Origin of the sequence: Bradyrhizobium sp. BLXBL-01 (genome assembly GCF_051853025.1) — a bacterium.
Lineage (GTDB): Bacteria > Pseudomonadota > Alphaproteobacteria > Rhizobiales > Xanthobacteraceae > Bradyrhizobium.
The window spans coordinates 8,008,885-8,239,570 of record NZ_CP182471.1 but is presented as its reverse complement, the minus strand read 5'-3'; the positions used below and the strand labels follow the sequence as shown (position 1 = coordinate 8,239,570).

At 64.9% G+C, this 230,686-nt stretch carries 189 protein-coding genes, 1 tRNA gene and 3 pseudogenes (2 of these 193 running past the window's edge); 95 read left to right on the top strand and 98 right to left on the bottom strand.

Annotation, left to right across the window (positions count from 1 at the left end; all coding sequences use genetic code 11):
• Both ACNJYA_RS38075 and ACNJYA_RS38070 read left to right on the top strand, forming a co-directional pair.
• A protein-coding gene (locus tag ACNJYA_RS38075; protein ID WP_439364984.1) for a molybdopterin cofactor-binding domain-containing protein crosses the window boundary here: on the top strand, positions 1–747 show its final stretch. It extends 1,536 nt beyond the left edge of the window; the window shows 747 of its 2,283 coding nt (coding positions 1,537–2,283); its start codon lies beyond the left edge, outside the window; its stop codon occupies positions 745–747.
• A gap of 486 nt (positions 748–1,233) precedes the next feature.
• The gene (locus ACNJYA_RS38070) at positions 1,234–2,328 is read left to right on the top strand and encodes an HD-GYP domain-containing protein (protein WP_439364982.1); all 1,095 of its coding nucleotides are present in this window, start codon (positions 1,234–1,236) and stop codon (positions 2,326–2,328) included.
• 127 nt (positions 2,329–2,455) lie between these two features.
• Here the strand turns inward: ACNJYA_RS38070 and ACNJYA_RS38065 are convergent, their stop codons facing one another.
• On the bottom strand, positions 2,456–4,036 hold the full coding sequence (locus tag ACNJYA_RS38065) for an AMP-binding protein (RefSeq protein WP_439401789.1): 1,581 nt from the start codon (positions 4,034–4,036) through the stop codon (positions 2,456–2,458).
• A 226-nt stretch (positions 4,037–4,262) separates the two neighbouring features.
• Complete coding sequence (locus tag ACNJYA_RS38060; RefSeq protein ID WP_172787954.1) at positions 4,263–4,682, bottom strand: VOC family protein; 420 nt, start codon at positions 4,680–4,682, stop codon at positions 4,263–4,265.
• Positions 4,683–4,805: 123 nt separating this feature from the next.
• Between ACNJYA_RS38060 and ACNJYA_RS38055 the strand changes: the two genes are divergently transcribed.
• From ACNJYA_RS38055 to ACNJYA_RS38040, 4 genes and pseudogenes are all read left to right on the top strand, one after another.
• On the top strand, positions 4,806–5,780 hold the full coding sequence (locus ACNJYA_RS38055) for a Bug family tripartite tricarboxylate transporter substrate binding protein (RefSeq protein ID WP_172787953.1): 975 nt from the start codon (positions 4,806–4,808) through the stop codon (positions 5,778–5,780).
• A 166-nt stretch (positions 5,781–5,946) separates the two neighbouring features.
• Positions 5,947–6,399 (top strand): ArsR/SmtB family transcription factor, encoded by a 453-nt coding sequence (locus ACNJYA_RS38050; RefSeq protein ID WP_439401788.1) that lies wholly within the window; start codon positions 5,947–5,949, stop codon positions 6,397–6,399.
• 11 nt (positions 6,400–6,410) lie between these two features.
• Positions 6,411–6,743: pseudogene (locus ACNJYA_RS38045) on the top strand (SRPBCC family protein); the annotation flags it as partial.
• Between the two features lie 14 nt (positions 6,744–6,757).
• The gene (locus ACNJYA_RS38040) at positions 6,758–7,495 is read left to right on the top strand and encodes a DUF899 domain-containing protein (RefSeq protein ID WP_172787951.1); all 738 of its coding nucleotides are present in this window, start codon (positions 6,758–6,760) and stop codon (positions 7,493–7,495) included.
• A 167-nt stretch (positions 7,496–7,662) separates the two neighbouring features.
• Here the strand turns inward: ACNJYA_RS38040 and ACNJYA_RS38035 are convergent, their stop codons facing one another.
• Entirely contained in the window at positions 7,663–8,907 is a 1,245-nt protein-coding gene (locus ACNJYA_RS38035; protein WP_439403519.1) for a S1C family serine protease, read from the bottom strand.
• Between the two features lie 204 nt (positions 8,908–9,111).
• Between ACNJYA_RS38035 and ACNJYA_RS38030 the strand changes: the two genes are divergently transcribed.
• The 4 genes from ACNJYA_RS38030 (at position 9,112) to ACNJYA_RS38015 (ending at position 11,447) form a co-directional block, all read left to right on the top strand.
• Positions 9,112–9,729: a hypothetical protein gene (locus ACNJYA_RS38030; protein WP_260381356.1), complete on the top strand. Its 618-nt coding sequence runs from the start codon at positions 9,112–9,114 to the stop codon at positions 9,727–9,729.
• Positions 9,716–10,090, top strand: coding sequence for a transcriptional regulator (locus ACNJYA_RS38025; protein ID WP_025033235.1), 375 nt, complete (start codon positions 9,716–9,718; stop codon positions 10,088–10,090). Before ACNJYA_RS38030 ends, ACNJYA_RS38025 begins: the two co-directional genes overlap by 14 nt.
• Positions 10,091–10,120: 30 nt before the next feature.
• A complete protein-coding gene (locus ACNJYA_RS38020) occupies positions 10,121–10,861 on the top strand; it encodes a di-trans,poly-cis-decaprenylcistransferase (RefSeq protein ID WP_439401787.1) in 741 nt (246 codons plus the stop codon).
• 100 nt (positions 10,862–10,961) lie between these two features.
• Complete coding sequence (locus ACNJYA_RS38015; protein WP_172787947.1) at positions 10,962–11,447, top strand: Crp/Fnr family transcriptional regulator; 486 nt, start codon at positions 10,962–10,964, stop codon at positions 11,445–11,447.
• Here ACNJYA_RS38015 and ACNJYA_RS38010 read toward each other — a convergent pair.
• The 3 genes from ACNJYA_RS38010 to ACNJYA_RS38000 all read right to left on the bottom strand — a co-directional run bounded on the left by ACNJYA_RS38010 (position 11,386) and on the right by ACNJYA_RS38000 (position 14,833).
• Positions 11,386–12,213, bottom strand: coding sequence for a metallophosphoesterase family protein (locus ACNJYA_RS38010; protein ID WP_172787946.1), 828 nt, complete (start codon positions 12,211–12,213; stop codon positions 11,386–11,388). The two genes, ACNJYA_RS38015 and ACNJYA_RS38010, sit on opposite strands and share 62 nt — an antisense overlap.
• 151 nt (positions 12,214–12,364) lie before the next feature.
• A complete protein-coding gene (locus tag ACNJYA_RS38005) occupies positions 12,365–13,435 on the bottom strand; it encodes a hypothetical protein (RefSeq protein ID WP_439401786.1) in 1,071 nt (356 codons plus the stop codon).
• 3 nt (positions 13,436–13,438) lie between these two features.
• A complete protein-coding gene (locus ACNJYA_RS38000) occupies positions 13,439–14,833 on the bottom strand; it encodes an MBOAT family O-acyltransferase (RefSeq protein WP_439401785.1) in 1,395 nt (464 codons plus the stop codon).
• Positions 14,834–15,089: 256 nt separating this feature from the next.
• Here ACNJYA_RS38000 and ACNJYA_RS37995 point away from each other — a divergent pair, with 256 nt between their 5' ends.
• Together ACNJYA_RS37995 and ACNJYA_RS37990 are read left to right on the top strand one after the other, a co-directional pair.
• Positions 15,090–15,776, top strand: a complete 687-nt coding sequence (locus ACNJYA_RS37995; RefSeq protein WP_439401784.1) for a DNA-3-methyladenine glycosylase I — start codon at positions 15,090–15,092, stop codon at positions 15,774–15,776.
• 203 nt (positions 15,777–15,979) lie between these two features.
• Entirely contained in the window at positions 15,980–16,273 is a 294-nt protein-coding gene (locus tag ACNJYA_RS37990; RefSeq protein ID WP_172787942.1) for a hypothetical protein, read from the top strand.
• 99 nt (positions 16,274–16,372) lie between these two features.
• Here the strand turns inward: ACNJYA_RS37990 and dinB are convergent, their stop codons facing one another.
• Positions 16,373–17,473: a DNA polymerase IV gene (gene dinB, locus ACNJYA_RS37985; protein WP_439401783.1), complete on the bottom strand. Its 1,101-nt coding sequence runs from the start codon at positions 17,471–17,473 to the stop codon at positions 16,373–16,375.
• Positions 17,474–17,601: 128 nt separating this feature from the next.
• On the opposite strand from dinB, the gene ACNJYA_RS37980 reads away from it, so the two are divergent.
• On the top strand, positions 17,602–17,811 hold the full coding sequence (locus ACNJYA_RS37980; RefSeq protein ID WP_439364966.1) for a hypothetical protein: 210 nt from the start codon (positions 17,602–17,604) through the stop codon (positions 17,809–17,811).
• An 87-nt stretch (positions 17,812–17,898) separates the two neighbouring features.
• Here the strand turns inward: ACNJYA_RS37980 and ACNJYA_RS37975 are convergent, their stop codons facing one another.
• The 13 genes from ACNJYA_RS37975 to ACNJYA_RS37915 form a co-directional block, all read right to left on the bottom strand.
• The gene (locus tag ACNJYA_RS37975) at positions 17,899–18,687 is read right to left on the bottom strand and encodes an alpha/beta fold hydrolase (RefSeq protein WP_439401782.1); all 789 of its coding nucleotides are present in this window, start codon (positions 18,685–18,687) and stop codon (positions 17,899–17,901) included.
• A 270-nt stretch (positions 18,688–18,957) separates the two neighbouring features.
• Positions 18,958–19,034: transfer RNA gene (locus ACNJYA_RS37970), tRNA-Arg, on the bottom strand.
• A 62-nt stretch (positions 19,035–19,096) separates the two neighbouring features.
• Positions 19,097–20,134, bottom strand: coding sequence for a sensor domain-containing diguanylate cyclase (locus ACNJYA_RS37965; protein WP_439401781.1), 1,038 nt, complete (start codon positions 20,132–20,134; stop codon positions 19,097–19,099).
• Complete coding sequence (locus tag ACNJYA_RS37960) at positions 20,134–23,256, bottom strand: bifunctional diguanylate cyclase/phosphodiesterase (RefSeq protein WP_439401780.1); 3,123 nt, start codon at positions 23,254–23,256, stop codon at positions 20,134–20,136. The genes ACNJYA_RS37965 and ACNJYA_RS37960 overlap by 1 nt, the downstream gene beginning before the upstream one ends.
• Positions 23,257–23,435: 179 nt before the next feature.
• A complete protein-coding gene (locus ACNJYA_RS37955) occupies positions 23,436–24,521 on the bottom strand; it encodes a branched-chain amino acid ABC transporter permease (protein WP_439364961.1) in 1,086 nt (361 codons plus the stop codon).
• Complete coding sequence (locus tag ACNJYA_RS37950; RefSeq protein ID WP_439364960.1) at positions 24,518–25,528, bottom strand: branched-chain amino acid ABC transporter permease; 1,011 nt, start codon at positions 25,526–25,528, stop codon at positions 24,518–24,520. Before ACNJYA_RS37950 ends, ACNJYA_RS37955 begins: the two co-directional genes overlap by 4 nt.
• Positions 25,525–26,247, bottom strand: a complete 723-nt coding sequence (locus ACNJYA_RS37945) for an ABC transporter ATP-binding protein (RefSeq protein ID WP_439364959.1) — start codon at positions 26,245–26,247, stop codon at positions 25,525–25,527. The genes ACNJYA_RS37950 and ACNJYA_RS37945 overlap by 4 nt, the downstream gene beginning before the upstream one ends.
• On the bottom strand, positions 26,244–27,032 hold the full coding sequence (locus ACNJYA_RS37940; protein ID WP_439364958.1) for an ABC transporter ATP-binding protein: 789 nt from the start codon (positions 27,030–27,032) through the stop codon (positions 26,244–26,246). Before ACNJYA_RS37940 ends, ACNJYA_RS37945 begins: the two co-directional genes overlap by 4 nt.
• 155 nt (positions 27,033–27,187) lie before the next feature.
• Complete coding sequence (locus ACNJYA_RS37935; RefSeq protein WP_439364957.1) at positions 27,188–28,372, bottom strand: substrate-binding domain-containing protein; 1,185 nt, start codon at positions 28,370–28,372, stop codon at positions 27,188–27,190.
• Between the two features lie 106 nt (positions 28,373–28,478).
• On the bottom strand, positions 28,479–30,506 hold the full coding sequence (locus ACNJYA_RS37930) for an acyl CoA:acetate/3-ketoacid CoA transferase (RefSeq protein ID WP_439401779.1): 2,028 nt from the start codon (positions 30,504–30,506) through the stop codon (positions 28,479–28,481).
• 245 nt (positions 30,507–30,751) lie between these two features.
• On the bottom strand, positions 30,752–32,194 hold the full coding sequence (locus tag ACNJYA_RS37925; protein WP_212255767.1) for a sigma-54 interaction domain-containing protein: 1,443 nt from the start codon (positions 32,192–32,194) through the stop codon (positions 30,752–30,754).
• A 255-nt stretch (positions 32,195–32,449) separates the two neighbouring features.
• Positions 32,450–34,186: a putative bifunctional diguanylate cyclase/phosphodiesterase gene (locus ACNJYA_RS37920; protein WP_212255769.1), complete on the bottom strand. Its 1,737-nt coding sequence runs from the start codon at positions 34,184–34,186 to the stop codon at positions 32,450–32,452.
• A gap of 439 nt (positions 34,187–34,625) precedes the next feature.
• Positions 34,626–35,591 (bottom strand): sensor histidine kinase, encoded by a 966-nt coding sequence (locus ACNJYA_RS37915; protein WP_172787928.1) that lies wholly within the window; start codon positions 35,589–35,591, stop codon positions 34,626–34,628.
• Positions 35,592–35,767: 176 nt separating this feature from the next.
• On the opposite strand from ACNJYA_RS37915, the gene ACNJYA_RS37910 reads away from it, so the two are divergent.
• Complete coding sequence (locus ACNJYA_RS37910; RefSeq protein ID WP_212255770.1) at positions 35,768–36,607, top strand: SDR family NAD(P)-dependent oxidoreductase; 840 nt, start codon at positions 35,768–35,770, stop codon at positions 36,605–36,607.
• Positions 36,608–36,834: 227 nt separating this feature from the next.
• Here the strand turns inward: ACNJYA_RS37910 and ACNJYA_RS37905 are convergent, their stop codons facing one another.
• Both ACNJYA_RS37905 and ACNJYA_RS37900 read right to left on the bottom strand, forming a co-directional pair.
• Positions 36,835–38,211: a cytochrome P450 gene (locus ACNJYA_RS37905; RefSeq protein WP_439364955.1), complete on the bottom strand. Its 1,377-nt coding sequence runs from the start codon at positions 38,209–38,211 to the stop codon at positions 36,835–36,837.
• Between the two features lie 321 nt (positions 38,212–38,532).
• A complete protein-coding gene (locus tag ACNJYA_RS37900; protein WP_439401778.1) occupies positions 38,533–39,768 on the bottom strand; it encodes an LLM class flavin-dependent oxidoreductase in 1,236 nt (411 codons plus the stop codon).
• Positions 39,769–40,416: 648 nt separating this feature from the next.
• Here ACNJYA_RS37900 and ACNJYA_RS37895 point away from each other — a divergent pair.
• Positions 40,417–41,616, top strand: a complete 1,200-nt coding sequence (locus ACNJYA_RS37895) for an extracellular catalytic domain type 1 short-chain-length polyhydroxyalkanoate depolymerase (RefSeq protein WP_439364953.1) — start codon at positions 40,417–40,419, stop codon at positions 41,614–41,616.
• 192 nt (positions 41,617–41,808) lie between these two features.
• On the opposite strand, the gene ACNJYA_RS37890 is transcribed toward ACNJYA_RS37895, so the two are convergent.
• Positions 41,809–42,489, bottom strand: coding sequence for an MBL fold metallo-hydrolase (locus ACNJYA_RS37890; protein WP_172787922.1), 681 nt, complete (start codon positions 42,487–42,489; stop codon positions 41,809–41,811).
• Between the two features lie 161 nt (positions 42,490–42,650).
• Here ACNJYA_RS37890 and ACNJYA_RS37885 point away from each other — a divergent pair, with 161 nt between their 5' ends.
• Positions 42,651–44,249: an alpha-amylase family glycosyl hydrolase gene (locus ACNJYA_RS37885; protein ID WP_439364952.1), complete on the top strand. Its 1,599-nt coding sequence runs from the start codon at positions 42,651–42,653 to the stop codon at positions 44,247–44,249.
• 176 nt (positions 44,250–44,425) lie between these two features.
• Here ACNJYA_RS37885 and ACNJYA_RS37880 read toward each other — a convergent pair whose 3' ends face one another.
• Positions 44,426–46,126 carry an alpha-amylase family protein gene (locus tag ACNJYA_RS37880; protein WP_439364951.1) on the bottom strand — a complete coding sequence of 567 codons (1,701 nt, stop codon included), beginning with the start codon at positions 46,124–46,126 and terminating at the stop codon, positions 44,426–44,428.
• Positions 46,127–46,414: 288 nt separating this feature from the next.
• Here ACNJYA_RS37880 and ACNJYA_RS37875 point away from each other — a divergent pair, with 288 nt between their 5' ends.
• Positions 46,415–46,903 carry an MmcB family DNA repair protein gene (locus ACNJYA_RS37875; RefSeq protein ID WP_172788010.1) on the top strand — a complete coding sequence of 163 codons (489 nt, stop codon included), beginning with the start codon at positions 46,415–46,417 and terminating at the stop codon, positions 46,901–46,903.
• Between the two features lie 125 nt (positions 46,904–47,028).
• On the opposite strand, the gene ACNJYA_RS37870 is transcribed toward ACNJYA_RS37875, so the two are convergent.
• Positions 47,029–47,583 carry an ActR/PrrA/RegA family redox response regulator transcription factor gene (locus tag ACNJYA_RS37870; protein WP_271505019.1) on the bottom strand — a complete coding sequence of 185 codons (555 nt, stop codon included), beginning with the start codon at positions 47,581–47,583 and terminating at the stop codon, positions 47,029–47,031.
• A 102-nt stretch (positions 47,584–47,685) separates the two neighbouring features.
• Positions 47,686–49,008 carry an ActS/PrrB/RegB family redox-sensitive histidine kinase gene (locus ACNJYA_RS37865; protein ID WP_271505199.1) on the bottom strand — a complete coding sequence of 441 codons (1,323 nt, stop codon included), beginning with the start codon at positions 49,006–49,008 and terminating at the stop codon, positions 47,686–47,688.
• A 118-nt stretch (positions 49,009–49,126) separates the two neighbouring features.
• On the opposite strand from ACNJYA_RS37865, the gene ACNJYA_RS37860 reads away from it, so the two are divergent.
• From ACNJYA_RS37860 to ACNJYA_RS37845, 4 genes are all read left to right on the top strand, one after another.
• A complete protein-coding gene (locus tag ACNJYA_RS37860) occupies positions 49,127–49,930 on the top strand; it encodes an ABC transporter ATP-binding protein (RefSeq protein WP_172787918.1) in 804 nt (267 codons plus the stop codon).
• A 109-nt stretch (positions 49,931–50,039) separates the two neighbouring features.
• Positions 50,040–50,855 carry an ABC transporter permease gene (locus ACNJYA_RS37855; RefSeq protein ID WP_439364950.1) on the top strand — a complete coding sequence of 272 codons (816 nt, stop codon included), beginning with the start codon at positions 50,040–50,042 and terminating at the stop codon, positions 50,853–50,855.
• A gap of 121 nt (positions 50,856–50,976) precedes the next feature.
• A complete protein-coding gene (locus tag ACNJYA_RS37850; protein WP_172787916.1) occupies positions 50,977–52,305 on the top strand; it encodes a polyhydroxyalkanoate depolymerase in 1,329 nt (442 codons plus the stop codon).
• A 216-nt stretch (positions 52,306–52,521) separates the two neighbouring features.
• Positions 52,522–53,361, top strand: coding sequence for a M48 family metallopeptidase (locus ACNJYA_RS37845; RefSeq protein ID WP_439401777.1), 840 nt, complete (start codon positions 52,522–52,524; stop codon positions 53,359–53,361).
• A 328-nt stretch (positions 53,362–53,689) separates the two neighbouring features.
• Here the strand turns inward: ACNJYA_RS37845 and ACNJYA_RS37840 are convergent, their stop codons facing one another.
• A complete protein-coding gene (locus ACNJYA_RS37840; RefSeq protein ID WP_212255789.1) occupies positions 53,690–55,900 on the bottom strand; it encodes a transglycosylase domain-containing protein in 2,211 nt (736 codons plus the stop codon).
• Between the two features lie 169 nt (positions 55,901–56,069).
• Here ACNJYA_RS37840 and ACNJYA_RS37835 point away from each other — a divergent pair, with 169 nt between their 5' ends.
• Positions 56,070–56,495, top strand: a complete 426-nt coding sequence (locus ACNJYA_RS37835) for a DUF1330 domain-containing protein (protein WP_025033272.1) — start codon at positions 56,070–56,072, stop codon at positions 56,493–56,495.
• Between the two features lie 139 nt (positions 56,496–56,634).
• Here ACNJYA_RS37835 and ACNJYA_RS37830 read toward each other — a convergent pair whose 3' ends face one another.
• Positions 56,635–57,861, bottom strand: a complete 1,227-nt coding sequence (locus ACNJYA_RS37830; RefSeq protein WP_172787912.1) for an ABC transporter substrate-binding protein — start codon at positions 57,859–57,861, stop codon at positions 56,635–56,637.
• A 134-nt stretch (positions 57,862–57,995) separates the two neighbouring features.
• Entirely contained in the window at positions 57,996–58,379 is a 384-nt protein-coding gene (locus tag ACNJYA_RS37825) for a DUF1304 domain-containing protein (RefSeq protein WP_246570886.1), read from the bottom strand.
• 72 nt (positions 58,380–58,451) lie between these two features.
• Between ACNJYA_RS37825 and ACNJYA_RS37820 the strand changes: the two genes are divergently transcribed.
• Positions 58,452–58,982: a methylated-DNA--[protein]-cysteine S-methyltransferase gene (locus ACNJYA_RS37820; RefSeq protein WP_212255793.1), complete on the top strand. Its 531-nt coding sequence runs from the start codon at positions 58,452–58,454 to the stop codon at positions 58,980–58,982.
• A 159-nt stretch (positions 58,983–59,141) separates the two neighbouring features.
• On the opposite strand, the gene ACNJYA_RS37815 is transcribed toward ACNJYA_RS37820, so the two are convergent.
• Entirely contained in the window at positions 59,142–61,931 is a 2,790-nt protein-coding gene (locus tag ACNJYA_RS37815; RefSeq protein WP_172787909.1) for a [protein-PII] uridylyltransferase, read from the bottom strand.
• 187 nt (positions 61,932–62,118) lie between these two features.
• On the opposite strand from ACNJYA_RS37815, the gene ACNJYA_RS37810 reads away from it, so the two are divergent.
• The 6 genes and pseudogenes from ACNJYA_RS37810 to ACNJYA_RS37785 all read left to right on the top strand — a co-directional run bounded on the left by ACNJYA_RS37810 (position 62,119) and on the right by ACNJYA_RS37785 (position 68,280).
• Positions 62,119–63,090: an aliphatic sulfonate ABC transporter substrate-binding protein gene (locus tag ACNJYA_RS37810; RefSeq protein ID WP_212255800.1), complete on the top strand. Its 972-nt coding sequence runs from the start codon at positions 62,119–62,121 to the stop codon at positions 63,088–63,090.
• 133 nt (positions 63,091–63,223) lie between these two features.
• Entirely contained in the window at positions 63,224–64,069 is an 846-nt protein-coding gene (locus ACNJYA_RS37805; RefSeq protein WP_212255801.1) for an ABC transporter permease, read from the top strand.
• Positions 64,070–64,073: 4 nt separating this feature from the next.
• The gene (locus ACNJYA_RS37800) at positions 64,074–64,859 is read left to right on the top strand and encodes an ABC transporter ATP-binding protein (RefSeq protein ID WP_439364949.1); all 786 of its coding nucleotides are present in this window, start codon (positions 64,074–64,076) and stop codon (positions 64,857–64,859) included.
• Positions 64,860–64,914: 55 nt separating this feature from the next.
• On the top strand, positions 64,915–65,424 hold the full coding sequence (locus ACNJYA_RS37795; protein ID WP_212255803.1) for an OsmC family protein: 510 nt from the start codon (positions 64,915–64,917) through the stop codon (positions 65,422–65,424).
• Positions 65,425–65,551: 127 nt separating this feature from the next.
• A complete protein-coding gene (locus ACNJYA_RS37790; protein WP_212255804.1) occupies positions 65,552–66,352 on the top strand; it encodes a hypothetical protein in 801 nt (266 codons plus the stop codon).
• A 252-nt stretch (positions 66,353–66,604) separates the two neighbouring features.
• Positions 66,605–68,280 (top strand): annotated as a pseudogene (locus ACNJYA_RS37785) (methyl-accepting chemotaxis protein).
• A gap of 103 nt (positions 68,281–68,383) precedes the next feature.
• Here the strand turns inward: ACNJYA_RS37785 and mutS are convergent.
• The gene (mutS, locus tag ACNJYA_RS37780; protein WP_212255814.1) at positions 68,384–71,155 is read right to left on the bottom strand and encodes a DNA mismatch repair protein MutS; all 2,772 of its coding nucleotides are present in this window, start codon (positions 71,153–71,155) and stop codon (positions 68,384–68,386) included.
• 339 nt (positions 71,156–71,494) lie between these two features.
• Here mutS and pcaF point away from each other — a divergent pair, with 339 nt between their 5' ends.
• The 6 genes from pcaF (at position 71,495) to ACNJYA_RS37750 (ending at position 78,295) form a co-directional block, all read left to right on the top strand.
• Entirely contained in the window at positions 71,495–72,703 is a 1,209-nt protein-coding gene (pcaF, locus tag ACNJYA_RS37775; RefSeq protein WP_212255815.1) for a 3-oxoadipyl-CoA thiolase, read from the top strand.
• A gap of 206 nt (positions 72,704–72,909) precedes the next feature.
• Positions 72,910–73,803 carry a dioxygenase family protein gene (locus ACNJYA_RS37770; protein ID WP_212255817.1) on the top strand — a complete coding sequence of 298 codons (894 nt, stop codon included), beginning with the start codon at positions 72,910–72,912 and terminating at the stop codon, positions 73,801–73,803.
• Between the two features lie 124 nt (positions 73,804–73,927).
• On the top strand, positions 73,928–74,629 hold the full coding sequence (gene pcaH / locus ACNJYA_RS37765) for a protocatechuate 3,4-dioxygenase subunit beta (protein ID WP_172788909.1): 702 nt from the start codon (positions 73,928–73,930) through the stop codon (positions 74,627–74,629).
• Position 74,630: 1 nt separating this feature from the next.
• The gene (gene pcaG, locus ACNJYA_RS37760; protein WP_260381325.1) at positions 74,631–75,233 is read left to right on the top strand and encodes a protocatechuate 3,4-dioxygenase subunit alpha; all 603 of its coding nucleotides are present in this window, start codon (positions 74,631–74,633) and stop codon (positions 75,231–75,233) included.
• A 241-nt stretch (positions 75,234–75,474) separates the two neighbouring features.
• Positions 75,475–77,163, top strand: a complete 1,689-nt coding sequence (locus ACNJYA_RS37755; protein ID WP_212255822.1) for a methyl-accepting chemotaxis protein — start codon at positions 75,475–75,477, stop codon at positions 77,161–77,163.
• 70 nt (positions 77,164–77,233) lie between these two features.
• Positions 77,234–78,295, top strand: a complete 1,062-nt coding sequence (locus ACNJYA_RS37750) for a phosphotransferase (protein ID WP_212255824.1) — start codon at positions 77,234–77,236, stop codon at positions 78,293–78,295.
• 135 nt (positions 78,296–78,430) lie between these two features.
• Here the strand turns inward: ACNJYA_RS37750 and ACNJYA_RS37745 are convergent, their stop codons facing one another.
• Genes ACNJYA_RS37745 through ACNJYA_RS37735 form a run of 3 tightly spaced genes read right to left on the bottom strand, consistent with a single transcriptional unit; the run spans position 78,431 to position 81,653 of the window.
• Positions 78,431–79,987 (bottom strand): MDR family MFS transporter, encoded by a 1,557-nt coding sequence (locus ACNJYA_RS37745; RefSeq protein WP_439364948.1) that lies wholly within the window; start codon positions 79,985–79,987, stop codon positions 78,431–78,433.
• 15 nt (positions 79,988–80,002) lie between these two features.
• A complete protein-coding gene (locus ACNJYA_RS37740; RefSeq protein ID WP_439401776.1) occupies positions 80,003–81,178 on the bottom strand; it encodes an HlyD family secretion protein in 1,176 nt (391 codons plus the stop codon).
• Positions 81,171–81,653, bottom strand: coding sequence for a MarR family winged helix-turn-helix transcriptional regulator (locus tag ACNJYA_RS37735; RefSeq protein ID WP_439401775.1), 483 nt, complete (start codon positions 81,651–81,653; stop codon positions 81,171–81,173). The genes ACNJYA_RS37740 and ACNJYA_RS37735 overlap by 8 nt, the downstream gene beginning before the upstream one ends.
• A gap of 155 nt (positions 81,654–81,808) precedes the next feature.
• Here ACNJYA_RS37735 and ACNJYA_RS37730 point away from each other — a divergent pair, with 155 nt between their 5' ends.
• The 5 genes from ACNJYA_RS37730 (at position 81,809) to ACNJYA_RS37710 (ending at position 86,839) form a co-directional block, all read left to right on the top strand.
• On the top strand, positions 81,809–82,303 hold the full coding sequence (locus ACNJYA_RS37730; RefSeq protein WP_172788902.1) for a Fur family transcriptional regulator: 495 nt from the start codon (positions 81,809–81,811) through the stop codon (positions 82,301–82,303).
• 219 nt (positions 82,304–82,522) lie between these two features.
• Positions 82,523–83,476 (top strand): DMT family transporter, encoded by a 954-nt coding sequence (locus tag ACNJYA_RS37725; protein ID WP_439401774.1) that lies wholly within the window; start codon positions 82,523–82,525, stop codon positions 83,474–83,476.
• A 13-nt stretch (positions 83,477–83,489) separates the two neighbouring features.
• Complete coding sequence (ispG, locus tag ACNJYA_RS37720; RefSeq protein ID WP_172788900.1) at positions 83,490–84,773, top strand: flavodoxin-dependent (E)-4-hydroxy-3-methylbut-2-enyl-diphosphate synthase; 1,284 nt, start codon at positions 83,490–83,492, stop codon at positions 84,771–84,773.
• A gap of 148 nt (positions 84,774–84,921) precedes the next feature.
• Entirely contained in the window at positions 84,922–85,818 is an 897-nt protein-coding gene (locus ACNJYA_RS37715; protein ID WP_439401773.1) for a TauD/TfdA dioxygenase family protein, read from the top strand.
• A gap of 208 nt (positions 85,819–86,026) precedes the next feature.
• Positions 86,027–86,839 carry an N-acetylmuramoyl-L-alanine amidase gene (locus tag ACNJYA_RS37710; RefSeq protein ID WP_439401772.1) on the top strand — a complete coding sequence of 271 codons (813 nt, stop codon included), beginning with the start codon at positions 86,027–86,029 and terminating at the stop codon, positions 86,837–86,839.
• Positions 86,840–86,982: 143 nt separating this feature from the next.
• On the opposite strand, the gene ACNJYA_RS37705 is transcribed toward ACNJYA_RS37710, so the two are convergent.
• The 3 genes from ACNJYA_RS37705 to ACNJYA_RS37695 form a co-directional block, all read right to left on the bottom strand.
• Positions 86,983–88,590 (bottom strand): Na+/H+ antiporter, encoded by a 1,608-nt coding sequence (locus tag ACNJYA_RS37705; protein WP_439401771.1) that lies wholly within the window; start codon positions 88,588–88,590, stop codon positions 86,983–86,985.
• 47 nt (positions 88,591–88,637) lie between these two features.
• Complete coding sequence (bla, locus tag ACNJYA_RS37700; protein WP_172788896.1) at positions 88,638–89,495, bottom strand: class A beta-lactamase; 858 nt, start codon at positions 89,493–89,495, stop codon at positions 88,638–88,640.
• A gap of 185 nt (positions 89,496–89,680) precedes the next feature.
• Complete coding sequence (locus ACNJYA_RS37695) at positions 89,681–90,055, bottom strand: nuclear transport factor 2 family protein (RefSeq protein ID WP_036038516.1); 375 nt, start codon at positions 90,053–90,055, stop codon at positions 89,681–89,683.
• A 94-nt stretch (positions 90,056–90,149) separates the two neighbouring features.
• On the opposite strand from ACNJYA_RS37695, the gene ACNJYA_RS37690 reads away from it, so the two are divergent.
• Entirely contained in the window at positions 90,150–90,578 is a 429-nt protein-coding gene (locus ACNJYA_RS37690) for a GFA family protein (protein WP_439403518.1), read from the top strand.
• A 182-nt stretch (positions 90,579–90,760) separates the two neighbouring features.
• Positions 90,761–92,554, top strand: coding sequence for a caspase family protein (locus ACNJYA_RS37685; protein WP_439401770.1), 1,794 nt, complete (start codon positions 90,761–90,763; stop codon positions 92,552–92,554).
• A 39-nt stretch (positions 92,555–92,593) separates the two neighbouring features.
• Here the strand turns inward: ACNJYA_RS37685 and ACNJYA_RS37680 are convergent, their stop codons facing one another.
• Both ACNJYA_RS37680 and ACNJYA_RS37675 read right to left on the bottom strand, forming a co-directional pair.
• The gene (locus ACNJYA_RS37680) at positions 92,594–93,286 is read right to left on the bottom strand and encodes a DUF1345 domain-containing protein (protein WP_172788894.1); all 693 of its coding nucleotides are present in this window, start codon (positions 93,284–93,286) and stop codon (positions 92,594–92,596) included.
• A 9-nt stretch (positions 93,287–93,295) separates the two neighbouring features.
• Positions 93,296–94,219, bottom strand: a complete 924-nt coding sequence (locus ACNJYA_RS37675) for a polyprenyl synthetase family protein (protein WP_036038510.1) — start codon at positions 94,217–94,219, stop codon at positions 93,296–93,298.
• Between the two features lie 161 nt (positions 94,220–94,380).
• On the opposite strand from ACNJYA_RS37675, the gene mtgA reads away from it, so the two are divergent.
• The 3 genes from mtgA to ACNJYA_RS37660 all read left to right on the top strand — a co-directional run bounded on the left by mtgA (position 94,381) and on the right by ACNJYA_RS37660 (position 96,198).
• Positions 94,381–95,055 carry a monofunctional biosynthetic peptidoglycan transglycosylase gene (gene mtgA / locus ACNJYA_RS37670; protein ID WP_439401769.1) on the top strand — a complete coding sequence of 225 codons (675 nt, stop codon included), beginning with the start codon at positions 94,381–94,383 and terminating at the stop codon, positions 95,053–95,055.
• Between the two features lie 169 nt (positions 95,056–95,224).
• Entirely contained in the window at positions 95,225–95,407 is a 183-nt protein-coding gene (gene rpmF, locus ACNJYA_RS37665) for a 50S ribosomal protein L32 (protein ID WP_007598106.1), read from the top strand.
• Positions 95,408–95,547: 140 nt separating this feature from the next.
• On the top strand, positions 95,548–96,198 hold the full coding sequence (locus ACNJYA_RS37660; RefSeq protein WP_439364939.1) for a hypothetical protein: 651 nt from the start codon (positions 95,548–95,550) through the stop codon (positions 96,196–96,198).
• 6 nt (positions 96,199–96,204) lie between these two features.
• Here ACNJYA_RS37660 and ACNJYA_RS37655 read toward each other — a convergent pair whose 3' ends face one another.
• Complete coding sequence (locus ACNJYA_RS37655; protein ID WP_172788890.1) at positions 96,205–96,465, bottom strand: hypothetical protein; 261 nt, start codon at positions 96,463–96,465, stop codon at positions 96,205–96,207.
• A 221-nt stretch (positions 96,466–96,686) separates the two neighbouring features.
• Here ACNJYA_RS37655 and ACNJYA_RS37650 point away from each other — a divergent pair, with 221 nt between their 5' ends.
• A complete protein-coding gene (locus tag ACNJYA_RS37650; RefSeq protein WP_439401768.1) occupies positions 96,687–98,381 on the top strand; it encodes an EAL domain-containing protein in 1,695 nt (564 codons plus the stop codon).
• Positions 98,382–98,485: 104 nt separating this feature from the next.
• Here the strand turns inward: ACNJYA_RS37650 and ACNJYA_RS37645 are convergent, their stop codons facing one another.
• From ACNJYA_RS37645 to ACNJYA_RS37615, 7 genes are all read right to left on the bottom strand, one after another.
• On the bottom strand, positions 98,486–99,994 hold the full coding sequence (locus ACNJYA_RS37645; RefSeq protein ID WP_439401767.1) for a tripartite tricarboxylate transporter permease: 1,509 nt from the start codon (positions 99,992–99,994) through the stop codon (positions 98,486–98,488).
• Between the two features lie 4 nt (positions 99,995–99,998).
• Positions 99,999–100,484 carry a tripartite tricarboxylate transporter TctB family protein gene (locus ACNJYA_RS37640; RefSeq protein ID WP_439401766.1) on the bottom strand — a complete coding sequence of 162 codons (486 nt, stop codon included), beginning with the start codon at positions 100,482–100,484 and terminating at the stop codon, positions 99,999–100,001.
• Between the two features lie 174 nt (positions 100,485–100,658).
• Entirely contained in the window at positions 100,659–101,636 is a 978-nt protein-coding gene (locus ACNJYA_RS37635; RefSeq protein WP_439401765.1) for a tripartite tricarboxylate transporter substrate binding protein, read from the bottom strand.
• Positions 101,637–101,842: 206 nt separating this feature from the next.
• Complete coding sequence (locus tag ACNJYA_RS37630; protein ID WP_439401764.1) at positions 101,843–104,707, bottom strand: PAS-domain containing protein; 2,865 nt, start codon at positions 104,705–104,707, stop codon at positions 101,843–101,845.
• Positions 104,708–104,938: 231 nt separating this feature from the next.
• Positions 104,939–105,814, bottom strand: coding sequence for an acyl-CoA acyltransferase (locus ACNJYA_RS37625; RefSeq protein ID WP_439401763.1), 876 nt, complete (start codon positions 105,812–105,814; stop codon positions 104,939–104,941).
• A gap of 41 nt (positions 105,815–105,855) precedes the next feature.
• Complete coding sequence (locus ACNJYA_RS37620; protein WP_439401762.1) at positions 105,856–106,836, bottom strand: amino acid--[acyl-carrier-protein] ligase; 981 nt, start codon at positions 106,834–106,836, stop codon at positions 105,856–105,858.
• 57 nt (positions 106,837–106,893) lie between these two features.
• Positions 106,894–108,105 carry an acyl-CoA dehydrogenase family protein gene (locus ACNJYA_RS37615; protein ID WP_172788882.1) on the bottom strand — a complete coding sequence of 404 codons (1,212 nt, stop codon included), beginning with the start codon at positions 108,103–108,105 and terminating at the stop codon, positions 106,894–106,896.
• Between the two features lie 360 nt (positions 108,106–108,465).
• Here ACNJYA_RS37615 and ACNJYA_RS37610 point away from each other — a divergent pair, with 360 nt between their 5' ends.
• The 3 genes from ACNJYA_RS37610 to mtnA all read left to right on the top strand — a co-directional run bounded on the left by ACNJYA_RS37610 (position 108,466) and on the right by mtnA (position 110,943).
• Complete coding sequence (locus ACNJYA_RS37610) at positions 108,466–108,738, top strand: phosphopantetheine-binding protein (protein WP_439401761.1); 273 nt, start codon at positions 108,466–108,468, stop codon at positions 108,736–108,738.
• Positions 108,739–108,930: 192 nt separating this feature from the next.
• A complete protein-coding gene (locus ACNJYA_RS37605) occupies positions 108,931–109,806 on the top strand; it encodes an S-methyl-5'-thioadenosine phosphorylase (protein ID WP_439401760.1) in 876 nt (291 codons plus the stop codon).
• A gap of 30 nt (positions 109,807–109,836) precedes the next feature.
• Positions 109,837–110,943, top strand: a complete 1,107-nt coding sequence (mtnA, locus tag ACNJYA_RS37600; RefSeq protein ID WP_439401759.1) for an S-methyl-5-thioribose-1-phosphate isomerase — start codon at positions 109,837–109,839, stop codon at positions 110,941–110,943.
• A gap of 121 nt (positions 110,944–111,064) precedes the next feature.
• Here the strand turns inward: mtnA and ACNJYA_RS37595 are convergent, their stop codons facing one another.
• Complete coding sequence (locus tag ACNJYA_RS37595; RefSeq protein WP_271505100.1) at positions 111,065–111,700, bottom strand: HAD-IA family hydrolase; 636 nt, start codon at positions 111,698–111,700, stop codon at positions 111,065–111,067.
• Positions 111,701–111,791: 91 nt separating this feature from the next.
• Between ACNJYA_RS37595 and ACNJYA_RS37590 the strand changes: the two genes are divergently transcribed.
• Together ACNJYA_RS37590 and ACNJYA_RS37585 are read left to right on the top strand one after the other, a co-directional pair.
• A complete protein-coding gene (locus ACNJYA_RS37590) occupies positions 111,792–112,562 on the top strand; it encodes a S1 family peptidase (protein WP_439401758.1) in 771 nt (256 codons plus the stop codon).
• Between the two features lie 125 nt (positions 112,563–112,687).
• Positions 112,688–114,190, top strand: a complete 1,503-nt coding sequence (locus tag ACNJYA_RS37585) for a flavin-containing monooxygenase (protein ID WP_439364924.1) — start codon at positions 112,688–112,690, stop codon at positions 114,188–114,190.
• 240 nt (positions 114,191–114,430) lie between these two features.
• On the opposite strand, the gene ACNJYA_RS37580 is transcribed toward ACNJYA_RS37585, so the two are convergent.
• Together ACNJYA_RS37580 and ACNJYA_RS37575 are read right to left on the bottom strand one after the other, a co-directional pair.
• Positions 114,431–115,357 (bottom strand): response regulator, encoded by a 927-nt coding sequence (locus ACNJYA_RS37580; RefSeq protein WP_439364923.1) that lies wholly within the window; start codon positions 115,355–115,357, stop codon positions 114,431–114,433.
• A complete protein-coding gene (locus ACNJYA_RS37575) occupies positions 115,341–118,712 on the bottom strand; it encodes a hybrid sensor histidine kinase/response regulator (protein ID WP_439364922.1) in 3,372 nt (1,123 codons plus the stop codon). Before ACNJYA_RS37575 ends, ACNJYA_RS37580 begins: the two co-directional genes overlap by 17 nt.
• 168 nt (positions 118,713–118,880) lie before the next feature.
• Here ACNJYA_RS37575 and urtA point away from each other — a divergent pair, with 168 nt between their 5' ends.
• From urtA to ACNJYA_RS37530, 9 genes are all read left to right on the top strand, one after another.
• On the top strand, positions 118,881–120,140 hold the full coding sequence (urtA, locus tag ACNJYA_RS37570; RefSeq protein ID WP_172788873.1) for an urea ABC transporter substrate-binding protein: 1,260 nt from the start codon (positions 118,881–118,883) through the stop codon (positions 120,138–120,140).
• Between the two features lie 124 nt (positions 120,141–120,264).
• A complete protein-coding gene (gene urtB / locus ACNJYA_RS37565; protein ID WP_172788872.1) occupies positions 120,265–121,191 on the top strand; it encodes an urea ABC transporter permease subunit UrtB in 927 nt (308 codons plus the stop codon).
• Between the two features lie 17 nt (positions 121,192–121,208).
• Positions 121,209–122,351 (top strand): urea ABC transporter permease subunit UrtC, encoded by a 1,143-nt coding sequence (gene urtC / locus ACNJYA_RS37560; RefSeq protein WP_172788871.1) that lies wholly within the window; start codon positions 121,209–121,211, stop codon positions 122,349–122,351.
• Between the two features lie 11 nt (positions 122,352–122,362).
• Positions 122,363–123,118, top strand: coding sequence for an urea ABC transporter ATP-binding protein UrtD (gene urtD / locus ACNJYA_RS37555; protein ID WP_172788870.1), 756 nt, complete (start codon positions 122,363–122,365; stop codon positions 123,116–123,118).
• A gap of 190 nt (positions 123,119–123,308) precedes the next feature.
• Positions 123,309–123,998: an urea ABC transporter ATP-binding subunit UrtE gene (urtE, locus tag ACNJYA_RS37550; protein WP_212255876.1), complete on the top strand. Its 690-nt coding sequence runs from the start codon at positions 123,309–123,311 to the stop codon at positions 123,996–123,998.
• Positions 123,999–124,026: 28 nt separating this feature from the next.
• Positions 124,027–125,256, top strand: a complete 1,230-nt coding sequence (fmdA, locus tag ACNJYA_RS37545) for a formamidase (RefSeq protein WP_439364921.1) — start codon at positions 124,027–124,029, stop codon at positions 125,254–125,256.
• Between the two features lie 110 nt (positions 125,257–125,366).
• Complete coding sequence (locus tag ACNJYA_RS37540; protein ID WP_439364920.1) at positions 125,367–125,744, top strand: FmdB family zinc ribbon protein; 378 nt, start codon at positions 125,367–125,369, stop codon at positions 125,742–125,744.
• A gap of 38 nt (positions 125,745–125,782) precedes the next feature.
• Complete coding sequence (locus ACNJYA_RS37535) at positions 125,783–126,823, top strand: aliphatic amidase (protein ID WP_172788866.1); 1,041 nt, start codon at positions 125,783–125,785, stop codon at positions 126,821–126,823.
• A 246-nt stretch (positions 126,824–127,069) separates the two neighbouring features.
• Positions 127,070–130,120, top strand: a complete 3,051-nt coding sequence (locus tag ACNJYA_RS37530) for an autotransporter outer membrane beta-barrel domain-containing protein (protein WP_439403517.1) — start codon at positions 127,070–127,072, stop codon at positions 130,118–130,120.
• Between the two features lie 196 nt (positions 130,121–130,316).
• Here the strand turns inward: ACNJYA_RS37530 and ACNJYA_RS37525 are convergent, their stop codons facing one another.
• The 4 genes from ACNJYA_RS37525 to ACNJYA_RS37510 form a co-directional block, all read right to left on the bottom strand.
• Positions 130,317–131,144 carry an MlaD family protein gene (locus ACNJYA_RS37525; RefSeq protein ID WP_439401757.1) on the bottom strand — a complete coding sequence of 276 codons (828 nt, stop codon included), beginning with the start codon at positions 131,142–131,144 and terminating at the stop codon, positions 130,317–130,319.
• A gap of 146 nt (positions 131,145–131,290) precedes the next feature.
• Positions 131,291–133,507, bottom strand: a complete 2,217-nt coding sequence (locus tag ACNJYA_RS37520; protein WP_439401756.1) for an acetate--CoA ligase family protein — start codon at positions 133,505–133,507, stop codon at positions 131,291–131,293.
• 127 nt (positions 133,508–133,634) lie between these two features.
• Entirely contained in the window at positions 133,635–134,204 is a 570-nt protein-coding gene (locus ACNJYA_RS37515; protein WP_439401755.1) for a class GN sortase, read from the bottom strand.
• A gap of 208 nt (positions 134,205–134,412) precedes the next feature.
• Positions 134,413–136,677: a marine proteobacterial sortase target protein gene (locus ACNJYA_RS37510; protein ID WP_439401754.1), complete on the bottom strand. Its 2,265-nt coding sequence runs from the start codon at positions 136,675–136,677 to the stop codon at positions 134,413–134,415.
• Between the two features lie 187 nt (positions 136,678–136,864).
• Between ACNJYA_RS37510 and ACNJYA_RS37505 the strand changes: the two genes are divergently transcribed.
• Positions 136,865–137,635, top strand: a complete 771-nt coding sequence (locus tag ACNJYA_RS37505; protein WP_172788914.1) for a helix-turn-helix transcriptional regulator — start codon at positions 136,865–136,867, stop codon at positions 137,633–137,635.
• A gap of 120 nt (positions 137,636–137,755) precedes the next feature.
• Here the strand turns inward: ACNJYA_RS37505 and ACNJYA_RS37500 are convergent, their stop codons facing one another.
• Positions 137,756–139,306 (bottom strand): acyl-CoA synthetase, encoded by a 1,551-nt coding sequence (locus ACNJYA_RS37500; protein ID WP_439401753.1) that lies wholly within the window; start codon positions 139,304–139,306, stop codon positions 137,756–137,758.
• Between the two features lie 266 nt (positions 139,307–139,572).
• Here ACNJYA_RS37500 and ACNJYA_RS37495 point away from each other — a divergent pair, with 266 nt between their 5' ends.
• The 8 genes from ACNJYA_RS37495 (at position 139,573) to ACNJYA_RS37460 (ending at position 149,471) form a co-directional block, all read left to right on the top strand.
• Complete coding sequence (locus ACNJYA_RS37495) at positions 139,573–140,709, top strand: acyl-CoA dehydrogenase family protein (RefSeq protein ID WP_212256352.1); 1,137 nt, start codon at positions 139,573–139,575, stop codon at positions 140,707–140,709.
• A gap of 121 nt (positions 140,710–140,830) precedes the next feature.
• Positions 140,831–141,994 carry an acyl-CoA dehydrogenase family protein gene (locus ACNJYA_RS37490; protein ID WP_439401752.1) on the top strand — a complete coding sequence of 388 codons (1,164 nt, stop codon included), beginning with the start codon at positions 140,831–140,833 and terminating at the stop codon, positions 141,992–141,994.
• Positions 141,994–142,650, top strand: coding sequence for a glutathione S-transferase family protein (locus ACNJYA_RS37485; RefSeq protein WP_439401751.1), 657 nt, complete (start codon positions 141,994–141,996; stop codon positions 142,648–142,650). Before ACNJYA_RS37490 ends, ACNJYA_RS37485 begins: the two co-directional genes overlap by 1 nt.
• A 193-nt stretch (positions 142,651–142,843) precedes the next feature.
• The gene (locus tag ACNJYA_RS37480) at positions 142,844–143,644 is read left to right on the top strand and encodes a helix-turn-helix domain-containing protein (protein ID WP_212255903.1); all 801 of its coding nucleotides are present in this window, start codon (positions 142,844–142,846) and stop codon (positions 143,642–143,644) included.
• A gap of 189 nt (positions 143,645–143,833) precedes the next feature.
• Complete coding sequence (locus tag ACNJYA_RS37475; protein ID WP_439364911.1) at positions 143,834–144,700, top strand: 3-keto-5-aminohexanoate cleavage protein; 867 nt, start codon at positions 143,834–143,836, stop codon at positions 144,698–144,700.
• A gap of 108 nt (positions 144,701–144,808) precedes the next feature.
• On the top strand, positions 144,809–146,425 hold the full coding sequence (locus ACNJYA_RS37470) for an acyl-CoA carboxylase subunit beta (protein ID WP_439364910.1): 1,617 nt from the start codon (positions 144,809–144,811) through the stop codon (positions 146,423–146,425).
• Positions 146,422–148,398 carry an acetyl-CoA carboxylase biotin carboxylase subunit gene (locus ACNJYA_RS37465; RefSeq protein WP_439364909.1) on the top strand — a complete coding sequence of 659 codons (1,977 nt, stop codon included), beginning with the start codon at positions 146,422–146,424 and terminating at the stop codon, positions 148,396–148,398. Before ACNJYA_RS37470 ends, ACNJYA_RS37465 begins: the two co-directional genes overlap by 4 nt.
• A gap of 320 nt (positions 148,399–148,718) precedes the next feature.
• The gene (locus ACNJYA_RS37460) at positions 148,719–149,471 is read left to right on the top strand and encodes a hypothetical protein (RefSeq protein ID WP_439401750.1); all 753 of its coding nucleotides are present in this window, start codon (positions 148,719–148,721) and stop codon (positions 149,469–149,471) included.
• Positions 149,472–149,560: 89 nt separating this feature from the next.
• On the opposite strand, the gene ACNJYA_RS37455 is transcribed toward ACNJYA_RS37460, so the two are convergent.
• From ACNJYA_RS37455 to ACNJYA_RS37410, 10 genes are all read right to left on the bottom strand, one after another.
• Positions 149,561–150,538 (bottom strand): ABC transporter substrate-binding protein, encoded by a 978-nt coding sequence (locus ACNJYA_RS37455; RefSeq protein WP_439364907.1) that lies wholly within the window; start codon positions 150,536–150,538, stop codon positions 149,561–149,563.
• Between the two features lie 186 nt (positions 150,539–150,724).
• Positions 150,725–151,726: an ABC transporter ATP-binding protein gene (locus ACNJYA_RS37450; RefSeq protein WP_439364906.1), complete on the bottom strand. Its 1,002-nt coding sequence runs from the start codon at positions 151,724–151,726 to the stop codon at positions 150,725–150,727.
• A complete protein-coding gene (locus ACNJYA_RS37445) occupies positions 151,723–152,730 on the bottom strand; it encodes an ABC transporter ATP-binding protein (RefSeq protein ID WP_212255915.1) in 1,008 nt (335 codons plus the stop codon). Before ACNJYA_RS37445 ends, ACNJYA_RS37450 begins: the two co-directional genes overlap by 4 nt.
• Positions 152,730–153,623, bottom strand: a complete 894-nt coding sequence (locus ACNJYA_RS37440) for an ABC transporter permease (RefSeq protein WP_172789680.1) — start codon at positions 153,621–153,623, stop codon at positions 152,730–152,732. Before ACNJYA_RS37440 ends, ACNJYA_RS37445 begins: the two co-directional genes overlap by 1 nt.
• 191 nt (positions 153,624–153,814) lie before the next feature.
• Positions 153,815–154,762 carry an ABC transporter permease gene (locus ACNJYA_RS37435; protein WP_212255917.1) on the bottom strand — a complete coding sequence of 316 codons (948 nt, stop codon included), beginning with the start codon at positions 154,760–154,762 and terminating at the stop codon, positions 153,815–153,817.
• Positions 154,763–154,794: 32 nt separating this feature from the next.
• The gene (locus tag ACNJYA_RS37430) at positions 154,795–156,393 is read right to left on the bottom strand and encodes an ABC transporter substrate-binding protein (protein WP_439401749.1); all 1,599 of its coding nucleotides are present in this window, start codon (positions 156,391–156,393) and stop codon (positions 154,795–154,797) included.
• A 180-nt stretch (positions 156,394–156,573) separates the two neighbouring features.
• On the bottom strand, positions 156,574–158,124 hold the full coding sequence (locus ACNJYA_RS37425) for an AMP-binding protein (RefSeq protein WP_439401748.1): 1,551 nt from the start codon (positions 158,122–158,124) through the stop codon (positions 156,574–156,576).
• 18 nt (positions 158,125–158,142) lie between these two features.
• A complete protein-coding gene (locus tag ACNJYA_RS37420) occupies positions 158,143–159,297 on the bottom strand; it encodes an iron-containing alcohol dehydrogenase (protein ID WP_439401747.1) in 1,155 nt (384 codons plus the stop codon).
• Positions 159,298–159,627: 330 nt separating this feature from the next.
• On the bottom strand, positions 159,628–159,873 hold the full coding sequence (locus ACNJYA_RS37415; protein WP_172789685.1) for a PilZ domain-containing protein: 246 nt from the start codon (positions 159,871–159,873) through the stop codon (positions 159,628–159,630).
• Positions 159,874–160,202: 329 nt separating this feature from the next.
• Positions 160,203–161,543 (bottom strand): DUF2235 domain-containing protein, encoded by a 1,341-nt coding sequence (locus ACNJYA_RS37410; RefSeq protein WP_439401746.1) that lies wholly within the window; start codon positions 161,541–161,543, stop codon positions 160,203–160,205.
• A 227-nt stretch (positions 161,544–161,770) separates the two neighbouring features.
• Between ACNJYA_RS37410 and ACNJYA_RS37405 the strand changes: the two genes are divergently transcribed.
• A complete protein-coding gene (locus ACNJYA_RS37405; RefSeq protein ID WP_439401745.1) occupies positions 161,771–162,451 on the top strand; it encodes a hypothetical protein in 681 nt (226 codons plus the stop codon).
• Between the two features lie 222 nt (positions 162,452–162,673).
• On the opposite strand, the gene ftsZ is transcribed toward ACNJYA_RS37405, so the two are convergent.
• From ftsZ to rpmB, 6 genes are all read right to left on the bottom strand, one after another.
• Positions 162,674–163,930 carry a cell division protein FtsZ gene (gene ftsZ / locus ACNJYA_RS37400; protein ID WP_439401744.1) on the bottom strand — a complete coding sequence of 419 codons (1,257 nt, stop codon included), beginning with the start codon at positions 163,928–163,930 and terminating at the stop codon, positions 162,674–162,676.
• A 52-nt stretch (positions 163,931–163,982) separates the two neighbouring features.
• The gene (locus ACNJYA_RS37395; protein WP_439401743.1) at positions 163,983–164,495 is read right to left on the bottom strand and encodes a hypothetical protein; all 513 of its coding nucleotides are present in this window, start codon (positions 164,493–164,495) and stop codon (positions 163,983–163,985) included.
• 385 nt (positions 164,496–164,880) lie between these two features.
• The gene (locus tag ACNJYA_RS37390) at positions 164,881–165,633 is read right to left on the bottom strand and encodes a hypothetical protein (RefSeq protein WP_439401742.1); all 753 of its coding nucleotides are present in this window, start codon (positions 165,631–165,633) and stop codon (positions 164,881–164,883) included.
• Between the two features lie 16 nt (positions 165,634–165,649).
• On the bottom strand, positions 165,650–167,191 hold the full coding sequence (locus ACNJYA_RS37385) for an argonaute/piwi family protein (protein ID WP_439401741.1): 1,542 nt from the start codon (positions 167,189–167,191) through the stop codon (positions 165,650–165,652).
• Complete coding sequence (locus ACNJYA_RS37380; RefSeq protein ID WP_439401740.1) at positions 167,191–168,567, bottom strand: toll/interleukin-1 receptor domain-containing protein; 1,377 nt, start codon at positions 168,565–168,567, stop codon at positions 167,191–167,193. The genes ACNJYA_RS37385 and ACNJYA_RS37380 overlap by 1 nt, the downstream gene beginning before the upstream one ends.
• 188 nt (positions 168,568–168,755) lie before the next feature.
• Positions 168,756–169,064, bottom strand: a complete 309-nt coding sequence (gene rpmB / locus ACNJYA_RS37375; protein ID WP_260381277.1) for a 50S ribosomal protein L28 — start codon at positions 169,062–169,064, stop codon at positions 168,756–168,758.
• 506 nt (positions 169,065–169,570) lie between these two features.
• Between rpmB and ACNJYA_RS37370 the strand changes: the two genes are divergently transcribed.
• The 5 genes from ACNJYA_RS37370 (at position 169,571) to ACNJYA_RS37350 (ending at position 176,417) form a co-directional block, all read left to right on the top strand.
• Positions 169,571–170,383, top strand: coding sequence for a DUF3108 domain-containing protein (locus ACNJYA_RS37370; protein ID WP_439403516.1), 813 nt, complete (start codon positions 169,571–169,573; stop codon positions 170,381–170,383).
• 712 nt (positions 170,384–171,095) lie between these two features.
• Positions 171,096–174,509 (top strand): helicase-related protein, encoded by a 3,414-nt coding sequence (locus ACNJYA_RS37365; protein ID WP_439401739.1) that lies wholly within the window; start codon positions 171,096–171,098, stop codon positions 174,507–174,509.
• 55 nt (positions 174,510–174,564) lie between these two features.
• The gene (locus tag ACNJYA_RS37360) at positions 174,565–174,789 is read left to right on the top strand and encodes a S4 domain-containing protein (protein WP_439364896.1); all 225 of its coding nucleotides are present in this window, start codon (positions 174,565–174,567) and stop codon (positions 174,787–174,789) included.
• 132 nt (positions 174,790–174,921) lie between these two features.
• On the top strand, positions 174,922–175,260 hold the full coding sequence (gene fdxA, locus ACNJYA_RS37355) for a ferredoxin FdxA (protein WP_018643465.1): 339 nt from the start codon (positions 174,922–174,924) through the stop codon (positions 175,258–175,260).
• Positions 175,261–175,604: 344 nt separating this feature from the next.
• Positions 175,605–176,417, top strand: coding sequence for a CarD family transcriptional regulator (locus ACNJYA_RS37350; protein WP_172786205.1), 813 nt, complete (start codon positions 175,605–175,607; stop codon positions 176,415–176,417).
• A gap of 86 nt (positions 176,418–176,503) precedes the next feature.
• On the opposite strand, the gene ACNJYA_RS37345 is transcribed toward ACNJYA_RS37350, so the two are convergent.
• Both ACNJYA_RS37345 and ACNJYA_RS37340 read right to left on the bottom strand, forming a co-directional pair.
• Positions 176,504–177,892 (bottom strand): adenylate/guanylate cyclase domain-containing protein, encoded by a 1,389-nt coding sequence (locus ACNJYA_RS37345; RefSeq protein WP_439367557.1) that lies wholly within the window; start codon positions 177,890–177,892, stop codon positions 176,504–176,506.
• 33 nt (positions 177,893–177,925) lie between these two features.
• Positions 177,926–178,297: a winged helix-turn-helix transcriptional regulator gene (locus tag ACNJYA_RS37340; protein ID WP_212255946.1), complete on the bottom strand. Its 372-nt coding sequence runs from the start codon at positions 178,295–178,297 to the stop codon at positions 177,926–177,928.
• Between the two features lie 108 nt (positions 178,298–178,405).
• On the opposite strand from ACNJYA_RS37340, the gene ACNJYA_RS37335 reads away from it, so the two are divergent.
• Positions 178,406–179,110 carry a glutathione S-transferase family protein gene (locus ACNJYA_RS37335; RefSeq protein ID WP_439364895.1) on the top strand — a complete coding sequence of 235 codons (705 nt, stop codon included), beginning with the start codon at positions 178,406–178,408 and terminating at the stop codon, positions 179,108–179,110.
• A 182-nt stretch (positions 179,111–179,292) separates the two neighbouring features.
• On the opposite strand, the gene ACNJYA_RS37330 is transcribed toward ACNJYA_RS37335, so the two are convergent.
• From ACNJYA_RS37330 to cyoA, 7 genes are read right to left on the bottom strand one after another with little or no spacing between them, the layout of a single operon-like run.
• Positions 179,293–179,826: a response regulator transcription factor gene (locus tag ACNJYA_RS37330; RefSeq protein ID WP_025033366.1), complete on the bottom strand. Its 534-nt coding sequence runs from the start codon at positions 179,824–179,826 to the stop codon at positions 179,293–179,295.
• The gene (locus ACNJYA_RS37325) at positions 179,816–181,219 is read right to left on the bottom strand and encodes an ATP-binding protein (RefSeq protein ID WP_439364894.1); all 1,404 of its coding nucleotides are present in this window, start codon (positions 181,217–181,219) and stop codon (positions 179,816–179,818) included. Before ACNJYA_RS37325 ends, ACNJYA_RS37330 begins: the two co-directional genes overlap by 11 nt.
• On the bottom strand, positions 181,191–182,042 hold the full coding sequence (locus ACNJYA_RS37320) for an SURF1 family protein (RefSeq protein WP_439364893.1): 852 nt from the start codon (positions 182,040–182,042) through the stop codon (positions 181,191–181,193). The genes ACNJYA_RS37325 and ACNJYA_RS37320 overlap by 29 nt, the downstream gene beginning before the upstream one ends.
• Positions 182,039–182,419, bottom strand: coding sequence for a cytochrome o ubiquinol oxidase subunit IV (cyoD, locus tag ACNJYA_RS37315; RefSeq protein WP_172786199.1), 381 nt, complete (start codon positions 182,417–182,419; stop codon positions 182,039–182,041). The genes ACNJYA_RS37320 and cyoD overlap by 4 nt, the downstream gene beginning before the upstream one ends.
• Positions 182,416–183,045, bottom strand: coding sequence for a cytochrome o ubiquinol oxidase subunit III (gene cyoC / locus ACNJYA_RS37310; protein ID WP_439364892.1), 630 nt, complete (start codon positions 183,043–183,045; stop codon positions 182,416–182,418). The genes cyoD and cyoC overlap by 4 nt, the downstream gene beginning before the upstream one ends.
• Entirely contained in the window at positions 183,046–185,043 is a 1,998-nt protein-coding gene (gene cyoB, locus ACNJYA_RS37305; protein WP_439364891.1) for a cytochrome o ubiquinol oxidase subunit I, read from the bottom strand.
• An 11-nt stretch (positions 185,044–185,054) separates the two neighbouring features.
• Positions 185,055–186,215 (bottom strand): ubiquinol oxidase subunit II, encoded by a 1,161-nt coding sequence (gene cyoA / locus ACNJYA_RS37300; RefSeq protein ID WP_439401738.1) that lies wholly within the window; start codon positions 186,213–186,215, stop codon positions 185,055–185,057.
• Between the two features lie 182 nt (positions 186,216–186,397).
• Here cyoA and ACNJYA_RS37295 point away from each other — a divergent pair, with 182 nt between their 5' ends.
• Complete coding sequence (locus tag ACNJYA_RS37295; RefSeq protein WP_172786195.1) at positions 186,398–187,726, top strand: MFS transporter; 1,329 nt, start codon at positions 186,398–186,400, stop codon at positions 187,724–187,726.
• 294 nt (positions 187,727–188,020) lie between these two features.
• On the opposite strand, the gene ACNJYA_RS37290 is transcribed toward ACNJYA_RS37295, so the two are convergent.
• Together ACNJYA_RS37290 and ACNJYA_RS37285 are read right to left on the bottom strand one after the other, a co-directional pair.
• Positions 188,021–188,515 carry a VOC family protein gene (locus ACNJYA_RS37290; RefSeq protein WP_212255956.1) on the bottom strand — a complete coding sequence of 165 codons (495 nt, stop codon included), beginning with the start codon at positions 188,513–188,515 and terminating at the stop codon, positions 188,021–188,023.
• An 89-nt stretch (positions 188,516–188,604) separates the two neighbouring features.
• On the bottom strand, positions 188,605–189,150 hold the full coding sequence (locus ACNJYA_RS37285) for a carboxymuconolactone decarboxylase family protein (protein WP_439364888.1): 546 nt from the start codon (positions 189,148–189,150) through the stop codon (positions 188,605–188,607).
• 126 nt (positions 189,151–189,276) lie between these two features.
• Here ACNJYA_RS37285 and ACNJYA_RS37280 point away from each other — a divergent pair, with 126 nt between their 5' ends.
• On the top strand, positions 189,277–190,491 hold the full coding sequence (locus ACNJYA_RS37280; RefSeq protein WP_439401737.1) for an acyl-CoA dehydrogenase family protein: 1,215 nt from the start codon (positions 189,277–189,279) through the stop codon (positions 190,489–190,491).
• A 149-nt stretch (positions 190,492–190,640) separates the two neighbouring features.
• Positions 190,641–191,780 (top strand): acyl-CoA dehydrogenase family protein, encoded by a 1,140-nt coding sequence (locus ACNJYA_RS37275; RefSeq protein WP_439401736.1) that lies wholly within the window; start codon positions 190,641–190,643, stop codon positions 191,778–191,780.
• A gap of 272 nt (positions 191,781–192,052) precedes the next feature.
• Here ACNJYA_RS37275 and ACNJYA_RS37270 read toward each other — a convergent pair whose 3' ends face one another.
• The 10 genes and pseudogenes from ACNJYA_RS37270 to ACNJYA_RS37225 all read right to left on the bottom strand — a co-directional run bounded on the left by ACNJYA_RS37270 (position 192,053) and on the right by ACNJYA_RS37225 (position 203,638).
• The gene (locus tag ACNJYA_RS37270) at positions 192,053–193,090 is read right to left on the bottom strand and encodes an amino acid ABC transporter substrate-binding protein (protein ID WP_439401735.1); all 1,038 of its coding nucleotides are present in this window, start codon (positions 193,088–193,090) and stop codon (positions 192,053–192,055) included.
• Positions 193,091–193,178: 88 nt separating this feature from the next.
• Entirely contained in the window at positions 193,179–193,772 is a 594-nt protein-coding gene (locus ACNJYA_RS37265; RefSeq protein WP_439364886.1) for a L,D-transpeptidase, read from the bottom strand.
• Between the two features lie 362 nt (positions 193,773–194,134).
• Positions 194,135–195,105, bottom strand: a pseudogene (locus ACNJYA_RS37260) (hypothetical protein).
• A 103-nt stretch (positions 195,106–195,208) separates the two neighbouring features.
• Positions 195,209–195,772 carry a redoxin domain-containing protein gene (locus ACNJYA_RS37255; RefSeq protein WP_439401734.1) on the bottom strand — a complete coding sequence of 188 codons (564 nt, stop codon included), beginning with the start codon at positions 195,770–195,772 and terminating at the stop codon, positions 195,209–195,211.
• A gap of 30 nt (positions 195,773–195,802) precedes the next feature.
• Complete coding sequence (locus ACNJYA_RS37250; protein WP_439401733.1) at positions 195,803–196,501, bottom strand: cytochrome c biogenesis CcdA family protein; 699 nt, start codon at positions 196,499–196,501, stop codon at positions 195,803–195,805.
• A 502-nt stretch (positions 196,502–197,003) separates the two neighbouring features.
• Positions 197,004–197,615, bottom strand: coding sequence for a sigma-70 family RNA polymerase sigma factor (locus tag ACNJYA_RS37245; RefSeq protein WP_172786185.1), 612 nt, complete (start codon positions 197,613–197,615; stop codon positions 197,004–197,006).
• Positions 197,616–198,085: 470 nt separating this feature from the next.
• Positions 198,086–198,817, bottom strand: a complete 732-nt coding sequence (locus ACNJYA_RS37240; protein WP_439364883.1) for a response regulator — start codon at positions 198,815–198,817, stop codon at positions 198,086–198,088.
• A 10-nt stretch (positions 198,818–198,827) separates the two neighbouring features.
• The gene (locus ACNJYA_RS37235; RefSeq protein WP_439364882.1) at positions 198,828–200,573 is read right to left on the bottom strand and encodes an ATP-binding response regulator; all 1,746 of its coding nucleotides are present in this window, start codon (positions 200,571–200,573) and stop codon (positions 198,828–198,830) included.
• A complete protein-coding gene (locus ACNJYA_RS37230; protein ID WP_210268314.1) occupies positions 200,543–202,621 on the bottom strand; it encodes a sensor histidine kinase in 2,079 nt (692 codons plus the stop codon). The genes ACNJYA_RS37235 and ACNJYA_RS37230 overlap by 31 nt, the downstream gene beginning before the upstream one ends.
• Positions 202,622–202,627: 6 nt before the next feature.
• The gene (locus ACNJYA_RS37225) at positions 202,628–203,638 is read right to left on the bottom strand and encodes a TRAP transporter substrate-binding protein (protein ID WP_212255976.1); all 1,011 of its coding nucleotides are present in this window, start codon (positions 203,636–203,638) and stop codon (positions 202,628–202,630) included.
• Positions 203,639–203,874: 236 nt separating this feature from the next.
• Here ACNJYA_RS37225 and ugpB point away from each other — a divergent pair, with 236 nt between their 5' ends.
• The 10 genes from ugpB to ACNJYA_RS37175 all read left to right on the top strand — a co-directional run bounded on the left by ugpB (position 203,875) and on the right by ACNJYA_RS37175 (position 215,298).
• A complete protein-coding gene (gene ugpB, locus ACNJYA_RS37220; RefSeq protein WP_439364881.1) occupies positions 203,875–205,257 on the top strand; it encodes a sn-glycerol-3-phosphate ABC transporter substrate-binding protein UgpB in 1,383 nt (460 codons plus the stop codon).
• A gap of 225 nt (positions 205,258–205,482) precedes the next feature.
• A complete protein-coding gene (locus tag ACNJYA_RS37215; RefSeq protein WP_439364880.1) occupies positions 205,483–206,442 on the top strand; it encodes an aminoglycoside phosphotransferase family protein in 960 nt (319 codons plus the stop codon).
• A gap of 367 nt (positions 206,443–206,809) precedes the next feature.
• The gene (locus ACNJYA_RS37210) at positions 206,810–208,429 is read left to right on the top strand and encodes an ABC transporter substrate-binding protein (RefSeq protein WP_439364879.1); all 1,620 of its coding nucleotides are present in this window, start codon (positions 206,810–206,812) and stop codon (positions 208,427–208,429) included.
• Positions 208,430–208,665: 236 nt separating this feature from the next.
• Positions 208,666–209,679 (top strand): ABC transporter permease, encoded by a 1,014-nt coding sequence (locus ACNJYA_RS37205; protein WP_197949095.1) that lies wholly within the window; start codon positions 208,666–208,668, stop codon positions 209,677–209,679.
• 167 nt (positions 209,680–209,846) lie between these two features.
• Entirely contained in the window at positions 209,847–210,746 is a 900-nt protein-coding gene (locus ACNJYA_RS37200) for an ABC transporter permease (RefSeq protein WP_172786174.1), read from the top strand.
• Between the two features lie 94 nt (positions 210,747–210,840).
• On the top strand, positions 210,841–212,577 hold the full coding sequence (locus ACNJYA_RS37195; protein WP_439364878.1) for a dipeptide ABC transporter ATP-binding protein: 1,737 nt from the start codon (positions 210,841–210,843) through the stop codon (positions 212,575–212,577).
• 26 nt (positions 212,578–212,603) lie between these two features.
• Positions 212,604–212,783 carry a DUF4089 domain-containing protein gene (locus ACNJYA_RS37190; protein ID WP_172786172.1) on the top strand — a complete coding sequence of 60 codons (180 nt, stop codon included), beginning with the start codon at positions 212,604–212,606 and terminating at the stop codon, positions 212,781–212,783.
• 4 nt (positions 212,784–212,787) lie between these two features.
• Positions 212,788–214,182 carry an AtzE family amidohydrolase gene (locus ACNJYA_RS37185; RefSeq protein WP_439364877.1) on the top strand — a complete coding sequence of 465 codons (1,395 nt, stop codon included), beginning with the start codon at positions 212,788–212,790 and terminating at the stop codon, positions 214,180–214,182.
• 1 nt (position 214,183) lies between these two features.
• Positions 214,184–214,579 carry an oxalurate catabolism protein HpxZ gene (gene hpxZ / locus ACNJYA_RS37180; protein ID WP_212255984.1) on the top strand — a complete coding sequence of 132 codons (396 nt, stop codon included), beginning with the start codon at positions 214,184–214,186 and terminating at the stop codon, positions 214,577–214,579.
• Positions 214,576–215,298, top strand: a complete 723-nt coding sequence (locus tag ACNJYA_RS37175; RefSeq protein ID WP_172786170.1) for a GntR family transcriptional regulator — start codon at positions 214,576–214,578, stop codon at positions 215,296–215,298. Before hpxZ ends, ACNJYA_RS37175 begins: the two co-directional genes overlap by 4 nt.
• Positions 215,299–215,399: 101 nt before the next feature.
• Here ACNJYA_RS37175 and atzF read toward each other — a convergent pair whose 3' ends face one another.
• The gene (gene atzF / locus ACNJYA_RS37170; RefSeq protein WP_439401732.1) at positions 215,400–217,217 is read right to left on the bottom strand and encodes an allophanate hydrolase; all 1,818 of its coding nucleotides are present in this window, start codon (positions 217,215–217,217) and stop codon (positions 215,400–215,402) included.
• Between the two features lie 185 nt (positions 217,218–217,402).
• Positions 217,403–217,909: a MarR family winged helix-turn-helix transcriptional regulator gene (locus tag ACNJYA_RS37165; protein WP_439401731.1), complete on the bottom strand. Its 507-nt coding sequence runs from the start codon at positions 217,907–217,909 to the stop codon at positions 217,403–217,405.
• A gap of 151 nt (positions 217,910–218,060) precedes the next feature.
• Here ACNJYA_RS37165 and ACNJYA_RS37160 point away from each other — a divergent pair, with 151 nt between their 5' ends.
• Complete coding sequence (locus ACNJYA_RS37160) at positions 218,061–219,908, top strand: feruloyl-CoA synthase (RefSeq protein WP_439401730.1); 1,848 nt, start codon at positions 218,061–218,063, stop codon at positions 219,906–219,908.
• A 339-nt stretch (positions 219,909–220,247) separates the two neighbouring features.
• On the opposite strand, the gene ACNJYA_RS37155 is transcribed toward ACNJYA_RS37160, so the two are convergent.
• Entirely contained in the window at positions 220,248–220,754 is a 507-nt protein-coding gene (locus tag ACNJYA_RS37155; protein WP_271502527.1) for a MarR family winged helix-turn-helix transcriptional regulator, read from the bottom strand.
• Between the two features lie 83 nt (positions 220,755–220,837).
• On the opposite strand from ACNJYA_RS37155, the gene ACNJYA_RS37150 reads away from it, so the two are divergent.
• From ACNJYA_RS37150 to ACNJYA_RS37135, 4 genes are all read left to right on the top strand, one after another.
• On the top strand, positions 220,838–222,046 hold the full coding sequence (locus ACNJYA_RS37150; RefSeq protein WP_439401729.1) for a cytochrome P450: 1,209 nt from the start codon (positions 220,838–220,840) through the stop codon (positions 222,044–222,046).
• 12 nt (positions 222,047–222,058) lie between these two features.
• Positions 222,059–222,382, top strand: a complete 324-nt coding sequence (locus tag ACNJYA_RS37145) for a 2Fe-2S iron-sulfur cluster-binding protein (RefSeq protein ID WP_439401728.1) — start codon at positions 222,059–222,061, stop codon at positions 222,380–222,382.
• A gap of 48 nt (positions 222,383–222,430) precedes the next feature.
• Positions 222,431–223,642: an ABC transporter substrate-binding protein gene (locus ACNJYA_RS37140; RefSeq protein ID WP_172786233.1), complete on the top strand. Its 1,212-nt coding sequence runs from the start codon at positions 222,431–222,433 to the stop codon at positions 223,640–223,642.
• 91 nt (positions 223,643–223,733) lie between these two features.
• Positions 223,734–225,416, top strand: coding sequence for a tannase/feruloyl esterase family alpha/beta hydrolase (locus ACNJYA_RS37135; RefSeq protein ID WP_439401727.1), 1,683 nt, complete (start codon positions 223,734–223,736; stop codon positions 225,414–225,416).
• Between the two features lie 139 nt (positions 225,417–225,555).
• On the opposite strand, the gene ACNJYA_RS37130 is transcribed toward ACNJYA_RS37135, so the two are convergent.
• Entirely contained in the window at positions 225,556–226,818 is a 1,263-nt protein-coding gene (locus ACNJYA_RS37130) for an NAD(P)/FAD-dependent oxidoreductase (protein ID WP_439401726.1), read from the bottom strand.
• Between the two features lie 301 nt (positions 226,819–227,119).
• On the opposite strand from ACNJYA_RS37130, the gene ACNJYA_RS37125 reads away from it, so the two are divergent.
• Positions 227,120–228,292 (top strand): ABC transporter substrate-binding protein, encoded by a 1,173-nt coding sequence (locus tag ACNJYA_RS37125; RefSeq protein ID WP_439401725.1) that lies wholly within the window; start codon positions 227,120–227,122, stop codon positions 228,290–228,292.
• Between the two features lie 158 nt (positions 228,293–228,450).
• Here ACNJYA_RS37125 and ACNJYA_RS37120 read toward each other — a convergent pair whose 3' ends face one another.
• Together ACNJYA_RS37120 and ACNJYA_RS37115 are read right to left on the bottom strand one after the other, a co-directional pair.
• Positions 228,451–230,322, bottom strand: coding sequence for a bifunctional sugar phosphate isomerase/epimerase/4-hydroxyphenylpyruvate dioxygenase family protein (locus ACNJYA_RS37120; protein ID WP_439401724.1), 1,872 nt, complete (start codon positions 230,320–230,322; stop codon positions 228,451–228,453).
• Positions 230,319–230,686, bottom strand: partial view of a Gfo/Idh/MocA family protein gene (locus ACNJYA_RS37115; protein WP_439401723.1) — the final stretch only. 691 nt of this gene lie beyond the right edge of the window; only the last 368 of its 1,059 coding nucleotides appear in the window; the start codon falls outside the window, past its right edge — the gene reads right to left on this strand; the stop codon is at positions 230,319–230,321. Before ACNJYA_RS37115 ends, ACNJYA_RS37120 begins: the two co-directional genes overlap by 4 nt.

Below are 230,686 nucleotides of genomic sequence, written 5' to 3'. Positions count from 1 at the left end.
TTCTACACCGTGCCCAACCATTATGTGCGGGCGATCAAGAACGAGCTCGCGCACAACGCCACGCCGTCCGGCCAGCTTCGCTCGGTGGCGCCGGGCTGGACGTTCTGGGCCGTCGAAAGCATGATCGACGAGATCGCGGCAGCGACGGGCAAGGATCCCGCGCAGTTCCGCATCTCCTTGCTCGACGGCGCCGGCAAGAACGACGGCGGCGCGCAGCGCTTGCGCAACACGCTGCTCGCCGCGATGGGACTGTCCGGCTACGGCACCAAGCAATTGCCGAAAGGCGAGGGCATGGGCGTCGCCTGCGTCTCCTCGCAGGAGCGCGCAACCGCGAGCTGGACGGCGTGCGTGGCTCACGTCGCCGTCGCGCCGTCGGGGGAGGTGACCGTGAAGAAGCTCACGGTCGCAACCGACGTCGGCACGCAGGTGCATCCCGACAATATCCGCGCCCAGGTCGAGGGTGCGGCGCTGTGGGGCCTGTCGCTGGCGATGTACGAGAAGGCGACACTCAAGGACGGTGGCATCGAGCAGACCAATTTCGACAGCTACACGCCCTTGCGGATGAGCCAGACGCCCGAGGTCGCGGTTGCCGTGATTGCCAACGGCGAGAAGGCGACCGGCGTCGGCGAGCCCGCGGTGACCGTGGTCGCGCCGGCCATCGGCAACGCCATCTACAATGCCAGCGGCGCCCGCGTCCGGGCGCTACCGATCACGGCGGAGGCCGTGAAGGCGAGCATGAAGGCGTAAGCCGAGCCGCGATTGCAGAATCAAATGGTCCGCCGGAGGGCAACCTCCGGCGGATTTGTTTTTGGAGCCGCCTCCCACCCTCACTGTCATGCCCAGCGAAAGCGGGGCATCCAGTACGCCGCGGCATCTCGGTTCCAGCCTTGCCGTCTCGGCGTACTGGGTCGCCCGGTCCCGGCTCCGCCAAGGCTACGCCGAGGCTCACACGGATGCCCGGCGCGCCGAAGCTTCAGCGAAGGTGGCAAGCCGGGCGACGACAGCGGAGGTAGGTCTTAGGGCCAGTAGAAATTCCCCTGTGTTATCAATGCCCGCTCTACTGTGCATGGGGTTGTTTTCTCACTTTTGAGGTCCCCCCCCGGAACCCAATCCCTAAAATTGCGTGCAATTCCCCAAGCCTCCATTGAGCACGCCTCTTAAGGGCCAGAGAACCTGATCCGGCTTAGGCTCATCGGCCAATACGCCCGAGTTCCCGGTCCTTGTGGGGAAGCCATGAACGCCACAGCCAAATCCGCCGCCAAACGCCGGCTTCTGCTCGCCTCCGATCGCAGCGACGGCAGCAGCGAGCTCGCCAGCATCTTGAAAGCGGTCGGCGACGTCTCGACGGTGAAGACCGAGGAGATCCCCGCCCAGCCGGCGCGCGATCTCTCCGGCCTCGTGGTCGACATCAACCTGCGCTCGCCCGAGAGCGTGCAGCGGGTCCGCAACAAGCTGCGCGGCGATGCCTATCGTTCGATGCCGCGGCTGTTCGTGCTCGCGGACGCCCTGCATCACGGCACCATGCAGGCCTGGGCGCTCGGGGCCACCGACACCATCTCGCGGCCACTTCAGGCCGACGCCATCCTGCAGCGCATCCGCGCCGCCTTCCCGGACACCGCCGCCTATGACGCCACCGATCGCGGCAAGACGCTCAACCGCGGCGTCGAGGCGGCGCATGCGGTGCTGACCAAGATGTTCGAGAAGCTGCCGCTCGGCGTGCCCCTGACCTTCGACGACGTCATCGCCGCCGAGAGCAAGATCCTGAAGGCGATCAAGCATTCCTCGCTGCGTGAATGGCTCACCACGGTGGGCTGTCATCATGTCGGCAGCTATCGCCACTGCCTGTTCGTCACCGGCTTCGCCGTCGCCTTCGCCCAGCATCTCGGCATGCGCGAGGACGACCAGCGCCGCCTGACCCGCGCCGCGCTGCTGCACGACGTCGGCAAGGCCTTCGTTCCGGCCTGGCTGCTCGACAAGCCCGGCAAGCTCACCGACGAGGAGATGGCCGAGGTCCGCCAGCATCCGCGCCGCGGCTATGACGCGCTCGCCGCCCAAGGCAGCTTCCCGCCGGAGATGCTGGACGTGGTGCTGCATCACCACGAATTCCTCGACGGCTCGGGCTATCCGAACGGCCTGTCGTCGAACCAGATCAGCGACATCGTGCGGCTGACGACGATCGTCGACATCTACGCCGCGCTGGTGGAGAAGCGCGCCTACCGCATGCCCTTCACCCATTCCCGCGCCTTCACGATGATGGAAGGCATGGGCGGCAAGCTCGACCAGCAGCTGCTGCAGGCGTTCCGCCCGGTCGCGCTGGGGTCGTTCTAGGATAAGGATCTCTCCAACCTCGTCATTGCGAGGAGCGAAGCGACGAAGCAATCCAGACTGTCTCCGCGGAGGAACGCTGGATTGCTTCGCTTCGCTCGCAATGACGGGTGAACTGTCTTCGCGCGCCTCACCCCACCATCTTCCGCAGCTCCGCCTTCGCCACCTTCTCCAGCGTCGAGCGCGGCATGTCGTCGACGAACCTGATCTCGCGCGGCAGCTTGAAGTCGGCGAGGCCCTTGCGGCAGGCGTCCATCACGCGATCATGCAGATCGGGCGCAGCGCCCGCGACGCCGCCCTGCGGGATGATGAAGACCACAGGCACCTCGTCCAGCATCGGATGCTTCTTCGCCACCACCGCGGCCTCGCCCACGCCCGGCACGACGGCGATCACCTGCTCGATCTCGGAGGCCGCAACGTTCTCGCCGCCGACCTTCAGCATGTCCTTGGCGCGGTCGCCGAACTTGATGAAGCCGTTCTGGAGCCGCTCGACACGGTCGCCGGTGAGAAAGAAGCCGTGCTCGTCAAAGCTCTCGCGCGTGGCCTTCTCGTTGTGCAGGTACTCGGCGAACAGCGACAGGCCCGGGATGCCCTTGATCGCGAGATTGCCGGTGTCGCCGACCTCCGTCGGCCGTCCGTCGTCGTCGGTGATGCGGATCTGATATTCGGGCGCGGCGCGGCCGATCGACATCGGGATGTTGGGCTGGTCGACCTCGCCGACGATGCCGTGGGTGATGGTCTCGGTCATGCCCCACCAGCCGATCATCTTGATGCCGAACGCGGCAAAGGCCGGCGGCTCGTTGATGGCGGTGCCCCACAGGCGGAACTTGTGGTCCTTCGGGATCTCCTGTTCGAGCAGCGCCTTCGTGCAGAACGGGATGGTCGAGGTCCAGGTCGCGCCATGCTCGCGTGCGACGCCCCAGAACCGGCTGGCCGAGAAGCGCGGCTGGATCACGCAAGTCGCTCCGACCCACAGCGTCGCCAGCATGGAATAGGCCAGCGCGTTGGTGTGGAACAGCGGCAAGTAGGCCTGGTGCACGTCGCCGGCGTGCAGGTCCTCATGCGCGGCGTTGATCTTGGCGCCCCACAGCGCGTTGGCATGGGTCCACAGCACCGCCTTGGGCCGCGACGTCGTGCCCGAGGTGTATTGCACGCTGCATGGCGCCAGCGGATCGGTCGCGCGCCGGGGACGATCGGCACTGTCGGCGAACAGCGATTCGAAGCTGTCGCCGCGCGACACCCCTTGCGCGGGCGCCGCGCCCGCATCGTGCGAGGTCACCGCCAGCCAACGGATGTTGCGGCAGTTCTGCGCGACGATGTCCGCATAGGCCGGCTGCGTGATCGCGGCGACCGCGGCGCAATGATCGGCGAAATACGCGATCTCGGCCGGCGCCGAGCGCGTGTTGGTGGTGACCGCGACGGCGCCCAGCTCGACGCAGGCGAACCAGGCCAGCATCGCCTCGATGCAATTGTCGAGATGAATGAGCACATATTCGCCCGGCTTGACGCCGCGCCTGGCGAGCCCGGCCGCGAGCGCGCCGACCCGCTCGTGAAACTCGCCGTAGCTCCAGCGCCGCGCCGGCGCATCGAACGGCGCCCAGATCAGGAACGGATGTGAGCTGCGGATTTCGGCGCGCATCTTCAAGAGCCAGGGCACGTCGAGCCCATCGAACGGGCCCACGATTCCGGCTGTGGTCTGTTGAACTGGCATGGCTCCTCCCGGTGCAGCCTGCATCTTGCTGGCGGCTGTCTTTTGATGATTGCGTCTTCCTGCCATCGGATGAGGCGTGAAGCAAATCGGGGGAGAGGGCCGAGCGCTCTCCACCGTCATTGCGAGGAGCCCTTGCGACGAAGCAATCCAGACTGGTTCCGCGGAGGGATTCTGGATTGGTTCGCTTCGCTCGCAATGACGGTGTTTGGGGCGGGAAGCGGAGGTCCTACCGGCTACCATCCTCGTACGACGAGATCTCGATCAGGCTGCCATCGGGATCCCGGCAATAGACCGAGCGCAGCGTGCCGCGGGCTCCTTGCCTCGGGCCCGGGCCTTCCTCGATCGCGACGCCATGTGCCCGCAAATGCGCCACCACCTCGTCCGGCGTGGCGGAAGTGAGAAAGCACAGGTCCTCGCTGCCCGCCGTCGGGTGGTCCGCGGTGAACCACTCCACCTTGTCGGCGTCGCGTTGCCGGACGTTGATCCTCTGGTTACCGAATTCAAGGAAAGTCCGCGGCGCTTTGCCGCCGCCGGGATCGAACAGCTTGACATCCATGCCGAGAATCTTGCCGTACCACGCAGCACTTGCCGCGACATCGGTGACATTGATCACGAGATGATCCAGGGCATGAACCTTGACCGTCATGTCTCATCCTTTCGTCGTGAAGTGCCCCGCGCACTTTCCGCCCGCGGCCAGCTTTGTTACAACCGCGGCCACGCGGCCTTCAAGCCATCCGACTTCAAGAACAACACTGGGAGAACCCTTGAGATGATCACTCGCCGTACCGCGCTGGGCCTGCTCGCCGCCAGTCCGCTTGCCGCCACCCCGCTGTCGAAGGCGCTTGCCGCCGATTATCCGGCCCGTCCGGTGAAATGGGTGGTGGGCTATCCGCCGGGCGGCGCCACCGACATCCTGGCACGGCTGATCGGCCAGCGGCTGTCGGAAAAGCTCGGCCAGCAATTCGTGATCGAGAACAAGCCGGGCGCCGGAAACAACATCGCGACCGAATCGGTCATCAATGCCGAGCCCGACGGCTACACGCTGCAGCTGGTCAATCCGGCCAACTACATCAACGCCTCGCTCTACGCCAATCTGAAGTTCAACTTCGTGCGCGACATCGCGCCGGTCGCCTCGTTCCAGCGCGTGCCGAACGTGATGACCGTCAACAAGGACGTGCCGGCCAAGAACGTCGCCGAGTTCATCGAGTACGTGAAGGCCAATCCCGGCAAGGTGAACATGGCTTCGTCCGGCAACGGCACCTCGGTGCATCTGTCCGGCGAGATGTTCATGGCCATGACAGGCTGCAAGATGCAGCACGTGCCCTATCGCGGCGCCGCGCCCGCGATCACCGACATGCTCGCCGGCCAGGTGCAGGTGATCTTCGACAACATGCCCTCGATCATCCAGCACATCCGCTCCGGCAGCCTGCGCGCCATCGGCGTCACCACCACGGAACGCTCGCCGCAGCTGCCCGACGTGCAGCCGATCGCCGACACCGTGAAGGGCTATGAGGCGAGCGCGCTGTTCGGCATGGGCGCGCCGAAGAACACGCCGAAGGAGATCATCGCCAAGCTCAACGCCGAGGTCAACGCGGTGATCAAGGAGCCCGACATGGCCAAGCGCCTGGTCGAACTCGGCGGCGAGCCGCGGGTGCAGACGCCCGAGGCGTTCGGCGAGGAGATCAAGGCCGAGACCGAGAAGTGGAAGAAGGTCGTCGAGTTCGCCGGCCTGAAGGTCGAGTAGCGATCTCGTGATGACCGGGAAGAGAGCCCTGCCGTTCGGCAGGGCTTTTTTCTTTGCGTTGCTTGGTTGATGCAGCCTGCGTCCAGCAACAGATCACGCAGTCGTGCGGATCCGCGTCTGCGGGTTCCGGCTTGACGGTGTCGCGCTCGCGTCTATACTAAACCACATGGTTAAGTATAGGGACGAGACGCTGGACCGGACTTTTGCGGCGCTGTCCGACCCGACGCGGCGTGCCTTGCTGGCGCGCCTCGGCGAGCAGGACGGCCTGTCGGTGAGCGAGCTGGCGGCCCCGTTTGCGGTGTCGCTGCCGGCGATCATGAAGCATCTCGACGTGCTCACGGATGCCGGGCTGATCGTGCGCGAGAAGACCGGGCGCACGGTTGCCTGCCGGCTGACCGCGCAACCGATGGAGCAGGCGATGAACTGGCTCAATCGCTATGCGCAGTTCTGGTCCCACAATCTCGATCGCCTCGCCGCCTTCGTGGAGGAAGAGACATGGCCAACGCAGTCGCCAACGCGGCCGAACGCCCGGCAGAACGACCAAGCCTCACGCTCACGCGCCGGCTCCGCGCGCAGCCGCAAAAGGTCTACGCCGCCTGGACGCAAGCCGCGCAGCTAGCGCAATGGTTCGGGCCGCCGAACATGAAGCCGGCGACGCTTAAAGCCGAGCTCGACGTTCGCGTCGGCGGCCGGTTTCGCATCAGCTTCATTGGCGATGACGGCGAATATTTCGAGGCCGGCGGCCGTTATCGCGAGGTGATGCCGAACGAGCTTCTCGTCTTCACCTGGGCCTGGCACTCGACGCCGGAGCGTGAATCGCTGGTGACGATCTCGCTGAAACCTGATGGCGCCGGCACCTTGATGATCTTCCATCACGCCCAGTTCTTCGACGAGACCGCACGCGACAACCACCAGCGCGGCTGGAGCTCGTTGTTCGACAAGCTCGATGCTTTCGTCGCCTGACCAAGGAGAACGCCATGCAGCAACATCAGATCGTCTCGCGCGAGCAATGGATCGCCGCGCGCAAGGCCCTTCTGGACCATGAGAAGGAGTTGACCCAGGCCCGCGAACGGCTTGCCGACGAGCGCCGCCGGCTGCCCTGGGTCAAGGTCGACAAGGCGTACGAATTTGACGGGCCGAACGGCATTCTGTCGCTGGGCGACCTGTTCGAGGGCCGGCCGCAGCTCATCGTGCAGCACGTGATGTTCGCACCCGATTGGGAGGCGGCGTGCAAGAGCTGCTCGTTCTGGGCCGATGGGTTCGAGCGCATGGTGCCGCATTTGGCCGCGCGCGACACCGCGATGGTTGCGGTCTCGCTGGCGCCAAGCGCAAAGCTCGAGGCGTTCAAGAAGCGGATGGGCTGGACCTTCGACTGGGTTTCCTCAGGCCGCAACGACTTCAACCGCGATTACGGCGTGACGTACTCACAGGAAGAGGTCGCGACCGGCAAGCCGATGTATAATTTCGGGACCACGCCGCTGTACGGCCCCGAGCTGCCCGGCATCAGCGTGTTCTACCGCGACGAGGCCGGCGCGATCTTCCATACCTATTCCTGCTTCGCCCGCGGTCTCGACATGATGAACGCCGCTTATCAATATCTCGATCTCACCCCGCTCGGCCGTCACGAGGAAGGCCTGCCCTATCCGATGGACTGGGTGCGTCTGCGCGACCAGTACGAACCGCAGCCGGCGAAGGCAGCGTGCTGTCACGGGTGAGGGCAGCGCTCGACGCACATCAAATGTGTCATCGCCCGGCTTGACCGGGCGATCCAGTACTCCGCGACAGTTGTGGTTGAATCGATGGGCCGCGGCGTACTGGATTCCCCGCTTTCGCGGGGAATGACAGCGGAGGGTGATATGCAGGGTGTGCCTTGCCCCGATAGCTACCGCTTCGCGTCCGCCTGCTCCGTCGCATTGCACGAGATCAGCATCGTGTACGGCCGGGCGTTGGCGGCGATGTCGGTGGTCTTGAGCTCGCTCTTTGGCTCGGCGGTCTGATAGGGCACGATCGAATTGTCGAGGAAGTCGCGCAGCACGCCGGTCTTGATGGCGAAGTTGATGTTTTCAGGGATGTTGCCGGTCGCCACCGCGATGCGCAAGGCCGGGATCTTGCCGGTGACCACGCCCACGACCTGGCCGGTGTTGTCGAACAGCGGCCCGCCGCTGTTACCGGGCTGCACGGGTGCGCTGATCTGCAGGAAGCGCGAGTCGTTGCGCATGCCGCTGAGCGAGCTCACGATGCCGGTGGTCACGCTGAAGTCCGACGTCAGGATGCCGTGATAGGGAAAGCCGATCGCGACGACGGAATCGCCGGAGCGGATCGAGCGGTCGCGGATCCGGGCGAAGTCCTTGAAGGTCGTCGTCGACGGCGCCTGCAACAGGGCGAGATCGTTGTTGGCGTCGCTCGAGACGACCCGCAGCACCATTGCGGCTTCGCCGGTGAGATTGCCCTTGATGTCGCCGACGCAGCCGTCGATCACATGATGGTTGGTGACGATGTGCCCGCCCGTGCTGACGACGAAGCCGGTGCCGCTCCTGGCTCGGGCAGGTTTGCCGCTGGCCGGCGGTGCCGCCTGCTTCTCCGCCGTCGCCGCCGGCTTGGCCGCACCCTTGGTGAAATCGCCCGCCTTGTCGAGCCCGTCGGCTTTCACCTTGCTTACGCAGTTGGTCAGTGCCGCGATCACCGGCCCGGTCGATGTCAGATCGAAATTCAGAACGGCGCGACCGGCTGTCGCCACCATGAGGCTCGCCTTCTGAAAGGTGCGCACGACTTTGAGCGGCATGACGGCGGTGAGCATGTTGGACTGGTACGCCGTAGCGTACAGCCTGGCTTGCTCCTGCCCGTCGAAGGTCACGTCGATCGCGGCGCTCTCGCCCTTGTTGAAGCGGTAGCTCGGACTCGCAAAAGCCAGCGTCCAGGTGCCGGTGGCATTGTAACCCACGACGAGAATGACGCCGTTCGCGTAAGGCGTCGTCGCCGCGCAATGGGAGAACGCGCCCGTCTCGTCGTTGCTGAACGCGCCGCCGATCCAGTTGCCGACATTGACGGTGCCGAACGGCCCCGCCGCGTTCGCCCCGACCACACTCACCTGCAACACCAACGCAAGGACCAACGACCTCAACCACATACCCGCCCCCGGCAAACGCGCTTGCATCCATCTTATCCGCGAGGGCGGGTGAGGCGCAACCGTCAGTTGTCCGCTCTAGTCGTTTCGGCTGCCGCAGCAATTCGGGCTTGCATTTACTTTGCAGTGCCGTATACTTTGCAGTACAAAGTAACAGGACTAGCTGTCCTGCAGATGCCTGGGTGGAACGAGGTTTTGGCGGTGCCGATGCGCGATCTCGACAAGGCGCTGGCCGACATCGTGGCGATCCGCAGCCAGATCGCGGCGGGCACCGCCTTCCGCGGTTACGGCCCGGCCGCGATGGCTGCGACCGGCGCCGTCGCACTCATCACCGCCATTCTGCAATTCTGGTTGCTGGACGACCCCACCGGCGAGCCGCTCGGCTTCTTCATCGGCTGGTTCATCGCCGCCGCGCTCTCGGGGCTGATCATCGGTATCGAGATGCGCGCGCGGTCGCGACGCCATCATTCCGGTCTCGCCGACGCGATGATTCACCAGGCGGTCGAGCAGTTCCTGCCGGCGGGCGTTGCCGGCGTTCTGCTCGCGGTGGTGATGTGGAAGTTCGCGAGCGAGACGCTGTGGCTGCTGCCGGGCCTGTGGCAGATCCTGGTGTCGCTCGGCATCTTCGCCTCGGTCCGCTCGTTGCCGCGCACCGTCGCGCTCGCCGGCGCCTGGTATTTCGTGTCCGGCTTCGCGGTCGTGGTGCTCGCGAGCCGAACCCACGCGCTGTCGCCATGGACCATGGGGCTGCCCTTCGTGATCGGGCAATCGCTCATGGCGGCCATTCTGCATTTCGCCTCCGGAGACAACGATGTCGAAGACTGACAGCGCGCCCTTCTCCTATGAAGGGCTCGACCGCGTGATCCACGAGAAGGCGAGGCTCGGCTTGTTGACGTCGCTGATGGCGCATCCCAAGGGGCTGGCATTCGGCGATCTCAAGCAGCTCTGCGGCCTCACCGACGGCAATCTCAGCCGGCACCTTGCCGTGCTCCAGGAGGCCGGCCTCGTCGAGGTGACCAAGGGCTACGAGGGCAACCGTCCGCACACCACCTGCCGCCTCACCAAGGCCGGCCGCCGCCGCTTCCTCGACTATCTCGCCGTGCTCGAGCGGCTGGTGCGCGACGCGGCGAAGGCCGCCGGCCGCGAGGCGCCGCCGCTCGGCCGCCTCGGTATCGCCTCGACCTGATCCTCCCCCTTTTTGACCGGAGACTTTGCAATGCAAAGTGACATCACGCCCCGCAACGAGAAGCTTCATGTCGGCATCATCATGGACGGCAACGGCCGCTGGGCGACGCGGCGCGGCCTGTCGCGCCTGCGCGGTCACGAGGCCGGCGTCGAGACCATCCGCCGCATCGTCGAGGCCGCCCCCAAGCAGGGCATCGGCACGCTGACGCTCTACGCCTTCTCCACGGACAATTGGCGGCGGCCGAAGGCCGAGGTCGCGGCGCTGATGACCTTGCTGCGCTTCTACCTCGCGAACGAAGTGCAGAGCCTCGTCAAGAACGGCGTGCGCCTCTCCGTCATCGGCCGCCGCGATCGCCTGCCCGACGGCATCGCCGCCGCGATCGCGCGCGCCGAGGCGGCCACCGCCGATGGCCGCACTCTGCATGTGCGCATCGCCGTCGATTATTCCGCGCGCGACGCCATCCTCAATGCCGCGGCGAAGGCGGCCGCGCTGACCAGCCTCACCCGCGAAGCCTTCTCGCAGCTGGTCACCGGCGAGGCTGGCCTTCGCGACGTCGATCTCATCATCCGCACCTCGGGCGAGAAGCGGCTGTCGGACTTCCTGCTTTGGGAAGGCGCCTATGCCGAGCTGCACTTCACCGAGCGGATGTGGCCCGAATTCGACGCCGGCGATCTCGCCGAGGCGCTCGCCGCCTTCCACAACCGCGAGCGCCGCTTTGGCGGTCTGCAGGCGATCCTGCCAGGCGAAGTGCCTTCGCTGTCCCAGGTGTGACGCGCCTCGCGCCCGCCGCTCCCCGCTGATTGCCGCCCGGCATGGATCGTGCTCTAGTATTCCGGCACTGGGTATCGTCCCGCGACGGAGCTTTCGTACGATGCGTGCAGTCCTCGATTATTGCACCGGCGGAACGGAGCGGCAGCTTGCCGCCGGCACGATCATCGTCGCCGAGGGGGGCACCTCCGGCCATCTCTACGTGCTGATGCAAGGCAGGCTCGAGGTGCTCAAGGGCGAGATGGTGGTCGCCACCGTCACCGAGCCCGGCGCCGTGCTGGGTGAGATGTCCGTGCTGCTGGGCCAGCCGCACACCGCAACCGTGCGGGCCTGCTCCGACGCCATCGTCTACGAGTTCGAGGATGCCGCCTCGTTCCTCGAGAAGGAGCCGGGCGTGGCCCTGCTGATCGCAAAAATGCTGGCGCAGCGGCTCAACGTCGCCAACACTTACCTCGCCGATCTGAAGCGGCAATATGCCGGCCACGGTACGCATCTGGCCATGGTCGGCGAGGTGCTCCAGAGCATGATCAACCTGCCGCCGCTTGAGGTTTCGCCAGGCTCGGATCGGCAATCCGATCCAAGAATGTGAGCCAGTCGGGCGGCGCCTCGATGGCGGCGGCGGGCCGCTGCAGCGGCGCATTCAGGTCGATCCACTGCGCCGCGCCGGCCGCCAGCCAGAACGCCTTGTCGGCATCGAGATCGAGCACGATGTAGGTCGGCGGACGGCCGGGTTGCAAGCCCGTGTTGAAGACCCAGGTCTGGCCCAGCCGATCGAACCACGATCCATTGCTGATGAAGGGTGATTGATGCACATGGCCCGAGATCACCATCGACGGCTGGTATTGCATGATCCACTGCACCAGCTCGACGTCGCCGAAGAAGCGCTTGCCGCCCCAGCTCGTCGGTGAATCCGCCGGCGGCGCATGATGCGCCCAGATCCAGCGCTGCGGCCTGACGGCCGCGGCATCGCGCAACTGCGCGACGAGGCGTTGCTTGACCTGAGGTCCGTCCCACCACGGGCACACCGTGAACAGGGTATCGCCGACGTTAAGGCTGTCGCCGTCGCAGGCGATGCCGAGCTCGCGCACCTCCGAGATCCAGCGCGAAATCTTCTCACCTTCGGCGTTGCGCTCGTCGAGGTCGTGATTGCCGGAGCAGAGGATCACGCGGGTCGTCGCGGCCAGCAGCGCGAGGTACTTCTTCACCACCACGATCTGGGCGCGGAAATCCACCATCGAGCCGATGTCGAGCGCGTCGCCGGCGAAGATCACGAGGTCGAATCGCGGCGCCGCGCTGACCAGCCAGTCGAGCTGAGGCAGCGAATAGTGCAAGTCGGCCACGACCAGGCAGCGCATTGAAAATCCGTCAGGTCAAAGCAATCGGAAGGCTTGCGAATTGACGGATATTGCCACGGCCGGCATCCAAGGCAAGAAGCAAACCGGCCCTGTCGGCCCCGCCGACGCGGCAAAAGGGCCGCGCCCGAGCCGATCGGGGGCCGGCCGTCTTTCAGTTGCCCTTCTCCCTTCCCAGGATGCCACGGCCCGCCAGAGCCTTGGCAAGCTGCTCGGTGTAGATGATCCGGCTCCATCGATGCAGATGCGAGGGATAGTGCGCGTACATGATGTCCAGCATCATATCCGGCGTATCGAGGAAGTGCGATCTGTCGATGCCGAGCATGGCGGCGATCCTTTCACCAGCCTCGGCATGAAAGCTCTGTGGACCGCCTTGGGCATAGAGCGAATTGACCGGCGTGATGACGAGGTACACCTTCGACCGGTCGAACTTCGATAGCGTTTCCGACAAGGAGGCGAGCGCCTTCTCGAATTCCGCGTTCATCACGAACGGCTTGATCTTGGGATCGGGTTTGAAGAAGACGTGACCGGCCAGCGTGGCCTTGTAGGCGTCCAGCGAAGGAATATCGAGCATCCGATTGGGATCGATCGCGCTGCCATGCTCGCGCCAAATGGTTGAAATGAACTGGTCCTTGCCGCCGTAATACACCGCGTAACCACCGGGCAGCGGATTGTAGACCGCTCGCTCCATCAGCAGGCGGATGTACTCCGGGCCTCCGGCCGGAAACGTCAGGCCGGACGGAACTTCGAAGCGGTTGGTCCGGATGAAACTCACCCATTCATTCCACCTCGGATCGCGCTCGTACTGAATCGGGTTGAACACCAGAACCAGCTTCCTGGGTTGGCGCCCGCGGGCGATCATCTTTTCAAGCATCGCGCCATAGCCATCCGGACCGACGAATCCGATGGTGCAGAACGACTCGATCCCGGACCCCGGGAATGCCCGCAACAACGTCGGGACGTGAATCCCCATCAGGCAGGAGCTATCGCCGAGAAAGGCAAGGTCGGCCGCAGGCAGCCGCTCCGAGCGCCTGATTTGCTCCAGGACGATGTAGGTCTCGATGCCGCGCGACCATTGATGCAAGCTCTGCTGATGGATGTAATGTGCGACGCCGAGAATGAGGGCGGTGAGCACGCCCAGCGGAATGAGCCGTCGGGCAACGATGCATACCGCACCTGCCAGCGGCCATTGTCCGATCGATTCGATCGTCTGTTTCAGGGGCATGATCTAGAACTGGAAATAGATGAAGGTGGCATTGACGTGTCCGGAGGCGGCGATCGTCATCGCCGCCAGCGTAGCAAACAGCGGATATCTCAGCCATGCAGGCCACTGCAGGATCGAATAGTCGCCACGCGACCGAAGCTGCCACTCCAGCAGCATCAGCGGCACGGACAGCGACAGGATCGCGAGACCGGCGGCGCCATGCACCGGAGCCCACTCCCAGTTGCCGAGGGCGTAGAGCATGCCCACCAGCAAGTTCCAATTGGACGCGCGGAAGAAGAACCAGCCCACGAACACCACCAGCATGGTGAGAGCCCAGCCGAGGCCGCGGGCGACCGTCGAGCCCGGCGCCTCCTTGCCGGAAAACGCGCGCCAGGCCACGAGGGCCAGGCCGTGAACAAGGCCCCAGAGCACGAAGGTCCATGACGCGCCGTGCCAGAGACCTCCCAGCGCCATCGTAAGCAGCAGGTTTCGGTTGGTGATGAGCTCGCCGCGGCGGTTGCCGCCGAGCGGGATGTAGAGATAGTCGCGCAGCCAGGTGCTGAGGCTGATGTGCCAGCGATGCCAGAACTCGCTGATCGAAACCGACCAGTAGGGGTAGCGGAAATTCCAGATCAGCTCGAAGCCGAACAGCAGCGCGACGCCTTTGGCGATCAGGCTGTATCCGTTGAAGTCGGCATAGATCTGGATGCCGAATGCGAGCGTGGCGAGGATGACCGACCAACCGAAGGGCTGCTCCGGAATGAAGAGCGTGTCCACGATCGGCGCGAGGCTGTCTGCCACCACGACCTTCATGGCATAGCCGTAGATCAGGAGCCAGAGCGCGCGCTCGGCGTGATCGGACGTGAAACGTCGCGGCGCCGAAAATTGATCCAGGAGGTTGCTCGCCCGCTCGATCGGGCCGGCCACGAGCTGCGGGAAGAACGCCTTGAAGGCGAGAAACTTGACGACGTCCCTCTCGGCGGCATGCTTGCCGCGATAGACGTCGACCACGTAGGCGATGCCCTGGAAGGTGATGAAGGAGATGCCGAGCGGCAGCACGATGCGCAATGTCGGCAGGTTCGGATGAAGCCCTACGCGCTCGGCGATCATCGAGAACGAATCGATGAAGAAATTGAAGTATTTGAAAATCGCAAGAACGATCATCGCCGCTGCGATGGCGAGAGAGAGCAGGAGCTTTCGGGTTTGTTCGCGCTTGGAGGCGGCGATGACGATCGCCGCGGCATAGTTGACGATGGAAATGCCGGCCAGCAGGGGCAGAAAGCGCCAGTCCCACCAGCCGTAGAATACGTAGCTAGCGACCAGTATGATGACGTTCTGAACCGCAAGCCGCGAGGTGGCGTGATAGAGCAGAAAGGTCGCGGGAACAAAGCAAAGGAACGCCAGGGAAACGAACGACATCGCAGCAGACAGTCACTTGCTGAGCAGCAAGCGCGCCGCTCGCCATATCAATGGGGACGACGACGGGAAGGAAGACAGGGGCGTCGTGGTGACAAGGATCATTTCCATCACTCCGGCATCAGAATAGCAACCCCGAGATGAAATCAACATAAATTCGCCTGATCCGGCGATGCGATCAGGACGCCTGATATTCGCGGGACTGGACCCGCCGCGTGAATTCTGATGTCGTGGCGCATCCTCGAGAGCGCATGTCCACATGACCTCCTTCAAGACCATTCGCGCCCGCGCCGAGAAGCGCAAGGGCGGGCCCAAGGCGCTGGACAAATTGATGCCGGCCAAGCCGGACCTGAAGCGGCTAGCCAAGCTCGGCGACGATCATATCCTCGCCGAGATGACCAGGCGGGTGTTCTGCGCCGGCTTTGCCTGGAGCGTGATCGATTCCAAATGGGACGGCTTTGAAGCGGCCTTCCTGCATTTCCAGCCCGCCAAGCTCAGCTTCCAGCCCGAAGACTATTGGGAGGGCCTGCTGCGCGATGCGCGCATCGTGCGCAACGGCGCCAAGATCATGTCGGTGCGGGACAATGCCGCGTTCGTGCAGGAGATCGCGAAGGAGCACGGCAGCTTCGGCAAGTTTCTGGCGAAATGGCCGTCGTCCGACGAGATCGGCCTGCTCGATCTCCTCACCAAGCGCGGCAGCCGGCTGGGCGGCAACACCGGCCAGATGCTGCTGCGCTTCGTCGGCTGGGACGGCTTCGTGACGTCCAAGGACGTGGTGGCCTGCCTGCGCGATGCCGGTCTCGACATCGCCGAGGAGGTCAAGTCGAAGGGCGATCTCGCCAAGGTGCAGGCGCAGTTCAATGCCTGGGCCGAGGAGAGCGGCCTGCCGTACACATATCTGTCACGCATCTGCGCGCTGTCGGTCGGCGAGAACAGCAGCGAGTAGCGCGTCGATCGGCCGATCGTGTGCATCCTGTGGCGATCTTGTGCTGCGAACGCGGCCGATGAAACTCGCGATCACGAAATACATTTCGCGGGAACATTTGTCCGCAGCGCCTGTTCGGGACTCTGAGCCAGGCGCACAAGGGCGCAGGGAATGCTCGCTCCCGCCCGGCTCGATGACAACCGGATCCAGCAACGGAGCAGCTCATGAAGCTCACATCGGAACAGGTGAAGCAGACCGTCCACCAACTCGGCGCTCAGGTGCTGCCCGACGAACATCCGGCGATGCCGCAGCTCAACAGCATGTTCGGCGAGCACACCTTCTTCGTCGACGAGATGGGGCTCAAGGTCCTCGAGCCGACGGGATCGCTCGGCAGCGACCGCGAGAGCGGCGAGGTCGTCAGCCTCGCCGATTGGGGCGATTCCGACCTGACGCGCCTGATGGCGCATGAGCCCGAACCGACCGGCGTGATCGTGGTGTTCGAGCATATGAAGCATTGAACGGACCCGAGCGCGATTGCCTCCATCGGTGGCGGATCGAAACATCCGCCACCGTTCGTCGTGCCTGGTGCGCTCCGTCGCCGAAAGCTCGCGCCGCGTTCAGATGCCCAGCGTCAGCTGCGGCTCCGATTCGCCGGCGGCGTGGAGCGAGGACAGCGCAACTCCCAGCAGCCTGACGCGCTTGGGCAGCGGCATCTCGACTTCGAGCAGGCCGCAGGCCAACCGCTCCAGATCGTCGCGCCCGGCAACGGCCGCCGCGACCGATCTGCTGCGCGTGATGATCTCGAAGTCGGCGAACTTGATCTTCAGGGTGACGGTGCGGCCGCGATTGCCGGTCGCCTCGCAATACCGCCAGACCTTGTCGACGAGAGGCCTGAGCTCGGCGACGAGCGCGTCGAAGGCGTCGAGGTCGGTCGAGAACGTGTTCTCCGCCCCGACGGATTTGCGGATCCGGTTGGCGCGCACAGGGCGTTCGTCGACGCCGCGTGATATCCAATAATAATACGCGCCCGACTTGCCGAAATTGGCGTTCATGAACTCCAGCGACTGGTTACGGATGTCGCGCCCGGTGAACAGGCCGAGCGCGTTCATCTTCGCGGCCGTCGCCGGACCGATGCCGTGGAACTTGCCGACCGGGAGCGTCTCGACAAAGGCGGGGCCCATCTCCGGCGAGATCACGAACTGGCCGTTGGGCTTGCGATGATCGGACGCGAGCTTGGCCAGGAACTTGTTGTAGGAGATGCCCGCCGACGCGTTGAGGCCGGTCTCGGCCTTGATCTTCGCGCGGATCCTCAGCGCGATGTCCCGCGCCAGCGGGATGCCTTGCAGGTTCTCCGTCACGTCGAGATAGGCTTCGTCCAGCGACAGCGGCTCGATGACGGGCGTGTGCTCGGCGAAGATGTCGCGGATTTGCCTGGAGATCGCCTTGTAGACCTCGAAGCGCGGCCTGACGAAGATCAGATCGGGACATTGCCGCTTCGCCGTCACCGACGGCATGGCCGAGCGGACGCCGAACCTGCGCGCCTCGTAGCTCGCTGCCGCAACGACACCGCGTTCCGCGGAGCCGCCGACCGCGACCGGCTTGCCGCGCAGCTCCGGATTGTCGCGCTGCTCCACCGACGCATAGAACGCATCCATGTCGATATGGATGATCTTGCGCACGGCAGCGGCTGCGCCAGGCATCGTATCGGATTCGCTCATGGCAGGATGATACAATCGTGCGAATAGAAGCGCGAGGTGAAGGATGGGCGGTTGTCAAAGCGCGATCGCAGGCTTGTGAGTGGCAAGCAGGGGCACGCGACCCAATATGAGTCCGCGGAGGACAGCCGATGCAATACAGCTCCGAGCTCATTCACACGATGCGTCAGGCACTGGAGACCGTGATGGCAAGCGTGCCGGCGCATCAGTCAGTGTTCGGCCTGAAAGCGGCCGTGGCCGAATGCATCCTGAAGGCCGCCGCACACGGCCAGACGTCATATGACGGACTGGTGACGACCGCGTCCGACCAGATCCAGGCGATTGTCGCGATGCTGAATTGAGTGCCGGCACGATCTCGTCTGACCTTGATCCGCCCTGCCAATGTAGTGTCCTCGCCGCCGTTGGCACAGGTCACGCACATGCGAAGTTCATTCGCGTCTTCGCACGTAAAGCGAGATGAATCGATCGATCATGGCGTTGATCTGCTCCGGCACCTCGAGCGACAGGAAATGCCCGGAGCCGACAGCCTTGGCCGTAACCAGTTGCGGGCATAGTGCGCCAAGGCGGTCTAGATCCGCGAGCCGGTGAGCGGCTTCGATATACAGCACCGGGACCCGGCACGCTTGGGCGCACTGACCCGCCCGATGCACATCCCAGGGAAACAGACTCTTAAACGTCGACACCAGCACGTGCTGTGGCGTCGCCAGGAAGGTCTGCTCGACATGGGCATGGCATCTGTCGGTCGGCAGACAGGAGTCCGCCACGATTTTTCGTACCTCGTCCGCAAAGTTCGGCCCCTGCAAGCCCTCCAGGTAGCTGGTGAACACCGCTCCCGCCGAGGCAGGGAAGAGCACTCCGGAATCGAGCAGCACCAGCCCCGCAGGAAAATCCGGGTAACGGGCCGCGATTTCGAGTGCCATGTTGCCGCCCATGCTTTGGCCCACGATGACCGGATTCGTTATCTCTTGCCGGACACACAGCCAGACGAGATCCTCGGCGAAGCCTTCGATCGAGTAGTCCTGGTGCGGCTTGTCGCTCTCGCCGTGTCCTCGCAGTTCGGCATTCAATGCGCGACCGTGCCGACCGAAGTACTCCATCTGTGGCGCAAAGTGGGTGCGATCCCCGCCAAGGCCATGGACGAACAGGAACTGAGGCGATCCCTTCCCAGCGATGTCGAACGACAGTTGGATACCTTCACGCGCGAGCTTCATTGTCATCTCCGTATCCACCGGCATTCCAGGCTTCTCGGGCAATGATGCGGGTAAGGGGGCTGGGGCGACCCGTCGATCGCTGACGTCAAGCCTCAAACGGCTCCTTGCAATCGCGTATGGCCAATCTTCGAGCGCGTCCTAGCGCGTGGTCCGGAAAAGTGTGCAGCGGTTTTCCGAAAAGACTATGTCCAAACAACCATCTAAAGCGCGATGAGACCCATCCCAATCGCATCGCGCTGTTAGGAGACTCGCACGGCCTCGCGCAAAATCCTGAGCTGGCGCACCCGACACGATTCGAACGTGTGACCTTTGCCTTCGGAGGGCAACGCTCTATCCAGCTGAGCTACGGGTGCAGTTGCAGGTTCATTTAGCCGATTGGCGCGGGGCGGGCAACCGCTTCTCGCCGGAGCGCGCTTCAGGCCGACTTGCGCCTGACCGGGGCCGGAACCGGCTTTCCGCCGCGGGCGGCGAACTCGGCAAGCGCCCGATCGGCGCAGACGACGCGGTTGCGGCCGAGGCGTTTGGCGACATAGAGCGCCTCGTCGGCGGCGCCGAGCAGCCGGTCCGGGCCGCCGTCGCTCCCATCAGGAACGTGGCTGGCGACGCCGACGCTGAGGGTGACGTGATCGCCGGCACCCATCGCACCATGGGCGATCGCCAAGGCCATGACGGCATAGCGGATCTGCTCGGCCACCATGCAGGCGGTGTCAGAATCCATGTCGGGCAGGATCAGCGCAAACTCCTCGCCTCCATAGCGGCTGGCGAGATCGAGCGGGCGCACCGCGTGCCGGCTGACGACGCCAGCAACCGCGCGCAGGCACTCGTCGCCGCTCTGGTGGCCGTGCTGGTCGTTGAACAGCTTGAAATGGTCGACGTCGACGAACAGCAGCGCCAGCGGCTTCTGCGTGCGCTGGGCGCGGGCCCATTCGCCGAGCAGCATCTGGTCGAAGGCGCGGCGGTTCGCCAAGCCGGTCAGCCCGTCCTTGGTGGCGAGCTCCTTCAGGGCCATCTCGGCGCGCTTCTGGTCGGTGAGGTCGCGCAGCGTCTCCACCACCGCAATCAGGTTGCCAGCCTCGTCGTGGATCGGGCCGGCGTCGATGGCGAGATAGAGCTGGCTGCCGAGCTTGGGCATCACGCACCAGTTCTCCGCGGAGAAGCCGAGCCCGTTGTGGCCGCGCGCGGCATATTCCGGATAGTACTCCGGCAGTTGCTCGGGCCGGTCGAGCGCGACGAGGTCGGCAAGGCAGGGGCGCTTCGTCTCGTAGAACGCCTGCCAGTGCTTGCTGGTGCCGATCACCTCCGAGGCGGCGACGCCGGTCAGCCGCTCGCACGCCCTGTTCCAGATCACGACGCGGCGCTTAGGGTCGATCACGAAGGTCGGCACCACGAGGTGCTGCATCAGCCGCACCGCGTAGGAATCGGCGACATCGACGGTCCTGCGCGACTTCGGCATCAGGCCACCGCAGCCACGGGCACGGTCCCGGGCGAGCCATCGCCGGCACCGAACAGCTTGCGCACCTCGCTGGCCGGCTTCGGCGCGCTGAACAGATAGCCCTGCATCTGCGTGCAGCCGAGCGCGCGCAGCATGTCGCGCTGCGCCTCGGTCTCGACGCCCTCGGCCACCGTGGTCATGCTGCTGGCGGCCGCGATGTTCACCACCGCCTGCACGATGACCGGCGAACCGGTGGTCTCGGCGATGTCGGCGACGAAGCAGCGGTCGATCTTGATCTTGTCGAACGGGAAGCGCTTCAGGTAGCTCAGCGAGGAATACCCGGTGCCGAAATCGTCGAGCGCGATGCGCACGCCGATCGCGCGGAGCTGGTGCAGGATCGAGAGCGCCGCCTCGTCATCGCGGATCAGCACGGCCTCGGTGATCTCGAGCTCGAGCCGGCGCGGGTCGAGGCCAGAGGCGGCGAGCGCGCTCGCAATGCGCAGCGCCAGCGTGTCGCATTTGAGCTGTACGGGCGAGACGTTGACCGCGACGCGCACATGCGCCGGCCAGGTCGCGGCCTCGTTGCAGGCCATGCGCAGCACCCAGTCGCCGAGCTCGGTGATCAGGCCGGTATCCTCGGCGACCGGAATGAACTCGGCCGGCGACACCATGCCGCGCTCGGGATGGCGCCAGCGCAGCAGCGCCTCGCAGCCGGAGACTTCGTTGGTGCGCAGGTCGACCAGCGGCTGATAGTGGATCTCGAAGCCGCCGTTCACCAGGGCCTGGCGCAAATCCTGCTCCATGCTGAGGCGCGCCTTGGCGCTGGCATCCATCTCCGGCTCGAAGAAGCGGTGGGTGCGGCGGCCCTCGGCCTTGGCGCCGTACATCGCGAGGTCGGCGTTCTTGATGAGTTGATCGAGGTCTGAGCCGTCCTGCGGCGCCAGCGCAATGCCGATGCTGGCATCGGTCGAGAGCTGGTGGCCGAGGCAATGATAGGGCTGGCGGATCGCCTGGTAGATCCTCGTCACGAAGGACAGCACGTCCGCGGGGGATTGAATCCCGGTCTGGATCACCGCGAACTCGTCGCCGCCGAGCCGCGCGATCAGGTCGCCCTGCTTGAGGCAGCCGCGGAGGCGGCCTGCGATCGCCTTCAGCAGCTCGTCGCCGACGTGGTGGCCGAGCGAATCGTTGATGCCCTTGAACTCGTCGACGTCGATATAGAGCAGCGCGAACTGGCAGCCATCGGCGACGTTCGCCAGCTCGCGTTCGATCTGCTCGCGGAACAGGGTCCGGTTCGGCAGGTCGGTCAGCGCATCGTAATGCGCCATATGCGCGATCTTCTCGTCGGCGCGCCGACGCTCGGTGACGTCGTCGATGACATGAATGAGATAGCGCGGCTCGCCGGCGCCGTCGTTGATGCCGATGCGGGTCGAGGTGATGTAGCGCAGGCCCATGCCGGGCATTTGCCAGGCGTGCTCGTCCTTGAACAAGCCCTTGGCTGATTTCAGCGCCCTGCTGTCGTCGTCGGTGATGTGGGCGGCGGCCCCCTCGGGGAAGATGTCGAAGGCGGTCTTGCCGACGACGTCCTGGCGGGACTGGCCGAACAGCTGCTCGGCGACAACGTTGAGCAGCAGATATTGCCGCGTCCGGGCATCCTTCACGGTGATCTGCGACGGGATGTGGTCGATGATCTCGCGCAGGAAGGTGTAGTTGCGGTCGCGCTCCTGCTCCAGGTTGCGGCGCTCGGTGATGTCCTCGATCGTGGCGACCCATCCGCCCTGTGCGAGCGGCGTGTTGATGACCTGGAAGGCGCGGCCATTGGCCAGTTGATGGGTCAGCGTCGAGACCGTGCCTTCGGCGACGACCCTCATGACCTCGGCGCAAAACGCCTCGACGTCGCCGTCGAACGCGCCGCGCTCCTTGCGATGATACATCGCCTCACGGATGTGACAGCCGGGCTTGATGACGTCGTGCGACAGGCCGAACATCTCGGCGTAGCGGCGGTTGCAGGTGACGATGGTGCCGCCGGCGTCGTACAGGATCAGCCCTTGCGACATGTTGTTGAGGGCGGTGTCGAGTCGGAGCCGCTCCGCCTCGATCCGTTGCTGGGCCTCGCGGTTCTGCCGGTTGATCTGGCGGATGATCAGATAGAGGATCAGCGCGATCACGCCCGCCGAGAAGCCCGCCGTTGCCACCATGAAGCCGGTCTGCTGCCGCCAGTCCGCGAGCGCCGCTGCCGTGATGTTGGTGGCGATGATGACCAGCGGGAAATGCGTCAGCGACGCGGCCGAGCCGAGCCGCTCCTCGCCGGTGACGGGGCTCCTGCCGCGGAGCGTCTGCTGACCGCCTTCGGCCAGCACTTTCTGCATCAGCGGCGCGTCCTTGAAGTTCCGCCCGATCAGTTCCTCGGCGTGCGGATAGCGCGCCAGCAACTTGCCCTCGCGGTCGAGCAACGAAATGGCCGTGCCGTCGGCGAGCGCGACCGATGCGAAGTATTGCTGATAGCTGTCCGGATCGATCCGCCGCACCATGGCGCCGAGGAAGGTGCCGTCCGCGCCGCGCAGCCGGCGTGCGACGACCGTGGTCCATTTGCCGATCAGGAAGCTGCGGACCGATTCCAGGATCACCGGCTCGGCCGCCGGGTTGAATTTGAACGACTGGAAATAGGCGCGCGAGGAGACGTTGATCTTGGGCAGCGGCTGGGCCCGCGACCAGTTGATCAGCTCGCCCTCGGCATCGTAGATCGCGATGTCGCCGAGATACGACACGGAGCTGATCTTGCTGCGCAGCATCTGGTTGGCCGCTGGCCCCGACATGCGCTCGCGGAACATCGCAGGCGAGGTGATCTCCGGCAGGTTCATCTGCCCGATCAGGTCGGCGGCGACGACGTCGGAATCCTCGAATTGCTGATCGAAATGCCGCGCGATCAGCTTCACCGTGTTTTCAAGCTCGCGTTCGCGGTTGGCGAGGGTCCGCTCGCGAAACTCGCCGACGGCTACCGCCGTGGCGATGAAGATTCCCGCGACCAGAAACACGCCGCACAGGGTCAGCCACAGGACGGGACCACGGCGCGCCAAGGCCTCCCAGCCGTTTCTCGCGGCTTGAGACATTCCGGCTGCTACCCTGGCAAAGACCTGGCGCATTCCCCCTCACTGGAGGACCAGGAATACACCGCACAAATGGCGCAAACCTTAGGAAAGCCAGTTACCTAAGCATTAATGCAGCTGGGCTGATCGCACATCCATATGCAGCACCGCGGGTATCACGCGCGAGGATTGTGTCGTGCGCGCCGCAATCACAGCGCTGCATCATGAATCATCGGTTAATGCGAGGGGCCGGCGGTCTTCTTGCCGCCGCCATGGCGCAGCCGTCCGACCACGCCGGTCGGGAAGAAATAGACGCTGGCTATGAACAGCAGCCCGAGCCAGAGCAGCCAGCGGTCGGGATGCAACAGCCCCGGCAGCAGCGGCAGGCCGGCTTCGTCCGCCGCCTTGGAGGCGACGCCCATCAGCGACTGCAGATAGTTCTGCGCGAGGATGAAGATCGTGGCGCCGATGATCGCGCCGTAGATCGTGCCCATGCCGCCGATCACCACCATCAGCAGGATGTCCAGCATGATGGAGAAGCTGAGCGAGGTGTCGGGACCTGCATAGCGCAGCCACAGCGCGTTCAGGATGCCGGCGCTGGCGGCGACGAGGGCCGCAAGGCAGTTGGCGTAGGTCAGGTGGAACACGGTGCGGAAGCCGAGCGCCTCGGCGCGAAAGCGGTTCTCGCGGATCGCCTGCAGCACGCGCCCGAACGGCGAGTTCACCACGCGGAGCAGAGCGAGGATCATCAGGCCTGAGATCGCGAACACCAGGTAGAAGGTCAGGATGCGGCCGTTGATCTCGAAGCCGAACAGGTTCTTGGGGATCAGCACCGTGCCGGGGCGGAGCAGCTCCGGCAGCTGGAAGCTGCGCCCGTCCTCACCGCCGGTCAGCCAGGACAGCTGCGAGGCCAACACCTGGAAGGCGGAGGCGACCGCGAGCGTGATCATGGCAAAGAAGATCGCGGCGACGCGCAGCGAGAACAGCCCGATCGCGAGCGCCAGCAACGCGGCGAGCGGCAGGCCGGTGACGATGCCGGTGCCGACCGCGGCCCAATTCGGACCCATCCCGTACAGCGCGATCGCGATGGCGTAGCTGCCGATGCCGTAGAACATGGTGTGGGCGAACGACACCGACCCGGTATAGCCGAGCAAGAGATCGTAGGAAGCGACGAGGGCTGCGAAGACGCAGATCTTGGCCGCGACGTTCAGCGCCTTGGCGCCCGGAAACAGGAACGGCGTCGCCGCCAGCGCCAGGATGATGACGACGAGAACGAGGGTCAGGACGCGGCTGCGCGGCGGATCGCCCGAGAGGATCATCATCGGCTGGTCACCGCATAGAGGCCGCGCGGCCGCCACATCAGAATGGCGACCATCAGCAGGATGTTGGAGACGAGGGCGAGCTTCGGCACCAGGAAGCCGCCGTAATTGGCGACCATGGCGACGAGGATGGCGCCGATGAAGCAGCCGCCGATCGATCCCAGCCCGCCGATGATGACGACGATGAAAATGAGCACGGTGAGGTCGTCGCTCATCGAGGCGTGGACCTGCTCGCGATAGAGCGCCCACATCACGCCGCCGAGGCCGGCCAGCGCCGATCCCGTCATGAACACGCCGAGGAACAGGCGGCGGATGCGATAGCCGAGCGCCTCGACCATCTCGCGGTTCTCGACGCCGGCGCGGATCAAGAGGCCGAGCTTGGTGCGGTTGAGCACGAGCTGGATCGCGATGAAGACAGAAAGCCCGATCAGCATCGCCAGCACGCGGTACTTGGCGATCGCGACGTCGCCGAGGATGAAGGAGCCGCGCAGCGAGGCCGGCAGCGGCATCGGGATGATCTGCGGTCCCCACAGCGCATAGAGCGTCTGTTCCGCAACAATGAGGCCGCCGGTCGTCATCAGGATCTGCTTCAGGTGCTGGCCGTAGACGGGCAGGATCAGCACGCGCTCGACGACGAGGCCGAGCGCGCCCGACACCGCCATCGACAGCAGCGCGGCCGGGGCCAGCACCGCGAGGTTCGTCCAGAGCGAGTCGGCCTGGATGGAGGCCGCGAACGGCGCCAGAACGAGCATGGCAACATAGGCGCCGACGGCGATGAAGGCGCCATGGCCGAAATTGAGCACGTCCATCAGGCCGAACACCAGCGTGAGCCCTGAGGCCATGATGAAGATCATCATGCCCATGGCAAGGCTCGCGGCGGTCAGGGTCAGCCAGGACGAGGTCGATCCGATCAGCGGGATCATCAGCAGCGCCAGCGCCACCGGCAGCAGGATCGGCGCGAGGTCGCGCTTCGGCTTCGGCAGCGGATCGGTTGCGGCAAGGTCTGTCACTGATGCGCCTCCAGGCTCAGGCCGAGCAGCCGCTCCTGCAGCGGCACGTCGGCGGCGAGCGCCGCCATCTCGCCGCGATGAACGATGGTGCCGTTGTCCATGACCAGCACGTTGTCGCCGAGCTCGCGGGCGGCAAAGAAATTCTGTTCGACCAGGAGGATCGTCGCGCCCTTGCGCTTGATCTCCTTCAGGCACTCGATCAGCGCCATCACGATGGCGGGCGCGAGGCCCTTGGTCGGCTCGTCGATCAGGAGCAGCTTGCGCGGCTCGATGATGGCGCGGGCGATCGACAGCATCTGCTTCTGCCCGCCCGACAGGCTCCCCGCGCGCGACAGCCAGAAGCGGCGCAGCGCCGGGAAGAAGCCGAAGATCCAATCCAGCTGCGTGTCGTCGATCGGCGCGTCGCGCGCCGCCAGCACCAGGTTCTCCTTCACCGTGAGATCGGAGAACACCGCCATGCTCTCCGGCACGTAGCCGACGCCGAGCCGCGCGATGTCGGGCGTCGCAAGGCTCTCGATGCGCCGGCCGGCGAGGGTGATCTCGCCTTTTGAAGCCTGCCACAGGCCCATGATGGTGCGCAGCGTCGTGGTCTTGCCGGCGCCGTTGCGGCCGAGCAGCATCGTGACCTGTCCTTGCGGCACCGTGAGATCGATGCCCTGGAGGATGTGATAGCGCCCGATATGGGTGTGCACGCCGGACAGCTTGAGGAGATCGCTCATGATGCGCTCCCTGCCGCGCTCTCTATAGCGTTCTTGGGCGCGACGCCGAGATAGGCTTCCTGCACGATCGGCGAGGCGATCACTTCGGCAGGCACGCCGTCGGCCACCAGCTGTCCGTTATGCAGCACGATGATGCGGTCCGCGAGCGAGCGCACCACGTCCATCTTGTGCTCGACCAGCAAAATAATCTTGCTCCTGTCCTGCTTGAGCTGCGCGATCAGGTTGAGGACGACAGGCACCTCGTCGATGCTCATGCCGGCGGTCGGCTCGTCGAACATGAACACCTTTGGCTCCAGCGCGATCATCAGGGCCACTTCCAGCTTGCGCTGGTCGCCATGCGACAGCGCGGTCGCAGTGACGCCGCGGCGATTGCCAAGCGCGACCTGGTCGAGAATGGCGTCGGCGCGCGCGATCAGGTCGCGCCGCACCATCCAGGGCCGCAGCATCTCGTAATGGGTGCCGCTAGCGGCCTGCACCGCGAGGCGAACATTCTCTTCCACCGTCAGGTTGGGAAACAGGTTGGTGAGCTGGAACGCGCGTCCGAGACCCGCACGGGTCCGCATCGGCGCGGAATGCTGGGTGATGTCGGTGCCGTCGAACAGGATGCTGCCGCCAGATGCCCGCAGCTGGCCCGAGATCAGATTGAAATAGGTGGTCTTGCCGGCGCCGTTCGGCCCGACGATGGCGGTAAGCTCGCCCGGGCGAAACGTGCAGGAGACATTGTTGACCGCGACATGGCCGCCGAAGCGGATGGTGAGATCGCGGGTTTCGAGGGTGAGGGGCATGGGTTCAAGCGTGTCGGCTGGTTGTGACACCTCTCCCCGAAGGGGAGAGGTCGATTTGCGCAGCAAATCGGGTGAGGGGCACAGGTCCCACGAGAGGGTGGTACCCCTCACCCGGCGCTTCGCGCCGACCTCTCCCTACGGGAGAGGTGAAGAAATCACCGCTTGTTCTTGATCGGAACGTCCATGTCCTCGATCTTCAGCTCGCGCACCGGCTCGAGCACGGCCCAGGCGACGTTCGGATCGACCTTGACCTTGAAGTGATACATGCTCTGCAGCGCCTGATGGTCCTCTTTCCGGAACACCATCTTCCCCTTGGGCGTATCAAACTCCAGGCCTTCCATCGCGGTGATCAGCTTCTCGGAGTCGGTCGACTTCGCCTTGGTGACGGCGGCGACGACGGACATCGCAGCCGCAAAACCGCCCGCGGTGAAGAAGTCCGGCGGCGCGTTGAAGCGCTTCTGGTGCTCGGCGACCAGCCAGTCGTTCACCGGGTTCTTGGGGATCTCATAGAAGTAATAGGTCGCGCCTTCCATGCCGGGCAGGCCCTTGTAGGCTGCGAGCGCCGGCAGGATGTTGCCGCCGGTGGAGAGCTCGATGCCATAGCGCTTCGGATCCATGTCCTGGAGCTTGGCCAGCGGATTGCCGGCGCCGGCCCAGATCACCCAGATCACCTTGCGACCGGGCTTGTCCTTCAGCGCGTCGAACAGGCGTTGGCCGACCGCGGTGAAGTCGGTGGTCGAGGTCGGGGCATATTCTTCCGCCGCGAGCGTCGCACCGGTCTTGGCGAGCGCCTCCTTGAAGGCGGCGACGCCGTCGCGGCCGAAGGCGTAGTCCTGCGCCAGCGTCGCCACGGTGACGCCCTGCTTGCCGATCGCGACCGCGTTGGAGATCGCGTCCTGCGAGGAGTTGCGCGCGGTGCGGAAGATGTAGCGATTCCACTTCTCGCCGGTAATCTGGTCCGCGACCGCGGGTTCGACGATCAGGATCTTCTTGTTCTCCTCGGCGACGGGAAGAATGGCGAGCGCCGCGGCCGACGACGTCGTGCCGATCGCGATGTCGGCCTTGTCGTCCTGATAGGCTTCCGCGAGAGCGGCCTTGGCGAGGTCCGGCTTGCCCTGGTCGTCCTTGGTGATGATGACGATCTTGCGGCCGTCGAGCGTCATGCTGCCTTTGGTGGCGTATTCGAAGCCCATCTTCAGGCCGGTCTCGGTCTGCTTGGCGTAGGCTTCGAGCGGACCGGTCTTGCCGTAGATCAGCGCGATCTTGAGATCGTCGGCCAGCGCGGAGGTGCCCACGCCGAGCGCGAGAATGGTTGTTGCTATGATGAGTGATCGACGCACGATGGTCCCTCCTGATTCAAAGTTTCTCGGCAACAGCGATTTGCACAACGTTACAGACATTGCAATTGAACCTTCCGCCTGAGCATCTCGGCCTTTCGAACATGCATCATTTTTGAGCTGGCCGCGCATCGCCGGCGCCCTCGGCTTGACGCCGATCAGACTGCGCTTCCTCCGCGCTCTCGAAGATGTGCGGCGCGACGCTGCGCTTCTCCAGGGCTTCGCCGAGCTTGATGCGCAGGAAGCCCGACGTGGTGTAGCGCGACACACCGGAATAGAAGCGGTCGACGAGGCTGCGGACCATGGCCGAATAATCGTCCATCAGCTCCGGCAGGATGGAAAAATTGTCATAATTGACGATGGCGTAGACCCGGCGTCCGAGCGGCGCCAGGCGGGCCTCGACAATGGCAGCGATGGTGTCGATCTCGGTCTTGCTGCGCAGCGGATAGCGTTCCAGGTTGACGAAGAACAGGTTTTGCTGCTCGTCCAGCGTGAAGCGCTGGTCAAGCGGGATCGTGAGCAGGCGCTCGCGCAGCTCCATCAGCCCGTCGCCGAAAATGCGCGAGTCCATCAGCGCCGGATCGCGCGGGATCAGCGGCTTGAAATCCATCAGGCGCAGGATGTCGCGCTCGATGTCGATGCCGGGCGCGATCTCGATGAGCTCGAGCCCGCCCGGCCGGAGCTCGAACACGCAACGCTCGGTGACGTACAGCGTGCGCTGCTTGCGCGCGGCGGCAAACGGGCCGCTGAAGGTGACGTGCTCGACGCTCTCCACGAACTTGCGCGACTTGGCCTCGTCGAGGATGGCGAGCTTGCCGTCCTTCACCGCAATGCGCTGCTTGCCCGCGCCGAAGGTGCCGACGAAGATCACTTCCTTGGCGTTCTGGCTGATGTTGATGAAGCCGCCGGCCCCGGCAAGCTTCGGTCCGAATTTGCTGACATTGAGGTTGCCCACGCGATCGACCTGGGCGAGGCCGAGGAAGGCGGCATCGAGGCCGCCGCCGTCGTAGAAATCGAACTGATAGGGCTGGTCGATCACCGCCTGCGTGTTGATCGCCGCGCCGAAATCGATGCCGCTCGCGGGGATGCCGCCGATCACGCCGGGTTCCGCCGTCAGCGTGATGAGATCGATGATGCGCTCTTCGTTGGCGACCGAGGCGATCCCCTCCGGCATGCCGATGCCGAGATTGACGACGCTGTTGGCCTTCAGCTCCAGCGCGGCGCGCCGGGCGATGATCTTGCGCTCGCTGATCGGCATCACCGGCAGCGAGGCGGCGCGGACGCGGATCTCGCTCGAGAACGCCGGATTGTATTGCGTGCCGAACGTCTGCCAGTGATTCTCCGGCTTCGCTACCACGACGCAGTCGACGAGGATGCCGGGAATCTTGACCTGGCGCGGATTGAGGCTGCCGGCCTCGGCGACGCGCTCGACCTGGGCGATGACGATGCCGCCGGAATTGTGCGCCGCCATGGCGATGGTGAGCGCTTCCAGCGTCAGCGCCTCCTTCTCCATGGTGAGATTGCCGTCGGGATCGCCGGTGGTGGCGCGGATGATCCCGACGTCGATGGGAAAGGTCTTGTAGAGCAGGCACTGCTCGCCGCGCAGCGTGATCAGCTCCACCAGGTCCTCGGTGGTGCGCGCATTCAGCTTGCCGCCGCCGTGCCGGGGATCGACGAAGGTGCCCATGCCGACGCGGGTGATGTGGCCGGGGCGGTGCGCGGCGATGTCGCGGAACAGATGCGTGATGACGCCTTGCGGCAGGTTGTAGGCCTCGATCTGGTTCGCGATCGCGAGCTGCTGCAATTTCGGCGCAAGACCCCAATGCCCGCCGATCACGCGCCGCACCAGGCCTTCATGCGCGAAATGATTGAGGCCGCGCTGCTTGCCGTCGCCCTGCCCGGCGGCATAGACCAGCGTCAGGTTGCGCGGCTTGCCTTGCGTATAGGGCGCATCGCCCTCGTGGGACAGATAGAGCTCCTCCAGCGCGACCGCGATCTCCTCGGCAAAGCCGATGCCGACGAAGCCGCCGGTCGCCACCGTGTCGCCGTCGCGGATCAGCATGACGGCTTCATTCGCCGAGACGACCTTGCCCTTCTCGGAGTTGCGCAGATAAGGCAGAGCTGGATGATGGCTCACGGCGTTCCTCCCGCTCCCTGGACCGTAGGCCTTGTTTTGCTTGATCTTATCGCGAAGAGCTGCCCCGGAACAGGTTGCTCCTCGCGAAGGAAAGACGGCAAAGCGGATAGCAAGGTCCGCGCCAGATCCCGCAGTGCCGCGCAAAACGGCTGAAATCTGCGGCAATTGCCTGCAATTCACCCCCGAAGAGCGGCCGGATGCGGTGTCCGGAATCCGAGACTCCGGACACTCCCATGTCTCGAAACTCAGACGGGCGCCGATCCCGAGGCGAGGCCGAATTTGGCGAGCTTCTTGTAGAAGGTCGCACGCGAGATCCGCAGCATCCTGGCGGCCTCGGTGATCTGGCCGTTGCTGGCGGCGAGCGCTTGTTCGAGTGTCTGCTTCTCGAACTCGGCCTCGGCTTCGGCATAGGGCACCACCGATCCGGCCGGGCGCTCGGGCGGTGCAAGCCTGACCTCGGTCTCGATCGGGAGAATGCGGGCGACATCCTCGCCGGTCAGCCGCCCGGAATCGCTGAGGATCAGTGCGCGCTCGAGGATATTGCGGAGCTCGCGGACATTGCCCGGCCAGTCGTAACGAGCGAGCGCAGCGAGCGCGCTCGGCGTGATCTTCGCCTTGACGTAGTCGCCCGATGCGCTGATGTCGTCGAGCAGCCGGGCGCAGATGTCAGGGAGATCGTCCAGGCAGTGGCGCAGCGGCGGCAGGTCGACCGAAAGCACGTTGAGACGGTAGTAGAGGTCGGCGCGAAATGCGCCGTCGCTGACGCGCTTGCGCAGGTCCACATTGGTCGCGGCGATGACGCGGACGTCGACCCTGGTGATCTTGTCCGAGCCGAGCGGCTCGATCTCGCGCTCCTGGAGCACCCGCAACAGCTTTGCTTGGAGCTGCAGCGGCATCTCGCCGATCTCGTCGAGGAACAGCGTGCCGCCGTCGGCAATGCGGAATTTGCCCTCGCGTCCCCGTCGGTCGGCGCCGGTATAGGCGCCCGGCGCAGTGCCGAAGAACTCCGATTCGATCAGCGTCTCGGGGATGGCGGCGACGTTGACGCTGACGAACGGCTTCTCGGCGCGCGAGGAGGCGTTGTGGATCGCCTGCGCCAGCATCTCCTTTCCCGTCCCGGTCTCGCCGGTGAGCAGCACCGTGACGCTCTGCCGCGCGGCGCGGCTGGCGAGCTCCTTGGCGCGCGCGATGGCCGGCGTCGTGCCGACGAAATCGGCGAAGGTGAAACGCGCCGCGCGGGCGTTGGACAATTGCCGCCGCGCCAGCCGCAGATCGCTCTCGAGCTGGGCGACGCGGGCGAGCAGGGGCTTCAGGCTTTCGAGATGATCGTAGAGCACGAAGCCGATCGCGCCGATCACCGTCCCGTTCTCGTCCTCGATCGGCATGCGGGTGACGACGAGCTGCTCGCCGCCGAGCTCCATGATGTCGAGCAGGATCGGCTCGCCGGTCTCTGCCACCCTCCGCATCAGGCTGTTGGGGATGACCTCCTCGATCGACCGGCCGATCGCCTCGCTGGGATGGTTGAGGCCGAGGGCTGCAAGATATTTCTCGTTGACGTAGACGACGCGCCCGCCGCGATCGATCGCAATCGCGCCCTCGCAGAGCTTCTCCAGCCGCTCGAACAGCGTCTCCATCGCGCGCGCACGGAGATAGGCGGGATCGCTGATCGAGGAGGAAGCGGCAGGCATGAGATACCTCGGGGAGGTCCGCCTGTGTATTACCAAAAGTGTAGCGATTTCAAAGGGGGAATTGGTGGCTGAAGCCAGCTCCAGCAATTGCTGTCGTCCCGGGGCGCGAAGCGAGCCCGGGACCCATACCCCCAGGGAGCAATTTGGCGAAGACTCTGAGTGGGAGCGTCGCGCAGCAACTGCGCTCTGTGGTTATGGGTCCCGGGCTCGCGCTTTGCGCGCCCCGGGACGACAGCGGGATGTGTTGCGCTGCCCCTACCGCCGATACCCGCTCGCCCGTGAATAGCCCTGGCGGTTCTGTTGCGCGGGGCGGCTTGCCACGCTGACCCGCGCCTCGCTCGACGAGGGCGTTGCGAGCTTCAGCTCCTCCAGGAAGATCGGCCGCGAGAAGTAATAGCCCTGCGCGTAGCGGATCTTGGTGGCGGCCTGCAGATAGGCCAGCTCCTCGTAGGATTCGAGGCCTTCGGCGATCACCGTCATGCCGAGCGCCTCGCTCAAGGATTCGATCGCGCGCAGGATGCCCTGGCTGCGCGGACGCTTATGGATGTCGGTGATGAAGGAGCGGTCGATCTTGATCTCGTCGGCGGTGATGTCGGCGAGCGCCGAGAGCGAGGAATAGCCGGTGCCGAAATCGTCGATCGAGATGCCGACGCCGAGCTTGCGGAACATCGGCAGGATCTCAGCCTGGAAGTGATTCTTGGCGACGAAGGCGTCTTCCGTCACCTCGATCATGAACCGCTGCGGAAAGCCGGTGTCGTCCAGCGCCTGCGCAAAGCTGCGCATGAACTCGGGATTGCCGGCCTGCTTGGCGGCGACGTTGATGCTGATGGTCGCTTCCGGGCCGAACGTGTCGTTGATCAGGTCGATCGACTTGACGATCTCGGCGAGCACGAGATGGGTCAGCTCGTCGATCAGGCCGAGTTCGCCGGCAAGATTGATGAACGAGCCGGGTGCCTGGATCACGCCTTCGTCGTCACGTAGGCGCACCAAGGCCTCGATGCCCTTCACCGCCTGCGTGCGGATGTCGACCTTGGACTGGAAGGCGCAGCAGAAGCGCTTTTCCAGGATCGCGAGCCGCAGCGACTGCTCGACCTTCATCCGCGCCTGCGCCTCGCGCTCCATGCTGGCATCGAAGAAAGCGGCCAGTCCCTTGCCGTTGTTCTTGATGCGGTACATCGCGATGTCCGCGTTCTGCCGCAGCGTCTCGAAGCTGCCGCCATGGTCGGGATAGAGGCTGATGCCGACCGAGGTCGAGGCGAACACTTCCGAATGGTCGATGAAGAACGGCGCGGTCAGCCGCTCCAGCGTCGATTGCATGAATTCGGCGACTTCCTCCTGTCCCTGGATCGGTGACAGCAGCAGCAGGAATTCGTCGCCGGAGATGCGCGAGAGCATGTCGGAATCGCGCAAGTCCCGTCCGAGCCGCTTCGACAACTCGACCAGCAGCGCGTCGCCCACGGCGTGGCCGTAATAATCGTTGATGTGCTTGAAATTGTCGACGTCGAGAAAGGCCAGCGCAAAGCGTTCGTCGCCGCGGTCGCGCGCGAGCAGGGCATTGGCGCGGTGCTCGATCACGCGCCGCGAGGGCAGCCCGGTCAGCTCGTCGAAATAGGCCGAGCGGAACAGCTGGTCCTCGAAGTTCTTCTGCTCGGTGATGTCGGAGGATGCCGAGATCAGGAGCTCGCGTCCGTCGAGACGAACCGGACGATGGGTCGTGAGCAGCACCTTTCGCGCGGCGCCGGCGTGAAGCGCTTCCTCGGTCACGACCGGCTGGCCGGCGCTCAGTGCCTGCCGGCAGGCTTCGCGGCGCGGCGTCAGATCGGGTGAAGGACGGCTGCCATCCAGGCCGAGCTGCGCGGCGGCGGCATCGTTGACCAGCAGCAGTTCGCCATTCGCGTCCTGCACGGTGAGGCCGGCCGGCAGCATTCTAACGATTTCCTTGAGAAAACCGAGCTCGGCTTCAGTCGCGCCGGAATATCGATTGTCGTTCATAGAAGTCATGAATCTTGTTGTTTGAGCGCGCCTTTAGCAATGGGCGCGATCTTCCGCGGTTCCCTCTTAAGTTTGGTTAAGGGGTCGGGAGAAATACGGGGGTGTTTTGGAGAAAACTTGCGAGGATCCGACGCGCGCCGACGATCGTCATTAACAGAGCGTCAACGCGCTCAGCAAAACAGCGCGAGGTATGCGCGTGGGAGCGATTTCGCCTGCGGCCATCCTTCGAGACGCCCGCCGTCGGCGGGCCCTCAGGATGAGGAGCGGAGCGCGCTGCGCCAGTTTCAGCGAACACCGAGGCCGCTTAGCCTCATCCTGAGGAGACCGCGAAGCGGTCGTCTCGAAGGACGAGGCGCTTGCTCAGGTCGCGCAAATGCCGCACGCGATTGCGCCACCGCGCAAGCGGGGGGAAGGATTACACCTTTCATGTCGCGATGTTCTATTCGCTTCGTGGAATTCGACACTGCATGATGCAATGCAGACCGGTTTTCAGATACGAGATCTCGGTCCTGCCGTCGAAAGCCGAGAGTGCCGATTTCAAGAGCTTGGTGCCGAAGCCGGGCTCCGACACCTTGTCCACGCTCGGTCCTTCGGTTTCGTCCCAGGTGACGGTCAGGCGGTCGTCGATGATGGTCCATGACACCTGCAACAGACCGCGCGGGGCGGAGAATGCGCCGTACTTGCCCGCATTGGTGGCTAGCTCGTGAAACATCAATGACAGCGTGACGGCGAGCTTCGGCGGCAGGAACAGCCGCTCGCCGTTGAGCGTGAAGCGGACATGGCCGTAAGGCCCGAGCTCGGAGATCAGGAGGTCGCGGATGTCGCAGCCGGCCTTGTCGATCCGCGAGATCAAATCGTCGGTTGCGGCCAGCGAGCGCAGCCGCGGATCGACCCGGGCCCAGACCTGCGGCTGGTCGTGCAGCACCTGGTGCAGCACCGCATGCACCGTGGACAGCTTGTTCTTCAGCCGGTGCTGGAGCTCCTCCACCAGCAGCTTGCGATAATCTTCTTCCTCGATCAGGCGTTTGGAAATTCGGCGCTGCTCGGCCAGCATGGTGCGATAATGCTCGACACCCCAGATGGTCATCGCGCACACGGCCCAGTAAAGTGCCAGCAGGGCAAACCGCGCGCGATCGGCAAAAGCATCGCCGAAATTGAGGACGACGCCGAGCACGCCGCCGACGAGCGCCGTCACGATGCCGATCCGGAAGCCGCCCAGGGCCGCAGCAAAGAACACGGCCGGGAAGTAGGGCGTGAAATAGATGTCGGGACGAACCTGAGCGAGGCCCCAGCGGACCAGGGTTGCACCCAACAGGCAGACCACCGCAAAGCCGATGCTCAGACCGAGCGAAGGCGGCGCCGTACCCTGCCAGCCCTTGCGGAACTCGTCGATCAGCTTCTTCATGCGCTGCCCGGTTGCGATGGGCGTACGACGATCGAGCGGCCCGCGAGGATGTTACGCATGCCGCTCGTCCAAGCATAGCTTGCCTTGTCGGAAGCGGGCAGGGATAGTGACCGCTGCGGCGACGGCGGCCGGCATTCGCCTTTTGGCATCAAATCGCTCGAAAACAGGAACATTCCATGGGCAGGCTGGACGGCAAGGTTGCGGTGATTACGGGAGCGACGAGCGGCATCGGATTGCGCACTGCGGAAGTCTTCGTTGCCGAAGGTGCCAAAATTGTGATCGCGGGTCGGCGCGTGCCGGAAGGCGAGGCGTTGGCGAAGCAACTCGGGGAGAGTTGCATCTTCCGTCAGACCGACGTCACCGTCGAAGCGCAGATGCAGGCGCTGATCGCGCTTGCGGTGGACAAGTTCGGCAGGATCGATTGCCTGTTCAACAATGCCGGCGGGCCGGCACAGACCGGCGGCATCGAGGGCCTCGAGGTCGAGCGGTTCGATGCGGCCATGGCGACGCTGGTGCGCAGCGTCATGCTCGGCATGAAGCACGCCGCGCCCTACATGAAGAAGCAGGGCGCGGGCAGCATCATCAACAATGGCAGCATTGCTGGCCGCCTCGCCGGCTTCTCGTCGTCGATGGTCTATAGTGCGGCCAAGGCGGCGGTGATCCACCTCACCAAATGCGTGGCGATGGAGCTCGGCGAATCCAACGTCCGCGTCAACGCGATCTCGCCCGGTGCGATCGCGACCGGCATCTTCGGCAAGGCGCTGGGGCTCTCGACCGATGCCGCCGAGAAGACGCCGGCAGTGATGCGCGAGGTCTACAAGACCGCGCAGCCGATCCCGCGGGCCGGCCTCCCCGACGACATCGCGCAGGCCGCAGTGTTCCTGGCGAGCGACGAATCCAGCTTCATCAACGGCCACGACCTCGTCGTCGACGGCGCCATGACCGGCGGCCGCAATTGGAGCCTGCAGCAGCAGGGCTATGTGGCCCTGCGCAAGGCGTTCGATCAGGGGGCGTAGAAGCCCCCGCCGACGGTGCCGTAGGGTGGGCAAAGGCGCGCTCTTCGCGCGCCGTGCCCACCATCGATGTTTGAACCCGGCGAGGCATGGTGGGCACGCTTCGCTTTGCCCACCCTACGAGACTAGGCTTCCGTCATTGCGAGGAGCCCTTGCGACGAAGCAATCCAGACTGTTTCCGGGGAGACAGTCTGGATTGCTTCGCTTCGCTCGCAATGACGGTGGTGACGCTAAACCGCCCTCACTCGCACCCGCAGCCCGTCCCGCGGCTTCGGGATCGGCCACATCTGCCAGTCCGGCTTGTAGCCTGGTGCGAGCGACACCTCGATGTTCTCCAGGAAATGCCGCGCGAAACACTTCGCCTGCATGTAGGCGAAGTGCAGGCCTAGGCACATATGCGCGCCGCCGCCGAAGGGCACGAAGGCGAAACGGTGGCGGCCGCGCTGCGCGTCCTCGGTGAAGCGCAGGGGATCGAAACGGTCCGGCTCCGGCCAGATCTCCTTCATGTGGTGCGTATAAAGCGGGTTGATGCCGACCGCTGTGCCGGCGGGGATCGCAAAACCCTTGAAGCTGAAATCGCGCATCGCGCGGCGCGGCATCGACGGCACCGGCGGCTTGATCCGCAGCGCTTCCTTGAACGCCATCTCGGTCAGCGGCATCTTTTCCAGATCGTCGAAGCTGGTCGGCGCGCCGGAGACGAGACCGAGCGCGAGCACCTCCGCGCGCAGCCGGTCCTGCCAGTCCCGATTGGCGGCGAGCTCGCCGATGAAGGAGGTCAGCGACGAGGTCAGCGTGTCGTGCGCGGCCATCATCAGGAAGCTCATATGGTCGATGATGTCCTGGTCCGACAGCAGCGCGCCGTCCTCATGGGTGGCGCGGCAGAGCTGCGAGAACAAATCGTCGCCGCCGTGATTGCCGCGTCGCAGCGGAATCTGCTCGCGGAAATAGGCGATGATGCGCTTGCGTCCCTTCACCCCTCGCGCCATCTGGGTGCCGGGCAGGGGACGGCGGATCGGGGTGACGGCGGCCGCCACCATGTCGATGAAGGCGCGGTTGATCTCGTCGACCTCGGGCCCGATATCGGCGCCGAGGAACGAGGCCGCGGCGAGATCGAGTGTGAGCTGCTTCATCGCCGGATAAAGCTGCATCTCGCCCGGCTTGGCCTTCCATTGCGCGACGCGCGCGGAAATGCCGCGGTCGAGATCTCCGAGATAGGACTTCATCGGCCCGGATTTGAAGGCGACCGAGAGCGCCTTGCGATGCAGGCGATGCTCCTCGAAATCCAGCAGCATCAATCCGCGCGGAAACAACAGCCCCAGCACCTTGTCCCAGCCATGAGTCGAGGAGAACAGCTTCTGCTGGTCGAACAGCACGAGCTCGTTGGCCTCGGGCCCGAGCAGCACGACATTGGTCTCGCCGAAAAAATGCGTGCGGTAGACCAGGCCGTACTTGGCGCCGTTCGCTTCGATGTGGCCCTTGGGATCGGCGAGCACCTGAAAGGTCTTGCCGATGATCGGCCAGCCTTCGTCGCCGGGAATGTGGGTCAGCTCGTTGCGCCGCGGCGGAGTGAACGGAAGCGCAGGGGCGGCCAAATTCTGCATCGACATGACGATCGCTCCGATTGGCTGGCTCGGCGAGCATAGCATATCGAGGTAGGCCAGCGCGCCGATCGTCTCATGCACAATGTCGTCAGCCGCCATCGGCGCCGCAGCGAGGGCAACGGCGCTTGAGAGCCTCCCTGCGGCCATCCTTCGAGATGCCCGCCTTCGGCGGGCCCTCAGGATGAGGACGGAGTGCGCGGCAGCAGTTTCAACGGATTCCGATGCCGCCTAGCCTCATCCTGAGGAGACCGCTGAAAGCGGTCGTCTCGAAGGACGAGGCGCTCGCTCAGGCGCCGCCGAGAAGTTCTGTATGAGCTGAGCCTTGCCCTACCGCTTCGCCGCTTCCTTCTGCAGATCCGGCGCGTTGACGGCGGGAATGGCGACGCGGCCGGGGCCGGTGACCTTCAGCGCCTCGGCGGCCTTCTCGTTCTCCATGATCTTGGCCATCACGGCCTGGCCCGCGCGCTCGAAGATCGCGCGGTTCTCGATCACGAATTTTTGCGACCTGCGCAGCCCGTCGATGTAGCCGTTGATCTCGGGCACGACGTAGCGCGCCACCATGTCCCAGCTCCGGCGTGTGTTTTCCGGATTGGCCCAGTCGTGCACGAAGCCGATGATGGCGCCGACGCCGCCGGAGACCTGCATCACGTTCTTGATGGTTTTGACGAGATCGTCGGGCGTGCCGATGGTGGACGCCGCGCCCTCGACGAAGGCGGTCTTGTCGACGGCCTCGTCGGGCGAGGAGAACGCGGTGAGGCCCGGCCGCTGCAGCGTGCCGACATTATATTCGTTGTGCCAGCGCATCAGGCCCGCGCCGGCCTCGCGTCGGGCTTGTTCACGCGTCTCCGCGATGTGCCAGGTCAAGAGCACGCGCCAGTCGGCGCGATCGACCTTGGTGCCGTGCTTCTTGGCGGCATCCTCGGCGAACTGCCATTGCTGCTGCAGCGACATCAAGCCCTGCGTCGTCATCGAGCCCAGCGAGATGATACCGATGCCGTATTTGCCGGCCAGCGTCATGCCGGAGGGCGAGATCTGCGAGGCCACCACGAACGGCATCTCCTCCTGCAAGGGCAGAATCTGCAGCGCGGCGTCGTTCATGGTGAACCAGTCGCTCTTGGCGGTGACGCGCTCGCCGTTGAAGAGGCGGCGGATCACGCCGATCGCCTCGTCCTGGCGGTCGCGCTGCGTCATCGGATCGATGCCGAGCGTGTGCGCATCGGAGGCGAGCGCGCCCGGTCCGGAGCCGAAAATGGCGCGGCCGCCGGTCATATGATCGAGCTGCACCATGCGCTGGGCGACGTTGAAGGGATGGTGATAGGGCAGCGACACCACGCCGGTGCCGAGCTTGATCCGCTTGGTGCGCTCGCCGGCCGCGGCCAGGAACATCTCGGGCGAGGCGATCATCTCCCAGCCCGAGGAATGATGCTCGCCGCACCAGAACTCGTCATAGCCGAGCGCATCCAGCTGCTCGACGAGGTCGAGATCGCGCCGGAACTGCAGCATCGGATGCTCCCCGATCGGGTGATGCGGGGCAAGAAAGGCTCCGAACTTCAGGCGCGCCATGTGTTCTCTCCGGCTGAATTTTCTGTTTGTTGGTCGTGTCAGGCTACGTGCCTGACGGCACGAACGCAATCACGCGATGTCCCGCGTGGTGGAATGCAGGCATGCGCCGAAGCGAGGAGGGGAGCCTCAGCGGGGGCTGATGTAATTCAGTGTCTCGATGGTGCCACGCCGTCATTGCGAGCGCAGCGAAGCAATCCAGAGTATCTCCGCGGCATGACTCTGGATTGCTTCGCTGCGCTCGCAATGACGTGTCGAGAGGGCGTCGCTCAAGTGATATCGGACTCGCCGAGAGGCGAAGCGATCTGCGATCGAATGAAGAGGCGCACGCGCTGGCGCCCAGGATGATCGTCTTCAGCTATGGCGCGACGATCAGATCGGAAATGCGGCCGGAATGGCCGCAATCAGCACGCGTAGCCTTTCTCGTCTCGATCGCGCTGTTTGTGACATTAACCGTGACCCCGCGCCGCATTTCCGGCGCGGATGCGCCGCGCCTCTGCAGGAAGTCGAGGCATTGCTGTTAATACCTGCGGAATCCTGCGGTCTTCCCGCGAATTTCACCGAGATCGACAGCGCACGGTCTTTTTATTTTGCAACGCAGCAACTATCTGGTTGGGCTGGACGTTGAACGTCGCCCACCAGGACATTGCCGTGTCATTAGCCAGAAATATCGATCTCTTGAGACGTCTGCCCAGGCTGGACGGACTGCGCTTCGCCGAGCCCGGCCGCGGTGCAGGTGGATTCAGCCCGCTGCAGGAGGTCACTGGCTTCGGCGACAATCCCGGCGCCTTGCGCATGTTCGCGTTCGTGCCGGCGCAATTGCAGCGGCCGCGCGCGCTCGTCGTCGTGCTGCATGGCTGCGGGCAGACGGCGGCCGGTTACGATCTCGGCGCGGGCTGGTCGACGCTCGCGCAGCATTACGGCTTTGCGCTGCTGATGCCCGAGCAGCAGCGCATCAACAACGCCAACACCTGCTTCAACTGGTTCAATCCGGAGGACACCGCGCGGGACAGCGGCGAGCCGCGTTCGATCCGCGCGATGATCGCGCACATGGTGAAGGCGCATCGCATCGATCCCAGGCGCGTCTTCATCACCGGCCTGTCGGCCGGCGGCGGCATGACCTCGGTGATGCTCGCGACCTATCCGGAAGTCTTTACCGCCGGCGCGATCATTGCCGGGCTGCCTTACGGCATCGCTTCCAATCTGCGCGAGGCGCTCGACGGCATGTTTCATTCTCCGGCGCGTCCCGCGCGCGAGCTCGGCGATCTCGTGCGCAGCGCCTCCGATCATCGTGGGCCCTGGCCGAGGGTTTCGGTGTGGCACGGCAGCGCCGACCGCACCGTCAATCCCGGCAATGCCAACGAGATCGTCAAGCAGTGGCTCGACCTGCACGGTCTGCCCGAAGTGCCGATGGCGGAGACCAATGTCGACGGCTATCCGCGCCAGGCCTGGTGGGACAAGGACGGCGAGACGCTGGTCGAGTCCTTTGCCATCACCGACATGGCGCACGGCACGCCGCTTGGGCTGGCCGACAACGATCAGCGCTACGGCATCGAAGGCGCCTTCCTGATCGAGGCCGGCATCTCATCGTCCTATCACATCGCTAAGTTCTTCGGCCTCACCGGCTGGATTCCGGACGCCGCCACGAAGAAGGCGGAGGCCAAGCCTGCCATGAAGTCCGCTACGAAGCCTGCCGCGAAACCGGCGCTCTCGCCTGCGCCGCATCTCGCCCGCTCGATCCGCACCGCGGTTGCCGCAGAGCCGGCCGAGCCGCAGCGCGAAATGGCGCGCGGCTTCGACATCGGCCAGATCATCACCCGCGCGCTGACGGCCGCGGGATTGATGAAGTAGTTGGTCGACACACATTCAGCCGTCGTCCCGGACAAGCGCGCCTCAAGCGCGCGCAGATCCGGGGCCCATAGCCACAGGACAAAGTTGGGCACGAAGAGGTAACTCCGAGTCCCGTAACCACATCTCCCTGTGGTTATGGATCCCGGATCTGCGCTTGCGCTTGTCCGGGATGACAGCGGAGTTTGTAGCGCCTCACATCTCGCCGGTGATGAACGGATTGGTCATCCGCTCCTGGCCGATGCTCGAGCCCGCGCCGTGGCCGCAGATGAAGCCGACGTCGTCGCCGAGCGGCAGCAATTTCGTCTTGATCGAGTCGATCAGCGTGGCGTGACTGCCGCCGGGCAGGTCGGTGCGCCCCACCGAGCCGGCGAACAGCACGTCGCCGACATGGGCAAAGCGCAGATCCTTGTTGAAGAACACCACGCTGCCCGGCGAGTGGCCGGGGCAATGCAGGATGTCGAAGTGCAGGTCGCCGATCGACACGCGCTCGCCCTCGTCGAGCCAGCGGTCGGGCGTGAAATCGCGTCCTCCGGTCATGCCGAAGCGCGCGCCGCTCGCCACGACGTTGTCGAGCAGGAACTTGTCCGCGACATGCGGACCCTCGATCGGCACCTTCAGCGCATCGCGCAGCTCGGCCGCGCCGCCGACGTGATCGATATGGCCATGGGTCAGCCAGATCTTCTCCACGGTGACGCCGGTTTGCTTGATCGCATCCAGAATCTTCGGCACGTCGCCGCCGGGATCGATCACCACGGCCTTCTTGGAAGGCTCGTCCCAGATGATGGTGCAGTTCTGCTCGAATAGCGTCACGGGAACGATGATCGCGCCCGCCTTGGCTTGCCGGGATTCTTGGGTGTCGTTTTGCTCGGTCATGGCCTCACAATGCCGATTTTTGCCGGGCCGCCAAGCAAAAGATTCGTGCCCGCGCCGGGGAACAACCGTCACACGGCCGTCCCAATTGGCCTGCCAATTTGAACCGGGGCGTTGCTGTCGCGTTCTCCCGCGCAAGGCGGCGGATTTGGGTGGTCTTCGGCATGGCTCACGACAACGAGAATTGGTGGCGCGACGGCATCTTCTATCAGATCTATCCGCGCTCGTTTCAGGACTCGAACGGCGACGGCGTCGGCGATCTCGCCGGCATCCTGCAGCGGCTGCCTTATGTCAAATCGCTCGGCGTCGACGCGATCTGGCTGTCGCCGATCTTTCCCTCGCCGATGGCGGATTTCGGCTACGACATCTCGGACTATGTCGGCATCGAGCCGCTGTTCGGCACGATGGCGGATTTCGACGCGTTGCTCGCGGCCGCCCATGACAATGGCCTGAAGCTGATCCTCGACCTCGTGCCGAACCACACCTCCGACCAGCACCCCTGGTTCGTCGAGAGCCGGTCCTCGCGCGACAATCCCAAGCGCGATTGGTACATCTGGCGCGATCCGGCAGAAGGCGGCGGCGTGCCGAACAATTGGCTGTCCGAGTTCGGCGGCAGCGCCTGGGCGTTCGACGAGGCCACCGGCCAATATTACTACCACGCCTTCCTCGCCCAGCAGCCGGATCTCAACTGGCGCAATCCGGACGTCCGCGCCGCGATCTACGACGTGATGCGGTTCTGGCTGGACCGGGGTGTCGACGGCTTTCGCGTCGACGTGATCTGGCACCTGATCAAGGACGCCGAATTCCGCGACAACCCGCCCAACCCGCATTATGTCGAGGGCCGCCCGCCGAACGAGAGGATCCTGACGCAATATTCCACCGACCAATCGGAGGTGCACGATGTCATCGCCGAGATGCGGCGTGTCACCGATTCCTATGGCGCGCGCGTCCTGATCGGCGAGATTTATCTGCCGCTGCACCGGCTCATGGCCTATTACGGCAACGACCTCACCGGCGCGCAGATGCCGTTCAATTTCGCGCTGCTCTCGACCTTCTGGAGCGCCCGCTCGATCGAAAAGATCATCGAGGATTACGAGAAGGCGCTGCCGCGCGGTGCCTGGCCGAACTGGGTGCTCGGCAACCACGATCGCCCGCGCGTCGCGAGCCGCGTCGGGCCAGAGCAGGCCCGCGTTGCCGCCATGCTGCTGCTGACGCTGCGCGGCACGCCGACGCTTTACTACGGCGACGAGATCGGCATGCACCAGCTCGCGATCGCGCCGGAGGATGTGCGCGACCCCTTCGAGAAGAACGTGCCCGGCATCGGTGTCGGCCGCGACGGCTGCCGCACGCCGATGCAATGGGATTCCACGAACTTCGCCGGCTTTTCACAAGCAAGGCCGTGGCTGCCGCTGCCGGAGGACCACATCCGCGAGAATGTCGCCAATCTCGAATCCGATGCGCGCTCCATCCTCAGCCTCTACAAGCGCCTGATCGGCTTGCGGAAGAGCTGTCCCCCGCTGGTCGCAGGCGATTATCATCCGATCGCCGCGCAAGGCGATCTCCTGATCTACCGCCGGGAGGCCGCCGGCAAGGCCGTGATCGTGGCGCTCAATCTCGGCCCCGATCCGGTCGCGGTGACCACCAGCGCGATCCGTTTCGGCAGCAGCATCCTGCTGTCGACGTTCCTGGATCGCGAAGGTGAGGAGATCGAAGGCGTGCTGAACCTGCGCGGCAATGAGGGCGTGGTGGTGGCGTCGCCGTAGGCGTCGCTTTCGCTGGGAGAACGGCGGAGAAGGTGGCCACCGCTATCTCCCCGTCATTGCGAGGAGCCCTTGCGACGAAGCAATCCAGAGTCTTTCCGTTGAAAGATTCTGGATTGCTTCGCTGCGCTCGCAATGACGATCGTTGAAACAGCGGAGCTAGCGACGGCGTCTCGACCTCACCCCGGATGCTTCTTCCCGCCCACGGCGTCGTCGTCGATATCGCTCCGCTTCAACAGATAGTCCAGCCCGCCGACGCGATACCAGCGGTAGCCGTATGGCTCCAGCACGATGCGATGCTGGCCGCGCTTGTCGGCGTGGCTGTGGTCCTCCGCGAGCAGATTGATCAGGTGCGCGCCGGTCTCGCCTGACAGCCCTGTCGAGAACGCGACCTCGCGCGGCTTCTCGTCGAGATTGTGCACGAACAGCACCGAATTGTTGCGCCAATCGTAGCGCATGATGAACACCGCGGGATCGCGCACGGGAATGACGGTGAAATCGCCCCAGCCGACCTCAGGCACTTCCTTCCGCATGCGGATGATGCGCTCGGTCCAGTTCAGCATGGAGTTCGGATCGCGCCGCTGCTTGGCGACATTGACGTGCGGAAAGCCGTAAGGGCCCTCGTCGATGACGGGACATGCAGGCTTGTCGCTCTTGGTGAAGCCGCCATGCGGCTCGGTCGACCATTGCATCGGCGTGCGCGCGCAATTGCGCTCGGGCAATGAGAGATCGTCGCCCATCGCGATCTCGTCGCCGTAGCGGATCACGGGCGTCCCCGGCAGCGTGCACATCAGGCTGTAGGCGAGCTCGAGCCGCCTGCGGTCGCCGCCCAGCATCGGCGCGAGCCGCCGGCGGATGCCGCGGTCGTAGAGCTGCATGTCCTTGTCGGGTCCGAAGGATTTGAAAACGGTGTCCCGCTGCACCTTGGTCAGCCGCCCCAGATCGAGCTCGTCGTGATTGCGCAGGAACAGGCCCCATTGCGCCGTCGCCGGCCGCGGTTTTGTTGCTTTCAGCGCCTTCGCCAGGGGGCGCGTATCGGCGGATGCCAGCGCATAGAACAGGTGCTGGTTGACGTGGAAGTTGAACATCATGTGCATGCGATCGCCGTCGCGCCCGAAATACTTCATGTCCGTCTTCGGCAGCACGTTGGCTTCGGCGAGAATGATGGCGTCGCCCTGCCGCCATTGCAGGAATTCGCGGAAGGCGCGCAGCATGTCGTATTGTTCGACCGGCTTTTTCACCTTCGCGCCTTTGGTGGCGATGATGAAGGGCACGGCGTCCATGCGGAAGCCGGAGACGCCGAGCTGGATCCAGAAGCCCATGATCTTCAGGATCTCGGCCTGCACATGCGGGTTCGAGGTGTTGAGATCCGGCTGGAAATCGTAGAAGCGATGGAAGTAATACGCGCCCGATTCCTTGTCGCGCGTCCAGGTCGATTTCTGCACGCCGGGAAACACCATGCCCTTGTTGGCACCGGGAGGCTTCTTGTCCGACCAGACGTACCAGTCGCGATAGGGCGAAGCCTTATCGCGCCGCGCTTCCTTGAACCAGCGGTGCTGGTCCGAGGTGTGGTTGACGACGAGGTCGATGATGACGCGGATGCCGCGCTGCTTGCAGCCATGGGTGAACTCGACGAAATCGCCGAGCGTGCCGTAGCGAGGATCGACGCTGTAATAGTCGGCGACGTCGTAGCCGTCGTCGCGCCCGGGCGAGGTCTGGAACGGCATCAGCCAGATCGTGGTGATGCCGAGCCCGTGCAGATAATCCAGCCGCCGCAACAGCCCCTTGAAATCGCCGACGCCGTCGCCGTTGGCGTCCATATAGGAGCCGACGGACAGGCAATAGATCACGCCGTTCTTGTACCAGAGATCGTCGATCATGCGCGGAGCCTGGGTGGTTCCGCCCGGGTGGGCGGCTGCGTGATAAGTGTTAAGGCCGAGCGCGGTTCCGCGCTCTCACGTCACACTCGCCGTCGTCCCGGGGCGCGCGCAGCGCGAGCCCGGGACCCATAACCACAGGCAGCAATTTTGCGAAGACTCGAAGTTGCCCGCTTTGCCCCACACGTCGCCCCGTGGCTATGGATTCTCAGATGCGCAATTGCGCATCATAGCTCGCGCTGCGCGCGCCCCGGAATGACGGGCGAAATGGAATCGGCTATCCTCCCCGCCATGGACAACACCGCCCGCATCACCCTCGTGCCGCCGCCGGATCGCCGCCAGTCGGAGACGGCGCTGGCCATCGCGCGCGGCACCGCGCGTCTGCTGCGCTCGCTCGGCTTCTCCTGCATCAGCGAATTGCCGCTGCCGTCCGGCCGGCGCGCCGATCTCGTCGCGCTGAACGAGCGCGGTGAGATCTGGATCGTCGAGATCAAGTCGTCGGTCGAGGATTTGCGCGCCGACCAGAAATGGCACGAATACCGCGCTCATTGCGACCGGCTGTTCTTCGCCTTCACGCAGGATCTGCCGTGCGAGATTTTTCCTGAAGACACCGGCCTGATCATCGCCGACGCCTACGGCGCGCACCTGCATTGCGAGGCGCCCGAGCACAAGCTCGCCGCCGCCACGCGCAAGCAGATGACGGTACGGTTCGCAATGGCGGCGGCCCTGCGGATCAACCGCCTGGTCGATCCGCAGGGCCACGCGGATTTTTGGGAATAGCAGGCGCCGCAAAATAAGGTGCCGTAGGGTGGGCAAAGCGTAGCGTGCCCACCAAACTAGTCGATCATGATAGGAGAGACATGGCGGGCACGGCGCTTCGCGCCTTTGCCCACCCTACGACACCTTTACCTTGGCGCGCGCTTGGCCAGGATCCGCTGCAGCGTACGCCGGTGCATGTTGAGCCGGCGCGCCGTTTCCGAGACGTTGCGGTTACACATTTCGTAGATGCGCTGGATGTGCTCCCAGCGGACGCGGTCGGCCGACATCGGGTTGGCCGGCAGCTCGGATTTCTCGGTGTTGGTCGACAGCAGCGCGGCGACGACGTCGTCGGCATCCGCGGGCTTGGAGAGATAATCGATCGCGCCCATCTTCACCGCGGTCACCGCGGTGGCGATGTTGCCGTAGCCGGTCAGCACGATGGCGCGTGCATCCGGGCGCTTCTTCTTCAGCGCCGAGACCACGTCGAGGCCGTTGCCGTCGCCGAGCCGCAGATCCACCACGGCGAAGGCCGGCGCCGATTTGCCGATCTGCGCCAGTCCATCCGATACCGTGTCGCATGACGTGACGGCAAAGCCCCGAGTTTCCATGGCGCGCGACAGTCGCTCCAGAAACGGCTTGTCGTCTTCCACGATGAGAAGCGAGCGGTCGGTCTGTTCGTTCAGTTCGGCAATGGCGTTCAAGGTTGTGTCCTCTCTCCAGCACATTGACATATGGCGTCGCAATCGCGCGGTGCCAAGGCGGCAAATGGTCGACCCGGCCCGTTGTGCGACGCAAGGTCGCGGCTATCCTATTGTTTCTTCGAGCGTCTCGATAGCCTCAAAACGCTGTCTCGGCCATGTGATCTGCACCACCGCACCATGGTCCGGAAAGATCCGGTTGGTAAACGAGACCTTGGCGCCGGTGCGTTCCAGCAAGGTGCGCGCGATGAACACGCCGAGGCCGAGGCCGCGCCGTTCGCCGCCGCCGTCGTCCTGGGGGCGCCGCCGCGACAGATAGGGCTCGCCGATCCGGTTGAGGATATCGGGCGGAATGCCGGGTCCGTCGTCGGAGATCAAGAGCTCGATATGGTCATTGTTCCACCAGGCATTCACCTCGACCGTGGTGCGGGCGAAATCGACCGCGTTCTCGACGATGTTGCCGATGCCGTAGAGGATCGCGGGATTGCGTGAGCCGACCGGCTCGGCCGCCGCGGCCACCGCGATCCGCACCTTGATCTCGACGCCGAAATCGCGGTGCGGCGCCACCACCTCCTCGATCAGCTCCGACAGCTTCATGTGGTCGAACGGCGCGCCGGTGGAGGAGAGCTGGGTGATCTTGCTGAGGATGTCGCGGCAGCGCTGGGTCTGCTCGCGCAAGGTCTTCAGGTCGGCGGCGATGCTTGCGTCCTTCACCGTCTTTTCCAGCTCGCGCGAGATCAGGAAGATCGTCGCGAGCGGCGTGCCGAGCTCGTGCGCGGCCGCGGCAGCAAGGCCGTCGAGCTGGGTCAGGTGCTGCTCGCGCGTCAGCACCAGCTCGGTCGCGGCCAGCGCGTCCGCGAGCTTGCGCGCCTCCTCGGTCACCTGGAACGAGTAGAGGCTGGTGACGCCGATCGCGAGCGCGATCGAGAGCCAGACGCCGACGAGATAGATCGGCGGCAGCACCAGGGGATCGTCGGAATCCCACGGCAGCGGAAAATGATAGAAGAACAGCACCGACGCGCAGGCCACGGCGAGCAGGCCGAGGCCGAAGGTGAAGCGGGCCGGCAGCGCCGTGGCCGAGATCAGCACGGGCGCGAGGAACAGGAACGAGAACGGGTTCTGCAGTCCGCCGGTGAAGAACAACAGGCCCGCCAGCTCGACGATGTTCAGCGCGAGAAGGCCGGCCGCCTGCAGCGGCTCCAGCCGCTGCATCGGATTGGCCGCGGTCTGGAGCGCGAGGTTGAGCGCCGCCGAGAGAGCGATGATGCTGACGCAGGGGATGATCTCGACGTTGAACTCCAGCCCCTGGGCCACGATGAAGATCGCCGCGAGCTGTCCCAGCACCGCGAGCCAGCGCAGCCGCAGGATCGTGTCCAGCCGGATATGCCGCTGCGCGTGGCGGAAGTCGGAATCGGCAATTTCGGTCATATCGGCCAATGGGCGGCGCCTTCCAAGGTCACGAACGCTGGGCTTGCGGAACCGCCCGCTGAGGAGCCCTTACATCAAGCCTTGCGCTCGCCGATGCAATAGCAGAAGAACGGCCAGCATGACCGAGAATGGCAAGGCTTCAAGTCGGCCGACTGTCGCGGATCGAAATTCGTCCGCGGCAATTGCGGTCGAGCACCTCGTCAAGGTCTACAAGCAGACCCGCGCCGTCGACGACATCTCCTTTTCGCTGCCGCGCGGCAGCATCACGGGGCTTCTCGGCGGCAATGGCGCCGGCAAGACCACGACCATCGCGATGATCATGGGCCTGGTGTTGCCGACCTCCGGCCGCGTGCAGGTGCTCGGTCATGAGATGCCCGACGAGAGCGCGTCCGTGCTGGGACGGATGAATTTCGAGAGCCCCTATGTCGACATGCCGATGCGGCTCACGGTGCGGCAGAACCTCACCGTGTTCGGCAAGCTCTATGCCGTGAAGAACCTCACTGAGCGCATTACCAGGCTTGCCGCCGATCTCGACCTCGGCGATTTCATCGACCGCGCCAACGGCAAGCTCTCCGCCGGGCAGAAGACCCGCGTTGCGCTGGCGAAGGCGCTGATCAACCAGCCCGAGCTGCTGCTCCTGGACGAGCCGACCGCCTCGCTCGACCCCGATACCGCCGACTGGGTGCGGGCGCATCTGGAGCAGTACCGCCGGGACAACAACGCCACCATTCTCCTCGCCTCGCACAACATGCTCGAGGTCGAGCGGCTCTGCGACCGCGTCATCATCATGAAGCGCGGCCGCATCGAAGACGACGATACGCCCGAGGCGATCATGGCCCGCTACAACCGCACCACGCTGGAGGAGGTGTTTCTGGACGTCGCCCGCGGCCGGGCAAACGGCGCGAAGGAGGCGGTGCGATGAGGGATAGCACGGGCACGGGCGCTCCTTTCGTCATTGCGAGCGCAGCGAAGCAATCCAGGATCGTTCCGCGTCGGCAGTCTGGATTGCTTCGTCGCAAGGGCTCCTCGCAATGACGGCGTCCCTCGCCCGCGGCATCTCCGTCCATCGCATCGGCGCGATGATCCTGCGCTATTGGTATCTGCTGCTGTCGTCCTGGCCGCGGCTGCTCGAGCTGCTCTATTGGCCGGCGCTGCAGGTCATCACCTGGGGCTTTCTCCAATATTACATCGCCGAGAACGCCAACTTCTTCGCGCGCGCCGGCGGCACGCTGATCGGCGCCGTCATCCTCTGGGACATCCTGTTCCGCGGCCAGCTCGGCTTCTCCATCTCCTTCCTGGAGGAGATGTGGGCGCGCAACATCGGCAATCTCATGATGAGCCCCTTGAGGCCGATCGAGTTTCTGCTGTCGCTGATGGTCATGAGCCTGATCCGGCTTGCGATCGGGATCATTCCGATGACGCTGCTTGCGCTGTTCCTGTTTCACTTCAACGTCTATGCCCTTGGCCTGCCGCTGATCGCGTTCTTCTGCAATCTGATCTTCACGAGCTGGTCGGTCGGCATCTTCGTCTCGGGCCTCGTGCTGCGAAACGGCCTCGGCGCCGAGAGCATCGTCTGGACGTTGATGTTCGCGATCCTGCCGCTCGCCTGCGTCTACTATCCGGTCAGCGTGTTGCCGGTCTGGCTGCAATACGTCGCCTGGGCATTGCCGCCGACCTATGCCTTCGAGGGAATGCGCGCGCTGCTGATCGAGCAGACCTTTAGGACCGATCTGATGCTGGAGGCGTTGGTGATCAACGCCGTCCTTTTGGTTGCATCTTTTGGGGCATTCCTTGCCCTTTTGCGCAGCGCAAAGCGGCACGGCTCGCTGCTGTCCGGCGGTGAATAACGTCACTTTCCCGTGGATTCAGGCTGGTTTGGGCATTTCGGGCACGTAGATGTACGGAACCATGGATTGACGCAATATTACGCATTCGGCAGTATGCTGCGATGCGAAGAGGATATTAACGATGCCCATTGGTGAGTTCGGCGGCGCGCCGCCCCTGGCGGCAGAAGGCAGTCCAGTCCTGACGACGCCGATGTACTGGATGTACGAGATGGCGCACGCCTCTCTCAATCCGGCTCGTGCGGTCACCGACGCGACCAAGCTGCTGTTTCAGAATCCCCTCAATCCCTGGTCGCGTACCGAGGTCGGCAAGTCGGTCGCCGCGGCCTGCGAATTGTTCGAGCGCACCACGCGCCGCTACGGCAAGCCGGAATGGGGCCTCAACGACACCGAGGTCAACGGCATCCGCGTCCCCGTCGAGATCCGCTCGGTCTGGGAAAAGCCGTTCTGCAAGCTGCTCTACTTCGATCGCAAGTTCGCCCGTCCGCTGCGCAGCCCGCAGCCGCGCGTGCTGATCGTGGCCCCGATGTCCGGCCATTATGCGACGCTGCTGCGCGGCACGGTCGAGGCCTTCCTGCCGGCGCATGAGGTCTACATCACCGACTGGGCCGATGCCCGCATGGTGCCCTTGAGCGATGGCCGCTTCGATCTCGACGATTACATCGACTATGTCATCGAGATGCTGCATGTGCTCGGCGGCAACACGCATGTGATGGCAGTGTGCCAGCCCTCCGTGCCCGTCGTCGCGGCGGTCTCGATCATGGAAGCGCGGCGCGATCCGTTCGTGCCGACCTCGATGACGCTGATGGGCGGCCCGATCGACACCCGCCGCAATCCGACCGCGGTGAACAACCTCGCCCAGGAGCGCGGTATCGACTGGTTCCGCAACCACGTCATCACCAAGGTGCCGTTCCCGCATCCGGGCATGATGCGCGACGTCTATCCGGGATTCTTGCAGCTCAACGGCTTCATCAGCATGAATCTCGACCGGCACATGGATGCCCACAAGCAGCTGTTTGCCCATCTGGTGAAGGGCGACGGCGACCTCGTCGACAAGCATCGCGACTTCTACGACGAATATCTCGCGGTGATGGATCTGCCGGCCGAGTATTACCTGCAGACCGTCGACACCGTGTTCGTGAAGCACTCGCTGCCCAAGGGCGAGATGACCCATCGCGGAACCCGCGTCGATCCTTCCAAGGTCAAGCGCGTCGCTCTGATGACGGTCGAAGGCGAGAACGACGACATCTCCGGTCTCGGTCAGACCGAAGCGACGCACACATTGTGCAGCGCGATTCCCGATCATCGCCGCGTTCATTACGTCCAGAAGGGCGTCGGACACTACGGCGTGTTCAACGGATCGCGATTCAAGTCGGAGATCGTGCCGCGGATTCACGACTTCATGGTTTCGGCTGCGAATCCTGCTTCGTTGCAGGCCCTCGCGGCTGAATAACCTGAATTTCGGCTTTCCCGTCGAAATTTCGGCCCCTGCCAAGGCCTTCGGCAGGGGCAAGTTCCCGCCAGATTCGCGGTATTTAGGTAGCTTTATAGGAGTGAGTCTACCCTCACCCCTTGGGGGTGTCGCATGCGTCCAGCGGGGGCGAAAAAAGCCGGTTCCAACCCCAGTCTGTAGGGTCTCCCGGACGCCGGACCGCTGTATATTGGGCAAATGATTTGTTTTTGCGCCGAGCGCTTTCCCTGGCGGCGGTTATGGCAGAATCCGGGCGCTCTCCTGCCCCCCGGACTGACAGACATGGCCACTCGCGCACTCCTCTATCGTCGGCCCCACGAACCAAAGACCCTCGTCATCACCCACGGATCGCAATTTTTTGCGATTCGGCTGCGTCGGCACCGCCGCGCGCGCCGCTACACGCTCAGAATTCATCCGAGCGACCGCGAAGCCATCCTCACCATGCCGCCGCGCGGCACGCTTACCGAAGCAAAAGACTTCGCACAGCGTCACGGTGCGTGGATTGCCGCGCGTCTCGGCCGCTTGCCGAAGGCCGCGCCGTTCCAGCCGGGCACGGTGATACCGCTGCGCGGCACGGCGCATCGCATCGTTCATCGCGCCGGTCAGCGCGGCACGGTGTGGATCGAGATGCGCGACAGCGGTGAGCGCATTCTCTGCGTCGCCGGCGGCCTCGAGCATGTCGATCGCCGCGTCAGCGACTTCCTCAAGCGCGAGGCGCGCCGCGACCTGCAGCGCTCGGCGGAAGCCTACGCTGCCGAGCTCGGCGTCAGGGTCAAGCGCCTCTCGATCCGCGATCAGTCCAGCCGCTGGGGCTCCTGCACCTCGGCGGGCTCGCTGTCGTTCTCCTGGCGCCTGATCCTCGCCCCGCCCTTCGTGCTCGACTACCTCGCCGCGCACGAGGTCGCCCATCTCGTCGAGATGAATCATTCGGCGCGGTTCTGGCGCGTCTGCGGCAAGGTCTGCCCGTCGATGGAGCGCGCCAAGAAGTGGCTCGACACCTACGGCAACGATCTGCACCGGTACGGGGTCGAGGATTAGGGTTCGCTGATGGCACCTTGGGAGGTGTCATCGCCCGCGCAGGCGGGCGATCCAGTATTCCAGAGGCCTTGGTAATTGAATCGATAGGCCGCGGCGTACTGGATTCCCCGCCTTCGCGGGGAATGACAGTGGAGGGTGAAGGGACATCAGCGCGTCTTGCGCGATTCTCGCCACATTTCGCGACGATTGCGCCGTTTGCCTGACTAACCCCGTCGCATCAAATGCTTCGAGTGATCCACCACGCGTCACGCCGGACATCGCGTTCTACTGTGCATGGGGTTGTTTTCGCAGTTTTTGTTGTGAGGCGCCGAAGGGCCTCAGCCTGCGGCTACCGATTCCCGCCAAACAGCCGATCCATCAGCCAGCCGTCGAGCCCGGCCGCTGCCTCGGGCCGCACATTGGCGCGCGTCGGAGGCGGCGGGCGATAGCCGCCGGCGTTCGCTTGCGGCGGAGCCGCCGGGGTCGGCGGCGACACCTGCGAGGCCGCCTGCGCGAGGTTCGACAGGCCCCAGCCGCTAGGCGAGCTCGGCAAGGCTGCCACCGGCACGCCCTCGAGCGCGGTCTTCATGAAGCGCGACCAGACTTCCACCGGCAGGCCGCCGCCGGTCGCCTTCTTGGTCGGCGAGTTGTCGTCGTTGCCGAGCCAGACGCCGGTGACGAGGCTCGCGGTGTAGCCGATGAACCAGGCGTCGCGGTAATCCTGGCTGGTGCCGGTCTTGCCGGCCGCCGGCCAGCCCGGGATCTCCGCCTTCTTGGCTGTGCCCGATATCAGCGTCTCCCGCATCATCGCATTCATCATACCGACATAGCGGGGGTCGATGACCTGGTTACGTTCCTCCGGCTGGCGCATGTAGAGCAGCTTGCCGCTCAGCGTCCTGATCCTTGTGACGACATGCGGCGCCACCGCGAGGCCGCCATTGGCGAACGGCGCATAGGCGCCGACCAGCTCGACGACTGAGACCTCCGACGTGCCGAGCGCGATCGAGGCGTTGGGCTCGAGCTTGGAGGAGATGCCGAGCCGGTGCGCGGTGCGCACCACGTTCTTCGGCCCGACCTCGAGGCCGAGGCGGATGGCGACCGTGTTGAGCGACATCGCCAGCGCCTGCGTCAGCGTCACCGCGCCGAAATATTCATGGGTGTAGTTCTCAGGTCTCCAGCCCTTGACCTCGATCGGCGCATCCTGGCGCATCGTATCGGGCGTCAGCCCCTGCTCGAGCGCGGTGAGGTACACGAACGGCTTGAACGAGGAGCCCGGCTGGCGCCTGGCGGTGACCGCGCGGTTGTACTGGCTGTCGGAATAGTTCCGACCTCCCACCATGGCGCGCACGGCGCCATCGGGCGTCATCGCCACCAGCGCGCCCTGGCTGACGTTGAACTTCACGCTCTTGGCCGCGAGCTCGTCGATGATGGCGGCTTCGGCGACGCTCTGCAGCTTCGGATCGATCGTGGTCTCGACCTTGATGCTCTCGTCGATCTGGCCGACCAAATCGTCCAGCACCTCGCCGATCCAGTCGGCGACGTAGTTCACCGTGCCGGCGCCCGCCGGCTTCACGTTGTAGGAGGGATGGCCGATCGAGGCCTTCGCCTGCGCGTCGGTGATGAATTTCGCATCCGCCATCGCCGCGAGCACGATCTGCGCCCGCGCTTCGGCGCCTTCGGGGTTGCGGTTCGGGGCAAGGCGGGACGGCGATTTGACGAGGCCGGCCAGCATCGCGGCCTCCGCGACCGTCACGTTCTTCGCCGACTTGCCGAAATATTTCTGCGCCGCCGCCTCGACGCCGTAGGCGCCGGAGCCGAAATAGACGCGGTTGAGATAGAGCTCCAGGATCTCGTCCTTGGAGTGCTTGCGCTCCAGCCAGATCGCGAGCTCCACCTCCTGCAGCTTGCGCTGCAGGGTGCGCTCCTGGGTCAGGAACAGGTTTTTCGCGAGCTGCTGTGTCAAGGTCGAGCCGCCCTGTGACACGCCGCGATGGAGGACGTTGGTGACCAGCGCGCGCAGGATGCCGACCGGGTCGATGCCGAAATGCGAATAGAAGCGGCGGTCCTCGATGGCGATGAACGCCTTGGGTAGATACGGCGGCAGATCCTTCAGTGCGACATTGGCGCCGGCCATCTCGCCGCGCTGCGCCAGCATGCTGCCGTCGATGCCGACGATCTGGATCGTCGGTGGGCGCTTGGGGATTTCCAGCGACTGGATCGGCGGCAAATGGGCGCCGACATAGATCACGACGCCGATCACGGCGATGACGCCCCACAGGCTCAGCACCGCGCCCCAATAGACCAGGCGGCCGAGGCCGGCACCGAAGCGCGACTTTGATCGCCGCTTGGCGCCGCCGCGGCTGGCTGGCGCTTTGCGCTCGCGCGGCGGCTCGTCGCCGGCATCCTCGCTCTTGCGCTTGGCGGATGGTTTGGCAGATTTCTTCGGCTTGTCGTCGCCGCCGGGAACGCGGTCCGCGGCGGTCAGGCGCAGATCGGCGAGCGCCGCGGGCAAGCCGAACAGCGGCTCCTTCCGCGCACCCTTTTTCTTTCCCCACGCCATACGCCAAACGCCCGGTCAGCCCGCCCCGCCGAGACGCTAGCGGTCGCTGTTTAAGGCCGGGTTACCCCGGCGTTAACGCGCGATTAGGAGATGCGGCATTCGCCGGCCGCAGTTCCGCTTCCGGGGCGGCAAGGCTAGGATCGCCGGCTCCAATAGAAGAGGGAGCGCCATGGGCCATATTGATCCGACCAAGGAGATCTTCGCGCAATTCCGGGAGAACGATCGCCCGGGCCCGATCCACATGCTGAACCTGGTCCGCCTGCGCAAAGAGGCTGCCTATCCTGACGGACGCAAGGCCAGCGGCGCGGAAGCCTATGCGGCCTACGGCCGCGAAAGCGGCCCGGTGTTCGAACGTCTCGGCGGCCGCATCGTCTGGCAGGGCAAATTCGAGCTGATGCTGATCGGCCCGCAGGAGGAGCGCTGGGACCATTGCTTCATCGCCGAATATCCGAGCGTCGCCGCCTTCGTCGAGATGATCCGCGACCCCGTCTATCGCGAGGCGGTGAAGCACCGCCAGGCCGCGGTCGAGGATTCGCGGCTGATCCGGCACGCCGTGCTGCCGGTCGGGAAGAATTTTGGGGAGATACCGACCTGAACGCCAAGTAGGAAGCTCTCTCGATCGTCATGGCCGGGCTTGACCCGGCCATCCACGGCTTCCTTGACGACCCAAGAACGTGGATGCCCGGGACAAGCCCGGGCATGACGTCGTTGAGGTAGGCGCGTCGTCTCTTCGCCTAGCCGGACGGGCCCGTGTCCTCGATGATCGGTCCGAACAGCTCCCAGCGTTCGCCGTTGAACTTCATCATCTGCATCTGCTTGTTGACGCGATAGTCGTTCGCGCCGGTGTTGATCTTGATGCCGGGCAGCCCCAGGCTCGGTACGAAGCCCTTGATGCTGGCGGCCTGCTTCATGACGTTCTCGCGCGTCAGATCGTCACCGCATTGCTTCAAGACCTGCACCAGCAGCTCGGCGACCGAATAGGCGTAGGTGTTGACGGTGTTGAGCTTGTCGCCTTCCGGGAAATACTTGTCCATGAAGGCGAAGAAGGCCTTCACGCCCGGATCGTCCTTCCACTGGGGATCGCCCGGATCCTTGCCGTAGTTGGTCGAGATGATGCCCTTGGAGATGTCGAGGCCGGCCGGCTTCAGCGTCGCCGACACCGGGCTCGCGTTGATGTCGAGGATGTGCACGGGTGTCCAGCCGAGGTCGGCGAGCTTCTTGATCGCCTGCGCCGCGAATTTCGGCGTCGAGGCGTCATAGAACAGGTCGACGCCCATCGACTTCAGCTTGACCACCTGCGAGTCGACGGTCGGGTCGGTCACCTCATAGGAGACCTCGCCGACGATCATGCTGGCGGCCTTGTCGCCGAGGCCGCTCTTGAGGCCGGCGAGATAGTCGCGGCCCATGTCGTCGTTCTGGTAGAGCACGCCGATCTTGGCGTTGGGATGATTGGCGAGAATGTATTTTGCGTAGATCCGTCCCTCCGACACGTAGTTCGGATTGTAGGCCATGGTCCAGGGATAGTTCTGCGGATCGTTGAAGCGGGCGGCGCCGGTCGAGGCGAGCAGCTGCGGCACCTTCTTGCCGTTGAGGTATTTCTGCACGGCGGCGTTCGCGGCTGTGCCGATCAGCTGGAAGGTGAAGAGCACCTCGTCGCCTTCGACGAGCTTGCGCACCTGCTCCACGGTTTTCGGCGGCGAATAGGCGTCGTCATACTGGATCAGGTTGATCTTGCGGCCGTTGATGCCGCCCTGATCGTTGATCATCTTGAAGTACGCGGCCTGGGTCTTGCCGATATTGGCATAGACGGAATAGGCGCCGGAGAACGGCACGGTCTGGCCGATCTTGATCTCGGTGTCGCTAGCGCCGGTGTCGTATTTCTTCTGGGCGAGCGCCTGGCTGGTCGAGACGGCGACGGCGAACGCCGCCGTGGCCGCTATGAAGGCTCTGCGATTGTTCATGTTGGTTAGTTCCTCCTGACGGAATTTTAGGCCGATGGTCTTTCTCCGTTGATTGCAACGGTCGCCATCGCTGCTGAAGATTGTGGAGGAAGCTTCGCCGCAGTGCAAGGATCGCGGCGCTGCGCCGTAGCGTCTCAGGCGAGAAACAGTGCAATCAGCGCGATTGCCGCCGGCAACGCCTGCACCATCAAGATCCGCGTGCTGACGGTCGCCGCGCCATAGGCGCCGGCCACCATCACGCAGAGCAGGAAGAACGCCTTGATCTGGAACGCGAAGGCCGGGTTGCCGTGGACGAGGCCCCAGATCAGGCCGGCACCGAGAAAGCCGTTATAGAGGCCCTGATTGGCGGCCAGCACCTTGGTGATCTCGGCCTTCTCGGGCGAATTCCGAAACACCTTCAGGCCCAGCGGCTTGTCCCAGAGAAACATCTCTAGCGCCAGGAAGAAGACGTGCAGCGCGGCGACCAGCGCCACCAGGACATTGGCGATCAGGATCAAGGTGAGCTCCCCCAAAAGCATCAGCTTTCGGGTGGACGTTAGCACGGCCACCATGGCAAGTGCGATCGATGTGTTTCGACCGCCTGGTGCTGCATGCCCATCCGATCAACCAAGCTCCCTGAACGCTTCGGCCTCGATCGCCTGGCGACGCCGATCGGGACCGCGCTGCTGGTCACCGATGCCGAGGGCAAGCTGCGGGCGCTCGATTGGCATGATTACGAGCATCGGATGCGCGAGCTGTTGCGTCTGCATTACGGGACGGTCGATCTCAGCGATCGGCCGGCGCCGGCAGAGATGCGCACCGCGCTCTCGCGTTATTTCGAAGGCGAGCTCGGCCAGCTCTCCGGCATCGCCTGGCGCACCGCCGGCACGCCGTTTCAGCAGAAGGTCTGGACCGCGCTGGCGCAAATTCCCGCCGGCACCACGCTGAGCTACGGCGCACTCGCCGCAACCATCGGCATGCCCAACGCGATTCGCGCCGTCGGCCACGCCAACGGCTCCAACCCGATCAGCGTGGTGCTGCCTTGTCACCGCCTGATCGGTGCGGACGGCTCGCTGGTGAAATACGGCGGCGGTCTCGCGCGCAAGCGCTGGCTGCTGCGGCACGAGGGTGTGGAGGTTTGAAGACGCAACGCGCCAACCCCTCCACTCGTCATTCCGGGGCGCGCGAAGCGCGAACCCGGAATCCATTCACCGGCACTGTCGGTGTTGCTTGATGGATTCCGGGTTCGCCGCTGCGCGGCGCCCCGGAATGACGAGTGGAGAGAATCCCCCGATCGCTCGTCACGCCGCGGGCTGCACCGCCTTGTCGCCGGCCATCACATGGGTCAGCGCGCTCTTGATCGCGGCCTGGCGCGTCGGCGCGTTGATCTGTGCACCCAAGAGGTCGGTGACGTAAAACACGTCGCGCGCGCGCTCGCCGAAGGTCGCGACATGAGCTGACGCAATGTTGAGGTTGAGCTTGGAGATGGCCGTGGTCAGCTCGTAGAGCAGGCCGGGCCGGTCGAGGCCGGAGACCTCGATCACGGTGTAGCGGTCGGACCATTGGTTGTTGATGGTCACTTCCGGCTCGATCACGAACGGCTTTGCCTTGCTGCGCACGGTGCGCCGCGCCACCACTTCCGGCAGGCGCAGCTTGCCCTCCAGCACGTCCTCGATCATCTCGCCGATGCGCGTGGCGCGCCGTCCCTCGTCCTCGTCGCGATCGTATTCGCGCGAGATCGAGATGGTGTCGAGCGCACGGCCGTCGGTTGTCGTGTAGATCTGGGCGTCGACGATGTTGGCGCCGGCCGAGGCGCAGGCGCCGGCGATGATCGACAGCAGCCAGGGATGGTCGGCGGCGAAGATCGTCAGCTCGGTGACGCCGCGCACCTCGTCGAAACCGACATTGATCGCGAGCTTGTGGCCGGCCTGCTCGCTGGAACGCACGAAGCGGGCGTGCCGGATCTTGCGCGGCAGCTCGACCTTGAGCCAATAGGCCGGATAGTGCCGGCCGATATAGGCATCGAGCTCGTCCTTCGGCCATTCGGCGAAGGCCATGCGGAACTCGGTGTGCGCAACGGCGAGGCGCTTGCCGCGGTCGACTTCCGAGAAGCCGCCGGTCAGCACCGGCTCGGTCTCGTAGTACAGCGAGCGCAGGAGCTGCGCCTTCCAGCCGTTCCACACGCCCGGGCCAACGCCGCGGATGTCGGCGGTGGTCAGGATGGTCAGGAGCTTCATCTGCTCCACCGACTGCACCACGGCAGCGAAATTCTCGATGGTCTTGCGATCGGAGAGGTCGCGCGACTGCGCGACCGTGGACATCGTCAGGTGCTCCTCGATCAGCCAGGCCACGAGCTCGGTGTCGGCCGGGCTGAAGCCGAGCCGCGGGCAGAGCCGCCGCGCCACCTTGGCGCCGGCGATGGAGTGGTCCTCGGGCCGGCCCTTGGCGACGTCGTGCAGCAGCGTTGCGATGTAGATCACCGCGCGGTGCTCGGGCCGGATCTTGCGGAACAGGTCGCTCGCCAGCGCGAACTCCTCGATGCCGCCGCGCTCGATGTCCTGCAGGAAGCCGATGCAGCGGATCAGGTGCTCGTCGACGGTGTAGTGATGATACATGTTGAACTGCATCATCGAGACGATCTTGCCGAAGGCGCGAATGAAGTGGCCGAGCACGCCGGTCTCGTTCATCCGCCGCAGCACGATCTCGGCATTGTCGGAGGTCAGGATCTCCATGAACAGTCGGTTGGCTTCGGGATTTTCGCGCAAGCCCGCGTTGATCAGGCCGAGCGAGCGCGTCACGTCGCGCATCGCGTCCGGGTGGAAGGCGAGGTTGTTCTTCTGCGCGAGGCGGAAGATGCGGATCAGATTGACCGGGTCGTGCTTGAACACGTCGGGCGCGGCGACGTTGATGCGGTTGTTGTCGACGATGAAGTCGTCGCTGTCGGGGACGCGCCGCTTCACCGCGGTCGGTCGCAGCCGCGCCATCACCCGGCTCAGCACCGGCGCGGGCTTGGCCTGCTGGTCCTCGAGCTTGGCGCAGAGGATGGCGGTGAGGTTGCCGACTTCCTTGGCGACCAGGAAGTAGTGCTTCATGAAGCGCTCGACGTCCTGCATGCCCGGATGCGAGGTGTAGCCGAGACGTATCGCGATCTCGCGCTGGAGATCGAAGGACAGGCGCTCCTCGGCGCGGCCAGAGTAGAAGTGCAGATTGCAGCGCACCGACCAGAGGAAGTCGGCGCAGCGGCGGAAGGTGCGATATTCCTGCGCGTCGAACACGCCGCGCCCGACCAGCTCGTGGGTATCGCGCACGCGGTAGACGTATTTGGCGATCCAGAACAGCGTGTGCAGGTCGCGCAAGGCCCCCTTGCCGTCCTTGACGTTCGGCTCGACCAGATAGCGCGACTGGCCGCCGCGGCGATGGCGCTCCTCGCGCTCGGCGAGCTTTGCGGTGACGAATTCGGACGCGGTGCCCTGCACCACCTCCTTGTCGAAGCGCTCGACCAGCTCGTCGTAGAGCGGCTTGTCGCCGGTGAGGAAGCGCGTCTCCAGGATCGCGGTGCGGATCGTCATGTCGCCGCGCGCCTGCCGAATCGATTCGTCGACCGATCGCGTGGCGTGACCGACCTTCAGTCCCATGTCCCAGAGGCAATAGAGGATGGCTTCGGCGACCTGCTCGCCCCAGGCGGTCTGCTTGTAGGGCAGGATGAAGAGCAGATCGATGTCCGATTCCGGCGCCATCAGGCCGCGGCCGTAGCCTCCGGTCGCCACCACCGCCATGCGCTCGGCACCGCTCGGGATCGGCGAGCGGTAGAGATGGCGCGTCGCGGCCGAATACAGGATGCGGATGATCTCGTCCTGCACGTGGCACAGCCGCTCGGCGCAGCGGCGGCCGTGGCGGTCCTTCAGAAGGATCGCCTGCGCGGCGGCGCGCGCCGCGATCAGCTCGGCCTTGAGCAATTGCGCCATCGCCGTGCGGAACGCGTCCTCGCGCCCCTCGTGCTTCTCGGCGAGCGCATCGACCGCGGCGGTGATCCGCGCGGTATCGAAGCGATCGTCCACCTCGGCCTTGTGCTCAGTCGCGACGCTGTCCATGTCTCACCGGATATAAGAGGTGACAGGCGCTGTCACCCGCCATTCTCTGGCAATAGCCGTTCCATGCTGGAAAGCTGCGGCTTCGGGCAAATCTGTTCTCGGCCGGCGCGCTTTCGGAGGGCGGATTTTCTCGTTGACCTCTAGATATAACTCATTGAAAAACAATGAAGTTTTCAGGAGGCTGAGCATGGCTGGGATTGCACGAATTATTGTTATGGCGGGAGCTTTGGCGCTCGCATTGACCCAAGCGGCGAAGGCGGCGGACCCGCTCAAGGAGATCCGCATCGACTGGGCGACCTACAATCCGGTGTCGCTGGTGCTGAAGCAGAAGGGGCTCCTGGAGAAGGAGTTCGCCAAGGACGGTATCACCGTCACCTGGGTGCAGTCGGCCGGCTCCAACAAGGCGCTCGAATTCCTCAACGCCGGCTCGATCGATTTCGGCTCGACCGCGGGCTCGGCGGCGCTGGTCGCCCGCATCAACGGCAACCCGATCAAGTCGATCTACGTCTATTCGCGCCCGGAATGGACCGCGCTGGTGACCGGCAAGGAGTCCAAGATCGCCGGCGTTGCCGACCTCAAGGGCAAGCGCGTTGCGGTCACGCGCGGCACCGACCCGCACATCTTCCTGGTGCGCGCACTGCTCGGTGCGGGCCTCACCGAGAAGGACATCACGCCGGTGCTGCTCCAGCACGCCGACGGCAAGACCGCGCTGATCCGCGGCGACGTCGATGCCTGGGCCGGCCTCGATCCGATGATGGCGCAGGCCGAGGTCGAGGAGGGCGCCAAGCTGTTCTATCGCAAGGCCGACGCCAACACCTGGGGCATCCTCAATGTGCGCGAGCAGTTCCTGAAGGATCATCCCGACATCGCGCGCCGCGTCCTCGCGGTTTACGAGGAGGCGCGCAAATATTCGCTGGCGAATTACGACGAGCTGAAGAAGACCTTCATCGCGGTGACGAAGCTGCCCGAGGCCGTGGTCGACAAGCAGCTCAAGGAGCGCACCGAGCTCACCCACAGCCGCATCGGCGCGCCGCAGCGCGAGTCGATCCTCGCCGCCGGCCTTGCGCTCCAGCAGGCCGGCGTCGTCGATGCCAAGGTCGACCTCAAGGCGACGCTCGATGCATTGATCGACGACCAGGTTCCGCTACCAACGAATTAGTTCGCAGGGAAGAGGCAAGCGCGCGCAATAGAGACCGCCGCCGTCCCGGGGCGCGAAGCGAGCCCGGGACGACAGGCGAGGGCGCGGCGATAGTCCTGTTGCATTCCACAACCAGACGCGCTTCCTACCGGCCATGATCTCCGACGCGCCAGTCCTGCAGCAAACCCCTGATACAGCCGAGAGCGCGCCTGTGCCCTCACGGCTGTCGCGTTACGCGCGGCCGCTGCTGGGCGTGGTGCTGCCGCTGACGCTCGCGTTGGGCTGGGAGCTCGTGGTGTGGCTCGGCTGGTCCAACGGGCGCCTGGTGCCGCCGCCTTCGCGCGTGTTTGCTACCATTAGCGAGCTCGCCCGTTCCGGCGAGCTGGTCCGCCACATCACGGCGACGCTGTGGCGCGTCTCGCTCGGCTTCGCCTTCGGCGTGGTCGCGGGCACGCTGTTAGGTGCCATCTCCGGTTACTGGTCGCTGGCGCGCCGGCTGCTCGATCCGACGGTGCAGGCGTTGCGCGCGATTCCCTCGCTCGCCTGGGTACCGCTGTTCATCCTTTGGCTCGGCATCTTCGAGACCTCGAAGATCGCGCTGATCGCGGTCGGCGTGTTCTTCCCGGTCTATCTCGGCGTCATGGGCGCCATCCTCTCGGTCGATCGCAAGATCGTCGAGGTCGGCCGCACCTTTCGCCTGTCGGGACCCGCAATGATCCGCCGCATCCTGCTGCCGGCGGTGCTGCCGGCCTATGTCGTGTCCTTGCGCGTCGGTCTTGGCCTCGGCTGGATGTTCGTGGTCGCAGCCGAATTGATCGGCGCCTCCGAAGGCCTCGGCTATCTCCTGCTCGACGGCCAGCAGCTCGGCAAGCCCGCGCAGATCCTGGCCGCTATCGTCATCTTCGCCATCCTCGGCAAGCTCACCGACTGGCTGATCGAGCTGGCCGCCGCACCGTTCCTGCGCTGGCAGGACGCCTTCGGGCGGGCAAAGGGAGCTTGAGGCGATGCTGGCGCTCGACCGGGTCAGCAAGACCTATCCCAACGGCGTCGAGGCGCTGGCGCGCTTCTCGGCCGAGATCAGGCAAGGCGAGATCATCGCCATTATCGGCGGCTCCGGCTGCGGCAAATCAACATTGCTGCGCGCCATCGCCGGCCTCGATCGCGCCAGCTCTGGCACGGTGACGCTCGACGACGAGGCGATCGGCTCGCCGCATGCCAAGATCGGCATCATCTTCCAGGAGCCGCGGCTGCTGCCCTGGCTCAGCGTCGCCGACAATATCGGCTTCGGCCTTGCCGGCCTGCCCGCGGCCGAGCGGCACGAGATGGTCGCGCGTGTGCTCGCCCGCGTCGGCCTCGCTGATAAGGCGCAGGCCTGGCCGCGCGAGCTGTCGGGCGGACAGGCGCAGCGCGTCGCGATCGCCCGCGCGCTGGTGCCGCAGCCGGAGGTGCTGCTGCTCGACGAGCCGTTTTCCGCGCTCGATGCCTTCACCCGCAGGGATTTGCAGGACCATCTGCTCGACCTCTGGGCCGATACGCGGCCGACCTTGATCCTCGTCACGCATGACGTCGACGAGGCCGTGGTGCTGGCCGATCGCGTGCTGGTGATGCGGCCGCGGCCGGGGCGGCTGTTCGATCAGATCGAGATCAATCTCGGTCGGCCGCGCGACCGCAATTCGCCGCTGTTCGAGAATTTCAAGCGCAGTGTGCTGACGTCACTCGACCGGTCGCTCGACCGCAACGTTCCCGACCGCGACGCAACCCAGGGTCCCGGTCAGGCCATGTGGTGGTGACAATCTCGCCGCGAGCCGGTACATCGGCAGGCATCATACCCCGGGAGAGAACAAGATGGACGCCGCAGAGCTGCGCCAGATGCAGGCTCCGATCAAGGAGCGCTACAAGACCGATCCCAAGGCCGCGCTCATCACGCTGACGGCCAAGGGTTCCACCGACAGCGAAGGCATCGCCTGCAAGGTCGAGACCGGCCGCGCCATCGCGATGGCTGGTCTGCATCCCGCCACCGGCGGCTCCGGCCTCGAGCTCTGCTCCGGCGACATGCTGCTCGAAGCCCTGGTCGCCTGTGCCGGCGTCACGCTGAAATCGGTCGCGACCGCAATCGAGGTGCCCTTGAAGACCGGCAACGTCTACGCCGAGGGCGATCTGGACTTCCGCGGCACGCTCGGCGTCGACAAGGAGACGCCGGTCGGCTTCGCCGAGATCCGCCTGCGCTTCGAGGTCGACACGTCAGCGCCGCAGGACAAGCTCGATCTCTTGCTCAAGCTCACCGAGCGCTATTGCGTGGTCTACCAGACCATCAAGAACGGCCCGAAGGTTTCGGTGTCGATGCAGCGGATGTGAGGACGCAGGTCGTCATCCCACCAATTGGCGTCGTCCCGGGGCGCGCCGCTTCGCCCGCCCCGGAATGACGGACTGAATAACTTCGCTTTCTGTCCGGATCAGCGCGCCGCTTGCCCGGCACAAAAAAATGTCCCTCGACCTCCACGTCCTCCTCTTTCTCTTCCTGCGCATGGCGATCGCGGCGGCGTTCGTGGTGACGGCGTCGATCATCACCGAACGCTCGGGGCCGGTGATCGGCGCGCTGATCGCGACCCTGCCGGTGTCGGCGGGGCCGTCCTACGTCTTTCTTGCGATCGACCACGACGCCGCTTTCATCGCGCAGGGCGCGCTGGCGAGCCTGCCGGTCAATGCGGCGACGATCTTCATGTGCCTCACTTACGTTGTGCTGTCGCAGCGGCACACTCTCGTGGTGAGTTGCGGAAGCGCTTTCGCGGTGTGGATCGGGATGGCCTCGATCATCCGCCAGTTCGACTGGACGCTCACGGCCGGGCTTGCCGCCAATCTGATCGCATTCGGCATCTGCATTCCACTGCTCGCACGCTATCGCCATGTGAAGATGCCACTGGTGATGCGCCGCTGGTACGACGTGCCGATGCGTGCTGCGCTGGTTGCGACCCTCGTCGCCATCGTGGTGTCGACATCGAGCTGGGTCGGCCCGCGCATCAGCGGCATCATCGCACTCTTTCCCGTGGTGTTCTCCAGCATGATGGTGATCCTGCATCCGCGCATCGGCGGATCGCCGACCGCCGCCGTGCTCGCCAACTCCGCCTGGGGCCTGCTCGGATTTGGCATGGCCGTCGCCGTCCTGCACGTTGCAGTCGTGTGGTTCGGTTCCGCAGTCGGCTTGTGCGTCGCACTCGGGACCTGCGTGGCCTGGAATCTGACGCTGTGGTGGCGTGGACGCAGAAGGCTGCGCATCGAAACGTAAGTTGGTACGGGACCTTTGCGGTGCTCAGCCGGTAGTTCTGCGGTGTTTGACTGCGCGTTTCCGATAATGTCGTTAATTTAATCTTTGTGTCTTGACCCTACGCTTACTCGTCAGCTGTCGAGGCGGCCCCGTTGGATAACGGGGCAGAAGTTCCATCAGTACCAAAGTCGTAAACGACGAGCCGAAACGTCGAGCGCTAGCGCGACGCTGCGCGCGCCACGCATAATGATTTCTCAACGAGGAGACACCTGAATGTTCGGCCGTAAGTCCCACATTGATGCAAGGCGCGGCTCGATGCCATCGGCCGTTCGCAGGCGATGATCGAATTCAAACTTGATGGGACGATCATCACGGCCAACAAGAATTTTCTCGACGCGCTCGGCTATCGGCTCGAGGAGATCCAGGGCAAGCATCATTCGATGTTCGTGCCGGCCGACCAGCGCGACCGCGCCGAGTACAAGGCGTTCTGGGCCGCATTGAACCGTGGCGAGTATCAAGCGCGCGAGTTCAAGCGAATCGCGAAGGACGGCCACGAGGTCTGGATCGAAGCATCCTACAATCCGGTGCTCGACGGCGACGGCAAGGCGGTGATGGTCGCCAAGATCGCGACCGACATCACCGAGAAGAAGATCCGGAGCATGACGGACGCCTCGAAGATCGCCGCCAGCAGCCGTGCCCAGGCCGTCATCGAGTTCAAGCTCGACGGTACCATCGTCACCGCCAACGAGAATTTCTGCAAGGCACTCGGCTATTCGCTCGCCGAGATTCAGGGCAAGCATCACAGCTTGTTCGTGGCCGAGGCTGACCGCAACGGCGCTGCCTATCGCGAATTCTGGGCCAAGCTCAACCGCGGCGAATACCAGGCCGGCGAGTTCAAGCGTATCGGCAAGGGCGGCCGCGAGGTCTGGATCCTCGCTTCCTACAATCCGCTGCTCGACGAGAGCGGCAAGCCGTATGGAGTCGTCAAGTTCGCAACTGACGTCACTGCCGAGAAGCTGAAGACCGCCGATATCGCAGGTCAGATCGCGGCGATTGACAAGGCGCAGGCCGTGATCGAGTTCAACATGGACGGCACGGTCATCACGGCCAATGCCAACTTCCTGGGCGCACTCGGCTATTCGCTGGCCGAGATCAAGGGCAAGCATCACAGCATGTTCGTCGAGCCCAGTGAGCGCGACGGCGCCGCCTATCGGGAATTCTGGGCTGCGCTTGGTCGCGGTCAATACCAAGCCGGGGAATACAAGCGCATCGGCAAGGGCGGCAAGGAAGTCTACATCCAAGCCTCCTACAACCCGATCTTCGATCTCAACGGCAAGCCGGTCAAGGTCGTGAAATATGCCACCGACACCACCAAGCAGGTGCTGGTCCGCATGGGCAACGAGCGCGTTCGCGGCATGATGGAATCGGTCGCCGCCGGCTCGGAGGAGCTCAACGCTTCGGTGCGGGAGATCTCCGAGGCCATGACCAAGTCGCGCGAGACCGCGATGAGCGCCGTCGACCAGGTCGCCGCGGCCGATGCCCAGGCCCAGCGCCTCACCGAAGCCGCGCAAGCGATGAGCGGGATCGTCGAGATGATCAACAGCATCACCGGCCAGATCAATCTGCTCGCGCTGAATGCCACGATCGAATCCGCCCGCGCCGGTGAAGCCGGCCGCGGCTTTGCCGTGGTGGCGTCCGAAGTGAAGAGCCTTGCCAACCAGGCCAAGCAGGCCACTGACAAGATCGGCCAGGAAATCGGCAGCCTCAACGGCATCTCGGGTGACGTCGTTAGCGCACTCGGCTCGATCAAGCAGGCGATCAACAACGTCAGCGAATACGTCACCTCGACCGCCGCGGCCGTCGAGGAGCAGAGCACGGTGACCAACGAGATGTCGACCAGCATGCAGCGCGCGGCCGCGGAAGCCGCGGCGATCGCGGCGCGGGGGTAGGCGGGCATCGTAGGGTGGGTTAGCCGAAGGCGTAACCCACCTCTTCTATCTCCTCGGAAATGAAGATGGTGGGTTACGCTTCGCTAACCCACCCTACAGGCCATCACGGCTTCGGCAGCTTGGCCTTCAACGCATACAGCGCATCCAGCGCCTCGCGCGGCGACATCTCGTCCGGGTGCAGCGCCTTCACCGCCTCCATCAGCAGCTCCGCGTCGCTCGGCGGCGCGGCTTCAGTGGCGGCGCGTGAGGGCACCGCGAACAGCGGCAGATCGTCCACCAAGGCTCGCGCGGTCTGGCCGCGGTCCTGCGCCTCCAGCTTGGACAGCACCGATTTGGCGCGCGTGATCACCGCCGGCGGCAGGCCGGCGAGCTTCGCCACCTGGATGCCGTAGGAGCGGTCGGCCGAGCCCGGCAGCACCTCGTGCAGGAACACGACGTTGCCCTGCCATTCCTTCACCCGCACCGTGGCGTTGAACATGCGCGGCAGCTTGGCCGCGAGCGCAGTCAGCTCGTGATAGTGCGTCGCGAACAATGTGCGGCAGCGGTTGTTCTCGTGCAGATGCTCGATCGCGGCCCAGGCGATGGAGAGGCCGTCGAAGGTCGCGGTGCCGCGGCCGATCTCGTCGAGGATGACGAGCGAGCGCTCGCCGGCCTGGTTCAGGATCGCCGCGGTCTCGACCATCTCCACCATGAAGGTGGAGCGGCCGCGGGCGAGATCGTCGGCGGCGCCGACGCGCGAGAACAGGCGGTCGACGATGCCGATCCGCGCACGCGTGGCCGGCACGAAGCTGCCGATCTGCGCCATCAAGGCAATCAGCGCGTTCTGGCGCAAGAAGGTCGATTTACCCGCCATGTTGGGACCGGTGAGCAGCCAGAGCTGGCCTGCCCCCACCCTACCCTCCCCCGCTTGCGGGGGAGGGTAGGGTGGGGGTACAGGCGACAGGTCGCAGGCATTGGCGATGAACGGCTCGCCGTTGCGCTTGAGCGCCTGCTCGACCACGGGATGGCGGCCCGCCTCGATCGCAAAGCTGAGCGAGCCGTCGACCTCGGGCCGCACATAGTTCTCGTCGACTGCGAGCTTGGCCAGCGACGTCGCGACGTCGAGCAGCGCGAAGCCTTGCGCCGCGGCGCGCAGATCGTCGCTGATCGCGAGCGCCTTGCCACAGAGCCGCTCGAAGATCTCGAGCTCGAGGCCGAGCGCACGGTCGCCGGCATTGGCGATCTTGGCCTCGATCTCGCCGAGCTCGGCGGTGGTGAAGCGCACCTGTCCCGCCAGCGTCTGGCGATGGATGAAGGTCGCGTTCAGCGGCGGCGACATCAGCTTGTCGCCGTGCTGGGCGGTGACCTCGACGAAATAGCCGAGCACGTTGTTGTGCCGGATCTTGAGGCCCTTCACGGAGGTCGCGTCGGCGTAGCGCGCCTGCATCGAGGCGACCACGAGGCGCGATGCGTCGCGCAGGTTTCGCGCTTCGTCCAGCGCGGGCTCGTAGCCCTGGCGCACGAAGCCGCCGTCGCGCTTGATCAGCGGCAGCTGCTCGTCGAGCGCGCTGGCGAACTCGGCAGCAAGCTCGCGCGACGGCCGCTGCAGCGCCGCCATCACTGCCGCGATTTCCGGCGGCGGTTGATCCACCTCGGAGAGCCGCGTCAACACCTGGTCGGCGGCGATGATGCCGTCGCGGATGCCGGCGAGGTCGCGCGGCCCGCCGCGGCCGACCGAGAGCCGAGCCAGAGCGCGCGACATATCGGGCGCGCCGCGCAAAATGCTGCGGATGTCCTCGCGCGCGGCGGAATCGGCCACGAAGATGCTGACCCCATCTAGCCGCCGCGCGATCGCCGGCGCATCGGTCAGCGGCGCGGCCAGGCGCTGCGCCAGCAGGCGGGAGCCTGCCGAGGTCACGGTGCAGTCGATCGCGTCGAGCAGCGAGCCGCGGCGTTCGCCGGCGAGCGTCCGCGTCAGCTCGAGATTGGCACGCGTGGCCGGGTCGATCGCCATGGTCGCGCCCGAGGCCTCGCGCGCCGGCGGCGACAGCGGCGGATGCTTGCCGACCTGGGTGCGGTCGACATAGGTGACGGCGGCGGCCGCGGCGGTGGCTTCCAGGCGCGTCAGCTGCGCGAGCCCGTCCATGGTCGCGACGGCAAAGTAGTCGCACAGCCGCTTCTCGGCAGTGGCGCCGTCGAAGACGTCGCGGGTCAGCGGCGTCACCGCCGGCAGCTCGCGCAAGGTCTGCCCGAGCTCGTTGTCGCTATAGAGCGCGTCGGTGACGATCGCCTCGTTCGGGTTGATGCGCGCCAGGGTCGCGGCGAGCTCGCCGCCCGAGACCTCGGTGACCGTGAATTCGGCCGTCGAGATGTCGATCCAGGCGAGGCCGAAGCGGTCGCCGCCGGCGGACGAGCGTGCCCGCGCGATCGCCAACAGGTAGTTGTTGGCACGCGCATCGAGCAGCGTGTCCTCGGTCAGCGTGCCCGGCGTCACCAGCCGCACCACGCCGCGGCGCACCACGCTCTTGTTGCCCCGCGCTTTCGCCGCCGCGGGATCCTCGGTCTGCTCGCACACCGCGACGCGGTGCCCGGCGCTGATGAGACGATGCAGGTAATCCTCGGCGCGCTCGACCGGCACGCCGCACATCGGGATATCCGCGCCCTGGTGCTTGCCGCGCTTGGTCAAGACGATGCCGAGCGTCCTTGAAGCGATCTCGGCGTCCTCGAAGAACAATTCGTAGAAGTCGCCCATCCGGTAGAACAGCAGCAAGCCCTGATGCGCTGCTTTGATCTCCAGATACTGCTCCATCATCGGCGTGACGCGCGCGGCAGCCTCGGCCTGCGGCGCGGGCGTGTCGTCGGGCGGCGGAACAGGTATCGGTTGTTGCATGGTCATGGGCGGCGCAACCTACAAAATTTCGCCTGAGCGTCCTATCGGTTTGGCTGGGGAGGGCGGGTTTTCCACGCTGTCCGCATGGCGGGATGTGTGCGCCACACTCTCGGTCGTCATTCCGGGATGCGCCGATAGGCGCAGGCCCGGAATCCATAACCCCGGCTCGTGGTTATGGATTCCGGGCTCGCGACTTCGTCGCGCCCCGGAATGACGGCTGAGTTTCATGACATCGCTCGAATATGCCACCCGCGAAACCGTCAATTGACCTGCCGCAGGCGCGCTCCTAAAACTCCGCCGACATTGAAGAATTTGGCCGGATCGCGGCATTCAGGGAGAACAACGATGCGTGACGTCTTTATCTGTGATGCCGTGCGGACCCCGATCGGCCGTTTCGGCGGCTCGCTCGCCAAGGTGCGCGCCGACGATCTCGCCGCCGCCCCGATCAAGGCGCTGATGGCAAAACACCCCAAGCTCGACTGGGCACAGGTGGACGAGGTCTTCTTCGGTTGCGCCAACCAGGCCGGCGAGGACAATCGCAACGTCGCGCGCATGGCGCTGTTGCTCGCAGGCCTGCCGGATTCGGTTCCCGGCCAGACCTTGAACCGGCTTTGCGCCTCGGGCCTCGATGCGGTCGGTGCCGCGGGCCGCGCCATCCGTTCCGGCGAGATCGAGCTTGCGATTGCCGGCGGCGTCGAGTCGATGACCCGCGCGCCCTTCGTAATGGGCAAGGCGCAGGAGGCCTTCTCGCGCTCGGCCGAGATCTTCGACACCACCATCGGCTGGCGCTTCATCAATCCACTGCTGAAGGCACAGTACGGCGTCGATGCGATGCCCGAGACCGGCGAGAACGTCGCCGAGGAGTTCCAGGTCTCGCGCGCCGACCAGGACGCCTTCGCCATTCGCTCGCAGCAGCGTGCGGGCGCAGCGATCGCGGCGGGTTATTTCGCGGAAGAAATCACGCCCATCACGATTCCTGGCGGCAAGGCCGGTCCTGTTACGGTCGACAAGGACGAGCATCCGCGTCCCGAGACCACGCTGGAAGGTCTGGCCAAGCTGAAGCCGATCGTGCGCAATCCGGGCACCGTCACGGCCGGCAATGCCTCCGGCGTCAATGACGGCGCCGCCGCCATGATCCTGGCCTCGGAAGCCGCGGTGAAGAAGCACGGCCTGACGCCGCGAGCGCGCATCCTCGGGCTCGCCTCGGCCGGCGTGCCGCCGCGGATCATGGGCATCGGCCCGGTGCCGGCGACCCGCAAGCTGATGGAACGCCTCGGCAAGAAGATCAGCGATTTCGACCTGATCGAGCTGAACGAAGCTTTCGCCTCGCAGGGCATCGCCTGCATGCGCCAGCTCGGCGTCGCCGATGACGCCGATTTCGTCAATCCGCATGGCGGCGCCATCGCGCTCGGCCATCCGCTCGGCATGAGCGGTGCCCGTCTCGCGCTCACCGCCGTGCACGGCATGGAGAAGCGCGGCGGCAAGCTGGCGCTCGCCACCATGTGCGTCGGCGTCGGCCAGGGCGTCGCGGTTGCGATCGAAAAGCTGAATTAAGACTCCATCCTCCCCCTCTCCCCGTTCTTAGGGAGAGGGTTGGGGTGAGGGGCCTCTCTCCGCGGATGAGATGACCGTGGGACCTGTACCCCCTCACCCGGATCGCAAGGGCGATCCGACCTCTCCCCGCAGGCGGGGAGAGGTGAAGATTCCGGGGCCGCTCCTTTCACTCGCGCCCGGAACGACCGGATGGTTGGGAGGTGGCCATGATCATCGAGCGCGAGAAGGACGTCACGGCCGCGGCACTGGCGGTGATGGAGCGGACATCCGATCCGCGGCTGCGCGAGATCATGGTCTCCCTGGTCAAGCATTTGCACGCCTTCGTGCGCGACGTTCGCCTGACCGAGAAGGAGTTCCGCGATGCCACGGCGATCGTGGCCGAGCTCGGCAAGCTGACCACCGACACGCATAACGAAGTCGTGCTGATGGCGGGGTCGCTCGGCGTCTCCTCGCTGGTGTGCCTGCTCAACAACGGCGATCAGGGCAATACGGAGACCGATCAATCATTGCTCGGGCCGTTCTGGCGGTTGAATTCGCCCCGGGTCGAGAATGGCGGATCGATCGTGCGCTCGGAAACGCCGGGGGCCACGCTGTTCGTCAGCGGCCGCGTCGTCGACAGGGACGGCCGGCCCGTCGCGGGTGCCGAGATCGATGTCTGGCACGCCTCGCCGGTCGGCCTCTACGAGAACCAGGACCCCGAGCAGGCCGACATGAACCTGCGCGGCAAGTTCATGTCCGATTCCGACGGGCGCTTTTCCTTCCGCTCGGTGATGATGGTCGGCTATCCCATTCCGACCGATGGTGTCGTCGGCCGCCTGCTCGAGGCGCAGGGCCGCCACCCCTATCGTCCCGCGCATCTGCACGCCCTGATCTTCAAGCCAGGATTCAAGGTGCTGATCTCGCAGGTGTATGATCCGAGCGACCCTCATATCGACAGCGACGTGCAGTTCGGTGTGACACAGGCTCTGATCGGCAAATTCGTGCGCCACGATACGCCGCATCCGACCGCGAAGGACGCCTCCGTGCCCTGGTATTCGCTCGACCATACCTACCGGCTCGAGGCCGGACAGGCCGTGCTTCCGCGTGCGCCGATCAGGTAGGGAGCGGCCGGCTGCCATGCGCGGGAACGCCGCTAAACCGGCTTTCCCAAATTAGTTATATCCTATAATGATTGGCAGAAGCGTTGACCGGCCGGACCTAAAATGGCCGGGGAGGAGTTCGCCAATGACATTCATCTATCCCACCGGCAGCAACGCGGCGCATCCGCTGCCGCTGTCGCCCGACTACAAGAGCTCGATCAAGCGCGCGCCGAACAAGCCCTTGATCCCGATGCCCCATACGCTGTCAGAGTTGACCGGACCGGTCTACGGCCACGAGACCGTGCGCGAGGGCGACAACGATCTCACCCGTCAGCACGCGGGCGAGCCGCTCGGCGAGCGCATCATCGTGCATGGCCATGTGCGCGACGAGGACGGCCGCGGCGTGCCGAACTCGCTCGTCGAGATCTGGCAGGCCAATTCCTGCGGCCGCTATGTCCATGTCCGCGATCAGCATCCGGCGCCGCTGGATCCGAATTTCACCGGCGCGGGTCGCACCGTGAGCGATGCGTCCGGCTATTATCGCTTCGTCACCATCAAGCCCGGCGCCTATCCCTGGGGCAATCACCACAATGCCTGGCGTCCCGCGCATATCCATCTCTCGGTGTTCGGCCATTCCTTCGTCACGCGGCTGGTGACGCAGATGTACTTCCCGGCCGATCCGCTGTTTCCGTTCGATCCGATCTTCAACTCGGTGCCGGACGAGAAGGCGCGGGCGCGGATGGTTTCCTCGTTCGACCTCGAGAACACCCAGCCCGAATGGGCGTTGTGCTACCGCTTTGACATCGTGCTGCGCGGCAAGAACGCCACGCCCATGGAGAACCACTAACGTGCAGGATTCTGTGAAGCCCGACGGGATCACCCCATCCCAGACCGTCGGTCCGTTCTTTAAATACGGACTGACGCCGACCGGCGAGTACGCGTGGAACGACGCATTCACCAACTCGACGCTGACACCCGATGTCACCGGCGATCGCGTTCGTATCGAGGGCCGTGTCTTCGATGGTGATGGCGTTGCCGTGCCGGATTGCATGCTGGAGATCTGGCAGGCGGATGCGCAGGGCCGCTTCGCCGATCCCCAGGACAAGCGCGCGCTGCCGAATGCGAGTTTCCGCGGCTTTGCCCGCTGCGGCACCGACAAGGACGGCAACTATTCCTTCGAGACCATCAAGCCGGGTGTCGTGCCCGATCCCGCTGGCAAGCCGCAGGCGCCGCACATCCTGCTTGCGGTGTTTGGCCGCGGCATGCTCAGGCATCTCTACACCCGCATCTATTTCAGCGACGAGGCCGGCAACGCCGCCGATCCCGTGCTGGCGCTGGTACCGGCTGACCGCCGGGCCACGCTCACTGCGGTCCGCGAGGCCGGCAAGCCGGTCTACCGGCTCGACCTGCAGCTGCAGGGCGACAACGAGACGGTGTTCTTCGACGTGTGAAGGCAGGGCGTGCCGGGGAAGATTGCTCTCCCGGCACGCACATCTCATTCAGCGCATCGATCAAACTCAAACGTTGTTCTGCGCGTTTGTGCGTCAGCCTCGCTGACTCAATACCGATGAGTTGACGTCAATTCCCGTATTTATGCGGGGCTCGCGAAATACAATTCCCGCGCGAATCAATCCCGTATTTACCGTAGTCGTCTAGGGTGGCGGAAGTTTCGACGCTGACCTGGATTGTTTCATGAAATTTCGTCTGTCCTTGTCCTCTGCGATCGTCGCGTTCGGCGTCGTTCTCGCCGTTGGTTTTGCCGCCATTGTTTCGACCAGCCTATACGCCCTGAAAGAGCTCAAGGTCGGCGGTCCGCTCTATTCCGACATCAAGCTCGGCAACGACCTCATCGCCGACATCCTGCCGCCGCCCGAATATGTCATCGAAGCCTATCTCGAGGCGACGCTGGCCATGCGCGAGCCGGATCAGCTAGCCGCCCATGGCGAGCGCCTGGTCCAGCTCCGCAAGGAATACGACGAGCGCAAGGCGTTCTGGGTCTCCTCCAGCCTCTCGGCCGACCTCAAGACCGCGCTGGTGTCGAAATCCGATGCGGAGGTGCAGAAATTCTGGAAGGCGTCGGATCAGCTCCTGCCGGCGCTCAAGGCCAAGGACATTGCGGCCTCCGAGCGCGCCTATGGGCAGCTCAAGGACGCCTATACCGCGCACCGCGCGGTCATCGACAGCATTGTCGATAGTGCGAACAAGCAGAATGCAGCCATGGAGAAGCTGGCCGCGGACCGCGACAGCGCGATGCTCTATATCCTACTCGGCGTCTCCGTTGCCGTCCTCGCCTTCGTTACCGCCGGCCTGCTGGGTGTTGCCCTCGGCGTGGTGCGCCCGATCGTGCGCATGACGGACACGATGCAGAAGCTCGCGACCGGCGATCTCGACGCCGACATTCCGTTCGCGCAGCGCCAGGACGAGGTCGGCTCGATGGCGGGCGCGCTTGTGGTGTTCAAGCAGGCGGCGGTCGAGAATTCCCGTCTGCGCGAGGAGCAATTGCGGCAGGAGCAGGCGGCGGCGCTCGCCAAGCGCTCGGCCCTGCACCAGATGGCGGAGACGGTCGAGCGCGAGACCGGACGCTCGGTCGATACCGCGACTGCGGCGACGCAGGGCGTGGAGCAAGCCGCCTCCGGCCTGTCGGAGATCGCAAAGTCGCTGTCGGCGCAGTCGCAGGCGGTTGCGGCGGCCTCGACGCAGGCGCTCGGCAGCTCGCAAGCCGTCTCGGCTGCGGCCGAAGAATTGAGCGCCTCGATCCGCGAGATCGCGGGCCAGGTGGCGCGGACCAGCAGCGTCACCAAATCGGCGGTCGCCGGCCGCGAGCAGGCGCGTTCGACCATTCAGGCGCTGGCCGGATCGGTGAAGAAGATCGCCGAGGTCTCCGATCTCATCGGCGGCATCGCGGGCCAGACCAACCTCCTCGCGCTCAACGCGACGATCGAGGCCGCGCGCGCCGGCGAGGCCGGCCGCGGCTTCGCGGTGGTTGCAGCCGAGGTGAAGTCCCTGTCAGACCAGACCGCCAAGTCGACCGAGGAGATCGGGCGGCTGATTGCCGAGATCCAGGCCTCGACCCAGGCCGCGGTCGACGCCGTCGAGGCCATGGGAGGCCACATCATCGAGATCGACGGCGTGGCGACCTCGGTCGCCGCCGCGATGGAAGAGCAGGATGCCGCGACCCGGGAGATCACGCGGTCGATTTCCGAATCGGCCTCGGCGGCGAAGGAGGTCTCGGCCAAGATCGGCGACGTCAGCCGCGATGCCGCCTCCGTCAACGCGCGCGCCGCGGATGTGAGGCAGGCGATCGCCGGGATGGCGGCCAATCTCGAGCAGCTGCGTTCGGTCGTCGTGCGGACCGTGCGCGACTCGACCGCGGCAGCCTGAGCCGGCGCGAGCCGCTGGTGCCCGGGCGGGTGATCGTGCAGTATGGCGTGGGACAGGGGCATCGTGGTTCATGACATCTCCACAATTGCCGGCGGTCGTTGAGCCCGCCCTACTGACGGCCGCGCTGCGCAGGGGCGGCGTGCTCGACGCCGGCGCTGTGCGCGAAGTGAAGGTGCTGCATCAGCGCGACACCGTGGTGTCACATATCGTCAGGCTCGGCCTGCGCTATGTCGGCGAATCCGCCGGTGCTCCGCAGTCGCTGATCCTCAAGACTCCCAATGCCGCGTTCGCCAAGCGCCTCGCCAATGGCGGCCGGCGCGAGGTGGAGTATTACACGCAGCTGGTCCCGCAGATGCCGGCGGGACTCGTGCCGCGCTGCTTTGACGGGCATTTCGACGAGGACAGCCTCGCCTGGCATTTGCTGCTGGAAGATCTCACCGACAGCCACGAGATCGCGACAACCTGGCCGGTGCCGCCGTCGCGCGAGCAGACGTTCGCCATCGTCACCACGCTGGCCCGCTGGCATGCAGCCTGGTGGGACCATCCGAGCCTCGGCGACACCGTCGGCACCTGGCCGAGTGTGGAGGACAGCGCGCAACGCATGGAGACGTTTGCGGGCCATTATGACCGCTTTGCCGATCTTCTCGGCGATCGCCTCAGCGAGGAGCGGCGGATTATCTACCGTCGGCTCATCGATCAGTCGGAGCGGCTGTCCCAGCGTTACCATTCACGCCGCCACCTCAGCATCACGCATGGCGATGCCCATGTCTGGAATTTCCTGCTGCCGCGCGCGGGCGTTGCTGACACCGTGCGCATCTTCGATTTCGATCTGTGGAGCATCGACGTTCCGGCCGACGACCTCGCCTACATGATGGCGATGCATTGGTATCCGGAACGCCGGCAGGCGCTCGAACGGCTGCTGCTCAACCTCTACCACGACGCGCTGATCGAGAGCGGCATCACCGGCTATACCCGCGGCGCGCTCGATCGCGACTACCGCTGGGCGGTGCTCTGGCAGATCACGCGGCCGGTCTGGCAGTGGAGCATCAACATCCCGCCGCTGATCTGGTGGAACAATCTGGAGCGGGTGTTCGCGGCCGTAGATGATCTGGGCTGCGAGGAGTTGCTGTAGCGCCGCTGTGTCCCGGGCGCGGTGCAGCGTGTAACGCTGCGCCGCAGAACCGGGACCCAGCGTGCCGCAAGCTGGGCCCCGGCTCAGCAGCGCAACACTGCGTGCTGCGCTGCGTCCGGGGCACGAGATCTCCCGCTACTCCATCACCGCATGTTCCGGCCCCGCCGCCTGCTTGCGCAGCGTGGCCTTGGTCGAGCCGATCAGCAGAGCGAGCGGGATGGTGCAGAGGACGAAGAGCATCACCAGCTGGTAGTCGTGTGCGAAGGCGATGATCTGCGCCTGCACGCTGACCATCCGGTCGGCCATGGCGCGGCCGGCGTCGGTGGAGAGATTGATCAGGCCGCTGACGCTGGGCATCTGCAGTGCGTGGTTGAACGGGTTGACGTGCTCGGAGAGGATCGCATAGGTCCGCCGCGTGCCCTGCGTCAGCTCGGCAATGACGACGGAAATGCCGACCGAGCTCGCGACGTTGCGCATCAGGGTCAACATCGCGGTGCCGTCGGTGCGCAGCTCGTTCGACAACGTCAGGAACGCCACGGTCGAGAGCGGCACGAAGACGAGACCGAAGCCAAAACCCTGGATGACGCTGACGGTGACGATCTCCGGCACCTGGGTCAGATCGGTCCAGCCTGTCATCTGGAACAGCGAGCCCGCCGTCAGCGTCAGGCCGGAGATGATCAGCGTGCGCGCCTCGAAGTAGCGCATCATGCGGCCGACCAGCATCATGGCGAAGAACGTGCCGATGCCGCGGCTCGCCAGCAAGAGGCCGGCGGTGATGATGGGATAGCCGATCACGTTCTGCATGTAGGGCGAGGCCAGCGCCATGGTCGAGAACAGCACGAGCCCCATCACGATCATGAACAGGCAGCCGGTGACGAAGTTGCGGTCCCGGAACAGGGCGAAGCGGATGAACGGGGTCGAGGTCGTGAAGGAGTGCGCGAGGAAGAAGTAGAACGCGACGGCCGAGACGATGAACTCCGCGACGATCTCGTTCGATTCCAGCCAGCCCAATTGCTCGCCGCGGTCGAGAGCGAGCTGCAGCGCGCCGATCGCCACCGCAAGCGCGGCGAAACCGAACCAGTCGAATTTGAGGCTGAGATTCTTCTCGGTCTCGTCCATGAAGACGATCAGCCCGAGCACGGTGATGGCGCCGAACGGCAGATTGACGAAGAAGACCCAGTGCCAGGAATAGGTCTCGGTCAGCCAGGCCCCGAGCGAGGGGCCCATGATCGGGCCCATCATCACGCCCATGCCCCAGATCGACATCGCCTTGGCGCGCTCCTGGAGCGTGTAATAGTCGAGCATGACCGATTGCGACAGCGGCACCAGGGCGGCGCCGAACACGCCTTGCAGCAGGCGGAACAGCACCATCTGGTTGATGTCCTGCGCGAGGCCGCACAGCACCGATGCCATCGTGAACCCGGCCGAGCAGATGATGAAGATGCGCTTGCGGCCGAAGCGGTTGGCGATCCACCCCACCGGCGCCGTCATGATCGCGGCGGCGACGATGTAGGAGGTCAGCACCCAGTTGATCTGATCCTGCGAGGCCGACAGCGTGCCCTGCATGTAGGGCAAAGCGACGTTGGCGATGGTGGTGTCCAGCGCCTGCATGATGGTCGCGGTCATGGCGCAGATCGTCACCATGTTCCGGCGCAGGCCGGGGACCATCAGGCTGGCATTGGGGCCGGACATCGCGCCAGTCCTGTCTTATTCTTTGTCTTGTTCTTTGTCTTGGCCCGCTGTCGCCGACAGCCCGAGCAGGCCGGCGAGCGAGCGCTGATGGCCGGTGTCGATGGTGGCGTAGACGCTCATGCCGGCTTTCAGCTTCCGCACATATTTGTCGGTCTCGTCGAAATAGATGCGAATCGGCACGCGCTGCACCACCTTGACGAAATTGCCGGTGGCATTTTGCGGCGGCAGGATTGCGAATTGCGCGCCGGTGCCGGGCGAGAGCGAGCCGATCTTGCCCTTGAAGACATGGTTCGGGAACGCGTCGACCTCGAGCGTGACCGCCTGGCCTTCGGTGACATAGGTGAGGTCGCTCTCCTTCGGATTGGCGTCGACCCAGGGATGGGCGACGTCGATGATGGAGAACACCGGCGTGCCCGCGGCGACGTAACGGCCGAGCTGAATCTGCTCGACCTGCGTCGCCACGCCGCCCATCGGCGCGCGCAGCACGGTATGGTCGAGATTGCGCTGGGCGTCGTCGAGCTTGGCCTTGGCCTGCACATAGGGAGGAAACTGCTCGAGCGGCAGATCGGGGTTGCCGAGCAATTGCGTCTTGGCGTTGGACAGCTGCTGCTTGACGAACTGCGTCTGTGCGCCGGCCGTCACCAGCGCGTTGGCGGCGTTGTCGAGATCGAGCTGCGAGCCGAAATTGTTCTTCACCAGCGCCTGCTTGCGCTCGACGTCGCGCTGCTTCAGCTCGACGCCCTGCTGGGCGAGGCCCAGCATGTCGCCGTAGATCTTGATGTTGGCAACGAGGTTGTCGTAGGTCGTGCGTGCCTGGGCGAGCTGCGCCTTGGCTTCATCCACCGCGAGGCGGAACGGAACCGGGTCGATCTCGAACAGCTCGTCGCCCTGCTTGACGGCCTGACCTTCTCTCACGACGACCTTCAGGATCTTGCCGGAGATGTCGGGCGTCACCAGCACCTTCTGCGCGCCGACATAGGCATCGTCGGTGCCGACATAGCGGCCCCCGTGCAGATAGAAGGTGACGCCGCCGATGGCGACGATGACCGGCAGCACGACCAGGAGCAGGAAACGGCGATGGCGGCGCAGGCCCGCCAGCACGCGGCGGCGCGGATCGGTGCCGGCCTTCTTGGTCGGCTTGCCGCTGTCGCTCTTCTGCTCGGGCTGGAACTTGATGACCTGATCAGCCATAGCGCTGCTCCTTGCGTGCTTGCTCCGCGCCGGATGTCTGGATCGCGGTTCGCACGTTTTCCTTGATGGTTTCGAGCTGGGTGAGGAGGCGGTGCGCATCCGCCGGATTGATGCCGTCGAGCGCGTTCGCCGTCAGCTCCGACTTCAGGCCGCTCATGCGGCCGAGCAATTGCCGCCCGGCCTTCTTGAGGTACAGGCGCTTGACCCGGCGGTCCGACGCGTCGCTGCGGCGCTCGATCCAGTCGTTGTCGCAGAGCTTGTCGATCAGCCGCGTCAGCGTGATCGGCTGCATCTCCAGGAGCTCGGCGAGCTCCGACTGCTTCATGCCCTCGCTGCGCTCCACCTTGGCCAGCACCGCCCATTGCGCCCGGGTGATGCCGAAGCGCGAGGCCTCCTTGTCGGCATAGACGCGCAAGAGGCGGTAGAGCTCACCGAGCGTGAACAGGAAATTCTGGTCGACCGACCCGCGGGACATGAGCTTCGTCTCCAATAAGCTTGGATATAATAAGCAAGCTTATGATTATTTCAGGGCCGGGTGGCGCGATGCTGTCCCGCGGGAGAAGCATGGCTGACAGCCGGGCGGCTCGTCGTGCTTTGGGTTCCCCCGCCAAAATGCTAGAAGACGGGTACATGAGCCTCGCAAAGCCGGCATTCCCCGCGCCCGACCATGATCACGGCCGCTGCACTGCGGACGCGCTCGCGCATGCCGAGGTGGTCTGCGAGCAGCGCGCGCAGAAATTCACGCCGATCCGCCGCCAGGTGTTGGGTGCTTTGCTCGCCAGTCACCGCCCGCTCGGGGCCTACGAGATCATCGACGAGCTCGCCAAGTCCATGGCGCGGCCGGCGCCGATCACGGTCTATCGCGCGCTCGATTTCCTGATGGCCAACGGCCTCGTGCACCGCATCGAGAGCCGCAACGCCTATCTTGCCTGCGCCGCCCACGATCACGATTCGACCTCGGCGGTGGCGTTCCTGATCTGCGAGCGCTGCGGCCTGGTCGGTGAGATCTCCTCGGCGTCCTTCGCCAAGGACCTCAACGCCGCCGCGCGCAGCTCAGGCTTCGCACCAAAGCTGTCTGTGGTGGAGATCACGGGCGTCTGCACGCATTGTCAGAAAATGTCTTAGTACGATGAGATCAGCCCTAGCCACAACGGCGGTGCTCACCTCTCCCAAAGGGAGAGGTCGCGCCGAAGGCGCGGGTGAGGGGCTTCGCTCTCTCGTGGGGCCGGCGCCCCCTCACCCGATTTGCTTCGCAAATCGACCTCTCCCCGCTGGGGAGAGGTGAAGGGTCCGCCCTCTGGTCAGTCAAGCAACAACGGCGCAAAGCCGGATTTTTGGGAAGAAATGTCCGCACCTCAAGCCATACTGTCCGCCGGCCGTCCCCTCAGTGCCGGCGCCATCGCCCTGATGCTCATGCTGTGCCTGACCTGGGGATTCAACCAGATCGCGGTGAAGCTGGTGCTGCCGGACATTCCGCCCATGCTCCAGGCCACCATCCGCTCGATGGGCGCGCTGCCGGTGCTGTTCCTGATCGGCACCCTTCGCGGCGTCAATTTCTTCGAACGTGACGGCACCTGGAAGCCGGGTCTGATCGCCGGGCTGATGTTCGGTATCGAATTCGTGCTGATCTTCCAGGGGCTGCGTCTCACCTACGCCTCGCGCGCGGTGGTGTTCCTCTACACGGCGCCGTTCTTCGTTGCGCTCGGCTCCTACCAGGTGCTCGGCGAGCGTCTCGGCGGCTCGCAATGGCTGGGCCTTGCCATCAGCTTTGCCGGCGTGGCGTTTGCCATCGGCGTGCCCCAGCCCAATGTCGATTCGCATGTTCTGCTCGGCGACCTCATGATCGTCGGGGGCGCCGCGCTGTGGGCCGCGACGACGCTGGTTGCCAAGGGCACGCGGCTGCGCTTCGCCGCGCCCGAGAAGGCGCTGGGCTATCAGGTCGCGACCTCGATCCCGATCCTGGGGCTGGCGGCTTGGCTGTTCGGCGAATCCATCACGCACACTCCGTCGCCGCTCTCGCTCGGCCTGATGGCTTTCCAGGCGATCTGGGTGGTGGGAACCACGTTCACGCTTTGGTTCGCGCTGGTGAAGGCCTATTCGGCCAGCAAATTGTCCGCTTTTACCTTCATCACCCCTTTGTTTGGCGTGGTGGGTAGCTATTTCATCATGCACGACACCCTCAGCCTGACATTCGGGGCCGCAGCGGTCCTTGTAATTGCTGGGCTTTTTCTGGTTAACCGTCCCAGCTCATCAGCTGCGGCGCCGCGCGATGCATTGCTGAACGTCACCAAAACCTGATATTTGGACCGCCATGAACAAGCTCGAAAACCCTCTCGATTCAGACATTGCGGGCCCGGCGCCCCGGCATCGGACCACCCAGGTCAAGGTCGGCAACGTCGCCGTCGGCGGCGGTGCGCCGATCGTCGTGCAGTCGATGACCAACACCGACACCGCCGATATCGACGGCACCATCGCCCAGGTCGCCGCGCTGGCGCGCGCCGGCTCCGAAATGGTCCGCATCACCGTGGACCGCGAGGAGGCCGCGGCCGCCGTTCCGCACATCCGCGACGGCCTCGCCAAGCGCGGCATCACCACGCCCCTGATCGGTGACTTCCATTATATCGGCCACAAGCTGCTCGCGGCCTATCCGGCCTGTGCCGAGGCGCTGGCCAAATACCGCATCAATCCCGGCAATGTCGGCTTCAAGGACAAGCGCGACACCCAGTTCGCCGACATCATCGAGATCGCGAACAAGAACAACAAGCCGGTGCGCATCGGCGCCAATTGGGGCTCGCTCGACCAGGAGCTTTTGACCAAGCTGATGGACGAGAATGCGGCCTCGCCCAACCCGCGCGACGTGCGCGCGGTGACGCGCGAGGCCATGGTGCAGTCGGCGCTGCTCTCGGCCGCGCGCGCCGAAGAGCTCGGCATGCCCAAGGACCGCATCATCCTTTCCGCGAAGGTCTCGGCGGTGCAGGATCTGATCGCGGTCTACCAGGATCTTGCGGCGCGTTCGGACTACGCCATCCATCTCGGTCTCACCGAAGCCGGCATGGGCTCGAAGGGCATCGTCGCCTCCTCGGCCGCGCTCGGCATCCTGTTGCAGCAGGGCATCGGCGACACCATCCGCATCTCGCTGACGCCCGAGCCCGGCGGCGACCGCACCCGCGAGGTGCAGGTTGGCCAGGAGCTCTTGCAGACCATGGGCTTCCGCACCTTCGTGCCGCTGGTTGCAGCCTGCCCCGGCTGCGGCCGCACCACCTCGACTACGTTCCAGGAGCTGGCCCGTTCGATCCAGGATTTCATCCGCGACGAGATGCCGACCTGGAAGACGAAATACCCTGGTGTCGAGGAGCTCAACGTCGCGGTGATGGGCTGCATCGTCAACGGCCCCGGCGAATCCAAGCACGCCAATATCGGCATCTCGCTGCCGGGCACCGGCGAAGCGCCGGCCGCGCCCGTCTTCGTCGACGGCAAGAAGTTCCGCACGCTGCGCGGCCCGACCATCTCCGCCGACTTCAAGGCGCTGGTGATCGACTACATCGACCAGCGCTACGGCCAGGGCGCCAAGGTGCCGGTATCAGCGGCGGAATAGGCGCTCCTCAACATCGGAATCGTAGGGCGGGTTAGCACAGCGTAACCCGCCTTATTTTTTTGCGGACGCGAAGTGGCGGGTTACGCTTCGCTAACCCGCCCTACATTGCTACGATGTCTCCCAATCAAGAACGATCGGGAGACACGCCATGAGCTCACTCGCCGGCAAGCAGGGGCCGCGCTATCGCCACACCGCTGAAGACGGCGCGCCCTACGAGACCATCGCCGTCGAAAAGCTCACACCCATTATCGGCGCGGAAATCTCGGGCGTGGATATCGGCAAGCTCTTCTCGGACGATGCCCGTTCCAATCAACAGATGGACGAGATCCACCGCGCGCTCGCCGAAAACCTCGTCATCTTCTTCCGCGACCAGCACATCACGCCGCAGCAGCATCTTGCCTTCGGTCGCAAGTTTGGCGAGCTGCATTTCCATCCCGCAGCTCCGCACGAGGACGAAGACCCCGCCTTGATGAAGATCTATGCGGACAGGAACTCGCCGCGGGCGAACGGCGAGGGCTGGCACTCCGACGTCTCCTGCGATCTCGAGCCGCCGATGGGCTCGATCCTCTACATCAAGCAACGCCCGCCGCGCGGCGGCGACACGCTGTTCGCCAACATGTACGCGGCCTATGAGGCGCTGTCGGAGCGCATGAAGACCTATCTCGACGGCTTGACGGCGCTGCACGATGGCGAGCCGATCTATCGCGGGCTCTACGCCAATTATGGCGTCGCCGATCGCCCCTCTTATCCCCATGCCGAGCATCCCGTCGTGCGCACCCATCCGGTCACCGGCAGGAAAGCGCTTTACGTCAACCGCGGCTTCACCCGCCACATCAGCGGCATCCCGCGCGACGAGAGCGATGCGATGCTGGCCTATCTCTACCAGCACGCCGAAAACCCGCTGTTCCAGTGCCGCTTCCGCTGGACCGAGAACGCCATCGCCTTCTGGGACAACCGCTGCACCCAGCACCGCGCGATGTGGGACTACTGGCCGCACACACGCTCCGGCACGCGTGTGACGGTGAAGGGGGAGCGGCCGGTGTAGGAACGGTGCCGTAGGGTGGGCAAAGCGAAGCGTGCCCACCATCTCGGCCGCACGCAACACGATGGTGGGCACGGCGCGCGAAGAGCGCTCCTTTGCCCAGCCTACGAAGCCGTTCTTGCGTTGACGTCTTTCCACTCCCGCGCCAATCTTCCTGAAAACAAATCGTGGGCTCGTTGATCGCCCGCGGATCACGGCAGCGGAGCAGCGCTTGGGGCAATTGCGGAGCATCATCGCCGGGCTGGTCGCGTCGATCCTGCTGTCGTCGCTCGCCCTTGTCGATGCCGGCGACGCCGCGGCCGCGCGAAAGATTGCAAGACCCAGGCCGAAGCCGTCGCCACCGGCCAAATGCGAGACGCCCAAACTCCGGATCGTCGTGGACGTCGGCCACACGCCGGACTCCTACGGCGCGTTGAGCGCGCGCAATGATCCGGAGTTCGGCTTCAACTTCCGCCTCGCACGGCTGATCGCGGCAAAGCTCAAATCCGAGGGCTTTGCCGCAACCCGCCTGCTCGTCACGGATGGCAAGGCACGGCCGAGCCTGTTCAAGCGCGTCGGTGCCGCGAACGAAGGCCGCGCCGATCTATTCCTGTCGGTCCATCATGATTCGGTGCCGGACAAGCTGCTCGAGACCTGGGAGTTCGACGGCGCAAGGAGCTATTTCAGCGATCGGTTTTCCGGCCACTCGCTGTTCGTGTCGCAGCAGAATCCGCACTTTGCCACCAGCCTGATACTGGCCCGGATGATCGGCCGGCAATTGAAGGAGCAGGGCCTGCACTATGCCAGCCAGTACACCCTGCCGGTGATGGGCCGGTACCGGCGCCAGCTGCTCGACAAGGATGTCGGCGTCTACCGCTATGACGGGCTCGTCGTGCTGTCGCGCACGCACAGCGCCGCCGTGCTGCTCGAGGCCGGCTCGATCATCAATCGCGACGAGGAAATGGAGATGAATTCGCCGGAGCGGCAGGAGGCCGTCGCGGGCGCCGTTGCGGCTGCGATGAGGGAGTTTTGCGGGAGACGGTAGTCAGCTCAGGTGCTTCAACGCCCCGTCATTGCGAGCCACCGGGTCCGCGCGGAGCGCGGCCCGATGACAGGCTCCGCGAAGCAATCCAGACTCTTTCGGCAGAGGCAGTCTGGATTGCTTCGCTGCGCTCGCAATGACAAAGGCTACAGCGGCCCGCCCCGATATTCCCTGTTCGCTAGGCTCGCCTCCTCCAGGTCCAGATCGCGCTCGATCCGCCGCCGCGTCTCGTCGGTGATCTGGCCGTCGCGCAGCAGGTTATGGATGAATTTGCGCTCGGCGGCGATCAGGTCGCGGGTCAGAGCGGTGCCGGCGGCGGAGATGTCGTGGTGGTTGGGATCGAGCGAATCCGGGAGCTGGTTGATGCGGATGTCGTGACGGGCGCGCAGCAGCCTCATCACCTCGTCGGAAATGTCCTTTTCCGCGGTGAGCGCGTCGAGTGATTTCAGCGCGGACTCCAGCGCCTGACGGCGCGCGGCGATCTCGGCTTCGTGCTCGGCGGCATGCTCGTGACGACCGGCCTCGGCGACGCCGAGCCAACGCACGATCGGCGGCAGCGTCAGGCCGACGCCGATCAGCGTCACGAAGATGACACCGAAGGCGACGAACAGGATGAGGTCGCGATACGGAAACGCCTCGCCATCCGGCAGCGCGAACGGCAGCGCCAGCGCGGCGGCCAGCGACACCGCGCCGCGCACCCCGGTGAATGCGAGCACGAACGGCCATTGCCATGGCGGCGACGGATCGCGCTCGCGAAGCGACCTGGACAGCATCCGCGGCAGATAGGTCGCGGGATAGAGCCAGGCAAAACGCGCGATCACGACGATCACAAGGACCACGGCGGTTGCGATGAGAATGTCGTCGAGCGGAAAAGTCTTCGATTTCTCGTAGAGGGCGCGCATCTGGAAGCCGGTGAGCAGGAACAGCATGCCCTCGATCAGGTAGATCACGAGATCCCAGAAGAAGATGCCTTGCAGGCGCGTCGCCGAGGAGATCAGCAACGGGCCGTTCCAGCTGACATAGAGCCCGCAGGCGACGGTTGCGATCACGCCGGAGCCGCCGACGTGCTCGGGCAGCCAGTACGAGACATAGGGAGTAATCAGCGACAGCGTCAGCTCGACCTGCGGATCCCCGGACCATTTGCGGAAGCGAAGGGACAGCCAGCCGACGCCGATGCCGAAGGCGATCTCGCCGGCGACGATGAGGAGGAACTCGCCGGCCGCGAGCGGTAGCGAGAAATGTCCGACCATGATGGCCGCAAGCGCGAAGCGGTAGAGGATCAGCGCGGTGGCGTCGTTGGCGAGACCTTCGCCTTCGAGCACGACCAGGATACGGCGCGGCATGTTCAGCCGGCGCGCGATCGCGAGCGGCGCCACCACGTCGGGCGGCGCGACGATGGCCCCGAGCAGGAAGCCGACGGTCCAGGGCAGGCCGATCATGTAGTGCGTGGCGGCCGCCACCATCGCCGTGGTGAAGATCACCGCGCCGACCGCGAGCAGCACGATCGGACGCAGGTTCTTCTTGAATTCGCGCCAGCTCATCGCGACGCTGGCCGAGTAGATCAGTGGTGGCAGCACCACCAGCAGCACCAGCTCCGGCGGCAGCTCCACCGACGGCATGCCCGGCACGAAAGCGAGACCCACGCCTGCCAGCATCAGGAGGATGGCAGGGGCGACGTTGAAGCGTCGTGCGGCCAGTGCCACGCCTGCCAGCACGGCCAGCAGGATGAGAAAGATTTGAAACTTCGCTTCCATGATGGGTCTGTCTTGACCCGGAAGCGACGGCTACGTCAATGCGCGGCTCACGCCAGCCGCTCGGCCACCATCCGTCCAATCTGCGCGAACACTGCGGCGATCTGCGCCGCGCTCGGCGCACCGCCCTGAGTATAGGCCGCGATCAGGATCGGCGTGTCCGGCTTCGGCCAGGCGACCGCGATATCGCCCGAGGCGTCCTTGCCGTTGTTGCCGGTCTTGTCGCCGATCTTCCAGGCTGCGGGGAGTCCGCCACGCAGCCGGTTTGCACCGGTCTTGCAGTTCACCATCCATTCGGTGAGCAGGGCACGCGAGGCCGGCGACAGCGCCTCGCCCGTGACCAGCCGCCGCAAATTTCCCGCCATCGCCGCCGGCGTCGTGGTGTCCCGGGGATCGCCGGGCTGCGAGCGGTTGAGCTCGGGCTCGTTGTGGTCGAGCCGCGAGGTGGCATCGCCGAGCGACCGCCAGAATGCGGTCAGCGCGGCGGGGCCGCCGATCCGCGCCAGCAGCAGATTGGCGCAGGTGTTGTCGCTGAGCTCGACGATGGCCTTGCACATCTCACCGACCGACATCTTGCCGGCCGCGAGATTTTCCCGCGCCACCGGTGCGTATTCCAGCAGATCCGCCTGGCCATAAGGGATCATGGCTGCGAGCTGCTCCTCGCCGCGATCGACCCGCGCCAGAACGTTAGCTGCGAGCGACGCCTTGAACGTCGAGCACATTACGAACCGTTCGTCGGCGCGCCAGGCGAGCTTTGCGCCGGTCGCGAGATTTTCGGCATAGACGCCGATCCGCCCGCCGCTCTCGCGTTCATAGGCTTCGAATTCCGGCACTGCCTCCGCGGCCAGCACGGGAGAGGCGGCCATCCAGCAGAGCGAGGCGAGCAGGGAACGGCGATCGAGCAGCATGAGGATATTCCAGGCGAGCGGGGATGGGAGATGCAGCGGGCGCTGCATCCCGTCGTCATTGCGAGCGCAGCGAAGCAATCCAGACTGTCTCCGCGGATGGACTCTGGATTGCTTCGTTGCGCTCGCAATGACGGAGAATTGGATAGCGAGTGCGTCCGATTTCGGGCAGCGGAAGGCTTTGCCCCTCACTCCCGCAGGTCATACCTGTACGACTTCGACACGATCTGCCAGCCGTCGGCGAGCTTCATCGCCACCAGATAATCGGTGAAGTAGCGCGGCGGCAGCTGGCAGCGCACCTTGATGAAGGCGGTCTTGTCGTCCGAACGGTCGATGGTGACGATGAAGTCCTCGCGCGGCTTGCCTTCGGCCTTCGCCGAGGCGCGCTTGCGCACGCGGTCGAGCCAGTCCGGCACGGTCAGAACCTGGAGCTCGCCCTTCTCGACCCAGCGCAGATCGGCGGAGGGATGGAAGATGGCGCCGAGCTTGTCGGCGTTGCCCTCGTAAAGTCCGTCAAAATAGGATTGCACGACGGCTTCGACGCTCGACCGGTCCTGGCTCATGGATCGTTCCTTTGCATGATGGCTTCGGGCCAACTTAGTCATACATGTCAAAATGCGCTATGGGTGTGTCAGCGATTTGCGCGAAGGCGTCACGATGACAGAATCAGAAAATTCGAACGCTCGCATCCTTGTCGGCGAATGCTATTGCCGCGCTGTGCGCTTCGAGGTGGCCGATGCATTTTCCTATGCGATGAACTGCCACTGCTCGAACTGCCGACGCACCACCGGTGCCGCCTTCAAGCCGTTCGCCGGCATCCGGCAGGAGAGGCTTCGCATTGTCAGGGGTGGCGACCTGCGGCTGATTGTCGGCGACGACACCACCCACGACGCGCATTGTGGCCGCTGCGGCTCGCTGCTCTATTCCCGGGTCCGAGAGGGACAGTGGGTCCATGTCGCCATGGGAACCCTGGTCGATGCCCCCTCGATCCGGCCGAGCGCCCATATTTTCGTCGGCTCGAAGGCGCCCTGGCATGAAATTACGGACGATCTGCCGCAATATCGGGAGCACATCGGGGTTGTCTGACGGAACCCGGCCCGCACCGCCGTTCGTCGGCGAACCGCGACAGCGCTGGCGCGACAAACAAAAGAGGGCGTCCGGCCTGTCGTCGGGGTCCCGTTCGTGACCTCCATCACAAGCGCCGGCGGTAGATGTTGCTAAAGCGGTCCCAAAGGGCCTGATGGCCCGGAACTATCGGAAGTCGTGTCATGCGCAGCTTGCTCAGACTTTGTCCGCTTCTCGTCGCCCTCGGCCTGATGTTCGGCGCCGGGCCTGCTTTTGCCGGAAAGCGCGTGGCGCTGGTGCTCGCCAATTCGGCCTATCAACACGCGGCCTCGCTCTCCAATCCCGTCAATGACGGGTCGGTGATGGCCAAGACGCTGAAGGAGGCCGGCTTCGACGTCGTCGACTCCCGGCACGATCTGTCGGCGCTGGACACGCGGCGCGTGCTGCGCGACTTCGCCGACGCGACCCGCGATGCCGATATCGCCGTGGTCTACTACGCCGGCCACGGCATCGAGGTCGACGGCTCGAACTATCTGATTCCGGTGGATGCCAAGCTCGAGCGCGACACCGACGTCTATGACGAGGCGCTCTCGCTCGACCGTGTCCTGGTTGCGGTCGAGCCTGCCAAGCAGTTGCGTCTGGTGATCCTCGATGCCTGCCGCGACAATCCGTTCAGCAAGAGGATGAAGCGCACGGTTGCCTCGCGCGGCATCGGCCGCGGCCTCGCGCAGGTCGAGCCGACCAGCCCCAACACGCTGATCGCCTATTCGGCCAAGGCCGGCTTCACCGCGCAGGACGGCGACGGTGCGAACAGCCCGTTCACCATCGCGCTGTCGAAGCATTTGACGACGCCGGGCCTCGACGTCCGCCGCGCCTTCGGCTTCGTGCGCGACGACGTGCTGAAGTCGACCGGCAACAAGCAGGAGCCGTTCGTCTACGGCTCGCTCGGCGGCGAGGATGTGCCGCTGGTGCCGGTCAAGCTGGCGCCGGCGGCGCCCGTGGTCAATCCCCAGGCCGACATCCGCCGAGACTACGAGCTTGCGCTCCAGGTCGGCAACCGGCCGGCGTGGGAAGCCTTCCTCGCCCAGCATCCCGACGGCTTCTATGCGAGCCTCGCCAAGCTCCAGCTCGAGAAGATCGGCGCGGAGCGGGCGCATGCGGCGGCGATCGAGAAGGCGAAGCAGGCCGAGGCCGAGCGCGACCGGCTTGCTGCGCTCGGCGCGCAGAAGGATGCGCAAGCCAAGGCCGCGGCCGATGCCAAGGCCGCCGAGCAGGCGCAGCTTGCCGCGCAGAAGGCCAAGGAACAGGCGCAGCAGCAGGCGGCCGCCGCCGAGCAGCAGCGCGTCAATCTCGCCGCTACGGCGCCGAGCGCTGCGCCGGCCGCGAGCGCCGCCGGCACCAAGGTTGCCGCGCTGACCCCGGCGACCGCGCCGGCCGACCTCAACCGCTCGGTGCAGACCGAGCTCGGCCGCGTCGGCTGCTTCTCCGGGCAGGCCGACGGCAATTGGAATACGTCCTCGCAGCGCTCGCTGTCGCAGTTCAACCGCTATGCCGGCACCAAGCTCGACGTGAAGGTGGCGAGCACCGACGCGCTCGATGCCGTCAAGGCCAAGCCGTCGCGGGTCTGCCCGCTGGTCTGCGAGCACGGTTTCAAGGCCGAAGGCGACAAGTGCACCAGGATCGTTTGCGGCGACGGCTATGTGCTGAATGACGACAATGAATGCGAGAAGAAGCGCGCCGCCAAGCCGGCGTCAAAGCCCGCGACCTCGCGGCGCGACGAAGGCGAGGACCGTCCTGCACGGCAGCGGCCGCAGGCCGGTGCTGCAGCGGGCGGCTACGGCGCTGCTGCGGCGGCTCGCACGGGTCGTGGCTCGGGCGGCAGCGGTCAGATTTTTTGCAACGATCTGCTCTGCCGGCCGGTCAGGCCCGGCTGCCACCTCGCCTTTCGTGGCGGCGGCGGCCCTCACAATGATGCGAATTACGAGGTCTGCAACTGAAGGCGTTGTTTCCGCGACATCGTCCCGGCGAAGCCGGGATCATGTCGCGATCGCGCTCGCTGCGATGTTGACCGTCAGTGCAAGCAACGCCGTGTTGTAGATGAACGAGACGATGCCGTGTGCGGTGGCCGTGCGGCGGATGGTCTTGTCGGTGATGCCGACGTCGGAGACCTGCGCGGTCATGCCGATCACGAACGAGAAGTAGACGAAATCCCAATAATCGGCGTGGTCTTCCTTCTCGCCGCTCGGGAATTGCAGGCCGCCTGCGGTCCCGTGTCGATAATAGTCATGCGCGTAATGCAGCGCGAAGGTCGTGTGCACGGCAGCCCATGACAGCGTGATCGTGGTGACTGCGATGCTCAGCTCCAGCGCGCCGCGATGCGGCGTGCCGAGTTCGGCTACGATCGCCGCGATGCTGGCGAACGCGCCGGTCGCCGTCACCAGCAGGATCACGAAGCGGCCGTCGTCCTGCATCGCGGCGGCGCGGCGAATGTGCTGATGGTCGTTGCATAGCATCATCGTGTAGACCAGCACGAGATAGACGGCGATCAGCGCGTCCCAGCCGAGCACGAGCCGGGTCACCAGCCGATAAGTCCCCGGCAGCAGCAGGCAGACCAGGATGCCGATCGCGAGCGCAATGAAGGTCCGTGGCCGCGCATAGATCAGCCGCATCGGCCGCGACATCTGGCGGAAGCGGACGAGGACGGGATCTTCTTTGCCCTCGACCGCCATCGGTATGCGTCAGTTCTTCCGCTCGGCCACGAAGCGCGCGGCGGCCTGCAGCACGGCGGCGCGGTCGCCGAAGATCGAGACGGCGCTATCGGCGCGCGCGAGCAGGTCACGCACGCGCTGCTTGGCGCCTTCGATCCCGAGCTGGGTCACGAAGGTGGTCTTGCCGAGCGCGGCATCGGCGCCGGCCGGCTTGCCGAGCGCGGCCGCATCGCCCTCGACGTCGAGCAGATCGTCGGCGATCTGGAAGGCTTCGCCGAGCGCGCGCCCGTAATCGTCGAGCGCCTGATATTCCGCCTTCGAGGCCTGGCCGAGAATTGCGCCGGCGATGCAGCCGTAGCGCAGCAGTGCGCCGGTCTTCATCTGCTGGATACGGGCGACGTCGATCGGCTCGTTGCCGCCAAACCGGCCTTCGCCGGCGAGATCGAGGATCTGGCCGCCGACCATGCCGCCGATGCCGGCGCAGCGCGCCAGCGCACGCGTCAAGAGCAGCCTCACATTGGCGTCGCGATGGACCTCGTCGCGTGTGATGATGTCGAACGCGAGGGTCAGAAGGCCGTCGCCGGCGAGGATCGCAGTAGCGTCGTCGGTCTGCTTGTGCAGGGTGGGGCGGCCGCGGCGCAGGTCCGAATTGTCCATCGCCGGCAGGTCGTCATGGATCAGCGAATAGCAGTGGATGCATTCCAGCGCGGCGCCCACGAGCAGGGCCGCCTCGCGCGGCACGCCGAACACGGCGGCGCTCTCCACCACCAGGAACGGCCGCAGGCGCTTGCCGCCGTTCAGGCTCGAATAGCGCATTGCGTCCATCAGTCGCTTGGGCCGGGCGATTTCGTCGTGCAGGATGTCATCCGACAGCAGGCGCCCGAGCAGGGCTTCGGTGTCATCAGCGGTCTTGTCCAGACGTTTGGCGAAATCGGACGGGGACGTGCCGGTCATCAAGAGGGGCTCCAGAACTAAAATTCGGCGGGACAATCCTTTATGCGCCCGCCCCAGTCAATCGTTTGGAAGGCCTAAAAAGTGCTGGAAAAGGCCCGAATTATCACAGACTTAATGCTCCAGCCCGTGGCCGCTCTTCAGTTTGCACCGGAAAGGTTGATTTGCGCATCGTCAAAATCCTGCTGGTGGTGCTCGCGGTCGTGGTCCTCGCGCCTTATGCGATCGCGCCGTTCTACCGCACCGGCCACCCTGTTTCGACGCTGATGGCCTGGCGCAGCTTGCGGGGCGCGCCGATGCAGCGGGAGTGGATCGATCTCGCCGATATGTCGCCCTCTCTGCCGCGCGCGGTGGTGGCGGCCGAGGATGCCCATTTCTGCAAGCATCACGGCATCGATTGGGGCGCGCTGCGCGAGGCGATCGACGACGCCAGGGAGGACGGCACCGCCTTCCGGGGCGCCTCCACCATTACCCAGCAGGTGGCGAAGAACCTGTTCCTGTGGCAGGGGCGCGATTTCGTCCGCAAGGGGCTCGAATTCCCGCTGGCGCTTTGGATTGACCTCGTCCTGCCCAAGCAGCGGATTCTCGAAATCTACCTCAACATCGCCGAGCTCGGCCCGCAGGGGCAGTTCGGGGTCGAGGCGGCCAGCGCCTATGCCTTCGGCAAGTCGGCCGAAAGCCTCTCGCCCCGCGAGGCGGCACTTCTGGCCTCGATCCTGCCGAATCCGGTCAAACGCAGCGCCCGGACCCCAGGCCCGGGCGTCCGGCGGCTGGCAGCCACCTATATGGCGCGGGGGCAGGCGAGCTCGCTTATGACCTGTTGGCGCGAAAATCGCTGATTTTTGGCCCGTTCCGGGCGCATTTTCCGGCCCAAGAGCCTAGCTTTACGGCCAGCCTTCCTCTATAAGCGCGGCCTTGATCGGCATTCAGCTCGCCTCGTATTGCGGGTGCTGAGCCGTCCCTTCGCGGACGATGCCCTGATGACACCAATCCCTAGAGGATATTGAAATGGCCGTTCCGAGAAGAAAAACCTCGCCGTCGCGCCGTGGCATGCGCCGCTCGGCGGACGCCATCAAGAAGCCGACCTATGTGGAAGACAAGGACTCCGGCGAGCTCCGTCGTCCGCACCATCTCGACCTCAAGACCGGCATGTACAAGGGCCGCCAGGTCCTGAAGAAGAAAGAGTCCTGAAGCCAGGATCTTTCTCGGGCGGGAGTTCGGACCCGCCCGATTTCGGCCAACCCATGAGATAGACGGTGACGGCGGCGGAGCGAATGCTTCGCCGCTGCATTGTTCTGTCCGGATATCTTGATCGAGAAGGCATCTCGCCGATGGTCGGTTTCCCGCTGCTCCTGATTCCGCTCGCGGTCTACAACATCATCGCCTTCCTGATGCCCAGCGTGTCCTTCTCGGACGTGCTGTTCAAGGTGCCGATGATCACGGGCGAGGCCTGGCCGGTCACGCTCGCCGATCTCCTGCTCGCGCTCGGTGTCGTGCTGCTGCTGCTCGAGGTGGTCAAGGGAGCGCGGCCGGGCTCGAAATTCCTGATGGACCATTTGCTGTCGCTGCTCATCTTCGGCGCGGCCGCCGCCGAATTCGTGATGTGGCCCAAATTCGGCAACTCCACCTATTTCCTCCTGGTGCTGCTGGCGATGGCCGATTTCCTCGGCGGCATTGCCCAGCGCACGCGCCGCCGCGTCACCTATGTCGCCGAGACCACGGTGCCGGCGCCGCGCAAGGCCAAGCGCAGGGCCGAAGCGGCGGAAGATGTGGAGTCCGAGCGCACGTTCGAGCCGGTGATCGCGCCGCAGCCGGCACCGGCGGCGCCGCCCGCCCCGTCGGCGCAATCCGTCGCTGAATCCGTGCTGATGGATCACCCGGCGCCAAAGCCGGCGCAGAGCCCGCCTTCGCCGGAGATTCCCTCGCCGCATCTTCAGCCGGGTAACGGCACGCCGACCTCGCCCGACACGCCGCCGCGCTGATCGGTCTCAAGCCACCTGCCGTGTGCGCGCACTGACGCTTTGCAGCGGTTGCTTGCTGCCATAGGCCATCAGCGCATCCTCGGAGGAGGCGCGGCGGAGCCGGCTCGTTTGCGGCAGCTGCTCGGCATTTGCGATCAATTGTGTGATGAAGCTGGGATCGGGGCGCGGCAGCGACGCCTTGCGGACCCACCGCAACGTCGGCATCAGCGGCACCAGGGCCGTGCCTGTGCCGTTGTCCGCCGCGTCCAATCGATCAGTACTCAACATCGCAATCACCGTTGATCCGGCGAAATTGTCGCGTTTCGGGACGCTGGCGCCGGTGCGAGTCATGTACTCGCAAGGCCTATGCCGCCCGCACCGGTTTGGTTCCGACGCCTTCGGAAACGTGGTTTCCAAATTGTTTATCAACTTTGCCTAGGGTCGGGGGCGAATCTGGCTCTATTCTGTGCCGACAGAGGACTTCTCCACTGTCCCGAATCGAGGCGACTTTGACCCCTGCATTGCCGCAAGCCTCCGACATCCTCGCCGCGCTCGGCCAGGCCGTGTTCGCCTGGGACATCGCCAGCGATGCCATCGTCTGGGGTGAGCAGGTCAGCGCCGTCTTCCCCGGCATTCCCGCCGAGCGGCTCGCGACCGGCGCCGAGTTCGCCAAGCTGATCGAGCCCGCGCAAACGCTGCGCACGGCCGCGCTGGCGCTGACGTCCCCGGTGCACGGAGCCGACGGCACGCCCTACCGGGTCGAGTACGGCGTGCGCATGAGCGCCTCCGATCCCGTGATCTGGATCGAGGAGACCGGCCGCTGGTTCGCGGGCCCCGATGGCCGTCCCACCCGTGCGATCGGCTCCGTCCGCATCAACAATGAGCGCCACGCCCGCGACGAGGAATTGAGCAGGCTGGCCCGGCTCGATCCGCTGACGGGCGAGCTCAACCGCTCGCATCTGATCGCGGCGCTGGCCGAGGCGATCGAGGAGACGGCCCGCTTCCGCTCGACCGCCGCCTTCATGCTGGTCGGCATCGATCATCTCGCCCGCGTCAACGATGCCTTCGGCTTCGACGTTGCCGATGCCGTGATCCTCGACATCGCCAAGCGCATTCGCGCGCGCCTGCGCGGCGGCGACGTGCTCGGGCGCTTCTCCGGCAACAAGTTCGGACTGATCCTGAAGAACTGCACCGTCGACGACATGAACGTGGCTGCCGAGCGCTTCCTCGCCGGTATCCGCGACGAGGTGGTGCCGACCAAGTCCGGTCCGGTCTCGGTCACCGCCTCGATCGGCGCCGTCAGCCTGCCGCGCTATGCGCGCAACACCGACGAGGCCGTCAACCGCGCCCATGAGACGCTGGATGCCGCCAAGCGCCGCCGCGTCGGCTCCTTCGCAGCCTGGCGTCCGGATGCCGCGCGCGACGCGCAGCGCCGCGTCAACATTCGCGTCACCGACGAGATCGTCACCGCGCTCAACGAGCGCCGCATCAGGCTCGCCTATGAGCCCGTCGTCTCGGCCGTCTCGCGCGAGCGCGCGTTCCACGAATGCCTGGTGCGGATGGACCAGGGCGACGGCCAGGTGCTGCTCGCGCCCGACATCGTGCCGGTCGCCGAACGGCTCGGCCTGATCCGTCTGGTCGATCACCGCGTGCTCGAGCTCGTCGTCGCCGAGCTCGCGGCGGCGCCCGACATCTGTCTCAGCCTCAACATCTCGCCGGATACGACGATGGATCCGGATTGGTGGGCGGGAATCGAATCGCTGATGCTGGCTCATCCCGGTGTCGCCGAGCGACTGATCATCGAGATCACCGAGACGGTCGCGATCCAGGACATCGACGAGGTTCGCGCCTTCGTCAGCCGCCTGAAGCATTTCGGCAGCCGCATCGCCATCGACGATTTCGGCGCCGGCTACACTTCGTTTCGCAATCTGCGCAAGCTGGGCGTGGATATCGTCAAGATCGACGGCGCCTTCGTGCAGAACATCACCCGTTCCGCCGACGACCGCGCCTTCGTGCAGACCCTGATCGACCTCGCCCGCCGTCTCGACATCAAGACCGTCGCTGAATGGGTGCAGGATGAAGAGGCCGCAAACATGCTGCGCGACTGGGGCTGCGACTACATCCAGGGCCGCCTGATCGGGCTGGCGGCAGTGGAGCGCCCGTGGAGCCTGCCGTCGGACAGCGCGCTGCCTGCGGCGAGCTGAGATGCTGTAGGGTGGGTTAGCCGAAGGCGTAACCCACCACTTTGCTATCCGCATCGAGAGCGAAGCGGTGGATTACGCCTTCGGCTAATCCACCCTACAGATCCTCACGCCCCCTCGTCCAGCGCCACCAGCTCGCGCTTCTTGCGCAGCGACGGCAGCAGCGGCGCGATCAGCAGCACCAGGGCAAGCGCGAGACACGCGCCCGAGATCGGCCGCTGCACGAAGGTCCAGAGATCGCCCTGCGACAGGATCAGCGACTTGCGCAGATTGTTCTCCATCATCGGACCCAGCACGAAGGCCAGAACCAGCGGCGCCGGCTCGTAGCCGAGCTTGCGCATGAAATAGCCGATGATCCCGAACGCGATCATCACATAGACGTCGAACACGTTGTTGCTGGAGCAATAGACGCCGAGGATCGTGAACAGGATGATCAGGGGGAACAGGATGTTGTAGGGCAGCTTGAGCAGCTGCACCCACATGCCGATCATCGGCAGGTTCAGGATCAGCAGCATGACGTTGCCGATATACATGCTGGCGACGATGCCCCAGAACAGGCCGGGGTTTTGCGTGATCAGCAGCGGCCCCGGCTGCAGGCCGTGAATGACGAAGGCCCCGAGCAGCAGCGCCATCACCACGTTCGGCGGAATGCCGAGCGTCATCAGCGGAATGAAGGCGCCGCCCGCCGCGGCGTTGTTCGCCGATTCCGGCCCTGCGACGCCCTCGATCGCGCCGTGGCCGAACCTTTCAGGCCTCTTCGACAGCCGCTTCTCCAGCGCGTAGGACGCGAATGACGCCACCACCGCGCCGCCGCCCGGCAGGATGCCGAGAAAGAAGCCGAGGATCGTGCCGCGGCCGACCGGGCCTGCGCTCGCCTTCCAGTCCTCCTTGCTGGGCAGGAGATGGGTGATCCTGGTGTTGATGATGTCGCGCTTGATCGCCTGCTCGGTGTTGAGCAGCACCTCGGCGACGCCGAACAGGCCCATCACCACGGGCACGAGGCCGATGCCGTCGATCAGCTCCATGCGGCCGAAGGTCAGCCGCGGCTGCGCGGTGATGCTGTCGAGCCCGATCAGCCCGAGTACGACGCCGATGCACGCCATCAGCAGCGCCTTCGGCATCGAGCCCTGGGTGAGGAAGGTGAGCACGACGAGGCCGAGCACCATCAGGCTGAAATATTCGGCCGGGCCGAACGCGATGGCGAGGCTGGCAAGCTTCGGCGCCACCAGCATCAGAGCGACCAGCGCAAACGTGCCGGCGACGAAGGAGCCGAACGCGGCGATGCCGAGCGCGGGGCCGGCGCGGCCCTGCTTCGCCATCTGGTGGCCGTCGATGCAGGTGACGACGGAAGCCGCCTCGCCGGGGATGTTGACCAGGATCGAGGTGGTCGAGCCGCCATACATCGAGCCGTAATAGATGCCGGCCATCATGATGATGCCGGATTCCGGCGTGCCCGACAGCGTCACCGGCAACAGCAGCGACATCGCCGAGATCGGGCCGATGCCGGGCAGCACGCCGACCAGCGTGCCGATGAAGACGCCGATGAAGCAGTAGAGCAGGTTGATCGGCAGCAGCGCGACGCCGAATCCATGTGCCACGTTGACGAGCGTATCCATGGGGTCAACCGATTCCGAACAGGCCGGACGGCAACTGGATCAACAGCAGCCGCTTGAGCACCCACCACATGCCTGATGGCACCAGCACGGCGATCGGGATCGCCAGCGTCCAGCGCACCGGATCGATCAGCCGCAACAGCAGCAGCATCAGCGGGATCGACGACAGCAGGAATCCGAGCGGCTCGAGCGCGAAGGCGAATGCGGTGAGGCAGGCGATGAGGGCAAGCGGCTTGCTCCAGCGCGCGTTCTCCCAGCGCGAGGCCAGCGTCGGCCCGCCCTCGGTGATCGCCGAGACGACGATGGCGCCTGCGAACACGCACATCAGGATGCCCGTGTAGAACAGCACATAGCCGGAGCCGGGATCGTTGATGGTGCCGAGCTTGAGCTTCAAGCCCGACCAGATCACGAAGCCGCCGAGCGCGAGCCCGACCAGCCCGCCCCAGAGTTCGGAGTTGCTGAGGCGGAGCTTGACGTTGGTGTCGATGTTCATGTGAAGCACCTTGAGATCATCATCGTCCTCTGCGCAACGGCGAAGCCGTTGTCGCTGAGGTGGCGGAGCGCAGCGTAGCCCTCGAAGGGCGACGGTGCCCCGATCCATCCTTCGAGGCGAGCCGCAAGTGCGGCTCGCACCTCAGGATGACGCCAGCATTTGTGGGGAGACCAGCTACTTCTTCGCAAGCCCGAGCGTCTCGATCACCTTGCGTTCGGACTCCGTGACCTCGACGACGAATTTCTTGTAGTCCTCGGTGTTCTTGTAGTTCGGCACCATGTCGTATTTGGCGAGCGTGGCGATCACCGCGGGATCCTCGACCGCCTTCTTGAAGGCATCGTGCAGCTTGGCGACGATCTTGGGATCCATCCCCTTCGGCCCCGCAATGCCGAACGGGGAATCATAGACCATGGGATAGCCGAGCTCCTTCAGCGTCGGCACGTCGGGATAGTTCGGCGAGCGTGCGCCGGTCCACACCATCAAGAGCCGCAGCTTGCCGGCGTCGACCAGCGGCCGCCATCCCGTGGAGTCCGCTTGCAGCATGGTGTGCTGCCCCAGCACGGCGGCGTTGGTCTCCGCGCCGCCCTTGAAGGGGACCTGCGTCAGCTTGATGCCGGACATCCCGGCGATCTGCTCCATGCCGACATGCAGCGAGGTGCCGGCGCCGGGCGTGGCATAGGTCACCTTGCCCGGATTGGCCTTTGCGAACTCCACCACGTCCTTCCAGCTCTTGAACTGCGACTCCGCGCTGGTGGTCACGCCGAAAGTGTAGCCGGTGAGATGGACGATATAGGTGAAATCCTTTGCCGGATCCCACGACACCTCCTGCATCAAGGGCAGGCGGAACACGGTGATCGGGATCTGCGAGATGGTATAGCCGTCCGGCTTCGCCGCCGCCGCCATCGTCGCCGGTCCGACCGTGCCGCCGCCGCCCGCCTTGTTGTCGATCACGATCGGCTGCCCCAGCACCTTCGAGGCGCTGTCGGCAATCGCGCGCATCGAAATATCGGTCGATCCGCCGGCCGGCCACGGCACGATCAACGTGATCGGCTTCGTCGGATAGTCCTGCGCATTGACCGCAGTGGACAGCAACGCGCCCATGACGGCGTGCGCCGCGGCAAATGCAATCGTCTTCAGCCCGTAACCCGACATCGAAACGCCTCCCTCGCGGCGGCCTCTCTGGGACCGCCGTCTCTCGTTCTTGTGAGGGCGATTGTTTCTGAATTTGACGGAGAAGAAAAGCGCATTGCGCGCATCGCTGCGCGGCCGTCGGTCAGCTAGCGCCGACAGAGCCGACAGATGCGACAATTGGTCGTTTGGCCGCGTGCCGAGCGACGGAATTTCCGCGGCCGAAGCCCTCAGGCCACGCGCCGCACCATGTTCAGCGTCTCGATGGTGCGGCTGACCTCCGAGGCGAGACACGGCTTGCCGAAATAATAGCCCTGGACCGCGGTGCAGCCGCATTCGCGGACGAAGTCGAGCTGTTCCTCGGTTTCCACGCCCTCCGCCGTGGTCTCGACGCCGAGCACGGAGCCGAGGCTCGCGATCGTTCTGACGATGGCGACGCTCTCCGGGCTTTCGCCGAGCGTGCCGACGAAGGAGCGGTCGATCTTGATGCGGTCGAACGGAAACTTGCGCAGATAGCTCAGGGAGGAATAGCCGACGCCAAAATCGTCGAGGCTGACGCGCACCCCGAGCGCGCGGAGCTGGTGCAGGATGTCGATGGTCGCCTTGCTGTCGTCGAGCAGCGCCGTCTCCGTGACCTCAAGCTCGAGCCGTTGCGGCGGCAGGCCGGCTTCCGCAAGTGCGCTGGTGACCATCGCCACCAGCCCGCGGGAGCGGAACTGCACCGGAGACAGGTTCACCGCGACGGTGACGCCGGGCCAGGACGCAGCCGTCGCGCAGGCCGTGCGCAGCACCCATTCGCCGATCGGAACGATCAGCCCGTTCTCCTCTGCAATCGGGATGAACTCGGCCGGAGAGACGAAGCCGCGCGAGGGATGCTTCCAGCGCAGCAATGCCTCGAAGCCGGTGAGCTCGGAGGAATCGAGCCGCATTTGCGGTTGGAACACCAGGTGGAATTCACGCCCTTCCAGCGCGCCGACCAGGTCCTGCTCCAGCGCGTGCCGGCTGCGCGCCTGTTCCTCCATCTCGGGCTCGAACAGCTGATAGGCGCCGCGCCCCTTGGCCTTGGCCTGGTACAGCGCAAGGTCGGCGCATTTCATCAGCTCATCGGCATCGAGCCCGTGGTCGGGTGCGATCGCGATGCCGACGGAGACCCCGACGTGGATCGACTGGCTTTCCAGCGGCGGCGGATGACCGATGATCTCGACGAGGCGGCGGGCGAGCGCCTCAGCCGATTGTGGCTGCGGCCCGCGCTGGAGCACGGCGAACTCGTCGCCGCCAAGCCGCGCGACGGTGTCGTGCTCGCCGACATTCTCCTTCAGACGCGCCGCGACCCAGCGCAGCAGGCGGTCGCCGGCGGCGTGGCCGAGGCGGTCGTTGACGGTCTTGAAATTGTCGAGGTCGAAGCACAGCACCGCCATGGCGCCGCCGGCGATTGCGACCTGGTTCAGTCCCTCGCCCATCTTCTCGCGGAACAGCGTGCGGTTGGGCAGGTCGGTGAGCGAATCGTGCCGCGCCATGTGCGCCACCCGGGCCTGGGCCTTGTGGCGCTCGGTGACGTCCTCATAGGTCACGACCCAGCCGCCGTGCTCCATCCGCTTGTGATTGAGCTTGATGATGCGGCCGTCGCTCAAATGGCGGTGCAGCGTGTGCTCGCCTTCGCGCAGCCTCTCGATGTAGTCGGCATAGAGCTTGGCGCCGGTCATGTTTGGGTGGATGCCGAGCTCGCAGCTGTGCTCCATGATGTCCCGCATCGAGACGCCTGGCTTCACGATCTCCGGCGACAATCCGTACATCTCGATATAGCGGCGGTTGCAAACGATGACGCGCAGGCTGGCGTCGAGCATGCACAGGCCCTGGCTCATGTTGTTCAGGGCGGCGTCGAACCGGCGGTACTGCTCGCTCAGCTCCTCGACCGCGCGCTCGCGCTCGGTAATGTCCTCGTAGGTGGCGACGAAGCCGCCTTCGGCCAGCGCGCAATAGCGCACCGAGATCACGGTGTCGTTCGACATGCGCCGGCGCATCGGCGAGGAATCGCGATTCGCGATCCGGGCGCGGGCGGCTTCGAGGATCTGCTGCGGGCTGTATTCCGAGGTGAACGCGCCGTTCGCCATCGATCGCTCGATCAGCTCGGCCAGATGGGTGCCGGGCCGGGTCTCCTCCGGCGACAACAGGTAGATCTTGCGGTAGGTGGTGTTGCAGACCCGAAGCCGCATCTCGCTGTCGTAGAAGGCGAGCCCGTGCGCCATGTTCTCCAGCGCCGCATCGAGAATGAAATTCTGCTGCCGCAGCGTTTCCTCGTATTGCAGCCGCTCCGTGACGTCCTCGTGCACCGTCACCCAGCCGCCGTCGGGCAGGAAACGGGAGACCGCCTGCACCATCCGTCCGTCGTAGCGCATCACCAGCAGCGTCTTCGGCTTTCTGCTGCGCACATCGTCCAGCCGGCTCTGGTAGAATTCGTCGCCCGACATGCCCGGCAGGTTGCCGCGCGACATCCAGTGCTCGATCACCGTGGAATGCGCGATGCCCGGCTTCACGATCTCGGGATCGAGGTTGTAGAGCTTCAGGAACCGTTCGTTGCAGACGACGACGCGGCTGGCGACGTCGTACATGATCAGTCCGTGCGACATGTTGGCGAGCGCGTGCTGGCTGCGCTCGGTCTGCACGCGCAGTTCCGCTTCGAGCCGGGCGAGGCGGGTGACGTCATCGCAGATCGTCATCCAGCCGCCGCCGGGGAGAGGCTTCAACTGGAGCGACATCACGAGGCCGCTCGCCAGCAATTGCTCGGTGCGGAACGGCTTGCCCGCGGCGATCTGCGCCATTCGCGTCGAATACAACGCGTCGAGCTGGTCCTGCGGAAAGTTGCCGCGGCTTGCGCTGTGCGCGAGCACCTCCCGGTAGCTGGTGCCGACCCGCACGATCTCGGCCGACATGTCGAACAGCGTGAGGTAGCGCTGGTTCGCCAGCACGATCCGGTTGTCGGCGTCGTAGACGCAGACGCCTTGCTCCATGTGGTCGAGCGCAAGCTGGCTCAGCGCGACCAGGGCGCCCGGGCCCTGCTCACGGCCTGTACCAAGCTCGGTGTCGCGGGTCGACATCATGGGGTCGGCGGGGCCTCGGCCAGCAATAGACTTAATGCAACCTAATTCAGCCGCCGAGGGTAACGAAGAGGCCGGAAAATTCCCTTAAGCGCCGTAGTTTACGGAGGGTGACCTGCGATGGTGAGCGCACGCGTAAACGGCCCGCCGCCAAGGCGATAGGCCCTAGCTCCGGATGAGCGCGGCGATATTCCCGCTCCGCTCGTGCAGACGACAGAGCCGGGCGTTGCTCTACGGCCCGTATAGCACGAGCTCCGTATCGGTGAGGTCGCCGAGCTGTGGCTGATGCGGGCCCCTGAAGTATTTCCGGCCGCGCCGCTCGGTGTAGAGGCCGACGAGGCCGGGTACCGGCCCGTTGGCGTCGATCGCCACCGCGATCTTGCCGAGCCGCAGCAGCAGCCGTCCGATGCGGCCGGCGCATTCGGCATATTCCGCGGCGCTCCGGCAATAGATCAGCTTCATGGCGGGAGGTGCGATGAAACCGCGGCGGATGCGCACCGGTTGCAGGACGAAGGGGAACGTTCCCTTCGGCGTGCGGCACACCAGGCTGAGGCAATTGTAGCGCGCATGTCGCGTCAGAAGCTCGGTCTCCGCCTCGGAGAGCCCCTTGATCTCCTTGGCATGCTGCGGAATGACCTCGATCTTGTTCCAGCGCGGGACGCGCGCCAACGCAGGGACGGAGAAGAATATGCCGCGGCAATAGGCGCGAAAGCCCTGCGTCTCGATGATCGGCCAGGTCCACGGCGCCGGACTGATGTTGAAATAAGTGACGTGCTTGTGCCGCTGGGCGATCTTGGTCAGCAGCGGAGCGTAGTTGCGGTAGGCCGGGTCGACATACCAGCTCGACAAATTGCACCGGATGGCGGTCTCTTCGCCCTCCTTGCGTGCGCTGTAGATCAAGAGCAGCACGCCGACCGGCTTGCCGTCGTCGTCGAGCATGTAGCCGAAGCGCGGATAGCCCTCCGGTACGGTCCGGAAGGCCTGCCGGCGCAGACCCTGAATCCAGTAGTCGCGTGAACGGCCGACGAAGCCGCGCGTCAGCAAGTCCGCGATCTTATCGACGTCGGACTCGGTGATCTCGCGGCATCGGACCTTGGTATGGATCACGCTCGTCTTGCCCGTGGAAATGGCCGGCCTCGTGAGTTGGGTCAGCGCCAGCCTTCGCCATGGGCCTCGGCCGCGACAGGCGGCTGCAGGCCCAGGACGTCCCGCACCTTGGCGGGCCAGGCGGAAAGATCGGTGCCGTGGGTGTGGAACATGGCGACGGCCAGACGGTCCATGCCGAAGGCAACGCAGCCGGTATGGGCCGGCTCGCCGTCGGCGTCCTGGATTGCCCAGGTCGTGCCGAAATGCTCGCGGTGGTAGTTGAAGCTCATGCATGCCGTCGGCTGCTCTTCCGAGCGCAGCGGGATGAGCAGCTCGAACTTGAGCTGCTGCTGCTTCTGGCTCACCGCCTTCATCTGGCCGACCCGGCCGAAGAACGGATCGCTGGCATAGTCGACGCGGAAGGTGAGGCCGAGATCGGTCGCGATCTTCTGCGCGCGCACCATCCAGCGCTCGCGGAAATCGGCGACGTCATCGGGGCTGCCGATGCAGACATATTCGCGCATGCGGAACGATTGCAGCCGGTCGAGATGCTTCGACGGTTCGCGGCGGAAGCAATCCGCGGCAACATCGAAGCGCAGGCCGCCCTTCGGCAATTGGCCACGGCTCGCCGCGATCGGGTAGACCGGATAGCAGGCGGCCGGTGACAGCACGAGATCGGCCGGCGACAGCGAAGACGTCCAGTCGCCGCCGGCATCGAAGCGGCTCACCGCGGCGTTGATCTCGCGTTCGGTGCCGTGCAGGCCGCAGACGCAGCCGAGCAGGTTCGGAAAGCTCTTGAGATAGCCGGACTTCTCCAGCTGCGCCCGGCTCATCACCGGCGGGAACCGCATCACCTCGGTGCCGGCCTCGCGATGGCCAGTGATCAGCGCGGCGAGCTTGTCGACGATGCCTTCATAGAGTGCGGTGCGGGCATAGACGCCATCGGCGCCCATGCGGTGGAACAGCTTGTCGGAGAGATGATCGAGCGGATCGATCATCTGCGGCGCGGTGGCGGGCGAGTTGGGGAGGACGGCAATATTCATGGTTCGATGTCCTGCTATCTCAAAGATTGTTCTTGTTGAAGCGATTGCGGAGGCACGTCAGTCGCGAAGGCTCGTCGGCACCCCGCTCATCAATGTCGACGTCGCGGCGTTGGCCAGGATCCGGTCGTTGTTGATCATGATTGGCGACGACAGCACGTCGCGGAGGTGGCGGCCCATGGTGAATTCGCCGTCGTTGCGGTAGCCGGCAAGACCCGCGGTACGCATCGCATGCATCACGGTCTCGACCGCGAGCTCGGAAGCCTGCACCTTCAGAAGCGTGATCGAGGACTGGAAGTCGAGCGAGGCCAGCGCACGCTCGTCATGCTCGACGCGGGCGAAAGCGTCGATATTGGCGGCGATCAGCGCGCGCAGCTTGGCCAGCGACATCTTGGCGGCGGTGAAGTGCGCCGCGGCCGGCGGCATCTGTCCGCCGGACGAGCGCGCCGCCTTGCGGATGAAGGCCTGCGCGCGCGTTACCGCCGCAGCGGCGATGCCGGCCCAGGCCGACGACCAGCACAGATGCGCGAACGGCGTCATGGTCTGGGCGTGGATCTTGTCGTAGGATTCCGGGAAGACGCGGTCGGCGGGGCAGTCGACCTTCAGCTCGAACCCGGTCGAGCAGGTGCCGCGCATGCCGAGCGTTTCCCAACCCAGCGTCCGCTTCAGCGAATAATCGTCCTTGGCGAGCGCCAGCAGCACCTGGTCGGAGGCGGCGGCGTCGGTGGCCCGGCGGGCGATGGTGACGAGGCCATCGGCTTCGGCGCCGTAGGAGATCACGGTGGCGTCGCGCATCAGCGAGACGGTGTCGCCGGCATGGTCGACCGCGGCGGCGCTGGCGCGGATGTTGCCCCCGTTCTGGCCTTCGGTGGTGGAGGAGGCGAGCAGCCACTGGTCGCGGGCGACCCGGCGCATCATGGTCTCCATCCAGGGAATGCCATGGCCGTGCCTGATGACGCAGGCGACCTTGGTCTGGTGCATCGCGTAGATCATCGCCGTGGACGCGCAGGCGCGTCCGAGCGTGTAGCAGATGTCGGTGACGTCGTGGATCGAAGCACTGAGGCCGCCGAACTCGACCGGAATCATCACGCCGAGCAGCTTCTGCTCACGCGCGACGTCGAAGGCCTTGTGCGGAAAGCGGGCGTCGCGATCGACCCCGTCTGCGTCGGCCGCGGCCGCGGCGGCGGTCCGGACGGCGCGCTCGATCAGGGAGGGACCCTGCTCGAGATAGCTCGTTTCGTCGACAGTGAGGACTGCTTCACGCACGTTCATGCTCGTCCGCCTCCGGTTTGCCGTTCGAGATCGCCGGCACCATTCGCGATGCCGCTTGGAGCGATCCTCCAGCCATCTTTGCTTATGAGACGAGGCTACGGATTTAATTCAAATTCGTCGATGAAATAGAGGGTAAACAAAACCCAATTCCGAACGAACAGTTAAGGTCGGGTTGTTCGCATCACCGGATTTTCCGGCATCACGTTAGGACTCTGGAAGAAGCCTGGATTCCGGACAATCTGAGTCATCGTTTACTAAGAAACGCGAAGTATTGGTGCCGCCCATTGCAGGACCGGCAGGCCGCGACCATCGTAGCCGGTAGTCCGGTCCGACCCCGATCAACAGATGGGAATTTTGCCGATGCAGGCCTTCGATACCGATTTGCGCAATCGCATCATCAAGCTGGTGAAGGGCATCCTCGAACAGAATTCGCTCGCCGCAGACGTTACGCCTTCGGCCAAGCTCGTCGATATCGGCCTGACCTCGATGGACATGGTCAATCTGATGCTTGGGGTCGAGGCCGAATTCGACTTCACCATCCCGCAGTCCGAGATCACGCCGGAGAATTTCCAGTCCGTCGAGACGCTGGAGCAGATGGTGGCGACCCAGCTTCAACTGGCGGCCGCGGCTTAACCCGGATCTATCCTCCGTCATTGCGAGCGAAGCGAAGCAATCCAGACTGCCTCTGAGGTGGCGGTCTGGATTGCTTCGTCGCTTCAGCGCGAGCTCGACATGACGTAAATCGAGACCATCTCCCGTTCCAAAATTGCCTGAAAACTGGCATAGCTTAACCATGTCACATTTGTCGGACAGGGTGGAGCAGGCATGACGCAGGCGGTATTGGGCATCATCGGCGGCTCGGGCATCTATGACCTGCCCGGCCTCGAGGGTGCGCGCGAAGAGGTGATCAAGAGCCCCTGGGGCGAGCCGTCTGCGCCCTTGCGGCGCGGCTCCATCGCCGGCCTGCCGATCGTGTTCCTGCCGCGGCATGACAAGGGGCACCGGCTGTCCCCGTCCGACATCAACTATCGCGCCAACATCGACGTGCTGAAACGCGCCGGCGTCACCGACTTGATCTCGCTCTCGGCCTGCGGCTCCTTCAAAGAGGAACTGCCGCCCGGCACCTTCGTTCTCGTCGACCAGTTCGTCGACCGCACCCACAAGCGCGAGAGCTCGTTCTTCGGCCGCGGCTGTGTCGCACACGTGTCGATGGCGCACCCGGTTTCGCCGCGGCTGCGCATCCATCTGGCGGCAGCCGCCGAAGCGGAGGGCATCGCGATCGCGCGCGGCGGCACCTATGTCTGCATGGAAGGGCCGCAATTCTCCACCTATGCGGAAAGCATGACCTACAAGACATCAGGCTATTCCGTGATCGGCATGACCAACATGCCCGAGGCCAAGCTCGCGCGTGAGGCGGAGATCTGCTACGCCACCGTCGCGATGGTGACGGATTTCGACTGCTGGCATCCCGACCACGATGCGGTCACCGTGCAGGACATCATCCGCGTGCTGAACTCGAACGCCGACAAGGCGAAGGCGTTGGTGGCGCGGCTGGCCAAGGATTTTCCGCGCGAGCACGAGCCGTGCCCGATCGGTTCGGACCGTGCGCTCGACGCCGCGCTGATCACGACGCCGGAGGCGCGCGATCCCGAGCTCCTGAAGAAGCTCGATGCGGTGGCCGGGCGCATCCTGCGCCCGTGAGACGCAAGAAGAACGAAAAGGCAGAATGCCATGAAGGTCGACGGCAAGCATTTCCGCAGCATCTGGCGCGAGCGTGACGGCTGGTCGGTCGGCGCGATCGATCAGCGCCGGCTGCCGCATGAATTCGTCATTGCGCGCCTGACGTCGTGCGAGGACGCCGCTGTTGCGATCCGCGACATGCTGGTGCGCGGCGCGCCGCTGATCGGCGCCACCGCCGCCTACGGCATGGCGCTCGCGATGCGCGAGGACGCCTCCGACGCCGGGCTGAAGCGCGCCTATGACACGCTGGTCGTGGCGCGCCCGACCGCGATCAACCTCAAATGGGCGCTGGACGAGATGCGCTACGTGCTCGCGCCGATCGATCCGGTGGAACGGGCGGAAGCGGCCTATGCCCGCGCCGACGAGATCGTCGAGCAGGATGTCGAGATCAATCGCGGCATCGCCGGCAACGGCCTTGAGCTGATCGAGGCGATCGCGGCGAAGAAGCCGGGCGAAGTGGTCAACGTTCTCACCCATTGCAACGCCGGCTGGCTTGCCACCGTCGACTGGGGCACGGCGACGGCGCCGATCTATCTCGCGCATGAGCGCGGCATCAAGGTCCATGTTTGGGTCGACGAGACCCGGCCACGGAATCAGGGCGCTTCGCTCACCGCCTGGGAGCTCGGCCATCACGGCGTGCCGCACACGGTGATCCCGGACAATACCGGCGGGCACCTGATGCAGCACGGCATGGTCGATCTCGCCATCGTCGGCACCGACCGCGTCGCCGCCAATGGCGACGTCTGCAACAAGATCGGCACCTACCTGAAGGCGCTCGCCGCGCACGATAACGGCGTGCCGTTCTACGTGGCGCTGCCGTCGCCGACGATCGATTTCGCCGTTCATGACGGCATCCGCGACATCCCGATCGAGCAGCGCAGCGGCGTGGAGGTCACCGACATGACTGGACGTACCGCCGACGGCCGGCTTGAGACGGTGCGGATCGTGCCGGAGGGATCGCCGGTCGCGAACTACGCCTTCGACGTGACGCCGGCGCGGCTCGTCACCGGTCTCATCACCGAGCGCGGCGTGCTCAAGCCGGATCGTGCCGCGCTGGCAACTGCGTTCCCGGAGCGCATCGCCACCGCGGTGAAGTAGTCGGTTCACCAGGCGAGATGGCTCCACGCCGTCATTGCGAGCGTAGCGAAGCAATCCAGAGTCTTTCCGCCTAGGCAGTCTGGATTGCTTCGCTGCGCTCGCATTGACGGAGTATGATGCGCTACCCCAGCTTCAGCCCCGTCGCCTTCTCCAGCTCCGCAATCGCCTGCGCGCCGCTCGTCACCTTGATCGTGGTCATGCCCATCTCGCGCGCCGGCTTCAGATTGACGCCGAGATCGTCGAGATAGACGCAATTGTTCGGATCGACCTTCAGCGTCTCGACCATCATCTGGTAGATGCGCGGATCCGGCTTGCGCAGGCCGATCTTGGCGGACTCGATGACATGGTCGAACAGCACCATGACTTCGGCAATGTAAAGCGAGCGCCCGGTCATGCTGCCGATCGCGTTGGCCGGCAGATTGTTGGTGATGCAACCGGTCTTGAACTGCGCCTTGATGCGCTTCAGGGCCTCGACCATCTCCGGGCGCAGATCGCCCTGCAGCAGCGGCAGCACGTCGCGGCCGCGCACCTCCGCGCCGAGCGCGAGCGATTCGGCGGCGAACAATTCGTCGAAGGTCTCGATGTCCACTTCGGCGCGCTCGAACCTGGCCCAGGCGTTTTCCAGATGATTGGCGGCGTTGGTGCGCCGGATGATGTCGGCGGGCAGGCCGCGCTCGGTCTCGAACCGCGTGAACGCCTCGAACGGCGAACTCGTCAGCACGCCGCCGAAATCAAAGATCACCGCCTCGATCGCCACTATCCTGCCCTCGTCAATTGCTTTCCAAGAGGGCTAGCATGCGCTATCGGCAAGGGCCAGCCTGAAGCAATCGCAGCCCTCACCGATGCCGATGCGTGTTCCCATAAAGAAGCCTGCCGCCTTCATCGCAGCTGCGCTGCTGCTCGCGACGCCCGCTTACGCCATCGTCGGCGGCGGCACGCCGCAGGCCGATGGCGTCGCCCGCGCCGTCGTCACCATCGTCGGCTCGCGCGGCAATTTCTGCACGGGCAGCCTGATCGCCCCGCGGCTGGTGTTGACGGTCGCCCATTGCGTGCAGCCCGGCGCGGATTACAAGGTCGTCGATCGCGGCGGCGACGGCCAGCCGCAATTGCTGAACGTGCGCACCGTCGCGATCCATCCGAACTTCAACATGCAGGCGATGCAGGCGCATCGCGCCACCGCCGACGTGGCGCTGCTGCAATTGGAAATTCCATTGAAGGGAAAACCCACGGTGACGGTCGGCATGCCCACGATTCCAATTCAGGTCGGCAGCCGCTTCGTCATCGCCGGCATTGGCGTCACGGTTCGCGGTGACGGCAAGAGCGGCGGCACCACGCGCGTGGCCGGCCTCGTTGCCACCGGACAGCCCGGCACGCTCCAGATTCGCCTGGTCGATCCCGTAACCAACGGTGTTCGCGACGGAATTGGCGCCTGCACCGGCGATTCCGGCGGCCCCGTGTTCGAGGACAGGCCGAACGGTCCTGCGCTCGTCGGCCTCATCAGCTGGTCGACAGGACCGAACGGCGCCGACGGTTGCGGCGGCTTGACCGGCGTGACGCCGCTGACGCTCTATCGCGACTGGATCTTGCAGACCGCGCGGAGCTGGGGTGCGGCACTGTGATTTGACCGCGACTTGATCTATGTCATTTTGAAGCGGAGGCGCGGCGGGTGATCATGCCCGTCGCGGAGGAAACGCGCCGTCTGGTCAAGGACGGCCACAAAGACAAGCAAGGCATAGAAGCAACAATGAATGTCGCTGTTCGCAGTCACGCCACGGCCAAACAGGCTTCTGAACATTTCGACGTGCTGATCGTCGGCGCCGGCATCTCCGGCATCGGTAGCGCCTATCACATCCAGAAGCAGCTTCCGGGCACGAGCTACGTCATCCTGGAGACGCAGGAAACGTTCGGCGGCACCTGGAGCACACATCGCTATCCCGGCATTCGCTCCGACAGTGATCTCCATACCTTCGGCTACAGCTTCAAGCCTTGGGTCGGCCCGCCGATTGCGACCGCCGAGGAGATCCTCACCTATATGAAGGAGGTGATCGACGACAACGATATTGCGCGGCACATCCGCTACAAGCACAAGATCAATTCCGCGAGCTGGTCGAGCGAGCAGAATCTCTGGACCATCGAGGCGGTGACGACCGACACCGGCGAACCCAGGACGTTCACGGCCAACTTCCTCTGGATGTGCCAGGGCTATTATCGCCATTCCGAAGGCTACACGCCGGAATGGAAGGGCATGGATCGCTTCAAGGGCCGCATCGTCCATCCGCAGACATGGCCCGACGATATCGATCTCGCGAACAAGAAGGTGGTGGTGATCGGCTCGGGCGCCACCGCGGCAACGCTGGTGCCGAACATCACCGACACATGCGCCCATGTCACCATGCTGCAGCGCTCGCCGACCTATTTCCGCCTCGGCCGCAACGCCATCGAGATCGCGGAGGAGCTGCGACGGCTGCAGGTCGACGAAGCCTGGATCCACGAGATCGTGCGACGCAAGATCCTGTTCGAGCAGGACGCCTTCACCAAGCTCTGCGTGTCCAAGCCGGAGCAGGTGAAGAAGGAGCTGATCGGCCAGATCAGCGCCGTGCTCGGTCCCGACTACGACGTCGAGACCCACTTCACGCCAAAATACCGGCCGTGGCGGCAGCGCATCGCCTTCGTGCCGGATGCCGATTTGTTCAAGGGCATCGCCAGCGGCAAGGCCTCCGTCGTCACCGACGAGATCGAATGCTTCGTCGAGAACGGCATCCAGCTCAAGTCGGGCAAGCTGCTCGAGGCCGATGTTATCGTCACCGCGACCGGCTTCAATCTCGCCGCGCTCGGCGACATCGCCTTCGAGATCGACGGCAAGCCGCTCGCCTTCGGCGACACCGTCACCTATCGCGGCATGATGTTCACGGGCGTGCCGAACATGGTCTGGGTGTTTGGCTATTTCCGCGCCAGCTGGACGCTGCGCGTCGATCTCGTCGCCGATTTCGTCTGCCGGCTGCTCGGGCACATGAAGGCGAAGGGTGCCAAGAAGGTCGAGGTGAGCTTGCGCCCCGAGGACCACAACATGCCGATCCTGCCCTGGATCGATCCGGAAAACTTCAACCCCGGCTACATGATGCGCAACATGAACCTGTTGCCCAAGCGAGGCGACAAGCCGGAATGGCAGCACAGCCAGGATTACTGGACCGAGAAGGACGAGATCCCGAAGACGGACCTGGACGACAAGGCGTTTGTTTACAGCTGAAGATTCCGATGTAAGGGGCGGTTAGCGATCGCCACACACTCCACCGTCGTCCCGGGGCGCGAAGCGAGCCCGGGACCCATAACCACAGGGAGTGGTTATGAAGCGAGCTGGCCGCTCCGAGTCTTCGCCAAACTACTCCCTGTGGCTATGGGTCCCGGATCTGCGCGCCGCTTCGCTGCGCTTGTCCGGGACGACACCGTTTGCTCGGTTGGCATCGCCTCAACTCATCTACACCGCCGCTCACGAATTCCGCCTCGTCGCATTCGCCGCGATCGCCGCTGCGGCGGTCCGGTTCTCGACGCCGAGCTTGGCGTAGATCTGCTCCAGGTGCTTGTCGACGGTGCGCGGGCTGAGGCCAAGAATTTGCGCGATGTCGCGGTTGGTCTTGCCCTTGCTGAGCCAGGCCAGCACCTCGCCCTCGCGCGTGGTGAGGCCGAGCTCGCTGGTGAATTCGGGCGGCAGCGCGGTGCCGGCTTCCTTGGACAGCCGCAGCAAAAATTCGTTCGGCGCGGTCTCGCCCATGTAGTAGAAGCGGAGCTGCGGATTGTCAGGCAGCGACGCGGCCTGGGATTTCGAGCCGCTCTTGGCCTTCGCCTGCTCGAGCCATTGCAGCAGTGCCGGCGGCAGCACGAAGTCGTCGGGGTGTGCGCCGTGATGGTCGGACAGCAGCTTCTGCGCCTGCGGCGTCGCCCACAGCAAATTGCCCTGGCGATCGACCGCGAACAGGAAACGGCCGGAGACGTCGAGCGCGGCGCGCGCGCTCTGGGTCAGCCGGGCATTGCCGAGATGGACACGGATGCGCGCCAGCATCTCCTCGATTACGATCGGCTTGGTCACGTAATCGACGCCGCCGGCTTCCAGTCCACGCACGATGTGCTCGGTCTCGGCGAGGCCCGTCATGAAGATCACCGGGACATTGGCGAGACCGGCATCGCGCTTGAGCCGGCGGCAGGTCTCGAACCCGTCGATCCCCGGCATCACGGCATCGAGCAGAATGATGTCGGGCGTGATCTGGTCGATGATGCGCATTGCCGCGGCGCCGTCGAGCGCCACCATCACCGTCATGCCGGCGCCGTCGAGCGCGTCGGTGAGCAGCCGCAGCGTCTCCGGCGAATCGTCGACAACGAGCGCGACGTCGCGCTTCTTCGGTTCAATGCTCATAAGCATGCAACGTCTTCAATGTGGCCATGTACTGGTCGAGATCGAAGCGGTCGACCAGCGACCGCATCTGCGCGACGAAGTCGGCATGCTCGGGGTGCTCGCTGCCGATCTCGTCCAGCTTCAGCTGGATGCCCTTGACGTAGCCGATCTGGCCGAGCCCGATCAGCGCCTCGATATGCCGCTGCGGCGGCTTCGATCCGGTCTCTGGATGCCAGAACGGCACCGCGACCTCGTCCGAGCCGTATTGCCATTCGATCTTGAGGAGCTGGCGAATCGTCGCCAGCAGCCGCGGGATGTCGATCGGCTTCATCAGGTAGCCGTCGTGGAAGGGCTGCGCCAATGGCGCGCCATGGGCCTCGAGCGCGCTTGCCGACACCATCAGGATGCGCGCCTGATGATGGCCGCTGGCGCGCAAGGCCTCGGCGACCGCCCAGCCGTCCATGGCGGGCATCGAGATGTCGAGCAGGAACAGATCGGGCCGGCAATGCTGCGCCAGTGCGAGGCAGCCGGCGCCGTCGGGCGCGCTCAGCAGAATGAAGCCGAGCGGCGTCAGCACCTCACGCAGGAGGTCGCGATGCACGGGATCATCGTCGGTGACGAGGATGGTCTTGCGCGCGCCGTGATAGCCGGAGACCGGCGCCTCCACCGGCGCGATGCGCTGGGGATTGGTGACCTCCGAGAGCAGGATCTTGACCTTGAACGTCGAGCCGGTGCCGACCGTGCTCGTGACCTTGATGTCCCCGCCCATCACGCCGGCGAGCAGGCGGCTGATGGTGAGCCCGAGCCCGGTGCCGGTCTGCGGCTGCGAGGCGCCGAGCGCGCCCCGCTCGAAGGGCGCGAAGATGCGTTCGAGGTCGCCGCCCTGGATGCCCGGGCCGGTGTCGATCACCTCGAACTCGGCGACCGGGCTGCGATAGTGCACCACGAACTGCACGCTGCCGGACTGGGTGAACTTGATGGCGTTCGAGAGCAGGTTGATCAGCACCTGACGCAGCCGCTTCTCGTCGGCATAGACGACGCGCGGCAGCGTTGCGGGCCGCCTGAACACGAAGTCGATGCCCCTGGCCGCGGCCTGGAGGCGGAACATGCCGACGAGCTGGTCGAGGAATTCGCTCAGGCGCACCTCGTCGCGCGACAGATACAGCCGCCCCGCCTCGATCTTGGAGATGTCCAGGATGCCGTCGATCAGGCCGGAGAGATGGTCGGCGCTGCGCCGGACGACGCGGACCTGGTCGCGCGGCTTGGCGCCAAGGCTCGTATCCTGCTCGAGCAGCTGCGCGTAGCCGCTGATCGCATTGAGCGGCGAGCGCAGCTCGTGGCTCAACCCGACCACATAGCGGCTCTTGGCGAGGTTGGCGGATTCGGCAACTTCCTTGGCACGCTGGAGCTCGGCGTCGGTGCGCTTGTGCGCATCGATCTCCTGGATCAGCAGCGTGGTCTGACGCCGCGTCTCGGCCTCGGCGGCGCGACGGCTCTGCTGCGCCAGCACGAACAGCCACGCCACCACGCCGATGATGATGCTGAGCGAGAAGAACACCTTCCACAGCACGTCGGAGACGAGCTCGTTGTCGCCGTGCACGCTCGCCGACGTCTGAAGATAGATCAGTCCCAGCACCAGGGCGATCAGGCCGGCGGAGATCACGAACACGCCGATATAGTGGCCGACTTGCGAGTTGATCCGGGCATAGATCGGTTGCGGCATCAGCCTGCCCAGCGTCTCCGACACCTGCGCCTGGAATCTTGCGTGCGGCTTGCAGAGATCGTGGCAGCGCGCGTCCAGCGAACAGCACAGCGAGCAGATCGGGCCCGCATAAGCGGGGCAGGAGGCCATGTCCTCCGGCTCGAACGAGTGCTCGCAGATGCAGCACTGGATCGCCTCGATGTTCTGCCAGCTCCGCTTCGGCTTGCGCGCGATGTAGTACTTGCCGTCCGTGGCCCAGGCGATCAACGGCGCCGTGAGGAAGGCCGCCGCGAGCGCGATGAAGGCCGATAGCGCCTTCGCGGTCGGCCCGAACAGGCCGTAGAAGGCGCTGATGGAGACGATGGTCGCGATCGTCATCGCCCCCACGCCGACCGGATTGACGTCGTAGAGATGCGCGCGCTTGAACTCGATCTGCTGCGGCCGCAATCCGAGCGGCTTGTTGATGACGAGGTCGGCGACCAGCGCGCCGACCCAGGCGATCGCGACGTTGGAATAGAGCGCCAGCGTCTGCTCCAGCGCCTTGTAGACGCCGATCTCCATCAGCAGCAGGGCCACGATGACGTTGAAGACCAGCCAGACCACGCGCCCGGGATGGCTGTGGGTCAAACGCGAGAAGAAGTTCGACCAGGCGATCGAGCCGGCATAGGCGTTGGTGACGTTGATCTTGACCTGCGACAGGATCACGAAGGTGCCGGTCAAGGCCAAAGCGAGGTCAGGCTGCGACAGCACATAGCGGAATGCTTCGAGATACATGTGCGCCGGCTCGGCGGCCTCCTCGGGCGGCACGCCATGGCTGAGCGCGAAGAAGGCGAGGAACGAGCCCGCCAGCAGCTTCAGCGCGCCCAGCACGATCCAGCCCGGCCCGGCGCTCATCAGCGCCATCCACCAGGAGGCCCTGGAGGCGCGGCGGTCGCGCGGCAGGAACCGCAGGAAGTCGACCTGCTCGCCGATCTGCGCCACCAGCGAGAACACGACGGAGGCCGCAACGCCGAACAGCAAGAGATCGAAATGCCCGTTGAGATCGCCGTGCTCGCCGGAGAATTTGTGCCACTCCGCGAAAGAGTGCGGGTTATGCCAGGCGATCGCGGCGAACGGGATGATGTGAAGGATCACCCACAGCGGCTGCGTCCACAATTGGAAGCGGCTGATCAGCGTGATGCCATAGGCCACCAGCGGGATGATGACGACGGCGCTGATGAGATAGCCGACCGGCCGCGGAATCCCGAAGCACATCTCGAGCGCGGAGGCGAGGATCACGGCCTCGATCGCGAAGAAGATGAAAGTGAAGGACGCGTAGATCAGCGAGGTGACGGTCGAGCCGATGTAACCGAAGCCGGCACCCCGCGTCAGCAGGTCGATGTCGATGCCGCATTTGGCGGCATAGTATGCAATCGGCACCCCGCAGCCGAAAATGATGACGGAGACCACGACGATGGCCGCGGTCGCGTTGGTGACGCCATAGTTCAGCGTGATGGTCCCGCCGATCGCCTCCATCGCCAGGAACGAGATCGCGCCCAGTGCCGTGTTGGCGACGCGGGCGGCGGACCAGCGCCGCGCGCTCTTGGCGGTGAAGCGCAGGGCGTAATCTTCCAGCGTCTGGTTGGCGACCCATTGATTGTACTGGCGCCTGACGCGGTCTATTCGCTGCCGCCCTGCCACTTAACCCCACTCCCGATACGGACCCGGACCCCTCGCAAATTCCGTACCAGAAGCCTACGTCGGCATTTTGCGGTGCAGTATACGCGATCTTGCGTATGCGTGCGCTGCATAAATTCGAGCCATCCTCACGGCACCAATCGCCTGTTCTCGAACAAAAGTGGGGTGCTCATGTCAGACGAAGCAAACAAGGGCCTGTTGTCGCCGCTGCGGCGCAAATTGTTGATGGGGATGGCGGCCGTGCCGGCCATCACGATGCTGCCGCGGGCGTCCTTTGCGCAGGCGCCGGCGACCTCGGCGGTCAATACCACGGGCCTGGCCGTCACCGACACCGAGGTCACGGTCGGCATCCTGCATTCGGCGACCGGCACCATGGCGATCTCCGAAACCGGCTCGATCCAGGCCGAAAAGCTCGCGATCGAGCAGATCAACGCCGCCGGCGGCGTGCTCGGCCGCAAGATCAAGTTCATCCAGGAGGACGGCGCATCGGACTGGCCGACCTTCGCCGAGAAGGCGAAGAAGCTCCTCGTCAACGACAAGGTCGCGGCGATCATGGGCTGCTGGACCTCGGCCTCGCGCAAGGCGGTGCTTCCGGTCGTCGAGCAGTATAACGGCATGCTCTACTATCCGACCTTCTACGAAGGCCTCGAGCAGTCCAAGAACGTGATCTACACCGGCCAGGAAGCGACCCAGCAGATCCTCGCCGGCCTGAACTGGATCGCCAAGGAGAAGGGCGCCAAGTCGTTCTTCTTCATCGGCTCGGACTACATCTGGCCACGCACCTCCAACAAGATCGCCCGCAAGCACGTCGAAAACGTGCTCAAGGGCAAGGTCGTCGGCGAGGAATACTATGCGCTCGGCTCGACGCAGTTCAACTCGGTCATCAACAAGATCAAGCTGACCAAGCCGGACGTCATCTTCACCGACGTCGTCGGCGGTTCCAACGTCGCTTTCTACAAGCAGCTCAAGGCGGCCGGCGTCGATCTCGCCAAGCAGCCGCTGCTCACGATCTCGGTGACGGAGGACGAGATCGACGGTATCGGCGGCGAGAACATCGCGGGCGCCTATGCCTGCATGAAGTACTTCCAGTCGCTCGACAATGCGAACAACAAGGCTTTCGTCTCCGCGTTCAAGAAGATGTGGGGCGAGAAGACCGTGATCGGAGACGTCACCCAGGCTGCCTATCTCGGCCCCTGGCTGTGGAAGCTGACGGTCGAGAAGGCCGGCTCCTTCGACGTCGACAAGATCGCGGCGGCTTCGCCGGGCGTCGAGTTCAAGGGTGCGCCGGAAGGCTATGTGCGCATCCACGAGAACCATCACCTCTGGTCGAAGACCCGGGTGGGGCGCGCCAAGCTCGATGGCCAGTTCGAGCTGATCTTCGAGACCGCCGACCTCGTCGAGCCGGATCCGTTCCCGAAGGGCTACCAGTAAGTCGCCCGTCGCACTTTCCCTCAAGGCAAAACCGCTCCCTGGCGTGGATCGCAAGTCCATGCCTCAAGCCCCCGCGTCGCGAACCTGCTCGCGACGCGGGACCCTTTCCCGACGGAGGACATGGATGTTCGGCGACTATTCGATTGGCGACCTCGGCTCGATCTTCGTCATGCAGGGGTTTGCCGGACTGATCCTGTTCTCCGTCTATGTCCTGATGGCGCTCGGCCTTGCGATCATCTTCGGCCAGATGGGCGTCATCAACATGGCCCATGGCGAGTTCATGATCCTTGGGGCCTACGTCACCTGGATGACCTCCAATCTCTTTCAGGCCTATTTGCCGAGCCTGTTCAGCGGCTACTTCTTCCTTGCCATGATATTGGCCTTCCTCGCATCCGGCGCGCTGGGCATGCTGGTGGAATGGGTGCTGATCCGGCACCTCTATAAGCGCCCGCTCGATACGCTGCTCGCGACCTGGGGCCTCAGCCTGATGCTGCAGCAGGCCTATCGCTCGGTGTTCGGCGCGCGCGAGGTCGGCGTCGAGCTGCCGCAATGGATGCTGGGCTCGCTGCGCGTCACCGACAGCATCGAGGTGCCGATCAACGGCGTCTTCGTGATGTGCCTCACCGTGCTGATCACCATCTGCGTCGCCTACGTTCTCTACATGTCGCGCTGGGGCCGCCAGGTGCGCGCGGTCGTGCAGAACCGCATCATGGCCGGCGCGGTCGGCATCAACACCGAGAAGGTCGATCGCTACACCTTCGGCCTCGGCTGCGGCATCGCCGGTGTCGCCGGCAGCGCCTTCACCATGATCGGCTCGACCGGGCCGACCTCGGGCCAGCTCTACATCGTGGATACGTTCCTCGTCGTCGTGTTCGGCGGCGCCGCCAGCCTGCTCGGCACCATCGCCTCCGCGTTCTCGATCTCGCAGACGCAATCGACGCTCGAATTCTTCATGTCGGGCTCGATGGCCAAGGTGCTCACGCTGCTCGCCGTCGTCGGCATCCTGATGCTGCGGCCGCAGGGTCTGTTCGCCCTCAAGGTCCGCAAATAACGAGAAGCAGGCAAGTCATGATCATCAACTCACGCTTCTTCAACCGATCCGAACTGATGGGCTTCATTGCGCTCGCCGCCGTGCTGTTCGTGATCCTGCCGCTGACGCTGGATGTATTCCGCCTCAACCTGGTCGCGAAATATCTGACCTACGCCTTTGTCGCGCTCGGCCTCGTGCTGTGCTGGGGCTATGGCGGCATCCTGAGCCTGGGGCAGGGCGTGTTCTTCGGCCTCGGCGGCTATTGCATGGCGATGTTTCTCAAGCTCGAGGCCTCCAGCGTCGAGAACACCAAGATCCAGTCGACGCCCGGCATTCCCGATTTCATGGACTGGAATCAGATCACGGCGCTGCCGTTGTTCTGGCAGCCGTTTCACAGCCTCACCTTCACCATCCTCGCCATCATCCTGGTCCCCGGCCTGTTCGCCCTGATCATCGGCACCGCGATGTTCAAGCGCCGCGTCGGCGGCACCTACTTCGCGATCATCACCCAGGCCGTCGCCGCCATCCTCACCATCCTGATCGTGGGACAGCAGGGCTATACCGGCGGCATCAACGGCATGACCGATCTGCGCACGCTCAAGGGTTGGGACATCCGGCCCGACCACGCCAAGATCATCCTGTACTTCGTCGAGGTGGTGCTGCTGTTCGCCTGCATCGGCATCGCGCAGTTCATCCGTCTGACCAAGCTCGGCCGCATCCTGGTGGCGATGCGCGAGCAGGAGGACCGTGTCCGCTTCTCCGGCTACAGCGTCGCCAACTTCAAGATCTTCGCCTTCTGCATGGCCGCGATCTTCGCCGCGATCGGCGGCGCCATGTTCGCGCTCAATGTCGGTTTCATGTCGCCGTCCTTCGTCGGCATCGTGCCGTCGATCGAGATGGTGATCTACACCGCGGTCGGCGGGCGGATGTCGATCTTCGGCGCAATCTGGGGCGCCATCCTGGTGAATTTTGCCAAGACCAGCCTGTCGGAATCCTTCCCGCAGCTCTGGCTGTTCGGCCTCGGCGCGCTGTTCATCGCGGTCGTGCTCGCTTTCCCGAACGGCCTGTCCGGGCTCTGGGCCGACTACGTGCAGCCGCGCATCGACCGGCTGTTCGCCTCGCGCAAGGCGAAGGCGGGCTGGAACGACAATTCGGTCGCCGACGGCGCGCCGGCAGAGTGAGGGGGTAGATCATGCTCATTGGACACCAGCCTAAGGACTTCCTGCTCGCGGTCTCCGGCCTCACCGTCTCGTTCGACGGGTTCAAGGCGGTCAACGACCTCTCCTTCTATGTCGAGGAGAACGAGATCCGCGTCATCATCGGTCCCAACGGCGCCGGCAAGACTACGGTGCTCGACCTGATCTGCGGCAAGACCAAGGCGACCTCGGGCTCGATCCAGTTTCGTGGCAAGGAGCTCACGAAGATGAAGGAGAACGAGATCGTGCAGACCGGCGTCGGACGCAAGTTCCAGACGCCGTCGGTGTTCGAGGATCTCACCGTGTTCGAGAATCTCGAGATCTCGTTCCCGCGCGGCCGCACCGTGTTCGGCTCGTTGACCTTTCAGCGCGACCAGCTGGTCAAAGACCGGGTCGAGGAGGTCGCGGAGATGATCTTCCTCAAGGACAAGCTCAACACCTATGCCGACGAGCTCAGCCATGGCCAGAAACAGTGGCTCGAGATCGGCATGCTGCTGATCCAGGATCCCGACCTGCTGATGCTCGACGAGCCCGTCGCCGGCATGAGCGTCTCGGAGCGCGTCAAGACCGCCGAGCTGCTCAACCGCATCATCAAGAACCGTTCGGTGCTGGTGATCGAGCACGACATGAAGTTCGTCGAGGACATCGCGCACAAGGTCACCGTGCTGCACCAGGGCCAGATCCTCTCGGAAGGGACGATGGAGAAGGTCAAGAACGATCCCAAGGTCATTGAAGTGTACCTGGGGCACTGAGATGGTGCGTACGGGGCGGACGAGCGCTGCGCACTCCGTTCACCTCTCCCGTAGGGAGAGGTCGAATGGCGCAGCCATTCGGGTGAGGGGTTCCGGTCCCTCGATAGGCTTGCGCCCCCTCACCCGGCGCTACGCGCCGACCTCTCCCCGGTGGGGAGAGGTGAAGCAACAGCGAGCCTAGGAGCGCATCATGCTGGCTATTTCCGATCTCCACGTCGCCTACGGCCAGAGCGAGGTGCTGCACGGGCTCAACGTCAAGGTCGCGGCGAACGAGATCGTCGCGATCATGGGCCGCAACGGCATGGGCAAGACCACGCTGATGAAGTCGCTGATGGGCATCCTGCCGGCTCGAAGCGGCTCGGTGAGCATGGACGGCGCCGAGCTCGGCAACCTCAAGAGCTTTGAGCGCGTCGCCAAGGGCCTCGCCTACGTGCCGCAGGGCCGCATGATCTTCTCCACCATGACGGTGAAGGAGAACATCGAGACCGGGCTGGTCGTGTCCGGCGGCTCGGAGGTGCCTGACGACATCTACGAATTGTTCCCGGTGCTGCTGGAGATGAAGGGCCGCCGCGGCGGCAATCTCTCGGGCGGGCAACAGCAACAATTGGCGATCGCGCGCGCGCTCGCCACCAAGCCGAAGGTGCTGCTGCTGGACGAGCCGACCGAAGGCATTCAGCCCTCGATCATCAAGGAGATGGCGCGCACCTTGAAACGCATCCGCGACGAGAAGGGGCTCTCGATCGTCGTCTCCGAGCAGGTCCTGAGCTTTGCGCTCGACATCGCCGATCGCGTGCTGGTGATCGAGAACGGCGAGATCGTGCGCGACGATCCGCGCGACGCCGTCGATGCCGCGCAGGTCTCGAAATATCTGTCCGTCTAACCAACCGCAGTAAAAGGGGAGCATCTCGATGCCAGAGACACTGATCAAGGTCGATCTCACCAAGTCGGCCTATGAGAACGACATGGTGCACAACCGCTGGCACCCCGACATCCCGATCGTGGCCTGGGTCAATCCCGGCGACGATTTCATCATCGAGACCTATGATTGGACCGGCGGCTTCATCAAGAACAACGATTCCGCCGACGACGTGCGTGACATCGACCTGTCGATCGTGCACTTCCTCTCCGGCCCGATCGGCGTCAAGGGCGCAGAGCCCGGCGACCTCCTCGTCGTCGACCTGCTCGACGTCGGCCCGCTCAAGGAGAGCCTGTGGGGCTTCAACGGCTTCTTCTCCAAGCAGAATGGCGGCGGCTTCCTCACCGACCACTTCCCGCTGGCGCAGAAGTCGATCTGGGACATCAAGGGTCTCTACACCTCGTCGCGTCACGTGCCCGGCGTCAACTTTGCAGGTCTCATCCATCCCGGCCTGATCGGGTGCCTGCCCGATCCGAAGATGCTGGAGACCTGGAACAAGCGCGAGGCCGAGCTGATCTCGACCAACCCGACCCGCGTGCCCGGCCTTGCCAATCCGCCGTTCGCGCCGACCGCCCATGGCGGCCGCGCCAAGGGCGATGTGAAAGTCAAGATCGGTGCAGAGGGTGCGCGCACCGTGCCGCCGCGCGAGCATGGCGGCAACTGCGACATCAAGGATCTCTCGCGCGGCTCGAAGATCTACTTCCCGGTCTACGTCCCCGGCGCCGGTCTCTCGATGGGCGACCTGCACTTCAGCCAGGGCGACGGCGAGATCACCTTCTGCGGCGCCATCGAAATGGCCGGCTGGCTGCACCTCAAGGTCGAGGTGATCAAGGACGGCATGTCGAAATACGGCATCAAGAACCCGATCTTCAAGCCGTCGCCGATCACGCCGAACTACAAGGACTATCTGATCTTCGAAGGCATCTCGGTCGACGAAGCTGGCAAGCAGCATTATCTCGACGTCCACATCGCCTATCGCCAGGCCTGCCTCAACGCCATCGAGTATCTGAAGAAGTTCGGCTATTCCGGCGCCCAGGCCTATTCGATCCTCGGCACCGCGCCGTGTCAGGGCCACATCTCCGGCGTGGTCGACGTGCCCAACGCCTGCGCCACGCTATGGCTGCCGACCGAGATCTTCGACTTCGACGTGATGCCGTCGGCGGCCGGACCCATCAAGCACATCACCGGCGATATCCAGATGCCGATCTCGCCGGACAAGTGACGCCGCGCCCCCTCTCCCCGTTCTTACGGGGAGAGGGTCGGGGTGAGGGGCTGTCGCCACGCGCACGGTGGCAGCGAGTTGTGTGAACAGGCAAGAGCGTAGGTGATGCGATGCCGGTCTACGAATATCTCTGTAACGATTGCGGTCCCTTCAAGGACTTGCGCCCGATGGCGGAATGCGACGATCCGCAAAGCTGTCCGCATTGCGAGACCATGGCGCCGCGCGTCATCCTGACCGCGCCGAACTTCTTCTGCATGCCGGCGGAGAAGCGCAAGGCGCACGCCGTCAACGAGCGCAGCACCCACGCGCCGCAGACGCTGGCGCAATACAAGGCCTCGCATGGCCCGGGCTGCGGCTGCTGCTCGTCGGGCAGGACCGTGAAGGACAAGAGCCCGACCGACAGGAAAAAGCCGGCGCGGCTGATGACCAAGACCAAAAGCGGCGCCAAGGGCTTTCCGACCGCGCGGCCCTGGATGATCAGCCACTAACCCACGACCCACACGAACGGAAGACAGGAGCGCTCAACATGCTTCACGGTGACATTTCCAGCAGCAACGACACGGTCGGCGTCGCGGTGGTCAATTACAAGATGCCCCGCCTGCACACCAAGGCCGAGGTGCTCGACAATGCCCGCAAGATCGCCGACATGATCGTCGGCATGAAGCTCGGCCTGCCCGGCATGGATCTCGTGATCTTCCCGGAATATTCCACGCAAGGCATCATGTACGATTCCAAGGAGATGTACGAGACGGCCTCGATGGTGCCGGGCGAGGAGACCGCGATCTTTGCGGAAGCCTGCCGCAAGGCAAAAGTGTGGGGCGTGTTCTCGCTCACCGGCGAACGCCACGAAGAGCATCCGCACAAGGCGCCCTACAACACCCTGATCCTGATGAACGACAAGGGCGAGATCGTGCAGAAGTACCGCAAGATCATGCCGTGGGTGCCGATCGAAGGCTGGTACCCCGGCAACTGCACCTATGTCTCCGAGGGTCCGAAGGGGCTGAAGGTCAGCCTGATCATCTGCGATGACGGCAATTATCCGGAGATCTGGCGCGACTGCGCCATGAAGGGCGCAGAGCTGATCGTGCGCTGCCAGGGCTACATGTATCCGGCCAAGGAGCAGCAGGTCATGATCTCCAAGGCGATGGCCTGGGCCAACAACGTCTATGTCGCGGTCGCCAATGCCGCCGGCTTCGACGGCGTCTACTCTTACTTCGGCCACTCCGCGATCATCGGCTTCGACGGCCGCACCCTCGGCGAATGCGGCGAGGAGGATTACGGCATCCAGTACGCCCAGCTCTCGAAGCATCTGATCCGCGATGCGCGCCGCAACGGCCAGTCGCAGAACCATCTCTACAAGCTGGTCCATCGCGGCTACACCGGCATGATCAATTCCGGCGACAGCCCGCGTGGCGTCGCGGCGTGCCCGTATGATTTCTACAAGAACTGGATCAAAGACCCCGAAGGCACGCGCGACATGGTCGAGGCGATGACCCGCGCGACGCCGGGTACCGATGAATGTCCGATCGAGGGCATTCCGAATGGATCGGCGGCCAGCAACTATTGAGCTTCTTGCGATCCCCCTCGATATACAGAACGGGAATTCTGCCCTGAAACCGTGGCTCGGCTGCAACATGACTGCCGGATTCTGCCTTGGTTAGGGGCAAACGGGCGAATTCCGGCCTTGCCGTAGTTCTACGGGACCCTCTCATCGCCTAAGTTCCCCCGCGGAACCGGCTGGGAGCGTGGCGTGAGCGGTGAGGGGCAATCGAGGCGGCGGGATCGGCAGTGCGTTGCCGCTTTATCCGTCAGCATGGTCGCGCTCGCTTTGGGGCTCACCTTATTGGGGTCGCCGGCCCACGCGGCCTGCACACCGGATCCAGCCACGAGCGGCCAGACTGTCACCTGTACGGGTACCGACACCGACGGCTTTCAGGCCGGGCCCGGTGTCGACGGCCTCAATGTCAACGTGCTCTCGGGCGCGACCGTGAACGACAACGGCACGCTCTCGATCGGCGTCAACAATTCGAACACAGTTACCAACAACGGGACAGTGTCGGCAGGTTCGGGCCGCACCGGCATCGCCGTTGGAAATTCCAGCACCGTGATCAACAACAGCACCATCACGGTGCTCGACAACGGCCTCGGCATCCAGGCGATCAATCAAAACGTCATCACCAATGCCGGCACGATCACGACGGGGGACAACGGTGCCGCGATCTCGGTCGGCGACAACAACACCATCTCTAACAGCGGTGCACTGTCGGTTGGCGCGTCGGGCGTGGGTGTCTTCTCCGGCCAGAACAACACGATCACCAACGTCGTGACGGGCACGATCACCGGCGGCGACGGTGCCAGCGGCATTTTCGCGTTTGGTGCCACGACCATCACCAATGCCGGCGCAATCACGGTCGGAAGCTCCGCCGGATTCTCCGGCGGCATTCTGGCGATCAGCAACAACAACACGGTCACCAACACCGCCACCGGCACGATCACGGTCGGGCAGTTCGCCGCCGGCATGTTCCTGCAAGGCAACGTCCAGACCGTCAGCAATTTTGGCTCAATCACGGCCGGCGATGTCGGCGTCGGCATCGCCGTGCAGGGCGATGATGCCAAGGTCACCAACGGCGGTGCGATCACGGTGGGGGATACCGCATCGGCCGGCATTTCTGTGCAGGGTGACCGGGCCATCATAAGCCAGAGCGGCACGATCAGTGTCGGCCTGGGCGGCGTGGGCGTCGCCTATTCTGGTTCGTCGGCCACGATCACAAACAGCGGACGAATTACGGGCGGCGATTTCGCCGAAGGCATTTTTGTTGACGGTGACTCCAATGTCATCACCAACCGCGGCACCATCACCGTCGGCGCTGCCGGCGTCGGCATCGACGTCAGCTCTTTCAGCACGACCAACCAGATCGTCAATACCGGCACGATCAATGTCGGGGCTGGCGGCATCGGCATCAGCGTCAGTGGTGGCGGAAGCGTTTTCAACTCGGGGACCATCAACGCCGCGACGGGTTTGGCCGCGATCGAGTTCTGCATCTGTGGCCCGAACACGCTGACGCTCGGCCCCGGCAGCGTCATCAACGGCCAGGTGCTGGCGACCGGAACCGATACGTTCCAGCTCGGCGGCACCGGCAAGGATACATTCAATCTCGACCTGATCGGCACCGGCCTCCAGTACGACGGCTTTGCGACCTTCAACAAAGTCGATAGCTCGACCTGGATTGTAACGGGCACCGGCAATCAGGACTGGAATGTGCTCGGCGGCACGCTGATGCTCGCCGGCACCATCAACGGCACCGTGAGCATTGCCACCGGCGGCACGTTCGGCGGCGTGGGCTCGGTCGGCGCGATTGCCGTGAGTGGCGGTACGTTTGCGCCGGGCAGCCCGACCGGGACGCTCAACGTGGCCGGCAATCTCTCGTTCACGTCGGCATCGAGCTACATGGTGCAGGTCTCGGGTGCCAACAACGGGCTCGCCGTCGTGGCCGGCACGGCGACGCTTGGCGGGGCGACGGTCGTCGTCGTTCCCACCGGCTCGGTCGCGAAGCACTACAGGATCCTCAGCGCCGCGACGCTGCCCGATACGTTCAATCCTGGCGTCGCCGGCCTGTCGTCCAACCTGCACCCGACGCTCAGCTACGATCCCAACAACGTCTACCTCGACCTCGCGTTGGGCTACGGCAGCGGGCTCAACATCAATCAGCAGAACGTCGCCAACGTGTTGACCAACTATTTCAGCAGTACTGGCAGCCTGCCCGTGGCGCTCGCCAATCTTTCACCGGCGGGCCTGACCCAGGCCTCCGGCGAGTCGGCGACGGCATCGCAGCAGACGACCTTTGAGGCGATGAACCTGTTCATCAATCTGCTGACCGACGTGTTCGGCTCGGCGCGCAGTGGCACGCCCGGCGCGACACCCTATGCCGATGACGCAAGCGCGAGTGCCTATGCCGCAACCCGTACGACCGCGCGCGACGCCTTCGCCGCGATCGACCGCAAGGCGCCGGCTGCGACGTTCGAGCAGCGCTGGGATGTGTGGGCGGCCGGCTATGGCGGCTCGCAGACCACCGACGGCAACGCCGGCCTCGGCTCGAACAACACCACCAGCAGCGTCTATGGCACCGCCGTGGGCCTCGACTACCGCTTCTCGCCGTCGACGATTGCGGGCTTCGCCCTCGCAGGCGGCGGGACTGGATTCAACGTCAGCGGGCTCGGTTGGGGGCGCTCCGATCTGTTCCAGGCCGGCGCCTTCCTGCGTCATACGGCCGGACCGGCCTACGTCACGGCGGCGCTCGCCTATGGCTGGCAGGACGTTACGACCAACCGCGTCGTGACGGCCGCCGGCTATGACCAGTTGCGGGCGCAGTTCAACGCCAACGCCGTCTCGGGCCGCATCGAGGGCGGCTATCGCTACGCCATGCAATGGGCCGGCGTCACGCCCTACGCCGCGCTCCAGGCCACCTTGTTCAGCCTTCCCGCCTATGCCGAGTCGGCGGTGGTGGGCAGCAACGTCTTCGCGCTCAACTATGCCGCCAAGGACGTGACCAGCACCCGCTCCGAGCTCGGCCTGCGCGCCGACCGGTCCTTTGCCGCGGCCGGCGGCCTGATGACCCTGCGCGGCCGCCTCGCCTGGGCGCACGATTACAATCCGGACCGTACGGTCGGTGCGGTGTTCCAGACGCTGCCGGGATCGGCCTTCGTCGTGAACGGCGCCGCGCAGGCGCGCGACTCCGCGCTGACCACGGCATCGGTGCAGATGAACTGGATGAACGGCTGGTCGGCGTCGGCGACATTCGAGGGCGAGTTCTCGAACCTCACGCGGTCCTACGCCGGCAAGGGTCTCGTGCGCTACGCGTGGTAAGCTCGATTGATAGGCCACGGCGGGATTGCCATCCTCCCCTGGAGGGGGAGGATCGGTTCGCATGCAGCGAAGCGCAATGCGAACCGAGGTGGGGTGACAGTCTATCCGCAGTACACACTGCCCGCGTTGAGAGATCACCCCACCCCGCTCGCGCTCCGCGCGATCGACCCTCCCCCTCCAGGGGAGGGTCAGGAGGCTACTGCTTCTTCTGCTCGGGCTTGCGCGGTGGGCGCGGGGATGCAGGCGCCGGCGTGCCGCTCATCTTGTTGGCGGCCTCGCTGACGTCGAGCAGCGAGCGGCGAATGTCGTCGAGATAGGCTGCCGACTTTTTCTTCATGGTGCCGGCAAGCTCGTGCAGCCCCTGGATCTTCTCGAACAGCTCGTCCGCCTTGCCGTTGACGAAGCCCGGCACCGCGCCTTCGATCTTCCCGACCGCCTTGTCGAAGCCAGCAAAGGCGCTGTCTACCTTGGCCATGACGGAGTCGATCTCGCCGCCCTTGCTCCTGAGGTCGGCGGTGGTGGCCTCGAACGTGTGCAGGCCCTCCTTGATGGCGGGGGCGTTGTTCACGATGGTGCGGTCGACGCTGTGCAGGGTTTCGACGATGGTTTCGGCGTCGCTGAGATCGGCCGTCAGCACCGGGATGCCGTCCGCGTCCAGCGGCACCGGCGGTGCAGAGGGGACGCCGCCGATCAATGAGATCGCGGCAACGCCGGTGAGACCCTGGAACTCGATGCCTGCCACGGTGTCCTTGCGGATCGGCGCGGCATTGTCGAGCATGACGAGCGCCACGATCCTGCGGGGACTCTCCAGCTTGATCGACAGGATCTGGCCGGCGGGCACGCCGTCGAAATTGACCGGCCCACCGCGGCGCAGGCCGCTGGCGGAGCCGCCCTCGAACACCACGCGCAACTGGCTGCGGCTCTGGATGGTGCGCCATTTCTGCACGCCGAGCAGGCCGCCGAACGCCACGGCGATCGCCGCCAGCGTCGCCGTTCCGATCACAAGATTGCTCGCGCGTGCCATGAGGCTGAGTTTAGGGCCAAAGCGGGATGGTTGGAAGAAGGCCGCGATGGTACGTAGGGCGGGTTAGCGAAGCGTAACCCGCCGCTTTCGCCTCAGCAGTCGTGTAGATTGGCGGATTACGCTGGCGCTAATCCGCCCTACGCACCTCAGTGTCCCGCCGCCCGCCTCGCCGCAGCATTGTTCAGCACGATCAGCGCGTCGACGGCGACACCGGTCCTGGTGTTGATCAGGAACGGGTTGATGTCGATCGAGGCGATGCGATCGCCCGCATCCGCAATCAAATTGGACAGCCCGACCAGCGCCTTCACCGCCGAGGCCTCGTGCAAGACCGGCCTGCCGCGATAGCCGCGCAGCTTGATGCCGGCCTTGGTGCGGCCGATCAGGAGCCGTGCTTCGCTTGCGTCCAGCGGCGCGCCGGCGAGCGCGACGTCCTTCATCAGCTCGATGTCGATGCCGCCGGTGCCGAACAGCACGACCGGGCCCATCTCGGCATCGAGCGAGGCGCCGACCACCAGCTCGAGCTCGGCCTTGACCTGCTGTGCGATCAGGATGCCGTCGAGCTTCGGCTTGCCCTTGAGTTTCGCGACCCGCGCTGTGATGTCGGCGAACGCCTTCTTCACCTCGGCCACGCTATTGAGGTTCAGCACCACGCCGCCGATATCGGACTTGTGCAGGATCTCGGCGCTGACGACCTTCGCCACGACCGGAAAACCGATCTGCTTGGCAATCTTCACCGCGTCCACCGCGGTCTGTGCGATCGCCTCCTGCGAGATCGGGATGCCGTAGGCCTTGAGCAACCTCTTCGAGGCGACCTCGTCGAGCGCGGCGGCGGTTGCCGATGTCAGCGTCTTCTCCAGCACGGCGCGCGCGGCGGGCTTCGAGCTCGAGACGATGTCGGGCACCTCCTTGCGCAGCTTGGCGTAAGCGAGCAGCGACTTGATCGCGGTCACCGCCCGGTCCATGCCCTGCATGACCGCGAGATGTGGCAGCGACTTCCGCAAGTCCTTGGTGTGCTCGGTGAAGCCGATCGACATCGCGCTGATATAGATCACCGGCTTGCCCGCCCTGCTCGCCATCTCGTTGACGATGCGCAAGTTGCGCTCGCGCAGCTCGTGCGGCGCCTTCGGCAGCTCGGCATCGACGATGACGATGTCGATATCGGGGTCGTCGATCATCAGCTTGATCGACTTCATGTAGACGGAGGGATCGACCACCGCGGCGAAGCCGGCGTCGAGCGGATTGCCGACGATCGAGCCGGGGCCGAGCATCTTCGCGAGCTCCGCACTGACATGCGGGCTCAGCGGCGCGAAGTTCAGGCCTGCGGCGTAGAAGGCGTCGATCAGCATGCCGCGCTTGCCGCCGGACAGCGTCACGGCGGCAAGCCGGTCGCCTTTGGGCAAGCCAGCGTGGACGAAGCACTCGGTGGTCTCGATCAGCTCGTCGAGGCCGCCGACCCGGATCACCCCTTCGCGCGTCGCGATCGCGTCGAACGTCTCGATCGAGCCGGCGAGCGCGCCGGTATGCGCCATCGCCGCGGCGCGGCCGCCTTCGGAGGCGCCGAGCTTGAGGGCGATCACGGGCTTGCTCGCCGCGCGTGCTGCCTTGCAGGCGTCGCGGAAGGCCTTGGTGTTGCGCACGCCTTCGAGGTAGACGACGATCACCTTGATGCTCGGATCCTCGGCGAAATAGCGCATCAGATCCGGCGTCTCGAGTCCGGCCTCGTTGCCTGTGGTCACCATGTAGCCGACGCCGACGCCGCGGTCTTCCAGCGCCTGGCGGATCGCCATGACGATGGCGCCGGATTGGCCGGCGATCGCGACTGCGCCTTGCTCCATGGTGACGATGCGATCGTCGATATTGGTGAAGAGCTTTTCGCCGGCGCTCAAATTGCCGAGGCAGTTCGGGCCGGTCACGGCGAGCCCCGTCTCGCGCACGGCCGCCTGCAATTCGGCAGCGAGCTTCTGGCTTTCGTCATCCTGCAGCTCGCTGAAGCCCGAGGTGACGATGGTGGCCGAACGCGCGCCGGCCGCGGCGGCGTCGCGGATCACCTGCACGGCAAAGCGCGCAGGCACCAGCACCAGGACATGATCGGGCTTCTCCGGAAGACTCGCAAAGTCCTTGTAGCAGGGAACGCCCCAGATGGCGTCGCGCTTGGCATTGACCGGATAGAGGCCGCCCTCGTAGCCGTACTTGATCAGATTGTTCCAGATGCGCTCGGCATAATTGCCGGGCTTGTCGGTCGCGCCCACCAGCACGATGTTGTGCGGGTGCAGCATGGCATGGATGCCCTTGATGATGTCGCTGGCATCGGGCGGCGGAGACCATGGACGGGACGCGGATGCAGCAGACACATGGGCTTCCATGGCGTGACCTCACCTGTTGTTCTTATTGGTGTCGCGTCACTCTGTTCTATGGCGAGTCCTTTGGCAACTGTGTGGCTGGTATGCCGTGTGGTGGAATGAAGTGCACATCGGTGCGTGTCAGTCCGATCTATCCGTCGCCGCTAATCAATGTTGCATGCAGGGTGTAGCGCTCGGGGCCGGATGTGACGGCATCGAAGGGCCAGCAAGTCGCGAGAACAAGCTCGAAACCCTGTGCCATGGGATCGATGCCCGACGCATCGAAGCGAACCACGGCCGAGGAATCTGCGCGATAGCGAAAATGTCGACCGTCGCTGCGTGTGACATCGATGACGTCACCCATGGCAACATCTTTCAGGAAGCGAAAATGAGTGTCGCGATGGGCGGCATAGACGGCAATCCCGCGCTCGCCCGCTTCAGCCGTGTGCTGGACATGGCCCGGCCCGAAAGCAAGCGCCTGGCCGCTCGTGCCTTCCAGCACGATCGCGCTGGCGCCGATCCGCTTGACTTCGATCCGCGCGACCGGCCAGGTGTCGGCCCATGACCAGGGCTTCACCGCCTGCCTTGTCGCAACGCTTCGGTCGAATGCCCGCTCCAGCAGCACCTGCGCCAGCCAGGCCTTGGCATGGATGTAGGCGCCGTCGCCGAACAGGATGAGGCCGATCAACGCCAGGATCAGCGGAGAGATGAGGCGGGGCATTTTATCCACGATCGTCATTGCGAGCCACCGGGTCCGCGCGAAGCGCGGCCCGATGACAGGCTCCGCGAAGCAATCCAGAGTCTCTCCGCGGAGGCAGCCTGGATTGCTTCGCTGCGCTCGCAATGACCGTGAGAAAAAGGCGCGCGCGGCCGTTTGGAGGGGACGGGCAGCCGCGCGCGCTAACAGAGGAGTTCGGGGGGCTCCTCTCTCAAACGGTGTCAGTGAGCAAGGGCTGACGCCGGTTGAACACGAACAGGACCAGGGCGAGCACGATCAGGATGAAGCCCGCGATCATCTTCAGCTCGGCCGAGGTTGCGGTCTTGGGCAGACGGATCGCGTCGGGTGCGGCAGGCGTCGGCCGCCGCGTCGCCGGCTGATTGCGCGCATCGGCGTGACGTTCGCGCAGCTGTGTCGGCGTCAGATGCGGCCGCTCGCCGAACACTTTCTCGAACTCCCAGCCCGCGGGCAGGTTGATCGGCAGCTCGCTGAGCTTCAGCGGCGCGCCTTCGGGACGGCTTGGCGTCTTGTCGACCGCGACGAGGCTGGTCAGCCGCGTGACGATCTGATGGTCGAGCGCCAGCGCCAGGATCGCCTTGTCGGAGTCTTCGGGTGTCATCTCGCGCAGGGTGCGTGCCACCTCCGCATCGGCGATCTTGCGCCTGGCCCAGAGTTTCGACAGACCCTTGCCTTCGGCGGCGTTTTGCAGCGGCAGCGTCACCGACCACGGACGGTCGCCGACGCGACCCTTGATCTCGAGCGCGCCTGCGAGCTTGTCGAGCCTGGCCGCGAGCACCAGAGGCTCGCCGCGATAGACGTCGGGAATGATCGCCGGGGTGACGTCGGACTTCGCCTCGGAAAACTTTGCGGTGAGGCTGGTCACGGCCGGATTCTCCAGCCTGGCGAACAGGCCGCGCATGCGCTCCTCGACTTGCTCGACGGACCCGATATGGGTGAAGGCGCCGCGGCCGAGCTCGGCGGCGCGGGTCATCAGATAGGTGTTGGGCGCAGATCCGATGCCGACCATGAAGACGCGCGAGCGGCCGCGCATCGTCGTGATCGCATCGAACAATTGCTGCTCGTTGCCGATCGCGCCGTCGGTCAGGAACACGACCTGGCGGACCATGCCGGTGTCGCCGAGCTTGTCGGTCAGTGCCGCGCGCATCGCCGGCACCATCTCGGTGCCGCCGCGCGCCTGCAAGGCGCCGACGAAGGAGGTCGCCTCGCCGACATGCGCGGCATCGGCCGGGACGGAGGCCGGAAACAGCACGTCCATGGTGTCGTCGAAGCGGATCACGTTGAAGCGGTCATTCGGCTGCAGGCGGCCGAGGGCGTAGAGCAGGCTTGCCTTGGCCTGCACGATGGAGGTGCCGCCCATCGAGCCGGAATTGTCGATCACGAACACGACCTCGCGCGGCAGCGGCTTCTGCGTCGCCTGCTCGGCGCTCGGCGGGGTGACGAAGGCGAGCAAATAATCGGCGTCGCCGACATGCTCGCGAAACAGGCCGACCGACGGCGCTTTCTCCGCAGCCGGCTTCCAGGTCAGCTCGAAGTCACGGTCGGCGGGCACGGCACCGTCGGCGAGCGTCACCACGCGCGTCGCATTGTCCGGGCTTTCCGTCTTGACGTTGTGATGGTGGCTCTTGACCTCGCCGAGCGCGAAGCCGGCCTGCAGGCGTACCGTGATGCTGGTCGGATTCACCGGCGCATTCCGGGCCGGGTCCAGCACAGGGGGCGAGATGCGCTCACGATCCGGCACCGGGTCCGACGTCGCGGCGCCCCAGCCCGAGCCATCCTTGCGGAAGTCGACGCTCTGGACGATCGGCGCGGGATTGTAGCGCGGCCCGACCACGAGCGGCAGGCGTAACGAATACTCGTTGTCGACTTGATGCACCGGCTCCTGGTACTCGATCTGCACCAGCACGGTTTCGCCGGGACCGATATTGGCGACCGAGTTGGTGAAGATGTTCGGCCGTTCCTGCTCGGTGAGCGCGGCCTTCTGGCCGGCGCGGCGCGCCTCCTCGTAGATCACGCGCGCCTGCTGCCGCTCCTTGATGTCGCCGACGATGACGCGGTCGCCGACCACCATCTTCAGCGTGTCGACGGCGCCGCCGGGCGCGAGCGGATAGACATAGGTGGCCTCGACCCAATCCTTGCTCGGGTTGCGGAATGCTTGCGTGACGCGGGCGCGCAAGGTCGGGCCCGACACCGTGATGTCGACATCGGTCCCGAGGCGGATCGCCTCTAGGGTGGCGCCGTCCTGCTTCAGCAGCAGGCTGCCCGAGCGTGCTTCGCCGGGCTGGAGCAGGCCTGCCTGTTCGGTCGTTGCCGACCAACTCGCGCCAAAACTCACCAGCAGGGCCAGGAAGGCGACCAGCATCACTGCGATGCCTTGCGCGAGAAGGAACAGTCCGACCTTGATGAGGCGGCTCAACAGGGGGTGTTCGTCGCTGTCGGCCGTGTCGTAGGCGTCCATTTGGGTTGCTCCCGCAGCATGTTTGCTAGCCTTCAGCATCCGCCGGCGGGGCGGCATTTCGCGAGCAGAATGATCGGCAATGTTCCGCCGCGGCCGGCCCCGGCTCGTTTCGGCCGGGGCGGTCATGTGCGGTTTTGTGCTGGTTTGTCCGCCCTGCTAGAGTGACCATCCTGGAGCGGGGCTGACGATGCAGACGCAGGACAAACTCACCGACAAGCAGCTTTCGGACGAGCAGAGCCGCGAGATCGCCGAGACCATTCGCGAGGAGCTCGCCCGGCGCCGCATCTCCCGGCAGGCGCTGGCCGAGCAGGCCAAGCTGAGCCTGTCGACGCTGGAGAAGGTGCTCGGCGGCCGGCGCCCGTTCACGCTCGCGACGACCGTCCGGCTGGAGCAGGCGCTCGGCGTCTCCTTGCGCAAAAGTGTTGTCGTGGCGACGCCTGCGGCCGCAAGCGACGTCGCGCCCGACAGCCTCGGCTCCTATGCCCATCGCGCAGTGACCTGGCTCGAGGACGTCTACATCACCTTGCGGCCGTCGTTTGGCGACAAGGATGCGATCTTCGCCTATCGCACCGAGATCGCGTGGGAGCCGAAGGTCTCGTCGCTGGTCTTTCGCGAGGGCGATCGGACCGATGCCGCCTACGAACATACCGGCGAGGTCGCCGTCCCGCATCAGTCCGGCTTCATCTACCTCGTCATCATCAAGCATGGCCAGCACCGCGTGATCACGGTGTCGCGGCCGACGGTGTCGGGCGAGATGTATGGCATCATCTCGACGCTGCGCGCCGGGCCCGGGTCGCAGCTCACGCCGATCGCGGCGCCGATCGCCTATGTGCCGCTCAGGAATGTTGCGAAGCCGTCGCTGGGCCGGGTTGCGTCCGGCGATGCCAACTATGAGCTGTACCGAAAGCACCTGCGCCGCACGGTGGAAGAGCCCTTCGCGCTCTTCCTGCCGGCATAACCGCTTCGATCTCGTTCAGCACGCCTTCCGACGCGTTGAGGCTTGCGGGCATCGCCGAGCGTCGCTCGCGACGTCGATCACCACATGCGTTCAAGAAACCGCCCGCAAGGGGCGCTTCGATCAGGCGTTGGCGACCTTCTTGTCGATTTCGGACGCCGCCGAGAACGCCTTGCGCAGGGTCGGCTTGTGGATCTTGCCGGTGGCGTTGCGCGGCAACGCATCGACGAAGCGGATCTGGCGCGGGCATTTGAAGCGCGCCAGATTGGCCGCGCAATGGGCGAACAGCTCGGTTTCCGTCAGCTCGTGTCCCGGCTTGATCGCGACGATGGCAAGGCCAACCTCGCCCCATTGCGCATCAGGAATGCCGATCACGGCAGCTTCCGCGATGGCGTTGAGCTGGTGCAGCACGTTCTCGACCTCGGCCGGATAGACGTTCTCGCCGCCCGAGATGTACATGTCCTTCCAGCGATCGACGATGTAGTAGAAGCCTTCCTCGTCGACGCGGGTGGCGTCGCCCGTGTGCAGCCAGCCGTCGGTGAAGGAGGTCTTGTTCGCCTCCGGCCTGTTCCAGTAGCCCGGCGTGATGTTGGGGCCCTTGACCCAGAGTTCGCCGAGTTCGCCGACATCGGCATCGCTGCCGTCGGGGCGCACGATACGCACCTCGGTGTGCAGCACCGGCTTGCCGGCGGAGCCGGCCTTGCGCGCTGCATCCTCGCGGTCGAGCACCAGCACAGCCGGCGAAGTCTCGGTCATGCCGTAGCCCTGCTGCAGCGCGACGCCGCGCGCCTCCCACACTTTCAACAGCGGCACCGGCATCGGCGCGCCGCCGACACCGCCGACGACCAGCCGGCTGAGATCGGTGGTCGCGAAGGCGGGGTGCTGCGCCATGAACTGATAAATCGCAGGCACGCCGAAGAACACGTTGATGCCCTGCGCGGGATCGTTGATCAGGCCGAGCGCCGTGCCGGGATCGAAGGCGCGCATGATCATCACGGTGCCGCCGGCATGCAGCACGGGATTGGTGTAGCAGTTGAGTCCGCCGGTGTGAAACAGCGGCAGCACGGTGAGCAGCACCGAGGTCGGCCCGATGCAGGCCGGGCCGCCGAGATTGACGCAATTCCAGAAGGTCATGCCATGGGTGATGGTCGCGCCCTTGGGATGGCCCGTCGTGCCTGACGTGTACATGATGGTCGAGACATCATCGAGCGTCACGTCCTCGGCGCGCGCCAGCGGCTTGGCGGCGGCGATGCCGGCTTCATAGCTGCCGCCCGGACCAAGCAGCAGGCTGGTCGCAACGTTGCACAGCTTCGCCACGCTGAGCGCCGTCTCGGCCAGATCAGTATCGTGGATCATCGCCTTCGGCGCGCAGTCGGCGGTGATGAACTGAAGCTCGGGTACCGTGAGGCGGGTGTTGAGCGGCACGAAGATCGCCCCCAGCCGCCCGCAGGCGAACTGCACCTCCAGCGTATCGGTCGTGTTCAGCGCCAGCACCGCGACGCGGTCGCCGCGCGAGACGTTGAGCGTGTGGCGCAGCAACGAGGCGAGGCGTGAGACGCGGGCGTCGAGCTGCGAATAGGTGAAGCGGCGCTCGCTCGCGAGGTCGACGACCGCGACCTTGTCAGGCGCGCGGCGGGCATGATGGGCGATCCAGTCGTAATAGCGAACGGCCAAAGATGTCTCCCTCGACGGCCTCGTGCCGCCCGCTTTCTTGCTGCTTGCGCACCATGCCCGGCCTGGCCCTGGGGCCAGCCGGAGTCTGTGCAGCAGCGTTTTTTTGCGCCAGAGTTGGCCTGCAAGCGGTGAAAATCGTCTTGCGTTGAGTTGCTGGCTTGCTGCCTTGCTTGAAGCGTCCGCGCCAATCAGCCACTCCGCGCAAGTGAGCGGCCAAGGTTCCAGCCATGGTGGCCGGGACGAATCCGTTCGAGGCAAGTCCCGCGATGAAGAGCCCGTTCTATACCGCCGAGCACGACGCGTTCCGCGACGTGATGCGGCGCTTCGTCGAGAAGGAGATCGCGCCCTTCGCCCATGAATGGGACGAAGCCGGCGAATTCCCGCGCGAGCTCTATCGCAAGGCGGCCGAAATCGGCCTGCTGGGACTTGGATTCCCGGAAGAATATGGCGGCATCGCCGCCGACCAGTTCATGAAGATCGTGGCGAGCCAGGAGCTTGCGCGCGCCGGCGCAGGCGGCGTCAGCGCGAGCCTGATGAGCCACACCATCGGCTCGCCGCCGATCGCGCGGGCCGCACGGGCCGAGATAAAGGCGCGCGTGCTGCCGCAGGTGCTGGCCGGCGAGAAGATCTCCGCACTGGCGATCACCGAGCCGGGCGGCGGCTCCGACGTCGCGAACCTGCGCACCCGCGCGCGGCGCGACGGCGATCACTACGTCGTGAGCGGTGAGAAGACCTTCATCACGTCAGGCATGCGTGCCGATTATCTGACCGTTGCGGTGCGCACCGGCGGCGAGGGCGCCGGCGGCGTCAGCCTGCTCCTGATCGAGGGCGACACGCCCGGCCTGTCCAGGACCAAGCTGAAGAAGATGGGCTGGTGGGCTTCCGATACCGCGACGCTGCATTTCGACGAATGCCGCGTGCCCGCCGAAAACCTGATCGGCGAGGAGGGCCAGGGCTTCAAGATCATCATGCAGAACTTCAACAGCGAGCGCATGGGCATGGCGGCGAGCTGCACCGCCTTCGCGCGGGTCTGCCTCGACGAGGCGGTCGCCTATGCGAAGGAACGCAAAACCTTCGGCAAGCCGCTCGCGCAGCACCAGGTCATCAGACACAAGATCGTCGATATGGCGCAGAAGGTCGCGGCTTCGCAAGCGATGCTGGAGATGTTGGCCTGGCGGCTCGAGCAGGGCGAGAGTCCGGTCGCCGAAATCTGCATGATGAAGAACCAGGCAACGCAGACCATGGCGTTCTGCGCATCCGAGGCCGTGCAGATCTTCGGCGGCGCTGGCTTCATGCGCGGCATCAAGGCCGAACGCATCTACCGGGAGGTCAAGGTCAACGCCATCGGCGGCGGCACCGAGGAGATCATGAAGGATCTGGCGTCCAGGCAGATGGGGTTGTGACTTTCTGTCATTCCGGGGCGCGCGTAGCGCGAGCCCGGAATCCATCAGGCCGCATGCACCGTGGAGAAATGGATTCCGGGCTCATCGCTGCGCGATGCCCCGGAATGACAAAGGGGAAAGAATGCTATTCACCGCCGACCACGACGACATCCGCCGCTCCCTACAAAAGTTCATCGCCAACGAGATCAATCCTCACGTCGATGACTGGGAAAAGGCCGACATCTTCCCGGCGCACGAGCTGTTCAAGAAGATGGGCAGCCTCGGCTTCCTTGGCCTGAACAAGCCGGTCGAGTTCGGCGGCTCCGGCCTCGACTATTCCTACGCGCTGATGATGGCCGAGGAGCTCGGCGCCATCACCTGCGGCGGCGTGCCGATGGCGATCGGGGTGCAGACCGACATGGCAACGCCGGCATTGGCGCGCTTCGGCTCCGACGAGGTGCGGCGCGAATTCCTCAGCCCCTCGATCTCCGGTGACTACGTCGCCTGCATCGGCGTCTCCGAGCCGGGCGCAGGCTCGGACGTCGCCTCGATCAAGACCCAGGCACGCTCCGACGGCGACGATTACGTCATCAATGGCGGCAAGATGTGGATCACCAACGGCACCCAGGCCGACTGGATCTGCCTGCTCGCCAACACCGGCGACGGTCCCGTTCATCGCAACAAATCGCTGATCTGCGTCCCCATGAAGAGCAAGGGCGTCACCGTTGCGCGAAAGCTCGACAAGATGGGCATGCGCTCCTCCGACACCGCGCAGATCTTCTTCGACAATGTCCGCGTGCCCAAGCGCAACCGGATCGGCGAGGAGGGCAAGGGCTTCACCTACCAGATGATCCAGTTCCAGGAGGAGCGGCTTTGGGGCGCGGCCGCCTGCCTGAAGGCGCACGAATACATCATCGACCAGACCATCGCGTACACGCGCAATCGGAAAGCGTTCGGCAAGTCGATCCTCGACAACCAGGTGGTGCACTTCAAGCTCGCGGAGATGCAGACCGAGGTCGAGCTCTTGCGCGCGCTGATCTATCGTGCTGGCGAGCAGCTGGTCGCCGGCGAGGACGTGACGCGGCTCGCGACCATGGCCAAGCTGAAGGCCGGCCGGTTAGGGCGCGAGCTCACCGACGCCTGCTTGCAATATTGGGGCGGAATGGGCTTTACCAACGAGACGCCGGTCAGTCGCGCCTATCGCGACAGCCGCCTGACCTCGATCGGCGGCGGCGCCGACGAGGTCATGCTGATGGTCCTGTGCAAGATGATGGGTACGCTGCCTGGCAGCAAAGGAAATTCCTGATGATCACGCTCTATCATTGCGATGCCGCGCGCTCGTTCCGCCCGCTCTGGATGCTGGAGGAGATGGGGCTGCCGTATGAATTGAAGATGCTGCCGTTCCCGCCGCGCGTCTTCGCCAAGGATTATCTCGCGCTCAATCCGCTCGGCACGATCCCCTTCATGATCGATGGCGAGACCAGGATGACGGAATCCTCGGGCATCTGCCATTACCTCGGCACCAAATACGGTCCGACGCCGTTGATGGTCGGCCTGGAAGATCCCGCCTATGGCACGTTCCTGAACTGGATGTATTTCAGCGACGCCACGTTAACCTTCCCGCAGACGTTGGTGCTGCGATACACCCAGCTCGAGCCGGAGGAGCGCCGCAACCCGCAGGTCGCGACGGATTATGCGAAGTGGTTCCTCGGGCGTCTGCGCGCCGTTGAGGCAGCGACGGCGAGTGCCGAAACATTGTGCGCGGGCCGCTTCACCGCCGCTGACATTGTCATCGGTTACGCGCTTCGGCTCGCGAGCAATATCGGGCTTGCCAAGGATTTCGGGCCAAACGTCGCAGCCTATTGGGCCCGCCTGCAGCAGCGCGACGGCTACAAGCGCGCCGTTGCTGCGGAGCAAAAGGCCGGGGAAGAGCAGAATATCGCGCCAAGAGTGAGGGCGTAGGTTCCAGGGCCGTCATTCCGGGGCGATGCGCAGCATCGACTCGGAATCTCGAGGTTCCGGGTTCGCGCTTTGCGCGCCCCGGAACGACAGCGCATGTTTTCATGACAGCGCTATCCTACCGTGACAGCGCCCAAATTTCCGCTAAGGTGACCTCCGTCCGCAGCGGCCAGAGAGCCGCGCGAGGAGGAACCCAATGGAATATAACGGTCGCGAATCCGACCATCTGATGCTGATCACGCCGGAGCGCGTGTTTTATGCGGGCCTGCTCGGCCGTCCGCGCAAGCGGACCCCCGGTTGCTGCCACGTCTATGTCGCGGTGAAGGGCAATCTGCACCTCACCATCGACGACGTCCTCGCCACCGGCGAGCTGTTCGTCACCCTGCCGAACCAGCGGCATTCCATCGCCAGCGACTATCGTACCGTGATCAGCGTGACGCTGGAGCCGGAGAGCATGCCGGATGGCGTGATCGAAGCCTTGGCCGTGCGCTTGACCGGGCCCGATCGGGCCGCCTATGCCCGCAAGATCCTCGCCGCCTATGCGCTGCTGCGCCAGCGCCGTTATGGCGACATCACCACCGCCGAGTTCGACGAGATGTGCTTCGGCGAGGCGCTGCCGCGCCGTGTGCTCGACCCGCGCATCTCGCGCGCCGTGGCCCGCATCGAGCGCTTCTCCGGCGAGCCGGTGACGGCCGACACCTGCGCCGCGGAAGCTGGCCTCTCGGCCTCGCGCTTCCTGCATCTGTTCAAGGAGGAGACCGGCATCTCGTTCCGCTCCTTCCGCGCCTGGAAGCGCGCGCGGCATCTGCTGCACTTCGCCAACCAGGATCTCAACCTCGCCCATCTCGCGCAGGACATCGGCTATCCCGATTCCACGCATTTCAGCCACTCGATCCGCCGCTTCTACGGCCTCAAGCCGCGCGCGATCTTCGTCGGCTCGCGGGATCTTGCGATCTATCGCAGCACCGAGACGGTGCGGATGGCGGAGGCATCGTAGCTTCGTAGGGTGGGTTAGCCGAAGGCGTAACCCACCAATTCTGTCTCTGCGAAGATCAAAGAGGTGGGTTACGCCTTCGGCTAACCCACCCTACGGATCTCCTTTCCCAGCTTCTCCGCGCAAGAAGCCGCATGTCGCGCGGCACATGATCGCCAGCGTTGAATTCTCAACGTGCGAGACATTGAACGCATGAGCGACAAGGCCGTCATCACCTGCGCGCTGAACGGCGTGCTCACCGACCCCAGGCAGCACAACGTGCCCGTGACGCCCGAGCAGATGGCGCGCGAGGCCAAGGCTGCGTTCGAGGCCGGCGCGTCCATCATGCACATCCATCTGCGCCAGCAGGCGCCGGGCAAGGGACATCTGCCGTCCTGGGAGGTCGCGGTCAGCAAGGAGATCCAGCAGGCGATCCGCGAAGCCTGCCCGGGCGTGATCATCAACCACACCTCGGGCGTGTCGGGGCCGAACTACGCCGGCGCGCTCGACTGCATTCGCGAGACCAGGCCGGAGATCGCCGCCTGCAATGCCGGCTCGCTGAATTATTTGAAGGTGAAGGCCGACAACAGCTGGGCCTGGCCGCCGATGATGTTCGACAATTCGGTCGAGAAGGTGAAGGACTATCTCGACGTCATGAACGCCGTCGGCACCATTCCCGAGTTCGAATGCTTCGACGTTGGCATCGTGCGTTGCGTCGGGATGTACACCCAAGTCGGCATGTACAAGGGCCCGCTTGAATATAACTTTGTGATGGGCGTCGCCTCCGGCATGCCGGCCGACCCTGAATTGCTGCCGATCCTGATCAAGCTGAAGCGTCCCGAAGCGCATTGGCAGGTCACCGCCATCGGCCGCGAGGAGATCTGGCCGCTGCACCAGCGCTGTGCCGAGCTCGGCGGTCACTTGCGCACCGGCCTCGAGGACACGTTCTACCTCGCCGACGGCAAGAAGGTGACGTCGAACGGCCAGCTCATCGAAGCCGTCGCCGCCTGCGCAAGGCGCGCCGGCCGCGAGATCGCGTCACCGGCCGAGGCGCGGAAGATCTTTGGGACGAACAGGTAGGTATCGCCTCACCCGTCATTGCGAGCGAAGCAATCCAGAATCTCTCCGCGGAAGCAGCCTGGATTGCTTCGTCGCTTCGCTCCTCGCAATGACGAGCAGGATCAAGTCATGTCCATTCTCGAAAACACCATTTCCCCCGGCAGCGCCAGCTACCACGCCAATCGCGACGGCATGCTCGGGCTGATCGACCGCATGCGCGCGCTCGAAGAGCGCACGCGCGCGGCCTCGGCCGCGGCGAAGGACCGCTTCCACAAGCGCGGCCAATTGCTGCCGCGCGAGCGCGTCGCGCTGGTGCTCGATCCCGGCGCGTCCTTCATCGAGCTGTCGACGCTCGCCGGCTACATGTTCGACGTGCCGGATGCGACCAAGAGCGTGCCGGGCGGCGGCGTCATCGCCGGCATCGGCTTCGTCTCGGGCATCCGCTGCATGGTCAGCGCCAGCGATTCCGGCATCGACGCCGGCGCGCTGCAGCCTTACGGCCTCGACAAGACGCTGCGGGTGCAGGAGCTCGCGCTGGAGAACAAGCTGCCTTATGTCCAGCTGGTCGAGAGCGCCGGCGCCAATTTGCTGCGCTATCGCGTCGAGGATTTCGTCCGTGGCGGCAACATCTTTCGTAACCTGGCGCGGCTCTCGGCCGCCGGCCTGCCGGTCGTCACCGTGACGCATGGTTCGTCCACCGCGGGCGGCGCATATCAAACCGGTCTCTCCGACTACATCGTCATGGTGCGCGGCCGCACCCGCGCCTTCCTTGCAGGGCCGCCGCTGCTGAAGGCCGCGACCGGCGAGATCGCGACCGAGGAGGAGCTCGGTGGCGCCGAGATGCACACGCAAATCTCCGGCCTCGGCGATTATCTCGCCGAGGATGATCGCGACGCGCTTCGCATCGCGCGCGAGATCATGGCGGCGATGGAATGGGAGCGGCCGGGCAGGGCGGCTCCAGAGTTCAAGCCGCCGCGCTACGATCAGGACGAGCTGCTCGGCATCATGCCGATGGACCACAAGCGCCCGGTCGACATGAAGCAGGTGATCGCGCGCATCATCGACGATTCCGATTTCACCGAGATGGCGCCGAATTACGGCCCGGCCACCGTCTGCGGCCATGCCCGCATCGAGGGCCAGGCGATCGGCATCATCACCAACAACGGCCCGCTCGATCCCGCCGGCGCCAACAAGGCGACGCATTTCATCCAGGCCTGCTGCCAGACCCGCACGCCGATCCTCTATCTCAACAACACCACCGGCTACATGGTCGGCAAGGCCTATGAAGAGGCCGGCATGATCAAGCACGGCTCCAAGATGATCCAGGCGGTCACGTCGGCGACGGTGCCGCAGATCACCATCTATTGCGGCGCCTCGTTCGGTGCCGGCAATTACGGCATGTGCGGCCGCGGCTTCCATCCGCGCTTCTGCTTCTCCTGGCCCAACGCCAAGACCGCGGTGATGGGCGGCGAGCAGGCGGCCGAGACCATGGCGATCGTGACCGAGGCCGCCGCGGCGCGCCGCGGCAAGCCGATCGAGAAAGACAAACTGGACGCGATGAAGGCGCAGATCATCGGCGTGTTCGACGGGCAGATGGATGTGTTCTCCACCAGCGCCCGCGTGCTCGATGACGGCGTGATCGATCCGCGCGACACCCGCGCCGTGCTGTCGGAGGTGCTCGCGATCTGCCGCGAGGGCGATGCGCGCACGCCCCAGCGCATGCAATTCTCGGTGGCGCGCCCATGAGGAACGGATCAGTGCAGCAGCGGCCGTTCTTCAAGATCCTGGTCGCCAACCGCGGCGAGATCGCGCTGCGCGTGATGCGCAGTGCGCGGCACCTCGGCCTTGGCGTCGTCGCGGTCTATTCCGATGCCGATCGCGATGCGCTCCATGTGCGCGAGGCCGATCAGGCCGTGCGCATCGGCGAAGCCCTGCCGGCGCAATCCTATCTCAACATTCCCGCGATCGTCGCCGCGGCCAAGGCCAGCGGTGCGGATGCCGTTCACCCCGGCTATGGCTTCCTCGCCGAGAACGAGGAGTTTGCGCGCGCCTGCAAGGAAGCCGGCCTCGTCTTCATCGGCCCGTCGCCGCAGGCGATCGAGGCGATGGGCAACAAGGCCGGCGCCAAGGAGATCATGAAGAAAGCCGGCGTGCCGATCGTGCCCGGCTATCAGGGCGCAGACCAAGGCGACGAGGTCATGCTCGCGGAAGCCAGAACGATCGGCTTTCCCGTGATGATCAAGGCGGTCGCCGGCGGCGGCGGACGCGGCATGCGACTCGTCACCGATGCGGCGTCGTTCCCCGATGCGCTGCGCAGCGCGCGGTCGGAAGCGAAGGCCGCGTTCGGCGATGCCACACTCATCCTCGAACGTGCCATCCAGAACCCTCGCCACATCGAGATCCAGGTGTTCGGCGACGGCCACGGCAACGCCATCCATCTCGGCGAGCGCGATTGCTCGGTGCAGCGGCGCCACCAGAAGCTGATCGAGGAGGCGCCGTCGCCCGCCGTCACGCCGGAGCTGCGTGCGAAGATGGGCGAGGTTGCGGTCGCAGCGGTTAGGGCGCTGCGCTATGAGGGCGCCGGCACGCTGGAATTCCTGCTCGACCAAGGCGGCGCGTTCTACTTCATGGAGATGAACACGCGCCTCCAGGTCGAGCATCCCGTGACCGAGGCCATCACCGGGCTCGATCTCGTCGAGCTGCAGTTGCGCGTTGCGCGCGGCGAACCCTTGCCGGTGAAGCAGCAGGACATCAAGTTCTCCGGCCACGCCATCGAGGTCCGGCTCTGCTCGGAAGACGCCGGGCACGACTTCATGCCGCAGTCCGGCCGCATGGCGCGCTGGCAGGTGCCAGAGGGCATCCGCGTCGAGCACGCGTTGCAATCGGGCTCGGAGATCCCGCCGTTCTACGATTCCATGATCGCCAAGGTGATCAGCCACGGCGCCACGCGCGAGGAGGCGAGGGGACGGCTGATCGTCGGCCTCGAGCAGCTCACCGCGTTCGGCGTAACCACGAACCAGGCGTTCCTGTTGTCCTGCCTGCGTCATCCCGGCTTCGCCAAGGGCGAGGCGACGACGGCGTTCATCGGCACGCATCGCGATGACTTGCTGGCGCCGCGCGCGGACGCGGCATTCGAGACCGCGCTGGCGGGCCTGCTGCTCTACGTCACCAACCCGCGTGCACCGTCCTGGCAGGACGGGCGGAGCCTCGCCGCCACTTTTCCGCTGCCGGCGAAAATCGAGATTGCCGGCCAGACGCTGGAGCTCGACATCAGGCGCGAACGCGACGGCAGCTACACGGTCATTACCGACGGCCGCCAGGAGAAGTTCGAAATTGATCAGCTCGATCCCGACAGCATCCGCTTCCGCCGCGCCGGCGTGATGGACAGCGCAAAATTCCTGCGCGACGGCGATCGGCTCTACCTGCAGCACCGCGGCATCCCGCTCGCGGTCACCGATCTCACCCTCGCCGCGCCAAAAGCGGCCGCAAGCAATGGCGGCGACGGCAAGGTCCGCGCCGCCATGAACGGCCGCGTGGTCGCCGTGCTGGTCAAGCCCGGCGACCGCGTCACCGCCGGCCAGCCGGTGCTGACGCTGGAAGCGATGAAGATGGAGCACGTCCACAAGGCCGGCATCGACGGCGTGGTCAGCGCGATCGACGTCGCCGAAGGCGAGCAGGTGACGACGGGACGGATCGTCGCGGAGATCGGGGCGGAGTAGCGTCGCTAACGCGGTCTCGTAGGGTTGGCAAAGGCGCGAAGCGCCGTGCCCACGAATGTCGATCGTAAAGCGGGTTTGGTGGGCACGGTTCCGCCTTCGCTCTTCGAGCTACGGCGGACAAGTCGCTTTGCCCAGCCTACGGCGCCTCCCGAAACGCCAACGATTTCAATGGGGTTTTCGCGCACAAAAGTTTGCGCACAAACTCTATTGAACATTGTTCATTCCGCGGCTACAAATAATGAACTTTGTTCAATCAGCTGGAGCCTCGCATGTTGCACGCCGATGACCCCGCCCAAGCGGCCACTGCCAGGCTGCCTTCAGTGTCCCGCCGATTTGTATTGGGCGCGTTGCAAGCCCGCGAAAAATACCTGCTTGCTGCATTCATCATCCTGATCCTGGCTGCGCTCTTTGCGCCCGCATTGCCCGCCTCCGCCTGGCACATCCCGCATTTCGTCGACGACCGCACCTGGCTCGGCGTGCCCAACGCCGGCGATGTGCTGAGCAATCTCGCCTTCCTCGCGATGGGCGTCTGGGGCTCGGAGCGGCTGCGGGCCCGCCATGATGCGCCAGTCGGTGCGAGCTGGTTCTTCGTGGGTCTGATCCTCACGTGCCTGGGCTCAGGCTTCTATCATCTCGATCCCGACATGCCGCAGCGGCTCGTCGCCGATCGTCTGGGCATGGCGGTCGCGTTTGCAGGATTTCTCGGCATCGCCGCCAGCGAGCGGATCAGCACGCGCGCAGGCGAAGCGGTGCTGGTGCTGACCATGATCGCGGGCCTGTTAGCTGCCTGGGTCGCACGCGAGAATCTCGCGCCATGGGTGATCGTGCAGTTCGGCGGCATGGCGCTCGCCGTGGGGCTCGCGTTGACGCGTCCCCGGCCCGGCGCGCTTGGCGTGCCGCTCGGCGGCGTGATCGTCTTCTATGTGATCGCCAAGCTTTTCGAGCTGGGTGATGTGACCGTGTTCGAAGCGACCGGGCACATGGTCTCGGGCCACACGCTCAAGCATCTCGCCGCCGCGCTCGCGGCCTGGCCGGTGATCCGGGCGCTGGGATCTAGGCCGTGTACGCACTAAGGGGCTGGCCGCCGGCCCCATACTTTCGGAGAAGCGGCAATCTCGCTGAGGGGCCAGAAGCGGACTAGTTCGACGGCACGACAATACGTTTATTCAATCACCTGATCCGCACGGGCGAGCAACGTTGGTGGAATCACGATGTTCAAGGCAGTAGCGGTCTTGACATTGACCACCAACTCGAACTTTGCCGGCTGTTGAATCGGAAGCTCGGCAGGTTTGACGCCTTTGATGATCTTATCGACGTATGCTGCGCCTCTCCTGAACAGGTCGACGAGGTCGGGGCCGTAGCTCATGAGCGCTCCCATTTCGGCCGCATCGCGATAACCAAAAATTGCCGCTAGTTGTGCCTCCCGCGCAGCATCAACGATATTACGCCGATACGTCCAAAGTAGCCCTTCTGGAAAAACAATGAGTCCCTCAACGTTTCCGCGAAGTGAACGGAATACAGTGTCGATCTCCTCCGCTCGGCGCACATCGTAAGCGCTGAGAGTAAGCTTTTGCAGTTGTGCTGCCTGCTTTACCGCATCAAGATAGAAACGGCTGCCGGGGTTGCCAGAATTCCAAAGCGCGCCAATTCGAGTGAGTTTAGGGGCTGCTTCGTGCAGAAGCTCGAGCATTTTAGCGTTTGTTTCCGGCGTGACCTCCAAAGAAAAGCCAGTCAAGTTGCCACCCGGATGAGAGATGCTGGCAGCGAGTCCACCTCCTACGGGATTAACGACGGCAAGCGCGACGATTGGTATCTGTGCCGTAGCCTTCTTGATAGCAACAGCTGGCGGATGGCCAGCCGTGACAATCACGTCGGGCTCACTCTGGACCAACTCGCGCGCTACGTCGTCATATTCGCTCTCATGCCCCGCCATCCAGCGGTATTGGATAGAAATGTTGCGCCCCTCACTATAACCTAACTCCTTCAATCCTTGCCTGAGGGACTCGGCAAGAGGGTTCGGGCCAGCCGCAACCGAAAAGAAAACAACTCGCCATCCCTTTCCTGATCTCTGCGCTCTAACCGATCGCGGCGCAAGCACCGAGATAATTCCGCTTGCAACGAGGCCTCGTCTATCGATCATGCGACGCTCCCCCTGAAGGTGCGTTACGCCTTTGCAACGGCAGGATACTCGCTTACGCCGCCCGTGACCCGCGAAACAAGGTCGCAGCGAGGAGGAGGTCAGCCGTGATATCCGCTTCGGGTCAAAAGCGCTAACGCTCTGCCCAGCAGAAGACGTCCACTCTTCCCTTCGGAGCCGACATTGCTTTTATGAGGACACGCCCTGCTGGCTCCGTCCCGTCCCGTCATTGAGCAGGCACGCCACCTGATGCCCAGCGCCGGCATCCAGCAGCGCCGGCCGCTCCGTCTTGCAGCGCTCCATCGCAAACCGGCAGCGGGTGTGAAATGCGCAGCCCGAGGGCGGGTTGACCGGGCTCGGCACGTCGCCCTCCACCAGCGGCGCGAGCTTCTTCGCCAGCGGATTGGCGACCGGCACCGAGGCGAGCAGGGCCTGCGTGTAGGGATGCCTGGGATTGCGGAACAGCTCGTCCTTGTCGGCGATCTCGACGATGCGGCCGAGATACATCACGGCGACGCGGTGGCTGATATGGGCGACCACGGCGAGGTCGTGCGCGATGAAGAGATAGGAGAAGCCGTGCTGCCGCTGCAGGTCGATCAAAAGGTTGATGACCTGCGCCTGGATCGAGACGTCGAGCGCGGAGACCGGCTCGTCGCAGACGATCAGGCGCGGCCCCAGCGCCAGTGCGCGGGCGATGCAGATGCGCTGGCGCTGGCCGCCGGAGAATTGATGCGGGAAATTGCGCATCTGGTCGGGCCGCAACCCCACCTGCTCGAACAATGTTGCGACCCGCGTCTCCAGCGCCTTGCCGGTCGCGAGCCCGTGCACGGCGAGCGGCTCGCCGACGATGTCGCCCGCGGTCATGCGCGGATTGAGCGAAGCGAAAGGATCCTGGAACACGATCTGCATCGAGCGGCGGTGCGGGCGCAGCGCCGTCTTGGAAAGATGCGTGATGTCCTCACCGTCGAGACGGATCTGACCCGAGGTCGGCTCGACCAGCCGCAGCACGCTGCGCGCCACCGTGGACTTGCCGCAGCCGGATTCACCGACGAGGCCGAGCGTCTCGCCGGTGCCAAGCGCGAACGAGACGCCATCGACCGCATGCACGGTGCCGACCTGCCTTCGCAGCACGCCGGCGCGCACGGGGTAGTGCTTTTTGAGGTCGGTGACTTCGAGCAGCGCCTCGGTCATGCCACCTCCGCGACTTCTTCGGCGCGCCAGCAGGCGGCGAGATGGCCGCCGCCCCAATCCGCCAGCGGCGGATATTCGGCTTCGCAACGTTTGATGGCGAGCTTGCAGCGCGGCGCGAAGGCGCAGCCTTTCGGCAGGCGCACCAGCGACGGCACCGTTCCCGGGATTTCGTTCAGCCGCGCCGGCGCGGCGACACCGGAGGCCGGCACGGCCGGGATCGAGGCCATCAGTCCCCGCGTATAGGGATGCTTCGGCGCGGCGAACAGCGCTTCGACGCCGGCTTCCTCGACCTTCCGCCCCGCATACATCACGATCACGCGTTGCGCGGTCTGCGCGACGACGCCGAGATCGTGCGTGATCAGCACAAGCCCGGTGCCGAGCTCCTTCTGGAGGTCGAGGATCAGCGCCAGGATCTGCGCCTGGATGGTGACGTCGAGCGCGGTGGTCGGCTCGTCCGCGATCAGGAGCGCCGGCCGGCACGCGAGCGCCATCGCGATCATCGCGCGCTGGCGCATGCCGCCGGAGAGCTGATGCGGATATTCGCGCGCCCGCCGCGCCGGTTCGGGAATGCGCACCAGCCGCAGCATCTCGACCGCGATGTTGTGCGCCTCTTTGGACGATATATTCCGGTGCAGCCGCACCGCCTCGACGATCTGGTCGCCGATCCGCATCACCGGATTGAGCGACGTCATCGGCTCCTGAAAGATCATGGAGATGCGGTTGCCCCTGACCGCGCGCATCTCTGATTCATCCAGCGCCAGCAGGTCGGTGCCTTCGAGCGAGACCGAGCCGCCGACGATGCGGCCGGGCGGATCGGGCACGAGGCGCATCAGCGATAGCGCGGTGACGCTCTTGCCGCAGCCTGATTCGCCGACGATCGCCAGCGTCTCGCCGCGCTTGACGCTGAAGGAGAGGTCGTCGACCGCCTTGAACAGGCCGGAATTGGTGAAGAACACCGTCTTCAGGTTCTTCACATCGAGCACGAGATCGGTCTTGTCTGCCATCAGCCGCGCTGCCTCGGATCCAGGATGTCGCGCAGGGCGTCACCGAACAGATTGGCGCCGAATACGGCGAGGCTGATCGCGATGCCCGGGAAGATCACCAGCCACGGCGCGGTGCGGACATATTCGGCGGCGGATTCGGACAGCATGCGTCCCCATGACGGATAGGGCTCGGGAATGCCGAGGCCGAGGAACGACAGCGACGCCTCGGTCAGGATGGTCGAGCCGAGCTGCGCCGTCGCCAGCACGATCAGCGGCGCCAGCGTGTTCGGCAGCACGTGGCGCAGCGCGATCCGCATCTCGCTCATGCCGATCGACTTGGCGGCCTCGACGAATGGCTGCTCGCGCAGCGCCAGCGTATTGGCGCGGATGACGCGCGCCACCGTCGGGATCAGCGGGATGGCGATGGCGATGATCACGTTCGGCAGCGACGGCCCGAGCGCGGCCGTCATCACCAGCGCCAGCACCAGCAGCGGCAGCGCCTGCAGCACGTCCGAGACGCGCTGGAACACGAGATCGACCCAGCCCGAGAGATAGCCGGAGGTGAGGCCGACGATCACGCCGATGGTGCCGCCGAGCACGGTCGAGCCGATGCCGACTGCGAGCGAGATCCGCGCGCCGTGGATGATGCGGCTGAACACGTCGCGGCCGAACGAATCGGTGCCCATCCAGTGCGCCAGGCTCGGGCGCGCCAGCGCGCGGGCGGAATCCACCGTCAGCGGATCGTAGCGCGCGATGACATCGGCGAAGATCGCCGTCAGCACGAACGCCGTCATGATGACGAGCCCGGCCGCGCCCAGCACGTGCCGCTGCGCCATGAACAGCACGCGCCGCCAGCCCCCGGTCGCATGCGCCCCGGCCCGCCTCAGTTCAACGTCGAAATCAATGGCGGCCATATGCCTCTCCGCGGGGAGAAACACCTCTCCCCATCGGGGAGAGGTCGGCGCGTAGCGCCGGGTGAGGGGGCTCAGGTCTCAAGACGGAGTGTAACCCCTCACCCGGATTGCATCTTCCGATGCAATCCGACCTCTCCCTATAGGAGAGGTAGAGCACCGCCGTCGCGTCAGATTGTTCCAACCTCATGCTTTTAATCCGTGTACCTGATCCGCGGATCGAACACCGCGTAGAGCATGTCGACGGTGAAGTTGGCGAACACCACCACGACCGCGATGAACATCACGAGGTTCTGCACGATCGGATAGTCGCGCCAGCGGATCGCCTCCACCAGGAAGCGCGCGACGCCGGGGATGTTGAACACGGTCTCGGTGACGATCAGGCCGCCGATCAGGAACGCCGCCTCGATGCCGATCACGGTGATCACCGGCAGGATCGCGTTCTTCAGCGCGTGGTGATAGTTCACGGCCGCATCGGAGGCGCCCTTGGCGCGGGCGGTGCGGATGTAATCCTGCCGCAGCACCTCCAGCATCGAGGAGCGCGTGATGCGCATGGTCAGCGCCGCGCTGCGGAAGCCGACGGCGGCGGCCGGCACGGCGTAGGTCGCGAACGCCTCGAGCCAGGTCTTCGGATTCGGATTGAAGATCGGCATCTGGCCGAACATCGCCACCGACGCGGTGAGGATCAGAAGGCCGAGCCAGAACGAGGGCAGCGACAGGCCGCTGAGGCTGACGACGCGAAGCGCATAGTCGAGCTTCGTCCCCTGCTTCACCGCGCTGATGACGCCCAAGGGAATGCCGATGGACGCCGAGAACAACAGTGCGAGGCCGGCGAGCCGCGCCGTGATCGGAATCCGCGGCAGGATCTCCTGCAGCGCCGGCTTCTCCGAGACATAGGAGTAGCCGAAATCGCCGCGCAGGAAGCCGCCGATCCAGTGCAGATATTGCGTCACCAGCGGCTGGTCGATGCCGAGCTGCTTCTCCAGCTCCGCCTTGTCGGCGGGATCGACGTAGCCGGCGGCGGCGAACAGGATGTCGACGATGTTGCCGGGCACGATGCGCAGCAGGAAGAAGATGACGACCGAGATCCCGAACAGGGTCACGAGCATCAGGAACAGGCGCCGCACCAGATAGGCAAACATGCATCGCCCTCCGCGCTAGTCGTCAGCCTGGCTTACTTGTCGAGCCACACATCCTCGTAGCGGAAGCCGTTGTAGGAGCTGTTCGACATGATCGTGACGCCCTTGACATAAGGCTGCCAGCAGGTGCCGGCGCGGGCATGGAAGATGATCGGGCGGGCGACGTCCTCCTGCAGCTTCTTGTCGATGTCCCACACCAGCGGCCTGCGCTTGGCGAGGTCGGTCTCCTGCGACTGCACGTCGAACAGCTTCTCGATCTCCTTGTTGCAATAATTGGTGTAATTCCGTTCCGAGCCGCAGGAATAGTTCTCGTAGAACGACTGGTCGGGATCGTCGACGGAATTGCCGGTGAGGTTGAGGCCGAGCATGTAATCCTTGCGCGCGACCTTCGGGAACCAGTTCGCAGTTTCGACGACGTCGAGCTCGCCGTCGATATAGATGGTCTTGAGCTGGTCGATCAGGATCACGGCGGGGTCGCGATATTCCGCGATGTTGCGTGTCGAGACTTTCACGTTGAGATGCTTGTCCGGACCGTAACCCGCCTTCTGCATCAGCTTCCTGGCTTGCTCGCGGTTGGCGTTGATGTCGCGGCCATAGCCCGGAATGGTCTCCAGCTTCTCCTTCGGCATGCCCCAGATGCCCTGCGGCGGCGGCAGCATGGTGCCGCCGATGTCACCCTGGCCTTCGAACAGGATGTCGACGAACGCCTTGCGGTCGAGCGCGAGCGACATCGCGCGGCGGATGTCGATGTTGTCGAACGGTGCCGAGGTCGAATTGACGATGATGTTGGTCGAGACGTTGGTCGGCTCGACGACGCAGGTCGCGTTCGGCGCCTGCGACTTGATGTCCTTCAGCAGCGGGATCGTGATGTGCGTCGGAAAGGTCATGTCGAACTTGCCGGCGACGAAGGCCAGGATCGCGGTCGAGCGGTTGGTGATGATGGTGTACTCGACGCCGTCGAGATAGGGCAGGCCCTTCTTCCAATAGTCCGGATTGCGCGTCAGCTTGATCGATTCATTGGCCTTGAACTCGACGAACTTGAACGGCCCGGTGCCGATCGGATGGGTGCGCATGTCCCCCGGCGAGACGTGACAGGGATAGACCGGCGTGTAGCCGGAGGCGAGCATCGCCAGCAGCGAAGGCTGCGGCCGCTTCAGGTCGAAGGTGACCTCGAATTCGCCGTTCGTCGTGACCTCGTTGACCTCGCTGTACCAGGCCTTGCGCGGATTCTGCCGCAGCTTCTGCTGCGACTTGCCCATCAGCAAATCGAAGCTGCACTTGACGTCGGCCGACGTGAACGGCTTGCCGTCGTGCCATTTCACGCCCTGGCGCAGCTTGAACGTCAGCTTCTTGTTGTCGCTGCTCCAGGACCAGCTTTCGGCCAGCTCCGACCGCAACGTATCGGGGCTGTTCTGCGCGATGTGCTGATCGTAGATGAGGAGATTGTTGAACACCCCCATGAACGGCACGTTGATCGAATAGGTCGCGCCTTCGAGGATGGAGGCGTTGGCCGGACTGTCGCGGTGATACATCCGCAAGATGCCGCCCTGTTTGGGCTCGCCGGCGAGCGTGACGGTCGAGGCCGTCAGCACAGATAGCGCCGCCATTGCGGCGAGCGCCCACACGCTCCGCATGCTCATCCTCCCTGGACCTCGGCCTTTGCAGCCTGTTTGTCCGGACGATAGCACGCAAGCGGGCGGAGGCAACCGCTAACGCCGCACGTTGCCTCGACAATTCGGATGACGGAAGGCCGCAGGGTGTTCATCGTCTCACGATGAGAGTGCAGGTGCGAAGAGCGCGCGCGCCGAGCGCCCTCACACGATCCGCGAGGCCTTGTTGCCCCAGTACCGGTCCCGCAGCAGCCGCTTGTACAGCTTGCCCGTCGGCAGCCGCGGCAATTCCTTCTCGAAATCGACCGAGCGCGGCACCTTCTGCCGCGACAGCGATTTGGCGCAGAACGCGATCAGCTCGTCGGCGAGCGCCGGCCCCGGCACCACGCCCGGCATCGGCTGCACCACCGCCTTCACCTCTTCGCCGAGATCGGCATTGGGCACGCCGAACACGGCGGCGTCCGCGACCTTGGGATGGGTGATCAGGAGATTCTCGCATTCCTGCGGGTAGATGTTCACCCCGCCGGAGATGATCATGAAGGTGGCGCGGTCGGTCAGGTACAGGAAGCGGTCGGCATCGACATAGCCGACGTCACCGACCGTGCTCATGCTGCCATCGGCAGAGCGCGCCTCCTTGGTCTTCTCGGGGTCGTTGAAATATTCGAACGGCGTGGCCGTCTTGAACCAGACCTGGCCGGGCGTGCCGGTCGGGCATTCCCGCATGTTCTCGTCGAGAATGTGCAAATCCCCGAGCAGCACCTTGCCGACGGTGCCGCGATGCGCCAGCCATTCCTCGCTGTTGCAGGCGGTGAAGCCGAGGCCTTCGGTCGCGCCGTAATATTCGTGGATGATCGGTCCCCACCATTGGATCATGTCGTCCTTGACCTGGGGCGGGCAGGGCGCGGCGGCGTGGATCGCGATCTCCAGCGACGACAAATCGTAGCGCTTGCGCACCTCCTCCGGCAACTTCAACATGCGCGAGAACATCGTCGGCACCAGCTGCGTGTGGGTGATGCCCCATTGCGCGACCAGCTGCAGGTAACGCTCGGGATCAAAGCTCTCCATGATGATCACGGTGCCGCCCATGCGGATCGTGAGGTTCACGGCAGCCTGCGGCGCGGAATGATAGAGCGGCGCCGGCGACAAATAGACCATGCCTTCGCGGTAGTGCCAGAGCCTCAACAGGAAATCGAACAGCGGCAGATTGTGCTTCGGCGGCTCCTCCGGCAGCGGGCGCAAGATGCCCTTGGGCCGTCCCGTCGTGCCGGAGGAATAGAGCATGGCGGTGCCGAGCCATTCATCTTCGATCGGCGTTGCCGGCAGACCGGCGGTCACCTCCGATAGGCCGACGATGCGCTCGCTCTCGCCCGGGCCATCGGCGACGATGCAGAGCTTGATGTCGGGGCAGGCCTGGATCGCCTCGCGCGCGATGGCGAGCTTGGCCATCGACGTGATCAGGATCTTCGACTGGCTGTTGACGAGCAGATAAGCGAGCTCGCCCGGCGTCAGGAAGGAGTTGATGCAGGTGTAGTAGAGGCCGGCGCGCTCGCCCGCGCCGCAGGCTTCGAGATAGCGCGCATTGTTCTCCATGAAGATCGAATAATGATCGAGCCGCCTCAAGCCGCGCTTGCGGAACAGATGCGCCAGCCGATTGCTGCGCGCGTCCAGCTCGCGATAGGTGACGGCCTCGCCCGTCGCCGCCATGATGAAGGCGGGCTGCAGCGGGCGCAGGCGGGCGTGTGTACCTGTGTACATCGATCCTCCGGCTTTCGATCAGGCGGCAAGGAGCAGGATCTCGCGCAAATCGGCGGGACCCGTAATTTTGCGCGGGTTGCGCGGGATCCAGTTCGTCCGCATCGCAGCTTCTGCGATCGCATCGAAATGATCCGGCGCGATGCGCACCTCGCCAAGGCTGCGCGGCATGCCGAGCGAACGGATGAAGGCATCGAGCACGTCGGCGGCGTCACGGCCGGGATAGCCCATGGCGGCCGCGACGATCGTCTGCCGCTCGGCATTGTCGCGCGCATTCCAGCGCATCACCGCCGGCAGCATGACGCAGGAGGTGTAGCCGTGCGGCACGTCGAAGGCCCCGCCCAGCACGTAGCCGATGCCGTGGCTCGCGCCCATCGGCACGCCGGCGGCGAGCGCGCCCATCGACAGCCAGGTGCCGATCTGCGCGTCCATCCGCGCATCGAGATCGCTGGGGTCGGCCTTCACCCGCGGCAGCGCGTCGGCGAGCATGGCGAGGCCCTTCACCGCCTGCGCATCGGCGTAAGGATGCGTCTCGCGCGAGCAGATCGCCTCGACGCAATGATCGACGGCGCGGATGCCGGTCGACAGGAACAGCCATTCCGGCGTGTGCACGGTGATGGCAGGATCGAGGATGGTCGCGCGCGGCACCGTGAGCGGATGCCGCAGCATCTGCTTCACCTGCGTGGCGCGGTCGGTGACACCCGCGATCGATGAGAACTCGCCGCCGGCGATCGTGGTCGGCACGCTGACCTGCCGCACGGTCGGCGCCTTCATCTCGGGCGCGACGCCCTTGCGCACGCGGATGCGGTCGATGCCGGCGATATCGTCGATGCCGTTGGCAAGGCAAAGCTGCACCGCCTTGGCGCCGTCGGTGATGGAACCGCCGCCGACGGTGACGATCAGATCGGCCTCCGCCTCGCGAGCCGCTTGAGTAGCCGCAATCACCGCCTCGCGCGGCGTATGCGCCGGCATGGCGTCGAACAGGCCGGCGCAGCGCCCGTCCAGCGCGTGCTTGATCTTCTCGATCTCGTCGGTCTGCCGGTTCAGCGTCCCCGACACCATCAGGAAGGCGCGGCTTGTTGCCAGCCGGTCCATCTGCGCGACGACGGCTTCAGCCGCAGGATGGCCGAACACGACCTCCTCGATCGCGCCGAAAACGACACGTCCCTGGTGCACGCCTGTCCTCCCCGGACAAATCGTTCTTGTTGTTGGGAGACAATCTAGCGGACCCCGCCACGTCAGTCATGCGCGAAGACGCTGGCCGTTTCGCAGCGCGGGGGCAGGGCCGTGGCGGCCCCGGCGCGCACGCCTCGTCCTTCGAGACGGCGCTACGCGCCTCCTCAGGATGAGGCTCATCAGCGCCGGTGCCCTTCGAAACGGCCGCCGCACACTCCGCCCTCATCCTGAGGAGCCCGCGAAAGCGGGCGTCTCGAAGGATGGCCGCAAGGGAAAGTCTCTCAAATGCGATTCCTGCCACAAAGGCAGGGACAGCCCGCCGCTATTCCCTCAAAACACCACGCCCACGCGCGTGCCGCGCTTCCAGGCGATGCGGCAGCGCTTCCTGGTGTTGACGTGGAGCAGCTCGAAGCGATCGGGAATCTTCACCTGGCCGCCGAGATCGACGCAGGCCCCGCCGGGCGAATAGTCGATCAGCGTGCACGGGATCACCGGCGCGCGCGGGTCGGTGATGATCTTGGCTTGGCGCGATACCAGGCCTGCGGGCTTCACTCGGACAAACTTTCGCGGATGCATTGGCACGTCTCCTCCAACTCCGCAGGTCTCGCGGCGGGTGATCTGTCCCAATCATGGAAAAGAGATGATGCGATCCCCCTAAGCCGCGCCCGAGAATTTTAACGAAAAGTGTCGGCGAATGGCAAAACTAGCGGTAGCGGAGTGCCCACCCTCCCCTGGAGGGGGAGGGTCGATCGCGCGCAGCGCGAGCGGGGTGGGGTGATCTCTCAACACGGGCAGTGCATCCGCTGAGAGACCGTCACCCCACCCCGTCACGCAATCTCGCTTCGCTCGATCGCGTGCCGACCCTCCCCCTCCAGGGGAGGGTAAGAGCGGCGCGCCCCCGCCACTCACCCCGTCACCCCCTCCACCTCCGCTCCCGCCGCCAGATCCACCCCCGGCGGCACCGGCATCGGCACCGTCACGTAATCCTTCGGCAGGTTCACCGGCCGGTAGTCCGGCTCCACCGCCATGCGCTTCAGCACGCTCTCATGCACATGCGCGCCTTCGGGGATCAGGCGCGGCTCGCCATCGGGGATGTAGAAGCCGAACCAGACTTTCCGCGCCGGCCATTCCCGGTACTTCGCGCTCTTCGGCAAGAACTCCAGCACGCGCCAGACCGCCGTCATGGAATCGTGCAGCATGCCGGTGGTCCCGGTATAAGCGGGCTCGACGTATTTGAACGGCGAATTCTTGCGCTGGATGCCCCAGGCGAGCTGGTTCACCGTGCGCGGGTTGAACTTCAGCCCGGCCTTCTCGGCCTCGTCGATCATCCAGAGCAGCGGATATTTGGATTCGCCGCTCTCGGCTTCCGGATAGCCGCCGCCGACGTCGCAATGCACGCCGGCGAACCACACCTGCAGAATGTCCTGCGGCACCTTCTTCTCGTCCGGCACGTAGCGGTTGCTCCAGAATTCCTGCGGCTCCGCGTACGGCTTCAGGCGGAACATGCGCCGCCGCTCGTCGATCGCGATCGCCTGCCGGAAGATTTTTACGCTGGGATCGCGCAGCGTGAAGGCGAGCTCCTCCAGGCTCGGCAGGTAGAAGCGGTCGGCGCGCGGCACGATCACGCTCGCCACGGTGTCCCAGACGCCGACGAAATGGATGGTCGGCCAGCGCGTCGAGGTGATGCGCGCGAACTGCGCGGCGAGGTCGAATTCGTCCTTCGGCAGCGGCCCGCTCTCGTCGAACACGATGCCCTTGAGGTCCTCGACGTCGTTGCCGCGCCCACTGCCGGAATATTGCTTGTAGGCGATGAGGCCGCTGCCGGCGAGGTTCGCCTGCTCCGGCGAGATCAGCCCGACCTTGTGGATCAGCCCCGCCAGCACGCGCACCGTGTAGGCCCCGCGCGAGAAGCCGAACAGGTAGATCCTGTCGCCGGGCGCGTAATGCTGGATCAGGAAGCAATAGGACGACAGCACGTTGTCATCGAGCCCGTAGCCGGTGGCGAGCCCCAGCACCAGCTTGATGTTGGCCTTCCAGCGCCCCCAGGTCGACGGCTCCGTCATGGTGCCGACCCCGGGATCGTAAAACACCATCTGCCGCGGCTGCGTCTTGTCGGTCTTGCGCAAGCAGCGATAGAGCTTCAGGACGTTGGAGATGTTCTCCGAGATCTCGTTGCCGGTGCCGTCACAGCAGATGACGAGGTTCTTGCCGGCGGGCTTGTGGTCGGAAATGGCTGCGGTCTCCATGGGATGCGCCTCCGGGGAATGCTACCGGGGCGAGTATAGCGGAAAATGAGCGGCAGCGAGGAGAGGAAGGGCTGTCCGGGAAATATGTCGCGGACAGCAAGGCTTTGGCATCGATCAGCCGACCGGCGGGCGGCGCCGCCGGCATGCAGCCCCATGGCCGCATCGCCTGTTGACATTAACCCCTTGTTAACCATGCGGTCGCCTAATGCTGACGATGGGGGATCACCATGTCGGCCCATGTGACGCGACGGAAATGGATGCCTGTTTCGGCCGATCCGGCCATCCGGTCGGCGGCGAGGCTGGCGGTTCGCGCCAAGGCCGTCCTACAGGGCAGAACGCCTGTCCTATGGAGCAAAGCCATGTTCGCAAGGGACGACTTAGTGGACAATCTCAGCCGCGATCTCGATCGCGCGCGCGGCAGACGCGATGCGCTCGCATCCGAAGCCACGACCCTGACGGCCCAGATCGCCGAAATTGAAGCCCGCCTTTCGGAGGAGAAGAAAAGGCGGGAACGCGAGCGCGTCCTGAGCGAGATCGAACTGATCAAGACGCGAATCAAGCAAGCGGCGGGCGCGTTTGCACCTGTCGTCGACGGTCTCTCCAGGGCGGTCGAGCAGGCTGCGGCAGTTGTGCCCGAGGCGCGCGAGCTCAATAGTTTCCTGGTGTCGGTGGCGACCGAGATCGACAGCGTGCTCGATCCGCTGTTGCGTGAACTGGATCAGCGCGCGGATGCGGTGCGATCCGGCCACGCAGCGCTGGACTTGCCGAGTTCGGCCGTTGAAGCGCCGCCCGTCGAGCTGCCGAAGGACACCAACGAACGCCTGCTTCGCTTTCCGGCCTGGCTGTCCCGCGACAAGGAAACGGACAAGAAGGAAGCAGCGGAGAGCCCGCGCAGCACGGCGGCGTGAAGCATCGGCGCGCTGTGCGGCTTTGGAGCGTTGTTGTTTTGCTCCGTCATTCCGGGGCGCGCCCCTTGGCGCGAACCCGGAATCCATTGCTCAACGGTCACCGCGGCTAAATGGATCCTCAGATGCGCAATTGCGCATCATAGCTCTCGCTTCGCGAGCCCCGGGATGACGACCTGTTATTTGGCTCGCTGGTCGCCCGACACGCGGCCCGGCTCGACCCGCTCAGTTCGCCGCGCGGCGCAGGAAGGCCGGGATATCGAGAGCGGCCTCGTCGGGCAGATTGCGCGCAGGCGTACGGCCGTAAGGATCGAGCGGCTGAAGCGCCGCCTGCCGCGCATAGTCCAGGCCCGGCCTTGCCGGTGGACCCACCGGGTGGTGCGGCTGCGGGCGCAGCGGCGGGCTTCCCGCTTGCGGAAGGGGGGCGCTGCGCTCGATGCGATCGGCGATGCGACGGCCGTCGTTGCGCAGCCTGCCGGCGAGCTGGGTGAGGGCGGTTTCCACCGGCAGCGCCTGCGCCGGATCGAGATTGTCGATACCGGTCGCCACCACCGAGACGCGGACGATGCCCTCTAAGCTTTCGTCGAAGGACGCGCCGACGATGATGTTGGCGTCCGGGTCGGCCTCGTCGCGAATGCGGGTCGCGGCTTCGTCGACCTCGTACAGCATCAGATCCTTGCCGCCGGTGATGGAGATGATGAGGCCACTGGCGCGCTTGATCGAGGGGTTCTCGATCAGCGGATTGGAGATCGCGGCGACGGCGGCGGCGAGCACGCGCTTCTCGCCGGAAGCCTCGCCCCGTCCCATCATGGCCTTGCCTTTCTCCTTCATGACCGAGAGGACGTCGGCAAAATCGAGATTGATCAGGCCTTCCTTGACGATGAGGTCGCTGATGCAGGCCACGCCCGAATAAAGCACCTGGTCGGCAAGGGCGAAGGCATCGGCGAACGTGGTCTTCTCGCTGGCCACCCGGAACAGGTTCTGGTTCGGGATGATCAGGAGGGTGTCGACCGTCTTCAGCAGCTCCTCGATGCCGGCTTCGGCAAAGCGCATGCGGCGCTGGCCCTCGAAGTAGAACGGCTTGGTGACCACGCCGATGGTGAGAATGCCGAGCTCGCGCGCGATCCTGGCGACGACGGGTGCAGCCCCGGTGCCGGTGCCGCCGCCCATGCCTGAAGTCACGAACACCATGTGCGCGCCGGTCAATTGCTCGCGGATCGTGTCGATCGCCTCTTCGGCTGCGGCGCGTCCCAGTTCCGGCTGCGAGCCGGCGCCGAGGCCTGCGGTCACCCTTGTGCCGAGCTGGATGAGGCGCTGCGCCTTCGACATCGCCAGCGCCTGCGCGTCGGTGTTGGCGACCACGAACTCGACCCCTTGCAGCCCGGCCGTGATCATGTTGTTGACGGCATTGCCGCCGGCGCCGCCGACGCCGAACACGACGATGCGGGCCTTCATTTCATGGATATCGGTGTTGCCAGTCATGCTTCCCTCGCGATTGCTCCGGCAAGCCGGGGGTTAAAGAAAGTCACGCGTGCTAGCTGCGGGCCGCACGGTCTGCTTGCACGATGAAGGCGGCCAGATGCCCCAACCGGCGCGCCGCGTGTCCCGCGATCGAGCCGCCAGGGCGGCGATCGCTCCGCAGCGCCGCCACTTCGTCTTCCAGTCGTGCCGCCCATGCATTCGCGGCCGTCGTCTCGGCGGCCGCCTGCGTCAGCTCGACGGCGAGGCGATCGGCACGCTCGCGCTCGCGCTCGAACACGACCCGGTAGGCGGTTGCGACGAATTCGAGCCGCGCGATCTCCGCCTTGAAGACTTCGGTCTTGACGGCCTCGATCCTGGCCAGGGAGGCCCCGATGGGATCTGCCCGGCGGGCGCGTCGCGGGCGGGGCGTGTAGTGGAGCTCGGTGAGATCGACGCTCACCACCGCCTTGCCGTCGTCCGACCGCGAGCGCGGCAACCGGCGACGCCGCGCCAGTGCCCGCGCGGCCTCGCGCGAGACATTGAGGCGGGCACCGAGATCGGCATACGTCAACAACTCAACGCACATCGGCGCTTCTCCTGGAGCGAACCGGGAAGGGATTTCGAGCTAGTGATGGCTGGACGATTACCGCAGGCTAGGATGCGTTGGTTAATGGACGGTTAACGGGGGATGGGGGGTGTTTACGGGTGGGGCTGCGGTGCCGGGCGCCGGAGACGTGGGGCACCAGCTGCCGCGGCGACGTCTTGTCGGTCTTGCGCAGGCGCCGATGGAGCTTCAGGGCGTTGGAGATGTTTTCCGGGACCTCGTTGCCGGTCCCGTCACAGCGGATGACGAGGTTTTGCCGGGGGCTTGCGGTCGGAATTGGCTGCGGACTCCATGGGACGCCTCCGGGGATGCTACCGGGGCAAGTGTAGCGTAAAATGGGATGGAGAGATAAATCGAAGCAGGGCAACTAATCGTCAGGATTGCCATCTGATCTCATAAGCCGCTTCTGGACCGTCTCCTTCACCTTGGCAAGAAGGGCATGTCTATTTTCAAAGAATTGAATAGCAGGCTCTGTCCCAAGCCCACTGTTGGGATTCCTGAAGCGGGTTAGTTCAACGGCGACGGCGAGTGATGCCTGTTCGATCGCTTTCTCGATTTCCTCAGCGATAACAATCGGTATAAATATCTGCTTTCGAAGCAGGCCCCGAGTCTCACTAATCGTATTGTGAGCAGTGGCAATGTACTTCCACCTCACAATCTGCCCGAACGCACGGACTTTATCGCTCGAGTCTTTAACTTGGTCGACCTGTTCTTTCGAAAAATTACGAGTTGACAGGAAAGAGGCCAATTCTTCGCGAGTGAAACTATCGAGGTCGGGAATTTCAGTATATTGCACAATCGCTGCTTCAGCTTGATCGAGGCAGTCGACAAATTTTTCCCAGACCTCCGCTATGGATTTGTACTCGCGGTCGTTGGATAGTTTTCCGCGATCAGCGATGTGCGCTAGTTTTTCGTTGATCCCTGCTAGTTCTCGCGCACTCGCGGATTTTATGTTTTCCAGTTCGCGCGCATAATCTGACTTTACCGCTTCAATCGATTTGTCGAATCGATATTTGAAAAGGGCTTCGCCGAGTTTGGTCGGGAGCAACAAGGTGGCTCCAATGAAGCCGCCGATGCCAGAAACGATCCAAGGAGCGATCTGCTGCCAAAGGTCGGACATAGATCGAGCCCTTACGTTAGATGTAGTATTTGAAGGCTAGCTTGGGCTCGCTCGTCTGGGGCGCAGCGAGGATCACCTCACCCACCGCATCCGCAAATCTGATTGTGACAGGGAGGCGATCATTGTGCAGGCAGGAATTGAAGTTTATCTTTGTAAGGCTCATTACATCCTCAAGGATCGTTCTTAATTCACAGTTTCCTCGCTGACGTCTTACCAGCACGGGATTAGGTGTCTCGGGGCCGAGATAAGTGTCTAGACGTGGGACGTATCCAGACGTCCAGACGTAGGCGTCGGAATCAGAAAGAAGCAGCGCCGTTCCCCGCATGACTGGGTACTTACCCGGCCTAAATAGCTTTAGTGCATCGTGCGCGTCTGAGATTTGCACGCCGACGACATTGGTTTCAGGAGGCGCGCCGCTAACAAAGCCAGTCCATTCTTCGTCCGAGAAGTTGGATTTCGCGTGCAGAAATAATTCTCGTGGCGGCTTATTGTCGTGCTGATCGCGATATTCTTGAACCACCATTTCGATCAAACGTTTCGCGGCTGGCTCGTCGATGTGGAACTGCTTTGTGTCTGAATTGTACCAGGGGCCCAATGCGCCTCTGAAGACAACGCCCTCGCCGCTCGAGAGAAACATCTGAGCTGCGCAGCAGGCGAAGCCGTCGTCTGCTGTCGCCTCTCGCCTCTTGTAAGCTAGGCCTACGTAGCATACGCCTTCTCGAACGCCGGCCAATTGCCAAGGTCTACCGCCAGCCTTGTAATAAGATCCTGTCGCCAATTTCCATGCAACGGTTGCGTCGTCCTCAATGCGTCTCTTTCGTTGACCGTCGCTCCTTAAGAAGTCGTCGGGTGTAAGGGTTGTCTCTCGAACAATTTGCGTCACTATCTTGGGAGACAGAAGCCGAGCTTTCAGTTGGCGGCGAAAGTGAGTTGCGTACTTGTAAACATCAGCTTCGGCCTCCTCTATTCCAAATAAGGTCGGCTGTTTGTCGAGCTTTAGCGCCTCCGCCTTCGACATGCGAGTTTTGCCTTGAATCTTCTCCTTTGTTGGGATGCGGGAGAGTGGACGGCCCAGGTCGTAAACTTCTTCCGGAATAATGACGAACCAAAAGCTGGGCGCATCTTCAATTCGATCGCATCGTGCAACTAAGGCATTCACGTACAGATCCACTGCGGCCTTAATTGCTTCGTTTCGGTTCGAGATTCTCAGCGCTTCGTGAAGTGTCCTAGAGTCGATCGTGTCGATTACTGTCTTTGGCTGGAGAGGCCAATTTGAATTGAATGCTGCTGAGAACCCGGGAAACGGAATGTGTTGAGGTTCGACGGCTTTGGCGCCCTTGCGGGGTGGCGGAATATTGACGAAACCAGCGATAGCTTTCGCCCATCGCCCGAGTCGCTCAACGCCGCTCTTCGTCCCTATCGCCCCATAATGTACGTCAGGTCGTCCACCATCCACGGGGCCGTAGAGGTAAAGTCCATCCCTAGGGTAGACCAAGGTCTGTCCGTATTTGAACTCCAATTGCGGTTCCGGAAGGCTGATAAGGTTCAAAGTTTCCATTAATCAACCTCTTCTTCTTCGTCATCTTCTTGATCGTCCTCGTAGTCGGTGAGCGCGTCATCGTCCTGATCGTCTTGAAGTGCGTCGGACGGAGAGCTTATTCCAAACGGCGCTGTGAAGACGCGAGGGGGAAGGCTTAGGCGCATGGCATTTTCTTCGCCGAGCGCAATATCCACGAATTCTGCTCCATCGCTTATCCAGTGCCAGAACGCGAGAAGTAGATCTCGCCATTTGTCGTTTCTCCATCCCTTGCAGAATGTGCGCCGCATACGGTGGAGACGACGGGGATCGCCGATAAGATCTTGGCCATTCGAGGTGAATACGACTCGTCCGGTAACGCGGACATGGCGCAACGGACTGGATCGTACTAGGCAATTGACAGCATAGTGCCAGTAAAAGCCCCGTTTCTCAGACCGGCCAACAAGCTGCCGCCTTCCCCTCAGCGAAGTCCACGCGAAGGTGTGTTGATCTAGCGTCGCGTGGCGTGCGGTTGCCCACCATGCAAGTCGGCCGCTGGCGTACTCAAATGACCTTAAGCCCTTAGAAGCAAAGTGAGCGTCGAGCGCTCTGCGGACAATGTCGGTAAATTTGGAACGGCAATCTTTCGGCGCGAGATGTTGTGAGCGCCATCCCTTAGAGAGAAACGTGTCTATGTCGCAGGTATCTATAATTTCTATGGGAAGGTTGGGGCCAAAGTACTCTTGCAACTGGTGCAGCGGTGCAAAGGCGAGAAGGCCACGATTGTGAACCGCAATGGGAATCGGGCAATCTGCTCGGGCCTTTTGTGCCGCTCCTATTGAAATGCCGCTCTTGAAATCGAAGAACGCAATCGATGTCGGCATGGATATGACGTCTAACCAATTGGAGACTAGCTGCTCAGGCCCCTTATCTATCGATCTCGCGTCTTTAAGCTGGAGGTTTTGCCAAGCCTTCGTCTCCTCTGGGACAGCGTGCCTAGGAACGTTTGCTTCTTCGAGGAGTGGCAACAGTTCAGCGAGACCTTGAGCCCAACCCTTCTCGAAGTTTATGTACTGTGTATGCGCAATCTGTAGCGGTGGTGGATAAGCAGCAAGCCGCAACGGCACGATGAAGCCGCCATCTCCTATCTTTTTAGCGGTTTCGACCGCAAGATTGATCTCATTTCTAACTCCTTGCTTTTGTATTCCGCCTGGCGTTCCAACGAGCAGAAAGCGCTTTGCGCGTTGTCGGATCGCGTCCTCTAGAATTCGCTCCCAATCGTCACCGCCTTTGAGACGAAGTATGTCGGCAAATACGTGGTAGCCCAGCGCGGTTAGGCGTCCCCCGAGCCAAAGAGTGAAAGCGTTATCTTCCGGAGTAGCGTGACTAATGAATACTGAGTCACGGAGCGCCACCATCTGACGTCCTTTCGACCACAAGCAATCTAGTACTCTTGCGCGATTCGCGGCCAGCGAGCGATACCTTAGGTTGTTGCTCCCCAAAAACAAAAGCGGCCGGATCTTCCGATCCGGCCGCTACTCGAACTCTTACTCGGCTAAGCCTACGCCACGCGACGCAACTTAGCCCCCGCCCAATTCAAAAAATCTCAGCTCGCCTGCTTCGCCGGCGCCGTGTCGCCGACTTTCTTCTGGATGGCGCGCTTCAGCTCGACCGCGCGCGGGGAGAGCGCATCGGCGTTGGCCTTGAGCAGGTAGGCGTCGAGGCCGCCATTGTGGTCGACGCTCTTGATCGCGTTGGTGGAGACGCGCAGGCGCACGTTGCGGCCCAGGGCTTCCGAGATGAACGTCACGTTGACGAGGTTCGGCAGGAAGCGGCGCTTGGTCTTGATGTTGGAGTGGCTGACCTTGTGGCCGACGAGGGGGCCCTTGGCCGTCAGTTCGCAGCGGCGAGACATGGCATAAATCCTTTAGTTCGAACCCCCAACGAGTGCGGCCGCCATTTCGGCGCCACGGGGGCAAATTCTTTCGTCCTTGCAGGGAGCGGGCGGACGTATAGGGGGGAAGGGGCCCTGCGTCAAGGTTTTGGGTGGCGATCTCGTGCCCCACAACAGGTGTCATCGCCCGGCTTGACCGGGCGATCTAGTACCCCGCGGCGGCGCGGCTGACCATAGGCGCTGCGGCGTACTGGATGCCCCGCCTTCGCGGGGCATGACAGCGCCCCCCGTTACCGCCCGATCACCAAAACGGCAATGATTGTCGCGCCTTACCATCACATAAAGGGCGTATTCGCCGTCGAAGAGTCCGGTGGAGTTCCCAGGGCTGCAGGCCCCGACACATTGTTTGCCGCCGGTTTTGGCTTAAGTAACAGCGCATCGCGCCCCGATTGGATTGTTTCGTGCCGATAACGCTTCATTTTGCGCAGAATCTGCGCTTCGCCCGACCGCGTCTGGCCGGCCGGCTGATGGCGCTTTGCGGCCTTGTGCTGGCCGTGGCGTCCGGCACAGCGCCGGCGGCCGCGCAGGGCAAGCTCGAGGCGCAATATGAGGCGACGCTGGCGGGCATTCCCGTCGGCAAGGGCGCCTGGAACATCGATATCCAGGACGACGTGTTTTCGGCGGCGGCGGCCGGCGGCACCTCGGGACTTTTGAAGTCGTTCACGGGCGGGTCCGGCACCGGCGCGAGCCAGGGGCGCGTCGTCAATGGCGCGCTGGTTGCGACCGGCTACCAGGCCTCCACCACCACCCAGAAGAAGACCGAAGAGATCCGCATCACGCTCGACAAGGGCAATGTGAAGGATTTTGCCATTCTGCCGGAGCCGCCGGTCGATCCCGACCGCATCGTCGTCACCGACGCGCATCGCCGCGGCGTGTGGGACCCGATGACCGCCTCGCTGCTGCGCGTGCCCGGCACCGGCGATCCCGTTGCGCCCGAGGCCTGCCACAACGCCGCCCCCGTGTTCGACGGCCGCATGCGCTACGAGCTCAAGCTCGATTTCAAGCGCATGGAGACCGTGAAGGCGGAGAAGGGGTACAAGGGCCCGGTCGTGGTCTGCGCGATCTATTTCGTGCCGATCGCCGGCTACATCCCCGATCGCCCCGTGATCAAATACCTCGCCGCCCAGCGCAACATGGAGATCGCGTTCGCCCCGATCGCCGGCACGCGCATCCTGGTCCCGTTCTGGCTGAAAGTGCCGACGCCCCTGGGGCCGGCCATGCTGGAAGCGACGAGCTTCATCACCGCCCCCCAGCCGCCAAGGGTGGCGAAGACGCAGTAGGCGAAGAGTCCGCGCCTCTCCCTCCGCCGTCATTCCGGGGCGCGCCCCTTGGCGCGAGCCCGGAATCCATTAGGCGGCACAGACGGTTGCCCGATGGATTCCGGGCTCGCGACTGCGTCGCGCCCCGGAATGACGAGCGAAATGGGTCTCCAAAAGCGCGCCCTAATGATTTCAATGACTTACCTACTGTGCATGGGGTTGTTTTCGCACTTTGTGTTTTGACGGCCCTAATCGGGGAATCCATTTGACTCCTCCCCGATTCTGATTCGACTCGCCGCCATCCCCAGCTTTAACCACCCCGCTCGCTTGTGCGCCTCCGCAAAACTCCATCTAGTGCGCAACCAACACGAGTCCCGCGACATGTTGCGTGAACGGAACGGGACTCAATCGGGAGTCAGCGATTCGGCCGCGATTCGTTCTAGAGTCGTTCCGAGGCTTAAAGCGAACGGGAAAAGCGTCGCAAAGTGAAACAGTTGCGCGGGATTTGGGGAGGGCGCTCCCACACCCTCGGTGTGCCCCTCACCCTGAGGAGGCCGCGCAAGCGGCCGTCTCGAAGGGCGAGGGGCTTGGCTTGCCCAGCAGCACCAGCCGGGCCTTCATCCTTCGAGACGCGCTGACGCGCTCCTTAAGGATGAGGAACGAAGAGCAAGCCCCCTCCCCGCCCCATACCGCACTGACATTCGCCCAAATCGCCATTACCTAATCCCCAGACATGGCTTTTTCCTCCTCCCCCTTCGCCTCCGAGCGCGCACCCGGTGCGGGCGTCACCGCGGTGCTCGGTCCCACCAACACCGGCAAGACCCATCTCGCCATCGAGCGGATGCTGGCGCATCCCTCAGGGCTGATCGGCCTGCCGCTGCGCCTGCTCGCGCGCGAGGTCTACAACAAGATCGCCGACAGAGCCGGCGAGGCCAGCGTCGCGCTCGTCACCGGCGAGGAGAAGATCAAGCCGAAGAACCCGCGCTATTGGGTCTCGACCGTGGAGGCGATGCCGAGGGATCTCGACGTCTCCTTCCTCGCCGTCGACGAGGTCCAGATCGCCGCCGATCTCGAGCGCGGCCACGTCTTCACCGATCGCATCCTCAACCGCCGCGGCCGCGACGAGACGCTGCTGTTAGGCGCCGCCACCATGCGCCCGATCATCGAGCGCCTGTTGCCGGGCGTCTCCATGATCACGCGGCCCAGATTGTCGCAGCTCGAGTTCGCCGGCGACCGCAAGATCACGCGCCAGCCGCGCCGCACTGCCATCGTCGCCTTCTCCGCCGACGAAGTCTACGCCATCGCCGAGCTGATCCGCCGCCAGCATGGCGGCGCCGCCGTGGTGCTGGGCTCGCTGTCGCCGCGCACGCGAAACGCGCAAGTCGCGATGTTCCAGAACGGCGACGTCGATTATCTCGTCGCCACCGACGCCGTCGGCATGGGCCTCAATCTCGACGTCGACCACGTCGCCTTTGCCTCCGACCGCAAGTTCGACGGCTACCAGTTCCGCCGCCTGACGCCGTCCGAGTTCGCGCAGATTGCGGGCCGCGCCGGCCGCGCCACCCGCAACGGCACCTTCGGCACCACGGGCCGCTGCGCGCCGTTCGAGCCCGAGCTCGTCAACGCGCTGCAGAACCACACCTTCGATGCCGTGAAGGTGCTGCAATGGCGCAATTCGAAGCTGGATTTCTCCTCGCTCGGCGCGCTGCAGGTCTCGCTGAACCTCGCCCCCGGCCACGAGACGCTGACGCGCGCGCCGATCGCCGAGGACATGCGCGTGCTCGATCACGCCGCCCGCGACGGCGAGGTGCGCGATATCGCGCATGGCAAGGCCGCCGTGGAGCGTCTGTGGGAAGCCTGCCAGGTGCCGGACTACAGAAAGCTGTCGCCGGCCGCCCATGCCGAGCTGGTGACGACGCTGTACGGCTTCCTGATGCGCAAGAGCTGTATTCCCGATGCCTGGTTCGAGTCCCAGGTCACCCAGGCCGATCGCATCGACGGCGATATCGACACGCTGTCGGCCCGAATCGCCCAGATCCGCACCTGGACCTTCGTCGCCAACCGCCCGGACTGGCTGAAAGACCCCGAACGCTGGCAGGGGATCACGCGGGAGGTCGAAAATAAATTATCGGATGCGCTCCATGAACGCTTGACTGAGCGTTTCGTTGATCGCCGGACCAGTGTATTGATGCGCCGCCTGCGGGAGAACACGAGCTTGAATACTGAAATCGGCAAGACCGGCGAAGTCATCGTCGAAGGCCATGTCATCGGCCGTCTCGATGGCTTCACCTTTGCACCGGATGCGGCGGAAGCCGGCTCCGATGCGAAAGCCTTGCAGGCTGCAGCGCAAGCGGTGCTCGCCGGCGAGATCAACGCGCGCGCCGAAAAGCTGGGCAATGCGCCGGACGAGCAGTTCGTGCTGACGTCCGAAGGCATCATCCGCTGGACCGGCGATGCGGTGGCGCGGCTCGCCGCCGCAGACGACGCGCTGCATCCGCGCATCCGCATCATCTCGGACGAGCGCCTGACCGGCGCCCCCCGCGACAAGGTGCAGGCGCGGCTCGAGCTCTGGCTCAAGACCCACATCGAAAAGCTGCTCGGGCCGATGTTCGAGCTGTCGAAGGCCGAGGACGTCACCGGCATCGCCCGCGGCATCGCCTATCAGCTGGTCGAGGCGCTCGGCGTGCTCGAGCGTCCGAAGATTGCCAGCGAGCTGAAGGATCTCGACCAGCCTTCGCGCGCGACGTTGCGCAAATACGGCGTCCGCTTCGGCGCCTATCACCTCTATTTCCCCGGCCTGCTCAAGCCCGCCGCGCGTGCGCTCGCCGCGCTGCTCTGGGCGCTGAAGCAGGACAATGTCGATCTCTCCGCGCTGTCGGGGGCGCAGCATCTGGCCTCCTCGGGGCGCACCTCGTTCCCGGTCGACAAGGCGCTGCCGCGCGATGCCTATCGCGTGCTCGGCTACAAGCAGGCCGGCGAGCGCGCCGTGCGCGTCGACATCCTGGAACGCCTCGCCGACCTGATCCGCCCGGCGCTGGCCTGGCGCGAGAATTCGCCCGGCGAAAAGCCCGCCGGCGCGTTCGACGGCCGCAGCTTCGTGGTGACGCAGGCGATGACCTCGCTCACGGGATCTGCCGGCGAGGATTTTGCCTCCGTGCTGCGCGCGCTCGGCTATCGCATGGAGAAGCGCCCGCCGCTGCCGCAAAAGCCTGTCGTCACCGAGCAGGTCGTCACTGAGACGGTTACGGCCGCGACGCCGCCCGTTGAAGGCAGTGCTGAGACCTCGACCGAGGCTGCGGTTGAAGCCGTTGCCGGCCTGCCGACCGAGGCGCCGGCCGCTGAAGCCGCCGCCGAAGCCGTCACGGTCGAAGACGCCCCTAGCATGGAGCCGCACGACGAGCCCCCTCCTGAGGAGGCCCACGAGGAGCCGGCGCTGGAAGCTTCAGAAGCGCCCGTCACGCCCGAAGACGCCCCCGGCATCGCGCCGCCTGCAGAAGAGGCTGCAACGTCCGTCGAGGCTGCCGGGCTCGAAGCCGCTGCCGCCGAGACCGCCGCCACCGAAGCTGCCGCTTCGCCCGATGCTGCCGCGCCGGTCGAAGCCGCAGCGACACCCGCCGAGCCCGAGCTCGTCGAGGTCTGGCGTCCCGGCGGCCGTCACGAGGATCGCAAGCCGCGCCACGAGCGCCATCGTCACCAGCGCCACCACAACCAGCGTCCGCAGGCCGGCGCTGAGGCCGCCGGTGCGCCTGCTGAAGGCGAGGCTGCGCAGTCGGCCGACGGCGAGAAGCGCGGCGAACGCCAGCGTCATGGCGGCCATCGCCGCGATTTCCGCAAGCCGCGTGAAGGCGGCGAGGGCGGTGAGCGCCGCGACGACCGCAATCGCAGCTTCCAGGGCAAGGGCGACCGCGACAAGGATCGCGATCGCAACCGCGACAACAAGAAGTTCGGCGGAGATCGCGACAAGGGCCGCGACAATCGTGGCCGCGACCGTGACAAGGGCCGTGACCGCCGAGATCGCGAGTCCGGTCCGTCGCTGCGTCCCTACGCCTCCAGCGCGAACCCGCGCGAGCGCGATCGTCCGATCGATCCGAACTCGCCCTTCGCCAAGCTCGCCGCGCTCAAGGAGCAGCTGGGGCGGAAGGAGTAATCCCACGACGACGACCGAGCGGCAGCGCATCGACAAATGGCTGTGGCACGCGCGGGTGGTGAAGGCGCGCACCTCCGCGGCCGAGCTCGTCGTCACCGGCCATGTCCGCGTCAACGGCGTGCGCGAGACATCGCCGGGCCACGCGATCAAGGCCGGTGATGTCCTCACCATCGCGCTGGATCGCAGCGTGCGCGTGCTGAAGGTCACCGCCTTCAACGAGCGCCGTGGCGATGCCGCCTCGGCTCGCGTGCTCTACGAGGAGCTCGGGACGCGCAATTAATTGCGCCTGGTATTCATTTCTTGATCGGTCAAACACACAAAGCCGTCATGATCGGGCCTTCCCGACCTTGCGGCGCCGGGCCATCCGCGCTAGGCAAGCCGCGACTTTTAAAAGAGCTTTTCGGAGCGTTGGATGACTTACGTCGTCACTGAAAACTGCATCAAGTGCAAGTACACCGACTGCGTCGAGGTCTGCCCGGTCGACTGCTTCTACGAAGGCGACAACATGCTCGTCATCCATCCGGACGAGTGCATCGATTGCGGCGTGTGCGAGCCGGAATGCCCCGCCGACGCGATCAAGCCGGACACGGAACCGGGGCTGGAAAAGTGGCTCCAGGTCAACGCCGATTACGCCAAGAGCTGGCCGAACATCACCCAGAAGAAAGAATCACCCGCCGACGCCAAGGAATTCGACGGCATGGAGGGCAAGTTCGAGAAATATTTTTCTCCGAACCCGGGCTCCGGCGACTAATTCGCGCCCAAACTTAACCCTAATAGCGGCGCTGCCGCCGAAAACCAGCCCTCAAGACCCCTAAATCATTGATTTTTGCGGGAAATGTGCTATATTGGGCACATTAAGCCGAACCCCGTCAGCCCCGTTGGCCCCTCTGGGTTCCCGTGAAACCAAATGTCGAACAGGGGCGTGGCAGTTTCCGCGCGCAGGCTGTGTCACAGAAAACGCGTAAAAAGAGTACTTCAGCGAGGGCTTCCCATAAGGAGGCCAAAAAAGTCGCCGCGGCCAGCCGTAGCGCATCCAAGGGTCGGACCGCGACGAAGGCGCCGGCTGCAAAGTCCTCGAAGAACAAAAGAAGCGCAATGCCTAACAAGACTGCCAAACCGGCCGCGAAAGCGACCGCTGCCAAGCCTGCTGCCGCCAAGCCTGTGACTGCCAAGGCCCCCGCTGCCAAGCCCGCCGCGCCGAAGGCTCCCGTTGCTGCTGCGCCCGCCAAGGCTCCCGTCGCCGCCAAGCCGGCCGCCAAGCCCGCGGCTGCGCCGAAGGTCGAGGAAAAGAAGGTCGTGACCCAGCGTCAGGGCTTCAAGGCCAATGAATTCGTGGTCTATCCCGCTCACGGCGTCGGCCAGATCCTGGCCATCGAGGAGCAGGAGATCGCCGGTGCGAAGCTCGAGCTGTTCGTCATCAACTTCATCAAGGACAAGATGACGCTGCGCGTGCCGACCGCCAAGGTCGCCAATGTCGGCATGCGCAAGCTGTCCGATCCGGCGCTGGTCAAGAAGGCGCTGGAGACGCTCAAGGGCCGTGCCCGCGTCAAGCGCACCATGTGGTCGCGCCGCGCCCAGGAATACGAAGCGAAGATCAACTCGGGCGACATCGTCGCGATCGCGGAAGTGGTGCGCGACCTCTATCGCTCGGAATCGCAGCCCGAGCAGTCCTACTCGGAACGCCAGCTCTATGAAGCGGCGCTCGACCGCCTCTCCCGCGAGATCGCGGTGGTGCAGCACTCGACCGAGACCGAAGCGGTCAAGGAGATCGAGGCCCAGCTCGCCAAGAGCCCGCGGCGCACCAACGCCAAGGCGGAAGCCGCCGACGGCGAAGCCGACACGGATGCCGAGGGCGATACCGACGATACCGATGGCGACGACAGCACCGTCGCCGACGAGGCCGCGTAAGCAGCTTCGTTCTGCGCAAGCCATCAAAAGCCCGGCCGAATGGCCGGGCTTTTTGTTTGGCTTCCTTCCGCAGCGGGGAGTTCGCTCTACGCGCCGCGCGGCTGGGTCCAGATCGAGATCGGCTGCTGAATACCGCGCACCGCCTGCGGCTCTCGCGCCTCCAATGACTGAAACGTTGCGGCCGCGCCGGCAAGCTCGGCCTTCGCCTGGCTGACGAGATCGTCGCTTGCCACCAGCGCGCAGTCGAAGGCGCGGGTCAGGGCCTCGAGGCGGCTGGCCACGTTGACGGTCGCGCCGATCACGGCGAATTCCAGACAGGTCTGCCCGAGGTCGCCGAGCACCACCGGCCCATAGTGTAAGCCGAAGCTCACGCGCAGCTTTGGCTCGCCTGACGCTGCGCGCCGATCGTTCCATCGGTCCGCCGCGGCGATCATCGCCTGGGCACATCGCAGCGCGTTGCTGGCGTCGCGCTCGCCCGCGAAGGGCGTGCCGAACGTCGCCATCAATCCGTCCCCGAGATATTTGTCGAGCGTGCCGCTGTGGCGGAATACCTCCTGCTCCATCAATCCGTGGAATTCGCGCAACGTTCGCACCACCTCCTGCGGCGAGCGCGCGTCAGCAAAGGCGGTGAAGCCGACGATGTCGACGAACAGCACCGCGACGTGTTGCGTGCGCACCTGCTTCAGCGGCTCGTCCTGCTGCGACAATTCCGCCACGACATTGGGCGAGAAGTAGCGTGCGAGGTTGCCGCGCTCGCGCTCCACCGCGGCATGCCGGATCAAGAGGTCGTTGCTGCGGCGGACCGCGAGCGCTAAAGTCATGGCCACGATCATGAATACGACCATCTCCTGGATGCGAATGTGGAATCCGATCTCGCTGGGCGAGATCATCGCCAACAAGCGCTGATCGCTGCCTGCCGCGGCCGCGATGCGGGCCGTCAGCGCAGGATCGCGATCGGGTTGCCACCACACCCAGGCCATGCCGATGATCCAGAGCGTAGCCGTCCAGCCGCCGACCGCAATGACGGTCCGCCAGGTATAGGCCAGCGTGGCGCCTGCGAGCAGCACGAAGAAATAGATGAAGTTGCCGAAATGGTACTGCATCGCGACCGGCCAATGCGGAGCTCCGAACGGATTGGGAATCACGATGACGCACGTCAGCAGCGCCAAGTCGCAAAACAGGAGCGCCAATTCCGGCCGCGACACGCCCACCCGCCCGACCCTGACCTGGGCCCAACCGATCAGTGCGAACAAGCCGAGCAGCGCCACGTAATAGAGCTGCTCCCAGGCCGGGTTGATCATCAGCAGCAGGCAGGCAATGACGACGAGGGCGACATAGCGCGCCCGAACCGCGAGTTGCAGGCCTTCCCGCTTGGCGGACGTCAGCGCGGCCTGCGCGAACTGAACTGTTTCGGCATCGCGCTTGCTCGGCGCCGGCGAAAGCGCAGCCGGCAGGTTGAATCGCTCGACGAGCATTGTCACGGCAGTCTCCTCACTTGGGCCTTCGCTTCAAGGCCGCTGCGTCCTTGCCGAGACGCCGATTTCATCACGACGGGCCTCTCCGTCAGCTGCGGCCGCAACCGACGTCCACCAGTTCCCCAAGGCATCGATCAATGGCACGAGTGCGTGACCGGCAGACGTCAGATCGTACTCGACGCGCAGCGGATATCCGCCGAATTCAGTGCGGCTTACGATGCCGGCGTCCTCCAGCTTGCGAAGCTCGAGTGCGAGCATTCGGTGTGAAATGGTCGGATTGTCGCGGCGCAAGTCGCTGAAGCGCTTGGTGCCCTGCTTCAAATAATAGATCAGCAGCGTCGGCCAGCGGCCGCTCAGAACCTGCATCACTTCCTCGATGGGACATCTCGACACGAGATCCTTCATCGGCGCCTCCAGGTTACAAAAAAGTTCGTAATTTACTCGACGCGGCGAGCGACTAGGGTCGCATCACCGCTGCGCAGCGTGATCATCAGAAATCACGGAGAATGGATCATGGACCCAATTCTACTCTACGGCTTCCCGAAGGGAAGCTCCATGGGGCTCGTCGCGGCGCTCGAATGGCTGGGCAAGCCATATCGGCTGTGCCGGGTCGACATGATGGGCGAGATGCGAAGCCCGTCATACGCCCGTATCAATCCGCGACATGAGACGCCGGTGTTCGTCACCGAGCAGGGCGAGGTGCTGACGGAAACCATGGCTATTGCGGCCTGGCTCGAAGCCAGGGATCTCGAACGTCGCATCAGCTTCGATCCGCTGTCGCGGGAAGCCGATCGCATGCGTCAGCTCATGGCATTCGTGAATACCGGTTTCACCGCCGCCTTCGCGCCGCTGTGGGCCGCAATGGAAGCCGAAGCCATGCAGCCCGCGACGAAGTCCGCCCTGCGCGCCTTTGGCACAGCAAGGGTCATCGAGCGTCATGACAAGCTCGAAGGGATGATCGAAACGCGGCAATTCCTGCTCGGAGAGCGGCCGACGCTGGCCGACGCCGTGCTTGTCGGCGTCGCGCGCTGGCTCGACTTCCACGCGGTTGCGGAGAGGAGCCGCTGGCCGAAGCTGGCGGCACTGCGGGCTCGCCTCGAGGCCGATCCCGCGGTCGTCTACGCCACCGCTCTGGAGGACGGCGGCTCTGATCCGGGAACGGGGTTGTGCACAGGCCACGTCGCGCTGACCGAATTGATTGCGCGGTTCGGCAAATAGCGGCCGGTGTGCACGCCTCGTCCTTCGAGACGGCGCTTACGCGCCTCCTCAGGATGAGGCTAGTCAGCTTCAGTGCTCGTTGAAACTGCAGCCACGCACTCCGTCCTCATCCTGAGGAGCCCGCCTAAAGCGGGCGTCTCGAAGGATAGCCGCAGGGAATGCTCTCAAATCCGATAGCCCGCCTACTTCACCGGGCGCTTCTCGAGCTTCCTCGCCAGCGTCCGCCGGTGCATGCCCAGGCGGCGGGCCGCCTCCGAGATGTTGAACTCGGTCTCGATCAAGGTCTGGTGGATGCGTTCCCATTCCAGCGTCTTGATCGAAGTCGGCCGCGTATCGAGCGCGACCTCGGCGTTGCCTTCGGCCTTGTGGAAGGCGGCCTCGATGTCGTCGGTGTTCGACGGCTTTGCCAGATAGTGGCAGGCGCCCAGCTTGATCGCCTCGACGGCGGTGGAGATGCTGGCAAAGCCGGTCAGCACCACGATCAGCATGTCGGGATCGTGCGTGTGCAGGAGCTCGACGCAGGCGAGGCCCGAGGCGCCGCCGAGCTTGAGGTCGACCACGGCATGACCGAAGGAGCGCTCCTCCAGCACCTGGCGCACCTCCTCGATCGAGGCGGCGAGCACGACCTCGTAGCCGCGGCGCTCGAACGAGCGCTTCAGCGTGCGCGCAAAGCCCGCATCGTCCTCGACGACGATGAGCGAACGGTCAGGCGTCAAAATTCCCTCCGATCGCCAATGTTGCAAGCGGCAGCGTGAGGCGCACGGTGGCACCGCGCTTCCTGTGGTTCTCGGCGGTCACGGTGCCCCCCAATTTTCGCACGACGTTCACCACCAGGAACAGGCCGAGCCCGCCGCCGGCGCGGCCCTTGCTCGACTGGTAGGGCTTGCCCAGCTGCGCCAGCATCTCCGGCGCAAAGCCCGGGCCGCGGTCGGAGATCGACAGCACGAGATTGTCGCCCTCGCGCTCGGCGACGAGCTCGACCCATTCGCGCGAGACCTCATAGGCGTTGTCGAGCACGTTGAAGATGACCTGCTTCAGCGCGACGTCCGAGACGATCGCGACGTCCTCGCCGAAGGTGTTGACGAAGTAGAGCGTGCGGGCCGAGCGCGCATTGCGCCATTCATCGACCAGCGCCGTGACGAAGGCCGTCACCGTCGTCGGCGAGGAGCCTTCACCGCGCGCTTCGCCCGCCGACACCAGGATCCCGGTGACGATCGACTTGCAGCGCTGCAGCGACGTCTCCATTTCAGCGAGGTCCTCGGCAAGCTCCTGATCGGCGGCAAGATCCGGCATGCGGCGCCAATCGCTGAGGATCACCGAGAGCGAGGCGAGCGGCGTGCCGAGCTCATGGGCCGCGCCGGAGGCGAGCAGGCCCATGCGCACGATATGGTCCTGCTCGGCGGCATGCTGGCGCAGCGCCGCCAGATGGGCGTCGCGCTCGCGCAAATTTCGGTTGATGCGGGTGACGAACACGACGAGCAGGACGGCGTTGAGCACGAAGCCCAGGAGCATGCCGAGCACCGTGAGCGTATAGGTCTCGCTCAATGGATTGGGTGGCAGATCGAGCGGCCGGTAGGCCAGGGTCAGCCAGACGAAGCTCGCGCAGGTCAGCGCCACCAGCGACCAGGTCGAGCGGGCATCGAGCAGCACCGCGCCGAGTGTCACCTGGAGCAGGAACAGCGAGGTGAAGGGATTGGTGGCGCCGCCGGAGAGATAGAGCTGCGCGGTCAGCGCGGCGACGTCCAGCATCAAGGCGACCAACAGCTCGTTGTTGGTGATCGCGGCGCGATGGCGCACCCAGACCAGGCTGGAGACGTTGAGCAGCACCAGCGCGCCGATCACCGCGCCCATCCGCTCCAGCGGCAGGGGGATGCCCAGGCCGAAATGCACGGCGCCGATGGTCACGATCTGGCCGACCACCGCGGTCCAGCGCAGCTGGATCAGCAGCGCCATGTTCTTGCGGTTGGTCTCGTCGTCGGTCGGCGTGGTGCCGATCAGCTCGCTGCGCGCGTCGGCCTGCGATTGCAGCGTGACGGCTTGCCCGCTACGCCCAAGCGTCTGGGAAAGCGTTTTCCCGTCGTCAGGTCGGCTCGACGATCGTTCCAGCATCTGATCCCGTCCTGCGGGCGACGGCATCCGAGCCGCCGGCCTTGTCGTGGACGAAGCGCCTGCGGCGGAACAGCCCGCCGCCGAATGTGACGAAGAGTCTGCCGGCCAGCATGAAAGCCAGGGCAAACCACGTCAGCGCGTAGATCAGGTGGTTATTGGGAAAGCGGATCACGGTCAATCCGCCGATTGGGCCGCCGGCAATTTGTGATCCGGCGTCGGCATCCACGAAGAAGGGCGCGACCTCGCGAAGGCCGCGTGCCGCCGCGATGGCGGCGACGTCCCGCGAGTACCAGCGGTTGTGCTGGGGCACGTTATTCCGGAGAAAGCCGCCCCTCGGCTCGGTGATGCGCAGGAGGCCGGTGATCTCCACCCGACCTTCGGGATTGCCGTCCCGGCGCGTCGATGCGTCGCGCCGCTCGGACGGCACGAAGCCGCGGTTGATCAGCACCAGCGTGCCGTCGTCGCGCTGAAGCGGCGTCAGCACCCAATAGCCGGGGCCTTCCTCGGTGACGGCCTGAACCAGTGTCTCGCCGTCCTGCAGAAAGCGCCCGCTGAGGCTGACGTGCCTGTATTCGTCGCTTGCGGCACTGACGGCGGGCCACGCCGCGGGCGAGGGGATCGGCTGCGCCGGCGCGTGGACGCGCTGCTCGACCCGGTCGATCAGCGCCAGCTTCCAGGCGCGGCGCTCGACCTGCCAGACGCCGAGCGCGATCAGAAGCACAAAAGCGACGAGCGAGAGGACCGTGAGCCACAAGGACGGGGACCGCGCAGCCTCGCTGCGCGCATCTACGTCCTTGCCCGTCACGGTCCCGATATCGTTCACTTCATGCCGCTCATCTGGTGGATGGGCATCATGTTGCTGTTGAGGTGGCTCATCACCCACAGCGAACCCGACAGTGCGATCACCACCATCACGATGGTGAATATCAGCGCCATCATGGTCCAGCCGTTCTCGGACGTCGTGTTCATGTGCAGGAAGTAGACCATGTGCACGACGATCTGCACGACCGCGAAGGCCATGATCACCAGCGCGGTGATCTGCTTGCTCGGCAGCACGCCGCTCATCACCAGCCAGAACGGGATCGCGGTGAGCACGACCGAGAGCACGAAGCCGAGCATGTAGCCCGAGAACGTGCTGTGGGCGTGGCCGCCCTCGTGGTGATGGTCGTGCGCGCCGGCTGCGTGGGTATCGGTGTTCATCGCAGAACTCCCAGGAGATAGACGAAGGTGAAGACGCCGATCCAGACCACGTCGAGGAAGTGCCAGAACATCGACAGGCACATCAGGCGGCGGCGGTTGGCCTCGATCAGGCCGAACTTTCCGACCTGCACCATCAGCGTCACCAGCCAGATCAGGCCGCAGGTGACGTGCAGGCCGTGGGTGCCGACCAGGGTGAAGAAGGCGGAGAGGAAGGCGCTGCGCTGCGGCGTGGCGCCCTCGTGGATCATGTGGGCGAACTCGAAGAGCTCGATGCCGATGAACGCGGCCCCGAACAGACCGGTGATCGCGAGCCAAACTTGCGTCTGCGCGACCTTGTTCTGTTGCATGGTCAGCATCGCAAAGCCGTAGGTGATCGACGACAGCAGCAGCATCGAGGTGTTCACCGCGACCAGGTTCAGGTCGAACAGGTCCCTCGGCGCGGGGCCGGCGGCGTAATTGCCGCCGAGCACGCCGAAGGTGGCGAACAGGATCGCGAAGATGAGACAGTCGCTCATCAGGTAGATCCAGAAGCCGAGCGACGTGCTCCAGCCTTCCGGATGCGGATGCTCGTCGGCGAGGTAGAAGACCGGCTCGCCGGTCTGCGAGGGATTGACGGCAACGGTCATTTACTTGGCTCCGGCGAGCAGTTTGGTGCGCGCGTCCTCGGTCCGGATGACGTCCTCAGCCGGAATGTCGAAGTCGCGGTGATAGTTGAAGGTGTGGCCGATCCCGACGGCGAGCATCGCGATGAAGCTCACAGCCGCCAGCCACCAGATGTACCAGATCAGGCCGAATCCCATCGCGGTGGCGAGGCCGGCGAGAATGACGCCGGTGCCGGTGCTGCTGGGCATGTGGATCGGCCTGAACCCGGTGAGCGGACGCTGGTAGCCGCGCCGCTTCATGTCCCACCACGCGTCATTGTCGTGAACGACCGGGGTGAAGGCGAAGTTGTAGTCCGGCGGCGGCGAGGAGGTCGCCCATTCCAGCGTGCGGGCATCCCAGGGATCGCCGGTGACGTCCTTGAGCTGCTCGCGCTTGAGCAGGCTGACCGCAAACTGCATCAGCATCGAGAGAATGCCGATGAAGACGAACACGGCACCGATCGCGGCGATGACGAACCAGATCTGCAAGGACGGATCGTCGAACACGCGCAGGCGACGGGTCACGCCCATCAGGCCGAGCACGTAGAGCGGCATGAAGGCCAGGTAGAAGCCGCTGACCCAGAACCAGAACGACATCTTGCCCCAGAACGGATCGAGCTTGAAGCCGAACGCCTTCGGGAACCAGTAATTGATGCCGGCGAACGCGCCGAACACCACGCCGCCGATGATCACGTTGTGGAAGTGCGCGATCAGGAACAGGCTGTTGTGCAGCACGAAGTCGGCCGGCGGCACCGCGAGCAGCACGCCGGTCATGCCGCCGATCACGAAGGTCAGCATGAAGGCGATGGTCCACATCATCGGCAGTTCGTAGCGGATGCGGCCGCGATACATCGTGAACAGCCAGTTGAACATCTTCGCGCCCGTCGGGATCGAGATGATCATCGTGGTGATGCCGAAGAACGAGTTGACGCTGGCGCCCGAGCCCATCGTGAAGAAGTGGTGGAGCCACACCAGGTACGACAGGATGGTGATGACGACGGTGGCGTAGACCATCGAGGTGTAGCCGAACAGCCGCTTGCCCGAGAAGGTCGAGGTGACCTCGGAGAAGATGCCGAACGCCGGGAGAACCAGGATGTAGACCTCGGGGTGGCCCCAGATCCAGATCAGGTTCACGTACATCATCGGGCTGCCGCCGAAATCGTTGGTGAAGAAGTTGGTGCCGACATAGCGGTCGAGCGACAGCAGCGCGAGCACCACGGTCAGCACCGGGAAGGAGGCGACGATCAGCACGTTGGTGCAGAGCGAGGTCCAGGTGAACACCGGCATCTTCATCATGGTCATGCCGGGGCAGCGCAGCTTGACGATGGTGCAGATCAGGTTGATGCCTGATAGCGTCGTGCCGACGCCGGCGACCTGCAGCGCCCAGATGTAATAGTCGACACCGACGTCGGGACTGTAGCCGATGTTCGAAAGCGGCGGATAAGCCAGCCAGCCGGTGCGGGCGAATTCGCCGATGAACAGCGAGGCCATCACCAGCACCGCGCCGCCGACCGTCATCCAGAAGCTGAAATTGTTCAGGAACGGGAACGAGACGTCGCGCGCGCCGATCTGCAGCGGCACGACGTAGTTCATCAAGCCCGTGACCAGCGGCATCGCCACGAAGAAGATCATGATCACGCCGTGGGCGGTGAAGACCTGGTCGTAGTGATGGGCGTTGAGATAGCCCTCGGAGCCGCCAAAGGCGAGCATCTGCTGGCCGCGCATCATCAGCGCGTCGGCAAAGCCGCGCAGCAGCATCACGATGCCGAGGATCATGTACATGATGCCGATGCGCTTGTGGTCCACCGTGGTGAACCATTCGCGCCAGAGATAGCCCCAGAGGCGGAAATAGGTGAGGCCGCCGAGCAGTGCCGCGCCGCCGAGCGCCACCACCACGAAGGTGCCGACGACGATCGGCTCGTGCAGCGGCAGCGATTCGAGGCCGAGCCGGCCGAAGATGAGCTTGAGAAGATCAGGAGACATGCGCGTTCTCTTTAGGAATCAGACTTCGGACGCTGTCCGAGGAAGAAGGACGAGGACTTCAGCGGCGTGAAGGTCGGCCGCTTCAGGCCGGCGCCGAGCAACGGCGCGGTGTCCACGGGCGCCGTGATCGACGCGGTGGTCTTGCCCTGCGGCGCATCCGGCGTGCAGGTGCCGGCGACGAAACTCGGCTCGGGCCCGAGCGGGGCGCCGCGGCGGGCATACTTGTCGTAGGTGAGCGGCAGCGTGTTGTTCAGGCCCTGATGGCCGTTGCCGCCCTTGGCGTCGATCGCCATCATCTCGCTCTGGCACATCTTGCCGGTCTCGACGCACATGTTGAGGATCAGGCGGTAGAGATCGGCATCGACGGTGCCCCAGCGCCGCACCGGCTCGTTCTGGCTGGGCTTCTCCAGCTGGAGATATTCGGCGCGGCCGAGCGAGCCGCCGGCGGACTTGGCGCTCGCGATCCAGGCGTCAAAGCCCTTGTCGTCGAGTCCCCTAAAGTTGAAGTGCATGCCGGAGAAGCCGGCGCCGCTATAGTTCGCCGAAAAGCCCTTGTAGGTGCCGGCGTGGTTGACGACGGCGTGGAGCTTGGTCTCCATGCCCGGCATCGCGTAGATCTGGCCGGCGAGCGCGGGAATGTAGAACGAGTTCATCACCGAGGACGCGGTGATGCGGAAGGTGATCGGGCGGTCGACCGGAGCTGCGAGTTCATTGACCGTGGCGATGCCGTAGTCCGGATAGATGAAGAGCCACTTCCAGTCGAGCGCGACCACGTCGACCTCGAGCGGGGCCTTGGACTGGTCCACGGCGCGCTCGGCATGAATGCGGCCGAGCGTGCGATAGGGGTCGAGCAGATGCGTGCCCATCCAGGTCAGCGCGCCGAGGCAAACGATGATCAAGAGCGGCGCCGACCAGATCACCAGCTCGAGCTTGGTCGAGTGATCCCAGTCCGGCTCGTAGCGGGCCTCGGTGTTGGACTGGCGGTAGCGCCAGGCGAACAGCACCGTCAACGCCATCACGGGCACGACGATCAGGAGCATCAGGACGGTGGAGATGATGACGAGGTCGCGCTGCTGCGCGGCGATATCGCCGGCTGGCGCCAGCACGACGTAGTCGCAGCCGCTGAGCGCGGCAGCCAGAGGTAGTAGCGCCAGGATCTTGAGACGAGACACGGGCCGAGCCTTATGAGAATGAGTTTCCTTTGCGGGGCCAACGGGTAGCTGCGGCGCAACAATCCGGACATTGGACAATTTGTCCAATGTTGCAGTGCGGGAGGTTGGGTCAGACAGGGGCAGATTGCCTGGCGTCCCGCCGGGCGGTCGGCTTTGGTTTTCAGGACGTTAAGGGCGCACGAATGGCGACGGCACAGACCCCCGCAATGGCAGACCTCCACACGGGCGAGCACGGCCACGACCAGGCCAGTCCCGGCGAGATCGCCATCGGCGTCATCATCGGCCGCACTTCGGAATTCTTCGACTTCTTCGTCTTCGCGATCGCCTCGGTGATCGTGTTTCCGCGCCTGGTGTTCCCGTTCGCGAGCGAGCTGACCGGCACGCTTTATTCATTCATGGTGTTCGCGCTGGCCTTCATGGCCCGTCCGATCGGCACCGTCATTTTCATGACCATCGACCGGGAATACGGCAAGACGGCCAAGCTGGTGTCGGCGCTGTTCCTGCTCGGCACCGCTACCGTCGCGCTCGCATTCCTGCCCGGCTATCACGAGATCGGCGTCGCCGCGATCTGGCTGCTGGCGCTGGCGCGCATCGCGCAGGGTCTGGCCTGGGGCGGCGCCTGGGACGGCATGGCTTCGCTGCTGGCGCTGAATGCGCCGGCCTCCCAGCGCGGCTGGTACGCGATGGTGCCGCAGCTCGGGGCGCCGCTCGGGCTGATCGTCGCGAGCGCGCTGTTCGCCTATTTTGCCGGTCTGCTCTCGGCCGATGATTTCTTCGACTGGGGCTGGCGCTATCCGTTCTTCGTCGCCTTTGCCATCAACGTCGTGGCGCTGTTCGCGCGCCTGCGCATGGTGACGACGGAAGAATACGCCTCGCTGTTCGAGAGCCGCGAATTGCAGCCCGCGCGCATCTCGGAGACGGTTGCGCGCGAAGGCCAGAACATCATGCTGGGGGCCTTCGCGCCGCTGGCGAGCTTTGCGCTGTTCCACATGGTCACGGTGTTTCCGCTGTCCTGGGTGTTCCTGTTCACCCGCGAAAGCCCGGTGCGCTTCTTGATCATCGAGATCGTCGCCGCCGTGTTCGGCGTCGCCGCGATCGTGGCCTCCGGCATCATCGCCGACCGCGTCGGCCGCAAGTCGCTCTTGATGGGATCGGCGATCGCGATCGCGGTCTACAGCGGCTTCGCGCCGCAGCTGCTCGACGCCGGCGCGTTCGGCGAGACCATCTACATGGTGATCGGCTTCATCCTGCTCGGGCTGTCGTTCGGCCAGTCGTCGGGTGCGATCGCCTCGAACTTCAGGCAGATGTACCGCTACACGGCGTCAGCGCTGACCTCCGACATGGCCTGGCTGTTCGGCGCCGGCTTCGCCCCGCTGGTCGCGCTGCTGCTCGCCACCAATCTCGGCGTCATCGCCTCGGGTGCGTATCTGTTGTCGGGCGCGTTCTGGACCCTGCTCGCGCTCTGGCTCAGCGGCCAGCGCGAGGCGGGCGACATGGACGCCGGACGCTGATCGCTCGGCGCATGCAGGGTGGGCAACGGCGCACGTCGCGCCGTGCCCATCAGCGCGACGAAATGAGGCTTGATCGCGCAATGACGGAGGTGCGCTCCCTCTCCCGCTTGCGGGAGAGGGTTGGGGAGAGGGTGCTTCCGCAATGGGACAATCCCCAAGAGGAGAAAGCCCTCACCCGGCGCGCGGGACGATGCTTCGCATCGCCCGGACGCGCCGACCTCTCCCGCAAGCGGGAGAGGTTGCACCGAACCCCTGGCAATCGAATCAACCTAAAGCCATTCCGCTCTAGGCATTTCACCCCTGCCGCTGCCTCAGCAGCGCTTCGACATCCAGCCGCTTGGTGACCATCGCGAGCTTCCCGTCAGGCCCGAACGGCCATTGCTCCCGCGGCTTGTCCCAATACAGCTCCACGCCGTTCTGGTCGGGGTCGCGCAGGTAAAGCGCCTCGCTGACGCCGTGGTCGCTGGCGCCATCGAGCGCAATGCCGGCCGTGAGCACCCGATGCAGCGCATCCGCCAGCGCAGGCCGCGTCGGAAACAGGATCGCGGTGTGATAGAGCCCGGTCGTGCCTGGCGGTGGCGGCGAGCCGCCCTTGCTCTCCCAGGTGTTGAGCCCGATGTGGTGATGATAGCCGCCGGCCGAGATGAAGGCTGCGCCCGAGCCCATCCGTTGCATCAGCTCGAAGCCGAGCACGCCGCAATAGAAGCCGAGCGCACGATCGAGGTCAGCGACCTTGAGGTGGACATGGCCGATCCTGGTGCCGGCAGGAATGGCGGGGCTTTGCGACATGTGAATGCTCCATCGAAAACATGCACGTAAGCCCGGCCCCGAGCCGGTGCTACGGCCAAACGCGAAACCCATCGTTTCCGAATGGGAAACTATGCCAGCTCCGATACCTCGCCCTCGGGCAGGCCGAACTCGAACGTGTTCAGCGTCATCGACACCAGCGTGTAATAGCCGCACAGCCCGATCACCTCGACCACGCCGCGTTCGCCGAGCAGCTTCACCGCCTCGTCGTAGAGGCCCTTCTCGACGCCGTGGCCCTCATGCAGCGACTTTGCGAGATCGTAGATCATCTTCCCCTCGGGATCGTCGAAGTCGGGCGTGCGGCGGTCGCGGATCGCCGCGATGATCTCAGGCTTCATGCCGCCGGCAAGCGCCAGGCGCTTGTGCGCATACCATTCGTAATGCGCGGTCCAGTGCCGCGCCGTCACCAGGATCGCGATCTCAGAGAGCTTCGCCGGGAAGATCGTGTCGAAGCGCAGCACCTCGCCGAGCCGCGTGGCATGTCGCGCCATCTCGGGGCTGTTCAGCCAGGCCATCATCGGCGCCGGCGGCTTGCCGCGCTTGCCGGCGATCGACTCGTCATAGGTCTGCCGCTGGCTCTCGTTCATTTCGCCAGGCGAAAGAAGCTTTAGGCGCATTGTCGTTTCCTCTTTGTTTTCAAGGCTCGCCGCAGCGGCGACTATAACCGATAAGTGGTTGAATTCCGCGGGGGCTTGGCCCAGACTCGGCGACAACAATTCGAATTTTGGGTGATGGAAACGATCATGAGCGATCTCAAAGCCAGCGATACTGAAGCCGCCGATCTCGACACATTCCGCAACGAGACACGCGCCTGGCTGGAAGCCAATTGCCCGCCGGAGATGCGCAAGCCCGCAACCTCGGACGCCGACGTGTTCTGGGGCGGGCGCAACGCGAAATTCTCGTCCGAGCCGCAGCGCATCTGGTTCGAACGCATGCGCGACAAGGGCTGGACCGTACCGGATTGGCCGAGGGAATATGGCGGCGGTGGCCTCAGCGCGGCCGAGCACAAGGTGCTGCGCGCCGAGATGGCGCGGATCGGCGCGCGGCCGCCGCTGTCGAGCTTCGGCATCTGGATGCTCGGGCCGGCGCTGCTCAAATACGGCAACGACGCACAGAAGAAGGAGCACCTGCCGAAGATCGCGGCCGGCGAGATCCGCTGGTGCCAGGGCTATTCCGAGCCGAACGCCGGCTCCGATCTCGCCTCGCTCCAGACCCGCGCCGAGAGCGACGGCGACGACTTCATCATCACGGGTTCGAAGATCTGGACGTCCTACGCCAATTACGCCGACTGGATCTTCTGCCTGGTCCGCACCGACCCGACCGCGAAGAAGCATGACGGCATCAGCTTCATCCTGTTCGACATGACCTCGAAGGGCGTCTCGACCAAGCCGATCCTCTTGATCTCCGGCTATTCGCCGTTCTGCGAGACCTTCTTCGACAATGTCCGGGTGCCGAAGTCGCATGTGGTCGGCACCATCAACCGCGGCTGGGACGTTGCGAAATATCTGCTCCAGCACGAGCGCGCGATGATCTCAGGGATGGGCGAGCGCGGCGTCGGCCGGCCGCTCGGCCAGATCGCGGCCGATTCCGTCGGCACCGATGGGCAAGGCAGGCTGGACGATGCGATGCTGCGCGGCCAGATCGCGACGTTCGACGTCGACGAAGCCGCGCTGGCTGCCTGCGCCGAGCGCGCAGTCGATCTCGCCAAGGCCGGGCAGGCGCATCCGGCATTCTCCTCGGCGATGAAGTATTACGGCACCGAGCTCAACAAGCGCCGCCACGAGATCCTGATGTCGGCCGGCGGCGTCGATGCGCTGGAATGGGAAAGCGAGCGCTCCAGGAAGGGCGCCCGCCCGCGCGCCTGGCTGCGCACCAAGGCCAATTCGATCGAGGGCGGCACGAGCGAGGTCATGCTCGGCATCGTCGCCAAGCGCATCCTGGACCTGCCGGGGGCGTGAGGCTTTCCGTCATTCCGGGGCGCGACGAAGTCGCGAGCCCGGAATCCATCTATCCACCAACTCTGCCGCTCGATGGATTCCGGGCCTGGCCCTTCGGGCCATCCCGGAATGACGAACTACCAAATAGATTACGAATCGGAAACACGCCCATGGCCCTCGTCCTCACTGAAGAACAATCCATGCTCCGCGACTCCGCGCGCGGGCTGATCAGCGACAAGGCGCCGGTGTCGCACCTGCGGCACTTGCGCGACAGCAAGGACCCCACCGGTTTCTCCAAGGAGCTTTGGCATTCCTTTGCCGAGATGGGTTTCGCCGGCTTGCTGGTGCCGGAAGAGTTCGGCGGCAGCGGTCTCGGTTTCGTCGAGGCCGGAATTATCATGGAGGAGATCGGCCGCACCTTGATGCCATCGCCCTTCCTCGCGACGTCAGTGGTGGCGGCATCAGTGCTGTCCCGCGGCGGCAATGCCGCGCAGAAATCGGAATATTTGTCGAAGATCGCGAGCGGCTCGCTGCTCGCGACGCTGGCGATCGACGAGGGCGCCAAGCATCGCCCGCTGCAGACCAGCCTTAGGGCCGTGCGCGCCGGCAACGGCTTCAAGCTGTCGGGTACCAAGGCGCTGGTGGTCGACGGCCATGTCGCCGATCTCCTCATCGTCGCTGCCCGCACCGCGGGCGCCGCCGGCGAGCGCGAGGGCCTGACGCTGTTCCTGGTCAATCCCAAAGCCAAGGGCGTTGCGGTCGAGCGCACCATCATGGTCGATGCGCACAATGCGGCGCGGATCGAATTCGCCAATGTCGAGGTCGATGCCGACAGCGTGCTCGGCGAGGTCGACCAGGCGGCCGGCCTGCTCGATGGCGTGCTCGATATCGGCCGCGGCGCGGTCGCTGCCGAAATGGTCGGCCTCAGCGATGAAGTGTTCAACCGCACCGTCGAGTATCTGAAGAGCCGCAAACAATTCGGCAAGCTGATCGGCGAATTCCAGGCGCTGCAGCATCGCGCCGCCGAGCTCTATATCGATATCGAGATCACCCGCGCCGCCACCATGAAGGCGCTGCAGGCGCTGGACGCCGACGTCGCCAAGGCCACGCCCGCCGTCGCCGTCGCCAAGGCGCGCGCAGGCACCACCGCCACGCGCGCGGTGCAGGAAGGCGTGCAGATGCACGGCGGCATGGGCATGACCGACCAGTTCGACATCGGCTTCTTCATGAAGCGCGCGCGGGTCTGCGAGGAGCTGTTCGGCGACGCGAACTACCACACCGAGCAGTTGGCAAGGTCGCGGGGGTATTGAGGCGGGGTTGGAGCGCGAGGCGCGCCACACCCTCGGTGTCGTCGCCCGGCTTGACCGGGCGACCCAGTACGCCGCGGCCTCTCCGCATACGTTTGAAGTCTCTGGAATACTGGATCGCCCGGTCGAGCCGGGCGATGACAGTTGAGAGTGTAGAGAGCGCCTGCCCCAATCTCGTCATTGCGAGCGCAGCGAAGCAATCCAGAATCTTGCCGTGGAGACAGTCTGGATTGCTTCGTCGCTGCGCTCCTCGCAATGACGGTGGTTAGACCGCCTTACCGCATTGGCGGCGCGTATTGCACGCCGCCTGCGTTCCACAGCTGGTTCATGCCGCGCGGGATCTTCAGTTTCGACTTCTCGCCGATGTTGCGATCATACATCTCGCCGTAATTGCCGACGTGGCGGATGATGCGCGCGGCCCAGTCCTTGGTGAGGCCGAGCTGCTCGCCGTAATTGCCATCGGTGCCGACGAGGCGCATCACTTCCGGCTTCTTCGACTTCAGGGCCTCGTCGATGTTCTCCGAGGACACGCCGAGCTCCTCGGCGTTGATCATGGCGTACAGCGTCCACTTCACGATCATCATCCAGTCGTCGTCGCGCTGGCGCACGACGGGGGCGAGCGGCTCCTTGGAGATCATGTCCGGCAGGATCATGTGGTCGCCGGGCTTCGTCAAGTTCAGCCGCAGAGCATAGAGCTGAGAAACGTCGGCGGAGAACGTGTCGCACTTTCCGGTGTCGTAGGCCTTGACCACGTCGGCGAGGTTGTCGAACTTCACCTCTTCATACTTCATGTTGTTGACGCGGAAGTAATCGGCGACGTTGAGCGCCGTCGTGGTGTTGGCCTGCACGCAGACTTTGCTGCCGGTCAGATCCAGCGACGTCTCCTTGTTGCGCGAGCGCGGCAGCATGAAGCCGGCGCCGTCGTAATAAGCGATGGCAGGGAAATAGAGGTCATACTCGAGTTCGCGCGCCATGCTCCAGGTGGTGTTGCGCGAGAGGATGTCGACCTTCCGGCTCTGCAGCTCCTTGAAGCGCTCGCTGGCGTCGAGCGGAATCATCTTCGCCTTGCCGGGATCGTTGAAGATCGCAGCCGCCACCGCGCGGCAGAAATCGACGTCGAAGCCGCTCCAGTTCTTGTTGTCTTCCGAATACGAGAAGCCCGGCAGGCCCTTGTTGACGCCGCACAGCACTTCGCCGCGGCGCACGGTGCGCTTCAGGGTGCGGGTGTCGTAGAATTCATAGATGATGGCGAGAACGCCGACCAGCACGGCGACCGCAAGCCCGATCAGCAGGCCGCCACGAAAAGTGCGCATGATGTCTCTCTCTCGAAAGTATCGGAAAAGGAAGCGGAGGAGGGGATGGAGCATGATCCCGAGGGATCATGCTCGAATCTAAGAGCCTTCAGAGCTCGGGCTTCTGCCGGATGACGACCTTGGTGCCGACAGGCACGCGATCGTAGAGATCGGCGACGTCGTTGTTGACGAGACGGAAGCAGCCTGAGGACACCTTGGTGCCGATCGTATCAGGGCGGTTGGTGCCGTGGATACGATAGACCGTGGTGCCCAGATACATGGCGCGGGCGCCCAGCGGATTGCCGGGGCCGCCGGCCATGAAACGCGGCAGATAGGGCTGGCGCTGGATCATCTCCGGCGGCGGCGTCCAGTCCGGCCATTCCTTCTTGTTGGTGATGGTCACCAGTCCTTGCCACTGAAAACCGTCGCGGCCGACGCCGATCCCGTAGCGGATGGCGCGCCCGCCCGGCTGCACCAGGTAGAGGTGGCGCTCGGCGGTCGCGACGATGATGGTGCCGGGCGCTTCCGTGGTTCGGAAGTACACCACCTGCTTCTGCCATTCCGGCTCGAGCTGGTAGGCATCGTCCGCTATCAGGCCCGGCTCGTCGCCGCGGTCCGGCTGCTGGGCGAAGGCGTGCGGCGTGGACAGGACCAGTCCCATCGCAGTCACGAAAATCCCGGTCAGGCGACGAAAATCCGTCATATCAAGCTCTCCCCGCTGCCACAGCGCAAATCATTCGGAACCATCAAACCTGAGGGGCAAGTTCATGGCAAGTTGATGGCGCGCCGTCCTGGCATGTCACGAGAATGCTTTGGTTTTTTGACGGGCCCAGCGCAATGCCACGAACAGGGGATGGCGCGAAAAGCATAGGTGTTGCCGCTCGGGAGGTGAGCTTCCTCCCCCGCTTGCGGGGGAGGGTTGGGGAGAGGGTGCTTCCACAACGGGACACTCCCCAGGGGAGAGAACCCTCACCCGCGCCTTCGGCGCGACCTCTCCCGCAAGCGGGAGAGGCACAGACCGAACCCGCGGTGAGATCAGCGCCGACAGTGGGCACGAGGCGCAAGCTAAATCCGGTTGCTCTCCGCCGCGATCCCGAGCCGCCGCACGATCTCCGTCGCCACGGCGCGGGCCTCGACCCGCGAGCCGATGCGGGGGCTGCGAAAGCGTCGGCCCGAATGCAGCCGGATCACCACGATGCAATGCTCGTCCTCGGAGCGGCCGCGGCGCTCGACCGTGATCGACTTGACGTCGGGCCCGGCGATATGGTCGGCCCGCAAGCTGCCGTCGCCCCACAGGCGCTCGACGCGAATATCGTTCGCTCCGATGACCCAGAATGCGCCGGTGGCGAGGTTCGCATAGCGATAGACCGCGAATGCGGCGATCGCGCCCAGCGGCAGCAGCAGGATATCGACATGGCTGGGGGACAGGCCGCGCCACAGCTTATAGGCATAGGGGACCGCGGACAGAGCCACCGCGATCAGTGCGACGATCCGGATGTCCCGCGCCGAAAACGCCTCGAGCGGCTCGCCGAGATGCATCTCGGGATTGCTGGCATCGAGCGGGTTGCTCGGCGCCTCGACATTGGGAACGTCGAAATGCGCCGCGATCCACGCCACGGTGTCACGAACATGGGTGACATCGGGAATCGGCGGCGAGGTCAGGCGCTCGCCCGAGGCAAGCGTGAAGACAGTTGGAAACGGGCCTTCACCCTCTTGCTGCCGGGGACCTGTAGCGCCGTGATCTCGTCCTTGCCGACGAGGCGCGTCTGGAGCTTTCCGAACGGCCGCTGCCGGCCGATCAGGATCTCGTCGGCCGTGATGATCCACACCACCGCCGGCGCCATCATGATGCCGACGACGAATCCGGCTCCCACCAGCAGCGCCACCGCCGATATCAGGATTTCCAGGACGTCCTGCGTGAACAGTCCCGGCGTGAAGCAGAGCGCGACGGCCGCCGCAGAGCCCGCCACGACCAGCCGCTGTGCGATCGAGGACCCTTCACGAAGGCGGATGTCGGTGCTGGTGGTCGCGTCCATTGCGGGCGGCTGATTGCGTCGGTTGCGAACCTCCACGGACGGCTCCGTGGAGTCAAGCAACAAGGGCGACAATTGCAGTCCGCCGCGCGATGGCCGCGCGGCGTCAGCTGCTCGCGTTCAGCAGCTTGGCCACCGTGCGATCGATCTCGTCATAGCGGCCTTCGCCGGCGTGCTGGAACACGATCTTGCCGCTCTGGTCGACGATGTATTGCGCCGGCCAATATTGGTTGCGATAGGCGTTCCAGGTCTTGGATTCATTGTCCTGTGCCACCGGGTAGGTGATGCCGTGGCGCTTCAGCGCCGCCTGCACGTTGGCGGCCGAGCGCTCGAACGGGAATTCCGGCGTGTGCACGCCGACCACGACCAGACCCCGATCCCTGTACTTGGCGTAGAGTTCGGTGACGTGCGGCAGCGTGTTGACGCAGTTGACGCAGCCATAGGTCCAGAAGTCGACCAGCACGACCTTGCCGCGGAGATCGGCGATGCTCAGCGGCTTCGAGTTGAACCAGTTGGTGATGCCGGCGAAGTCGGGCGCGGCCTGCTGGTTCGCGGCGGCGGTGACGACAGGCGCGGCACGCGCGGCCTCGTCGCAGATGCCGGGGATGACGGCGCCGGTGACGGTGATGCCGATCAGTGCAGCAGACATTGCGAGCAGCTTGAGAGTCATGGGCGAGTTCTCCGGTGAAGATGAGGGTGATCACAGGCCGATCTGGCCGGTGGGGTAGAAGCCGGTGAGCCACGCCACGATCAGCGTGTCGTATTGGAAATAGGCGGCGACCGCGAAGCCGATCACGACCACGCCAAAGCCCTGCTGCAGCCGCGGCGAGATCCGGGCCAGGCTGCGCACGCGCGTGGTCGCGGCCTGTCCGCCATAGGCTATTCCCAGCATCGGGATCGCGGCACCAATGGCATAGGCGATCAGCAGCGTGCCGGCCCAGCCGAAATTCCTCGACGTCGCAACCAGCGTCAGGATTGAGCCGAGCACGGGCCCTGCGCAGGGCGTCCAGACCAGGCCCAAGGTGGTGCCGAGGATCAGGCCGCCGAGCGCGCCCTCGCGCTGCGTGGCGCCGGCGTTGCCGAGATCGAGCCAACCGTTGAGCCGAATTGACAGCCATTCGAACGGCGCCGGCCACAGCATCAACAGGCCGAAGCCGAGCAGCAGGACCGCAGCCGCCTCGCGCAGCACGTTCGGATCGAAATCGAAGGCCCGCGTGATCGCGCCGAGCGCCAGCGCGACGGCCGAGAACGAGACGACGAAGCCGAGCGCGATCATCGCGGGGCGCAGTTGCGAGGAGTGCCCGATCGAAGCGCCAAGCAGGATCGGCAGCATCGGCAACGTGCAGGGCGCGGCGATGGTGAGGATTCCGGCGAGGAGAGCAAAGAGGAGTTCGAGCATGGCGCACTCGTGGTGGTGGTCACGAGGGATGTTCGGGATGGATGCGACGGTCGTTACGCAGCGTCACGCCTTCGTGACGGAGCCTATCGCTTTGCAGAGCACGGTGCCGGCTCCGCCATCGGTGCGCTCCCTCCCCCGCTTGCGGGGGGAGGGCTGGGGAGAGGGTGTCTCCACAACGGGACACTCCCCCAGAGGAAAGAACCCTCACCCGCCGCGCCGGGCGATGCTGCGCATCGCCCGGGCGCGTCGGCCTCTCCCGCAAGCGGGAGAGGCCGGGCCTGCAGCTGCCGCCGCGGGCCCCAAATACAAAACGACCCGGACGGGGCATCGTCCGGGTCGCTGGAGGTCTTGGGAGGTTTAACGAAACCGTATGGGAGCTTTATAGAGCGGAAGTTTTTCCGCCTGATGTTGTCGTTTGTTTCAATTGTTTCATCAGTGGTAACGCTTCCGTGTCCGGGGACAGGGTCAATATCGCGGACCTATCCCCTTGAAATCATTGCGCTTACGCGGCGAAACGGTCGACGCCGGCGCCCTTAAGCAAATCGGCGAGTTGCTTGCGGGCATAGAACATCCGCGTCTTCACCGTGCTCTGCGGGATGCCGATGATCTGGCCGACCTCCTCCACCGACTTCTCGTGGTAGTAGACGAGGTTGATGATCTCGCGGTGCGCCGGCGACAGCTTCTGCACGCAGGCGCGCAGGATGGCGCTGGTGTCGCTGCGGTCGAGCGAGGTCTCCGGCGTGTCGCAATCATCAGGAATCTGGCGCACGTCTTCCTGATCGATGTCCTCGAAGCGGCGCTGGCGCATCGCGGTCAGCGCCTTGAAGCGGGCGATCGAGAGCAGCCAGGTGGACACCTGCGAGCGGCCCTGGAACTGGCCGGCGGTCCGCCACACATCCAGAAACACCTGGCTGACCAGATCTTCCGCCGTGGTGGCGTCGCGCACGATGCGCAGGATGAAGCGGTACACCCGCACATTGTGCCGGCAATAAAGGATGTGCATGGCCGTCCGGTTGCCGCCGGCAATGCTTTCGAGGAGCATGTCGTCCGAGGTCGCCTGAGCGGCAATGATGCTCTGGCTGGCTTGGGCGTTGATGGCAATGACGTTCGGCATGGACTTGGCTCCCCGTAGCGCCGCAACCGAGCGGCGTTTCCTTGGGTCAAAGTGTTAATCAGCCAACGTTTCGGGACGTCTGCACGAAAAGCGGAAAATGGTTTCGTGCGCCGTCAAATTGTTTCGTAGCAACCGCCGCGACGAAACATTCGAGGCAAAAAACCGTGTGATTTCAATGTACGGAAAATACGGGGGTAGGTTATCGGACGCGGACAGTGACGCCGCGGAACGAATCCCGGGGGATTGCGTTTGGTGGCCCGATGCCCAGCACCGTGGTCGCAGGGGCTTGATCGGGTCAAAAGGGGTATCTTGCGGGCGCTGGCTCTGCGGCCTGAATGCCCGACGGGGAGTGGCGCCGATGCCACTTGCTCCGTCATTGCGAGCGCAGCGAAGCAATCCAGACTGTCTCCGCGGAGGGATTCTGGATTGCTTCGCTGCGCTCGCAATGACGATGTGGAGGCCGCTCGCCCTTACGCCTTCTCGCCCTGCGGCGAGAACAGATAGCCGCCGCCGCGGATGGTGCGGATCACGGCGGGCTTGGCCGGGTCGGGCTCGATCTTGCGGCGGATGCGCATGATGCGCAGATCGACCGCGCGGTCGAAGGCTTCGGCGTCGCGCGCGTTGGCAAGCTCGAGCAGGCGCTCGCGCGACAGCACGCGCTTCGGGTTGGCCGCGAACACCTTCAAGAGCCCGAACTCGGACGCCGTCAGCGGATGCTCGTTGCCCTCGTCGTCGCGCAAGGCCTGCGCTTCGAGATCGAGCCATTTGGTGCCGAAGCGCACCAGCTGCTCCTTGTCCGACTTCGCCGCGGGCGCGTCCGCCACCTTGGCCGGCCCGCTCCGCCGCAGCACCGAGCGGATGCGCGCCATCAATTCGCGCAGCTCGCAGGGCTTTGCGACGTAATCGTCGGCGCCGAGCTCGAGGCCGACGACGCGGTCGATCGGGCTCGCCGTCGCGGTCAGCATGATCACGGGCACGTTGATGCGGCTCTTGAGGTCGCGGATGATCGAGAGCCCGTCTTCCTCGGGCATGTTGAGGTCGAGCACGACGAGGTCGGGCATGCTGCCCTGGATCGCGGCGCGCAAGGATTTGCCGCCGTCGCACAGCGTCACGGTGAAGCCGTGCATCTTGAGGTAATCGCCGACCATCTCCCGGGCCGGGGCCTCGTCGTCGACAATCATGATGTGCTGGCTTTGAGTCATGGTCTTTGCATCATGGTATTTCGGTCGCGGGGAGGGTGATGGTGAAGGTCGAGCCCTTGCCGGGGCCTTCGCTCTCGGCGGTCACCTCGCCGCCGTGCATGTCAATGATACGCTTGACGATGGACAGACCAAGTCCCGTCGAGCTCTCGCCGGCGGTCGGTTTGGCCGACAGCCGCTGGAACCGGCCGAACAGGCGGCCGAGATCCTCCGGCGACAGGCCGGCGCCCTCGTCGCTGACACGGACCATGGTGTCGCTGCCTTCGTGCACGACGGCCACCTCGATCCTGCCGCCGATCGGCGAGTATTTGATGGCGTTGCTGATGAGATTGTCGATCGCCTCGCGGATGCGGTCGGTGTCGCACATGGTGACGATGTTGGCCGGCGCCGTGACGCTGATCGCCTGCTGCTTGTTGACGGCGAGCGGCTGGTTGGCCTCGGCGACCTCCTTGACCAGGGCGGCGACGTCGACCGGCTCGCGGCGGATGGTGATGTCGAAGGCATCCGCCATCGCGTCCGAGATCAAATGATCGACCATCGTGGTCAGGCGCTTGGTGGCGTCGCGGATGTGGTCGACCTGGGCGACCACGCCGCTTTCCGAGGCGCCGGTCGAGATCAGCTCCTTCAGCATCTCGGTGCGGCCGAGAATGACGCCGAGCGGGTTCTTCAGGTCGTGCGCGACGGTGCCCAGAATCTCGTTCTTGAAGCCGTTGGCGCGCTGCAGGCGCAGCCATTGCGCCGAGAGCCGGCGGTTGGCTTGCATCAGCGCCCGGGTGCGCTGGGCGACGCGGTCCTCCAGCTGGGTGTTGGCGTCCTGCAGCTGCTGATAGAGGATGACGTTGTCGAAGGCGATCGAGAGCCGGCTCGAGAAGATCTCGACCAGCGAACGGTCGGTCTCCGACAGCTCGCGCTCGGCCTGCAGCAGCACCACGACCTCGCGCCCCGATCCGGTGCGCAAATAGATCACGCTGCGATGGTCGGCGAACTCGTTCTTGCGGCGCTGGAACGCGGCCTCCACCATCTCGCGCAGCTCGGGGTCGAGCGCCTTCGACGACGTGGTGCCGATGAAGCGGCTGTAGCAGCCGCTGCCGGCGAGCACGGAGAGCTCGGGATCGTTGCCGCCATTGTCGCGCAGCACCAGGATGCCGGCGCAATCGACGTTGAGCAGCGAAGCGAGCTGGGTCAAGACGCCCTCGGCGAGCCGCTGCATCGACTTGAAGTCGTACAGCGTGGAGGCGGCGTCGATGATGATCTCCAGCCCGCGCCGCGTCTGCACCATGCGCTCGAGCTGCTGATAGGAGCGCAGCGCCGCGGTCAGCGAGGTGAACAGCTTGTCGGCGGTGAGCTCGGTCTTGGCCTTGTAGTCGTTGATGTCGTACTGCACGATCACGCGCCGCTCCGGCGCCTGGCCGGGCTGGCCGGTGCGCAGGATGATGCGCACGGTCTCGTTCCGGATCTCGTTGCGGATGAACTCGACCAGCTCGAGGCCGGCGACGTCGGTCTCCATGATGACGTCGAGCAGCACGGCGGCGACGTCGCGGTGCTCGGCCATCAGCTTGCGGCCTTCCGCCGCGGAATAGGCCGACAGGATCTCCAGGCTCTGGCCGTTCAGACTGTAGTCCGACAGCGCAAAACGCGTGCCGTCATGCACGGCCGGATCGTCATCGATGACGGCGATCTTCCATTTCCGGGCGTTGCTATCCTCCGACGCGGTACCGGTATCGTCGATCAGGTGGAGGACATCGTCCTGTTCGGCCATTGAGAAGATCCGTCACTTTCTGTGCTTTGCGCGCCGCCCTTGGCGACGCGGGGCATGATAATGCGAAAAGTAGTGCCTTGTCCCAGCTTGGATTCCAGCATCATGCGGCCGCCGAGCTGCTGGGTGACGAGGTTATAGACGATATGAAGGCCAAGTCCCGTGCCGCCTTCATTGCGCCGGGTGGTAAAGAAAGGGTCAAAGGCCTGGCGCTGCACGTCGGGGGTCATGCCGGCCCCGTCGTCGGAGAAGCTGATCTCGATGTCCTCGGTCCCGCGCGGCCGCGCCGAGATCGCGATCCGGCCGGCGCGGCCGTCGGCGAAGGCGTGGTTGGCGGCGTTGAGGAAGAGGTTGGTCAGGATCTGGCCGTAGGAGCCGGGATAGCCGTCGAGCAGCAGCCCCTCGGGCACGTCGACCTCCAGCGTGATCGGCGAGCGCTTCAGCACGGGCTTGAGGCTGGCGATGATCTGGTCGGTGGCTTCGCTCAGGGAGAACTGCCGCCGCTCGGCATGGGAACGGTCGACCGCGACCTGCTTGAACGACTGGATCAGCTCGCCGGCGCGCTGGAGATTGGCGACGAGCTGCTGCGAGGCGTCGCGCGAGGATTGCACGAACTCCTCCAGCTGCGAGCGGCGCAGGCCGCCGTCGCCCTTGAGCTGGGCTTCGAAGATTTCGGTGCGCCGGGCAAAGCTCGAGGCCACCGTCAGGCTGATGCCGATCGGGTTGTTGACCTCGTGCGCGACGCCGGCAACCAGGCCGCCGAGCGCGGCCAGCCGCTCGGCGTCGATCAGGTTCTGCTGCGCGGCGTTGAGCTCGAGCAGGGCGCTCTCGGCCTTCTCCTTCGAGGCGCGCAGCTCGTCCTCGGTCCGGCGCTTGGCGATCGCGTTCTCGCGGAACACCTCCACCGCGCGCGCCATGGCGCCGACCTCGTCGCGCGCCTTGGTGCCCTGCACCTCGCGGTCGAGATCGCCGAGCGTGATCGCGCGCATCGCCGTCATGATCTGCTGCAGCGGCAGGCGGATCGACAGCGCGATCAAGACGCCCGCGGTGAGGATGATGCCGAGGAAGATCACCGCGATCGACAGCACGCGCCGTGAGATGTCCGCCAGCGTGCGGTCGAACGTCTCCTGCGCCTTCTGCTCGCGCTGGCGCATCTTGGTCGAGAGGTCGTCGATGGCGCCGATCGCCTCGGCCTGGCTGGCGTCGATGGTGTTGCGCAACAGCTCGGTGCGGCTCGCAAGCTGCTCGGAGAGTTTTGCGAAGCCCTCGCGCAGCGCGGCGGTGCGGGCGCCGAGCCGCTGCAGCGCCATCCTCTGCAGGTCGTTGTCGGCGAGATCGATCATGACCGGGATGGTCCGCTCGATCGTCTCGGTGTTGCGGCGTGCGTCGTCGGCGGCGCCCGAGGATTGCGACAGATAATAGGAATTGGCCGCGACCAGCATCGCGGTGAAAGCCTCGCGGGATTTGCCGAGCGAGGGCCAGATCAGCGCGTCGCGATGGCCGGTGGCGCCCTCGATGATGGAGTAGAGCCCGGCCATGTCCCTGGCCGGGCCCTGCACCTGCTCTTCATAAGTCTTGGCGATCGTGGCCTGCACGCTGCGCAGCTCGCCGAAGCCGTTGAGGAAGCGGTCGGTGGTGCGCTCCAGCTCCTCGACCGAGCCCGACAGCATCGGGTCCTTGGCGGCGCGACCCGTCAGCGTGCCCAGCACCGCCTCGCGCAGCAACAGGATCTCGGCGAACAGGTCCGGGCTCGGCTGGTTGATGTAGCGGTGGATCAGGTTCTGCAGTCGCCCGGTCTCGCTTTCGAGCAGCGCCAGGATCCGGTCGGACTCGCGCACCTGGCGCACGTCGTCCCAGGCCGAGCCGAGCACCTGCGCGCCATTCCAGATCATCGCCACCAGCACCACGACCACGGCGGAGTTCAGCGCGGCGATCGACAGGATGCGCCAGCGGATCGGCACCGCCCGCAGCAGGCCGACGATGCGCGCGCGCAGCTGCCCGATCGGGCCGGGCGGCTTGTCCGCGTGTTCGCTATGTCCAAGCGCAGCCAACAGGCCTCACTCCACCTTGCGAATGCGTTCGATCAGCGCGGCCGCCGCGGGGTCGCGTTCGGCCTTGGCATAGATTGCGGCCATTGCCTCCTCGAACGGCTTGCGGTCGATGTCCTTGACGATGGTCACGCCGGCTTCCTGCGCCTTGCGCTGCGACTGGTCCTCGAGGTCGCGCCACTTCTCGCGCATGAACCGGCTGGAGCGCTGCGCGGCCTCCTTGAAGATTGTCTGCTCCTCTGCCGACAGGCTCTTCCAGGCCTTCAGCGAGATCACCAGCACTTCCGGGCTCATCGTGTGCTCGGTCAGCGAGTAATAGCCGGCATGCTTGTAATGGTCCGTGGTCACGAAGGATGGCCAATTGTTCTCGGCGCCGTCGATCAGATGGTTGGCAAGCCCGGTGAGCACCTGCCCGTAGGGAAGCTCGACCGGCTCGGCGCCGAGCGCGCGCATCATCTGGCTCATCAACTCCGACTGCTGCACCCGGATCCGCAATCCCTTGAGATCCGCGATGGTCTTTACCGGGCGGACCCCGTTGTAGATCGACCGCGCGCCCGAATCGTAGAAGGCGAGCCCGACGAAGCCGTAGGGCTCGAAGCTGCCGAGGATCTCGCTGCCGACAGGTCCGTCCAGCACCTTCTGCATGTGCTCGATGGACCGGAACAGGAACGGCATCGCCAGCACGTTCATGGCCGGGACGAAATTGCCGATCAGCGCCACGTTGGTCCGGTTGAGGTCGATCGCACCGGCCCGGGTCTGCTCGATGGTCTCCTTTTCCTCCCCGAGCTGGCGGGAGTGGAACACCTTGATCTCGTGCCGGCCGCCGGTGCGCTCGGCGATCAGGGCGCCCATGTAGCGCAGCGCCTGGACGGTCGGGTAATTCTCGGTCTGGGTATCGGCGGCGCGAAATTCGCGCGCAACAGCGCCCGTCGCGCACATGCTCGACGAGACTGCGGCAAGCAGAAGCGCAACGAAGACCACCCCGGTCCGCGAGAGTTCGGCACGGCTCAACACTGGCACACTCAACCCCTCAGTGGTGGAGTCTATGGCGGAAGGAAAAGGTTCAATGCAATCTAAAGCGTTTTCAAGCGAAGTGGATACCGGTTCGCGTAAAGAAAACGCGTCAAATTAAGGTCTAGAGACCCGTTCCGATCGGAACGGGGCTCTAGCAGATGGTTAAGGGAAGGCCATCCCGCCTGGTTCCGCAAGACCGATTGTGCGGCGCGGCCGGCGTTCATTCCCGGTTGAAACCGGCTATGTCGCGCCTTAAGCAGGGCAGCCGGCTGTCGCCGTGCGTTCCGGGAAGAGCCATCGTGAGGTCAGCCTTGCGCCTTTTGCAGCTCGTCGCCGCCTTTGCGGCCCTCTCATTGGCCGCCCCTGCGCGGGCCGCCACCGAGATCGCGTGGTGGCACGCCATGTCCGGCGAACTCGGCCGGCAGCTGGAAAAGCTCGCCGCCGACTTCAATGCCTCGCAGTCCGGCTACCGCATCGTGCCCGTCTACAAGGGCAATTATACCGAGACGGTGACGGCTGCGATCTTCGCCTTCCGCTCGCGCAGCCAGCCCGCCATCGTCCAGGTCAACGAGGTCGCCACCGCCACCATGACCGCGGCCAAGGGCGCGATCTATCCGGTGTTCAGCCTGATGCGGGACCAGGGCGAGCCGTTCTCGCTGGGCGATTACCTGCCCGCGGTCTCCGGCTACTACACCGATGCGGCCGGCAATCTATTGTCCTTCCCGTTCAATTCCTCGACGCCGATCCTCTATTACAACAAGACCATGTTCCGCGACGCGGGCCTCGATCCCGAGGCGCCGCCGAAGACCTGGCCGGAATTGGGAGCGGCCGCGAAGCGCCTGCGCGACCGCGGTGCTCCCTGCGGCTTCACCACGTCCTGGCCGTCCTGGATCCATGTCGAGAATTTCTCCGCCTTCCATAACCTCGCGGTCGCGAGCCGGGCGAACGGCTTCGCCGGGCTGGATGCGGAATTGACCATCAACAATCCGACGCTGGTGCATCACGTCGCGGCGCTCAGCGAGTGGCAGAAGAGCAAGCTGTTCGACTACAGCGGCCGCGGCCAGTCGGCCGAGCCGCGCTTCCAGAAGGGCGAGTGCGGCATCTTCATCGGCTCCTCGGCGACGCGCGCCGACATCAAGGCCAATTCGAAGTTCGAGATCGGCTACGGCATGGTGCCCTATTGGCCCGACGTGAAGGGCGCGCCGCAGAACTCGATCATCGGCGGCGCCACGCTGTGGGTGCTGCGCGACCGTCCGCGCGAGGAATACAAGGGCGTGGCGCGCTTCTTCGCCTATCTGTCCCAGCCCGGCGTGCAGGCCGCCTGGCACCAGAACACCGGCTATCTGCCGGTGACCCGCGCCGCCTTCGAGCTGACGCGCGCGCAAGGCTTCTACGAGCGCAATCCCGGCTCGGCGATCTCGTTCGAGCAGATCACGCTCAATCCGCCGACCGAGAACTCCAAGGGCATCCGGCTCGGCTCCTTCGTCCTGATCCGCGGCGTGATCGAGGACGAGCTCGAGCAGGCCTTCGCCGGCCAAAAGAGCGCGCAATCAGCGCTCGATTCCGCCGTCGAGCGCGGCAACAAGCTGCTCCGCCAGTTCGAGCGGGCGAGCCCCGAGCGGTAGGGGTGTGTCGCGATTGGATATCGCTATAGCCGCAAGCGAGATGCGCTCCCTCCCCCGCTTGCGAGGGAGGGCTGGGGAGAGGGTGTCTCCACAACGGGACAATCCCCTAGAGGAGAGAGCTCCCACCCGACGCTTCGCGTCGACCTCCCCCGCAAGCGGGAGAGGTTGCACCGCCTGCTTGGTTCGCACTGAATCCATCAAACTTGTATCGATGACCGAGTGCAGATGACCACCGCCTCATTGCAACAGCTGCCTCACCTCGTCGACGCCGCAAGCTTCCGCACCTTTCGCTCCGCGTTCCCGCAATGGCTGCCAATCGCCCTCGACATCGCGCGCGGCCATGGGCTCGATGCCGGCTCACCGCATGTATTTGCGACCGGCACCAATCTCGTGGTCGGCCTCGGCGACAAGCTGATCCTGAAGATCTTCCCGCCACTGCTCGCAGCCCAATTCGTCTCGGAGCGCGCCTCGCTGACGCAGCTCGCCGGCCGCCTCGAGCTGCCGATTCCCGAGATTGTCGCGGAGGGGATGCGCGACGGCTGGCCCTATCTCGTCATGACGCGCCTCGCCGGCACGCTCGGCTCGGAGGTCTGGCCCTCACTGCCGGAGCCGCAGAAGGAGCGGCTGCTGCGCCAGATCGGCGAAACCATCGCTTCCGTGCAGCGCGTTCCGCTCGGAGAGCTCGCGTCCATCGGGCCGCGCTGGGACGCATTCATGCACGCCCAGATGCAGGGTTGCCGCGCCAGGCACGAGCGTCTCGGCCTCGCACCAAAATTCCTCGCCGGTCTCGACGACCTCCTGCGCGATGCCGCGAAGCTGATCCCGATGGTCGCACCGCCGGTGATCCTGATCGGCGAATACATCCCCGAGAACTTCCTGCTCGCCTGCGATGACGGCCAATGGTCGCTCGCAGGTCTGTTCGATTTCGGCGACGTGCTCGCGGGATGGCGCGACTACGATCTGCTCGGCCCCAGCGCCTTCATGGCGGCGGGCCGGCCGGGACGGGTGAAGAGCCTGCTCGAAGGCTTCGGCTATGCAAGGCTGGACGCCACACTGAAGCGCCGCCTGATGGCCCTGATGCTGCTGCACCGCGCCAGCGACCTCAACAGCCACATCTGCATCGAAGGCTGGCAGGAGCAGGCGGATGATCTGGTCGAATTGCAGGAGTTGATCTGGGCGGGCTGAGCGTTCCGTCATTGCGAGCGAAGCGAAGCAATCCAGAGTCTTTCCGCGAAAAGATTCTGGATTGCTTCGTCGCAAGGGCTCCTCGCAATGACGAGCTTGGCCCGCGAGGCCCGAGCTTCGTCGAGGCCGCGACCCGCGGCAGGCAGGTGGCGCCAAATCGGGCTCCTTACTTCGTCTGCTTATTTTGTGATCAAAACCGCATCTTTGTATGCAAAGAGCGGGGCTCTTCGGAGTTGCCGGGTGAGCCGGAATTGGGTCGATCCCTTTATAGATCAGTCATTTAAGTGCGATGTAAGCTTCCGTTAACCCTTGGCACGAACCTTGCGAATCCAGCTCCAACGAAAAACTTTTATGTTGGAGCGATTTCATGAAGCGCCGCGATTTCCTCAAATCCGTTTCCGGGTTGGCCGCGGGTGCGGCGCTTCCGGCCATGCCGTCCGTGATCTCCTCGGCCAAGGCCGATGCCCGGTCGGAGACGCTGCTGATCGTCTCGGAAGGCGGCCCCAACAATCTCGACATCCATGGCGTCGGCACCAACGTGCCCGGCTATGAAGTCTCCTGGAATTGCTACGATCGCCTGATCAGCCACGAGATGAAGAGCGGCCCCGGCGGCGTGCCCTATTACGACCGCGACAAGTTCAAGGGTGAGCTCGCCGACGACATGAAGATCGACGACATGTCGGTCACCTTCAAGCTGAAGAAGAACGCCAAATTCCACGACGGCGCGCCGGTCACGGCGAAAGACGTGAAATGGTCGCTCGATCGCGCCGTCAGCGTCGGCGGCTTCCCGACCTTCCAGATGAGCGCGGGCTCGCTGACCAAGGCCGAGCAGTTCGTCGTGGTCGACGATGCCACCGTGCGCGTCGATTTCGCCAAGAAGGATCGGCTGACGATCCCGGACCTCGCGGTGATCGTGCCCTGCATCGTCAATTCCGAGCTCGTGAAGAAGAACGCGAGCGAAAAGGATCCGTGGGGTCTCGAGTTTACAAAACAGCAGACCGCGGGCTCCGGCGCCTACAAGGTGACGAAGTGGACCGCCGGCACCGAAGTCATCATGGAGCGCAACGAGGATTGGGCCTGTGGTCCGCTGCCCAAGATCAAGCGCGTGATCTGGCGCATGGTGCCGCAGGCGGGCAACCGCCGTGCGCTGCTCGAGCGCGGCGACGCCGACATCTCCTATGAGCTGCCGTTCAAGGATTTCCAGGAGATGAAGGCGAACGGCAAGCTCAACGTGGTGTCGCTGCCGTTCTCCAACGGCATCCAATATATCGGCATGAACGTCACCAAGCCGCCTTTCGACAATGTGAAGGTGCGGCAGGCCATCGCCTATGCGCTGCCGTATCAGAAGATCATGGACGCGGTGCTGTTCGGCCTCGGCAATCCCATGTTCGGCGCAAAGGACAAGGCCACCGAAGTCGCCTGGCCGCAGCCGCACAAGTACAACACCGACATGGGAAAGGCGAAGGCGCTGCTGGCAGAGGCCGGTTACGCCAACGGCTTCGAGACCACGATCTCGTTCGACCTCAACTTCGCCGGCGTCAACGAGCCGCTCTGCGTGCTGGTGCAGGAGAGCCTCGCCCAGCTCGGCATCAAGACCACCATCAACAAGGTGCCCGGCGCCAACTGGCGCACCGAGCTCAACAAGAAGGAGATGCCGCTGTTCACCAACGTGTTCTCGGGCTGGCTCGACTACCCCGAGTACTTCTTCTATTGGTGCTATCACGGCAACAATTCCGTCTTCAACACCATGAGCTACAAGTCGGCGGAGATGGACAAGTTCATCGACGGCGCGCGCACGGCGGCTGCCACCGGCGACACCGCGGCCTACGACAAGGACGTGAAAGGCTTCGTCGATCTCGCCTTCGCCGACGTCCCGCGCATCCCGCTCTACCAGCCCTTCGTCAACGTCGCGATGCAGAAGAACATCAGCGGCTACCAATACTGGTTCCACCGGCGGCTCGACTATCGCGCGATGGCGAAGGGGTAAAAGGTCATGCTGATCGTCGGCGACGCATCGGCATCGGCTCTGGGCTCCCTCTCCCGCTTGCGGGAGAGGGTTGGGGAGAGGGTGTCTCCGCTTTGGGGTTGGCAGGGATTGCGGAGGGTGTCCCCGCGCGGCGAGAGCCCTCACCCGCCGCGCGCGGGACGATGCTGTCGCATCGCCCGGGGCGCGTCGGCCTCTCCCGCAAGCGGGAGAGGCGAAGCAAGCCCGCGGAGCATCCCATGCTGACCATGATCGGCAAGCGCCTGATGTTCGCGATCCCCTCGCTGATCGGCGTCGTCATCGTCACCTTCCTGCTGACGCGCGCGCTGCCGGGTGATCCCGCGGCCTACTTCGCAGGTCCCGCCGCGACCAAGGAAGCCGTCGAGCAGATCCGCAAAAAGCTCGGCTTCGACAAGCCGCTGATCGAGCAGTTCTTCCGCTATGCCAACGATCTCGCGCACGGCGATTTCGGCAACTCGCTGACGACGGGCCAGCCGGTCGCCACCGAGATCCGCAACCGCCTGCCGGCCTCGGCCGAGCTGACGCTGCTCGGCCTCTTCGTGTCCATTGCGATCGCCATTCCGCTCGGCGTCCTGGCGGCGACGCGGCCGGGATCATGGATCGACCATCTTTGCCGGGTCACGACCACGGCCGGCGTGTCGCTGCCGGTGTTCTTCACCGGCCTCGTGCTGGTCTATGTCTTCTATTTTCGGCTCGGCTGGTCACCGGCGCCCCTCGGCCGTCTCGACGTGTTCTACAGCGCGCCGCCGACGGTCACCGGCTTCTATCTGATCGACACGCTGATCGCGCGCGATGTCGAGGCGTTCCGTTCGGCGCTGAGCCAGCTCATCCTGCCCGCAACGACGCTCGCGATCTTCTCGCTGGCGCCGATCGCGCGCATGACCCGCGCCTCCATGCTCGCGGTGCTCGCGAGTGAATTCGTCCGCACCGCGCGCGCCAGCGGCCTGTCGCCCGCAACCGTCATCGTCACCTACGCGTTCCGCAACGCGATGCTGCCAGTCATCACCACGCTCAGCATGGTGTTCTCGTTCCTGCTGGGGGCCAACGTGCTGGTGGAGAAGGTGTTCGCCTGGCCGGGCATCGGCTCCTACGCGGTGGAAGCGTTGATCTCCTCGGACTTCGCGCCGGTGCAGGGTTTCGTGCTGACCATGGCGGTGATGTACGTGCTGCTCAATCTCGTGATCGACATTTTGTACGGCGTGATCGATCCGCGCGTCAGGTTGGAAGGGTAGCACATGATCCGGAAAATCGGTGCCCCAGCTCGTCATTGCGAGGAGCGAAGCGACGAAGCAATCCAGGCTATTGCCGCGATGCGCAGCCTGGATTGCTTCGCTTCGCTCGCAATGACGACGGAGAGACGGCTTCCGAACACGATCACGCGAAAAGAGGGCGTCGAACAATGAGCTCCGTTGCGCCTGCTGTTGAACCTGTCGGCCCCGCCCGTACGTCAGGCCTCGTCGCCATCCTCGAGCAGACCCGTTACGTCCTCGGCGAGAACAAGGTCACGGGCTTCGCCTTTGCGCTGCTCCTGATCATCGTGTTCGCCGCGCTGTTCGGCCCCTATGTCGTGCCCTACGATCCGCTCGCCTCCGACACCGCGGCTGCGCTGAAGGCGCCGTCGGCGGCGCACTGGTTCGGCACCGACCAGCTGGGGCGCGATATCTTCAGCCGCGTCATCGTCGCCACGCGCCTCGACTTCTTCATCGCGATCGCCTCGGTCGCGCTGGTGTTCCTGATGGGCGGCCTTGCCGGCATCGCGGCCGGCTATTTCGGCGGCTGGACCGACCGCATCGTCGGCCGCATCGCCGACACCATCATGGCCTTCCCGCTGTTCGTGCTCGCGATGGGCATCGTCGCCGCACTCGGCAACACCGTGCAGAACATCATCCTGGCCACCGCCATCGTGAACTTCCCGCTCTATGCCCGCGTCGCGCGCGCCGAAGCCAATGTCCGCCGCAACGCCGGCTTCGTCCAGGCCGCGCGCTTGTCCGGTAACGGCGAGTTCCGCATCCTCCTGGTGCACATCCTGCCGAACATCATGCCGATCATGATCGTGCAGATGTCGCTGACCATGGGCTACGCCATCCTCAACGCCGCCGGCCTCTCCTTCATCGGCCTCGGCGTCCGCCCGCCGACCGCCGAATGGGGCATCATGGTCGCCGAAGGCGCCGGCTTCATGGTGTCGGGCGAATGGTGGATCGCGCTCTTCCCCGGCCTTGCCCTGATGATCGCCGTGTTCTGCTTCAACCTCCTCGGCGACGGCCTGCGCGACATCGTCGATCCGCAACGGAGGACGTGATGCCCAACCTCCGAGAAAAATTCTCCAATGATTCCAATGGCGCTTCTACTGTGCATGGGGTTGTTTTCGATTGTTTGAGTGACGGGAGCCGTCCATGACCTCCCAGCCGCTGCTCGACGTCCAGGATCTTACGGTCGAATTCACCACCCGCCGCGGCATCGTCAAGGCGGTGCAGCACGTCAACATCTCCGTGGCCAAGGGCGAGACGCTGGCCATCGTCGGCGAGTCCGGCTCCGGCAAGTCGGTAACCTCCTACGCGGTGATGCGCATCCTCGATCGCGCCGGCAAGATCGCCGAGGGCTCGGTGATGTTCTCCGGCATCGACGTCAAGGCGGCGACCGAAGACCAGATGCGCGATTTGCGCGGCCGCGAAATCTCGATGATCTTCCAGAACCCGCGTGCTGCGCTCAATCCGATCCGCAAAGTCGGCGATCAGATCGAGGACGTGCTGCGCACCCATGTGCAGCAGGCCCAGGTCGCCGATCACGGCGAGAAGGCGATCGAGGCCCTGGAGCAGGTCAAGATCGCCCGCCCGCGCGAGCGCTATCACGCCTATCCGTTCGAGCTCTCGGGCGGCATGTGCCAGCGCGTCGTCATCGCGCTCGCGCTGGCCTGCAATCCGCAGCTCCTGATAGCGGACGAGCCGACGACTGGATTGGATGTCACCACACAGAAGGCGGTGATGGACCTGATCGTCGAGTTGACGAAACGCCGCGCGATGTCGACCATCCTGATCACGCACGATCTCGGCTTGGCCGCCGCCTATTGCGACCGCGTCGTCGTGATGGAGAAGGGCCGCGTCGTCGAGACCGCTACGGCCGCCGATATTTTTGCGAACCCGCAGCATCCGTATACGAAGAAGCTGATGCGCGCGACGCCGCGGCTCGGGGTGAGCTTGCGGGATCTGTTGCCGGAAGAGGAGGGCGCAACCTCATCCGCATCCGTTGTCGCCGCGCCTGACCAGCACGCTTCTCATAGCGAAGGGAAGGGCGACCAGCTCCTCCTCCGCATCGAAAAGCTCGTCAAGGAATATCCCCGCCAGGGCGCGACCGCCACGCTCGGCAAACTGTTCGGCCGCAAGCCGCCGGTGGAGCCGGACGTGTTCCGCGCCGTCGACGGCATCAGTTTTGCGATCGGCCATGGCGAGAGCGTCGGTCTCGTCGGCGAATCCGGCTGCGGCAAATCGACCACGTCGATGATGGTGATGCGTCTGCTCGACCAGACCTCCGGCCTGATCCAGTTCGACGGCGAGGACATTGGCGGCATCCAGCCTGCCGCCTTCGCCCGGCTACCGCAGCGCAGCCGCATCCAGATGGTGTTCCAGGACCCCACCGACAGCCTCAATCCGCGCTTCACCGCCGCGCGCGCCATCGCCGACCCGATCATGCAATTGGGCGACATCCGGGGACGCGACGCGCTGCGCGCCCGCTGCGAGGAACTGGCCACCATGGTCGGCCTGCCGCACAATCTGCTCGACCGCTTCCCGCACCAATTGTCCGGCGGCCAGAAGGCCCGCGTCGGCATCGCCCGGGCGATCGCCCTGCATCCCAAGCTCGTCATCCTGGACGAGCCGACCGCGGCGCTGGACGTCTCCGTGCAGGCCGTCGTCCTCAACCTGCTGCAGGACCTCAAGGCGCGGCTAGGTATGAGCTATCTGTTCGTCTCGCATGATTTGAATGTGGTGCGCTTGTTGTGCGATCGTGTCATTGTGATGCGGACGGGACGGATCGTCGAGGAGGGCTCTTCCGAGCAGGTGCTCGGCGATCCCAAGGACGACTACACCAAGGAGCTGCTGACGGCGATCCCGCATCCGCCGTTGCCGATACACTAAGACTGCACTGATTGCTTGAGAGCGTGATGGCCGAACCCCTGGACGACTATATCGACGCCGTATCGAAGGCGCTGGCGCTGCCGATCGAGGAGGGCTGGCGGCCCGCCGTGCGCGCCAACCTCGAGGTCTCGCTGCGGCTTGGCCGTCTGGTCGACGACTTCGCGCTGCCGGACGAGACCGAGCCGGCACCGATCTTCACGGCCTGACACCATGTCCGCCAAGCCAGAGATGACGGCCTCCGACATCGCAAGTGCGGTCGCGGGCGGCAAGATGTCCGCACTCGCCGCCACCGAAGCTGCGCTCGCGCGCATCGAGCAGCATGATGGCATCCTCAATTCCTTCACCGACGTCACCGCCGAACGCGCCCGCGCGAAAGCGCGCGCGATCGATGCCGACATCGTTGCGGGCAAGAAAGTCGGCCCGCTCGCCGGCATACCCTTCGCCGTCAAGAACCTGTTCGATGTCGCGGGCCTGCCAACGCGTGCCGGCTCGAAGATCAACCGAGACCTCGCGCCGGCTGGGCGCGACGCGACGCTGATCGAGCGGATGGAAGCGGCCGGCGCGGTTCTCGTCGGCGCGCTCAATATGGGCGAATACGCCTACGATTTCACGGGCGAGAACATCCATGACGGCCCCTCGCGCAATCCGCACGACACCACGCGGATGAGCGGCGGCTCCTCGGGCGGCTCGGGCAGCGCCGTCGGCGGCGCGCTGGTGCCGATCGCGCTCGGCTCCGACACCAACGGCTCGATCCGCGTGCCGTCGTCCTTCTGCGGCATCTTCGGCCTGAAACCGACCTACGGCCGGCTGTCGCGCGCGCGCTCGTTCCCGTTCGTGGCGAGCCTCGATCATCTCGGCCCGTTCGCACGCTCCGTCGCCGATCTCGCGCTCGCCTACGACGCGATGCAGGGGCCGGACGCAGACGACGGCGCCTGCACAACGCGCGGATTGGAGCCCGTCACGCCGCTGCTCGATGAGTCCATCTCCGGTCTGCGCTTTGCGATCGCCGGCGGGCACTTCCAGAAGAACGTGTTTCCGGAAGCGGTCGAAGCCGTCAGCCGCGTCGCCAAGGCGCTGGGCGCAACGCAAGTGGTCGATATCCCCGAAGCCTCGCGCGCCCGCGCCGCCGCCTATGTCATCACCACCACCGAAGGCGCTTCGCTGCATCTCGATCGCCTGCGCAAGCGCCCGAACGACTTTGACCCGGCGGTGCGCGACCGGCTGATCGCGGGCGCCATGGTCCCGGCCGCGCTGGTCGATCGCGCGCAAAAATTCCGCCGCTGGTATCGCGCGCAACTCGCCGAGATATTTGGATCGGTCGACGTGCTGCTGGCACCCGCGACGCCCTGCACCGCGCCAAAGCTCGGTCAGGTGAACTTCAATCTCGACGGTGTCGAGCTGCCGGTGCGCGCCAATATCGGCATCCACACCCAGCCGATCTCCTTCATCGGCCTGCCGGTGGTCGCGGTTCCCGTGCCGCTCGAGCCGCTGCCGATCGGCGTGCAGATCATTTGCGCGCCCTGGCGCGAGGACATCGCGCTGCGCGTCGCGCACGCATTGGAAAAGATGGGCGTCGTCGCCGCGCCCGCGCCGAGAGGGTTTTAAGATGCAGATCGATCTCCCCGATGTGATCGCGGAAGTCAAAGCCGCGTTCGAGCGCTATGAGCAGGCTCTCGTCAGCAACGACGTCGCCGTGCTCGGCGAGCTGTTCCGCAACGACCTGCGCACCTTGCGCTACGGCATCGGCGAGAACCTCTACGGCTACGAGGCAATCTCCGGTTTCCGCGCCGGCCGTTCGCCGGTCGGCCTCAACCGCCGCACCGCCAAGACCGTGATCACCAGCTACGGCCGCGACACGGCCGTGGCGTCCACCTTGTTCTATCGCGATACGGCTCCCGGCAAGGTCGGCCGGCAGATGCAGACGTGGATACGTTTCCCGGAGGGCTGGCGCGTCGTCGCCGCTCATGTCAGCATCATCGACGAGCCGAAAGAGACCGTATGACGCTTGATGATCTTCCGCAGGGCACATTGCCGGCCGAGCCGGTGGTGCCGCGCGTCGACCGTGCATCGCCGTCGCTGCTGAAGGTCACGCGCGCCGAGGAGCTGCGGCTGCAGCTTGCCGACGAGATCGTGCGGGGAACTCTGGCGCCGGGCTCGCCGCTGGACGAGACCGACATCGCGCGGCGCTTCAACGTCTCGCGCACGCCGGTGCGCGAGGCGTTGCGCCAGCTGGTGGCAAGCGGCCTCGTCGAGGCGCGGCCGCATCGCGGCGCCGTGGTGGCGCAGCCATCCATCGAGCGGCTGAAGGGCATGTTCGAGGCGATGGCGGAGCTCGAGGCCTTGTGCGCGGGCCTTGCCGCCGAACGCATGTCGGCGGCCGAGCGTCACGGGCTGGAGGCCATCCACGAGGAGCTGCGGGTGCTGAGCTACGCCGGCAATCCCGAGCGCTTCCATGAAGTCAACGAGCGCTTCCACAATGCGATCTATGCCGGCTCGCAGAACGGCTACATCGCCGAGATCACGCTTGCGACCCGCGTCCGCGTGCAGCCGTTCCGCCGCGCCCAGTTCCGCAACCTCGGCCGCCTCGCCAAGTCGCAAGCCGAGCACGACCGCGTCGTCGTCGCCATCATGCGTGGCGACAAGCAGGGCGCTGCCGCCGCCATGCGCGCGCATATCGAGCTGGTGCGCGGGGAGTACGAGATCTACGCGGTGTCGGTGTAGGGTACACGCTCGGTGCCGTAGGGTGGGCAAAGGCGCGAAGCGCCGTGCCCACCTTATGGTGATGGTGGGCACGGCGCGCGAAGAGCGCGCCTTTGCCCACCCTACGAGACCTGCTTTGCCGCAGCTTCCTTCATATACGCGCGCCAGCCGCCGTAGGCGGTGATATCCCGCGCATCGCCCAGCACTTCCGGCTCGACCAAAAATCCCTTCACGCTCCGTCCATCCTCAAGCCGCACGGTGCCGATCGCCATCGGTGCAGGAATCGCGTTGACGAACTTGCCGAAGGCGGACGACGACAACGACCAGATCTCCAGCTCGATCGCAGCGCCCTTGCCGGTCTCGACACGCAGCATGCCCGGCTTCGGCGGCGTGGTCTGAAGCGCATAGAGCTTGTAGTCGGCGGCCGTCCTGGTGGCCTCGATCAAGCATGCGTTCAGCGCCGTCAGCTCGCCGTTCAGCGCCATGCCGGAGAGATGCGCGCCGACGACCGCGATCGGAATCTCGTCGTCGCTGCTGGTCGGGAGTGGCGCGAGCGGGGCCTGCGCCACCCCCTTCGCGCCGACCGTCAGTTTCGTATCGGCATGGAACACGCGGCCGATGCTCGCGAGCAGCGCGTCGCGCCCTGCGGGCGCCAGCAGCGTGATGCCGAACGGAATGCCGTCGCTGCGCATCGAAGCCGGCACGGCGAGGCCGCAGAGATCGAGCAGGTTGACGAAGTTGGTGTAGGTGCCGAGCCGGCTGTTGAGCTCGATCGGATTGGCCAGCACCTGCGCGGTCGTATAGGCCGTCGGCGCCGTCGGCAGCACCAGCGCGTCGATGTTGGCGAACGTTCGCTCGGCGATCTTGCGCAGGCCCTGCAGGCGATAGAGCGCCGAGAAGGTTTCCGCCGCGGTGAGCCGCGCGCCGGCCGCGGTGATCTCCCGCGTGACGGGGTGGATCGTGTCTGGCGCGGACGCCAGCAGGTTCTTGATCACGAGGTAACGCTCGGCAACCCAGGGCCCCTCATAGAGCAGCCGCGCCGTCTCGTAGAATGGCTCGAGGTCGAACTCGACCAGTGTTGCCCCCAGCGCGGTCCATCGCTTCAGCGCATCGCTGTAGGCGGCTTCCGCTTTCCTGTCGCCGAAAAAGATCAGCTGCCCGTTGCGCGGCACGCCCAGGCGCAGCTTCGCCGGCATCGGCGTGATCGCGCCGAGCGGCCGGTCGCGCGAGAATGGATCGGCCTGGTCGGGGCCGGCCATCACCGACAGCGCGAGCGCGGCATCGTCCACCGTGAGTGCGAACACCGAGATGCAGTCGAGCGTGCGGCAGGCCGGCACCAGGCCGGCGGTCGAGATCATGCCGAGACTCGGCTTCAGCCCGACGATGTTGTTGAGCATCGCCGGCACGCGGCCCGAGCCGGCGGTGTCGGTGCCGAGCGACAGCGGCACCAGCCCGGCGCCGACCGCGGTGGCCGAGCCCGAGCTCGAGCCGCCGGGAATGAGATCCTCGCGGATCGAATTCCGGGGAATGCCGTAAGGCGAACGGACGCCGACGAGGCCGGTCGCGAACTGGTCGAGATTGGTCTTGCCGATGATGATCGCCCCGGCAGCGCGCAGGCGTTCGACGGCGGTCGAGTCGTGTGTGGGCGTGGTGGAGAAAGCCGGACAGGCCGCGGTGGTCGGAAAGCCCAGCGCGTCGATATTGTCCTTCACCGCGACCGGCACGCCGTAAAGCGGCAGGCTGGCCGCATTCGCCCGGGCCGCTAGCTTCGCCGCTTCCGCGAGCGCGTCCTTCTCCTCGTGCAGGCTGATGAACACGGCAGGATCCCCGTGTTCGCGGATGCGCCGATAGGTCCGCGCGATGGTCTCTGCCGGCGAAAGCCGGCCCGCGCGGTGCGAGGCCACAATCGCGGCGATCGTTTCAGGCTGCTCGGCCCCCATGGCGGCAAAACTCCGGCAATTCGTCTTCATCAGGAGTGAAGCAAGCGATGTGCCATTGTGTACAGAATCCGGGCAGGATGATCGTGCCGGATCTTATCGCGCAATCAGTGGCTTGGGGGGCATTTCGGCCGGCGCTCGGCCGGTCGCTTCAGTGGCCTATCTGCCCAAATCATAGGCAGCCGAGATCAGGTGAAGCCGGAAAGGATCCGGAGCAGCTGGGCCCGGTTCTCCTTGCCGATCTTCGCCTCGACGTGCCGCTCGTGCTCGGCCGCGAGCCGCTTGAACTTCTCGAGCGCCGTCTCGCCCTGCGCGGTGAGGTGCAGCGCATGCGAGCGCCGGTCCTCTTTCGACTTGATCCGCTTCACCAGCTTGCGCTGTTCGAGGCTGTCGAGCAGGTGCACCAGCCGGGCGCGCTCGATGCCGAGGCGTTTTGCCACCGCCATCTGCGACAGGCCCGGATTGGCGCCGATCACGGTCAGCACCGAATACTGCGTCGGCCTGATGTCGACTTCGCCGAGCGTCTTGATGAAGTCCTGAAAGATCCAGATCTGGAAGCGCCGGACCGCATAGCCGGCGTGGCCGACCAGCGCGTCGAGGCCGACGTCGTCGGCGCCATCGCGTGGTGCTGCGCCGTTGCCGGCGCGCTTGCGCGGGGCGTGGCGGCCGTCGGCCCGGGATGCTGTGGCTGTCACGTCGTGTCTCCTGTCGTGCAACCCTAGCGCCCTTGGGCTCGAAGCGAAAGATTGTTGTTGACGACAACAATTGTCATGCCCAACATTATCGACAAAGCGGCCCGGAACGAGGCTGCGGCCGATCCTGTATCCGGGATGGAGGAGGAAGCACATGACAGTCGCCTCACATGGTGACGTTGCCGGCCTGTTCGCAACGCCCAGGACCGTCGCGGAGCATCGGCCCGACGGCAGCATCGTTCTGCGCTCGCCCGAGCCTCTCGGCGAGTTTGCGCGCTGCACCGGCGATTGGCTGGAGCAATGGGCGCAGCAAAGGCCGGATACGATCTTCCTGGCCGAACGCGGCAAGGTCGAAATGCCATGGACCACCGTTACCTATGCGCAGGCGCTGCGGAAGGTGCGCGCCGCCGCGTCCTGGATCCTGGCGCAAGGGCTCAGCGTGGACCGCCCGCTCGCGATCCTCTCCGACAACAGCATCGATCATGCGCTGCTCGCGCTCGCCGCCCAGCATGTCGGCGTGCCCTCGGCGGCGATCTCGCCGGCCTATTCGCTGATGTCGAAAGATTTCGACAAGCTCAAGAGCATGATTACGCTGCTCGATCCCGGCGCAATCTACGTCTCTGCGCTCCAGCCGTTTGCACCAGCGCTGGCCGCCATCAAGCCGCTGCACAACGCGCAGATCATCAGCGGCAACGCCGATGATGCCGACGCGCTGGCGTTCCGCGCCATTGCGGCAACGCCCGAGACGCCCGACGTCGCAAGAGCCTTCGCTGCACTCACGCCGGACACGATTGCAAAATTCCTGTTCACCTCGGGCTCGACCGGCACGCCCAAGGCGGTCATCAACACCCAGCGCATGCTGACGTCGAGCCAGCAGGCCAAGGCGCAGACCTGGACCTTCCTCGAACAGAGCCGCGATCTCGTCATTCTCGATTGGCTGCCCTGGAGCCACACCTTCGGCGCCAACCACAATTTCAACCTCGTGCTGCGCAACGGCGGCTCGCTCTACATCGACGGCGGCAAGCCCGCGCCCGGCCTGTTCGCGACCTCGCTCGCCAATCTGAAAAGCGTGATGCCGACGGTCTATTTCAACGTGCCGCGCGGCTTCGACATGCTGATCGCGGCGCTGCGCAGCGACGAGGAGTTGCGCCGCCGTTTCTTCGGCGAGGTGAAATTCGCCTTCTACGCCGGCGCCGCGCTGCCGCAGAATCTGTGGGATGCGCTCGAAGAGCTCTCGCATCAGACGGTCGGCCGCGCGCTGCCGATGGTCTCGGCCTGGGGCTCGACGGAAACCTCACCGCTCGCCACCGACTGTCATTTCCTTGCCGAACGCTCCGGCAACATCGGCGTGCCCATTCCCGGCACCGAGCTGAAGCTCGTCACCTCCGGCGACAAGCTCGAGGTGCGGGTGCGCGGACCCAACGTCACACCCGGCTATTGGAAGGCGCCGCAGCTGACGAAGCAGGCGTTCGACGCGGAGGGCTTCTACCTGATCGGCGACGCCGTGAAGCTTGCCGATAGCGCACGTCCCGAGCGCGGCCTGTTCTTCGACGGCCGCGTTGCCGAAGACTTCAAGCTCAACTCAGGCACATGGGTCAGCGTCGGCGGCTTGCGCGTTGCCGGCATCGCCGCGCTGGCGCCGCTGGCTCAGGACATCGTCGTCGCCGGTCACGGCGGTGACGAGGTGCGCTTCCTGGTATTCCCGAATCTTGCGGCCTGCCGCGCCCATGCCGGCCTGCCCGAGACGGCGGACGTGAGCGAGGTGCTGGCGCAGGACAAGGTCCGCAGTGCCATCGCGCAGGGTCTGGCGAAGCTGAAACAGCAGAGCGCCAACTCCTCCGGTCACGCCACCCGCGCGCTGCTGCTCGCCGAGCCGCCGTCGGTCGACGGCGGCGAGATCACCGACAAGGGCTACATCAACCAGCGCGCCGTGCTGACGCGCCGTGCGGAGGCGGTGGCACGGCTGAACGACGATGCGTCGGGGGCGTGGATCGGGTTGTAGCCAGACTGACAAGGCGACGTCAGGCGCGCTCGGTCCACGTCGTCATTGCGAGGAGCCCTTGCGACGAAGCAATCCAGACCAGGAATCTGGATTGCTTCGCTGCGCTCGCAATGACGGGGAAAAGCGGGGCGTTCGCAAACCGGGCCAGTAACCCTGCCGCATTATCTTGCCGATTCTTTTGTTGCCTTAGCAACTAATTTATGCGAACCCTTTCGGACGAAGTTGACGGCGGACGAACCGCTGCGTTCTTTTCTGGAGGAAACAATGCGCGGCAGAGATGGTGCCGTCGGCAAATGCCGACCCATGCCTGAAGACAGGGCGTGTCCGCCACGCGGCGCGTCAGCTGTGGCTGCTGTCCGTCACAGTGCCGAGATTTTCATGAAGCCGGCGGAGGAGGTCGATCAGCACCTCGCGCTCGTCCTTGCTCAGGCAGGACAACAGTCGCCGCTCGCGCTCGAACGCGGCCACGATCACCTTGTCATGCGTAGCGCGGCCCTTTGCCGTCAGCGAGATCGAATGGGTGCGGCCGTCATTCGGGTCGGTGCGGATCGACACCAGCCCTCGCTTTTCGAGGCCGGCCAGGGTCCGGCTCACCGGCCCCTTGTCGAAGCCGATCACATGGCAAATGCGCGAGGCGGGAATGCCGGGTTCGATCGCCAGCAGCGACATGATGCGCCATTCGGTGACGTTGACGCCGAACTCGCGCTGATAGAATGCGGTCGCGCTGTTCGAGAGCTTGTTGGCGATGAAGGTGATGAACGCCGGGACGTAACGGTCGAGATCGAGCGTCGGTCCCGCATCATTGGGCGCGGGCTTTTGGCGGGCTCTGGTCGAGGACGGCGGCATATCGGGCTTCTGACTCGCGGCGGGCCCAAAGACCTAAGGGCATGCGCTGCCCTTTCACAAGATCAAAATGAGGGAGGTCTTCCATGACCGCATCCGGCTCCGCGGGATCGGGCGTCCCGCATCTCGACGTCGATCCCTTCGACATGACGTTCTTTGCCGATCCCTATCCCGCCCATGAGCTGCTGCGGGAGGCCGGTCCGGTGGTTTATCTCGACAAATGGAAGGTCTATGGCGTGGCGCGCTATGCCGAGGTCCACGCGGTGCTGAACGATCCGGCGACGTTCTGCTCCAGCCGCGGCGTCGGGCTGTCCGACTTCAAGAAGGAAACGCCGTGGCGGCCGCCGAGCCTGATCCTGGAGGCCGATCCGCCCGCGCACACCCGTACCCGCGCCGTGCTGTCCAAGGTGCTGTCGCCGACGGTGATGAAGCAGGTGCGCGATCGTTTTGCCGCGGCGGCGGAAGAACGGGTCGACGCGCTGCTCGACAAGCGCAGCTTCGACGCGATCACCGATCTTGCCGAAGCCTATCCGCTGTCGATTTTCCCCGATGCGCTCGGCCTGAAGCCGGAGGGGCGCGAGCATCTGATTCCCTATGCCAGCGTCGTGTTCAACGCCTTTGGTCCACCCAACCAGTTGCGCCAGGAGGCGATCGAACGTTCGATGCCGCACCAGGCCTATGTCGCCGAGCAGTGCCAGCGCGAGAATCTGACACCCGGCGGCTTCGGGGCCTGCATTCATGCGCAGGTCGACGAGGGTGCTATCACGCCCACCGAAGCGCCGCTGCTGGTGCGCTCGCTGCTGTCGGCCGGACTCGACACCACCGTCAACGGCATCGGGGCCGCCGTCTATTGCCTCGCGCGCTTCCCCGATCAGTGGCAGCGCCTACGCGAGGATCTCTCGCTGGCCCGTGGGGCCTTCGAGGAGGCGGTGCGTTTCGAGAGCCCGGTGCAGACCTTCTTCCGCACCACGACGCAGGAGGTCGAGCTGTCCGGCGCGAAGATCGGCGAGGGCGAGAAGGTGCTGATGTTCCTCGCCGCTGCCAATCGCGATCCCAGGCGCTGGGACGACCCCGACCGCTACGACATCACCCGCCGCACCTCCGGCCATGTCGGCTTCGGCTCCGGCATCCACATGTGCGTCGGCCAGCTCGTCGCCCGCCTCGAGGGCGAGGTGATGCTGACGGCGCTGGCGCGCCGCATCGCGAAGATCGAGATCACCGGCGAGCCGAAGCGCCGCTTCAACAACACGCTGCGCGGGCTCGACAGCCTGCCGGTCACCATCACCCCGGCCTGACGAGGAGTCTTGATGCCCGCCATCATCTTTATCCATGCCGACGGCAAGCCCGACCGCGTCGAGACTTCAGGCGGCGAGAGCGCCATGCAGGCCGCGACCCGTCACGGCGTCGAGGGCATTTTGGCCGAATGCGGCGGCAATGCGATGTGTGCAACCTGCCACGTCTATGTCGACGAGAGCTGGCTCGCGCGCCTCCCGACGATCGCCGACGATGAGGACGCGCTGCTCGACGGCACTACCGCCGAGCGGCGGCCGAACAGCCGCTTGTCCTGCCAGATCACCGTTACGTCCGAGCTCGACGGGCTCGTGCTGAGACTGCCGGAGCGGCAGATCTGATTCTCGATTCGCCGGCAACGGCCGGCAACCAACACAGGGGAGGGAATGATGAAGCATCTGAACTGGACGCTCGCGCTGGCCGCGAGCCTGGTGACCGGCGCGGCGAGCGCGGAAATATCGGACAACGTCGTGCGCATCGGCGTGCTCAACGACATCTCGGGCATCTTCCAGGACACCAACGGCATGGGCTCGGTCGAGGCCGCGCGCATGGCCGCGGAAGATTTCAACGGCGGGGCTAAGGGCATCAAGGTCGAGATCGTCTATGCCGATCACCAGAACAAGGCCGATGTCGGCAACGCCATCGCGCGCAAATGGCTCGATGTCGAGGGCGTCGATGCCATCGTCGATGTGCCGAACTCGGCCGTCGGCCTCTCCATCAACGCACTCTTGCGCGACAGCCGCATGACCTTCCTTGCGTCCTCGACCGCAAGCTCGGATCTCACCGGCAAGGCCTGCTCGCCCAACACCATCCAATGGGTCAACGATGCCTGGGCGACCGGCAACACCACCGCTGCGGCGATGATGTCGCGCGGCGGCAAGGACTGGTATTTCCTCACGGTCGATTACGCGCTCGGCAAGGGCATCGAGGCGGAGGCGCAGAAATACATCGAGGGACACGGCGGCAAGGTGCTGGGCTCGTCCAAGCATCCGCTCGGCACCTCCGATTTCGCCTCCTTCCTGCTGCAAGCGCAAAGCTCGAAGGCGCAGGTGATCGGGCTCGCCAATGCAGGGGGTGATACCATCAACGCGGTGAAGCAGGCCGCCGAGTTCGGCATCCAGCAGAGCGGGCAGAAGCTCGTCGCCTTCCTGCTCTTCATCAACGATGTTCACGGCATGGGCATCAAGGTGGCGCAGGGCCTCCAGCTCATGGAAGCCTTCTACTGGGACATGAACGACGACACCCGCGCATTTGCAAAACGTTTTGCCGCGCGGCCCGGCATGAACGGCAAGATGCCGAGCGGCAACCAGGCCGGCGTCTATGCTTCCACGCTCGCTTATCTCAACGCCGTCGCGGCCACCGGCAGCGACAATGCCAAGCAGGTCGTGCCCGAGATGAAGAAGTTCAAGGGCAAGGACAAGCTGTTCGGTGACACCACGATCCGCCAGGACGGTCGCGTCGTGCATCCGATGTACTTGTTCGAGGTGAAGAAGCCGGAGGAGTCGAAATATCCGTACGACTATTACAAGCTGGTCTCGACCATTCCCGCCGATCAGGCGTTCCGCCCGCTGGCGGAAGGCGGATGCGAGCTGGTGAAGTAAAAGGTGTTGTACCGACGCCGTTCGGCGGTACTTGCCAAACTAGGAAATGGAGGTAATAATTATAAGATATAACTAAATAGGGAGGTTCGCCATGAGGACTGGCTTGATATCAACCGTCGCGCTGGCCGCGCTTCTGGCATCGACCGCGCTGGCTCGGGCCGAGGGCGAGGCCTGCTCGCCGGTCGCCACCGCTTCGCTCGGCATCTCCGGTGTCGAGATCACCGGGTCCAAAACGCAGGACGCGGCCAACGGTCTCCCGAAGCATTGCATCGTGACGGGCCTTGCCAACCAGCGCACCGGCGTCGATGGGAAATCCTACGCGATCGGGTTCGAATTGCGATTGCCGGCCGAGTGGAACGGCCGCTTCCTGCATCAGGTGAATGGCGGCAATGACGGCGTGATCGTGCCCGCTCTTGGCAGCCTGCCCGAGGGGTTAGCCTTCGGTGGCAAAGTGCCACTGGCGCGCGGCTTTGCCGTGCTGTCGTCGGACAGTGGTCATTCCGGCTCGGACCCGGCGAACAAGTCGCTGGGCCTGACTGCCGGCGCGGCGTTCGGCCTCGATCCGCAGGCGCGGCGCGACTATGGCTATGCCGCCGACATGACGCTGTCGCCGGTCGCAAAGCAAATCATTGCCCTTCACTACGGGCGCAAGCCGGATCGCTCCTATATGGCGGGATGCTCGAACGGTGGGCGTCATGCCATGGTGGCGGCGTCGCGCATGCCGGAAAATTACGACGGGTTCCTCGTCGGCAATCCTGGCTTCGACCTTCCGCGCGCTGCGATCCAGCACGCCTGGGACGTGCAGGCCTTCCTGAAAGCTGATCCCGATCTGCGCAAGTCCATCACCAAGGAGGACGCTCAGCTCGTTTCCTCTCGCATTACGGAGGCCTGCGATGCGCTCGACGGCGTCAAGGATGGGCTGACGGCCAATCTCGCGGCCTGTCAGAAGGCTTTCGATCTCAAGAGCTTGGTCTGCGCGCCGGGGCAGAACAGCACCTGCTTGTCCGAAGCCAAGGTCGACGCCCTGAAGATGAGCCTCGCCGGACCGAAGAATTCGAAAGGTGAGGCGCTCTATTCCGACTGGCCTCTCGATGGTGGCATCGGCACGGGCAATTGGCGCACCTGGAAGGTCGAGAGCCCTGTCGCGCCCTGGAATAACTATCCGATCATCGCCACCATGGGCGCAGCGTCGCTGAACTACATCTTCTCGACACCGCCAGTCGTGGTCGAAGGCAGCAATGAGAAGCTGGTCGAGGCACTGAAGGCCTATGACTTCGACAAGGACGCGCCGAAGATTTTCGCCAAGGACGCGACCTTCACGGAATCGGCCATGGACTTCATGACGCCGCCCGACATCGATGATCCCAAACTCGCATCGCTCCAGAGGTCCGGCGGCAAGATGCTGATCTATCACGGCCAGGCCGATCCAGTGTTCTCGGTGAACGACACCATCCGCTGGTACGATCGGCTGAACAAGAACCTGCAGGGGCACGCCGACACGGTCGCGCGCCTGTTCGCGATTCCCGGCGAAACGCATTGCGGTGGCGGCGTCACCCTGGACAAGTTCGATGCGCTGGCCGCGCTAACCGATTGGGTGGAGAACGGCAAGGCGCCCGACCGCATCATCGCGTCGGCCAGTCCCGCCAACAAGGAAGTCCCCGTGTCCTGGAGCCCAGGCCGCACGCGACCGCTCTGCCCTTATCCGAGCTACGCCGCGTATTCCGGCCAGGGCGACAGCGAGGACGCCGCGAGTTTCGTTTGCAAGGCGCCGTAGCTCGTCACGCGTCGGCAGGCGCTCGCCCCGGACCAAGTGCGGCGCGTAGCGCTGCGCTGCAGAGCCGGGGCCCATGGTTGTGGGTCCCGGCTCTGCGTCGCGTCATTTCATGCCGCGCCGCGTCCGGGACACGAGAAGCCTACACCACCTTGCTCGATCCCTGCGTGATCAACCGCGCCGCGCGCTGGTCTCGCGCGTAGATCCAGAGCCAGCTCAGCGCAACGCTGAGGCGGTGGCGCAGGCCGATCAGGAAGTAGATGTGGGCGATGCCCCAGATCCACCATGCGATGGCGCCGCGCAGCTTGACGCGGCCGAAATCGATCACGGCGAGCCGCTTGCCGATCTGGGCGAGGCTGCCGGCGTGCTTGTAACGGAACGGACCGGTCGCAGCGCCGCGCAGGCGCGCTCTGATGGTCTCCGCGACATGACGACCCTGCTGCTTGGCGGCCGGCGCGATGCCGGGCACCGGCTTGCCGTCCCAGGCATTGATGCTGACGGTATCGCCGATCGCGAAGATCTCGGGATGGGCTGGAATGGTGAGGTCGGCCTCGACCAGCACGCGCCCGGCGCGATCGCTGGGCGCGCCGAGCCATTCGGCGGCGGGCGAGGCGCGCACGCCGGCGGCCCAGATCCGTGTCTTCGCCTCGAGCAGCTTGCCACCGAACACGACGCCCTCGCGGTTGATCTCGGTGACGGCTTGGCCGAGCACGACCTCGACGCCGATCTTTTCCAGCGAGGCCTGCGCATAGGCCGAGAGCTCGTCGGGAAAGCCGGCGAGCACGCGCGGACCCGCCTCGATCAGCACGACGCGTGCCTTGTGCGTGTCGATGTTGCGGAAGTCGCCGGGCAGGGTGTGATGCGCCATCTCGGCGATGGTGCCAGCGAGCTCGACGCCGGTCGGGCCGGCGCCGACGATGACAAAGGTCAGCCGCGCCGCGCGTCGCGCGGGATCCGTCTCGCGCTCGGCGCGCTCGAACGCCACCAGGATGTGACGGCGCAAGGTGGTCGCATCCTCCAGCGTCTTCAGGCCCGGCGCCCATGCCTCCCATTCGTCGTGGCCGAAATAAGCATGCCGCGCGCCGGTGGCCAGCACCAGCGTGTCGTAAGGTACCTCGCTGCCGTCATCGATCAGCACGCAGCGTCGCTCGGCATCGACGCCGCTCACGGTCGCAAACAGCGTCGTCACCTCGCGTCGGTCGCGCATGAGATGGCGGATCGGCCAGGCGATCTCGCTGGTCGCGAGCGAGGCGGTCGCGACCTGGTAGAGCAGCGGCTGGAACAGATGGTGATTGCGGCGGTCGATCAGCGTGATCTCCACCGGCGCGCCCGCAAGCCGGTAAGTCGCCTCCAGCCCGCCGAAGCCGGCTCCGACGATGACGACGCGGTGGGGATTTGCGGCCATGATTTAACCCTCGAATCTCGCTGCTGCGCCTCTTCATTTAAGTGCGGATTGGGCCCCGCGGTCCAATAGAGGTCATCAATCGTCGCATAGGCCTGATGTATCGATCCGGCGCGAAAAAGCGCCGCAGCCTCCTTCCATGTGAGTAGAATTATATTTCTTGCCATCTCCGATCGGGGCGAAATATGGTGCAAAGGCAGGCGCTGAGCCATTGGCGGCGCGACAGATTTTGCGTTTCAATAGAGACAGGCCTGGAGCGGCGATCACCCCGCTTCCGGGACCGATAATAAGGAGGGGAGTTGTTATGAGGACGGCATTCTGGCTGGCGGGCGCAGCGGCGCTGGTGCTGGCAGGCCCGGCATCCGCCGGCGACACCATCAAGATCGGTTTCGTCTCGACCTTCAGCGGCCCGACCGCCGTGATCGGCAACGACATGCGCAATTCCTTCGAGCTCGCGCTCGATCATCTCGGCCGCAAGATGGACGGCAAGCCGGTCGAGGTGATCTACGAGGACGACGGCCAGAAGCCCGACGTCGGCAAGCAGAAGACCGAGAAGCTGGTGCAATCCGACAAGGTCGATTTCATCGTCGGCTACATCTGGTCGAACGTGCTCTTGGCCTCGCTCAAGACCGTAGTGGACTCGCAGACCTTCCTGATCTCGGCCAATGCCGGTCCGTCGCAGCTCGCGGGCGAGCTATGCTCGCCTTACGTGTTCTCGACCTCCTGGCAGAACGACCAGACGCCGCAGGCGGTCGGCACCTATATGAACCAGAAGGGCGTCAAATCGGTGTTCCTGATCGGCCCGAACTACGCCGCCGGCAAGGACATGCTGGCGGGCGTCAAGAGCACCTTCAAGGGGCAGGTCGTGGGTGAGGAATACACGGTGTGGCCGAGCCAGCTCGACTTCTCCGCCGAGCTCTCCAAGGCGCGCGCCTCCGGCGCCGAGTCGATCTTCGTGTTCTATCCAGGTGCTGCGGGCGTGCAATTCCTGAACCAATATGCGCAGGCCGGGCTGAAGAGCACGATGCCGCTCTACACCGCCTTCACCATCGACGAGCTCTCACTGCCGCTCCAGAAGGAGAACGCGCTCGGGGTGCCCGGCGCGCAGCAATGGGTCAACGACCTCCCCAACGAGCAGAACAAGCGCTTCGTCGCCGACTACCGCAAGAAGTATCCCGGCTTGCGGCCGACCTTCTACGGCGCGCAGTCCTACGACGCCGCGAATCTGATCAACAGCGCCGTCGTCGCCGTGAAGGGCGACACCTCCAAGAAGGACGCGATGAAGGCCGAAATGGAGAAGGCCAACTTCAAATCGGTGCGCGGCGCGTTCAAGTTCGGCAAAAACCACATTCCGATCCAGAACTTCTACCTGCAGGACGTGGTCAAGGATTCCGAAGGCCAGCTCGCCCTGAAGACCGTCGCCACCATTGTCGAGAACGACCAGGATCGTTTCCACGACAAGTGCAAGATGAAGTGAGGTTTGCCTCTCCCTCTCCTCGCAAGCGGGGAGAGGGCCTCCTAACTATCTCCTCCGTTGTTGCGAGCGCAGCGAAGCAATCCAGAATTTTTCCGCGGAGAGATTCTGGATTGCTTCGTCGCAAGAGTTCCTCGCAATGACGGCGTGGAGAGAGTCTCCTACACCCTTGGCATGCTGGCCGGGCGCACCTCGCGCGCCTGCGCTGCGAGCCTGATACCGGCGTTGGCCGCACCAAAGCCCTGATAATCCCTGCGCTCGACGATCTCGAAAAAGAAGCGCTCGTCGAAGATGTGGGTGTAGACCTGGAAGAACTCGCCGTCGCCCTCGCGGTCGTAGAGGATGTGGTTGGCGCGCAGCTGCGCCATCAGTTCGGGCGAAAGATCGTATTTGGCTTCGATGTCGTCGTAGTAGTTGTCGGGGATGTCCAGGAAGCCCGCGCCGCGCTGGCGCATCGCGGCGACGGTCGCAAAAATATCCCGACACGCGAAGGCGACATGCTGCACGCCCGAGCCGAAGAACTCCGAGATGAAGCGCGCCGGCAGGGTGCGGTTGGCGGAGGAGCCGTTGAGCACGAAGCGCAAGCTCTGGTCGGCGTTGATGACGGCCTGGCTCTGCACGAGGCCTCGCGGGTCGGCGATCTCCATCTGCGGCAGGCGCTTCAGGTCGAGGATGCCGGTGTAGAACAACAGCCAGGACAGCATCTCGTCATAGGGCATCGACTGCGCGATGTGGTCGACGGCGAGCAGGGCATCGGCGCTTGCATCGCTTGCAACAGGTTCGAAATCGGTGTCCCAGTTCTTGCCGGCCTGGTCGAGAAAATAGAGCAGGCTGCCGCCGACGCCGTGGATCGCGGGGATCTCAAGCTCGCCCGGCCCGACCGGCTGGTAGAAGGTGCGCGCCTTCAGGGTCTCGGCGCGCTGCATGGCGCGGCCGGCATCGTCGACGTCGAGCGCGATGGCACAGACGCCGGGACCGTGGGTGACATAGTGGGAATGCGCAAAGCCGTCGGTCTCGCAATTGATGACGAGCTCGACCTTGCCCTGCGACCAGCGCTCCACCGCCTTGCTGCGGTGCTGGCCGCTCTTGCGGAAGCCGAGCTGTGAGAACAGGCGGGCAAGCTCGCCGGCCTTGCTCTCGTTGACGGCAAACTCGATGAAGCCGGTGCCGCGGCTCTTCGCCTTCGGGGCCAGCGGCTTGCCGGCAAAATTCGGCCAATCCGGTGCGAGCTGGTCCTCCAGCAGGATCAGCGAGCGCAGGCCGTCGACCGCGGTCTGCGCGGCCGAGCCGGCGCGGAACTGGTCGTTGAAGATTTCCAGCGACAGCGGCCCGGCATAGCCGGTCGCCGCGATCGCCGCCATGAACTCGCCGACCGGCAGGTCGCCCTGGCCGGGAAAGGAGCGGAAGTGCCGGCTCCACGACAGGATGTCGAGCTCGAGCCTCGGCGCGTCGGCGAGCTGCACCAGGAAAATCTTGTCGCCGGGGATCGAGGCCATGGCGCGGGTCGGAAAGCTAGGGGCCAGCGCGTGGAAGCTGTCGAGGATGACGCCGATCGCAGGATGATCGGCGCGGCGCACGATCTCCCAGGCGTCGCGATAATCGTTGACGTGGCGGCCCCAGGCGAGCGCCTCGTAGCCGACGCGCAAGCCGCGTCTGGCGGCGCGCTCGCCGAGCTCGCGAAAATCGTCAGCAGCGCGGTCGATGCCGCCGAGCGAGGCGGGCGAGACGTTGGAGCAGATCAGCAAGAGATCGGTGCCGAGCTCCTGCATCAGGTCGAACTTGCGCTCCGCGCGGGCGAAGTTGCGCGCGCGCTGCGGCTCCGGCATGCCCTCGAAATCGCGGAACGGCTGGAACGCACAGATCTCGAGATCGAGGTCCGCGCACATCTTCGCGATGTCGCGCGGGCCGGCGCCGAATGACAGCAGATCGTTCTCGAAGATCTCGACCGCATCGAAGCCGGCGGCGGCGATGGCGCGGAGCTTTTCGTCGAGCGCGCCGGAGAGGGAGACGGTGGCGATCGAGCGCTTGTTCATGCGGCCTGCTCCATGATCTGCCCCGGCGAGATCGTTTGCCCGGTGCGCGCGGCCTCGCTGACGGCTTCGACGACGGCAAGCGTTCCCATCGCATCCTCGACCGAGATCAGCGGCTGCTCGCGGCCGGCGATCATTGCGCAGAAATGCCGGAGCTGCTCGACCAGCGGATCGAACCCGGGCGGCGCGATGGTCGCGCGCGACAGCGGCGCGTACCAGCCGGGTTGCTGTGCGTAGGACCACAGCTCCATGTTCGGCACGGAGAGCGAACCCGCCGTCCCTGCGAAGATGTAGCAGGGCTGGTCCTGCTTGGGATAATCCCGGTTCTCGCCCGAGGCGAGCTCCCAGCTCCACGGCGCCGGCGTCG

What these genes read in the sequence shown, in the direction of transcription:
- ACNJYA_RS37435 (WP_212255917.1), bottom strand. Translation starts at nt 154,762, where the DNA reads ATGTTTGCCTATCTGGTGCGGCGCCTGTTCCTGATGCTCGTGACCCTG.
- cyoD (WP_172786199.1), bottom strand. Translation starts at nt 182,419, where the DNA reads ATGAACACCGATACCCACGCAGCCGGCGCGCACGACCATCACCACGAG.
- ACNJYA_RS38050 (WP_439401788.1), top strand. Translation starts at nt 5,947, where the DNA reads ATGGTTAAGTATAGGGACGAGACGCTGGACCGGACTTTTGCGGCGCTG.
- ACNJYA_RS37685 (WP_439401770.1), top strand. Translation starts at nt 90,761, where the DNA reads ATGCGCAGCTTGCTCAGACTTTGTCCGCTTCTCGTCGCCCTCGGCCTG.
- ACNJYA_RS37415 (WP_172789685.1), bottom strand. Translation starts at nt 159,873, where the DNA reads ATGCATCCGCGAAAGTTTGTCCGAGTGAAGCCCGCAGGCCTGGTATCG.
- ugpB (WP_439364881.1), top strand. Translation starts at nt 203,875, where the DNA reads ATGTCGCGCCTTAAGCAGGGCAGCCGGCTGTCGCCGTGCGTTCCGGGA.
- ACNJYA_RS37890 (WP_172787922.1), bottom strand. Translation starts at nt 42,489, where the DNA reads ATGACCGAGCAAAACGACACCCAAGAATCCCGGCAAGCCAAGGCGGGC.
- ACNJYA_RS37530 (WP_439403517.1), top strand. Translation starts at nt 127,070, where the DNA reads ATGGTCGCGCTCGCTTTGGGGCTCACCTTATTGGGGTCGCCGGCCCAC.
- ACNJYA_RS38010 (WP_172787946.1), bottom strand. Translation starts at nt 12,213, where the DNA reads ATGCGCTGCCTGGTCGTGGCCGACTTGCACTATTCGCTGCCTCAGCTC.
- ACNJYA_RS37440 (WP_172789680.1), bottom strand. Translation starts at nt 153,623, where the DNA reads ATGGCCGCCATTGATTTCGACGTTGAACTGAGGCGGGCCGGGGCGCAT.
- ACNJYA_RS37390 (WP_439401742.1), bottom strand. Translation starts at nt 165,633, where the DNA reads ATGTCCGACCTTTGGCAGCAGATCGCTCCTTGGATCGTTTCTGGCATC.
- ACNJYA_RS37185 (WP_439364877.1), top strand. Translation starts at nt 212,788, where the DNA reads ATGTCCGCCAAGCCAGAGATGACGGCCTCCGACATCGCAAGTGCGGTC.
- ACNJYA_RS37515 (WP_439401755.1), bottom strand. Translation starts at nt 134,204, where the DNA reads ATGCCCCGCCTCATCTCTCCGCTGATCCTGGCGTTGATCGGCCTCATC.
- ACNJYA_RS37770 (WP_212255817.1), top strand. Translation starts at nt 72,910, where the DNA reads ATGATCATCGAGCGCGAGAAGGACGTCACGGCCGCGGCACTGGCGGTG.
- cyoC (WP_439364892.1), bottom strand. Translation starts at nt 183,045, where the DNA reads ATGACCGTTGCCGTCAATCCCTCGCAGACCGGCGAGCCGGTCTTCTAC.
- ACNJYA_RS38035 (WP_439403519.1), bottom strand. Translation starts at nt 8,907, where the DNA reads ATGTGGTTGAGGTCGTTGGTCCTTGCGTTGGTGTTGCAGGTGAGTGTG.
- ACNJYA_RS37705 (WP_439401771.1), bottom strand. Translation starts at nt 88,590, where the DNA reads ATGGAAGCGAAGTTTCAAATCTTTCTCATCCTGCTGGCCGTGCTGGCA.
- ACNJYA_RS37395 (WP_439401743.1), bottom strand. Translation starts at nt 164,495, where the DNA reads ATGTGCGTTGAGTTGTTGACGTATGCCGATCTCGGTGCCCGCCTCAAT.
- ACNJYA_RS37960 (WP_439401780.1), bottom strand. Translation starts at nt 23,256, where the DNA reads ATGCGCCAGGTCTTTGCCAGGGTAGCAGCCGGAATGTCTCAAGCCGCG.
- rpmB (WP_260381277.1), bottom strand. Translation starts at nt 169,064, where the DNA reads ATGTCTCGCCGCTGCGAACTGACGGCCAAGGGCCCCCTCGTCGGCCAC.
- ACNJYA_RS37535 (WP_172788866.1), top strand. Translation starts at nt 125,783, where the DNA reads ATGCTTCACGGTGACATTTCCAGCAGCAACGACACGGTCGGCGTCGCG.
- ACNJYA_RS37160 (WP_439401730.1), top strand. Translation starts at nt 218,061, where the DNA reads ATGACAGTCGCCTCACATGGTGACGTTGCCGGCCTGTTCGCAACGCCC.
- ACNJYA_RS37370 (WP_439403516.1), top strand. Translation starts at nt 169,571, where the DNA reads ATGGCGCTTTGCGGCCTTGTGCTGGCCGTGGCGTCCGGCACAGCGCCG.
- ACNJYA_RS37480 (WP_212255903.1), top strand. Translation starts at nt 142,844, where the DNA reads ATGGAATATAACGGTCGCGAATCCGACCATCTGATGCTGATCACGCCG.
- urtD (WP_172788870.1), top strand. Translation starts at nt 122,363, where the DNA reads ATGCTCATTGGACACCAGCCTAAGGACTTCCTGCTCGCGGTCTCCGGC.
- ACNJYA_RS37540 (WP_439364920.1), top strand. Translation starts at nt 125,367, where the DNA reads ATGCCGGTCTACGAATATCTCTGTAACGATTGCGGTCCCTTCAAGGAC.
- ACNJYA_RS37430 (WP_439401749.1), bottom strand. Translation starts at nt 156,393, where the DNA reads ATGCGGAGCGTGTGGGCGCTCGCCGCAATGGCGGCGCTATCTGTGCTG.
- ACNJYA_RS37830 (WP_172787912.1), bottom strand. Translation starts at nt 57,861, where the DNA reads ATGAACAATCGCAGAGCCTTCATAGCGGCCACGGCGGCGTTCGCCGTC.
- ACNJYA_RS37660 (WP_439364939.1), top strand. Translation starts at nt 95,548, where the DNA reads ATGGTCGGTTTCCCGCTGCTCCTGATTCCGCTCGCGGTCTACAACATC.
- ACNJYA_RS37605 (WP_439401760.1), top strand. Translation starts at nt 108,931, where the DNA reads ATGACGCAGGCGGTATTGGGCATCATCGGCGGCTCGGGCATCTATGAC.
- ACNJYA_RS37525 (WP_439401757.1), bottom strand. Translation starts at nt 131,144, where the DNA reads ATGGCACGCGCGAGCAATCTTGTGATCGGAACGGCGACGCTGGCGGCG.
- ACNJYA_RS37255 (WP_439401734.1), bottom strand. Translation starts at nt 195,772, where the DNA reads ATGACTCTCAAGCTGCTCGCAATGTCTGCTGCACTGATCGGCATCACC.
- ispG (WP_172788900.1), top strand. Translation starts at nt 83,490, where the DNA reads ATGAACAAGCTCGAAAACCCTCTCGATTCAGACATTGCGGGCCCGGCG.
- ACNJYA_RS37125 (WP_439401725.1), top strand. Translation starts at nt 227,120, where the DNA reads ATGAGGACGGCATTCTGGCTGGCGGGCGCAGCGGCGCTGGTGCTGGCA.
- ACNJYA_RS37905 (WP_439364955.1), bottom strand. Translation starts at nt 38,211, where the DNA reads ATGTCGATGCAGAATTTGGCCGCCCCTGCGCTTCCGTTCACTCCGCCG.
- ACNJYA_RS37675 (WP_036038510.1), bottom strand. Translation starts at nt 94,219, where the DNA reads ATGACCGGCACGTCCCCGTCCGATTTCGCCAAACGTCTGGACAAGACC.
- ACNJYA_RS37385 (WP_439401741.1), bottom strand. Translation starts at nt 167,191, where the DNA reads ATGGAAACTTTGAACCTTATCAGCCTTCCGGAACCGCAATTGGAGTTC.
- ACNJYA_RS37790 (WP_212255804.1), top strand. Translation starts at nt 65,552, where the DNA reads ATGTCCCTCGACCTCCACGTCCTCCTCTTTCTCTTCCTGCGCATGGCG.
- ACNJYA_RS37855 (WP_439364950.1), top strand. Translation starts at nt 50,040, where the DNA reads ATGACGGCGTCCCTCGCCCGCGGCATCTCCGTCCATCGCATCGGCGCG.
- ACNJYA_RS38065 (WP_439401789.1), bottom strand. Translation starts at nt 4,036, where the DNA reads ATGCCAGTTCAACAGACCACAGCCGGAATCGTGGGCCCGTTCGATGGG.
- ACNJYA_RS37280 (WP_439401737.1), top strand. Translation starts at nt 189,277, where the DNA reads ATGAGCGATCTCAAAGCCAGCGATACTGAAGCCGCCGATCTCGACACA.
- ACNJYA_RS37730 (WP_172788902.1), top strand. Translation starts at nt 81,809, where the DNA reads ATGAGCCTCGCAAAGCCGGCATTCCCCGCGCCCGACCATGATCACGGC.
- ACNJYA_RS37885 (WP_439364952.1), top strand. Translation starts at nt 42,651, where the DNA reads ATGGCTCACGACAACGAGAATTGGTGGCGCGACGGCATCTTCTATCAG.
- ACNJYA_RS37135 (WP_439401727.1), top strand. Translation starts at nt 223,734, where the DNA reads ATGAGGACTGGCTTGATATCAACCGTCGCGCTGGCCGCGCTTCTGGCA.
- ACNJYA_RS37995 (WP_439401784.1), top strand. Translation starts at nt 15,090, where the DNA reads ATGACCTCCTTCAAGACCATTCGCGCCCGCGCCGAGAAGCGCAAGGGC.
- ACNJYA_RS37615 (WP_172788882.1), bottom strand. Translation starts at nt 108,105, where the DNA reads ATGAACGTGCGTGAAGCAGTCCTCACTGTCGACGAAACGAGCTATCTC.
- ACNJYA_RS37910 (WP_212255770.1), top strand. Translation starts at nt 35,768, where the DNA reads ATGGGCAGGCTGGACGGCAAGGTTGCGGTGATTACGGGAGCGACGAGC.
- ACNJYA_RS37210 (WP_439364879.1), top strand. Translation starts at nt 206,810, where the DNA reads ATGAAGCGCCGCGATTTCCTCAAATCCGTTTCCGGGTTGGCCGCGGGT.
- ACNJYA_RS37900 (WP_439401778.1), bottom strand. Translation starts at nt 39,768, where the DNA reads ATGGCGCGCCTGAAGTTCGGAGCCTTTCTTGCCCCGCATCACCCGATC.
- ACNJYA_RS37820 (WP_212255793.1), top strand. Translation starts at nt 58,452, where the DNA reads ATGCCCATCCGATCAACCAAGCTCCCTGAACGCTTCGGCCTCGATCGC.
- ACNJYA_RS37335 (WP_439364895.1), top strand. Translation starts at nt 178,406, where the DNA reads ATGGACCCAATTCTACTCTACGGCTTCCCGAAGGGAAGCTCCATGGGG.
- ACNJYA_RS37470 (WP_439364910.1), top strand. Translation starts at nt 144,809, where the DNA reads ATGTCCATTCTCGAAAACACCATTTCCCCCGGCAGCGCCAGCTACCAC.
- ACNJYA_RS37445 (WP_212255915.1), bottom strand. Translation starts at nt 152,730, where the DNA reads ATGGCAGACAAGACCGATCTCGTGCTCGATGTGAAGAACCTGAAGACG.
- ACNJYA_RS37815 (WP_172787909.1), bottom strand. Translation starts at nt 61,931, where the DNA reads ATGGACAGCGTCGCGACTGAGCACAAGGCCGAGGTGGACGATCGCTTC.
- cyoB (WP_439364891.1), bottom strand. Translation starts at nt 185,043, where the DNA reads ATGTCTCCTGATCTTCTCAAGCTCATCTTCGGCCGGCTCGGCCTCGAA.
- ACNJYA_RS37130 (WP_439401726.1), bottom strand. Translation starts at nt 226,818, where the DNA reads ATGGCCGCAAATCCCCACCGCGTCGTCATCGTCGGAGCCGGCTTCGGC.
- ACNJYA_RS37205 (WP_197949095.1), top strand. Translation starts at nt 208,666, where the DNA reads ATGCTGACCATGATCGGCAAGCGCCTGATGTTCGCGATCCCCTCGCTG.
- ACNJYA_RS37845 (WP_439401777.1), top strand. Translation starts at nt 52,522, where the DNA reads ATGATTTGTTTTTGCGCCGAGCGCTTTCCCTGGCGGCGGTTATGGCAG.
- ACNJYA_RS37860 (WP_172787918.1), top strand. Translation starts at nt 49,127, where the DNA reads ATGACCGAGAATGGCAAGGCTTCAAGTCGGCCGACTGTCGCGGATCGA.
- ACNJYA_RS38070 (WP_439364982.1), top strand. Translation starts at nt 1,234, where the DNA reads ATGAACGCCACAGCCAAATCCGCCGCCAAACGCCGGCTTCTGCTCGCC.
- ACNJYA_RS37265 (WP_439364886.1), bottom strand. Translation starts at nt 193,772, where the DNA reads ATGACGGATTTTCGTCGCCTGACCGGGATTTTCGTGACTGCGATGGGA.
- ACNJYA_RS37325 (WP_439364894.1), bottom strand. Translation starts at nt 181,219, where the DNA reads ATGCTGGAACGATCGTCGAGCCGACCTGACGACGGGAAAACGCTTTCC.
- ACNJYA_RS37520 (WP_439401756.1), bottom strand. Translation starts at nt 133,507, where the DNA reads ATGGAAGCCCATGTGTCTGCTGCATCCGCGTCCCGTCCATGGTCTCCG.
- urtA (WP_172788873.1), top strand. Translation starts at nt 118,881, where the DNA reads ATGTCAGACGAAGCAAACAAGGGCCTGTTGTCGCCGCTGCGGCGCAAA.
- ACNJYA_RS37350 (WP_172786205.1), top strand. Translation starts at nt 175,605, where the DNA reads ATGCCTAACAAGACTGCCAAACCGGCCGCGAAAGCGACCGCTGCCAAG.
- ACNJYA_RS37745 (WP_439364948.1), bottom strand. Translation starts at nt 79,987, where the DNA reads ATGTCCGGCCCCAATGCCAGCCTGATGGTCCCCGGCCTGCGCCGGAAC.
- ACNJYA_RS37875 (WP_172788010.1), top strand. Translation starts at nt 46,415, where the DNA reads ATGGACAACACCGCCCGCATCACCCTCGTGCCGCCGCCGGATCGCCGC.
- ACNJYA_RS37835 (WP_025033272.1), top strand. Translation starts at nt 56,070, where the DNA reads ATGGGCCATATTGATCCGACCAAGGAGATCTTCGCGCAATTCCGGGAG.
- rpmF (WP_007598106.1), top strand. Translation starts at nt 95,225, where the DNA reads ATGGCCGTTCCGAGAAGAAAAACCTCGCCGTCGCGCCGTGGCATGCGC.
- ACNJYA_RS38005 (WP_439401786.1), bottom strand. Translation starts at nt 13,435, where the DNA reads ATGCCCCTGAAACAGACGATCGAATCGATCGGACAATGGCCGCTGGCA.
- ACNJYA_RS37475 (WP_439364911.1), top strand. Translation starts at nt 143,834, where the DNA reads ATGAGCGACAAGGCCGTCATCACCTGCGCGCTGAACGGCGTGCTCACC.
- ACNJYA_RS37940 (WP_439364958.1), bottom strand. Translation starts at nt 27,032, where the DNA reads ATGCCCCTCACCCTCGAAACCCGCGATCTCACCATCCGCTTCGGCGGC.
- ACNJYA_RS37380 (WP_439401740.1), bottom strand. Translation starts at nt 168,567, where the DNA reads ATGGTGGCGCTCCGTGACTCAGTATTCATTAGTCACGCTACTCCGGAA.
- ACNJYA_RS37755 (WP_212255822.1), top strand. Translation starts at nt 75,475, where the DNA reads ATGAAATTTCGTCTGTCCTTGTCCTCTGCGATCGTCGCGTTCGGCGTC.
- ACNJYA_RS37200 (WP_172786174.1), top strand. Translation starts at nt 209,847, where the DNA reads ATGAGCTCCGTTGCGCCTGCTGTTGAACCTGTCGGCCCCGCCCGTACG.
- mtnA (WP_439401759.1), top strand. Translation starts at nt 109,837, where the DNA reads ATGAAGGTCGACGGCAAGCATTTCCGCAGCATCTGGCGCGAGCGTGAC.
- ACNJYA_RS37915 (WP_172787928.1), bottom strand. Translation starts at nt 35,591, where the DNA reads ATGAAGAAGCTGATCGACGAGTTCCGCAAGGGCTGGCAGGGTACGGCG.
- ACNJYA_RS37195 (WP_439364878.1), top strand. Translation starts at nt 210,841, where the DNA reads ATGACCTCCCAGCCGCTGCTCGACGTCCAGGATCTTACGGTCGAATTC.
- ACNJYA_RS37140 (WP_172786233.1), top strand. Translation starts at nt 222,431, where the DNA reads ATGAAGCATCTGAACTGGACGCTCGCGCTGGCCGCGAGCCTGGTGACC.
- ACNJYA_RS37840 (WP_212255789.1), bottom strand. Translation starts at nt 55,900, where the DNA reads ATGGCGTGGGGAAAGAAAAAGGGTGCGCGGAAGGAGCCGCTGTTCGGC.
- ACNJYA_RS37510 (WP_439401754.1), bottom strand. Translation starts at nt 136,677, where the DNA reads ATGGACGCCTACGACACGGCCGACAGCGACGAACACCCCCTGTTGAGC.
- ACNJYA_RS37610 (WP_439401761.1), top strand. Translation starts at nt 108,466, where the DNA reads ATGCAGGCCTTCGATACCGATTTGCGCAATCGCATCATCAAGCTGGTG.
- ACNJYA_RS37215 (WP_439364880.1), top strand. Translation starts at nt 205,483, where the DNA reads ATGACCACCGCCTCATTGCAACAGCTGCCTCACCTCGTCGACGCCGCA.
- ACNJYA_RS37740 (WP_439401776.1), bottom strand. Translation starts at nt 81,178, where the DNA reads ATGGCTGATCAGGTCATCAAGTTCCAGCCCGAGCAGAAGAGCGACAGC.
- ACNJYA_RS37245 (WP_172786185.1), bottom strand. Translation starts at nt 197,615, where the DNA reads ATGCCGAACGTCATTGCCATCAACGCCCAAGCCAGCCAGAGCATCATT.
- ACNJYA_RS37295 (WP_172786195.1), top strand. Translation starts at nt 186,398, where the DNA reads ATGGCGACGGCACAGACCCCCGCAATGGCAGACCTCCACACGGGCGAG.
- ACNJYA_RS37405 (WP_439401745.1), top strand. Translation starts at nt 161,771, where the DNA reads ATGTCGGCCCATGTGACGCGACGGAAATGGATGCCTGTTTCGGCCGAT.
- ACNJYA_RS37865 (WP_271505199.1), bottom strand. Translation starts at nt 49,008, where the DNA reads ATGACCGAAATTGCCGATTCCGACTTCCGCCACGCGCAGCGGCATATC.
- ACNJYA_RS37270 (WP_439401735.1), bottom strand. Translation starts at nt 193,090, where the DNA reads ATGCGCACTTTTCGTGGCGGCCTGCTGATCGGGCTTGCGGTCGCCGTG.
- ACNJYA_RS37450 (WP_439364906.1), bottom strand. Translation starts at nt 151,726, where the DNA reads ATGACCGAGGCGCTGCTCGAAGTCACCGACCTCAAAAAGCACTACCCC.
- ACNJYA_RS37945 (WP_439364959.1), bottom strand. Translation starts at nt 26,247, where the DNA reads ATGAGCGATCTCCTCAAGCTGTCCGGCGTGCACACCCATATCGGGCGC.
- ACNJYA_RS37250 (WP_439401733.1), bottom strand. Translation starts at nt 196,501, where the DNA reads ATGCTCGAACTCCTCTTTGCTCTCCTCGCCGGAATCCTCACCATCGCC.
- ACNJYA_RS37980 (WP_439364966.1), top strand. Translation starts at nt 17,602, where the DNA reads ATGCAATACAGCTCCGAGCTCATTCACACGATGCGTCAGGCACTGGAG.
- ACNJYA_RS37920 (WP_212255769.1), bottom strand. Translation starts at nt 34,186, where the DNA reads ATGAACGACAATCGATATTCCGGCGCGACTGAAGCCGAGCTCGGTTTT.
- ACNJYA_RS37810 (WP_212255800.1), top strand. Translation starts at nt 62,119, where the DNA reads ATGGCTGGGATTGCACGAATTATTGTTATGGCGGGAGCTTTGGCGCTC.
- ACNJYA_RS37490 (WP_439401752.1), top strand. Translation starts at nt 140,831, where the DNA reads ATGCTATTCACCGCCGACCACGACGACATCCGCCGCTCCCTACAAAAG.
- pcaH (WP_172788909.1), top strand. Translation starts at nt 73,928, where the DNA reads ATGACATTCATCTATCCCACCGGCAGCAACGCGGCGCATCCGCTGCCG.
- ACNJYA_RS37800 (WP_439364949.1), top strand. Translation starts at nt 64,074, where the DNA reads ATGCTGGCGCTCGACCGGGTCAGCAAGACCTATCCCAACGGCGTCGAG.
- ACNJYA_RS37735 (WP_439401775.1), bottom strand. Translation starts at nt 81,653, where the DNA reads ATGTCCCGCGGGTCGGTCGACCAGAATTTCCTGTTCACGCTCGGTGAG.
- ACNJYA_RS37725 (WP_439401774.1), top strand. Translation starts at nt 82,523, where the DNA reads ATGTCCGCACCTCAAGCCATACTGTCCGCCGGCCGTCCCCTCAGTGCC.
- mutS (WP_212255814.1), bottom strand. Translation starts at nt 71,155, where the DNA reads ATGACCATGCAACAACCGATACCTGTTCCGCCGCCCGACGACACGCCC.
- ACNJYA_RS38000 (WP_439401785.1), bottom strand. Translation starts at nt 14,833, where the DNA reads ATGTCGTTCGTTTCCCTGGCGTTCCTTTGCTTTGTTCCCGCGACCTTT.
- ACNJYA_RS37880 (WP_439364951.1), bottom strand. Translation starts at nt 46,126, where the DNA reads ATGATCGACGATCTCTGGTACAAGAACGGCGTGATCTATTGCCTGTCC.
- ACNJYA_RS37715 (WP_439401773.1), top strand. Translation starts at nt 84,922, where the DNA reads ATGAGCTCACTCGCCGGCAAGCAGGGGCCGCGCTATCGCCACACCGCT.
- ACNJYA_RS38030 (WP_260381356.1), top strand. Translation starts at nt 9,112, where the DNA reads ATGCGCGATCTCGACAAGGCGCTGGCCGACATCGTGGCGATCCGCAGC.
- ACNJYA_RS37925 (WP_212255767.1), bottom strand. Translation starts at nt 32,194, where the DNA reads ATGCCTGCCGCTTCCTCCTCGATCAGCGATCCCGCCTATCTCCGTGCG.
- ACNJYA_RS37955 (WP_439364961.1), bottom strand. Translation starts at nt 24,521, where the DNA reads ATGATGATCCTCTCGGGCGATCCGCCGCGCAGCCGCGTCCTGACCCTC.
- ACNJYA_RS37630 (WP_439401764.1), bottom strand. Translation starts at nt 104,707, where the DNA reads ATGTCGACCCGCGACACCGAGCTTGGTACAGGCCGTGAGCAGGGCCCG.
- hpxZ (WP_212255984.1), top strand. Translation starts at nt 214,184, where the DNA reads ATGCAGATCGATCTCCCCGATGTGATCGCGGAAGTCAAAGCCGCGTTC.
- ACNJYA_RS37640 (WP_439401766.1), bottom strand. Translation starts at nt 100,484, where the DNA reads ATGAACATCGACACCAACGTCAAGCTCCGCCTCAGCAACTCCGAACTC.
- ACNJYA_RS38055 (WP_172787953.1), top strand. Translation starts at nt 4,806, where the DNA reads ATGATCACTCGCCGTACCGCGCTGGGCCTGCTCGCCGCCAGTCCGCTT.
- ACNJYA_RS37965 (WP_439401781.1), bottom strand. Translation starts at nt 20,134, where the DNA reads ATGCCGAAGTCGCGCAGGACCGTCGATGTCGCCGATTCCTACGCGGTG.
- ACNJYA_RS37795 (WP_212255803.1), top strand. Translation starts at nt 64,915, where the DNA reads ATGGACGCCGCAGAGCTGCGCCAGATGCAGGCTCCGATCAAGGAGCGC.
- ACNJYA_RS37290 (WP_212255956.1), bottom strand. Translation starts at nt 188,515, where the DNA reads ATGTCGCAAAGCCCCGCCATTCCTGCCGGCACCAGGATCGGCCATGTC.
- ACNJYA_RS37695 (WP_036038516.1), bottom strand. Translation starts at nt 90,055, where the DNA reads ATGAGCCAGGACCGGTCGAGCGTCGAAGCCGTCGTGCAATCCTATTTT.
- ACNJYA_RS37750 (WP_212255824.1), top strand. Translation starts at nt 77,234, where the DNA reads ATGACATCTCCACAATTGCCGGCGGTCGTTGAGCCCGCCCTACTGACG.
- ACNJYA_RS37485 (WP_439401751.1), top strand. Translation starts at nt 141,994, where the DNA reads ATGATCACGCTCTATCATTGCGATGCCGCGCGCTCGTTCCGCCCGCTC.
- ACNJYA_RS37285 (WP_439364888.1), bottom strand. Translation starts at nt 189,150, where the DNA reads ATGCGCCTAAAGCTTCTTTCGCCTGGCGAAATGAACGAGAGCCAGCGG.
- ACNJYA_RS37635 (WP_439401765.1), bottom strand. Translation starts at nt 101,636, where the DNA reads ATGTCGGGTTACGGGCTGAAGACGATTGCATTTGCCGCGGCGCACGCC.
- ACNJYA_RS37365 (WP_439401739.1), top strand. Translation starts at nt 171,096, where the DNA reads ATGGCTTTTTCCTCCTCCCCCTTCGCCTCCGAGCGCGCACCCGGTGCG.
- ACNJYA_RS37505 (WP_172788914.1), top strand. Translation starts at nt 136,865, where the DNA reads ATGCAGACGCAGGACAAACTCACCGACAAGCAGCTTTCGGACGAGCAG.
- bla (WP_172788896.1), bottom strand. Translation starts at nt 89,495, where the DNA reads ATGCTGCTCGATCGCCGTTCCCTGCTCGCCTCGCTCTGCTGGATGGCC.
- ACNJYA_RS38060 (WP_172787954.1), bottom strand. Translation starts at nt 4,682, where the DNA reads ATGACGGTCAAGGTTCATGCCCTGGATCATCTCGTGATCAATGTCACC.
- ACNJYA_RS37175 (WP_172786170.1), top strand. Translation starts at nt 214,576, where the DNA reads ATGACGCTTGATGATCTTCCGCAGGGCACATTGCCGGCCGAGCCGGTG.
- ACNJYA_RS37120 (WP_439401724.1), bottom strand. Translation starts at nt 230,322, where the DNA reads ATGAACAAGCGCTCGATCGCCACCGTCTCCCTCTCCGGCGCGCTCGAC.
- ACNJYA_RS37425 (WP_439401748.1), bottom strand. Translation starts at nt 158,124, where the DNA reads ATGTACACAGGTACACACGCCCGCCTGCGCCCGCTGCAGCCCGCCTTC.
- fdxA (WP_018643465.1), top strand. Translation starts at nt 174,922, where the DNA reads ATGACTTACGTCGTCACTGAAAACTGCATCAAGTGCAAGTACACCGAC.
- ACNJYA_RS37410 (WP_439401746.1), bottom strand. Translation starts at nt 161,543, where the DNA reads ATGGAGACCGCAGCCATTTCCGACCACAAGCCCGCCGGCAAGAACCTC.
- ACNJYA_RS38015 (WP_172787947.1), top strand. Translation starts at nt 10,962, where the DNA reads ATGCGTGCAGTCCTCGATTATTGCACCGGCGGAACGGAGCGGCAGCTT.
- ACNJYA_RS37150 (WP_439401729.1), top strand. Translation starts at nt 220,838, where the DNA reads ATGACCGCATCCGGCTCCGCGGGATCGGGCGTCCCGCATCTCGACGTC.
- ACNJYA_RS37805 (WP_212255801.1), top strand. Translation starts at nt 63,224, where the DNA reads ATGATCTCCGACGCGCCAGTCCTGCAGCAAACCCCTGATACAGCCGAG.
- ACNJYA_RS37455 (WP_439364907.1), bottom strand. Translation starts at nt 150,538, where the DNA reads ATGATCGATAGACGAGGCCTCGTTGCAAGCGGAATTATCTCGGTGCTT.
- ACNJYA_RS37850 (WP_172787916.1), top strand. Translation starts at nt 50,977, where the DNA reads ATGCCCATTGGTGAGTTCGGCGGCGCGCCGCCCCTGGCGGCAGAAGGC.
- ACNJYA_RS37235 (WP_439364882.1), bottom strand. Translation starts at nt 200,573, where the DNA reads ATGGCCGAACAGGACGATGTCCTCCACCTGATCGACGATACCGGTACC.
- pcaF (WP_212255815.1), top strand. Translation starts at nt 71,495, where the DNA reads ATGCGTGACGTCTTTATCTGTGATGCCGTGCGGACCCCGATCGGCCGT.
- ACNJYA_RS37145 (WP_439401728.1), top strand. Translation starts at nt 222,059, where the DNA reads ATGCCCGCCATCATCTTTATCCATGCCGACGGCAAGCCCGACCGCGTC.
- urtC (WP_172788871.1), top strand. Translation starts at nt 121,209, where the DNA reads ATGATCATCAACTCACGCTTCTTCAACCGATCCGAACTGATGGGCTTC.
- ACNJYA_RS37155 (WP_271502527.1), bottom strand. Translation starts at nt 220,754, where the DNA reads ATGCCGCCGTCCTCGACCAGAGCCCGCCAAAAGCCCGCGCCCAATGAT.
- ACNJYA_RS37680 (WP_172788894.1), bottom strand. Translation starts at nt 93,286, where the DNA reads ATGGCGGTCGAGGGCAAAGAAGATCCCGTCCTCGTCCGCTTCCGCCAG.
- ACNJYA_RS37495 (WP_212256352.1), top strand. Translation starts at nt 139,573, where the DNA reads ATGAAGAGCCCGTTCTATACCGCCGAGCACGACGCGTTCCGCGACGTG.
- urtE (WP_212255876.1), top strand. Translation starts at nt 123,309, where the DNA reads ATGCTGGCTATTTCCGATCTCCACGTCGCCTACGGCCAGAGCGAGGTG.
- ACNJYA_RS37580 (WP_439364923.1), bottom strand. Translation starts at nt 115,357, where the DNA reads ATGCTTATGAGCATTGAACCGAAGAAGCGCGACGTCGCGCTCGTTGTC.
- ACNJYA_RS37190 (WP_172786172.1), top strand. Translation starts at nt 212,604, where the DNA reads ATGGCCGAACCCCTGGACGACTATATCGACGCCGTATCGAAGGCGCTG.
- ACNJYA_RS37585 (WP_439364924.1), top strand. Translation starts at nt 112,688, where the DNA reads ATGAATGTCGCTGTTCGCAGTCACGCCACGGCCAAACAGGCTTCTGAA.
- ACNJYA_RS37825 (WP_246570886.1), bottom strand. Translation starts at nt 58,379, where the DNA reads ATGCTTTTGGGGGAGCTCACCTTGATCCTGATCGCCAATGTCCTGGTG.
- ACNJYA_RS37645 (WP_439401767.1), bottom strand. Translation starts at nt 99,994, where the DNA reads ATGGATACGCTCGTCAACGTGGCACATGGATTCGGCGTCGCGCTGCTG.
- ACNJYA_RS37275 (WP_439401736.1), top strand. Translation starts at nt 190,641, where the DNA reads ATGGCCCTCGTCCTCACTGAAGAACAATCCATGCTCCGCGACTCCGCG.
- fmdA (WP_439364921.1), top strand. Translation starts at nt 124,027, where the DNA reads ATGCCAGAGACACTGATCAAGGTCGATCTCACCAAGTCGGCCTATGAG.
- ACNJYA_RS38025 (WP_025033235.1), top strand. Translation starts at nt 9,716, where the DNA reads ATGTCGAAGACTGACAGCGCGCCCTTCTCCTATGAAGGGCTCGACCGC.
- ACNJYA_RS37975 (WP_439401782.1), bottom strand. Translation starts at nt 18,687, where the DNA reads ATGACAATGAAGCTCGCGCGTGAAGGTATCCAACTGTCGTTCGACATC.
- ACNJYA_RS37620 (WP_439401762.1), bottom strand. Translation starts at nt 106,836, where the DNA reads ATGAATATTGCCGTCCTCCCCAACTCGCCCGCCACCGCGCCGCAGATG.
- ftsZ (WP_439401744.1), bottom strand. Translation starts at nt 163,930, where the DNA reads ATGACTGGCAACACCGATATCCATGAAATGAAGGCCCGCATCGTCGTG.
- urtB (WP_172788872.1), top strand. Translation starts at nt 120,265, where the DNA reads ATGTTCGGCGACTATTCGATTGGCGACCTCGGCTCGATCTTCGTCATG.
- ACNJYA_RS37345 (WP_439367557.1), bottom strand. Translation starts at nt 177,892, where the DNA reads ATGCTCGTCGAGCGATTCAACCTGCCGGCTGCGCTTTCGCCGGCGCCG.
- ACNJYA_RS37990 (WP_172787942.1), top strand. Translation starts at nt 15,980, where the DNA reads ATGAAGCTCACATCGGAACAGGTGAAGCAGACCGTCCACCAACTCGGC.
- ACNJYA_RS37590 (WP_439401758.1), top strand. Translation starts at nt 111,792, where the DNA reads ATGCGTGTTCCCATAAAGAAGCCTGCCGCCTTCATCGCAGCTGCGCTG.
- ACNJYA_RS37465 (WP_439364909.1), top strand. Translation starts at nt 146,422, where the DNA reads ATGAGGAACGGATCAGTGCAGCAGCGGCCGTTCTTCAAGATCCTGGTC.
- ACNJYA_RS38020 (WP_439401787.1), top strand. Translation starts at nt 10,121, where the DNA reads ATGCAAAGTGACATCACGCCCCGCAACGAGAAGCTTCATGTCGGCATC.
- ACNJYA_RS37690 (WP_439403518.1), top strand. Translation starts at nt 90,150, where the DNA reads ATGACAGAATCAGAAAATTCGAACGCTCGCATCCTTGTCGGCGAATGC.
- dinB (WP_439401783.1), bottom strand. Translation starts at nt 17,473, where the DNA reads ATGAGCGAATCCGATACGATGCCTGGCGCAGCCGCTGCCGTGCGCAAG.
- ACNJYA_RS37340 (WP_212255946.1), bottom strand. Translation starts at nt 178,297, where the DNA reads ATGAAGGATCTCGTGTCGAGATGTCCCATCGAGGAAGTGATGCAGGTT.
- ACNJYA_RS37655 (WP_172788890.1), bottom strand. Translation starts at nt 96,465, where the DNA reads ATGTTGAGTACTGATCGATTGGACGCGGCGGACAACGGCACAGGCACG.
- ACNJYA_RS37240 (WP_439364883.1), bottom strand. Translation starts at nt 198,817, where the DNA reads ATGACTCAAAGCCAGCACATCATGATTGTCGACGACGAGGCCCCGGCC.
- atzF (WP_439401732.1), bottom strand. Translation starts at nt 217,217, where the DNA reads ATGGGGGCCGAGCAGCCTGAAACGATCGCCGCGATTGTGGCCTCGCAC.
- ACNJYA_RS38040 (WP_172787951.1), top strand. Translation starts at nt 6,758, where the DNA reads ATGCAGCAACATCAGATCGTCTCGCGCGAGCAATGGATCGCCGCGCGC.